Genomic DNA, 210,565 nt, shown 5'->3' on the forward strand with positions numbered 1-210,565 from the left:
AATCCGCTCCAGACCCTGCCGTTGACGGAGAAGATCCAGGCCGAGAAGTTCGACGCGGTCTTCGGCGGCGGGCGTCGCGACGAGGAGAAGGCCCGCGCGAAGGAGCGGGTGTTCTCGCTGCGGGACGAGTTCTCGCAGTGGGACCCGCGCAGGCAGCGGCCCGAGCTGTGGAACCTCTACAACGGGCGGCACGCGCCCGGCGAGCACGTGCGCGTGTTCCCGCTGTCCAACTGGACCGAGCTGGACGTCTGGCAGTACATCGCCCGCGAGGGTATCGAGCTGCCCGACATCTACTTCGCGCACTACCGCGAGGTGTTCAGCAGGGGCGGTATGTGGCTGACCGCCGGCGAGTGGGGCGGGCCGAAGGCGACCGAGACCGTGGAGAAACGGCAGGTCCGGTACCGGACCGTCGGTGACATGTCCTGCACGGGCGCCGTCGACTCCGAAGCCGCCACGCTCGACGACGTGATCGCCGAGATCGCCGCCTCCCGGCTGACCGAGCGGGGCGCGACGCGGGCCGACGACAAGCTGTCCGAGGCCGCGATGGAAGACCGCAAGCGCGAGGGGTACTTCTGACCATGAGCACGACCACCATCGACACGCTGCGGTTCGCGACGGCCGGTTCGGTCGACGACGGCAAGTCCACGCTCGTAGGACGGCTGTTGCACGACTCCAAGTCGGTCCTCACCGACCAACTCGAAGCCGTACAACGGGTGTCGGCCGACCGCGGGCAGAACGCGCCCGACCTCGCTCTCCTCACCGACGGACTGCGCGCCGAGCGCGAGCAGGGCATCACGATCGACGTGGCGTACCGCTACTTCGCCACGCCCCAGCGGCGGTTCATCCTCGCCGACACCCCCGGCCATGTGCAGTACACCCGCAACATGGTGACGGGTGCCTCCACCGCCGAGTTGGCGATCGTCCTGATCGACGCGCGCAACGGCGTCGTCGAGCAGACGCTGCGGCATGCCGCCGTGGCCGCGCTGTTGCGGGTGCCGCATGTGGTGCTGGCCGTCAACAAGATGGACCTGGTCGGGTACGACCAGGCGGTGTTCGAGCGGATCGTCGAGGAATTCGCGGGCCACGCGGCCGAGTTGGGGCTGCCGTCCTGCACGCCGATCCCGGTGTCGGCGCTCGTCGGTGACAACGTGGTGGACCGTTCGGCGCACATGGACTGGTACGAGGGTCCTGCCCTGCTGGAGTTCCTGGAGAACGTCCCGGTGGGCGCCGATCCGTCCGACGCGCCGGCCCGTTTCCCCGTGCAGTACGTCATCCGGGACGGTGAAGTCCGTTGGTACGCGGGGCAGTTGGTGTCCGGTTCGCTGCGGGTCGGGGACCGGGTGACGGTTCATCCGTCCGGTGAGACCTCCGAGATCGCCGGGATCTCCGTGCTCGGCACCGAGGCCGGGGCGGCGTACGCGCCGCAGTCGGTGAGTCTGCGGCTCGCCGACCAGCGGGACGTGTCGCGCGGCGACATGATCACCGCCGGGGCCGACGCGCCCCTGCTCACCCAGGACGTCCGGGCCGCCGTCTGTCATCTGGCCGACCGGCCGCTGCGGGTCGGCGACCGGGTACTGCTGCGGCACACGACACGGACGGTGAAGGCCGTCGTACGGGATCTCGGTGGTGCCGCCGAGCTGGCCGCGAACGATCTGGGCCGGATCACCCTGCGCACCGCCGAGCCGCTCGCGCTCGACGACTACGCGGTGTCGCGTCGCACGGGCGCTTTCCTCGTGATCGACCCGGCGGACGGCGCGACGCTCACCGCGGGCATGGCCGATCTGGCCTGATTCCGCCTCGCTCAGAACGCCCTCGGGCCCCGTTTCGGACGGGGCCCGAGGGCGTTCTTGTCACGAGACGTCAATAGCGCGGTAACAAGGGGAGCTGTCGTGCGAGAGAGCGCGTTGAACCGGGTATGCCGCTCGGTACCGGGACGAAGGTCCCGCACGGAGCCCGTCGAGAGACTCTGACAAAGGGCGCCGTACCATTCATATAGTTGAAAGCAGGACAGCCTGCTCCATGAACGGACCCGCCTTGCAAGAACGCCCCTCCGCCTCCGCCTCCGCCTCCTGGCGCATCGCACTGCCGCACACCGCCGCGGCCGTGCCGGTGGCCCGCGCACTGGTCCGTACGGCCCTGTCCGAGGTCCGGCACGCGGCCGACAGCGACACCGCGGAGCTGCTGACGGCGGAGCTGGTCGCGAACGCGGTGGAGCACACCGCCGGTGACGCCCCCATAGAGCTGGTGGTCGAGCTGCTGCCCTCCGGCTGCCGGGTGGAGGTGCACGACCCCGACCCGGAGCCGCCCGCGACCCTGACCAAGCCCGCCGAGGAGGAGCCCGACCCCTGGCAGGAGCACGGCCGCGGCCTGCTGCTGATCCGCGCGCTCAGCTCGTCGTGCGGCCACCGCCCCACCGAGTCCGGCAAGGCGGTGTGGTTCCGGCTGCCGGTCGTACCGGCCCAGTGGCGTCCGGCGGGATAGCCGACGGACGTTTTCCAAGACCCGCTCAGGCCAGGGTCGCGACCAGCACGGCCTTGATGGTGTGCAGCCGGTTCTCCGCCTGGTCGAAGACGACCGAGTGGGCCGACTCGAAGACCTCGTCCGTGACCTCCAGCGAGTCGAGGCCGTGGGTCTCGTATATCTCGCGGCCGACCTTGGTACCCAGGTCGTGGAACGCCGGCAGACAGTGCAGGAACCTGACGTCCGGGTTGCCGGTGGCCCGCAGGACGTCCATGGTCACGGCGTACGGCGCGAGGGCCGCGATCCGCTCGTCCCAGACCTGCTTGGGCTCGCCCATGGAGACCCACACGTCGGTGACGACGAAATCGGCGCCCGCCACCCCGTCCTCGACCCCCTCGGTGAGCGTGATCCGCGCGCCGCTCCGCTCGGCGAGCGCGCGGGCGGCGGTGACGATCTCCTCCGCGGGCCAGTACGACTTCGGGGCGACGATCCGCACGTCCATGCCGAGCAGCGCGCCGGTGACCAGGTAGGAGTTGCCCATGTTGAAGCGGGCGTCGCCGAGGTAGGCGAAGGCGATCTCCTTGAGCGGCTTGTCGCTGTGCTCGGTCATGGTGAGCACGTCGGCGAGCATCTGGGTGGGGTGCCAGTCGTCGGTGAGCCCGTTGTAGACCGGGACGCCCGCGAACGCGCCCAGCTCCTCCACGGCGGCCTGGCTTTCGCCCCGGTACTCGATGGCGTCGAACATCCGGCCGAGCACGCGCGCGGTGTCCTTCACGGACTCCTTGTGCCCGATCTGCGAGCCCGACGGGTCGAGGTAGGTCGTCGAGGCGCCCTGGTCGGCCGCGGCGACCTCGAACGCGCAGCGGGTGCGCGTCGAGGTCTTCTCGAAGATCAGCGCGATGTTCTTCCCCGACAGGTACCGCGTCTCGCCCCCGGCCTTCTTGGCGGCCTTCAGCTCGGCGGCCAGCTCGATCAGGCCGCGGAACTCCTCCTCGGAGAAATCCAGCTCCTTGAGGAAGTGGCGGCCGGCGAGGGCGGTCGGGACTGTCGCCATGGGGGCGCTCCAGAGATGCGGGTACAGGTACGGGGAACAGGTGCTCAGGTTTGGAATTCTATACGATACATAGAATTTCTATACGGCGTCCCGTTCGACCGGACAGCTCATGCAGCGCGGCCCGCCCCGGCCCCGCCCCAGTTCGCTGCCCGGGATCTCGATCACCTCGATGCCCTGCTTGCGCAGAAACGTGTTGGTGGTGGCGTTCCGCTCATAGGCGACGACGACGCCCGGCTCGACGGCGAGGACGTTGCAGCCGTCGTCCCACTGCTCGCGCGCGGCGGCGTGCACGTCCTGGGTGGCGGTCAGGACCCGGATCCCGTCCAGCCCGAGGGCGGCGGCGATCGCGCGGTGCATGTGCTCCGGCGGATGGTCGGTGACCTTCAACTCCTTGTCGCCGACGCCCGGTTCGATGGTGTACGACCGCAGCATGCCGAGCCCCGCGTACTGGGTGAAGGTGTCGCCGTCGACCATCGTCATCACCGTGTCGAGATGCATGAAGGCGCGCTGCTTGGGGATGTCGAGCGCCACGATCGTCCGCGCGGAGCCCTCGGCGAACAACTTGTGCGCGAGCATCTCGACGGCCTGTGGGGTGGTGCGCTCGCTCATGCCGATGAGGACGGCGCCGTTGCCGATGACGAGGACGTCCCCGCCCTCGATGGTGGACGGGTAGTCGGCCTGCCCCTCGGACCAGACGTGGAACTTCTCGGCGCGGAAGAGGGGATGGTGCCGGTAGATCGCCTCGAAGTGGACTGTCTCGCGCTGCCGGGCCGGCCAGCGCATGGCGTTGACGGAGACGCCGTCGTAGATCCACGCGGAGGTGTCGCGGGTGAAGAGGTGGTTGGGGAGCGGGGCGAGGAGAAAGTCGTCGAGGTCCATGACGTGGAAGCGGACGGAGGTGGGCTCCGCGTGGGCTTCCAGGAACTCGCGCTTGGTCATGCCGCCGACCAGCGCCTCAGCCAGTTCGGGGGCGGGCAGCGCCTCGAAGGCGGCGCGGAGGTGGTCGGTGGCGAGGGGGCCGTACTCCTTCTCGTCGAAGACCCGGTCCAGGACCAGTGACCGGGCCGCCGGGATCGCCAGGGCCTCGGCGAGCAGGTCGCCGAACAGATGGACCGCGACACCGCGGTCGCGCAGCACGTCCGCGAAGCCGTCGTGCTCGGCGCGCGCCCGGCGCACCCAGAGCACGTCGTCGAAGAGGAGGGCGTCCTTGTTGCTGGGGGTGAGCCTTTTGAGCTCAAGATCCGGCCGGTGCAGGATGACGCGGCGCAGCCGCCCGGTCTCGGAGTCGACATGGAGTGCCATGTCTCCATCCTGACCATCTCCGACCGAGTTCACCCCCTACTTGTCGTACTGCCACTTGTTCTCGTCCTCTTGACGACAAGTACGCCGGGCGATTATCGTCTTACTGACGAGATCGATGCGGGATCCCACGGGATCTTCTGACCGGATCTGAGGGACTCTGATGGCCGACATCACCCGGCGCCTGGGCTGGCGCCACCTGCGCGGGGCTCCGACGGCGCACATCCGCCACCACCGCTCGGGCAAGTTGCTGCACGACGGGCCCGGACTCAGCTTCTGGTTCCGCGCGTTGACCGCAGCGCTCTCCGAAGTGCCGGTCGACGACCGGGAGTTGGCCATGACCTTCCATGCCCGTACGTCCGACTTCCAGGACGTGGCGGTCCAGGCGACCGTCACCTACCGCATCAGCGACCCGGCCCTCGCCTCCGCACGGCTCGACTTCTCCGTCGACCCGGACACCGGCGTGTGGCGCGGCGCGCCCCTTGAACAGCTGGGCACCCTGCTGACCGAGACGGCCCAGCAGCACGCGCTGGCCGTGCTCGCCCGGACGACTCTCTCGTCCGCGCTGGTCGACGGGGTGACGGCGGTACGGGAGCGGATCGCGGGCGGGCTCGGCGCCGAACCCCGGCTTCCGGCCACGGGCATCGAGGTGGTCGCCGTCCGCGTGATGGCACTCCGCCCCGAGCCCGAGGTGGAGCGGGCGCTGCGCACCCCGGCCCGCGAGCAGATCCAGCAGGAGGCGGACAAGGCGACCTACGAACGCCGGGCGGTGGCCGTCGAGCGCGAACGGGCGATCGCCGAGAACGAACTCGACAGCCAGATCGAACTCGCCCGCCGCGAGGAGCAGTTGGTCGACCAGCGCGGCACGAACGCCCGGCGCGAGGCCGAGGAGCATGCCGCGGCCGACGGGGTCCGCGCGGAGGCGGAGGCGACCCGGACGGTACGGCTCGCCGACGCCGAGGCGGCGCGTTCCGTACGGCTGGCCCGTGCCGAGGCCGAGGGCTCGCGCGAGGTGGGCGACGCGCGGGCGCACGCCCAGGCGGCCTGGCTGCGGGTGCACGCGGATGTCGACGTCGCGACCCTGAACGCGCTCACCGGGACGCGGCTCGCGGAGAACCTGCCGAACATCGACAGTGTCACGATCTCGCCGGACGTGCTGACGGGGCTGCTCGCCCGGCTCGGTGCCGGTGGTGGCGGGGCCGGCGCGTGAGTCTCGCACCGCGGGTCGTCCTCGTCCACCGGACCACGGAGTACGAGGAGTTGGTGGCCCGGCACGGGACGCACGGCCAGGCCGCGTACTTCCTGCGGTCGCGCGGCCGGGACATCGAGGAGGTCGCCGAACGGCACCGCCGGACCAGGCGGGCGCTGGCCGAGGTCTCCTCGGCGGTACCGCTGACGTGGCGTCAGACACAGGTGGAACGGGCCGACTTGGACCGGTTCCTGTTCGCGCCGGAGGACGTCGTGGTCGTGGTCGGGCAGGACGGGCTGGTCGCGAACGTGGCCAAGTACCTTGCCGGGCAGCCGGTGTTGGGCTTCGACACGGATCCGGGGCGCAACCCGGGTGTCCTGGTACGGCACCGGCCCTCGGACGCCGGCGTCCTGCTGGCCTCCGCCCTCGCGGCGGCCACCGGTGTGGACGAACTCACCATGGTCGAGGCCGTCGCCGACGACACGCAGCGGTTGGTGGCCTTGAACGAGATCTATCTGGGCGCCGTCGGTCATCAGACGGCCAGATACCGCCTGGGTCTGGAGGGCGACGGGGGTGTCGTCGAGGCCCAGGCGTCCTCCGGGGTGCTCGTGGGAACGGGCACCGGGGCCTCCGGCTGGCTCCGGTCGGTGTGGCAGGAGCGGGGCAGTGCGCTCGCCCTGCCACACCCCTCGGAGGACCGGTTGGTGTGGTTCGTACGGGAGGCTTGGCCTTCGCCGGTGACGGGGACGTCACTGGTCGCCGGTGAGCTGAACGGTTCGGCGGGGTTGCAACTCACCGTTGAGTCCGAGCAGTTGGTGGTGTTCGGGGACGGGATGGAGGGGGATGCGGTGGAGTTGACGTGGGGGCAGGTGGTGAGGGTGGGGGTTTGTGGGGAGAGGTTGCGGTTGGTGGGGTGAAAAACCTTTCCCACCCACCCACCCACCCACCCGTCTCGGGCGTTTAGAGGTTCACCTTCTAAGAGACGGCAAACGGGTGGGTGGGTGGGAAACGGGGGTCTGGGGGCGGAGCCCCCAGGGGCGGCTACAGACGCGGGTCCACCGGCTCCGACTCCAGCGCCAGTACCCCGAACACCGCCTCGTGGACACGCCACAGCGGCTCCCCCTCCGCCAGCCTGTCGAGGGCCTCAAGACCGAGCGCGTACTCACGGATCGCCAGCGAGCGCTTGTGGTTCAGGAAGCGGCCCCGCAGGCGGGTGAGGTTGTCGGGGCGCGTGTACTCGGGGCCGTAGATGATCCGCAGGTACTCGCGGCCACGGCACTTGATGCCCGGCTGGACCAGTCGTCCCGTCTCTCCGCGCACCACCGCGCCCACCGGCTTGACGACCATGCCCTCGCCGCCCCGGCCCGTCATCTCCAGCCACCAGTCGACGCCCGCCCGGATCGACTCCGGGTCGCCGGTGTCGACGTACAGGCGCCGGGTGGTCTGCAGCAGACCAGTGCTGTCGTGCTCCACCAGCCGGTCCAGCAGGGCGAGTTGTTCGTCGTGCGGGAGGGCGGCGAGGCTGCGGCCCTGGACCGCGAGGAGCTGGAACGGGGCCAGGCGGACACCGTCGAGGCCGTCCGTGGTCCAGCAGTAGCGCCGGTACGCGTCCGTGAACGCCGAGGCGTCGGCGGCCCGTTCGCGCTGCCGGGAGAGGAGGTCCGTCACGTCCACGCCCCGTCCGGCGGCGCCTTCCAGCGCGGCCAGCGCGCCCGGGAACACCGCCCCGGCCGCCGCGCCGACCGCCGCGTACTGACCGCGCAGCAGCCCGGACGCCTTCAGCGACCACGGCATCAACTCCGCGTCCAGCAGCAGCCAGTCCGTCTCCAACTCCGCCCACAGGCCCGACTCGTCGAGTGCCGTGCGCAGGCGGCCGAGGATCTCCTCCGTGACCGTCGCGTCGTCGAAGAAGGGGCGGCCGGTGCGGGTGTAGAGAGAGCCCGTGGGGCCGTCGACCCCGAACCGCTTCCGCGCCGTCTCCGCGTCCCGGCACACCAGCACCACCGCCCGCGAGCCCATGTGCTTCTCCTCGCACACGACCCGCGTCACCCCGTCCTCGGCGTACTGCGCGAACGCCTCCGCCGGGTGCTCCAGGTAGCCCTCCACCCGCGAGGTCGCCGTCGGGGCCATCGTCGGCGGGAGGTACGGCAGCAGTCGCGGGTCGACCGCGAAGCGGCTCATGACCTCCAGGGCCGCCGCCGCGTTCTCCTCACGGACCGACACCCGGCCCGCGTGCCGGGTCTCCACCACTCGGCGGCCGTGCACGTCCGCCAGGTCGAGCGGGCGGCCGTCGTGGCCGCCGGGTGCCTCCGTGAGCAGCGGGCGGGTCGGCTCGTACCAGACCTGCTCGGCCGGTACGTCGACCAGCTCCCGCTCCGGCCAGCGCAGCGCGGTCAGCTTGCCGCCGAAGACGGCGCCCGTGTCCAGGCAGATCGTGTTGTTCAACCAACTGGCGTCCGGGACCGGGGTGTGACCATAGACAACCGCCGCGCGGCCCCGGTAGTCCTCGGCCCACGGGTAGCGCACGGGCAGGCCGAACTCGTCGGTCTCGCCGGTCGTGTCGCCGTACAGCGCGTGCGAGCGGACCCGGCCGGAGGTGCGGCCGTGGTACTTCTCGGGCAGACCGGCGTGGCAGACGACCAGCCGGCCGCCGTCGAGGACGTAGTGGCTGACGAGTCCGTCGATGAACTCCCTCACCTGGGCGCGGAATTCGTCGGTCTCGCCCTCCATCTGCTCGATGGTCTCCGCCAGGCCGTGGGTGTGCTGGACCTTGCGGCCCTTGAGGTGACGGCCGTACTTGTTCTCGTGGTTGCCCGGTACGCACAGGGCGTTGCCCGACCCGACCATGGACATCACGCGGCGCAGCACACCGGGCGAGTCGGGGCCGCGGTCGACGAGGTCGCCGACGAAGACGGCCGTGCGGCCCGCCGGGTGGACGCCGTCGTCGTAGCCCAACTTGCCGAGCAGGGTCTCCAGTTCGGCGGCGCAGCCGTGGATGTCGCCGATGATGTCGAAGGGGCCGGTGAGGTGGGTCAGGTCGTTGAAGCGCTTCTCGGTGACGACGGACGCGTTCTCGACGTCCTCCACTCCGCGCAGGATGTGCACCTTGCGGAAGCCCTCGCGCTCCAAGCTCCGCAGCGAGCGCCGGAGTTCGCGGGTGTGGCGGGTGATGACGCGGCGCGGCATGTCGGCCCGGTCCACGCGGGCGGCGTTGCGCTCGGCGCACACCTCCTCCGGTACGTCGAGCACGATGGCGATGGGCAGGACGTCGAACTGCTTTGCCAGGTCGATCAGTTGGCGTCGGCTGTCCTGCTGCACGCTGGTCGCGTCGACGACCGTGCGGCGGCCGGCCGCGAGGCGCTTGCCGGCGATGTAGTGCAGGACGTCGAAGGCGTCCCGGGTGGCGCTCTGGTCGTTCTCGTCGTCGGAGACCAGGCCCCGGCAGAAGTCCGAGGAGATGATCTCGGTCGGCTTGAAGTGGCGGTGCGCGAAGGTGGACTTGCCGGAGCCGGAGGCGCCGATCAGGACCACGAGGGAGAGGTCGGTGACGGGCAGGACTCGCCCCTTGTTCTGCGTCTCGGTCATGCCGCCTTCGCCTCCTTCGTGGTCGTCCGCTTGGTCGTGCTGATGGAAAAGACCGCCATCTGAGTGGGCGGGCCCACCTCGGGGTCGTCGGGTCCGACCGGTACGAACTCGACGTCGTAGCCGTGCCGTCGGGCGACTTTCGCCGCCCACTCCGCGAACTCGGCGCGCGTCCACTCGAAGCGGTGGTCGCTGTGCCGGACGTGTCCGGCGGGGAGGGTCTCCCAGCGGACGTTGTACTCGACGTTCGGGGTGGTCACGAGGACCGTCCTCGGGCGGGCGGCGCCGAACACCGCGTACTCCAGCGCCGGCAGCCGGGGCAGGTCGAGGTGCTCGACGACCTCGCTGAGCACGGCGGCGTCGTAGCCCTTGAGACGGTTGTCGGTGTAGGCGAGCGAGCTCTGGAAGAGCTGGACGCGCGAGGACTGCCGCTCCCCCATGCGGTCGAGCTTGAGGCGGCGGGCGGCGATGGTGAGCGCGCGCATCGACACGTCGACGCCGACGATCTCCGTGAACCGGGTGTCCTTGAGCAGCGTCTGCACCAACTGGCCCTGTCCGCAGCCGAGATCGAGCACGCGGCCGGCACCGGACGCCTTGAGCGCCTCGACGATCGCGTCCCGGCGCTGCACGGCGAGCGGGGTCGGCTTCTCCTCGGTCTCCGTCTCCGCCTCGACGGCGTTGTCGATCTCCTCGACCTCGCTGTCGTCGGCCTCGGCGAGGCGTACCAGTTCCAGTCGCTCCATGGCCTCCCGGGTCAGGGACCAACGGCGGGACAGATAGCGGCTGGTGATCAGCTTCTGCTCCGGGTGCGCGGGCAGCCAGCCCTCGCCGGCTCGCAGCAGTTTGTCGACCTCGTCGGGGGCCACCCAGTAGTGCTTGGCGTCGTCAAGAACCGGGAGCAGGACGTACAGATGGCGCAGCGCCTCGGCGAGGGTCAGCGTCTCCGACTCCAGTACGAGGCTCACGTACCGCGAGTCGCCCCACTCGGGGAACTCGGCGTCCAGCGCGACCGGTTGGGCGGTGACCGTCCAGCCGAGGGGTGCGAAGAGCTTCTGTACGAGGTCGGTTCCGCCTCTGGCGGGCAGTGCGGGTACCTCGATGCGCAGTGGCAGTGGCCGGGCCGCGCGCTCGGGGCGGGCGTTGCACACGCCGCGCATGGCGCTGGAGAAGACCGCGCTGAGGGCGACGGCGAGCAGTGAAGAGGCCGCGTACGGACGGTCGTTGACGTACTGCGCGAGCGCCGCGTCAGGCGCGCCGCCGCGTCCCTTGCCCTTGCCGCGCCGGACCAGTGCCACCGCGTCGACCTCCAGCAACAGCGCCGCCGTGCAGCGCCCGGCATCCGCCTCTGGGTAGAGGACGTACGCCTGGCCGTAGGACGTGGAGAACGCCTGCGCCTTCTCGGGATGCTTGTGCAGCAGGAACCCGAGGTCGGTGGCGGGGAGTTCGGGGGTGCCGGTGGTACTGATCGTCAGGAACACGGTGGGTATGCCTCGAAACCTCTTCTGAGCTGCGGATACTTGTCGTGCGGTCCACTGCCGTGCGCATTCTGTGCACGCGCGCCGAATGCCGGGGAACCGCGACGACGGGAGAGCGCGCCTCGGCGATCACTGCTCCGGAGCTGTCCTCGCCCTCGTGGTGATGTGCACGCCACGCGGCGATCAGCCGGCCACGCGGCGCACCCTTGTTCAGCGCGCCTCCACAACGTACAGCGAACATCCCCGACGTACTCAGGCATTTTCCCTCAGCCGCCTACTGTGCCCGGTTGCCCCACGTCACAACTGGAGAGTGAACCAGGTGGTCTTTCCCTGGTCGGTGGGGCGGACTCCCCAGCTGTCGGCGAGGGTGTCGACGAGGATGAGACCGCGCCCGGACTCCTCGTCCTCGGCGGCCAGTCGCGGCTGGGGCAGGTGCGGGCTCAGGTCGCTGATCTCGACGGCGAGTTCGGTGGCGGTACGGCGCAGGTGAAGGACGAGGGGGCCCTGTGCGTGCTGGACGGCGTTGGTGAGCACCTCGGAGACCAGGAGCCTGGCGTCGTCGGCCCGGTGGGCGCAGTCCCAGGCGGTGAGGGTCTTGAGCACGAAGGAACGGCCCTCGGCCACCGCGAGAGCCCTGGCCGGGAGTTCCGCGGTGGCGGTGGCCAGCGGGGCGGCCGGGAACTGGGCCAGCAGGAGAGTCACGTCGTCGTTGTGGCCCTCGGCGTCGGGCAGCAGCGTCGCGAGGACGTGGTCGGCGGCGGCTTCCAGACCGGTGTCGGAGGCGAAGGCGTCGCTGAGGGCCGCGCTCAGTTTGTCGATCTGGTACTCGATGTCGCTGCCGGGTGTCTCGACCATGCCGTCGGTGTACAGGGCGAGGGTGGCGCCGGGCGGGACCTCCACGGACGACTGCTGGTAGAGGACGTCACCGACACCGAGCGGCGCGTTGACGGGCGCCGGAAGCCTGCGGGTGCCGTCGCCGTCGCCGGGGCCGGCGACGAGGGTGGGGAGATGACCGGCCGAGCAGGTGGTCACGGAGCCGGTGTCCGGGGCGATGACGAGGTAGCAGCAGGTGACCAGTTGGTCCGGGACGTCGAGGTCGGCGACGACGGCGTCCAGTGCCTGCATGAGCTGGCGGGGCTGCATGCCGGTCTTGGCCAGGGCGTGGGCGGCGGAGCGCAGCTGCCCCATCACGGAGGCCGCTTCCAGGCCGCGGCCCATGACGTCACCGATGACGATGCCGACCCGGCCGGCGCCGAGCGGGATGAGATCGAACCAGTCTCCGCCCACCCCGGCGCCCTGGGTGGCCGGCCGGTAACGGCTCGCGGTGGCCAGGCCCGGGATGGCCGGTGGGGTGCCCATCAGGCTGCGTTGCAGGGTCAGGGCGATGTGCTTCTGCTGCTCGTAGAGTTCGGTCAGTTCCGCCTCGGCGCGTTTACGGTCACTGATGTCACGGACGATGGCACACGCGCCGATGACCGCGCCGCTCGTGTCGCGGGTGGGCCACAGGGTGACGTCGACGTCGAGCATGACACCGGTGCTGGTGAGGCGGAGGGTTTCGAAGTGCTCGATCTTCTCGCCCTTGCGCAACTCCTCCAGCAGCAGGGCGATCTCGTCCCTGCGTTCCGATGGTGCCAGCATCGACACGGGCCGGCCGATGGCTTCCTGGGCCGTGTAGCCGTACAGCCGCTGCGCGGCGGCGTTCCAGTAGGTGATGCGGCCGTCGAGGGTCTTGGCGAGGATCGCGTCCTGGGAGGACTCGACCAGGGCGGCGAGTTCGTTGATGCGGGCCTCGGCGGCCTTGCGTTCGCTGACGTCGCGGACGGCGGCGGAGACCAGGAGTCCGTCAGCGGTTTCCAGGGGGCTGAGGCTGATCTCGACGGGGAACTCACTGCCGTCCTTGCGCAGCCCGTGCAACTCCAGCCCGGCACCCATCGGCCGCACCTGACGGTTGGTGGTGGCGTAGCCGGCGCGGTGCCGCGTGTGATGGGAGCGGAACCGCTCGGGCACCAGCAACTCGACCGGGTGGCCCAGGAGTTCTTTGCGCGGGTAGCCGAAGAGGGTTTCGGTCTGCGCGTTGACCAGCTTGATCGTTCCGGTGTCGTCGACGATCACCATGGCGTCCGGAGCCGCTTCCAGGAGGCTGCGGAACCGTTCCTCGGCGGCCTTGCGTTCGCTGACGTCACGGACGGCGGCGGAGACCAGGAGCCCGTCACTGGTCTCCAGAGGGCTGAGACTGATCTCGACGGGAAACTCACTGCCGTCCTTGCGCAGCCCGTGCAACTCCAGCCCGGCACCCATCGGCCGCACCTGCTGGGTGGCCGCGTATCCGTCGCGGTGCGCGCCGTGCTGATCGCGGAACCGGTCGGGGATGAGCACCTCCACCGGGCGGCCCAGGAGTTCTGACCGCTGGTAGCCGAAGAGCGTCTCCGTCTGCGCGTTGACGAGTCTGATCGTTCCGGTGTCGTCGACGATCACCATGGCGTCCGGAGCCGCTTCCAACAGCCCCCGGAACCGGTCCTCGACGTGAGCCGACCCGTCGTCTTGAGGCCGTGCGGCGCAGTGGTCGTGCAAGCACCCGTTGGTCGCGGCACCGTCGGAGACGGCTGCTGTGATCGTGTCGCCCATATCGGCCCCAACCGGCTGGCTGCTGTGGTGAATCGGGCAATCTCACCGCGTTCCGGCCGCGTCCGCTCTCGAGTGTCCCTTACTGGCTACGCCATGACCCAAGCCGCCCGTCGCCCGGCCCGGTGTGACTGTTTGTTGTCTGTTCGGCGGCCCTGCGAGTTCGGTCCTGTCGGGCTCGCGGCTCCTGTGCCCGTTCCGATGTCGGTGGTGGCTGCGAAGCCGGCGGCATGCCTCGGTCGACGCCGCCTCCCGCAACGTCGCCCCGCCCGTTGGGCATCTGGCGGACCAGGCGTCAATTTCCTTACCGGTCAGGCCAGTTGTGGCACATCAACAGGTCTTGTCGGGCTGTGGTTCGATCGTCGAGGGTCAGTCCCGAAGAGTTTCCTTGTGAGTGAGGGCGGCGCGCATACGGTCCGCACAACGAGGCGGGTCCACAGCACCGGTCCGCCGCAGTCAACGCAGCACAAGGGGAGGCATTGTGGCGAGTGTGGAAGTGTCGCTGAAGGAAATGATGGCCGGCATCGAGGGGGCGATGGGGGCCGCGGTCGTCGACTACACCAGCGGGATGGCGCTGGGCACGCTGGGCGGCAGCAAGACCCTGGACCTGACGGTCGCCGCGGCCGGCAACACGGATGTGATCCGGGCCAAGGTGCGCACCATGGAACAGCTGGGTCTCAAGGGCCAGATCGAGGACATCCTGATCACGCTGGACAACCAGTACCACCTGATCCGCCTGATCACCGGCCGTGACGGCAACGGCCTGTTCCTGTACCTCGTGCTCGACAAGGCCCGCTCGAACCTGGCCATGGCCCGCCACCAACTCAAACGCGTCGAGGGACAGATCGAGATCTAGCCCGCCCTGGCATGCGGGAATCACGTCCGCCCATGATGTGAAGACTTCTTCAACTCGCGATATCCGTATGGTCGCAATGTGCGGTTGCGCGGGGACCGAGACGTGAAGGATCGGCTTTCGGAGGGCGGCCGGGGTGTGACGACCGGCCGCCCTCCGAAAGCCGCCACACCCCGCGAGCCGCATTCCCACCCGGCAAGGAGCGAGCGTCCATGCAGGTCCCCCTCTACCAGGTCAAGGCAGACTTCTTCCGCATGCTCGGCCACCCCGTGCGCATCAGGGTCCTGGAACTCCTCCAGTACGGTCCGGTCTCCGTACGGGACCTGCTCGCCGACATCGAGATCGAACCCTCCAGCCTGTCGCAGCAGTTGGCCGTCCTGCGACGCTCCGGGATCGTCGTGTCCACGCGGGAGGGTTCCACCGTCCGCTACGAACTCGCCGGCGGAGACGTCGCCGACCTCCTGCGTGCCGCGCGCCGCATCCTCACCGAACTCCTCACCGGCCAGAACCAGATCCTCGCCGAACTCCAACAGGCCGACGCCCCTCCGCATCCGCTGCCCACACCTCGGTGACCGGCGCGGGGCCGGACACTCGGCGGTGTGCTGGGCCGCTGTTCTTCGCGGCCGCGCACCGTATGTGGGCGTCGTATGTGGGCGGGCCCGCACCGGGGGCCGGAACCCTCCGCTGCCGCAGGCTTCGGGTGGTCGGTTCTGGTGCGCGGATTCGGTAGGGGCGGGGCCGCGGGCGAGGATGGGCCGCATGTGTGTGACGAGTGGGTGGACGCGATGCGCCGACGACCGGCCGGCACGGCCGTGCTGTTGTATCGGGGAGGCGACGACACGATGAGTACGCCGCTGTACCAACTGAAGGCCGAGTTCTTCAAGACGCTCGGCCACCCGGCCCGCATCCGGGTCCTGGAGCTGCTGAGCGAGCGCGAGCACGCGGTGGCGGAGATGCTGCCCGAGGTGGGCATCGAGGCGGCCCACCTCTCCCAGCAGCTCGCGGTGCTGCGACGGGCGAACCTGGTGGTGACCCGCAAGGAGGGTTCCACCGTGTACTACTCGCTGACCAGCCCGGACATCGCCGAACTGCTCAGGGTGGCCCGCACCATCCTCTCCGGCGTGCTCGCCGGGCAGGCCGAACTCCTCGCCGACCTGCAGGCCGGGCCTTCGGTCAGCGCGCCGGGGTCCCGGCCAGGCGTTCCACCGTCGTGACCGTCTGGTCGAGGATCGTGTCGAAGAGGCGGGCGTGCGCGGCGGGGAGGTCGGCGAGGAGGGGACGGAGGGGGTCCGTCGTGGGGTCGGGGGCGGGGGCGTCGTCGAGGAGTGCGGTCATCTCCTCGTCGGGTCTGCGGTAGCCCTCGTAGACGGCGTTGCCGAGCAGCGTCGAGGAGATGAGGGTGACGGCGAGGGCCAGGTCCTCGGCGGAGAGGCCGGCCGGGAGGAGGATCTCGCGCAGCCGGGTCAGGCCGGGGGTCCAGGCGGGGTGCCGGGTCGTCGTCATGTACGGCATGAGCTGCGGGTAGGGGCGGAGGTTGGCCTGCCCGGCGCGCATCCAGGCGCGGAGCCGGTCGGGCCAGGGGCCCTCGGGGATGGGGTCGCGCCGCATGGCCTCCAGGACGTGGTCGGCGGCGGCCTGGAGGAGGGCGTCGCGGTCCGGGAAGTAGCGGTAGAGGGCCATGGGGGCGGCGCCGACGACGTCGGCGACCCGCTTGATGGTGAGGGACACGGCCGGCTCGGCGAGCAGTACCTCGACCGCGCCCTCGACGATCCGCTCCCGTGACAGCCGGGGCGGGCGCCCCCTGCCCCGGCGGCCGGAACCCGTCCCCACCTGCGTCATCCGCTACGCCTCTCCGTCCGCGACAGCCGTGCCCGGACAGGGGAAGGCTACCGCTCCCGCACATTCCGGGCCGGGCTCCCTTTATTTTGCGTATGGCGTACGAAAAACATGCCAGACTCGTTTCGTTCGGCCCCTGTCGCACGCATCCGCCGGAGGCTTCGCCATGTCCGCGTCCGCCATCCACACCCCAGCCACTGAGGGCGCCGGGCGCTCCGGCGCCGTCGTCTGGGTCCTGGCCCTCGGTGGCATCACCGTCTCGCTGATGCAGACGCTGATCATCCCGATCGTTCCCGAACTGCCGAAGCTGCTGAACTCCTCGCCGTCCGACGCCACTTGGGCGATCACCGCGACCCTGCTCGCCGGTGCCGTCGCCAACCCGGTGGTGGGACGGCTCGGGGACATGTACGGCAAGCGGCGGATGCTGCTGCTCAACCTCGTGCTGCTGATAGCGGGTTCGGTGGTCGGCGCGCTCAGCGACTCGCTCGCCCCGATGATCGTCGGACGGGCGCTCCAGGGCTTCTCGATGGCGGTCATTCCGCTCGGCATCAGCATCATGCGCGACGAACTCCCGCCGGAGCGGCTGGGATCGGCGACCGCGCTGATGAGCGCTTCGCTGGGGGTGGGCGGTGCGCTGGGGCTGCCGACGGCCGCGTTCATCGCCGAGAAGGCCGACTGGCATGTGCTGTTCTGGACGGCGGCGGTGCTCGGTGCCGTCGTGACCGCGCTCGTCGTGGCACTCGTACCGGAGTCGGCGGTGCGCAGCGGCGGCCGGTTCGACGTCGTGGGCGGGGTCGGGATGTCGATCGGTCTGGTGTGTCTGCTGCTCGCCGTCTCCAAGGGGGCGGACTGGGGTTGGGGCAGCGGGACGACGACGGGTCTGTTCGTCGTGGCCGTCGCCGTGCTGCTGGTGTGGGGCTGGTGGGAGCTGCGCGCCGACCGGCCGCTGGTCGATCTGCGGACCAGCGCGCGGCGTCAGGTGCTGCTGACCAACCTGGCGTCGGTGATGTTCGGCTTCGCCATGTTCGCGATGTCGCTGGCCGTGCCGCAACTGCTCCAACTGCCCACGCTCACCGGCTACGGCCTCGGCCAGACCGTGCTCGCGGCGGGCCTCACCCTCGGCCCCTCGGGCCTGGTGATGATGGCCACGGCGCCGCTGTCCGCCCGGATCTCGGCGGCGGCCGGTCCCAGGGTCACCCTCATGCTGGGCGCGTTCGTCGTGGCCGCCGGTTACGGCCTCGGCGTGGTCATGCTGTCCGCGGTCTGGCAGGTCGTCGTGGTGTGCTGTGTGATCTCCGCCGGGGTCGGTTTCGCCTACGGCGCGATGCCCGCGCTGATCATGGGGGCGGTGCCGCTGTCCGAGACGGCCGCCGCGAACAGCCTCAACAGCCTGATGCGCTCCATCGGTACGTCCGCCTCCAGCGCCGTCGCCGGGGTCGTACTGGCGCACATGACGACGACGTTCGGCTCACTGACGGTCCCCTCCCACAACGGTTTCCGCGTGATCATGGGCATCGGTTCGGCGGCGGCCCTGGCGGCCCTGGCACTGGCCGCGTTCCTGCCGGGCCGTCGGCCGGTCGTCGGCGCGGGGGTGCCCGCGGCGGCCTCCGCCGAGGTGGGGGCGAGGTAGGGGTTCTGAAAAAGTGTGTCACTTTGCCCTGAAAGTGACACACTTTTTTGGAGGGAGTACCCCGTACCCCGCCCTCGCGGTGCTACGACAGCTGCGACTGCACCTGGGACGAGATCAGCTCCAGGTGGTCCAGGTCGTGGAGGTCGAGGACCTGGAGGTAGATGCGCCGGGAGCCGGTCTCGGCGTAGCGGCCGATCTTGTCGACGACCTCGGACGGGGAGCCCGCCAGACCGTTGGCCTTGAGTTCGTCGACCTCGCGACCGATCACGGCGGCGCGGCGGGCGACCTCCTGGTCGTCCTTGCCGACGCAGACGACGAGGGCGTTGGAGTAGACGAGGTCGTCGGCCTTGCGGCCGGCCGCCTCGGCGGCGGCGCGGACCCGGCCGAACTGCCGCTCACTGTCCTCGATCGAGGCGAACGGCATGTTGAACTCGTCGGCGTACTGCGCGGCCAGCCTCGGGGTACGGCTCGCGCCGTGGCCGCCGATCAGCACGGGAATCCTGGACTGCGCGGGCTTCGGCAGCGCCGGCGAGTCGGTCAGGTCGTAGTACGTGCCGTGGAAGTCGAAGGTGTCGCCGGGCTTGGTCTCCCACAGGCCGGTGACGATGGCCAGCTGCTCCTCCAGGCGGGCGAACTTCTCCTTGGGGAAGGGGATGCCGTACGCCTTGTGCTCCTGCTCGAACCAGCCCGCGCCCAGCCCGAGTTCGACCCGGCCGCCCGACATCTGGTCGACCTGGGCGACCTGGATGGCGAGGACGCCGGGGAGGCGGAAGGTGCCGGCCGTCATCAGGGTGCCGAGGCGGATCCGCCTGGTCTCGCGGGCGAGGCCGGCCAGGGTGAGCCAGGCGTCGGTGGGACCGGGCAGGCCGTCGCCGGAGCCCATGCTCAGGAAGTGGTCGGAGCGGAAGAAGGCGTCGAAGCCGAGGTCCTCGGTGGCCTTGGCCACGGCGAGCAAGGTGTCGTAGGTGGCCCCCTGCTGGGGCTCGGTGAAGATGCGAAGATCCATGCCTCCATCCTGCACGCCGGTCCGCCGGTCAACCCCACCGGTCCCTGCGGCCCCACTCCTGCCCGGTCGGGTGAAATTGCGTCAACCGCGCGCACGGGGACTGCCCGTGCCAGTGACCGGCCCCGGTGATGATCGTTGGCTCGGGCGGAGCCGGACCGCCCGGATTCCCGCACCGGCGAGGCGACGTCGGGGCGTCACCCGCATCGGCCTCCGCTCTCGGGGGCCACGGGCCGAGGAGGCCGCCATGTCCGAAGAAGCCGTGCCGCAGCAGGGCGGGCCTGCGCAACCGAAGGGGTTGTTGCAGCAGATGGAGGAGCTGATGGCGTCACTGAACGCCGACCTGTCCGCCCTCGACGCGGATCTGCAGTCGGCCGGAAGCACGGGGTCGGTGTCCGCCGAGGAGGGCGGCGCGACCGCCTGACGCTTCTGCGGCGCCGGAGGCGGACCTCTCTCACCCCGCCTCCCGCTCCGGTATCTCCGCCCGCTCCCGGTCCGCCAGTCTTCGCAGCATCTCCAGGACCCGGTCCCGCGACTCGTCCGCCGCGTCGATCGCCTCCATGCACTGCCAGTACGTGCCCTCGTCGTCCGCCGCGCAGGCGATGCCGACCAGGGCGATTCCGACCTCGCCGAGCAGCCCGCCGAGGCAGAGGAGCGCGAGGCGCGCGTCGCCCAACTCCGTGAGCTGCGCCGCCCGTAGGTCCTCGACCGCGAGCACCGGGGTGTCCAGGACGCCGCAGCCCCGGCCCGCCAGCTCCGTCAACCCCAGTGCCTCGCCGCGCAGTTCGGGCGGACCGAAGACCGCGAGGCGGCTGCCGATCGCCTGGGCGAGGGCCTGCGCCTGCCACACCTCGGTCATGGTCCCCGGCACGTCCCCGCTTCCGGCCAGGGCGCGCCTGCTCGTCACGATGAGCCGCATCGCGTCCATGCACTGCCCCCGTCATATCCCGACGTGCCGGTCGCACGTCCGCCCGAACTCCCTTGTCCACTACCCAGAGTGAGAGTCCCTGAGACGAAAAGCCAGAGGAAGGCGGAAATCTGTGGACAACAAATCGGTTGCGGACAGATGAATGACTCCGGAGAGTGAAAATGGACGCGCCGACTCCCCCAACTTGTCCATGACGACCGTCACGGCCGGGGGAACCGGTCCTCGTTCCGGTCGATCTTCGCCTCCAGCGCGGCGAGCGGGTCGATGCCGAGCACCTCGCACAGCTGCAGCAAGTAGGCGAGTACGTCGGCGACTTCGTCCCGCACCCGGTGTGCGCTGTCCGGGTCGTCCATGACCCGCGCGGACTCCTCGGGGGTCAACCACTGGAAGATCTCGACCAGTTCGGAGGCCTCCACGCTGAGCGCGGAGGCCAGGTTCTTGGGGGTGTGGTAGGGCTGCCAGTTCCTGGCGGCGGCGAACTCGGCCAGTCTGCGCTGCAGTTTCGCCACGTCGAGATGTTCTGTCACGGCACCAGATGTACCACCGTGACGCCCTCGATCCGGTCGGCCCAGGACGCGTCGCTCACCGCGCCGACCAGCCGGATGTGTCCGCGCTCGCACATCCGGGCGGCGAGCCGCAGCAGTTCGGCCCGTTGCCGTACGTCCAGTGCCCGGTCGAGGCCGTCGGCGAGGACGGTGAGGGTCTGCATCGCGGCCGGGACCTCGCCGGGCGGGTCCACCTCCAGGACGCCGGGGCCGGTGAGGAGCACCAACGCGAGTGCGGTGTAACGGAGTTCACCGTCACCGAGCCGTCCGAAGCCGGTGCGCCCGTGGTCGCCCCGGTCGAGCACGGCCCTGACCAGGCCGTCGCCCAGCGGTTCCGCGAGCACGTCCGCGACGGCTCCGGCGCATCCGGTGCGGACGGCCGCGACGAGTTGGCCGTGGCGTCGCCCGCATTCGCTCCGGGTGCGCCACAGCACGTCGGCGAGGTTGGCGCAGTCCCGCAGCAGCCGCCCGTCGCCGATCGGCACGGGTGCGCGCATCCGCTCGGGCGCCGGGTCGCAGGCGAAGACGGAACGCAGGGCGACCACCATCTGCTCGGCGGCGGCGAGGACTTGACGCTGCCCGTCCGTCTTGCCCGCGACCCGCAACGGCAGCAGGGCGGTGCCGAGCCGGTCGTCGGGCAGCGGGGCACGGGTGACCGGTGACGAACCCGCCGTGTGCCAGGCGGCCTGCACCGAGCGGCGGGTGGGATCGCGCAGGGCGGTCTCCAGGAGGACCAGGCCGCCGGACGTCAACCGCTCGCCCACGATGCGGAGTTCGGGCTCGGCCTGGACGGCGACGTCGAGCCGTACCGGCCCCTCGGGCCCGTCCGCCGTACAGCCGATGCGGAAGCCGCGCCGGCGCTGGACGTCGGGCCGGGCCCGGTCCGGGACACAGGCGACCGGGTCCGGGAACACCTCCCCCACCTCGCCCCCGCCGCCGAGCCGCGCGAGTGCCTCGTACGCCCGCAGCGCGCTCGTCTTGCCGCAGCCGCTGGGCCCGGCGAAGAGGGTGAGCGGCCCGAGCGGGAACCCGACGCCCCGGTGCGTGGCGAACGCCGACAGGCGTAGCTCGGTGAGGTGCGGCCGGTCGGGGCTGGACTCCGGGGACACGGAAGGTGCCGGCCGGGGTGAGGCGGCCTGTGGCGGCACACGGGGTTCGCACAGCGGAGCGGACTGGGGAGACTGCGGGGACACGGCCATATCCGGACCGTAGGCCTCCGCTGCGAGGCGAACCGTTCCGTCCCGGGGACCTTCCTACGATCGAGGGACCGGCCGCCACCGCTCTCCGGTCGGACTCACACGCCCGGAACCCCCGCCCCTTCCATCAGCCCCCGCACTTCCGTCCCGGGCGGTGTGAGCAGGAACACATTCCGGTCGACGCGGGTCATCCCGCTCGACAGGCCGAAGACGACGCCGGTGCTGAAGTCCAGGACTCGCCTGGCGACGTCGGTCTCCGCTCCGGTCAGGTCGAGGAGCACCGGTATGCCCGCCATCAGGGTCTCCGCGACCTCGCGGGCGTCCCCGAACACGTTCACCCGCAGGACGACGAAGCGGCGGCGCGGCTCGGTCTCGGCCTCGGGTATCGCCCGGTGGCTCACGGCGGACGGCCAGGCGTCCCGGCCTCGCAGCGGCACTACCTGCGCGAGCCCCTCCCACTGTTCGTCGGTGACATCGTGGCTGTTCACCGGCATGCTCCGTCCTGGGTCGCGCTGGCAGTCTGCATCCGGCAATTGTTGCGCACTGTCACCCGTTCGGCTCAACAGCGACACACTCCGCGACAAGATCGGGCACATCTCACACCGGCCCCGGGCCGGTTGTGCAGCGGGCGTAACCCCTCATGATCGAGCCGCGTGACATCGGCGTAACGGGCAATTCGTAGCGTCTACGGCATGACGACGAGCCTTCGGACGCAGCAGGTACGAACGGTCTGCTCGTACTGCGGTGTGGGCTGCGGCATGCTGCTGGACGTCGGGGCGGGTCCCGACGGCAGGCGTACGGTCCTCAAGGCATCCGGCGACAAGGCGCACCCGGCGAACGCGGGGCGGCTCTGCACCAAGGGCGCGACCACGGCCGAGATGCTCGCCGCGCCGGGCCGGCTCACCAGCGCGCTGGTCCGGGACGACCGGGGCGCGGAGCCGAGGCGGGCGCCCGTCGCGGACGCCGTCGCCGAGACCGCGCGCCGGCTGCGGAAGATCGTCGACGAGCACGGGCCGGACGCGGTCGCCTTCTACGTCTCCGGGCAAATGAGCCTGGAGGCGCAGTACTTGGCGAACAAACTGGCCAAGGGGTTCGTCCGGACGAACCAGATCGAGTCCAACTCCCGCCTGTGCATGGCGAGTGCGGGTGCCGGCTACAAGTCGTCGCTGGGCGCGGACGGGCCGCCGGGCTCGTACGAGGACTTCGAGCGGGCGGACGCGTTCCTGGTCATCGGCTCGAACATGGCCGACTGCCATCCGATCCTCTTCCTGCGGATGATGGAACGGGTCAAGGCGGGCGCCAAGTTGATCGTCGTCGACCCGCGCCGCACGGCCACGGCGGCGAAGGCGGACCTGTTCCTGCAGATCGCGCCGGGCACCGATCTCGCCCTGCTCAACGGCCTGTTGCGGCTGCTGCACGAGAACGGGCACACCGACCCGGAGTTCATCGCCGCGCACACCGAGGGCTGGGAGGCGCTGCCCGAGTTCCTCGCGGACTACGCGCCGGACGCGGTCGCCGCCCTCACCGGTCTCGCCGAGGACGACATCCGTACGGCGGCCCGGCTGATCGGCGAGGCGGGCGAGTGGATGAGCTGCTGGACGATGGGGCTCAACCAGTCCACGCACGGCACCTGGAACACCAACGCCCTGGTCAATCTGCATCTCGCGACCGGCGCCATCTGCCGCCCCGGCAGCGGGCCGTTCTCCCTCACCGGCCAGCCGAACGCGATGGGCGGCCGTGAAATGGGCTACATGGGACCGGGGTTGCCGGGCCAGCGGTCCGTACTGGTCGACGCGGAACGGGAGTTCACCGAGGAGGTGTGGGGCCTGCCGCCCGACACCCTCCGCGCGGACGGCGTCGGCCGGGGCACCGTCGAGATGTTCCAGAAGATGGCCGACGGCGACATCAAGGCCTGCTGGATCATCTGCACCAACCCGGTCGCCTCCGTCGCCAACCGGCGCACCGTCATCGAGGGCCTGGAAGCAGCCGAGTTCGTCGTCACCCAGGACGTCTTCACCGACACCGAGACCAACGCGTACGCCGACGTCGTCCTCCCCGGCGCCCTGTGGACCGAGTCCGAGGGCGTCCTCGTCAACAGCGAGCGCACCCTCACCCTCGCCCGCCCCGTCGTCGACCCGCCCGGCGAGGCCACCTCCGACTGGCGGCTCATCGCGGCCGTGGCGTGCGCGATGGGCTACGAGAAGGGCTTCTCGTACGACAGCGCCGAGGAAGTCTTCGAGGAGATACGGCAGTTCTTCAACCCGGTGACCGGGTGGGACCTGCGCGGGGTGACCTACGAGCGGCTGCGGTCCACGCCGGTGCAGTGGCCCGCGGCGGAGGAGGACGGGCCGGACCGCAATCCCATCCGGTACACGGGCGGCGGCGAGCTGCGGTTCCCGACTCCCAGCGGGCGGGCGGTCTTTCACGCCCGGCCGCACATGCCGGCCGCCGAACTGCCCGACGACGACTACCCGTTCGTGCTCAACACGGGGCGTCTTCAGCACCAGTGGCACACGCTCACGAAGACCGGCAAGGTCGCCAAGCTCAACAAGCTGAACCCCGGGCCCTTCGTCGAGCTGCATCCGCAGGACGCGCGGGAGTTGGGGATCGCGGAGGGCGACTCGGTGGAGGTCGCGTCACGGCGGGGGCGGGCGGTGCTGCCGGCCGTGGTGACCGACCGGGTACGGCACGGGAACTGTTTCGCGCCGTTCCACTGGAACGACCTCTTCGGCGAGTATCTGAGCGTCAACGCGGTGACGAGCGACGCGGTCGATCCGATGTCGTTCCAGCCGGAGTTCAAGGTGTGCGCGGTGTCGCTGGCGAAGGTGGCGAGCGCGCCGACGGACGATCAGCCGAAGGCACTTGAGCCGACCTCCGTGACCCCGGGCGCGAATCCCTTCGGGCTCGACCCCGCCCCGCCGCCCGTGCTCACCGCGCAGGAACGCGTCTATCTGACCGGCTTCCTCGCGGGTATCGAGTCCGGCGCCCCGGGTGTGCCGACGCTTCCGCCGGACGCGCCGTTCAGCGCCGAACACGCCTTGTGGGTCAACGGTGTTCTCGCCGGGATGTATTCGAGGTCGGTAGCCGCGCCCGTACAACAGCCACAAGCGGGGCGGCAGATCGTCGTGCTGTGGGCCTCGCAGACCGGCAACGCCGAGGAGCTGGCGGCGGCCACCGCAGAGCGACTCGGCTCGGCCGGACACCGGGCGAGTCTGCTCGGCATGGACCAGGCCGACGTCGGCACGCTTCCGGCCGACGCCGATCTCCTCTTCATCACCAGCACGTTCGGCGACGGCGACGCCCCCGACAACGGCTCCGGCTTCTGGGACGCGCTCGCCGGCGAACAGGCGCCCCGGCTGGACGGAGTACGGTTCGCGGTACTGGCTCTGGGCGACTCGTCGTACGACGACTTCTGCGGGCACGGGCGCCGACTGGACGCACGGCTCGACGAGTTGGGCGGGGTGCGGCTGACCCCGCGCACGGACTGCGAGCCGGACTTCGAACCGTCGGCGGACGCGTGGCTGGGCCAGGTGATCACCGCGCTGGGCGCCGAGCCCGAAGCCCCGGAAGCACCGCGCCGCGCCCCCAAACCCGCCCCCGTCACCGCCCGTCTCGTCGGCAACCGGCTGCTCAGCCGGGCAGGCGCGGACAAGGAGGTCCGGCGCTTCACCTTCGACACGAGCGGCACCGACCTCACATATGAGACCGGTGACGCCCTCGGCGTGCGGCCGGTCAACTCGCCCTCCCTGGTGGACGAATGGCTCGCCGCCACCGGTACCGACGCCGCAACCGTCGTAGAGGTGGCGGGTGTTGGCGAGTTCCCTTTCGCCGAAGCACTCCACCGGCAGCTGGACATCACCCGCATCACCCCCGATCTGCTGCGCTTCGTGGCCGAACGGGCCCGGGACGACCGGGAGTTGCGCAGGCTGCTGCGGCCGGACAACAAGGACCGGCTGGCGCAGTGGAGTTGGGGGCGGCAGGCGGTGGACGTGCTCGCCGAGTACCCGGTGAAGGCGAGTGCGGAGGACTGGGCCGGGGTGCTCAAGAAGCTTCAGCCGCGCCTGTACTCGATCAGCTCCAGCCCGCTCGTCGACCCGCACAGCGTCTCGCTGACGGTGTCGGTGGTGCGCTACGAGAATCTCGACGGGCGCCCGCGCGGCGGAGTTTGCTCGCCGTTCCTGGCCGATGCCGAGGCGGGCACGGAGGTACCCGTGTTCGTACAACGCGCACCGCACTTCCGGCCGCCCGCCGATCCCGCGACGCCGATGGTGATGGTCGGACCCGGCACCGGTGTCGCGCCGTTCGTCGGGTTCCTCCAGGAGCGGCGCGCGCTCGGGCATGCCGCGCCGAACTGGCTGTTCTTCGGTGAGCAGCACCGGGGGACGGACTTCTACTACGAGGAGGAACTCGCGGAGTTGCTCGACGAGGGCACGCTCGCCCGGCTCGACACCGCCTTCTCCCGGGACCAGCGGGCCAAGGTGTATGTGCAGGACCGGATGCGTGAGCACGGGCCGGAGTTGTGGCACTGGCTGCAGCAGGGCGCCCACTTCTATGTGTGCGGTGACGCCTCGCGGATGGCGAAGGACGTGGACCGGGCGCTGCGTGACATCGCGGTGGCGCACGGCGGTCTCGACGAGGCGGAGGCGGCCTCGTACGTGAAGCAACTGGCGGCGGCGAAACGGTATGTGCGCGATGTTTACTGAATGAACCGATGGCTTCGGTCAGTTGAACAATGACGTTCGCTTTTGCTGCTTTCCCGCCACAAAACCGGACTTCTTACCGCCCTCACACCCGACTCTTCACGATGCGCGGCACCCCGCTCACCGGGGCCGAATAGCCTCCTATGTCGTGCACTTGGCAGAAACACCTCAGGTGACACCCGGTCGGCGGACACAGTCGGCGGTGTCCGCCCCGGAACCTCCCGCGCAGTGGCATCGCATCCTCACCCTGCTCGCCGACATCAGTCTCTTCATCGGTGTCCGCCCGGTGTGGACACAGGCCGCCAGCCACCGGCTCGTCGTGGCGGCGGCCGTGTCCCTCTGCTACGTCTCGATCCTGGTGTGCGGGGTGCTGGCCCTGGTGGTGCGCAGGGCACGGTCGTTGGCCCGGATCGACCTCGCCGTCCTGGTGACGGCGGTCCTGCTGACGCTGTCCGCGTGGTCCGTGTTCCACAACGGCGGCGACGAGGCGGTCCTCACCACCCAGGCCGCCAAGGAACTGGTCGCCGGGCACCCGATCTACGGACAGCCCTGGCCGTGGCTCTTCCACTCCGGTGGCGTCGCGCTGACCCCGACCGTGTCCGGCGGCTACGACTACACGTACGGATATCCGCCGCTGGAAACGCTGTTGACGGCACCCCTGCTGTGGATCGGGCACGGCGGCGCCCCCGCGACGGCCGTCGCGACCGCCGCGCTCATCGCGGGCGCGGTCCTCATGTGGCGGCTGCTGCCGACCCAGTGGCGCTCGGCGGCCACCATCGCGTGTCTGGGCCTCGGTCTGCTGCCGACCTACGGCCGGCAGGGCTATCCCGCCGTCCTGGCCATGGCGTTGCTGATCCCGGTGGTGGTCCGCTGGCCCCGGATCGGCAGGGGCGGCCGGCTCGGTCCGGCCGGGATCGCCCAGGCCGCATGTCTGGGAGCGGCCTGCGCGGCGCAGCAACTCCCCTGGTTCCTCACGCCGTTCCTGCTCGCCGGGATCTACGCCGTACGGCGCGGCGAACTGGGCGCCAGGCAGGCGGGGTTGGTGCTGCTGCGGATCATCGGGGCCGCGCTCACCGTGTGGCTGCTGATCAACACGTACTTCATCGTGCACGAACCGGGCACCTGGATCGCGGGCATCGCGCTGCCGCTGACCCAGGGCGCGGTGGTGCACGGCCAGGGCCTGGTGGACATCTCGCTGTACTTCACGAACGGCAGCGACCGGCTCGACTGGTACTCCCACGCGAGCATGCTGCTGGCGGCGGGGCTGCTCGCCGTGTTCATGCTGTTCGTACGCCGGCTCGGCCCGGCCGCGACCGTGCTGCCCTGGTGCGCCTTCTATCTGGCGACGCGTTCACAGGACGGCTACTACCTGATGATGACCCCGCTCTGGCTGGCGGCGGCGGTCACCACACCGCTCTCCGAGTTCCGCGACGCGTGGCAGCCGCGCCCCCGGGTGCTGTCCGGCCCGCACCGCCGCCGGGTCAGGGTCGCGGCGGCCGTGCTGCTGCTCACGCCCGCGCTGGCGAGCGCCGCCGTGGCGGCGACGGGCGCACCGCCGATGAGCATGAAGCTCGCCGGGGTGCGGAGCGCGGGGCCCGCCGTCGTGACCCGGCTGACCCTCCAGGTCACCAACGCGTCCGGCAGCGCGCTCTCGCCGCACTACATGCTCACCACGGGTCAGGGCATGAGCAGGTTCTGGTCCCAGGTGGGCGGTCCGACGACACTGCCCGCGCACAGCACGCGGCGCATCGAACTCCAGGCGCCCGGGGGGAAGTTCACCCTCCCCCACAAGAAGGTCCGGATCCGGGTGCGCGCGTTCACCGCGACGCCACAGACGCTGTCCAGCTCGGACGTCCGGCTGCAGCCCGCGGGTTGACGGTCCGTCAGGCGGCGGTACGCAGGAAACGCAGCGTGGTCGTCACTGTGGTGAGGCCGCGCAGCATGCCCATCTGGTTCCAGCCCAGGCCGAACTGGTCGCGGTCCACGGTGAATTCGGCGTCCAGGGTGAGCGCCTCGCCGCTGGCGTCCTTGAGCCGGGCGGTGAAGGTCTGCGGGCGGCTGATGCCGTGGACGGTCAGCTGACCGACGACGTGCACGGTGTCACCGGTCAGCTCCGCGCTGCGCACCGCGAAGGTGATCTCCGGGAACTTCTCGACGTCGAACAGGTCGGCGGAGCGCAGATGCTTGTCGCGCTTGGCGTTCTTGGTGTCCAGGGAGGCGGCGGCCAGGGTCAGCGTGCCGATCGCGGACCCGTCGGGCCGGACCTCACCCTGACCGGTGACGGTGCCGAAGGTGCCCTTCACATTGACCAGGCCCCACATCGTCTTGTGGCTGATGCCCACGGTGGAGGCGGCCTGGTCGAGCTGCCACACCCCGGTTTCGACGGCGACGGTCATGATCTCTCCCGCTGGTTCCAGTAGTCCAAATTTGAATGAGCCACACGCTAGCCCATTATTCAAATCTGAACAACCATCTCCTCCAAATTTGGACAACGGGTAGACTCGGAACCATGGCCGACCCTGTTGAGCACCCTGCCGACCAGCCCGGATGTCCCTCGTCGCAGGGCGGCGGACTGCTCCCGCCCGAGCTGCGCGCCTGGATGCTGCTGCTGGCGGCGACCGGCGCCGTGGAGCAGGAGCTGCGCTCGGTCGTGAAGGGGAACCTCGACGTCTCGCACGACGAGTTCCTGGTGCTGTGCCTGCTGGCCGAACAGCCCGAGGGGCTGCGCATGACCCGGATCGCCGAGCTGCTCGGCCGCCCGAAGACCCGGCTGACGTATCAGATCGCCTGTCTCCAGCACGCGGGGCTGGTCACCCGCAAGTCGGTCTGCGGGGACAAGCGCGGGGTCGAGGTCGCCCTCACGGAGAAGGCCCGACGCCTGCTGACGGAGGCGTCGGAGACCCTCTCCGAGACGGTCAAGCGGGCCCTCACCCAGTTCGTCGGCCCGGCCCAACGCGAGGCGATGTGCGCGCTGTTGCCCGATCTGGTCGGCGATACGCAGGACTCGTCGGCGACAGCATGAGGCCCCTGGGGACGGCTGTCGTCGGACGACAGCCGTCCCCAGGGGCGGGCCGCGAGAGGTGATCGCGTGGACGAGAAGGAGAAGCCGCGGCGCCCGGTCGGAGTGGGGGCGGCGCGGCCGGAGACGCGGGCGGCGCGGTGGGACGGGGAGCGCCGGCAGCAGTCGTAGCGGAGCCGCCAGGCGTCCGGCGACGACCCGGAGCGCGCGCAACGCGGCGCGTCCGCAGGCCACAGGGCATCACACAACGGACCGGTCCTACTCCTCGATCACCAGGCCCTTCGCCGCCAGTACCGGGGCGAGGCCGCACATCTCGATCACCGTTTTGCCGGCGCGGTACGCGGCGATGAAACCCGCCTCGGCGTCGACCCGTTCCTGGGAGGCGGCGGCCGCCTCGGCGGCGTCCTCGCGGCGGACGACGACCACGCCGTCCGCGTCGGCGCGCATGATGTCGCCGGAGCGGACGAGGACGCCGCCGACGGTGACCGGCTCGCACATCGGGCCGACGGTCTCCTTGACCGTGCCCTTGATGGAGACGCTGCGGGAGAAGACCGGGAAGCCGAGGGCGCGCAGGTCCTCGGTGTCACGGACGCCCGTGTCGGTGATCAGACCGGCGAGGCCCTTGGACTGGCAGGCGTTGGCGAGGACGTCGCCGAAGGAGCCCGCCTCCTCGTAGTTGCCGGCGGACACCACCACGACGTCGCCGGGGCGGGCGTAGGCGATGGCGGTCTGGAGCATGAGGTTGTCGCGCGGGGCGCACTGGACGGTGAAGGCGGGGCCGCAGAGGGACATGCCGCGGTCGACCGGCTTGATGGCCGAGTCCAGTGCGCCGAGGCGGCCCTGTGCCTCGTGGATGGTGGCCGAGGAGAAGGCGCTGAGCTGCTTGACCAGATCGGGCTCCGGCCGGTCGAACTTCGTGCTGACGCGGATCATGACGAACCTTTCAGACGGAGGGGGCGTCGGTCAGTGCGGCGCAGGCCGTCGCGATGCGTTCGCAGGCCTCGGTGAGGACATCCGTCGAAGTGGCGAAGGAGATACGGAAGTAGCCGGGGGCGCCGTACGCGGCTCCGTGGATCACCGCCACCTGTTGGCTGTCGAGGAGGTGGAGGGCGAAGTCCTGGTCGTTCTCGATCCGGGTGCCGGAGGGGGTGAACTGACCTGTCGCCGCCTGGCAGTTGACCAGGACATAGAAGCCGCCGTCCGGGACCGTGCAGCTGAGCTGAGGCACGTCGTTGACCAGCTTCACGGTCTCGTCGCGGCGGGCGCGGTAGACGCGCACGGTGTCCTGGACGAAGTCCTGCGGTCCGGTGAGCGCGGCGGCAGCGGCGGCCTGGCTCACCGAGGAGGGGCACGAAGAGGTCTGCGACTGAAGGGTGTTGATCGCGGTGACCAGGTCCGCGGGGCCGACGCCGTAGCCGATGCGCCAACCCGTCATCGCGTACGTCTTCGAGACACCGTTGGTGAGGAACACCCGGTCGGCCAGGCGGGGTTCGACGGCCGCGAGCGACGGGGCCTCCTCGTCGCCGTACCAGATCTCGTCGTAGATCTCGTCGGTGAGGACGCCGACGTGCGGGTGGGCCAGCAACACCTCGCCGAGGGCGCGGAGTTCGGCGGTGGTATAGGCGGATCCGGTGGGGTTTCCCGGGGTGTTGAGGACGACCCAGCGGGTGCGTTCGGTGATCGCCGCCGTGAGGCGCTCCGGGGTCAGCTTGAAGCCGTCCGCTTCGGGGCAGTCGACGATGACCGGGGTGCCGTCGTTGGCGCGGACCATGTCCGGGTACGACACCCAGTACGGGGCGGGGACGACGACCTCGTCCCCCTCGTCCAGAGTGGCCATCAGGGCGAGGAAGATGACCTGCTTCGCGCCGCCGCCGACGGTGATGCGGGAGTCGGGGACCTCCAGGCCGTGGCGCTCGCGGAGTTTGCCGGAGATCGCCGCACGCAGGGCCGAAGTGCCGTTCACCGGCGTGTACTTGGTCTCCCCGGCTTCGATGGCGCGGATCGCTGCGGCCTTGACGTGGTCGGGGGTGTCGAAGTCGGGCTCGCCCACGGTGAGGTCGAGGATGGTGAGGCCCTGGCTCTTCAGCTCGCGTACGCGCTGGGCCGCCGCCGTGCTGGGCGAGGGCTTGATGCGGTGCAGCCGTTCTGCCGTCTTCATGTGATCAGCCCTCCCTGCGCTCGAAGTTGAGGCCGCCGGGCACCTGGAAGGTGGGCAGGATCTCGATGTGGCCGATGTTGACGTGCCGGGGCGCGTCGACGGCGAACTCGATGGCGTCGGCGATGTCCTCGGGCTTCAGGGACTCGTAGCCGTCGTAGTACTCGCGCTGGGCGGCCTCCATGTCGCCGAGGAGGCGGCCGAAGATCTCCGTCTCCACCCGGCCGGGGCAGATCTCGCTGACGCGGACCCGGCGGCCGTAGCCGTCGACGCGGAGCTGACGGGAGAGGGTGTGCACGGCGGCCTTGGTGGCGTGGTAGATCGTGTTGCCGCCGAAGTTGTAGACCCCGGCGATGGAGCTGATGTTGACGATGTGGCCGAGGTCGCGCTCGACCATGCCGGGCATCAGCAGGCGGACCAGGTGCAGGACGGCCTGGATGTTGACGGCGATCTGCTCGTCGACGGCGAACTCGTCGGCGGTGAGGATGTTGCCGGTGCGGGAGACGCCCGCGTTGTTGACGAGGACGTCGATCTCCAGGCCGTCGAGGACGGCGGTGAGCGCCTCGGTGTCGGTGATGTCGACGGCGTGGGGGACGCAACCGGTCTCGTCGGCAAGGGTGTTGAGCCGGTCGGCGTTGCGGGCCACGGCGTGGACCTCCAGGCCGCGCTTGGCGAGCCGTTCGACGACCACGGCTCCGATGCCGGTCGACGCTCCGGTGACGAGGGCCGTCCTGTAGTCGGAGATGGGCATGCTGAGGTGCTCCTTGTTGTGCGAGGTGGGGGGTGCAACGGGCGTGCGGGTGCCGGGAGTTCGTGGGGCTGTCAGGCGTCGCGCAGGGGCAGGTGGGCGCGGTCCTTCACCTTGGACACGGCGAGGAGCGTGCCCAGGGCCGTGATCACGGCGTAGAAGGCCGGCATGTTGACGTTGCCCGTCTGCGCGATGAGGTAGGTCATCAGCAGGGGGGCCGTGCCGCCGAAGAGGGCGGAGGAGACGTTGTAGCCGAGGCCGTAGGCGGAGTAGCGCACCCGGGTCGGGAAGAGTTCGACCAGGAGGATGTGGATGACGCCTGTGTGGCCGGCGAACACGACCGCCATGACGCAGGCGCCGATGACGGCGAGGGCCACGTTGCCGGTGCCGATCAGCAGGTAGCAGGGGATGCCGACGATCGCCATGGCGATGGCCGCTCCGGCGAGGACCTTCTTGCGGCCGACGCGGTCGGAGAGGCGGCCCATGTAGGGGATGGCGATACAGATCGCGACCAGGCTGGAGGCGGTGACGAGGAGGCCCTGCACCTTGCTGAAGTTCAGCTCGCTGCTCATGAAGGTGGGCATGTAGCTGAACAGGACGTAGTAACCGGAGCCGTTCATCAGCGGGATGAACAGGGCCAGCAGCATCGCGCGGCGGTGCTCGGCGGACGCGAAGGCCTCCTTGAGCGGGTTCTTGGAGAGGCCGTCCTCTTCCTTCAGTCGCGTGAAGTTGGGCGTGTCGCTGATGCGCTTGCGGATGTAGATGCCGGCGATGCCGAGCGGCACGGCGAGCAGGAACGGGATGCGCCAGCCCCAGGACTCCATGCGCGCGGAGCCGAGTCCGCTGGTCATCGCGGCGGCGATGAGCGTGCCGGTGAGCAGGGCGAGGAACGAGGCGATCTGCGCGTAGCTGGTGTAGAGGCCGCGCTTGCCCTCCGGGGCGTGCTCGGCGAGGAAGCTCATCGCGCCGGAGGCCTCGCCGCCGACGGAGAAGCCCTGCGCGACGCGGAGCAGGATCAGCAGGGCGGGGGCGGCTACGCCGATGCTCGCGTAGGTGGGCAGCACACCGATGGCCGCGGTCGCGGCGCTGATCAGGAGGATGACGAAGACCAGCATCCGCTGGCGTCCGATGCGGTCGCCGAGGTGACCGCAGATGACGGCGCCGAGGGGGCGGAAGAAGAAGGAGACGGCGTAGCCGAGGAAGACGAACTGGACGGCGGTCGCGTTGTCCGTGTTGGGGAAGAAGACGGCGGCGAGCGATCCGGCCATGAAGCCGAAGATGCCGTTGTCGTAGAGCTCGGCGAAGATTCCTACGCAGCCGGCGAGGGTGACTTTGCGGGCGGTTCTGGGGTCGACCGTGTTGGGGACGGGTTGAGCGGCCACGGTACTCATGGCGTCTCCTGTCTGGGCGTTTGGCAGCAGGCGGGGGATGAAGGGCGTTGCTACGGCTCAGAGCGGGGTGCTTCCAGCGGGTGGGCGGGGAGCGGGTGTTGGTGTTGGTGTTGATGCGAGTGAGCGGGGTGCGGGTGAGGTCTGTGGGCGTTGGTTTCGGTTTGGTGTGGCGTGCGGGTCGGTGGGGGCTGGGCGCGCAGTTCCCCGCGCCCCTTTGAAGCCGGCCTGAGTTGAAGAGGTGCGGGTGGTCAAACCCCCGCGCCCCTTTAGTGCCGACGCGTGTTGAAGAGGTGCGCAGGTGCGCGGATGCGTAGGGCCTCGAAAGCTGTGCGGACCCTGGATCTCAGGGCGTCTATCGCCTGGCGTTGGGCGCGGTGGGCCGTGATCGCCTGGTCGAGGGAGCGGTGGCGGAAGTGGATGGTCTGGCCGGGGCGGACCTGGCCGAGGGCGGACAGGCCGGTGGCGGTGACCACGGCGAGGACGGGGTAGCCGGCCGTGACACCGCGACCGCGGTGGAGGACGAGGAGTTCGTCACCGGCGGGAACTTCTACGGCCCCGATGGGGACGCCTCGGGAGAGGACCTCGCCCTGGGTGACGCGGCGGGGCACCTCGCCCTGGAGGCGCAGGCCGATGTGGTTGCTTCGCGGGGTGACCGTGAAGGGGGCGTCGAACAGGCGCCGGCCCGTGTCGCCGAACTCGGCCCGGTCGGGGCCGTCGGTGACGTCGATGGTCCAGCTGGTGGGGAAGGGCGGGACCGGCGCGTTCAGGCGGAAGAGCGGGATGCGGGAGAACGGGTGGTCGATGGGCGGGCAGGCCGTGCGCAGGGCGAGTTCGTCGCCGGTGCGGAGCGGCGGGCCGAAGCCCAGGATCGTGTCGGGGGCGCAGCTGCCCTGGAGGTGCTCCGCCTCGAATGAGCCCAGTACGGCGAGGTAGACGCGCAGCCCCCGGTTGATGCCGGTGACGCGGATGGTTTCGCCGGCCCGTACCGGGACCGGTTCCCACTGCGGTCGTACGACACCTTCGACGGTGACGTCGGCGGGTGCGCCCGTCACCGCGATGAGGATGTCGCCGGACGGGACGCACGCGAAGTCGAGAGCCGTGATCTCCAGCAGCGGGGCGCGGTCGTCGTTGCCGCACAGGACGTTGGCGACGCGTGCCGAATGCTGGTCGGCGGCTCCGTTGGCGGGCAGGCCGTAGCGGGAGCGGCCGACGCGGCCGAGGTCCTGCACGGTGACGAGGCCGGCGGTGCGGATGGTGAGGGTGTCAGCCATGACAGTCCGCCAGGCTCAACTCGGCGTATTCGTCCCACTGTTGGGGCTCGATGGGCCGGAAGCGGAAGGTGTCGCCGGGGCGGTACGCGGTGATCGGGTCGCTGTGCAGGTCGAGGACGCGTACCGGGGTGCGGCCCAGGAGGGGCCAGCCGCCGGGTGACGGCATCGGGCAGATGACCGCCTGTCGTCCGGCGACCGCGACCGAGCCGGCGTCGACGCGGGTGCGGGGCGAGGCGAGGCGCGGTACCGGTTTCGGGAAGGGCGGGCCGTCCGTCATGGGGGCGCCGGCGGGTGCGCCGAGGCAGCGGACGGTGAGGTCGGTTCCGGAGTGCAGGGCGATGATCTCGCCCTCGGACAGGGCGAGTTGGGCGGCCACCTCGGGCAGATCGGGGCCGTACTCGCCGCCGTAGACGACGGGGACCACGAAGCGGCGTGGGGGTGTGGTGGGCGCGGGGTGCGGGCCCAGGCGGGCCGCCTCGTGGGCCAGGACTCGGCGGACGGTGGTGTGGTCGGTGGTGGCGCAGTCGAACTCGACGAGCAGGGCGTCGTAGGTGGGCACCACGTCGTGGACGCCGGTGAGTCGGACGGCGTTCAAGGCGTCGGCGAGGGCATGGACGAGCCGCCAGGCGGGTTCGGTGTCGAGGCCCACGGTCTTGGCGACGAGGGCGGAGTCGCCGCAGTCGGCGATGGTGAAGTGGCCACTCATCAGGCGTCCTTGGCGGTCAGGACTTTGTCGAGGGAGGTGATCTCGACGCCCGCGGTGAGGAGTTGCTCGCGGATGCGGCCGGCCAGGGCGATCGCGCCGGGGCTGTCGCCGTGCAACAGGACGGTGTCGCAGGCGACTTGGACGTCCGTGCCGTCGGCGCTGCGGATGACGCCCTCGGTGACCATGCGCAGGGTGCGGCGGGCGACCTCGTCCGGGTCGTGGATCACCGCGCCGGGTTCGGAGCGCGGGACGAGGGTGCCGTCGGCGCGGTAGGCGCGGTCGGCGATGCCCACGATGCCGACCCGCAGGCCGCGGGCGCGGGCCGCGTCGGCCAGCTCGCCGTCCTGCGCGAGCACGATCAGCGACTCGTCGAGGGCGGCCACGGCGTCCACGACCGCGCGGGCGTAGTCGGCGCGTACGGCGACCAGGTTGCCGAGGCGGCCGTGCGGGGCGATGTGGTGGACCCGGGTGCCGTGGGCGACGGCGAAGGCCTGGAGGGCGCCGATCTGGTAGAGCACGTCGGTGCGGACCTCGTCCGGGGTGAGGTCCATCGCGCGGCGGCCGAAGCCGACCAGGTCGGGGAAGCTGGGGTGGGCGCCCACGGCGACCTGCTTCTCCACGCAGGTCCGCACGGTCGCGTCCATGATGCGGGGATCGCCGGCGTGGAATCCGCAGGCCACATTGGCGGAGGTGAGCATCTCCAGAAGGGCCGCGTCGTCGCCCATTGTGTAGGCACCGAATCCCTCGCCGAGATCGGCGACGAGATCAACCATGGGGGTCATGACGTCCTCCGGGAGAGAATGCGGGAACGGGGAACTCCGAGAAAGGGAATTCTGCGGGAGAGTAATTCCGGTATGGGGATGCCCTGGATGTTCCGCACAACTTATTCCGCCCGTCGCGTGATCGCCAATATCCGTTCGGTCTGGCGTTATCGCGAACCGCTATGACTCCCCTCACACCCGCCGCTCACCGGGGCTGTGCTTCGGGATGATCCCTCCCTACGATGAGGCTTCGCTCCACCCGGAAGGCCCCGCGCATGGACACCAGACGTCTCTACTCGTTCATCAAGATCATCGACGCGGGGAGCATCACGCGCGCGGCCGACATCCTGCACATCGCCCAGCCGGCGCTGAGCCAGCAACTGTCCGCCCTGGAGGCGCAGTTCGGGCAGCAGCTGCTGATCCGCAGCAAGCGCGGGGTCGCTCCCACCGAGGCGGGCCGGGCGCTGTACCGGCACGCCCAGCTCATCCTGCGGCAGGTGGACCTCGCGCAGGCGGCCGTCGACGTCTCCGGCCGGGCCCCCGCCGGCAGCGTGTCGGTGGGCCTCGCGCCGTACAGCCTGGGCGCGGCCCTCGCTCTGCCGCTGCTCAAGAGCGTGCGCGAGCGCTACCCGGACATCCTGCTGCACATCAACGAGAACTTCGGCGGGGTGATCAGCGAGGCGATCATGACAGGCCGGATGGACATGGCGTTCATCTACGGCGCCGGACCGCTGCGGGGTGTGCAGTTCGAGCCCGTCCGTACCGAGGACCTCTTCCTGATCGAGGCGCCCGGTGACACGGCACCGCAGGGGCGGGGCGAGGTGCGGCTCGCGGAACTGGCGAGTCTGCCGCTGCTGCTGCCCAGCCGGATCCACACGATCCGGCAGGTGGTGGACGCGGCCTTCCAGCAGGCGTCGCTGCGGCTGAACGTGGTGGGCGAGGTGGAGTCGGCGCTGACCCTCGTCAACGCGGTGGACGCGGGCCTCGGCGCGACGGTCCTGCCGTGGTCGGCCGCGCGCGCCATTCTCGATGTCCGCGCCCTGTCCGTACGGCGGATCGTGGAACCCGTCACCACGGTGAAACTGTCCGTGGTCACCTCGGACAATCAGCCGCTCTCGGAACCCGCGCTGGCCGTGCACGATCTGTTCCTGGAGCTGATCGACAGCGACAAGAATAAGGACGACCAATAGCGTCACACGAATCCGTTATTTGTTTCCGGTGACCGCCGGGGCTAGCTTTCTTCGAAACCTCTTGGCAACCCCTTCGAAATCGTTCGCCCGGTCGGTAATACGCGGCTCGTCACTGGAGAAGCACATGAAGAAGCGTGTCCTCGCCACCCGTGAAAACCTGCCCGGCCGAGGTCCGGGCCGCCTCTCCGAGAGCGCGGAACTGGTGGCCTGGCCCGGTGCCGGCAAGCCCGGACCCGCCGACCTCGCCGACCTCGCCCCCGGGGTGAGCGGCGTACTGGCCCTCGGCAACGACCCGGTGGACGCCGCCCTGATGGACGCGGCGGGCCCCTCCCTGCGCGTCGTCGCCCTCGCCAGCATGGGCTTCGACAACGTCGACCGGGCCGCCGCCGCCGAACGCGGCATCGTCGTCACCCACACGCCCCGCGTCCTCGCGGAGACCACCGCCGACCTCACCTTCGCGCTGATCCTCGCCGCCCGCCGCAGGCTCGGCGCGGCCGGGGCGAGCCTCGCGGAGGGCTCCTGGGGACTGTTCCGGATGCACGACTACCTCGGCCTGGACGTCCACGGCGCCACCCTCGGCCTGATCGGCTACGGCCAGATCGGCCGCGCGGTGGCCCGTCGCGCCCACGGTTTCGGGATGCGGGTGATCCACCACGACCCGTACGCCCCCGACGACGACCTCTCGACCTCGGTCGGCCTGGCCGCGCTGCTGGCCGACGCCGACGTCGTGTCGCTGCACGTGCCGCTCACCGAGGAGACCCGCCATCTGATCTCGGCCCGCGAACTGGCCGCGATGAAGCCCACGGCCACGCTGGTCAGCACCTCGCGCGGCGGGGTCGTGGACGAGGAGGCACTGCTCGACGCGGTCCGTGCGGGCCGCCTGCACTCCGCCGGGCTCGACGTCTTCGAACGCGAGCCGATGGGGCGGGAGTTGTCCCCGCTGGTCGCCGAGCCGAATGTGATCACGCTCCCCCACATCGGCTCGGCCACCGAGGCGACCCGGGCCGCGATGGTGGACCTGGCGGTGGACAACATCCTCGACGTGCTGGGCGGAGGGGCCGCCCGTACGCCCCTTCCGGGCAGTACGGCGGTGGCGGGCGCGCCGGTCGGCAAGTGACCGCCTCCGCTCACCCCGCCTGTGTGTTGGTGAGGCCCGCCCACTGCAACAGGAACCGCAGCGCCTCCTGCGAGGGTGAGTCCGGTGGCGCGGTGTAGGCGACGAGCAGTTGCTCGGGGTGGGTGTCGACGGTGAACTGCTGGACGTCGAGGGTGAGTTCACCGGCGACCGGATGGACGTACGTCTTGGTGAGCTGCCGCGGTCCACGCACCTGGTGGCCGGCCCACCAGGTACGGAAGTCCGGGTCGCGGGCGCCGAGTTCGGCGATGAGGGCGGTCAGCGCGGGGTCGTGCGGGGTGCGGCCCGCTTCCATGCGCAGGACGGCGACGCACTCGCGGGCGGCCCGGGGCCAGTCGGCGTACAGGGCCCGGAAGTCGGCGTCGAGGAAGGTGAGCCGGATCAGGTTGCGCTCGGCCGGGGGCAGCGCGCCGAAGTCGGTGAGGAGTGCGCCGGCCGCGCGGTTCCAGGCGAGCACGTCCATGCCCCGGTGCAGCACCATCGCCGGGACGTCGTGCATCGTGTCCAGCAACTGCCGTAGCCGGGGCGCCACTTCGGGCCGTCCCACCGGCCGGGCGACCGCGCCGGGGGCGACCTCGGCCAGGGCGAAGAGGTAGGCGCGCTCGTCCGGGGCGAGGTGCAGGGCGTCGGCGAGCGCGTCCAGGACGGCGCGGGAGCCCCGGCGGGTGCGGCCCTGTTCCAGCCGGACCACGTAGTCGACGCTCACATGCGCGAGGTGGGCCAGTTCCTCCCTGCGCAGCCCGGGTACGCGACGCAGCCGGCCGTCGTCGGGGAAGCCCGCCTCGTGCGGGTCGCGTTCCGCGCGGCGGGCGCGCAGGAAGTCGCCCAGTTCGTTGCCGGAGAAGGGCGCGTCGGGGTCTGCCATGCCTCCAGTGTCGTCGGGGCCGCGCGTGCGTGCCTGGTACAGAACCGCATAGGCAGAGCCGTCCCTGGTGGCGCCGGGGCGGGCGGGCCGACGGTGGGGGCACGGCCGTACACCGGCTCCCCCTCTCCGACTGGAGTGCATCCCATGCGTAGCGACGTCACCTTCCTCAGCGCGGGCCTGAAGCTCGCCGGTCACCTCTACACCCCGGACGAAGAGACGCCAGGGGTGCCGCGTCCCGCGATCGTGGTCGGGCATCCCGGCACCGGGGTGAAGGAGCAGGCCTCCGGCCTGTATGCCCGCCTGCTGGCCGAGCGGGGGTTCGTCACGCTCGCCTTCGACGCCGCGTATCAGGGCGAGAGCGAGGGTGAGCCGCGCGGTCTGGAGGATCCGGGGCAGCGGGTCGAGGACCTCAAGGCCGCTGTCTCCTTCCTCGGCACCCTCGACGAGGTGGACCCCAGCCGCATCGGGGCGCTGGGCATCTGCGCCTCCGGCGGGTACGCCCTGGCGGCTACCGCGACCGACCCGCGCATCCGGGCCGTGGGCACGGTCAGCGCCGTAGACATGTCACGGCAGTTCCGGCTCGGCGCCGACGGCGTCCAGGACCCGGCCGTCGTGGAAGGCATGCTGGCCGCCGCCTCCGCGGCCCGCACCGCGGAGGCCCGCGGTGCGGACGTCCAGCGTTTCCCGGTCTTCCCCAGCACCGAGGAGGAGGCGCGCGCGGGCGGCCCGCACGTCTACGAAGGCTGGGAGTACTACTGCACTCCGCGCGCCCAGCACCCCCGCTCGGCGAAGGCCCTGACCTGGACCAGCGTGGATCGCGTCGTCGCCTTCGACACGTTCGCGTCCGTCGCCCTGATCGCCCCGCGTCCGGTGCTGATGATCGCCGGGCGTGCGGCCGTGACGTCCTGGATGAGCGTGGAGGCGTTTCAAAAGGCCTCCGGGGCAAAGGAGTTGGCGTGGATCGACGGCGCCTCGCACGTCGATCTCTACGACCGGGACGAATACGTCACGCCCGCCGTCGAGAAGCTGAGCGGCTTCTTCGGCGCCCAGCTGGGGGTGTGATCCAGCAGACAGTCGAAACTGCACAAGTAACTTGGCAAAGTTGCTTGTGCAGTTCTATGGTGGGGTCATGAACACGACCCCCGAGCAGCCGCCGACCGTCGCCACCGCGCAGCGGCTCAGCGACGCGATCATCCGGGTACGGGCACGGCTGCGGACCGAGTCGGGGCAGCACGCGACCGGTCTCACGCCCACGCAGCTCGCCGTGCTGGGGAGCGTCGTACGGGAAGGGCCCGTCACGGCGGCGCGGCTGGCCGCGCTGGAGCGGGTCAGTGCGCAGTCCATCGCGCAGAGTCTGGCCGTGCTGAAGGCCGCCGGGCTGGTGCACAGCGAGCCCGACGCGCGGGACGGCCGCAAGAAACTGATGAGCGCCGACCCGTCCGCCGCCGAGCTGATCGACAAGCTGCTGCGGGGCCGCGCCACCTTCCTGGCCAGGGCCATCGACCAGTTGGTGGCCCCGGAGGAGCGGAAGGACGTCGACAAGGCCATCGAGCTGCTGGAGCGTCTCGCCGGCGCCGAGCTGGACGACGGCCGGATATGAGGACCGACGCCGCCAAAGCCGTCGCCGCGGCACGCGACCTCGCGCGCAAGCCGTTCTCCTGGACCTTCACGACCCCGCTCTACGTGGGCGCGAGCCTCAACCCGGTCAACAGCTCCATCATCGCGACCGCGCTGGTGCCGATCGCCACCGAGCTGCATGTCTCGGTCGGCAGCACCGCCGTGCTGGTCTCCTCGCTGTATCTGGCCAGCGCCATAGCGCAGCCCACCGCGGGCAAGCTGGCGGAGGTGCTCGGGGCGCGCCGGGTCTTCCTGGCCGGGATCGTGCTGGTGCTGCTCGGCGGTGTGGTCGGCGGTCTCGGCCAGAATCTGGCGATGCTGACCGTCGCCCGCGTGCTGGTCGGCGTCGGCACCTCGGCGGCGTTCCCCTGCGCGATGGTGCTGATCCGGCGCCGCGCCCAGGACGCCGGTCTCGACGGGCCGCCGGGCGGGGTGCTCGGCGGGATCGCGATCGCGGGCATGGCCACCGCCGCCGTCGGACCGCCGATCGGCGGGCTGCTGGTCGGCGCGGCCGGCTGGCGCTGGGCGTTCCTGATCAACATCCCGGTCACCGCGATCGCGATGGTGATGGCGGTGCGCTGGCTGCCCAAGGACCCGGTGCTCGACCGCGCGGACCGGCGGTTCCGCAGGGTCGCCGACCGGATCGACCTGCTCGGCATCCTCGGCTTCGCCGTGACGATGAGCGCGCTGGTCATCTTCCTGATGGACCTCCCCCGGCTCGACTGGATCGCCCTCGCCGTCTTCGCGCCGGCCGCCGTCCCCACCGTGTGGTGGGAGCTGCGCAGGACCGCGCCGTTCTTCGACTTCCGCGGCCTCGCCGCCAACGGCGCCCTCACCCGCACCTATCTGCGCCAGGGGCTCACCCTGCTCGGCACCTACTCGGTGTTGTACGGCCTGACGCAGTGGATGGAGGCCGCGCACGGGTACTCCGCGGTGACGGCGGGGCTCGTGCTGCTGCCGATGGGCGCCGTCTCCGCGCTGCTCTCGCGCCCGCTGGCCAGCCGCAACCTGGTGCGCGGCCCGTTGATCGCCTCGGCGGTGACCATGCTGATCGGCTCGGCCGGGATCATGCTGCTCACCTCGGACAGCCCGATGATCGCGCTCGTGCTGGTCTCTCTGGTCTTCGGTATCACCTCGGCCGCCACGACCGTGGGCAACCAGACCGCCCTCTATCTCGCCGCGCCGCCCGACCAGATCGGCACCGCCTCCGGGCTGTTCCGCACCTTCGGCTACCTCGGCACCATCACGTCCGCCGTGATCGGCGGGATCGTCTTCCGCGACGGCGCGAGCGACCACGGCCTGCACATCCTCGGCCTCGTCCTGGTCGGGGCGGGCGTCGTCGTCCTCCTGCTGACCGTCCTGGACCGCCGCCTGATGGGCCGCGACACGACCAACTCCCCCGCACATACGGAAAACCCCACCAAGGAGAACCTCTCGTGAGCACCACCCCCCTCCCCACGATCGACCCCGCGCGCACCGCCCTGCTGGTCATGGACTTCCAGAACGGGATCGTCCCCGCCGTACCCGACTCCGACGCCCTCGTCGAGCGGGTGAAGGACTCCGTCGCCGACGTCCGCGCGGCCGGCGGCACCATCGGCTACGTCCGCGTCGCCTTCACCGAGGACGACTGGGCGGCCGTCCCCGAGCACAACCCGACCTTCAGCGGCGTCGCCGGGGCGAAGATGCTGCACCACGAGGACGCCTCGACCCAGATCGACGAGCGCCTCACCCCCCAGGACGGCGACGTCGTCGTCCGCAAGATCCGCTACGGCTCCGGCTCGACGACCGACCTCCACCAGCAGTTGGACGAGCGGGGCATCGACACCCTGGTGCTCGCCGGGATCAGCACCAGCGGTGTCGTCCTGTCCACGGTCATGGACGCCGCCGACCGCGACTACCGCGTCCTCGTCCTGTCCGACGGCGTCGCCGACCCCGACGCCGAGACCCACCGGGTGCTGGTCGAGAAGGTGTTCCCGTCCCGGTCCCAGGTCATCGACACGGCGGCGCTACGAGGGCTGCTGGGCGCCGCCTGACAAGGTCCCCGGGAAGACCACCCGGAGCTTCCGCACCCGCCCGTCCTGCCGGAACATCAGCCAGGCGAGGCTGGGCGGGCAGGGGTTGGAGATGCCGGCGGGGTTGACGGCCTCCATCTCCCAGATGGCGATGTCGCGGCTGGCCACGACATGGCGCAGATGCTGGGTCACGCCCTTGGTGCGGGTCTCCCGCATGGCCGGGAAGGGATGGACGCGTCCGCCCTCCTTGTTGAGGACGCCGACCAGTTCGGTCTCGGCCGGCCACAACTCCAGGATCTCGCCGGGCAGTTGACCGCGCATGGCGCCGTCCAGCGTGACCTCGGCCTCCTGCCGGCTGTCCTCGGTGATCGCGGCGGCGTCCTCGTGGCCCTGCGTCCGGGTGGACAGCAGCACCTTGGCCATCTTCGCCCGGGCCTGGTTGAGCCGGCTGCGCACGGTGCCGACCGGCACCTCGCAGGCCTCGGCGATCTCCTGGTACGAGGTGATCCCGCTGAAGTGCCGCAGCATCAGCACCAGCCGCTGCTGCTGCGGCAGTTCCTCCACCGCGTCCCAGATCCAGTCCCGCATCGCGTGCTGCTCGATCAGCCGCTCGGGGTGCTCGTCGTCACGCGACCGCAGCTGCTCCAGCCCGTCGAGCCCGGGCAACTCCCGGTTGGCCCGCAGCCGCATCCGCGCGGAGTTCCGCACGATCGCCCGCAGCCACGCCCCCACGGCCGCGGGCTCCCGTACGTCACCGATGCGCCGCAGCGCGGTCAACGCGGCGTCCTGTACGGCGTCCTCGGCGTCGGGGCCGTAGCCGAGCAGGCTCAACGCGACCGCGCGCATGGGCGCCTGATGGCGTGTCAGGAGAAGTCCCAGGGCGCCGGTGTCGCGCGCCTGGGCCCTGCGGGTGAGTTCCTCGTCCGTGGGGTGGTTGAGGGGCACCATGAGTCCGAAGCCTCCATGACGACGCATCGCGAACGGTGTGCTGCCAGGGCCTCGTGCATCGGGTCGAGGGGCCCTTGCCGAGGAAGATACGCCGGAGCGGCTCCTCGGCAAGGGCGTTCTCAGTCCTCGGACCGGCCGCCGCGCTCGGGCAGCCAGCTGCCGTGGAAGCCGGACGGGACGGGGTACGGCAGTTCCACGACCGCCTGCACCGAGAGGTCGGCGGCGTCGAGGACGAGGAGTTCGCCCGCCGCTCCGTCGTCGTCCGAGAGGAGCGACAGGAGCCAGCCCTCGTCCTCGGCGGTGCCGTCGGCCGCCGGTACGAAGACCGCCTCGCCGGAGTAGCGGCTGCCGGGCGTCTTGTGGACGTCGTCGGTCTGACGCGCGAGGTCGTGCTTGGCGATGCCGTCGCCGTTGACCGTGTAGAGGTAGCGGTTCGGGCGCCCGGTGAGGGTCTCGTTGTGGGTGGGGAACTCGGCCTCGCGGTCGTCGAGTGGGGACTCGACGACCCGGCCGGCCACCGGGTCGAGGATCCACCGGTACAGCACGGAGGGCGCCTGGGTGTGCCCGGGTTCCCGCACCCCGACCTGCCCGTTCGGGACGCCGGGGACGCCCTGGCCGGTGGGTCCGCCGATGTCGCCCCAGACCTTCCGGAACCCGGCGTCGTCGTAGCGCACCGCGTCCAGCACCACCCGGCCCTGCGCGTCCTCGTAGGCGTTGCCCACGTGGAAGACGTAGCAGGGGTCGACGTCGAACCAGCGCACGTCGGTGACGCCGGGCTCGCGCGACATGATGCCGATCCGGGCGCCGTACGCCTCGGCCCACTGGTACGGCATGCCGCCGCGCCCGGCGAGTCCGGCGTCGAAGACCACGGGCAGGTCCATCCACACGATGTGGTGCTCGGTGATGGCGAAGTCGTGCATCATCGTCGGGCCCGGCACGTCGATCGGCCTGCTGTCGAGCAGCTCGCCCTCCGGGGTGACCCGGTGGTAGGTGAGGTACGGCGGCGCGAACCCGGTCCCGAACAGGTGGAGTTCACCGGTGACCGGGTCCTCCTTGGGGTGCGCGGTCATCGCGGTGGTGAGCTTCCCGCCGAAGTCGTACGGCCCGATGGTGTCCAGCTCCGGTGTGACCCAGTAGGGCAGGCCGACCTCGCACAGCGCGAGCACGGTGTCGGCGTGCCGGATCACATGGGTGTTGGCCGGTGTCGCGGCCAGGTCGATGCTGAAGTCCTCGCGGACGAAGGGGTGGCCCTCCAACTCCCTTGTGCGGACCCACTTGTTGCGGTACCACTCGGCGCGGCCCTCGCGCAGCCGGATGCCGTGCAGCATGCCGGGGCCGGTGAACCAGTGGCCCTTGTCCTCGCCGGGCAGCGGGTTGGGGCCGTTGCGCAGATAGCGGCCGTCCAGCTCGGGCGGCAGGGTGCCGCGCACGGTGAGCCGCGCGGCGGTGTGCTCCTCGGGGACCGGGGCGAAGCGGCCCCGGAGGTACAGCGGAACGGTTGTCTCGTCGGTCATCGGTGCTTTCCTTGTCGAGCAGTGCACCCGAACCACCATGGTCCGGGCAGGAGTTGGCCGCGGCGGCGGACACCTGCGGGGGGCGTCCGCCGCCGCGGTTGCGACGGCCGCGCTGAGCACCGCGGCCGCCACGACTGCCTGCGGAGAGACCTCACGCGGTGGTGCCGGTCGCCGCCTTCCCGATGAACGCGGCGACCTCGGCGGGCTTGGACACGTACACGGCGTGGCTGCCGCCGGTCTCGGCGACCGTGGCCCCGGCGCGCTCGGCCATGGCCCGCTGCGCGGGCGGCGGGATCATGCGGTCGTCGGTGGCGACGAGGTAGTGGCTCGGCCTGGTGCGCCAGGCGGGCTGGGTGACCGCGCCGCCCAACGCGTCCAGTCCCCACGGCACTTGGGAGTCGGCGAGGAACTGGGCGTCGGCCTCGGGCAGGTCCCCGGCGAAGGACGCGGCGAACTTCTCCCGGTCGAGGAAGAGGAAGCCGTCGACGGGCGGCAGGATGGGCGGGACGGGGGCCCCGGGCGGCGGGTCGGCGATGAGGGTGTTCACGGACTCGCCCTTGTCGGGCGCGAAGGCCGCGATGTAGACGAGCGCCGACACGTTCTCGTGGTTCCCGGCCTCGGAGATCACGGCACCGCCGTAGGAGTGTCCGACGAGTACCGTCGGGCCGTCCTGGGCGTCGAGGACCCGTTTGGTCACGGCGACGTCGTCTGCGAGGGACAGGGTGGGGTTCTGGACGACGCTCACCCGGTAGCCGTCGGCGCGGAGTGCGTCGTAGACGCCCCGCCAGCCGGATCCGTCGACGAATCCGCCGTGCACGAGGACGATGTTCTTGGCGATGCTCACCATGCGTCAACTCCTTTGTGGGATGGGTGTTTCGGTGCTGGTCCGCGGGGTTACTGAACGGCCCGCACCGCCGGCTCGGCCTGCGCCAGGGCCATGAACCTGGCCTGGACGCGGGCGGGATAGACCTTGGTGAAGACGGCGGGGGCGACCAGGCCGACGACGTGGGCGGTGATGCCCACCCAGGCCGGGGCGTCCACCGCGTCGGAGACGGCCAGGCTGACGGCGATGAAGGTGAAGCCGGCTCCCCAGGCGCTGGTGATGAGGTTGTTGACCTGGACGAACTCCGGCATGTCCCAGTACTCGCGGGGGGTCTGGCGCTTGGCGATCCCCAGCGTGAAGGGGCTGCGGAGCAGCAGGCTGCCCCAGGCGGTGCCGCCCAGCCAGACGAAGGAGATGACGTCGGTCTGGCCGGACAGGGAGGAGTCCGGCTTCACGACGGAGACGGCGCCGATCACCACGAAGTAGGCGAGGGTGCTGATCTCCAGGACCAGGGCGTCGAAGCCGACCCCGCGGCGACGGTCGTTGAGCATCATCAGCAGCCCCGTGACGAGACCGCCGAGGGCGCCCCAGCGCCAGTCGAAGGACGAGAGGACGCCGGCGACGATCCAGGGGGCGAATCCGGGCAGATAAGCCAACATTGATTGTTCCTCGGTGGAGTGCAGTGGACGCCGACTAGATGCGCGGCGGCCCTCGAAGTTCGAACCTCGCTTTGTGACGCTCGTCACGTGACGATCGCCCTCTAAACGGATAGATCTATCCACTTAATGTAGGGTGGTGCGCACGACCTGTCGAGAGGAGTTGTGATGTCGCGCAAGAACCGGCTGCCACTGGCGGCCGTCGTCCTGCTGCTGAACGCGGTGCAGTGGGTGGCGTCCGAGGCGGTCGCCGCGGCCGCCTGGACCTCACCGCCGTACAGCTACGCCACGAACTACATCAGCGACCTGGGCGTCCCCAAGTGCGGCACGCACTACCAGGGCCGCACCATCTGCTCGCCCGATCACGTGCTGATGAACACGTCGTTCATCGCGCAGGGCGTCCTGTTCGCGACCGGCGCGATCCTGCTGGCACTCACCCTGCTCACCGGCCGCGCGCGCCGCACAGTCGTCGCTCTCGCCGCCGCGCACGCGGTGGGCTTCGTCCTCGTCGGCCTGTTCCACGGCTCTCCGGACGGCCCGGCCTACAGCCGGGCGCTGCACGTCGGGGGCGCGGCGGTCGCCATCCTGTGCGCGAACACGATCGCGATCCTCGCGGGCTCCCTGCGCGGCCTCCAACTGCCGTACGCCTACCGGGTGTTCAGCATCGCGGTCGGCGCCCTGGGGCTGCTGAGCGAGGCGTTCGTGGGGGCCTCCACGAGCACGGCCGGGATCTTCGAGCGGGGCGGGGTCTACTCGTGGCTGCTGTGGAGCGCCGTCACCGGTGTCTGTGTCCTGGTACGGCACCTGCGCCGACCGGTCGCGGCGAGGATGCCGGAGAATGTCCCGGCGTGAGCCCCGAAACACAACGCCCGCTGCGCGCGGACGCGGAACGGAACCGCCGCCTCATCATGACGACGGCCGACCGCCTGTTCGCCCGACGCGGGGCCACCGTCCCCCTCAACGAGATCGCCCGCGAGGCGGGCCTCGGCGTCGGCACGGTGTACCGGCGCTTCCCGGACCTCCAGGCGCTGATCGACGCCCTGTTCACCGAGCGGTTCGCGGTGTTCCTGCACCTCGCGACCACGGCCGCCGAGCAGCGGGACCCGGCCGGTGCGCTGCGGCACTATCTGCTGGCGGCGGCGCGGCTGCGGGCCGAGGACCGCGCCCTCGAAGTCGTCCTGGCCAACGCCGACTTCACCAAGGGGACGACCGCCCGGACCCGTGACCAGCTCGGCGGGCTCGTGGACGGCCTGGTGGCCCGGGCGGTGGCGGCGGGCGCGGTCCGCGAGGACTTCGCCGCCGCCGACGTGTACGCCTTCCTCTACATGATCGGCGCCGTCGCCGACCGCACGAACGACGTGGCCCCGGACGCCTGGCGCCGCTACGCGGAGGCCCTGATGGTGGGCTTCGGCCTCGATCCGTCACCGGCACCGCACCCGACCGCCATGACCGACGACCAGCTCCTCGACAGCTGGCCGAAGCCTTCGGGCGGACAGGACTAGGGCCTGTCCGGCGGCTCCTGTCGCAGCGCCTCTGGGCCAGGTTCAGGCGAGGGCCGGTACGGCCGTCCGCCCGATCGCGGAGAACCGCTGCTCGCGCCGCGCAAGGACGATCATGACGGCCGGGATGAGCGTGTCGTAGACCAGGACTCCCCCGGTGTTGCCCGGGGCGTGGTCGCCGTGGGCGAACCACTGGTTCACCCTGGAGTCGCTGACCGGCCTCGGGGTGACCATTCGCGATCTCTACGCGTCCGGGGCGGACTCCCCCGACCGGATCAAAGCGCTGGCGGACGACACCTACATCTCCGATCTCGCCCGCGCGGTGGGCGGAGCCCTCGGCGGCAAGGTGGGCGTCGCACCCCGGCTCTTCCTCAAGAAACTGGTCGGCGACGTCCTCGACCGAATCGACCAGTTCCCGGATTTCGACCCACGGCAGCACTACCGGCTCACGGTGGGCAGCAGTGAACTCACCGACGTCGAGCGGAACTTGGCCGCCTCGTCGGCGGCCGACGACATCGACCTGGAGTTGTGATGGCATCGGCCACGGACCCCGTCGATCGGCTCGACCCCGTCATCCTGCATCACGTGGTCAACACGCTGGGCTGGCCGGACCTGCGGCCCCTGCAACGGGCCTCGATCGATCCGGTGATGGACGGTGAGGACGCCGTGCTGCTCGCGCCCACGGCCGGCGGCAAGACCGAGGCCGCCTGCCTGCCGGTGCTCTCTGCCATGTCCGCCCAAGGCTGGACCGGTAGTACTTCGGTCCTCTACCTCTGCCCGCTCAAGGCGCTCCTCAACAACCTGGTCACCCGCGTCGACGGATACGCGCAGTGGCTCGGACGCAGCGCGGCACTGTGGCACGGGGACACAAAGGAGTCCCAACGCCAGCGCATCCGTACTGAAAGACCCGACATCCTCCTGACGACGCCCGAGTCGCTGGAGGCGATGCTGATCGGGGTGAAGACCGACCACGCGCACCTGCTGGGCGGGATCCGGGCCGTCGTCGTGGACGAGGTGCACGCGTTCGCCGGCGACGACCGCGGCTGGCATCTGTTGGCGGTGCTTGAGCGTCTGCAACGGGTCGCGGGGCGTCCGATCCAGCGGATCGGGCTGTCGGCGACGGTCGGGAATCCGAAGGAACTGCTCACCTGGATGCAAGGGTCAGGAGCCGGCCGACGTCCGGGACGGGTCGTCGCCCCGGACGTCACAAGCCACGCGTCCGACGGGGGCACCACGAGTGGCATGGCCGGGCCGCCTCCGGGCGACATCGAACTCGACTACGTGGGCTCCCTTTCCAACGCGGCCAAGGTTCTCTCAGTCCTGCACAAGGGCGAGAAACGACTGGTGTTCTGTGACTCCCGCCGGCAGGTCGAGGAACTGGGCGCCGCGCTCCGAGCGCGCGATGTCACGGTGTTCCTGTCCCACGCTTCGCTCTCGGCGGACGAACGGGCCCGGTCCGAGCAGGCGTTCGCCGAGGCACGGGACTGCGGCGATGTCGGCCTCTGCGTTTCGGCGCAGGCGCCCACGGCTGTCCGCGTCGAGGTCGGCGGGGCGGACCACCAGCAGTCGGAGCCCGTGCGCGGGGATCTCAGCATCACGTCGCGCGTCGTACAGGGCACGCTGCTCACCTCGATGGACACCGCTGACAGTCAGCCTGTCCGGCTTGTCGAAATGCGGCACAGGCCCGTCATGCTGCAGCTCCCTGTATTCGACCACCAGTTGATGCCCCGGCCAGTAGGCATCAACGGGTAGCTTGGCCCGTCGGCCCGTCGGCCCGTCGTACCGACATCTCCCTGAAGCCAGTCGAACTTGTGCTGTGTCTGCGCGGTCTCCCCCAGCACTTCGTTGCACAGGTCAATGACGTACGCCTCGTCGCTGTCGTCTCTCGTCCCCATGGCCGCGCATCATGCCAGGGGCGTCGGACTTCCACAGTCCAATTCCACAGGCCGGCGTAGGCTCCCGGCGTGAAGTCCGTCATCACGGCAATCGACAAGATGGCATGTGACGCCGGGGGACGCACGACCACAAGCCTGTGCCACCCGACGCGGCGGACGAAGCCTCATCCGGCCTTGTGGTCAGGAGCTCTTCGCCACCGGCTCCAGAATCGCCACGCACTCCACATGATGAGTCATCGGAAACAGATCGAACGCCCGCAAAGTCCGCACCCGATACCCCCCGTCCCGGAAGTACCCCAAGTCCCGAGCCAGCGCCGCCGGATCGCACGCCACGTACGCGATCTTCCGCGCCCCCAGTGACGACAGGTGCTCCACGGTCTTCTTCCCGGCCCCCGAGCGCGGCGGGTCGAGGACGATCAGGTCGACCTCGCTGATCCCCGTCTTCGGAAGCACGCTCTCGACCTTGCCCTGCTCGATCCGGACCCGCTCGAACCCGGCGAGGTTGTGCCGCGCGTCCTCGACGGCGCGCTTGCCGGACTCGATGCCGAGGACCGCGCCCTTGTCGCCGAGGCGGTCGGCGAGGGCGCCCGCGAAGAGGCCGACGCCGCAGTACAGGTCCAACGCCATGTCGCCCTTGCGCGGCAACAGGCCCTGCATGACGGCCTTGACGAGGGTGTCCGCGGCCATCGGGTGGACCTGCCAGAAGCCGCCGCTCCCGACACGGTACGTACGGCCGTCGGCCCGCTCGCGGACGAACGCGCGGCCGTGGACGCGATGGATGCCGCCGTCGTGCTCCTCGACGCGCATGACGGAGACCGGGCGGTCCAGTTCGACCAGGGGGAGGCGGGCGCCCGGGCGCGGTTCCAGAATCACCATGCGGTCCTGGGAGCCCGTCGCCGCGATCGCGTCGACCGACGCCATGCCGGACCAGTCGCGCTCCTCGATGCCCAGCTCGCTGACGCCCGGCGCCGCGATCATGCAGTGCTCGACGGGCTCGACCTCGTGCGAACGGTGCTTGCGCAGACCGGCGTTGCCGTCGACGTCCACCGCGTACTGGACGCGCGTGCGCCACTGCGGGACCTGGCCCGCGGGCAGCTTGTCGCCCTCGGCCGGCATCACCGTGCCGTCCCAGCCGGCCTCCTCGGGCGTGAGGCCCGCGAGCCGCTGCAGCTGCTCGGCGATGACCTCGCCCTTGAGGCGGCGCTGGGCGCCGGGCTTGGCGTGCTGCCAGTCGCAGCCGCCGCAGCGGCCGGGGCCCGCGTAGGGGCAGGGTGCCTCGACGCGGTCCTTGGACTCCTCCAGGATCGTCACGGCGTCGGCCCGCAGGAACCGCGCGCCCTCCTCGCCGTCGGTGACCCGCGCGATCACGCGCTCACCGGGCAACGTGTGCCGGACGAACAGCACCTGGCCCTCGGCCGTACGGGCGATGCAGTGCCCGCCATGGGCGACGGGGCCCACCTCGACCTCGTACTCCTCCCCCACCAGCGACTTCTTCGGTTCTGCCTGCATGGCGGGGTGACTCCACAACGTCAAAGGGGGAACGGCCGGACAACAGCCCACCAGTCTACGTGGGCCCTGCCCGACCGCTCACCACAAAGCCGTCCCGGTCACAGCTTGGACTTCGAGGACTCGCTGGGCCGCTCCTCCGCCGGCCCCCGCCGCACCGCACCCGGCGCGCTCCACTCCTGCCGCTTGCGGGCCCGGATCTTCGCCGCCTCGGAGGACTCCAGCTGGTACGGCACCGACGTCACCATCACGCCCGGCGTGAACAGCAGCCGGCCCTTCAGGCGAAGTGCGCTCTGGTTGTGCAGCAGGTGCTCGTACCAGTGTCCGACCACGTACTCGGGGATGATCACGGACACCGCGTCCCGCGGCGACTCCTTCCGCAGGCCCTTCACGTACTCGATGATCGGCCGCGTGATCTCCCGGTACGGCGAGTCCAGCACCTTCAGCGGTACGTCGATCCCGCGCCGCTCCCACTCCTCGCGCAGCGCCTTGGTCTCGGCCGGGTCCACGTTGACGCTGAGCGCCTCCAGGGTGTCCGAGCGCATCAGCTTGGCGTAGGCCAGGGCCCGCAGCGCCGGGCGGTGGATCTTGGAGATCAGGACCACCGAGTGGACGCGGGACGGCCGGAGGGTGTCGTCGCTGGGGCCCTCGGGAGCCGCGAGCTCCTCGGCGACACGGTCGTAGTGCCTGCGGATCGCGGACATCGTCGCGTAGAAGATCACCATGCCGAGCAGCGCGACCCAGGCGCCGTGCGTGAACTTGGTGACGAGGACGACGACCAGCACCAGGCCGGTGAAGAACGCGCCGAACGTGTTGATCGCCCGCGAGCGGACCATGTGGCGGCGCTTGACCTGGTCCTTCTCGGTGGCGAGGTGGCGGTTCCAGTGCCGGACCATGCCGGTCTGGCTGAGGGTGAACGACACGAACACGCCCACGATGTACAGCTGGATCAGGCGGGTCGAGTCGGCGCCGTAGATCGCGATCAGCAGGGTGGCGGTGCCGGCGAGCAGCACGATGCCGTTGGAGAAGGCCAGCCGGTCGCCGCGGGTGTGCAGCTGGCGCGGGAGGTAGCGGTCCTGGGCGAGGATCGAGCCGAGGAGCGGGAAGCCGTTGTAGGCCGTGTTGGCGGCCAGGAACAGGACCAGCGCGGTGGCCGCGGCCAACACCACGAACAGGAAGCTGCCCTTGCCGAAGACGGCCTCGGCGACCTGGGAGATGACCGGGTTCTGGACATAGTCGGAGCCGATGGCGACGCCGTTGTGGATCAGGTCGGTGGCCGGGTTCTCGGCCATGCGGACCTTGGTCGTCATGGCCAGCGCGATGATCCCGCAGAACATGGTGACGGCCAGCAGGCCCATCGCGGCGAGGGTGGTCGCCGCGTTCTTCGACTTGGGCTTGCGGAAGGCCGGGACGCCGTTGGAGATCGCCTCGACGCCGGTGAGGGCGGCGCAGCCGGAGGAGAAGGCGCGCAGGAGCAGGAAGACGAGCGCGAAGCCCGCGAGGCCCTCGTGCTCGGCCTTGATGTGGTAGTCGGCGGTCGGGGCGCGCATGGTGTCGCCGAGGACGAGTCCGCGGAAGGCGCCCCACGCGATCATGATGAAGACGCCCGCGACGAAGACGTAGGTCGGGATCGCGAACAGCGAGCCGGACTCCTTCACCCCGCGCAGGTTCATCAGGGTGAGCAGCACCACTACGGCGATCGCGCAGATCACCTTGTGCTCGACCACGAACGGGACCGCGGAGCCGAGGTTCTCGATGCCGGAGGCGATCGAGACGGCGACGGTGAGGACGTAGTCGACGAGCAGGGCGCTGGCGACGGTGAGGCCGGCCTTGGGGCCGAGGTTGGTGGTGGCCACCTCGTAGTCGCCGCCGCCGCTGGGGTAGGCGTGGACGTTCTGCCGGTAGGAGGCGACCACGGTGAACATCAGCACCACGACCGCGACCGCGATCCAGGGGCTGAAGTGGTAGGCCGACACGCCCGCGATGGAGAGGACCAGCAGCACCTCGCCGGGCGCGTACGCGACGGAGGACAGCGGGTCGGAAGCGAAGACGGGGAGTGCGATGCGCTTCGGCAGGAGCGTTTCGCCCAACCGGTCGCTGCGCAGTGCGCGCCCGATGAGGATGCGCTTGGGCACGTCGGTCAGTTTGGACACAACAGAGGATCGTAGGCCTTCGAACAGGCGATCCTCTACTCGCCACCTGCCTGAGCCATGTCATCTGCCTCTCATCTGCCTCACGGGTGAAATCGGTGACGAGTGGAGTTGCGGATTCCGTCGGTTGTGGCGACTCCGTGTCTATATGACAAAACCCCGCTCCCGTCGCCCTTGGAGGTTCCATGCCCTCGACCGCAGAGCTGATCGGCGCCCTCGCCGCCCTGGCCGGCCTCGGAATCCTCACCCTGGCCAGTGTGCGCAGCATCGGGCGCCGCTGACGCACAGGGGTGCCCCGGAAGGGCCGGACGTGTGTACTTTGGCCTCGGTCTGAGACCCTGATGGGGCTGAGCATTGATTTCAGGACACCGGAAGGACGGTCGTGCACATCGTCATCATGGGCTGCGGCAGAGTGGGTTCCGCTCTCGCCCAGACCCTGGAGCAACAGGGGCACACGGTCGCCGTGATCGACCAGGACCCCACCGCCTTCCGTCGGCTGGGCCCGGGATTCGGCGGTCGCCGGGTCACCGGGGTCGGCTTCGACCAGGACACGCTGCGCGAAGCGGGCATCGAGGAGGCGGGCGCGTTCGCGGCCGTCTCCAGCGGTGACAACTCGAACATCATCTCCGCGCGGGTGGCCCGCGAGATGTTCGGCGTGGAGAACGTCGCGGCCCGCATCTACGACCCCCGCCGCGCCGAGGTCTACCAGCGCCTGGGCATCCCCACGGTGGCCACGGTCCGCTGGACCGCCGACCAGATGCTGCGCCGGCTGCTGCCCTCGGGCGCGGAGCCGCTGTGGCGGGACCCCACCGGCGGTGTCCAGCTCGCCGAGGTGCACGCCTCGGCCGCCTGGGTGGGCCACAAGATCAGCAAGCTCCAGGAGGAGACGGGCGTCCGCGTGGCGTTCCTCACCCGTCTCGGCGAGGCGATGCTGCCCTCTTCGCAGACCGTGTTGCAGGAGGGCGACCTCGTGCACGTGATGATGCGCACGGACGAGGTCGACAAGGTCGAGGCGGCGTTCGCCAAGGGTCCCGAAGAGGAGGGCGGTCACTGATGAGGGTCGCCATTGCCGGAGCCGGCGCGGTCGGACGTTCGATCGCCGGTGAGCTGCTGGAGAACGGTCACGAGATCCTTCTCATCGACAAGGCCCCGACCGCGATCTCGGTCGAGCGGGTCCCCCAGGCGGAGTGGCTTCTGGCCGACGCCTGCGAGATCACGTCACTGGACGAGGCGGCGCTCCAGCGCTGCAACGTGGTGATCGCCGCGACGGGCGACGACAAGGTCAACCTCGTCGTCTCCCTCCTCGCGAAGACGGAGTACGGCGTCCCGCGCGTCGTCGCCCGCGTCAACAACCCCAAGAACGAGTGGCTCTTCAACGAGTCCTGGGGCGTCGACGTGGCCGTCTCCACCCCCCGCCTGATGTCGGCCCTGGTCGAGGAAGCGGTCTCGGTCGGCGACCTGGTCCGTCTCCTCCGCTTCAGCCACGGCGACGCGAACCTGGTGGAGCTGACGTTGCCGGAGGAGTCGGCCCTGGCCGGCACTCAGGTCGGCGACGTGGAGTGGCCCGAGGACACGTCCCTGGTCACGATCATCCGCGGCACCCGCGTCCTGACTCCGTCCCGCGAGGACTCCCTGGAGGCGGGCGACGAGCTGCTGTTCGTGGCGGCCCAGGCGCGGGAGGAGCAGTTGGAGGACTTGCTGTCGGTACGCCGGGAGGACGCGGCGAGCTAGTCCGTTTCTACGACGAAGAGGGCGCCCTGAGATCTCAGGGCGCCCTCTTCGTCGTAACGGAAACTACGCGTCCCGCCGGTGCCGGCCCTCCGCCGTGGCAGCCGCCTTGCGCTCCTTCTCGGCCTGTTCCTCTGCCTCCATCTCCGCGAACACATCGATCGGCGCGGGCGCCTTCGCGAGGAAGACCCACGTCAGCCAGACCGCGAGGAGGAAGGGCGGGATCTTCAACGCGACCAGGACCCAACCCAGTTGGGCCGTGTTGGCCCACCAGTAGAGCGGGAAGAGGATCGCGCACTTGGCGAGCAGGATCAGGCCCCAGGCCCAACTGGCCTTGGCGTAGGCCTTCTTGCGGCCGGGGTTGCGGGTCCGCCAGGAGAGGTTCTCCTTGAAGACCGGGCCGAGGATCAGGCCGATCAGGGGGACGCCCGCGAGGGTCGTGATGATGTACGCCAGCGCCAGGCCCAGCGTGTAGAGCATGCCGGGGAGGTAGAAGTTCTTGGCGTTGCCGGTCATCATCGCGAAGACGACACCGAAGGCGACGCCGAAGACACCGCTGAAGGCGTGCTTGACGGTGTCGCGCTTCACCAGGCGGACCACGACCAGCACCAGGGACACGGCGAGGGCGGCGATCGCCGACCAGTGCAGGTCCTTGTTGATCGTGAAGATGGTGACGAAGAGGAGGCCGGGCAGGACCGTTTCGATCATGCCGCGCAGCCCGCCGAACGCCTCGAAGAGGGCCGCCTCGGTCACCGCCCGGACATCCTGCTCGCTGTCTTCGGCGTCCACGGTCTCTGTGGTCGGCTTGTCGAGCGACGTCACCGGCTACTCCCGTCCGAGGGGTCTCAGTTCGTATTTCGGGTTGAAGAGCACCCGGCGGCCTCTGCTCATGGAGATCCGGCCGGACGCGATCAGCTTGCGCCCCGGTTCTATGCCCACGATGGAACGCCTGCCGAGCCACACCACGTCCAGGGCGGCCGAGCCGTCGAACAGCTCTGCCTCCAGCGCGGGGACTCCCGCCCGGGGGCGCAGCGTGACCGTGCGCAAGGTACCAGTAACCGTCACGATCTGTCGGTCGTGGCAGTCGCCGATCCGGACACAGCCCTCGGTCTCGGTGTCCTCACGCAACTCCTCGGACTCCAGGTCCTCCTGCGAGGAGGACAGCCGGTCGAGCATGCGCCGGAACCGGCCGGCCGGCTTTTCGGAACGGGAGACAGCGCTCATATCTGAAGCGTACCGGGGTCCACCGACAGCGACGTACCCACGTCGTCAGCGCTCGAACCGGTAGCCCATCCCGGGCTCCGTGATGAAGTGCTTCGGGTGCGCGGGGTCCGTCTCCAGCTTGCGCCGCAGCTGTGCCATGTAGACGCGGAGGTAGTTCGTCTCGGTCCCGTAGGAGGGCCCCCACACCTCCTGGAGCAGCTGTTTCTGGCTGACCAGCCGCCCGGTGTTGCGCACCAGCACCTCCAGCAGATGCCACTCCGTGGGGGTCAGCCGTACGTCCCGCCCGTCGCGCTGGACCTTCTTGGCGGCGAGGTCGACGGTGAACTCCTCGGTCTCGACCAGGACGTCGTCCTCGCCGCCCCCGGTCGGCTCGGCCCGGCGCACGGCGGCCCGCAGCCGCGCCAGCAGTTCGTCCATGCCGAAGGGCTTGGTGACGTAGTCGTCGGCACCCGCGTCCAGCGCCTCCACCTTCTCGTCCGAGGAGTGCCGGGCGGACAGCACGAGGATCGGCACCCGGGTCCAGCCGCGCAGCCCCCTGATCACCTCGACGCCGTCCATGTCGGGCAGCCCCAGGTCGAGGACGACCACGTCGGGGTGGCGGGAGGCGGCGAGATCGAGCGCGGTCTTCCCGTCGGCCGCCGCGTCGACCTCGTACTTCCGCGCCTTGAGGTTGATCACGAGGGCCCGCACGATCTGCGGCTCATCCTCGACCACGAGGACCCTGGTCATGAGACCTGCCTTTCCGGTTGTACGTCGTTCACGTCATGCTCGTCGTCTACGGCACTGTCCTCCGGCGCGAGCTCCAGTGGCTTGGCCGCGCGGAGCGTGAGGACCATGGTGAGGCCGCCGCCGGGCGTGTCCTCGGCGTTCAGGGTGCCGTTCATGGCCTCGGTGAAGCCACGCGCCACGGCGAGGCCGAGCCCCACTCCGGCACCGCGCGGGGCGTCGCCGTAGCGCTGGAAGGGCTCGAAGATGCGGTCCTTGGCCTCGTCCGGGACTCCGGGGCCCCGGTCGACCACTCGGACCTCCACCCGGTCGGCGATGGCGCTGGCGGACACCAGGACGGGTCGGTCGGGCGGGCTGTACTTGACCGCGTTCTCGACCAGGTTGGCCACCGCCCGCTCCAGCAGCCCGGGGTCGACGGCGACCATGGGCAGTGTCTCCGGGATGTCGAGTTCCGCGCTGCCCTCGGGGACCCCGACCAGCGCCATGGGCACCACCTCGTCGAGGTCGATCTCCCGGACGATCGGCGTGACCGTGCCGGTCTGCAGGCGGGACATGTCGAGGAGGTTGCCCACGAGGTGGTCGAGCCGGTCGGCGCCCGCCTCGATGCCCTCCAGCAGCTCGGCCTGGTCCTCCTCGGACCACGCCACGTCGTCGGAGCGCAGGGAGGAAACGGCCGCCTTGATGCCGGCCAGCGGGGTCCGCAGATCGTGGCTCACGGCCGCCAGGAGGGCCGTACGGATGCGATTGCCCTCGGCGAGGGCGCGGGCCTGGTCGGCCTCCTCGCGGAGGCGTCTGCGGTCCAGTACGACGACGGCCTGCGCGGCGAAGGCGGCCAGGACCCGGCGGTCGGAGGCGGGCAGCACGCGGCCGGTCAGCGCGAGGGCCATGTGGTCGCCGACCGGCATGTCCACATCGCCGTCCTCGGGCCGCTCCAGCGGCGCCCCGACGCCGACCCGGCCCGCGCAGGTCCAGGGGTCGACGTCGCTCTTGCGCTCCAGCAGCGCCACGGACTCCATGCCGAAGGTCTCCCGGACCCGCTCCAGGAGCGCTTCGAGGCTGGTCTCGCCGCGCAGCACGCTGCCCGCGAGGAAGGAGAGGATCTCGGACTCGGCGCGCAGTCTGGCGGCCTGCTGGGTGCGCCGCGCGGCGAGGTCGACGACGGAGGCGACGGACACGGCGACGCCGACGAAGATCGCGATGGCGACGATGTTCTCGGGGTCGGCGATGGTCAGCCGGTGCAGCGGGGGCGTGTAGTAGTAGTTCAACAGGAACGATCCCAGGGCCGCCGAGACCAGCGCCGGCAGCAGTCCGCCGAGCAGCGCCGCCGCGACGGTCAGGGACAGGAACAGCAGCATGTCGTTGGCGAGCCCGAGATGGATCGCGTTCAGCAGGAACGCGAGGCCCACCGGCCCGACGACACCGACCACCCACCCCGAGACGATCCGGGCCCGGCCGAGCCGCGCGCCCCGGGCCACCGGCAGTCCGCGCCCCTTGGCGACCTCTTCGTGGGTGACGATGTGGACGTCCAGATCGGGACCGGACTCGCGGGCCACCGTGGTGCCGACGCCGGGCCCGAAGACGTACTGCCAGGTCTTGCGGCGCGAGGAGCCCAGGACGATCTGGGTGGCGTTCACTCCGCGCGCGAAGTCGAGCAGCCCGGCCGGGATGTCGTCGCCCACTACGTGGTGGAAGGTGCCGCCGAGGTCCTCGATCAGGGTGCGCTGCTGGGCGAGTTCCTTCGGGGACGCGGAGGTCAGACCGTCGCTGCGGGAGATGTAGACGGCCAGCACCTCACCGCCGGCCCCCTTCTCGGCGAGCCGCGCGGCCCGCCGTATCAGCGTCCGCCCTTCCGGCCCGCCGGTCAGCCCTACGACGATCCGCTCGCGCGAACCCCAGATCGCCGACACCTGGTGCTCGCTGCGGTACTGCTGGAGGTATTCGTCGACCCGGTCGGCCACCCATAGGAGGGCCAACTCGCGCAGGGCGGTGAGGTTGCCGGGGCGGAAGTAGTTCGAGAGGGCCGCGTCGACCTTGTCGGGCTGGTAGATGTTGCCGTGCGCCATCCGCCGGCGCAGCGCCTGTGGCGACATGTCGACCAGTTCGATCTGGTCGGCACGGCGGACGACCTCGTCCGGCACGGTCTCCTGCTGGCGCACTCCGGTGATCGACTCGACGACGTCGCCGAGGGACTCCAGGTGCTGGATGTTGACGGTCGACACCACGTCGATGCCGGCCGCGAGCAGCTCTTCGATGTCCTGCCAGCGCTTGGTGTTGCGGGAGCCCGGGATGTTGGTGTGGGCGAGTTCGTCCACCAGGGCGACGGCCGGGGCCCGGCGCAGTACGGCGTCGACGTCCATCTCGGTGAAGACGGTGCCCCGGTAGGCCAGCTCCGCGCGCGGGACCTGCTCCAGGCCGTGCAGCATCACCTCGGTGCGGGCCCGGCCGTGGTGCTCCACGAAGGCGACCACGCAGTCGGTGCCCCGCTCCACCCTGCGGTGGGCCTCGGACAGCATGGCGTACGTCTTGCCGACGCCCGGTGCCGCACCGAGGTAGATCCGAAGCTTGCCGCGTCCCATGGCCTCATTGTCTTCCCGTCACACCCGTGTACGCAGCGTCGACTTTACGGCCAATAAGTCCGACAAAAGGGGTGGCGAGCCTGGCCCGGGGCGTCTTTGACACATCCCTGATGCCCGTACGGAACCGGTACGGGCATCAGGGCGAGCCGGTGCTCAGTTGGGGTTGTCGCCGTGGGTGAGGGTCTCCCAGGCCACGAAGAGGTTGTTGGTACCGGCCGGGCGGTTGTTGAGGGTCAGGGTCTGGGTGTTGGTCATGGCGATGCCCAGGCGGTTGTGCAGGGCGTTGTAGCCGACCTCGGTGACCGGTCCGAGCCCGAGGGTCAGCGACCCGCCGCACAGCCAGCTCGGCACGGCCGTCCCCAGCTGGTACTTGGCCTGGAACCCGAGCGCTTGCCGCAGCCGCTCGCCCACGTCGGTGCCGTAGAGGTCTGTGCCCTGGATCCGGCTGGTCTCGGCGACGTGCGAGATCGAGGAGAGGCCGTACCCGGTGTGCGTGAAGTCGCGGCAGGTCTCCTGGGTGAGCCCGGTGACGAAGGTCGACTGGCCCTGCCAGTAACTGACGATCTTCGCCGTGGTGTCGAGGTTCTGGCTCGGCACGGTCTTCGGTACGGAACCGTCCGAGGCGAGGTAGATGTACGCGGCCGTCCGCGTCCGGAAGAGCGCCATGGCCTTGTCGTACGACGTCCTGTCCTCAAGGAAGACGGAGATGCCGATCGCGGCGTCCATCATCGTCAGCTCCCAGTTCCCGTTGGAATTGGAGCCGTTGATGATCTCGGGGAGGTAGACGTTGCGGAGCATGGTCGCGAAGCGGGCCGAGTTGGTCCAGGTCCCGGTGTACGTGTACTTGATGATCTCGGCGGCCTTGGGCCAGGAGGCGCCGGCCCAGCCGGTCTGCAGGGGCGCGTTGCTGTTGGTGTGGCTGGTGATCGTGGCCGACCAGGCGTCCATGATCTCGATGGACTTCTGGGCGTAGCGCGCGTCCTTGGTGATGTACCAGGCGAGCGCGTCGGTGTAGGCCGCTATCGCGTCCTCGCGTTCGTCGGTGCAGCCGTAGTTGGGGTTGGAGTACGAGCCGCACTCGACGACGGCTCTGGGCTTCGGGGTCCGGCTCAGACTGGCGTAGGAGCTGGCCATCATCTGGTCGTAGGCGCCCTTCCAGGGCTGGGCGCCGGCGAGGACCTCGGTGCGGGCGAAGTCCAACTGGCTTTTGGAGACGTCGACTCCGGGGTGGACGAAGGTGACGGGGGCCGCCTGGGCGGTGACGGTGGCGCCGGGCTGGGCGAAGAAGCCCAGGACCAGCGCGGTGACGACGGAGAGCAGGGCAGCGCGGCGCACGGTGACTCCGTTCTTGTATGTGAACACAGAGCACCCTGATGAACCTGGGCGTTGAGCCGAGACCATAGGTACAGACCAATACACCGTCAAGAGTGCGCGCACGACGAAGGGCCGCACCCCCGGAGGGGTACGACCCTTTCGTGTCTGTCTGTTCCGGCTACCGGACCTCGGTGATCTCCGGTCCGCGCTGCAACTGGCCCATGCCGCCGGAGAAGCGGGAACCCGCCTCCTCCTGCTGGACGCCCTCGGGAACCATCTGGGCGTCGTTCGGCAGCTTCAGGACGATCGGGTCGCGGGGCGCCATCGGGCCCTCGCCGCGCACGACGACCGTGTCCCGGAAGATCTGCTCCAGCAGACCGGCCGCCTGCGGCTGCACCGCGCCCTGCCCGGAGATCACCCCGCGCAGGAACCAGCGCGAACCGTCCACACCGACGAACCGCACCACCTGGAAACCGCCCGTGCCGTCCGGCAGCTGCACCGGAACCTGCGCGCGCAGCTCCCAGCCCAGCGGCCCCTCGACCTCGTCGACGATGCCGCCCTGCTGGGTGATGCCGCTGGCGATCTCCTCGCGGACCTCACCCCAGATGCCCTCGCGCTTGGGGGCGGCGAAGGCCTGCAACTGGATGGCGCTGTCCTTGAGGACCACGGTGGCGGCGACGATCGCGTCACCCGCGACCTCCACCCGCAACTCCATGCCGTCGACTCCCGGCACGAACAGACCTCCCAGGTCCACCCGGCCCTCGGCGGGATCGCCGACCTCCGAGTCGTCCCAGGGTCCGTCGGGGCGGGGCTCCGGTTCGAGCCTCACGCGCTCCACCGCGTCCGCCTCAGTGTCGACGTCGTCGACGACCTGCTCGGCCTCGCTCGCCGCGTCCTCGGCGGCAGTGCCCTTCTTGCGACGTCCGAACACGTCACTGTCCTTCCCGGTCGGATACGACCGAAGCGTATCGATTCCCACCCGTGGTGCCGCCCACGGCGGCGTGACCGCCGGTGGACCCGAAGCCCCCCTCGGCCCGCGCCGAATCGGGAAGTTCCGCGACCTCCTGGAAGCGGACCCTCTCGACCTGCTGGACGACCAGCTGGGCGATCCGGTCGAAGCGCTCGAACCGTACCGACTCGTACGGGTCGAGATTCACCACGATCACCTTGATCTCCCCACGGTACCCGGCATCAACCGTCCCCGGGGCATTCACTAGGGCGACACCGCAGCGGGCGGCGAGCCCCGAACGAGGGTGCACGAAGGCCGCGTACCCCTCCGGGAGCGCGACAGACACCCCCGTGGGCAGTACGGCCCGTTCACCCGGCTTCAGTTCCCGGCCCTCCGTGGTCCGCAGATCGGCGCCCGCGTCACCGGGGTGCTCGTACGACGGAAGCGGTACGTCGGGGTCGACGCGCCGGATCAGTACGTCCAGGGGACTACGGCCACTGCTCACGGGTTCACCTCGAAGGCACGGGTACGCCGGACCTGGTCCGGGTCGTCCATGGCGGCCCGGATCTCCTGCGGGCGGCCGTTGTCGATGAAGTGGTCGACCTTCACCTCGATGAAGAGCGCGTCCGCGCGGACGGCGACCGGACCGTCGGGAGCGCCGATGCGTCCCGTGGCGGTCGAGTAGATCTTCCGGCCGGCCACGGCCGTCACCTCGGCCTCCAGGTACAGCACGGTGTCCACGGGCACCGGCCGTACGAAGTCCGTCTCCAGACGGCCGGTCACCGCGATCGTCCGCAGCAGCCAGTTCAGCGAGCCGAGGGTCTCGTCCAGCGCGCTGGCGAGCACTCCGCCGTGCGCGAGGCCCGGGGCGCCCTGGTGGGCGGCCCGCACGGTGAACTCGGCGGTGATGGTCACTCCCTCACCGGCCCGCGCCGCCAGATGCAGCCCGTGCGGCTGGTCGCCGCCACATCCGAAACACTGTTCGTAGTGGGCACCCAGCAACTCACCGGGCGCGGGCGCGTCAGGGTGCCGCACCGGTTTCACGGCGTCGGACGGAGGCTTAAGAGCTGGAGAAGTACCACTCACAGCCGCAGACCTTACCCGCGCGTCGGTGGGTTCCCGACACCGTGCCAAGCTTGGCTTCATGCAGCTTTCCGCCTCCCCCTACGACGAGCGCCTCACCGCCCCCCGTTCGTGGTGGTTCATCTCGTTCCTGGTCGGCGTCTCCTTCGCCCTGATCCTGCTGCCCTTCGGCACCCTGCCGCTGCTCGGCGGCCTGGTCGGCGGCACCGCGTTCGCCGCGGTCACGGCCAGCTCCTACGGCTCGCTCCGCATCCGGATCGTGGGCGACTCGCTGATCGCCGGCGAGGCGAAGATCCCGGTGACGGCCCTGGGCGAGGCCGAGATCCTGGACCCGGAGGAGGCCCGCGCCTGGCGCACCTACAAGGCCGACACCCGCGCCTTCCTGCTGCTGCGCTCCTACATCCCCACGGCACTGCGCGTGGAGGTCACCGACCCGGCCGACCCGACGCCGTACCTGTACCTGTCGACGCGTGAGCCGGAGCGGCTGGCGGAGGCGCTGAGGGCGGCACAGGCGGCGGCCGTCTAGAAGCGGTCCCCTCCGGCCGGGCCCTCAGCGACCGAGTTCCTTGGGGATCTCGCCCATCCTGAGCGGGTCCGGCGGGGTCTCCAGGGGCGGGAGTTCGGGCAGCGCGTCCCAGGGCACCTGGGCCTTTCGCAGGTCCTTGCGGATGCGCTCGGCGAGCTTCTTGGTGTCCCGGCGGTTCATGACCGCTCCGACGGCGGCGCCGACCATGAAGGGCATCAGGTTCGGCAGGTCGCGGACCATGCGTTTCATGATCTGCTGGCGCAACTCGCGCTTCATGTGGCCGTTCAGCGCGGAGCTCATGGTCGACGGCTTGGTCACGTCGATACCGCGCTCCCCGGACCAGGAGTTCAGATACGCGGTGCTGCGCTGCCTCAGGTCGCCGGGCGGACGGACGCCGTAGACCTCGTACAGCTCGGCGATCAGCTTCAGCTCGATCGCGGCGACGCCGGTGATCTCGGCGGCCAGTTCGGTGGGCATGGCGGGTGGTACGGGCAGCATCGCCGCGGCACCGATTCCGGCGCCGACGGTCGACGTCGCGTTCGCCGCGCCCGCCACCAGCTTGTCGGCGAGCTGTTCGGGGCCGAGGCCCGGAAACTGTCGCCGAAGCGCCTCAAGGTCCCGTACGGGGATCCGCGGGGCGATGTCGATGATTCGGTCGGCGAGGTACGCCAGGCCCGCCCTGGCCCGGCTGCCGCCCTTGCGGACGCCTTCCCTGGCCTTGTCCCGGATCACCGCCGCCCGTCGTTTGGCGACGGGGGCGGCTGCGGGAACGTCGGCGGGCACCGGGAGGTCAGCCCGGTCGGCCGCCGGTTCGAGCGAGGCTGATCCCTGTTCGGATGAGCCCCGCTCGTCGTCACGCGCGCCATGAGGGCCGTCAGCCGGCCCTTCGTCCGCTCCCGGCTTGAGGGAGCGGCGCTTCCAGGGTGGGGTCGAGCCAGTCACGGCCGACCCCTCCTCAGTCGCAGTCGCGGCAGATCGGCTGGCCGTTCTTCTCGCGGGCCAGCTGGCTGCGGTGGTGCACCAGGAAGCAGCTCATGCAAGTGAACTCGTCCTGCTGCTTGGGCAGCACCCGGACGGCCAGCTCCTCGTTCGAGAGGTCCGCTCCGGGCAGTTCGAGGCCCTCGGCCGCCTCGAATTCGTCGACGTCCACTGCGGAAGTCGACTTGTCGTTCCTACGCGCCTTGAGCTCTTCAAGGCTGTCCGAGTCGACGTCGTCGTCGGTCTTGCGTGGGGTGTCGTAATCCGTTGCCATGTCGCGCTCTCCCCCTCTGGGTGTCTGCGGTGTCTCCAGCGCACGTAACGCGTGAGAGGCCGGACTTGTGCCCGACCTGAGGCGGAGATTTTGCCTCACATCAAGGTCTGTTACTCAATCGACACCCAACCGGACCCCTCAAGAGTGATCGGCTTGGATGGCGAAGGGGACCGTACACGGTCCTCATGCCGCTCTTCAAAGGCACCTCACCGTGTACTTCCCGTGATCAAGACCCCTGAAAACCCGGATTTTCCCGGCTTTCCGACAGGGTGCATGATCACGGAGAGTAGATGCCCCGAAAATCGTGCTTGTGATCGATCACACACAAGAGTGCCGGAGAAGCGGCCAGAAAATTCCGCGCAAAGCGAACATCCTCGTGTGTCGGCGACATGATCTCAGATGGGCAGGGTGACTCGCATCACGAGCCCACCCCCCTCACGAGGCTGGGCCGAGATATGGCCACCGTGCGCCCGCGCCACAGAGCGCGCGATCGACAGACCGAGGCCCACACCCTTGTCACTGCCCGTTCGCTCCGTACGCAGCCGTCTGAAGGGCTCGAAGAGGTTGTCGACCTCGTACGCCGGGACCACTGGTCCCGTGTTCGAGACGATCAGCACCGCATGACCGTGCTGAACCTCGGTGGTGACCTCGACCCAGCCGTCCTCCGGCACGTTGTACCGCACCGCGTTCTGCACGAGGTTCAGGGCGATCCGCTCCAGGAGGACGCCGTTGCCCTGGACTACGACGGGCTTGCGCTCGCCGCGGATGACCACGTTCTTGGCACTCGCCTCCGCGTGTACCTGGTCGACGGCCTGCTCGGCGACCTCGGCGAGGTCCACGGGCTTGCGCTCGACGATCTGGTTGTCGCTGCGGGCCAGCAGCAGCAGGCCTTCGACGAGCTGCTCGCTGCGCTCGTTGGTGGCGAGCAGCGTCTTGCCGAGCTGTTGCAGCTCGACAGGGGCCCCCGGGTCCGACAGATGCACTTCCAGGAGCGTGCGGTTGATCGCCAGCGGGGTCCGCAGCTCGTGCGAGGCGTTCCCCACGAAGCGCTGCTGCGCGGTGAAGGCCCGCTGCAACCGGTCCAGCATCTCGTCGAAGGTGTCCGCGAGTTCCTTCAGTTCGTCGTCCGGGCCGTCCAGCTCGATCCGGCGGGACAGGTCCGAGCCGGCCACCGCGCGGGCGGTCCGGGTGATCCGGCCCAGCGGCGACAGCACCCGGCCCGCCATCGCGTACCCGAAGGCGAAGGCGATGATCGCCAGGCCGAGCAGGGTCAGCAGGGAGCGGCTGAGCAGGTCGTCCAGGGCGTGCTGGCGCTGTTCGTTGACGCACTGGTTCATCGCGTTGTTGAGCGTGGTCGCCGACGGCTCGGACGGGAAGTTGCAGGTGCTGCTGCCGACCGAGCCGGAGATGACCTTGAAGGGCAGCTCACTGCCCACGTTCAACGCGTGCGCCGCGAGCAGGTAGATGATCGACAGCAGCAGGATCCCGGCGATCAGGAACATCCCGCCGTACAACAACGTGAGCCGTATACGGATGGTGGGGCGCAGCCAGGGGAACGGCGGTTCGGGCCTTCTGGGGTCCCACGTGGGCTTCGGGGGCGCCTGGGGAGGCGCGGGGGTCGTCGTCACAGTGGACTCAGATCCGGTAGCCGGAGCCGGGCACGGTGACGATGACCGGGGGCTCGCCGAGCTTGCGGCGCAGCGTCATGACCGTCACCCGCACGACGTTCGTGAACGGGTCCGTGTTCTCGTCCCAGGCCTTCTCCAGGAGCTGCTCCGCGGAGACGACGGCGCCCTCGCTGCGCAGCAGCACCTCCAGGACGGCGAACTCCTTGGGCGCCAGCTGGACTTCCTTGCCGTCGCGGAACACCTCGCGGCGGTTCGGGTCGAGCTTGATGCCGGCGCGCTCCAGGACGGGCGGCAGCGGCACGCTCGTACGCCGGCCGAGGGCACGCACGCGTGCCGTCAGCTCGCTGAACGCGAAGGGCTTCGGCAGATAGTCGTCGGCGCCGATCTCCAGGCCCTCGACACGGTCGCTGACGTCGCCGGACGCCGTGAGCATCAGCACGCGGGTGGGCATGCCGAGCTCGACGATCTTGCGGCAGACGTCGTCGCCGTGCACGAGCGGGAGGTCGCGGTCGAGGACGACCACGTCGTAGTCGTTGACGCCGATGCGCTCCAGGGCAGCCGCACCGTCGTACACGACGTCGACGGCCATGGCCTCCCGGCGCAGTCCGGTGGCCACCGCATCGGCGAGCAGCTGCTCGTCCTCGACGACGAGTACGCGCACGTCGCTTGTCCTTCCTCTGTCCACTCGCGTAGCGCGTCTCGGCGCACGCGGGCAGGGTCTTCGTGGCTGTGTGACCTCCATCCTGCCCTTTTCGGCCATAAGTCGGCTGTAAGGCGGCCGGGCGCAAGATGAAGGTCAGGTATGAGGCCCGGGAATGCGGGATTTTCTCGATGGGTTGAGGTTTCCACCGAAGGGAGTGCGGGGAGGACGGCTTTACACCCCGCGATCACGCTCTGCATGTGGCAAGCCACCTTGTGGTACGTCCAACGCTTCCGCAGAGCGGGCGTGGGTGTCCGGCACCGTCGCCGCCCAGCCAGGGCAGCGCTGGGCACCCGCATCCGCAGACGTGATCGCCCCTTCCGAACGGCACACCCCCGTGCCACCCGACCCACGACCCAGGACGAGGGGGCGCAGCATGGACGCATTCACCGCAGGACTTCTGCAGCGCATAAGGGCGACCGAGACCGACCTGACGCGGGCTCGCGACGAGGGCGACGACTTCCTCGTCGAGGTGGAACAGGCCGAGTTGGACGACCTGCGCCGCCTCGCCGCCGACCACGGTGTGGAGGTCAGCGCGACAAGCGTCTGATCAGCGCAAACAGCAGAAAAGCAGGACCCTGGCGAATCCAGCGCCGGGGTCCTGCTGCACCTCTTTTGGTTCGGTCGACGCGTGGGGACAGTGGGAGTGGGTGGGCCCTCGCCGTGGGCTGTGGTTCTTGCCGTGGGCCTCGGCCCGAGAGGTGTCAGTCGTGCCAGGCCCCGAAGTCCTCCAGGAGGCGTTGGAGGGGCTCGAACACCCCCGGGCTTCCCACGACAGCCAGATCCCGTCCCGGCCGCTCTCCGGGCCGTCCACCGCTCAGCGCGCCCGCCTCACGGGCGATCAGGTCCCCCGCACCGAGGTCCCACGGGTTCAACCCCCGCTCGTAGAAGCCGTCCAGCCGCCCCGCGGCCACATCGCACAGGTCGACCGCCGCCGAGCCGCCCCCCCGGATGTCGCGCAGCAGGGGGATCAACTTCTGTGCCACGTCGGCCTGGTGGACCCGGACCTCGGTGACGTAGTTGAAACCGGTCGACACCAACGCCTGCTCCAGGGGCGGCGCGGGCCGACAGGCGAGCCTGCGTTCGCCCTCCCACGCGCCCGTGGCCCACGCCCCGCCGCCGAGCACGGCGTGGAACGTCTCGCCGCGCATCGGGATCGCGACGACCCCGGCGACGGTCTCGCCGTCCAGCTCGGCGGCGATGGAGACGGACCAAGTAGGCAGTCCGTAGAGGTAGTTGACCGTGCCGTCGAGTGGATCGACGACCCAGCGGACGCCGCTGGTTCCGGTGACGGAGGCGCCCTCCTCGCCCAGGAACCCGTCGTCGGGCCGCTGTTCGGAGATCAGATCGGTGATCAGCTTCTCGGCTGCGATGTCCATCTCGGTGACGACGTCGATCGGGCTGGATTTGGTGGCGGCGACCGCGAGGTCCGCCGGGCGGCCGTCCCGCAGCAGCGCGCCGGCCTTGTGGGCGGCTTCCTGGGCGAGTGCCAGCAGTTCCTGGTGCAGGGGGTCGGTCACGGCGCTCCTCATGCGTAGGGGCTGTCGGCGCCCGCGGCGGCGGGACGCGGGGCGCGGGCCGGGCAGCAGCCCACCGGGCAAAGGTTGTGGCCGGCGCCGAGGGCGCCCAGGGCGCAGGGCGTGACCTGCCGGCCGCTCTCGACGGCGGCGCGTTCCAGGACGAGGTCGCGGACGGCGGCGGCGAAGCGCGGGTCGGCGCCCACGGTGGCCGAGCGGCGGACCGGCAGGCCCAGCTCCGCGGCCTTGGCCGTGGCCTCCGTGTCGAGGTCGTAGAGGACCTCCATGTGGTCGGAGACGAAGCCGATGGGTGCCATGACGACCGCGGGGACGCCGGCCTTGTGGCGCTCCTCCAGGTGGTCGCAGATGTCGGGCTCCAGCCAGGGGATGTGCGGGGCGCCCGAGCGGGACTGGTAGACGAGCTGCCAGGGGTGGTCGATTCCGGTGCGTTCGCGGACGGCGTCGGCGATCAGCCGGGCCACGTCCAGGTGCTCCTCGACGTACGCCCCGCCGTCTCCGTGGTCCTCGGCCGGGCCGGAGGTGTCGGCGGCGGCGGTCGGGATGGAGTGGGTCGAGAAGGCGAGGTGGGCGCCGTCCCGGACGTCCTCGGGGAGGTCCGCGAGGGATTCGAGCACCCCGTCGATCATCGGCTCCAGGAAGCCGGGGTGGTTGAAGTAGTGGCGCAGTTTGTCGACCTTCTGCACCTCAAGCCCCTCGTCCTCCAGGGTCGCCAGGGAGTCGGCGAGGTTCTCCCGGTACTGGCGGCAGCCCGAGTAGGAGGCGTAGGCGCTGGTGGCCAGGACGAGGATGCGGCGGCGGCCGTCGGCGACCATCTGGCGCAGGGTGTCCGTCAGGTACGGGGCCCAGTTGCGGTTGCCCCAGTAGACCGGGAGGTCCAGGCCGTGGTCCGCGAAGTCCTTGCGGAGGGCGTCCAGGAGGGCGCGGTTCTGGTCGTTGATGGGGCTGATCCCGCCGAACAGGAAGTAGTGCTGCCCCACTTCCTTGAGACGTTCCTTGGGGATGCCTCGCCCGCGCGTCACGTTCTCCAGGAACGGAACCACCTCGTCCGGGCCCTCGGGGCCGCCGAACGAGAGCAGGAGCAGGGCGTCGTAGGGAGTCGCATCGAGCACGTCTGGCATGTCTCCGATCCTGCCACCCACCACTGACAGCCGGGAAACGGAGGGGTGCCGGGCCGCGCACCCGGGGCTTCCGGGGAGGTGCGTCGGGGGCGGCGCGGGCGGGTGCAAACGGGGCGCAGCACGGTCGGGTGCAACGGGCCCCACCTGCTCGTAAGCTGTATCAGCCGCATTCGCACCTTACTGAGCCGTCATCACATCGCCACCCCCCGCACCACCGAGCCGCCACCGCGCCCTTTCGACCGGAGTCACCCGTGCCCAGCCCCTATCGCGCCCTGTTCGCCGCCCCCGGCTCCAAGGGCTTCTCCGCTGCGGGGTTCCTCGGGCGGATGCCCCTGTCGATGATGGGCATCGGCGTGGTCACGATGATCTCCCAGATCAATGGGCGCTACGGGCTCGCGGGCGCGCTGTCGGCCACCATCGCGCTGGCCGCCGCCGCGATCGGGCCGCGGATCTCGCGCTGGGTCGACCAGTACGGGCAGCGGCGGGTGCTGCGTCCGGCGACGCTCGTCGCGCTGGCCGCGGCGGCCGGGCTGCTGCTGGCCGCGCGCTTCGGGTGGCCGGACTGGGTGCTGTTCGTGTGCGCCGCCGGTATCGGCTCGGTGCCGAGTCTGGGCGCGATGGTCCGCGCGCGCTGGGCGGCCGTCTACCGGGGCACCCCGCAGCTGCACACCGCGTACTCCTTCGAGTCCGTGGTGGACGAGGTGTGCTTCATCTTCGGGCCGATCATCTCCATCGGGCTGTCCACCGTGTGGTTCCCGGAGGCGGGGCCTCTGCTGGCCGCCTGCTTCCTGGCGGTCGGCGTCTTCTGGCTGACGGCTCAGCGCGCCACCGAGCCCGCGCCGCACCCGCGCGTGCGGGGCGCCGAGGGCGGCGGCTCGGCGCTGCGGGCGGCCGGTCTCCAGGTGCTCGTGGCCACCTTCGTGGCGACCGGGGCGATCTTCGGGGCGGTCGACGTGGTCACCGTCGCGTTCGCCGACGAGCGGGGTCACAAGGGCGGCGCCAGCGTGGTGCTCGCCCTGTACGCGGCGGGATCCTGTGTGGCCGGAGTCGTGTTCGGGCTGCTGCGCTTCCGGGGAGCGCCCGAACGTCGGTGGCTGCTGGGCATATGCACGATGGCCGTGAGTATGATCCCCCTCCTACTGGTCGGAAACTTGCCGCTTCTGGCCGTGGCGCTGTTCCTTGCGGGACTGTCCATCGCACCCACGATGATCACGACGATGTCCCTCATAGAAGAGCACGTACCTCGCGCGAAGCTCACCGAAGGCATGACCTGGGTGAGCACCGGCCTGGCGGTCGGGGTCGCGCTCGGCTCCTCCGTCGCCGGCTGGGTGATCGACGCAGCCGGCGCGCGGGCCGGGTACGGGGTTCCGGTGGTCGCCGGAGCCGTCGCGGTCGCGGTCGGTTTCCTCGGGTACCGCCGGCTCAACAGACCGGCACCGGGTCGGGGAGGCACCGTTGTTGGGCACCACAGCGAGCGCGAAGAACGGCACGTGGCGTAACTGGGGCGGGACAGTGGCGTCCCGGCCCGCGCGGGAGGTCACGCCCGCCTCCGTCGAGGAACTGGCCGCGGCCGTCCGCAGGGCCGGTGAGGACGGTCTGACGGTGAAGGCCGTCGGCAGTGGGCACTCCTTCACGTCGATCGCCGCCACGGACGGTGTGTTGATCCGTCCTCAACTGTTGACCGGCATCCGCAACATTGATCGCGATGCATTGACGGTCACGGTCGAGGCGGGCACCCCGCTCAAGAGACTCAACATGGCTCTCGCGCGCGAGGGTCTGTCGCTCACGAACATGGGCGACATCATGGAGCAGACGGTGTCGGGCGCGATCAGCACCGGCACCCACGGCAGCGGCCGCGAGTCGGGCTCGATCGCCGCCCAGATCAGGGGTCTTGAGCTGGTCACGGCGGACGGCTCGGTGCTCACCTGCTCGGAGAAGGAGAATCCGGACGTCTTCGCGGTCGCCCGCATCGGCCTCGGCGCCCTGGGCATCGTCACGGCGATCACATTCGCCGTGGAGCCGGTCTTCCTGCTCACGGCCCGCGAGGAGCCCATGCCCTTCGACGAGGTCACGGGCCGCTTCGACGAACTCTGGGCCGAGAACGAGCACTTCGAGTTCTACTGGTTCCCGCACACGGCGTCCACCAACACCAAGCGCAACAACCGCAGCGCGGGCCCGGCACAGCCCGTGAAACCGGTGACGGGCTGGTTCGAGGACGAGTTCGTGGCCAACGGCCTGTGGCAGGTGGCCAACATGGTCGGCCGCGCGGCCCCCAAGGCCATTCCCACCATCGCCCAGATCTCCACCCGGGCCTGGTCCTCGCGGACGTACACGGACATCCCCTACAAGGTCTTCACCTCCACCCGCCGGGTGCGGTTCGTCGAGATGGAGTACGCCGTCCCGCGCGCGGCTCTGGTGGACACGCTGCGGGAACTGAAGGCGATGGTCGACCGTTCGGATTTCAGGGTCAGTTATCCGGTCGAGGTCCGCACCGCCCCGGCGGACGACATCGCCCTGTCCACCGCGTCCGGCCGCGACAGCGCCTACATCGCCGTCCACATGTTCCGCGGCACGCCCTACCAGGCGTACTTCACCGCCGCCGAGCGCATCTTCACCGCGCACGAGGGCCGGCCGCACTGGGGCAAGGTGAACACCCGGGACGCCGAGTACCTCGCCGGGGTCTACCCGCGCTTCGGCGAGTTCACGGCGCTGCGGGATCGGCTGGATCCTGATCGGCGGTTCCAGAACGACTACTTGCGGAGAGTGCTGGGTCAGTAGCCGACGAGCCGTCAGACGAGTCGGCCGGGGAATCGGCCGGACCCGGTTCCCCATGACGAGCGGAACGCTCGGATGGTTCCGTTTCCGGCTATTGCGTGAAGTACGCCACTTTCAAGATCGCGTGAACCCCGCCCCGGACCGTCAAGTCCCGCCCCCCGCAAGAAGTTGGGCAGCGTGCCAATCCACGCACGTGGTCCAAATGGAGTACTGTTGCGAGCCCTGGGTGCGGTCTCCTGCCAGGGCGTCCGCGGCCTTTTGGACCGCCCCGAGGGGGCCAGTTGCACAGGGTGACGTAGTTGGTCACTTAGCGTTGCGAATAGGTAACCGTGCCATAACGGCGAGTTCGGGCCCGTGCCCGACACGCCGGGCAACTCGGCAAGGTTGTGGCAGGCTGCACCCGGGCAGGCCACACTCGACTAGCGGAAGCAGCGACGCACGTGACGTCGGCAGGCACCACCCGGGAGGTCCCCATGCCCGAACTGCGTGTCGTGGCCGTCTCTAACGACGGCACACGGCTGGTGCTGAAGGCTGCGGACAGCACGGAGTACACGCTTCCGATTGATGAGCGTCTGCGCGCCGCCGTACGCGGCGACCGTCCCCGCCTCGGCCAGATCGAGATCGAGGTGGAGAGCCATCTCCGCCCCCGAGACATCCAGGCACGTATACGTGCCGGCGCCTCCGCCGAGGAGGTCGCGCAACTCGCCGGCATCCCCGTCGACCGGGTGCGCCGCTTCGAGGGTCCCGTGCTCGCCGAGCGTGCCTTCATGGCCGAGCGTGCCCGGAAGACCCCTGTCCGCCGCCCCGGCGAGAACGCCGGACCCCAGCTCGGCGAGGCCGTCCAGGAACGGCTGACGCTGCGCGGTGCCGAGAAGGACACCGTGCAGTGGGACTCCTGGCGCCGCGACGACGGCACCTGGGAGGTCCTGCTGGTCTACCGGGTCGCGGGCGAACCGCACTCGGCGAGCTGGACGTACGACCCGCCCCGGCGGCTCGTCCAGGCCGTCGACGACGAGGCGCGCTCGCTGATCGGCGAGTCCGACGACCTCTCCGCCACCCCCGAGCCCAGCTTCCCGTTCGTCCCGCGGATCGCCCGGCTGCCGCGCGACCGCCCGCTGGACCGTGCCCTGGAGCGCCCGGAGCGTCCCGCGCTGCCGTCGCCCGAGGTGGCGGAGGAGAGCGAGCGCGACTCGCTGACCAGCCTCCTGGAGGCGGTACCGAGCTTCCGCGGCGACATGGTGGTCCCCGAGCGTCCCCCGGAGACCCCGGAGGAGCCCGTCGAGGAACCGGAGGCGGAGGAGCCCCCGGCGCCCGCGGCCTCGGCCGGTTCGGCCTACGCGGACGTGCTCATGCCCCGCTCCGTCGGCGCCCACCGCGACCGGCTCATCGGCTCCACCGACCGCCAGGCCGAGGCGGACGGCGTCCGCCCGGGCCGCAGAGCGGCGGTCCCGAGCTGGGACGAGATCGTCTTCGGTACGCGGAGAAAGAAGCAGGAGTAGTCCGCCGTAAGGCAGTTCGGCTACGACGAGGAGGGCCCGCGCCGGTTTCGGCGCGGGCCCTCCTCGTCCTTCTACGGCCGCTACTGCGGGTCGGGGCCGACGGCGACCGGGCGCTCCGGGTCCGCGGACCACTCGGACCAGGAGCCGACGTACAGGCCGGCCGGAATGCCCGCCAACGCCAGGGCCAGCACCTCGTGGGCGCCCGAGACGCCGGAGCCGCAGTAGACGCCGACGCCCGTCCCCTCCGTGGCGCCCAGGGACTTGAAGCGGGCGGCCAGTTCCTCCGCCGGGAGGAAGCGGCCGTCGGTGCCGACGTTCTCGTTGGTCGGCGCGGAGACGGCGCCCGGGATGTGGCCGCCGACCCGGTCGATCGGTTCCACCTCGCCCCGGTAGCGCTCCCCCGCGCGGGCGTCGAAGAGGACCCCGCTGCGGGCCAGCGCGGCAGCATCGTCCGCCTCCAGGAGCTGCACGGCCCCCGGCTCCGGCGTGAAGTCGCCCTCGGCCGGCGTCGGCGTGTCCGTCCCCAAAGGCCCCTCCCAAGAGGGAAGGCCGCCGTCGAGGACCCGCACGTCCGGGTGACCCGCCCAGCGCAGCAGCCACCACGCGCGGGCCACCGCCCAGCCCTGGCCGCCGTCGTACACGACGACCGCGCGGTGGGCCGATACACCCGCTCGGCGCATCGCGGCGCCGAAACCCGCGGTGTCGGGAAGGGGGTGCCGGCCGCGGGCGCCGGGGGCGGAGGCCAGTTCCTGATCGAGGTCTACGTAGACGGCGCCCGGGATGTGCCCGGCCGCGTACTCGGCGCGTCCGTCGAAGGGCGGTTCACCTGCGGCCTTCGCGACGCTGAGCTGCCAGCGGATGTCCAGGAGGACCGGCGGGTTCGTCCCGGCCAGATCGCTCGCCAGTTCGGATGCGGAGATGATGGCGTTCATGGCCACCATCCTCGCGCAAGGGGTGGCCGACACGTCCAGGTCCGACTACTGTGCCCGCCGGGCAGTCTCGATCACGAGGCGTACGGGATCGAGCACATGCTGTACAACCGATGGACACCCCATGGCAATCAACCGGAAACGGACGAGGGGCCACAGACCGGGCACCCTCCATACGTGAGCCGCCCGTCGGCGGCGCGGCCGGGGCGCGCAGCGCCACCAGGGGTGCGAGCATCGGCTCGGGGCGTGACGCGGCTGCGGCACGCGGATCCGCACTGCGGAAGACACGGCCACCGCGAGGGGCCGAGGAGAAGGTGACGATGACCGAGGCACGGGGGTCGGCCGGCCTGAACGGCGACACGCACACTCGGCGTACACAGGGCACACCCTGCTGGGTGAGTCTGATGGTGCACGGCATGACCACGACTCAGGAGTTCTACGGAGAGCTGTTCGGTTGGGAATTCCAACCCGGCCCCCATCAGCTCGGCCCCTACGCGCGGGCCCTGCTCGACGGGCAGGAGGTGGCCGGCATCGGCCAACTGCCGCCGGACCGGCATCTGCCCATCGCCTGGACGCCGTATCTCGCCTCGGACGACGTGGACCAGACGGCCGAGACGGTACGGATGTGCGGCGGCACGGTCGGAGTGGGCCCCCTGGACGCGGCCGAGGCGGGCCGCCTGGCCATCGGCTCCGACCCGTCGGGGGCGGTGTTCGGCATCTGGCAGGTCGCGGAGCACCTCGGTACGTCCATCACGGGCGTCCCCGGCACACCCGCCTGGAACGAACTGCTGACCTTCGAGACCGCGAGCGTCGCCAAGTTCTACGAGGCGGTCTTCGGCTACGAGGAGGTCCCGGTCGACTCCGCGGACCTCGACTACGTCACCCTGCACCTGGACGGCACCCCGGTCGCCGGCATCCACGGCGTCGGCACTGCCCTGCCCCGCGACCGGGGTCCGCACTGGATGACCTACTTCGAGGTGGCCGACACGGACGAGGCCCTCCGCCGCGTCACCGACCTCGGCGGCCACACCCTCGAACCACCCCACGACAGCCCCCACGGCCGCGTGGCCACGGTGGCCGACCCCGAGGGAGCGATGTTCTCGGTGATCCAGGGGCCGCGGTAGCTTTTCGGAGCGCTTCCGGGGTGGTGCGGGCGCAACGGCTCTCCGTATCGTTGAACGATTCTACGGAGGGCTAGGCCGACGTCATCGGAAGCACATCCGGTGACAGCGCCGCCGCCCGTGTCGTGGCCGACGTCATGCGGCGGCGGTGGTGGCGTCGGCACAGGACCTCGTAGCCGATCGCCTCCGCCTGGTTGACGTCGCCGACGACGACCTGGGCGCCCTCGACGACCATCTCGCCGCCTATCGTGCGGGCGTTGTGGGTGGCGCGGGCGCCGCACCAGCAGAGGGCCTCCACCTGGAGGACCTCGACGCGGTCGGCGAGTTCCACCAGGCGCTGGGAGCCGGGAAAGAGCTTGGAGCGGAAGTCGGTCGTGATGCCGAAGGCGTAGACGTCGAGGCCCAGATCGTCGACCACGCGCGCGAGTTGGTCGATCTGCACGGGCGCCAGGAACTGTGCCTCGTCGGCGATGACGTAGTCCGCGCGACCGCCCTGGGAGAGGTGGTCGACGAGATACGCGTACAGGTCCTGCTCGTCCTCGACCTCCACCGCGTCGGTGACCAGCCCGAGGCGAGAAGAAAGCTTTCCCTCCCCCGCGCGGTCGTCCCGCGTGAAGATCACCCCTGCCAGGCCGCGCGCCGAGCGGTTGTGCTCGATCTGGAGCGCCAGGGTCGACTTCCCGCAGTCCATCGTTCCGGAGAAGAACACCAGCTCGGGCATGGGAAGTTGAGCACCTTTCGGCGAAACGGAGGAAGGGGAGGACGGAGGGACTTCAGGAGCGTACTTCGAGCAGGGGAACCAGCTGTTCGGCAGGGGTCATGGAACCGTGGTTGCCGACCATCGCCGACTCCTTCGGCTCCCGCTCGGACGCGATGACCAGGACGTCGTCCCGGGCCGCCACGATCACGTCGCCGAGGCGGTGGTGGACACGCTCGTCGACCGTCGGGCCGAACCAGCCCGCCATGATCGCCTCGTCCCTCGACGCCACCCAGAACTGTTCGCCGAGCACCTCGCGCCAGCAGGTCAGTACGTCGTTCTCGGCGCCCCGCACCGCGTAGACGTGGCGTGCGCGGCCCTCGCCGCCGAGCAGGGCGACCCCGGCGCGCAACTCCCAGTCCGCGTCGAAGTCGATGCGGTGCTCCTCGTCGAAGGGCACGTCGATCATGCCGTGGTCGGCGGTGACGTACAGCGCGCTGCGCGGCGGCAGTTGCTCGGCGAGGCGCTGGACGAGCCGGTCGACGTACATGAGTTGGCCGCGCCAGGTGTCGGAGGCGACGCCGTAGCGGTGGCCCGCGCCGTCGAGTTCGGCGTAGTACGTGTAGACCAAGGAGCGGTCCCCGGCGGCCAGTTGCTCGGCCGCGAGGTCCATGCGCTCCTCACCGGTGAGCCGCCCGTGGAACGTTCCGCCACTGAGCGCGACCTTCGTCAGCGGGGTGTTCTGGAAGGTGGGGGACGACACCTGGGCGGCGTGCACACCCGCGTCCTGGGCGAGTTGGAAGATCGTGGGGTACGGCTGCCAGGACTTCGGCTCGGTCCACGGCTGCCAGCGCAGCTGGTTCATCAGCGCACCGGTGTCCGGGTTGCGCACGGTGTAGCCGGGCAGGCCGTGCACGCCGGGCGGCAGGCCGGTGCCTACGGAGGCCAGCGAGGTCGCGGTGGTCGCCGGGTAGCCGGCGGTGAGCGGGCGTCCTGTGCCGCCGCGCGAGCTGCCGAGGAGCGCGTGCAGGTACGGCGCCTCGTCGGCGTGGTCCTTGATCTGCTCCCAGCCGAGGCCGTCGACCAGGAAGACGCAGTTGCGGTCGGCCGCGGTCAGCTCCGGGATCGCCGCGGTCGTACCTGGTACGCCCATGCCGGCGGCCAGCGTGGGCAGCAGGTCCGCGAGCGAGCCGGAGCCGTACTCGGGGACGGGCGCGGAGGCGACGGCGAGGGGTTCGGGGTGGTCCCAGGTTGCGGAATCAGGAGGGGTGGGCGCGGAGCGCCCTCGATCATGGGCGGCGGGGGGAGACGGGTGGGACATCAGCGGGGTACGTCCGCGGTCGCCTCGGAGAGCGCCTGCGCGAAGGCGAGGGTCTGCTGGACCGTCTCCGGGCCGTCCCCGGCCTCGCTGACGCGCAGGCTCAGGTCGTCCGCCGTCGAGTTGCCCGTGTAGCCGTGGTCGGCCTCGCAGTTGGGGTCGCCGCAGGCGGCCGGCTCCAGGTCGATCCGGGAGACGGCACCCCAGCCGATGGTCAGCACGACCTCACGGGGCGGTGTGCCCGGCTTGTACGACTCCGGGTTGGCGACCACGCGGCTGAGCACCACCGACGAGATCCGGCCGATCTTCACGGACTCCGTGGACGTCGTGGCGTACGGCGTCGGGGAGGTGGTGTCGGCGGCCTGCTCGTCGGTGTGGCTGACGATGAAGCGGTTGCCGGTGAGGACGAGCACGGTCACATGCCGGCGCACCTCGTTCTGGTCGAACGTGGTCTCCTGGTGGACCAGGAACGACCGGATCGGCTCGCCGCCCACGGCGGCCTCCACCGCCTCGGCCACGAGGGCCGGGTAGTAGCCGCTGCGCTCGATCGCCGCACGCAGCCCCTGGGTCGTCGTACTGGTCTTGGCCATGACGTCCATCCTACGGTGGCCCACTGACTGCGAGGCACCGCCGAGCACGGTCTTGTCACAGCCGTCTCAGTACACGGGATCAGTACCTGGAAGCGGTCGTCCGCGCGCGGGAAGGTCCGTCAGTACGTGGGAAGCGTCCTCGGGCCGAGGTCGTCGCGGACCGGCGGCGGGGCCAGGCGGACGGAGGCGCCGAGCACGCTCAGGCCGTGCGCGGCGACGACGACCGGCTCCAGGGTCACCGCGACCACCTCGGGGTGGTCGTCGACCAGTCGCGACACCCGCAGCAGCAGTTCCTCCAGGGCAGGCGTGTCGACGGGCGTCGAGCCGCGCCAGCCGAAGAGGAGGGGTGCAGTCCGGATCGACCGGATCAGCGAACCGGCCTCCCGGTCCGTGACCGGAATCAGCCGGTGCGCGGTGTCCCCGAGCAGCTGCGAGGCGGCTCCGGCGAGCCCGAACGACAGCACGGCGCCCGCCGCCGGATCGATGACGGCCCGTACGACCGTGTCGACCCCGCGCGGTGCCATCCGCTGCACCACGGGCCGCAGCTCCTCCGGCCTGCCGAACAGCTCACCCAACTCGGCGTACGCCCGCCGCAGTTGGTCCTCGTCCGCGAGATCCAGGCGTACGCCGCCCAGGTCCGCGCGGTGTCGCAGGTGCGGGGCGGTGGCCTTGAGGGCGACCGGGTAGCCGAGGGTGCGGGCGGCCTCGGCGGCGGCATCGGGGGTGGGCGCGGGCAGCGCGCGGTGCACGTCGACGCCGTACATCCCGAGCAGTTCGCAGGTCTCGTCGACGCCGAGCGTGAGGCCCTGCCCGCGCGCGAGGAGCCCGCCGATCAGCCCGGCGGCCCCCTTCTCGTCGATGTCCTCGTACTCGGGCACCCGGCCGGGGTCGACGGACTCGCGCCGCCACTGGGCGTACTTCACGGCTTCGGCGAGGGCGCGGACCGCGCGTTCGGCGGCGGGGTAGGCGGGGATGAGGCCGACCCCTTCGGGGGCCTGCACCGCGCTGGGCGGTCGGTCCTCGGAGCGCTGGGAGTCCTCCCGCCTCGAAACGGCCCGCGGTGCCGTACTGGTCGCCGCCGACAGCGCCGCCGCGAGCCCTCCTAGCTCCACGTGCACCACCAGCACGGGCTTCCCGGGGACGGTCTCCGCCGCCGACCGCAGGGCCTCGGCCAGCGCCGCGTCCTCCGCGGGACCCTCCCCCACCGCCGGTATCGCGGTGACCACGACCGCGTCGCACGCCTTGTCGGCCAGCGCCTCCGACAGGGCCCGGTGGAAGTCCGTCGCCGTGGCCGCCGTGGTCAGATCCAGCGGGGCGAGCGGGCGCAGCCCCTCGGAGAGGCACGCGTCGTACGTCAGGAGTCCCAGCGACTCGGAGTTCCCGAGGATCGCCACCCGTGCCCCGCCGGGCAGCGGCTGGCGGGCGAGCAGCAGCCCGGTGTCGACGAGTTCGGTGATCGTCTCGACGCGGATCACGCCGGCCTGTCGCAGCAGCGCGGACACCGTCGCGTGCGGGAGGCGTGTCGCGCGTACGGCGTGCCCCTGGGGCGCGGATCCGGCGCCCTGGACCACGACCAGGGGCTTCGCCGCCGCGGTGCGCCGGGCGAGGCGGGTGAACTTGCGGGGGTTGCCGATGGACTCCAGGTACATGAGGGCGACGTCGGTGTCGGGATCGTCGTACCAGTACTGGAGGACGTCGTTTCCGGACACGTCCGCGCGGTTGCCGGACGACACGAAGGTGGAGACGCCGGTGACTCCGGTGACGCCGCCGCCGCGTCGGTGCAGACGGGAGAGGAGGGCGATGCCGATGGCACCGGACTGGGCGAACAGTCCGATGCGTCCGGGGCGGGGCATCTCGGGGGCGAGGGACGCGTTCAGCCGTACGTCGGCGGCGGTGTTGATGACCCCGAAGGCGTTCGGCCCGATGATCCGCATGCCGTACGTGCGCGCGTGCCGGACGAGTTCGCGCTGGCGTTCGCGTCCCTCGGGGCCGCTTTCGGCGTAACCGGCGGTGACCACGACGAGCCCCTGGACCCCGTGTTCGCCGCATTCGGTGACGACCTGGGGGACGTGTTCGACGGGGACGGCGACGACCGCGAGGTCCACGTGGCCTTCGATGTCGCGCACCGAACGGTGGGCCGGTACCCCGTCGAGTTCCTTCTGCCCTTCGGGGAAGGCCTTGTTCACGGCGTACAGGTCACCGGTGAAACCGGCGTCCCTGATGTTGTCGAGAACGCTGCGGCCCACCCCTCCGGGGGTGCGGCCGACGCCGACGACGGCGACCGAGCCGGGCACCAGCAGCCGTCGTACGGACCGTGCTTCGGCGCGCTGTTCCCGCGCGCGCTGCACGGCGAGGGACCTGTCGGTGGGTTCGAGATCAAACTCCAGGCGTACGACGCCGTCCTCGAAGCTGCGCTTCTGGGTGTAGCCGGCGTCCGTGAACACCTTGATCATCTTGTTGTTGGCGGGCAGCACCTCGGCGGCGAAACGGCGGATGCCGCGCTCGCGGGCGACGGCCGCGATGTGCTCCAGGAGGGCGGAGGCGACACCCCTCCCCTGGTGCGCGTCCTGCACCAGGAAGGCGACCTCGGCCTCGTCGGCCGGGGCGGACGCGGGACGCCCGTCGGCACTAATGCGGTCATAGCGTACGGTGGCGATGAACTCGCCGCCGACGGTGGCCGCGAGTCCCACCCGGTCCACAAAGTCGTGGTGCGTGAAGCGGTGGACATCCTTGGCGGACAGGCGAGGGTACGGCGCGAAGAAGCGGTAGTACTTCGACTCGTCGGAGACCTGCTCGTAGAAGCTGACCAGGCGATCGGCGTCGTCGACGGTGATGGGCCTGACGCGCGCGGTACCGCCGTCGCGCAGCACGACGTCGGCTTCCCAGTGGGCGGGGTACTCGTGCCGGTCCGACGAGGTCTGCTGCATGGGGCCCAGCGTACGGCTCGCATCTGACAACGGCGCGAGGCAGTCTGTGGGTGAATGCAGCGAGGGAAGTGGGGCCGAGGCCGCGGTCCGACACCCTTCTCCGGACGGTCCACGGGGCCGCTCCGGGCTCGCTTCACGTGTGGGAAACTGGTCTAGACAACCCTGAGACTCTGAAGGGCAGCATCACATGGCTGAGCGCCGCGTCAACGTCGGCTGGGCGGAGGGCCTTCACGCCCGCCCCGCCTCCATCTTCGTCCGGGCCACCACGGCCGCAGGTATCCCCGTGACGATCGCCAAGGCCGACGGCAACCCCGTCAACGCGGCCTCCATGCTCGCGGTCCTGGGCCTGGGTGCCCAGGGCGGCGAGGAGATCGTCCTCGCGTCGGACGCCGAGGGCGCGGACGCGGCCCTCGACCGGCTGGCGAAGCTGGTCGCGGAGGGTCTTGAGGAACTCCCCGAGACCGTCTGAACAACCCACAATTGATGGTTGCGGTGATTTCGCCGCAAAACCGATGTGCCGCAACCTCGAAGGGCTCGCCCGAATTACCGGGCGAGCCCTTCGCAATTCCATTTGCGGGCAGCAGAAATAATCCCCCGCGAATTACCTCTTCTTTGTATACGGTGCCCGTGTTAATGCCGGAGACCCGTCATGTTTACGGGAGGTTGCGAAGTCCTCACACGGTCCGTGCCGTTCGCGCCGCCGGGAAAGCGCAGCCGGTGCGCGCTGCCCGCGCGCTCGGTGTGCAGGGCCGTGATCGCCCGCGCGCGCTCGGCGTCGCCGCGCGCCACCGCGTCCACGATGGCCCCGTGCTCCGCCCAGGACTCCACGGGGTTGGCCGGTGCCTCCACCGCGTACATCCAGGCGATCTTGTGCCGCAGCTGGGTCAGCATCGAGGTCAGCGCGGGGCTTCCGGAGGCCTGGGCCAGCGTCTCGTGGAACCAGCTGCCCAGGGAGCGCAGATCCTCGCTGTTGCCCCTCCTGGCGCGCTCCTGGCCCAGCCTGACGAGGCCGCGCAGCACCTTGAGGTGGGCCTCGGTGCGCCGCTGGGCGGCCCGCGAGGCGCCGAGCGGCTCCAGCAGCATCCGCATCTCCAGCAGGTCGGCGGCCTCCTGCTCGGTCGGCTCCGCGACGCACGCGCCCGCGTGCCGCCGGGTCACCACGAACCCCTCCGCCTCCAGCGTGCGCAGGGCCTCCCGCACGGGCACGCGCGAGACGCCGTACCGGCGCGCGAGGAGTTCCTCCGTGAGCCGGCCGCCGCGCTCGTAGACACCGGCGACGATGTCGTCCCGGATCGCCGTGCATACCGAGTGCGCCGGAATACGCATGTCCGACCTCCGCCTTAATCCCCGTGAAACGTCGACGATTGACGTGTGTTCCGTGACTCTATTGCAATCAGCGGGAATTTCCGATGGCGGACCGGAATCCATGGATATTTTTTGGACAGGAGGGGTCCGGAAACGCCGAAAGCCCCGGCCGGCGGGCCGGGGCTCCGGGAAGTGCGGCGGTGCGTCGTCAGACGTTGACGCCGTGCTTGCGGAGGTAGGCGACGGGGTCGACGTCGGAGCCGTACTCGGCGGTCGTACGGGCCTCGAAGTGGAGGTGTGGTCCGGTGACGTTGCCGGTCGCCCCGGAGAGGCCGATCTGCTGGCCCGGGGTGACCTTCTGGCCGACCGAGACACCGATGGACGACAGGTGGCCGTACATGGTGTACATGCCGTCAGCCATCTTGATCACGACCTCGTTGCCGTACGAGCCGCCCCAGCCGGCCTCGACGACGGTGCCGGAGCCCACCGCGTGGACGCTGGTGCCGGTCGAGGCGTGGAAGTCGATGCCCGTGTGGGCGCCGGAGGACCACAGGGAGCCGCCGGTCTTGTAGCCGGTGGACACATAGGAGTTGGCGACCGGCGCGACGAAGGTGTTGAGCCTCTTGCGCTCGGCCTCGCGGGCGGCGCGCGCCTGGGCCTCACGGGCCGCCTCGGCCTGGGCGGCGGCCTTGGCGCGGGCAGTCTCCTCGGCGAGCGTCTCTGCGGCGGCCTGCCGCTGGGCGACGGCCTGGGCGTCGATCTTCTCGGCCACGGAGTCGCCGATGGCGACGACGGGCGTGAGGCCGGTCTGCTCGGGAGCGGGCTCGGCGGCGAACGCGGGGGCGCTCGCCAGGGTGCCGACGACTCCGGTGGTGGCGAACGCGGCGACGCTGACGGCGCGAACGGTGGTGCGGTGGGTCCGGCTCGGGCGACGGTGCTTCCCGGTGGCGCGGGTGAACGCCATGAAGTGGCTGGTCCTTTCCTTCCTTCTCGCCTACCGGGTTAGCTGACGGGTTCGGAGCAGGAAGGTCTCCTACGGACTCCCCCGCCACGCGCGCGGGCGTCCGATTCACCCCAGGGACTCATGTGGGTCCCCGGCTCCCCTGGCTCGCGCCGTACGGGGACTCGGCGATGACTGTCCGGTGCCGCGAGTGCGGCGCGGTGCCTGACGGACAGCCGGACCGACGCTAAGGGGGGCCACTTTCAATCCCCAAACGGATCACGGTTTTTGTAGCGCACGCCACAGGGCAGACAGGCAACCTCTCCCCCAATTCGGACAATAGGGAGCCCTGGTGGCGCTTCCGTCACCAGGGCTCCCCCACGCGCGCGTGCCGCTGTTGCGTCTACTCCGCCGGAACGACGGTCACTTCGCCGATGCCGAGGGCCTCGACGGGCTCCTTGATCTGCTCCGCGTCGCCCACGAGGACCGTCACCAGACGGTCCACCGGGAAGGCGTTGACGACCGCCGCGGTGGCCTCCACGGTGCCGGTCGCGGCGAGCTGCCGGTACAGGGTCGCCTGGTAGTCGTCGGGCAGGTGCTGCTCGACCTGGTCGGCCAGCGTGCTCGTCACGGCCGCCGCGGTCTCGTACTTGAGCGGCGCCACGCCGACGAGGTTCTGCACGGCGATGTCGCGCTCGGCGTCGGTGAGTCCGCCCTCGGCGAGCTTGCGGAGCACCGTCCACAGGTCGTCAAGTGCGGGGCCCGTGTTGGGGGTGTCCACGGAGCCGCTGATGGCGAGCATCGAGACGCCCGTGCCGTCGGGTGCCGAACGCAGCACCTGGCCGAAGGCCCGCACACCGTAGGTGTAGCCCTTCTCCTCGCGCAGGACGCGGTCCAGGCGGGAGGTGAGGGTGCCGCCGAGGCAGTACGTGCCGAGCACCTGGGCCGGCCACACGCGGTCGTGCCGGTCGGCTCCGACGCGGCCGATGAGCAGCTGCGTCTGGACGGCGCCGGGCCGGTGCACGATCACGACCCGCCCGGTGTCGTCGGCGGTCACCGGCGGCACGGGGCGCGGCTGGGCGGTGGAGCCCGTCCACGAGCCCAGGGTGTCGGCGAGCAGCGTGTCCAGGTCGATGCCGGTGAGGTCGCCGACGACCACGACGGTGGCGGTCGCGGGGCGGACGTGCCGGTCGTAGAAGGCGCGTACGGCCCCGGAGTCGATCTTCTGGACGGTCTCCTCGGTGCCCTGGCGCGGGCGCGACATGCGCGAACTCGCCGGGAACAGCTCCTTGGAGAGCTCCTTGGCCGCGCGGCGGGACGGGTTGGCCGTCTCGTGCGGGATCTCGTCGAGGCGGTTGCGGACCAGCCGCTCGACCTCGCTGTCCGCGAAGGCGGGTGCCCTGAGGGCGTCCGACAGCAGGCCGAGGCCCTTGGCCAGGCGCGAGGCCGGGACCTCCAGGCTCAGCCGGATGCCCGGGTGGTCGGCGTGCGCGTCGAGGGTGGCGCCGGAGCGCTCCAGCTCGGCGGCGAACTCCTCGGCGGAGTGCTTGTCGGTGCCCTCGGAGAAGGCGCGCGCGGTGATCGTGGCGACCCCGTCCAGGCCGGCCGGTTCGGCCTCCAGGGGCGCGTCGAGGAGCACCTCGACGGCGACGACCTGCTGGCCGGGTCGGTGACAGCGCAGAACGGTCAGGCCGTTGCCGAGCGTCCCGCGCTCGGGCGCCGGGAAGGCCCACGGCCTGGCCTCGCCCGCCTGGGGCTGCGGGTGGAATTCCATCGTGGCGAGCTCGGTCACTTGGCCGCCTCCTCGTTCTCGTCGCCGGCCTCGGCCGCTGCTTCGTCGTCCTCGGCGTCATCGTCCGCGATCGGCTCGTAGACGAGCACCGCGCGGTTGTCGGGCCGCAGTCGCGCCTTGGCGACCCCCTGGACCTCCTCCGCCGTCACGTCCAGGACGCGCTGTACGGCGGTCAGGGCGAGCTGTGGGTCGCCGAACAGGACGGCGTAGCGGCACAGTTCGTCCGCGCGGCCCGCGACCGTGCCCAGCCGGTCCAGCCACTCGCGCTCCAACTGGGCCTGGGCGCGCTCCATTTCCTCGGCCGTGGGGCCCTCCGCGGCGAACCGGGCGAGCTCCTCGTCGATGGCGGCCTCGATGACGGGCACCTCGACGTCCCCGGACGTCTTGACGTCCAGCCACCCCAGGGAGGGCGCTCCGGCCAGCCGAAGCAGCCCGAAACCGGCCGCGACGGCCGTACGGTCGCGTCGTACGAGGCGGTTGTAGAGGAGCGAGGACTCGCCGCCGCCGAGGATGGTGAGGGCCAGGTCGGCCGCGTCGGACGCGCGCGTGCCGTCCTCCGGGAGCCGGTAGGCGCACATCAGGGCGCGCGCCGGGACCTCCTCCTCGATGATCTCGCGCAGTTCGCCGCCCATCGTGTCGGGCAGTGCGCCGTCCCGGGGCTCGGGCTTGCCGTCGTGCGCCGCGATGGACCCGAAGTACTTCTCGATCCAGGCGAGCGTCTGCTCGGGGTCGATGTCGCCGACCACGGACAGCACCGCGTTGTTGGGCGCGTAGTAGGTGCGGAAGAACGCGCGGGCGTCCTCCAGGGTGGCCGCGTCCAGGTCCGCCATCGAGCCGATGGGCGTGTGGTGGTAGGGGTGGCCCTCCGGGTAGGCGAGGGCGGTCAGCTTCTCGAACGCCGTCCCGTAGGGCACGTTGTCGTAGCGCTGGCGGCGTTCGTTCTTGACGACGTCGCGCTGGTTCTCCATGGACTCTTCGTCAAGAGCGGCCAACAGGGAGCCCATGCGGTCGGCTTCGAGCCAGAGGGCGAGCTCCAACTGGTGGGTGGGCATGGTCTCGAAGTAGTTGGTGCGCTCGAAACTGGTGGTGCCGTTGAGCGAACCGCCCGCGCCCTGCACCAGTTCGAAGTGGCCGTTGCCCTTGACCTGTCCGGAGCCCTGGAACATCAGGTGCTCGAAGAGGTGAGCCAGGCCGGTACGCCCCTTGACCTCGTGGCGGGAACCGACGTCGTACCAGAGGCACACCGCCGCGACCGGGGTCAGGTGGTCCTCGGAGAGCACCACACGCAGACCGTTGGCCAAACGGTGTTCGGTCGCTGTCAGACCGCCGGACCCTGCCTCGGCGGTGGCCGTGTGACCCATGGGCATGTACGTCCCTTCGATCGCGGATTATCTGGCTGGAACCGCAGAAATCCTGCTCGTCCCGCCACTGTATGCAAGCGTGCGGACGGTCGGCGAAGTTCCCGGCGGACGTACGCCGAGAGCGAGATCGCGTAGCCTGCGGGCAGTCGCACACGTGGACCCACGCGGCAGCCGTCGGTGACGGAGCCGAGCGGCCAACGCCGGGTCCTGGTCCGCGTTGTCAGTGCCGCGGTCCACAATGGTTCACGTCAAGACCCCGTTCACGCTTCAGCAAGAGTGAGCCGAAGGGGAGCGACCCCCAGGCGAGCGACCAGAAAAGAGGAGCCGGCAGCGATGGCCCGCCGCAGCACGAAGACCCCGCCGCCCGACGACTCGTTCGAGGAGCGGATCCTCGACATCGACGTCGTCGACGAGATGCAGGGCTCCTACCTTGAGTACGCGTACTCGGTCATCTACTCCCGCGCCCTGCCGGACGCCCGGGACGGCCTGAAGCCGGTCCACCGACGGATCGTCTACCAGATGGACGAGATGGGGCTGCGCCCCGACCGCGGCTATGTGAAGTGCGCGCGTGTCGTCGGCGACGTCATGGGCAAGCTGCACCCGCACGGCGACGCGTCGATCTACGACGCCCTGGTGCGCATGGCCCAGCCCTTCTCCATGCGCGTTCCCCTGGCCGACGGCCACGGCAACTTCGGCTCGCTGGGCAACGACGACCCGCCCGCCGCCATGCGGTACACCGAGTGCCGGCCGTCCGAGGCCGCGAACCTGATGACCGAGTCGATCGACGAGGACACGGTCGACTTCGCCCCGAACTACGACGGCCAGGAGCGGGAGCCGGTGGCTCTGCCCGCCGCCTTCCCGAACCTCCTGGTGAACGGCTCGTCGGGCATCGCCGTCGGCATGGCCACCAACATGCCGCCGCACAACCTGGGCGAAGTCATCGCGGCGGCCCGCCATCTGATCCGCTATCCGAACGCGGACCTCGACACCCTGATGCGCCATGTCCCGGGCCCCGACCTGCCGACGGGCGGCCGCATCGTCGGTCTCAGCGGCATCCGGGACGCGTACGAGACGGGCCGCGGCACCTTCAAGATCCGCGCCACGGTGACGGTGGACGACGTCACTCCGCGCCGCAAGGGCCTGGTCGTCACCGAACTGCCCTTCACCGTGGGCCCGGAGAAGGTGATCGCCAAGATCAAGGACCTGGTCGGCGCGAAGAAGCTGCAGGGCATCGCCGACGTCAAGGACCTCACCGACCGCGCGCACGGCCTGCGCCTGGTCATCGAGATCAAGAACGGTTTCGTCCCGGAAGCGGTCCTGGAGCAGCTCTTCAAGCTGACGCCGATGGAGGAGTCCTTCGGCATCAACAACGTCGCCCTGGTCGACGGCCAGCCCCTCACCCTGGGCCTCAAGGAGCTCCTGGAGGTCTATCTCGACCACCGCTTCAACGTCGTACGGCGACGCAGCGAGTTCCGCCGCACCAAGCGGCGCGACCGTCTCCACCTGGTCGAGGGCCTGCTCACCGCGCTCGTCGACATCGACGAGGTCATCCGGATCATCCGCTCCAGCGACAACTCCGCGCAGGCGAAGCAGAGCCTGATGGAGCGCTTCTCGCTGTCGGACATCCAGACGCAGTACATCCTGGACACGCCGCTGCGCCGGCTCACCCGGTTCGACCGGATCGAGCTGGAGTCGGAGATGGAGCGCCTCACCGCGGAGATCGCCGAGCTGACCCGCATCCTGGAGTCGGACACCGAGCTGCGGAAGCTGGTCTCGACCGAACTGGCCGCGGTGGCGAAGAAGTTCGGCACGGACCGGCGTACGGTCCTGCTGGAGTCGGCGGGCACACCCGCCGCCACCGTGCCGCTCCAGGTCGCCGACGACCCGTGCCGGGTGCTGCTCTCCTCGACGGGCCTGCTGGCCCGTACGGCGAACGGTGAGCCCTTCCCGGAGGACACCGAGGCCCGGCGCGTCAAGCACGACGTGATCGTCTCGGCGGTCCCGGCCACCGCCCGCGGCGAGTTGGGCGCGGTCACCTCGGCCGGCCGGCTGCTGCGTATCAACGTCGTCGACCTCCCGCAGCTCCCGGAGACGGCGTCCGCGCCGAACCTCTCCGGCGGCGCGGCGGTCACGGAGTTCGTCTCCCTGGAGGAGGGCGAGACGGTCATCTGCCTGACGACCCTCGACGAGTCCTCCCCGGGTCTGGCCATCGGCACGGAACAGGGCGTCGTCAAGCGCGTGGTCCCCGACTACCCCACGAACAAGGAGGAGTTGGAGGTCATCACGCTCAAGGACGGCGACCGGATCGTCGGCGCGATCGAGCTGCGCACCGGTGAGGAGGACCTCGTCTTCATCACGGACGACGCCCAACTCCTGCGCTACCAGGCCTCCCAGGTGCGCCCCCAGGGCCGCCCGGCCGGCGGTATGGCGGGCATCAAGCTCACCGACGGCGCGAAGGTCATCTCGTTCACGGCCGTCGACCCGGCCGTGGACGCGGTGGTGTTCACGGTCGCGGGCTCGCGCGGCACGCTGGACGACTCCGTCCAGACGACGGCCAAGCTGACCCCGTTCGACCAGTACCCCCGCAAGGGCCGCGCCACCGGCGGCGTCCGCTGCCAGCGCTTCCTGAAGGGCGAGGACTGCCTGTCCCTGGCCTGGGCGGGCGCCGTACCGGCGAAGGCCGCGCAACGGGACGGCACCCCGGCCGAACTCCCGGAGATGGACCCGCGCCGCGACGGCTCGGGCGTGTCCCTGCCGAAGACGGTGTCGGTGGTGGCGGGCCCGGTGTAGCCCCGTCAGGCTTACAGCTCCGGCTCGAACTCCGGTTCCTGGTCCGGTTCTTGTACGTAGCGCAGGACGCCCCACATGCCGTGCTCGTCGGCGTGTGGGGCGTCGCCGTCCTGGCACGCCTCCAACTCCTTGCCGAGCGCGGCCGGTTCGAGACCGCTGCCGATCAGCACGAGCTGCGTCAGCCGGGCGTCGCCGCTCGCCCAGGGCTCGGGATAGAACCGCAGGAACCGTCCTACGGCGTGCACCACGTACCGGTTGCGGGGATCGTGGGCGCCGAAGTCGACGTATCCCTTGATCCGGTAGAGCCCCTCGGGCCTGCTGTCCAGGAACGCCATCAGCCCGCGCGGGTCCATCGGCACGTCGGAGGCGAAGGAGAGGCTGTCGTAGGCGGTGTGCAGATGGTCCGCGTGCTCGTGCTCGTCGCCGGTGTGCTCGTGCAGGTCGTCGAAGGTCAGTTGCCCGACGCGCTCCTCGCTGGGCCGGCAGTCGAAGAGGAACTCCGGGTCGACACGGCCGTAGGTGGCGGGCACCACGGCGGCCCGGTCGGTGAGGGAGCGGACGAGTCCGAGGACGCGCGGGGCGTCGACCGCACGGTCGAGCTTGTTGACGACGACCAGGTCGGCGAGGGAGAGATGCCGGTCGATCTCGGGGTGCTTCGCGCGCGTGTCGTCGAACTCGGCGGCGTCGACGACCTCGACGAGTCCGCCGTAGACGATCCCCGGATGCTCACTGGCGAGCAGCATGCGCACCAGTTCCTCCGGTTCGGCCAGTCCGCTGGCCTCGATGACGATGACGTCGATACCGGCGGCGGGGCGGGCGAGCCGCTCCAGGTAGACGTCGAGTTCACTGGCGTCGACGGCGCAGCACAGGCATCCGTTGCCAAGCGAGACGGTCGAGTCGCCGAGGGCCCCGGCCACGGCCAGCGCGTCGATCTCGATCGCCCCGAAGTCGTTGACGATCGCGCCGATACGGCTGCCTCCGCTGCGGTGCAGCAGGTGGTTGAGCAGAGTCGTCTTGCCGGAGCCGAGGAATCCGGCGAGTACGACGACGGGGATCTGCGGGGGACTTGAAACCGGCGCCCCGCTCTCGCTCGGGCTCGGGTGTGCGCTCGGGTTGTGCGGGCTCAACGTGCGACCTCTTTCACGCCGACGCGTGCACCGGATCGCGGTCGGGTGCACGTACGGAGGTTGAATGCCGCCCCAGGATACGAGCCGGAAGAATCGCCGCGAAGTGAACGATTGTTGGCGCTCCGCGCGGGGCACACGTTGGGGAAGGCGCCGGTTCGTGCGACCCTCGCTTCCCTCCGTGCGCCTCCTCTCCGCCTCCCTGCCGATCAGAGCCGCTCGGCACTCTGGGAGACGGCAAGCGCCGCCCATCGCTCGCCGGTCCCCATCAGTCGACCCGCACCCCGACGACCGGCGGACGGCCGCCTGATTCGGGGGTTGACATGGCCACACAGAACCGCGGGGCGCGAGGGCCCAGTGCCACCGCCGCCGTAGGACTCGCCTTCGCCGCGGGGGTGCTCGCGGCGCTCGCAGCGCAGCGACACAAGTTCGAGGAGCTTCGACTGCGCGTCGCCGAAGTGGAGCAGAGTGACAGGCAGGCGATGCTGACGGAGCAGCAGCGGCTGCAGTTCTACCTCCTGACCAAAGCCATGGAGGATCCGGACCTGGCCGCCGTGTACAGCAACGTCCAAGTGGACTCGCCGGTCAAGCAGCGCCAGTACCTGTTCGCGAACGCCCTGTACAACAACGCCGTGCTTGCCTACCGCGTAGGCATCGTCAACTGGGAGGAACTGCACGGTCATCTTCGGACCATCTGCCAGAACAGCAACTTTCGCGACTACTGGCACGCCCATCAGCCCCATCGGGCCAGCCTCAGGGCAGAGTCGACCGAAGCCAAGGTGGGCCGAATGGTGGATCGCCTGATCCGCGATTTAGACGAAGCAGACACAGAAGAGTGGTGGGTTGTCGGCGAACCACCAGAAGAATGAACGGAGTTGACACACCGTCAACAAGACATGCCATTCCGGAACCCGCTGTCAGGACCCGACAACATCGACAGCTACCCTGTCCCCGCCCAGGTGGGCTACCATCCGCCCCTTCGAAGGACAGGGATCTCTTTGAACATCGTGCGCCGCATTGGTGCGTCTCCACGCGAACGAGGCAGTTTGTCCGGCGACACATGCCCGGACATCTTCGAACTGAGTGACGGACGGTTCGCCGTCATCGGGACGGAGGCCACGGCGGCGCTCGATCAGGAACTTCCCCCTGACGCAGCGCGCGCGGACTACGAACGCATTGTGATCATCAGCCGCGACACGCTTCTGCGCGCCAAGGCCGATATCCCCGACGAATAAGAAACAGCAGGGCCGCACCATGGACTACACCGTCAACCGTTGAGGTCCACTCGGCCGCCCCTGTTGAGGGGCACCCTCCGGACGACGAGTCCCCCGCAGGCCCGCTTTCCACTCGCTTCACTTCACCTTGCGCACGACCCCCTGACGCATCGGGAACACTTCGAGACGACCGGCACCCACCCCGCCGCGCAGTGCTCGACCACGACTTCGTGGGGTCCGGCACCAGACCGGTGCCGGACCTCACGCATCTGTCACACCGCCTCCGGCATCGCCACCGGCGCCTCCACCCCCACATACCGCGCCACCGGCCGGATGATCTTCGAGTCCTCCGCCTGCTCCACCACATTCGCGCCCCAGCCCACCACCCGCGCGGCAGCGAACGTGGGCGTGAACATCTCCCGTGGCAGCCCGCAGAGTTCCATCACCAGCCCCGCGTAGAACTCGACGTTGGTGTGGAGTTCGCGGCCCGGCTTGAGTTCGGCGAGGATCGCCTCCACCTGGCGTTCGACCTCGACCGCGAACTCGACCCGGGGTCCGCCGAACTGCTGGGCGACCTCGCGCAGCATCCGGGAGCGCGGGTCCTCCGTGCGGTAGATCGCGTGGCCGAAGCCCATGATGCGGTCGCCGGCGAGGACGCGTTCACGGATCCAGGGGTCGATGCGGTCCGGGGTGCCGATCGCGTCCAGGGTGTCCAGGGCGCGGCTGGGCGCACCGCCGTGCAGCGGGCCCGAGAGCGCCCCCACGGCTCCGACCAGGCAGGCCGCCACATCGGCCCCGGTCGACGCGATGACCCGTGCAGTGAAGGTTGACGCATTGAATCCGTGGTCAATGGTGGAGATCAAGTATTGCTCGATCGCCCTGACCTGCTGCTTGTCCGGCTCCGAACCCGTCAACATGTACAGGTAGTTGGCCGCGTAGGAGAGGTCCTCGCGCGGTTCCACGGGATCAAGGCCCCGGCCCAGCCGGTACAGGGCGGTCAGCAGCGTCGGTACGGCGGCCGACGCCACAAGGGTGTCCCTGCGGCGCGCATCCGCGTCGATGTCGTACACCGGCCGGAAACCCTTCGCGGCGCCGAGCAGGGACAACGCCGTACGCATGCCGGACAGCGGTCCGGACGTCCCGCTCGCGGCCGCCACGGCGGGCAGCGCGGCCCGCACCTCGTCGGGCAGCCGGCGCAGCGCCGCGGTCTCGGCGGCGAAGGCGGCGCTCCGTTCGGCGTCCGGCAGTTCGCCGTTGGCCAGGAGATGCCAGACATCCTCGAAGCCGCGGGTCTGCGCGAGCTCGACGGCGGAGTACTGGCGGTAGTGGTAGAAGCCCTCGGTCCCCCGGACGTCACCGATTCGGGTGTCGGTGACGACGACGCCCGCGAGTCCCCGCGGAACCTCGATACGAGTGGCAGCGGCCCTGTTGATGGACATGTTTCCTCCCTGGACTTGATTTCAATGTCCATGGTTGACTCAATCTCTGTCAATATTGATTGAATCAATACGATGAGAAGTGGATACGGTGACCTCCATGCGCGATCAAGAACCCACTCCCGGTCACCCCGAGCGGCGGCTGAGCACCAAGGAGACCGCCGAGCTGCTCGGTGTGAAGCCCGAGACCGTGTACGCGTACGTGAGTCGCGGACAGCTGGGCAGCAGGCGCGAGCCCGGTGGCCGGGGCAGCACCTTCGACGCCAAGGAGGTGGAGGCGCTCGCGCGGCGCAACAGACGGGAGAGCAACGGGAGTTCGGGTTCCGGGGGCGAGTTGTCCGTGCGCACCCGGATCACGCTCATCGAGAAGGACCGGTACTTCTTCAGGGGCGTCGACGCGACCGAGCTGGCCGCGCGCCACTCCTACGAAGAGATCGCCGAGTGGCTGTGGACCGGGGAGTTGCGTCCCGGGATCACGTTCACCGCGCCCAGGGCGGCCGTCGCCGTCGCTCGCCGCGCCGTCGACGCGCTGCCCGAACACGCTGGCCCCACCGACCGGTTGCGGGTCGCGGCCATCGCGGCGGCGACCGCGGACCCGCTGCGCTTCGACCTCTCCGAGGACGCCGTGCTCGGCACGGCCCGCACCCTCATCCCCACCCTCGTCGCCGCCCTGCCGCCGGTGCGGCGCACCCATCGCGACGAGGGTCCGCTGGCCCACCGCCTGTGGGCGCGGCTGAGCGGCCGTCCTGCCGACGAGGCGTCACTGCGCGTCCTGGACACGGCACTTGGCCTGCTCGTCGACCACGACCTGGCCGCGTCCACGCTCGCCGTGCGGGTCGCCGCCTCGGCCCGCGCGCACGCCTACGCGGCCGTCTCCTCCGGCCTGGGCGTCCTCGAAGGCCCGCTGCACGGCGCGGCCAGCGGTCTGGCGCACCGGATGCTGCTCGACGTGCTCGACCAGGGCAGCGCGGCCCCGGTGGTCGCCGACGAACTGCGGGCCGGCCGCCGTATCCCCGGACTCGGCCACCGGCTCTACCCGGGCGAAGACCCACGCGCGCGTGCCCTGTTCGCCCTCCTGAAGGACGTTCCCGGCGCCGGGCCCGCCCTCGCCGCGGCCCGTGACATCGTAGCCACCACCGCCCGCCACACCCCGCTGCACGCCAACGTCGACCTGGCGCTCGCTGTCCTCACCGCCTCCTCGGGCATGCCCTCCACGGCGGGCGAGACGATCTTCGCGGTCGCCCGGACCGCGGGCTGGATCGCGCACGCCCTGGAGGAGTACGGCGAGCGCCCGCTGCGGATGCGCCCCAGCGGTCACTACGTCGGCCCGAAACCGCCTCAACCACTACCGGAGTAGGACACGAGCCCGGCCGGAAGTCGCCCCGGGGCAAGTCAGGTTAGGCTCACCTCTGTGAGTACGTGCGCGACCGTCTCTCGGGACCTCGACGAGCCCATTTCCGGAACCGCGGCCACGGCGACAACGTGGCTGCTGCTGGAACAGCCCGGTCCTTGGGGTGCCAAAGCGCTCACTTCGAGCCACCTGGACCCCGTGCTCGGGCGTGCCCTGGAAACGGCGGCCACGAACACGGGCGTGCGGATCGCGCTCATCCGGCGTCCCGGGCGGCACGCCGACCCTGCGCCGTCACGGGTACGCCAGGTGTACGCGGCCCACACCGTTCCTGGAAACGCGTGGCTGCACAGCGCCACGACGACCGACCCGCGAGACCTGCTCGGCCTCGACTTCGCCGCCCTCGGCGCGGGCGACCCGCACTCGTTCGGCTCGGCGCTCGGCGGGCGAGCCCACACCGGTGATCCGCTCGCGCTCGTCTGCACCAACGGCAAGCGCGACCGCTGCTGCGCGCTCCTGGGCCGTCCGCTCGCCGCGGAACTCGCCGCCTCCGGGGTCGAGGGCGCCTGGGAGGTCACCCATCTGGGCGGCCATCGCTTCTCACCCACGGTGCTCGTCCTGCCGTACGGCTACGCGTACGGGCGCGTCGGCGCCCACACCGTCAAGGAGATCCTCCAGGGCGTCCAGGAGGGCCGTGTGGTCGTCGAGGGCTGCCGGGGCGCTTCGGCCTGGGAACGGCCCGGACAGGCGGCGGAGCTGGCCGTACGGACGGCGGCACGCGAGTACGCGACGGACGCGCTGAGCGTCGTACGGACGGACGGCGGCGCACCCCGCTGGGAGGTGACGGTCGCGCACACCGACGGACGCCACTGGCGCGTGATCGTCGCCCAGGGCGCCTCACTGCCGCCCCGGCCCGAAAGCTGTGGGGCGTCGGTTCTCGGCGCGCCGGCACGGATGGACGTGGTGGCGGTGCGTGAGCCGGCGACGGCGCTGTCGAACTGAGGCGGCCCCCTCCCGGGCACTTCCCTGGGCAATTGACCATCGGGCTCAGATCTAGCTCAAGTCGATTGAACACCTGATCACCGGTGGCTAAGTTGAACGTCGTTCGCACATGGGAACTTCACTTTCACCCCGTCGCAGCCGTACTCGCAGGCCGAACGACACCAAATTGTGCGCGACCATTCACAACTGACCAGGGGGAAAAGAACATGAATTGGAAGAAGCGCGGATTCACGGCCACGGCCCTCGGTGCGGCCGTCGTGCTCGGCGGTGCCACCGCGGCGTTCGCGGAAGGTCCGCACTACCCGCAGACCTCCGGGCGGGTAGCCGGCGGCACCCACAACCAATGCACCTACAACTGGATCCAGGCCGACACGACGAACTTTCCTGGATACCACGGCAAGCACGTGTTCCTTTCCGGCATTGCCTACTACAGCGCCGGCGGGGGCAGCGATCCGCGCTGCCACCCTCATGTGGAGATCACGTACAAGAACAACGCCGGGGCCGACTCCCACACCTGGGGAAAGAAGCAGAGCAACGGCTCGTTCGAGGCGGCGGTGGCGGCCAAGTCCTACAAGTCGGTCTACTACACCGAGATGTGGGTCGCGAACAACAGCGGCAAGACGATCAAAGGCACTTACATCATGGTGAACCCCAAGGGCAAGATCCTCGCCAAGGGATAGAAATTCCTCGCGGCGGACGTGCAGGGAATTTCGTCGTCCTTGCCCAGATGGGCCCGTACGGGAGGCGTCCTTCCGTACGGGCCCATCGCCCCGGAGGACGAAATGACTGAGGAAATCGCACCCATTTCCCGTGGCAATCCCACCTTTCCGATGCAGCCGCACACGCGGATTCGCCACGAGATTCATGCCACACCCCTGGGGGCGACCGCCGTCCGCCCACGTACCGTCGTGGGCATGAGTTCCACTCCTCCCGCGCGCCGCCGACGCCTCGGGCTGCCCAGGCGGGCGTTCTCACAGGTTCTGCTGATGCAGGTCGCCATCGCCGCGGGAGTCGCGGTGCTCGCGACCGGACTCTTCCTGGAACCGCTGAGCAAACAGCTGGACCACGAGGCGATGCGCCGCGCTCTGGCCATCGCCCAGACCACGGCGCAGGACCCGCAGATCGCCGCAGGCGTCCAGAACACCCCGCCGACCAGGAACGGCCCCGTGCAGAAGGAGGCCGAGCGGATCCGGCACGCCACCGGGGCCGAGTACATCGTGGTGATGAACCGGCAGTGGGTGCGCTGGTCGCATCCCACGCCCGGGGAGATCGGCCGCCGTGTCTCCACCGACCCGAGCGACGCCTTGGCGGGCAAGGACGTCATGGAGATCGACAAAGGCACCCTGGGCCGCTCGGCCCGCGGCAAGGTGCCCCTGTACGACACCGACCACCGGATCATCGGGGCCGTCTCGGTCGGTATCGCCTACGACAGTGTGCGCGCCCGGCTCCTCAGTGCGATCCCCGGGTTGTTCGCCTACGCCGGCGGTGCCCTCGCGGTCGGCGCGCTGGCCGCCTGGCTGATCTCCCGAAGGGTTCAACGGCAGACCCGTGACCTGGCCTTCTCCGATATCTCGGCGCTTCTCTCGGAGCGCGAGGCGATGCTGCACGGTATCCGCGAGGGAGTCGTGGCGCTCGACCGCGGCGGCCGTATCCGCCTGCTGAACGACGAGGCCCGCAGACTGCTGGGCATCGGCGACGAGGCCGTCGGCCGGTCTCCCGACGAGGCGCTCGGCGAGGGCCGTACGACCGACGTCCTGGCCGGCCGGGTGACCGGCACCGACCTGCTCACCGTGTGCGGCCAGCGGGTCCTGGTCGCCAACCGCATGCCCACCGACGACGACGGTGCCGTGGCCACCCTGCGCGACCGCACCGAACTGGAGCAGCTCGGCCGGGAGTTGGACTCGACGCACGGTCTCATCGACGCTCTGCGTGCCCAGGACCACGAGCACGCCAACCGGATGCACACCCTGCTCGGCCTGCTGGAACTGGAGATGTACGACGACGCCGCGGAGTTCGTCGGCGAGGTGGTCGGCGATCATCGGGTCACCTCCGAGCAGGTGACGGAGAAGATCCAGGACCCGCTACTGGCCGCCCTCCTGGTCGGCAAAGCGACCGTCGCGGCCGAACGCGGGGTCGCGTTGTGGGTCGCGGACCGCACCCGGCTGCCGGACCGGGTGATCGATCCCAGGAGCCTGGTCACGGTCGTGGGCAACCTGGTGGACAACGCGCTGGACGCGGTCGCCGGCACCGCACACGCGCGCGTGGAGGTCGAATTGCGCTCCGAGGGCCGCGCGATCGTGCTCAGGGTGCACGACACAGGACCCGGGATCTCCGCGGACCAGCGGGAGTTGGTCTTCACCGAGGGGTGGTCCACCAAGAAGCCACCCGCGCACGGCAAGCGGGGACTGGGGCTCTCTCTGGTGCGACGATTCGCCGAACGACAGGGCGGCAGCGCCACCGTGGGCGAAGCGGACGGCGGGGGCGCGCAGTTCACGGTCGTACTCCCCGAGGCACTGACCGAGCCGGAGCCGGAACTGGTGCTCGCCCCGGCCGACGAGGAGTCACGATGATCGAGGTCCTGGTCGTCGACGACGACACCCGGGTGGCCCGGGTCAACGCCGCCTACGTCGAGAAGGTCCCGGGCTTCCACGTGGCCGGCGAGGCCCACAACGCGGCCGATGCGCTCCGCCAGTTGGAGACGCTGCCCCGCCTCGACCTGGTCCTCCTGGACCACTATCTGCCGGACGACACGGGGCTCGCGGTGGTCCAGGAGATGCGCCGACGCGGCCACCAGACAGACGTGATCATGGTGACGGCGGCCCGTGACGTGACGACCGTGCAGGCCGCGATGCGGCAGGGGGCGCTGCAGTACCTGGTGAAGCCGTTCGCCTTCGCGGGCCTGCGGGCCAAACTGGAGGCGTACGCCGAACTGCGCCGCACCCTCGACGGCGGCGGCGAGGCCGAACAGGCCGAGGTGGACCGCATCTTCGGCGCCCTGTCCACGCCGTCGGAGCCCGGACTGCCCAAAGGACACTCCCCCACCACCGCGGAACTCGTGCGCCAGTCCCTGATGAACGCCGAAGGCCCCCTGTCCGCCCAGGAGATCGCCGACCGCACCGGGGTGAGCCGGCAGACCGCCCAGCGCTATCTGAAGCTCCTGGAGCGCACCGGACGGGCCAGACTGACGCTCAAATACGGCGACGCGGGCCGCCCCGAACACAGGTATGTGTGGGCGACCCGCGCCTGAACGCGCTCACGCTGCGGTCGTACGACCGTCTCGTACTGTCACTTGGCGGCCTCGACGAACTCCGTCGTGTAGGTCTTGCCGAGGTCGACGTCGGCGTTCTTGATGTTCGGGTTGAATGCCTTGAGCACCTTCTCAACGGTCTCGGGGCCGTTCTCGGGCATCACGCCGTCATCGGTGAACATCGGCAGCGTGTCCTTGATGGCCTCCGTGTAGAGGGCCTTGTCGCCCTGGGAGTAGTCGGCAGGCATCTTGGCCGCTATGTCGGATGCACTGTGTGTGGACATCCACTTGAGCGTCTTGACGAATGCATTGACCAACTTCTGGACGGTGGCCTTGTGTGCATTCACCCAGTCCGTCTTCATGTACAGACTTGACGACGGGTACGGCCCGCCCAGCGCCTTCTGCGAACCCTCGGGGGTGCGCATATCGACGAGGATCTTGCCCGCCTTCTTGCTCAGGACGGTGGCGACGGTCGGGTCGGTGGTCATGCCGCCGTCGATCGCGCCCTTCTGGAGCGCCGCGATGAACGTCGGTCCGGCTCCCACCGCGACCGGGGTGAACTCGCTGACGTTCACACCGTTCTTGACCGCGAGATACTTGGTGAGGAAGTCGGTCGAGGAGCCGAGACTGGTGACGCCGAGCTTCTTTCCTTTGAAGTCCTTCGGTGAGGCGATGTCACCCGCCGCCTTGGTGGAAACGATCTCCACCTCACCCGGTGCGTGCGAGAACTGCACGACGGACTCGACGGACTTGCCCTTCGTCTGCAGGTCCAGGGTGTGGTCGTAGAAGCCGACGGTCCCCTGGACCTGCCCGGCGACCAGCGCGGTCTCGGCCTGGACGCCTGCGGGTTCGCTCAGCATCTCCACATCGAGGCCCTCGGCGTCGAAGTAGCCGAGCCGCTGGGCGAGCATCGCGGGCAGGTAGATGACCTTGTCCAGGCCACCGACCATGATCTTGACCTGTTCGCCCTTGCCGTCGCCCTTGCTGCCGGCGGCGGTGCTGCTGGCCGCGTCGTTGGCACAGGCGGTGAGCGAGGAGAGGGCGAGCAGGCCGGCGGCGGCCAGCGAGGTGTATCTGGCGGTGTTGCGCATGCGGTTCACGTCCTTGCGGGAAGGCGGTGCGAGGAAGAAGGCGTGGGGGGGGAGAAGGCGTGGGGAAGAAGGCGTGGGGCCCGAGGGCCTGTGCATCGGGGCCCGGCAGGCCGGTTCAGCTGTCGGAGTCGGTCGGCTTCCAGCGGAAGATGCGCCGCTCGGCGAAGGTCAGCAGCCCCTCCGCAGCGAGGGCGACGACAGCGAGGATGACCATCGCGGCGTACACACCGGCGGCGTTGAAGGTGTTCTGGGACTGCTGCACGAGGAGGCCGATGCCTTTGATGGCGCCGATGTACTCGCCGACGATGGCGCCGATCAGGGCGAAGCCGAAGCTGACGTGCAAGCTGGTGAAGATCCAGGACGTGGCCGACGGGATGACGACCTGAAGGGTCACCCTGCGGTCGCTGGCGCCGAGGATCCGGGCGTTGGCCACCAGGTTGCGATCCACCTCGCGTGCGCCCTGGAAGGCGTTGAAGAACACCGGGAAGAAGACGAGCACGACGGCGGAGGCGACCTTGGAGGAGGGGCCGAGGCCGAACCAGATCAGGAAGATGGGCGCCAGGACGATCCTGGGGATCGAGTTGAGCACCTTGATGTATGGGCCAAGAACCTCGGCGAGCAAGGTGATCCGCCCGAGCGCGATACCGAGGAGAACACCGGCGATCACACCGATGACCCAGCCGAGCAGCGCCTCGTACAGCGTGTACCAGATCTGCTCACCGAGGGAGCCCTGAGCGGTCCCGTGGGCCACCCAGGTCCAGATCTGGTCCCAGATCTTCGACGGCATCGAGAAGTTGAACGGATCGATGACCTTGGCCCGGGAGAGCGTCTCCCACAGACCGAGAACGGCGACCAGGAGCAGCACTCTCGCCGCCCCGACACCGAGCTTGCGTTTACGGGCGGCACGCGCGCGTGAATGGGCGCGGTCCGTCTTGCCGCCGGGCTCGGCCGCGGTCGGCACGACCCGGTCCTCGGGTATGACGTCAGGCGACATTGGCCGCACCCCTCTCGCGCGTGATGCGGACCTCTTCGCCGAGGGACTCCCAGATCTCGCGGTAGATCTCGATGAACCGCGGCTCCAGGCGGACGGATTCGACCTTGCGCGGCCGTGGCAGGTCGATGTCGAAGACCTGCTTCACGGTGGCCGGTCCGGCGGTCATCACGACGACCTTGTCGGCCAGCGCGATGGACTCCTCCAGGTCGTGGGTGACGAAGACGACCGAGGCGCCTGTGCCCTCCCACAGCTCCAGGAGTTCGTCCGACATCAGCGCCCTGGTCTGCACGTCGAGCGCCGAGAACGGCTCGTCCATCAACAGGATCTCGGGGTCGTTGACGAAGGTCGCGGCGAGCGCAACGCGCTTGCGCATACCGCCGGACAGCTGGTGCGGATAGCGGTCCTCGAAGGCGGAGAGCCCGACCCGGGCCAGCCACTCACGCGCCTTCGCCCTGGCCTCGGCCTTCGGTACGCCGCGGAAGCGCGGGCCCGCCATGACGTTGGACAGGACCGTGCGCCAGGGGAAGGTGGCGTCCTGCTGGAAGACGAAGCCGACCTTGTCGCCGACGCCGGAGACGGGCTCCCCGGCCACCAGCACATCGCCCTCGGAGGGCTCTTCCAGTCCGCTGACGAGGGTCAGCGTGGTCGACTTGCCGCAGCCCGTGGGGCCCACGACCGCCACGAACTCGCCACGCCCGACGGTGAGATCAAGCCCCCGTACGGCCGTGTGCAGACCCCCCGACGGGGTCCTGAAGGTCTTGCTCGCGCCCCGCAGCTCGATGGCGGGGCTGGTGTCTGCGCTCATGGCCGGGACCGTAGATGTGGCCCGGACCACAACAGGAGTCTTCTGGGCGCAAGCCGTTCTTTTGCTCGCAAGAGCCTGTTGTGCTCGTTTTGCTCGCGCTACAACTGCGGAGCCGAAACACGGGCTTAACGCTCGCCTGGCCTTGAGGAAAGAGGCCCAATGATTGACGTCATGGTCGTGGACGACGACTTCCGTGTCGCCGAGATCAACGCCAAGTACGTGGGAAAGGTTCCCGGTTTCCGGGTCGCCGCCCGCGCACACAGCGCTGCGCAGGCGCTGGCCACCGTGGAACGCGGAGCCATCGACCTCGTACTGCTCGACCATTACCTGCCCGACCAGACGGGTCTCGAACTCGTCCACCGCATGCGGCAACAGGGCCACACGACCGACGTCATCATGATCACGGCGGCCAGCGACGTGACGACCGTGCAGCGGGCGATGCGTCTGGGCGCCCTGCACTACCTGGTCAAGCCGTTCACCTTCGCCGCCCTGCGTACCCGCCTGGACTCGTACGCCGCCCTGCGCCGCACCGTCGACCGCGTCGGCGGGCGCGGGATCGCCGGTCAGGAGCAGGTCGACCGCATCTTCGGCGCCCTGCGCACGACCCCCGCACCGGCCTCCCCCGGTCTGCCGAGCGGCCAGTCGGAACCGACCACCGACCTGATCTGCGGCGTCCTGCACCGCGCGGGCCACCCGCTCTCGGCCCACGAGGTAGCCGCCGAGACCGGCCTGAGCCGCTCCACGGCGCAGCGCTACCTCCGCCACCTGGAACAGTCCGGCCGCCTCCGCCTCTCCCTCAAGTACGGCGACACCGGCCGCCCGGAGCACCGCTACGCCTGGGTGGCGCCGTAGCCGCGCGGCAGCCGCGTGGGCCGGCAGCGGCGTCCCTACGACGGCGGCGGGCGCCCCGGCTACACCGCCCCCGCCCCCGTCAGCGCCCGTACCTCGGTCTCCGCGTGTTTGGCCTCGTCCGGGACCTCCGGCGAGGTGACCGTGCCGAGCCAGCCGGCCAGGAAGCCCAGCGGGATCGAGACGAGGCCGGGGTTCTGGAGGGGGAAGAACTGGAAGTCGACGCCCGGGAACAGTGATTCGGGGCTGCCCGACACGACCGGTGAGAGCAGTACGAGGGCCAGCGCGGGGATCAGTCCGCCGTATACGGCCCAGACGGCGCCGCGGGTGGTGAAGCCGCGCCAGAACAGGGAGTAGAGCAGCACCGGGAGGTTCGCGGAGGCGGCGACGGCGAAGGCGAGGCCCACCAGGAAGGCGACGTTGAGGTCCCTGGCGAGCAGGCCCAGCGCGATCGCGATCACACCGATGCCGACGGCCGCCGTCCGCGCCACCGCCACCTCGCTGTACGGCTTGGCACGCCGGCGTCGCAGCGACGCGTAGAGGTCGTGGGCCACGGATGCGGAGGAGGCCAGCGTGATGCCGGCGACCACCGCGAGGATCGTGGCGAAGGCCACGGCGGCGACGATCGCGAACAGGACTGTGCCGCCTGTGGAGTTGGCGCCGCCACCCAGGTCGAGTGCCAGCAGCGGGACGGCGGTGTTCCCCGCCGCGTTCGACTTCTTGAGGGCCTCCGGTCCGACGACGGCGGCCGCGGCGAAGCCGAGCACGATCATCATCAGGTAGAAGCCGCCGACGAGCCCGATCGACCAGATCACCGAACGACGCGCGGCCCGCGCGGTCGGCACGGTGTAGAAGCGGGACAGGATGTGCGGCAGTCCGGCCGTCCCCAGCACGAGCGCCAGGCCCAGGCTGATGAAGTCGAACCGCGCGGTCCAGTCCCCGCCGTACCTGAGCCCCGGCGCCAGAAACGCCAGGCCGTGACCGCTGCGGTCGGCCGCGCTGAGCAGCAACTGGTCGACGTTTCCATGGAAGCGCAGCAGGACCAGCACCGTCAGCGCCACGGTGCTGCACAGCAGCAGGACCGCCTTGACGATCTGGATCCAGGTGGTGGCCCGCATCCCTCCCAACGACACGTAGATCACCATGAGCGCGCCGACGCCGATGACGGTCCACGCCCGCGCGGCCGGGCTGGTCCCGCCCAGCAGCAGCGACACCAGGCTGCCCGCACCCACCATCTGTGCCACCAGATACAGAACGGACACGGTGACCGAGGAAGTTCCCGCCGCGATCCGCACGGGCCGCTCGCTCATCCGCGCGGCGACCACGTCGGCGAGCGTGAACCGCCCGCAGTTGCGCACCAGTTCGGCGACCAGGAACAGCACCACGAGCCAGGCGACGAAGAAGCCCACCACGTAGAGCATGCCGTCGTAGCCGTACAGCGCGATGAGCCCGGTGACGCCGAGGAAGGAGGCGGCCGACATGTAGTCGCCCGCGATGGCAAAACCATTCTCCATCGGGGAGAAGAGCCGCCCGCCCGCGTAGAACTCCTCCGCCGAACCGTGCCGGTTGCGACTCACCCAGGTCGTGATCCCCAGGGTGACGGCGACGAACCCGCTGAACAGCAGCAACGCCAGCGTCTGATGATTGCCGGTCACAGAACACCGCCTCGTACACCACGCGTCAGTTCCTGGGTGTCCCACCGCAGTTCGAGCGCGGCCCGGTCCCTGCGCAGCCGCGCGTGGCGGGCGTACGCCCAGGTCAGCAGGAACGTGGTGACGAACTGCCCGAGCCCCGCGACCATCCCCACGTTCACGGCGCCCGCCACGGGCCGGGCCATCAGTCCGGGCGCGGTCGTCGCGGCCACCACGTACGCCACGTACCAGGTGAGGAAGACGATCACGCCGGGCACCACGAACCTCAGATACCGGCTGCGCACTTCCTGGAAGGCCGCGCTGCGCTGCACGTCGAGGTACACGTCCCCGGCCCGCAGTGCCGGTCCCTCGCCCTCCCTGCGTGCGGCCGGCACCTCGGAGGTGGGCACTCCCGTGCCGTCCAACTCGCCCCAGCCGGACGCGAGTGCGTCGTACCACGGGTCGTGGTACCTCACCTTTCCGGATGCCTCGGCGGGGGCCAGGTCATGACCTTCATGGTTCTCGGCCGGACTCTCGTGACCACTCGCGCCACCGCGGGGACGACCGTTGCTTGACTGCATGCCCAAGGATGGACAGAACGGGAAGATCCCCGACTCTTCTTCTCCGGGGTCTTCACCCCATCAGGTGACTCAACGCGCTGGTGGCCGCACCAGTCCCTTCCCGTAGGCGTAACGCACCGCCTGCGCACGGTCCTTGAGCCCCGTCTTGCCGAACAGGTTGTTGATGTGGGTCTTCACGGTCGCCGTGGAGACATGCAGTGTGCGGGCGATCTCCTGGTTGGTCAGGCCCTCGGCGATCAGCACCAGCACCTCGGTCTCCCGCGTGGTGAGCCCGTCCGGCGGCTCGGCGGGACCCGGTGACGGCTGCGGCTCGGGGTCCGACAGGCGTTCCAGCAGCCGCCGTTGGATGCTCGGCGACAGGCCCGCGTCCCCGGAGAGCACGCTCTGCACGGCCCGTACGATCTCGTCGCCGCCCGCGTCCTTGGTGAGGTAGCCGCGTGCTCCCGCGCGCAGCGCCGGGAAGAGTGACGCGTCGTCCGCGAAGGTCGTGAGCACCACGACCTGCGTTCCGGGATGCTCCGCACGGATCCGCCGGGTCGCCTCCACACCATCGCAGCGGGGCATGCGCAGATCCATCAGGACGACGTCCGGGGCGAGTTCGGCGACGAGCCGCACCGCCTCGTTCCCGTCGGCCGCCGCGCCGACGACCTCGATCCCGGACAGCAGCCCCAGCAGCATCACGATGCCTTCCCGTACGACGGTCTGGTCGTCCGCGACCACGACCCGCGCGGGCCTCTTCACGGCCTCCTCCGTCATGCGGGCACCTTCAGCGTCACCACGAATCCCTCCTCCTCCGGCTCGGCCCGCAGCGAACCGCCCAGCAACTCGGCGCGTTCCCGCATGCCCAGCAGACCGTACCCACCTCCCGCACCGGTCAGTTCACCGGGCGAACCGCCCGAGTCCCGTACGTCCAGCCGCACTTCGTGTTCGCCGTACTCCAGCCGAAGCCGCACCTTGGCGCCCGGGGCATGCTTGCGGACGTTCGTCAGGGCCTCCTGGGCGACCCTGCGCACGGCCTGCGAGGCCTCGGCCGAGAGCTGCCGCCTGTCACCCGTAACGGTGACCTCCGCACCGGCGGTCGTAGCGACGATCTCGGTCAGGAAGTCCTCCAGCGGGGTCATCTCGCCCCGCAGCGCGGACAGGGCCTGCCGGGTCTCGGCGAGGCCGTCCCGGGCCATTCCCCGTGCCGCCACGACCCGTTCGAGGATCGTCTCCCGGTCGGCGCCCCGCTCGATCAGCAGCCGGGCCGCCTCCAGGTGCACGAGCTGGGCGGACAGGCTGTGGGCCAGCACGTCGTGGATCTCCCGGGCTATGCGGGCCCGCTCCGCCAGCGCGGCGGACTCCGCCTCGGCCGCGCGGGCCATGCGTTCCTGCGTGAGCAGCCGCTGGGCGTTGCCCCGGGCCTCGGCGTCGAGGCGGAGTGTGTAGCCGGCGAGGGCCAGTCCGGCTGTCGTGACCGCGGTGGTCAGCCATACGTCGTTGTTGACCGCGGCGAAGGTCGCGAGGGAGACCGATGTCACGGGCAGGGCGACCGCGATGGGCAGCCGCTCCAGCGAGCTGACCGCGCAGCCGCACCAGACGACGAGAGCCGGGACCGTGAAGTCGGCCGCCTGTCCCGCTATGGCGATTCCGAGGAGCGCGGCGATGAGGGCCACCGACGGCCAGAGTCTGTGGGCGAGGGTGGTGCGCCAGAAGGCCCAGGCGAGGGCGGCGGTCACGAGGATTCCGGCAATGCGTCCGGCGAGGGCCCAGCCGTGGAAGCGGTGGCCTGTGAAGGCGCCCCACAGCAGCATGCCGATCACCAGTAGCCGGACGGCCCAGGCGAGCAGGCGCCGGGGCCGTGAGACTCCCGCTCGGCTCAGCGCCTCCCGTGAGGGCCAGCGCGTCCACGCGTTCTCCGTCACGCGCGCTCCTTCCGGGCGGGCTGCGCCACGCCCAAACCGTACGCCGGGGCGGATCCGGCCGTCCCGGTGAATGACTGGGCCCGCCAGGTCATGACGCCGGCGCGGACCAGCAGCGTTGCCGCGAGTCCGAGCATCAGGGCGGCGGAGGTGTTCGGGTGCACGCCGATCAGCGCGCCCAGGGCGATGAGGCCGACTCGCAGGGCTATGCCGACGATCCAGACGCCCCCGCTCGCCTTGGTGCTCTTGCTCCACACGGAACCGTCCGTCTCGACCCACAGGCGTGTGGTCCAGGCCCAGCCGGCTCCGGTGGCCAGCGCGACGAGCAGTTCGACGCCGAGCAGGAGGGCCGACCCGGTGTGGTGGTGCGCGTCGAGTACGTCGGGCTCGCGGAGGGCGAAGACGGCGAGGATGGCGGGGAGGAGCCACCAGCGCCGGTCGGTGCCGATCTGGCGAGCGCTGAACTGTCGCACGATCACCAGGGCGGCGACGGCCACGATCACCAACGCGTTGACGAGCCCGGACATCAGAGCCTCCGTGAGCGGAAGGGGATGTCGGCGGCGAGCGCTGCCGACGTCTTCGAAGCTACGGAAATCCGCTGGTCGGCAGATCGGCGCCAGGGTGGATCGTGGGTGGATCCGCCGACCGCGCCGACCTCCACCCACGGGTGGAGCGGACCGACGGCGCCGGGCATCCGCCGGTGCCTCGGTTCCGGGCCCGGAACGGGCGCGGAGCGGGACCGGAGCCGATGCCCGGCGCCGTCGGTCGCACGTCGACGGTCACCCGTCGAAGATCACGCGTCGAAGATCACGCGTCGATCCTCGACCGGTCCAGTGTCGCGGCCGAGCTGGAGATGAACTCCTTGCGCGGTGCCACGTCGTTGCCCATCAGCAGATCGAAAACCTGCTCGGCCGCGTCCAGGTCGGAGAGGTTGATCCTGCGCAGGGTGCGGTGGCGGGGGTCCATCGTCGTCTCGGCCAGCTGGTCGGCGTCCATCTCGCCGAGACCCTTGTAGCGCTGGATGGAGTCCTTGTACCGGACGCCCTTGCTCTGGAACTCCAGGAGCTTTTCGCGCAGCTCGCGGTCCGAGTACGTGTAGACGTACTTGTCCTGGCCCTTCTTGGGCTGGACGAGCTCGACGCGGTGCAGCGGCGGCACCGCGGCGAACACCCGGCCGGCCTCGACCATGGGCCGCATGTAGCGCTGGAACAGGGTCAGGAGCAGACAGCGGATGTGGGAACCGTCCACATCGGCGTCGGTCATCATGATGATCTTGCCGTAGCGGGCCGCGTCGAGGTCGAAGGTGCGACCCGATCCCGCTCCTATGACCTGGATGATGGCGCCGCACTCGACGTTCTTCAGCATGTCGGTGACTGACGACTTCTGGACGTTGAGGATCTTGCCGCGGATCGGCAGCAGCGCCTGGAACTCGGAGTTCCGGGCGAGCTTGGCGGTACCGAGCGCGGAGTCGCCCTCGACGATGAACAGCTCGCTGCGCTCGACGTCGTCGCTGCGACAGTCGGCGAGCTTGGCGGGCAGCGAGGAGGTCTCCAAGGCCGTCTTGCGGCGCTGCGCGTCCTTGTGCTGCCGGGCCGCGATACGCGTACGGGCCGCGGCCACGGCCTTCTCCATGACCACGCGGGCCTGGGCCGCCGCGTCACGCTTCGTCGAGGTCAGGAAGTCCTTGAACTCCTTGGTGACCACGTTGGTGACGATGCGGCGGGCCGCCGACGTACCGAGCACCTCCTTGGTCTGGCCCTCGAACTGAGGTTCGGCGAGCCGGACGGTGACGACCGCGGTGAGGCCCTCCAGGGCGTCGTCCTTGACGACGTCGTCCTCGGCGACGCGCAGCAGCTTCTTGGCGCGCGCCACCTCGTTCATCGTCTTGACGATGGCCTGCTCGAAGCCGGCGACGTGGGTGCCGCCCTTGGGGGTGGCGATGATGTTGACGAACGACTTGAGGTTCGTGTCGTAGCCGGTTCCCCAGCGCAGCGCGATGTCGACGCCGAGTTCGCGGGTGACCTCGGTGGGTGTCATCTGGCCGTGGTCGTCCAGGACGGGCACCGTCTCCTTGAAGGTGCCCTGGCCCGACAGGCGGAGGACGTCGCAGACCGGCTTGTCGCTCGCCAGATACTCGCAGAACTCGCTGATGCCGCCGTCGAAGCGGAAGGACTCCTCGCCCTTGCTGCCGCCCTCGCCGAGGCCGTACTCGTCGCGGACGACGATGGTCAGCCCGGGCACCAGGAACGCGGTCTGGCGGGCCCGCTGGTGCAGGTTCTCCAGGGAGAGCTTGGCGTCCTTGAGGAAGATCTGGCGGTCGGCCCAGTAGCGCACGCGCGTGCCGGTGCGGCTCTTGGGGATCCGCTTGGTCTTGCGCATGCCACCGGGCTCGAACGCGGAGTCGGGACCGCCGGCGGCGAAGGAGCCGGGCACACCGCGCCGGAAGCTGATGGCGTGGACGCTGCCATTGCGGTCCACCTCGACGTCGAGCCGCGCGGACAGGGCGTTCACCACGGAGGCGCCCACGCCGTGCAGACCACCGGAGGCGGCGTACGAGCCGCCGCCGAACTTGCCGCCGGCGTGCAGCTTGGTCATGACGACCTCGACACCGGAGAGGCCGGTCTTGGGCTCGACGTCGACCGGGATGCCCCGGCCGTTGTCCCGGACCTCCACCGAGGCGTCGTCGTGCAGGATCACCTCGATGTGGTCGCAGTAGCCCCCCAGGGCCTCGTCCACGGAGTTGTCGATGATCTCCCACAGGCAGTGCATCAGGCCACGGCTGTCGGTCGACCCGATGTACATGCCCGGGCGCTTGCGTACGGCCTCTAGCCCCTCAAGGACGAGCAGGTGCCGCGCGGTGTAGTTGGAACCGTCCCGGTCTGCTCCTGCCAGCAGCGCTGTCGACGGCACGGACGTTTCGGCGGTCACGCGGTTCGCTCCTCGCTGAATTTCAGATGAGGCCCTTTTGGGTAAGGGCTCGGCTTCGGTTGCCGCTCAGAGGGTACCGAGGCCTGGTAGAGCCGTTGTAACGCCACCCTCGTCTCCTCCTCACACTAGTCCAGGGTCGTATACCTGTTCGATCCCTCGATGGAGTGAAGTACATATCACGTTCCCTTCGGGGCATGAACCATTTAGGCTCCGGGCACGTCCTCATGAACAACCGGCAACCCAGCCGGGAGGACCGACCCCTGACCCACAGCGCGAACCCGTACAGACACATAGACACGCAATACGGCACATTCGCCGCCAACCGGCAGCAGACAGCAGCCCCGGAAGATTTTTCCGAGGAAAAGCCCAGAGCGGGAACGTTTTCGGGCTGGTTGGATGTTGACCCTGGTACGACAGCTCGTCGAGCTAGAGAAGAGGCGACGTGACTACTGTTCTGACCCCCGCGAGCCCGCTGACGGCCGCCGATCGCTGCGACCGCTGCGGCGCCCAGGCATACCTGCGCGTCGTCCTGCTCAGCGGCGGAGAACTGCTCTTCTGCGCCCACCACGGCCGCAAGTTCGAGCCGGAACTCAAGAAGATCGCCGCTGAGATACAGGACGAGTCGGAGCGACTGACCGCCGCTCCTGCAGCAAGCACTCCTGAAGAAGAGCGCTGACACTTCGCGTCCACGACGAGCCAGCACCGGCACAGGCCGGCGACGGGCGGCCCCACTCCTGAACCACAGGAGTGGGGCCGCCCGTCCTCGTATCCGTGGATGCCCCTCAGCGGCCGTCAGGCGCCCTTGTGCGGCCCCGGTGCGCCACTGTGGCGGCCAGCGTCCGCAGGACGTCGGACACCCGGGTGTAGACGCCGGGGCTCCCGGCCCGCCCGCACCCGCTGCCCCACGACACCAGCCCGATCAGCCGGCCCTGCGCGACCAGCGGCCCCCCGCTGTCCCCCTGACAGGCGTCACGGCCCCCCTGAGGCTCTCCGGCGCACAGCATGGCCTCGGGGAGGTAGGTGCCGTCCGCGCTGCCCGGGTAGGCCTCCTCGCAGCGTGCGTCGGGCAGCACGTGCACGCGCGCGGCGTGCAGACTGCCCGCGTAGTCGCCACCACCGCTGAGATCGCCCCAGCCGTAGACCGCGGCGGCCGTGCCCGGCCGGTAGGCGCTGTCGCCGGCCGCCGCCATCCCGATGACCGAGCTCTGGGGCAGCGGTTCGGCGAGGGTGAGCACGGCGAAGTCGCCGGCGTTGCTGGCGGTGTCGTAGGCCGGGTTGACCCACACGTCCCGTACGGCGATCGTCTGGCCGCTGCCCGAGAGCAGGTCCGTACGGCCCGCGAGGACCTTGAGGTCGCCCGCGCGGTTCGGCGGCGTACCGAGGACATCGTCGCCCATGCAGTGGGCCGCGGTCAGCACGGTGGTCCGGCTCACGGCGACGCCTCCGCAGAACTGTCCCGCCCGGGTACCCCCGAACCGGTCACGACTGGACAGCGCCACCGTCCACGGGCTCTCGGAGACATCGACCGGGAACCCGCCGACGACGATGCTGTCGGCGGCCACAGGGGCCGCGGAGACCAGCGGTATGGCGGACGCGGCAGCCGCCAGGACCAGCGGCCGGGTCAGCGCCCGGGCAAAGGGACGACGCATGCACGTTCCTCACTCTGGGATGGTCATCGGAGACCCAGAGTGATCCAGCGGGCCGCGCCGCGCACCCGCGGCCCAGCACGAAGGCCCGGCTCCCCGAGGGGAAACCGGGCCTTCCGTGTCGTACGACTAGGGCCTAGTCGAGGTAGTCGCGGAGCACCTGCGAACGCGACGGGTGGCGCAGTTTCGACATGGTCTTGGACTCGATCTGGCGGATGCGCTCACGGGTGACTCCGTACACCTTGCCGATCTCGTCGAGGGTCTTCGGCTGACCGTCGGTGAGACCGAAGCGCATCGAGACCACGCCGGCCTCGCGCTCGGACAGGGTGTCCAGGACGGAGTGCAGCTGCTCCTGGAGGAGCGTGAAGCTGACCGCGTCGGCCGGGACGACGGCCTCGGAGTCCTCGATGAGGTCACCGAACTCGCTGTCGCCGTCCTCACCCAGGGGGGTGTGCAGGGAGATGGGCTCGCGGCCGTACTTCTGGACCTCGATGACCTTCTCCGGGGTCATGTCGAGTTCCTTGGCCAGCTCCTCCGGGGTGGGCTCGCGGCCCAGGTCCTGGAGCATCTGGCGCTGCACGCGCGCGAGCTTGTTGATGACCTCGACCATGTGCACCGGGATACGGATGGTGCGGGCCTGGTCGGCCATCGCGCGGGTGATCGCCTGACGGATCCACCAGGTGGCGTACGTGGAGAACTTGTAGCCCTTGGTGTAGTCGAACTTCTCGACCGCGCGGATCAGACCGAGGTTGCCCTCCTGGATGAGGTCCAGGAACAGCATGCCGCGGCCGGTGTAGCGCTTGGCCAGGGAGACCACCAGACGGAGGTTGGCCTCCAGGAGGTGGTTCTTGGCGCGGCGGCCGTCCTCGGCGATGATCTCCAGCTCGCGCTTGAGCTTGGGGGCGAGCTTGTCGGCGTTGGCCAGCTTGTCCTCGGCGAACAGGCCCGCCTCGATGCGCTTGGCGAGCTCGACCTCCTGCTCGGCGTTGAGGAGGGGGACCTTGCCGATCTGCTTGAGGTAGTCCTTGACGGGGTCGGCGGTGGCACCGGCGGCGGCGACCTGCTGCGCGGGCGCGTCGTCCTCGTCCTCGTCGGAGAGTACGAAGCCGGCGCTCTCGGCGCCCTCGGGCTCGTCCCCGGTCTTGCCGGGCGTCTCCTCGGCTGCCTCGTCGTCGACGAGTTCGGCGTCGTCCTTCTTGGCGCTGGTCTTCTTGGCCGCCGCGGCAGTCGTCTTCTTGGCGGCGACCTTCTTGGCGACCGCCTTCTTGGCGGGCGCCGCCTTCTTGGCAGCGGCCCTCTGGGCGTCGTCCTCGGCGGGAGCGTCGGCGAGGGGCGCCGCCGGAGTCGCGGTGGCGGTGGCCTTCTTGGCGGTCACCGTCTTCGCGGCGACCGTCTTGGTAGCGGTGCGCTTGGCCGGACTCTTCGCTGCGACGCTCTTTCGGGTGCGCTTGGGCTCCGCGGCACTGACCATCAGCGTCACACCCTCTTCCTCAAGGATCTGATTGAGGCTGCGCAGTACGTTCTTCCACTGAGTGGCCGGAATCTGGTCAGCTTCGAAGGCCCGACGCACGTCATCGCCGGCGATCTGCCCCTCAGCCTTTCCCCGCTCGATGAGCGCCATGACAGAGACGGACTCGGCGATCTCCGGCGGGAGCGTACGGGATGTGCTGGCCGACACGAACAACCTCTCGGAACGATGGAAAACGGCTTCCGGCCCCGTCCGGTACGGACAGGAACCGACGACCGCCGACTTGGGGATGGGCCGACGGCGCGGGCTGGGGCCGGGAAGAATCACAGCGCCTTGAACGGCGTCCGTATTCCCTTCCGCGGCTGTCACCTCTTAGGTCATCGCGCAGTTCCCGCGAGCGTTACGCCCAATCTGCGTGGCCCGAGTCACACCCCGTAAGCGTTCAAAAACGGTCAGACACGGGCAGAGGAGGTCACCCAGGGCCGGGAGAGGCACTTCTCAAGGAGATACGGCCCCCGTCGCACCGCCGGACCCCGCCGGTTCCCTGAAGGATTCCTGCGGGGTCCGGCGGGAGACGGCGACCGGGTCGGGCGGCGCCACGAGCGCGCGGCGCACCTCGACCGCGCCGACCACCACGCGCGCGTCAGTGTTCGCGCGGGGCGGGCACCACGCGCTCCACCTCGGGGTGCACGATGAGCAGCTGCCGCATGGCCGCCTCGGCCGCCGCACCGTCGCCGGCGGCGAGGGCGTCGACGATCCGGGCGTGGTGCGCCAGGGACGCGTCGGTCGGGCGGTCACAGCCCGTGACCGGGCCGCCGGAGACCTGGAGGGCCGAGGAGACGATCCCGGAAAGGTGCTCCAGCATGCGGTTGCCCGCGACCTGGATGAGCAGCGAGTGGAACTCGGCGTCCGCGCGGGAGAAGGTCATCGCGTCGCCCTGCGCCATGGCGTGACCCATGATCTCGACCATGTCGGAGAGGCGCTGCTGGACATCCTCGCGCCCGTGCCCGGCGGCGAGGCGCGCGGCGAGCGGCTCGATCGTCCAGCGCAGCTCGCTCAGCTCGCGGCGCTGGTTGTCGCGCTGCGGGCCGAAGGCACGCCACTCGATGATGTCCGGGTCGAGGAGGTTCCAGTCGCTGACGGGACGCACGCGCGTGCCGACGTTCGGGCGGGCGCTGACCAGACCCTTGGCCTCCAGGACGCGCAGCGACTCACGGACGACGGTGCGGGAGACCTCGAAACGCTGGCCGATCTCCTCGGGCACCAGCGGGCGGTCGGCGCCCAGGTCGCCGGAAACGATCATCTGACCCAGCTGCTGGACGAGTTGGCCGTGCAGTCCGCGTCCGCGGCTGCCCGCGGCACGACGGCCCACGCGGCCCAGCTCGGGGTCGGAACCGTCCCAGGAAGGGGCTCCGAGGCGCTCGGTGACGGGCGCCTCGGCATAGGGGTAGCGGTCGAGTTCGCCCGGGCCGGCGAGACCGGAGTCTGCGGAGCGGGCGGCGGTCATCATGGTGTGCGCAAGGGTACTCACGGATCCTTTGTCGGCGCTGGCTCCAACTCCCTTGAGGTCTTTGGTGAAAAGCACACGAAAGGGTGATCGCTCACCCCGTCGCAATTGACGCCTTATCGGAAAGAAATGGGCTTTCTCCGGGGAGTTGTGCGCAGAGCGGGACCCGAAGGGCGCGCACGGTAGTCATCGGACCCTGCTACGCAGGGTCGTGAGCAGATACGCGCAGAGCAGTGCGGTCAGCGACAACGCCAGTGCCCCGCCCACGGGTTGGACGACCACTCGCGCCGCCGCGGACAGATACCGCTCACCCCCGAAGGGCCACTGCAGCAGGAACACCTGCCGCAACCGCAGGGGAAAGCCTGCCGCGGCCCGCACGGCGGGCCCTTCCAGCGCCTTGTGCACGAGGGGTACGACGAGAATCGGTACGGCGACCACCGCGGCGAGCCCGGCCGTGGTGGACCGGAAGATGCCCGCGGCCAGCACTCCGGCCCAGGCGCACCCGACGACGAGGCCGACCCAACTCGCGCTCGCCGAAAGCCAGTCGGCGGGAACCTGCGCGAGCTCCCGTCCGTATACGAGATAGAGCACTTCGGCGTCGCAGCCCACCGTGAGGAAGCCCAGCAGCAGCGCGGTGGCCGCGGAGACGAGGAGCTTCGCGAGGAGCAGCCCCATCCGCCTGGGGACGGTGCCGCGGTCCGCCGCCAGGGCAGGGTGGCGGAACTCGTCGCCGAAGGCGAACGCCCCGAGCAGTCCCGCGCCGAGCGCCGCGGGCGGCAGCGGCAGTTCCCGTGGCCAGGCGGCCAGCAGTCGCGACTGCGGGGTGTGCCCGATGCGGGCCAACAGCAGCGCGGTGAGGGCGGACACGACGAGTACGGCGGCCCCGGTCAGGAACCCGGTGCCGATACCGGTGGCCCGGCGCAGCTCGTAGCGGAGCGGACGCAGGGGGCTGGGCGCGGAGCGGACGGAGATGGGGGGCGGGAGCGGGGACAGGGTGTCGAGGGTGGCGGCTCGCGAAGGGCGCGGGGCACGCGCGCGGGGAAGGGTGCCGGTCGCCTCTTCGGGGTCGATGAGAGGCACCAGTCGAGAGGGAGCAGTACTCGGCACGCGCGGGCTGCGTGTCGCAGAGGGACTTGTGGTGGTCGGCTGAGCCTCGGGGTCAACGGCGGTGTCCCGCAAGGGACTGACGGCAGTTGCCTGAGCCTCGTACGGCGGGTGGGCCTGTGCGACAGGTTCCGGTTCCTCGGCGGCCTCCGAGCGCTCCGCCGAGGGGGCCGGCACACGCGGCTCGCCGCCGGTCTCCGGCTCGCCCTGGAGGGATGTTCCGGCCCCGGGCCCCATGTCGCCGATCTCGTCCGCGAGTTGATGTACGAGGATATCGTGCCGGAACGCCGTCTCGCCGACGTCGGCGCACGTACTGCCGTACACGGAAAGGCGGTTGCCGTCCTCCCGTACGACCTCGACCGAGCGATGCGCGGCGCGGGCCTCCTTGGCGAGGAGGGCGGCGAGGCGGGCGGCGTGCGGGGTGCGGACGGCGACACGGGGGCGCAGCCGGGTGCGGGCGAACTCTCCCGCCTCCTGGTCGGCAACGAGTCTGCCCTGTTCGAGGGTGACGACCCGGTCGGCGCTGCGGGCGGCCTCCTTGGGTTCGGCGGTGCTGAACAGGACCGTGCCGCCCTGGGCGGCGTGCGCGCGGAGCATGCCGTACAGCCAGCGGCTCTCGCGGGCGGAGAGCGCGTCCGCGGGTTCGTCCAGTACCAGCGTGTGCGGGTCGGACAGCAGGGCGCAGGCGAGGCCCAGGCGGCGGTCCATGCCGCGCGCGAGGCTGCCGAGGCGTTCGTCGCGCAGGCTGACGAGGCCGACCACTTCGAGGACCTCGTCGGCCCGCCGGGCCGGAACACCCGCCGCGGCACACAGCATCCGCAGATGGCCGCGGACCGAGCGGGCCGGATGGCCCGGCACGTCGCCCAGGAGCACGCCGACCTCGCGCGACGGGTGGGCGATGCGATGCAGGGGGCGGCCCCTGAAGTAGCTGATTCCACGCCCCTGTTGCAGCTCTAGCATGAGCCTGAGCGCGGTCGTCTTCCCCGCGCCCGGTGCTCCGAGGAGTGCGGTGACACTGCCCGCACGGGCCTCGAAGGAGACGTCGTCGATGGCGGGGGGATGCTCCTTGCGGGCGTTGCTGGTCAGTCCGAAGGCCTGGATCACCCACAGCAAGATAGCGCGCTATGTCCGTTTTTTCGGTCAGCGAACGGCCTGCACCGCAACGCTTGATCGCCCCGGTCCAGGTGCTGCGACGTCACACCTCGGGGCGCAGCATCGGCGGGTTGAGCAGCGTGGCCCCGCCGGCCCGGAACAGCTGCGCCGGGCGCCCTCCCTGACGGGTCGTCGTACCGCCGGTCGGGACGAGGAAGCCGGGTGTGCCGGTCACCTTGCGGTGGAAGTTGCGCGGGTCTAGCGCCACCCCCCACACCGCCTCGTAGACGCGGCGCAGTTCACCGACGGTGAATTCGGTGGGGCAGAACGCCGTGGCCAGGGACGAGTACTCGATCTTCGAGCGGGCGCGCTCCACCCCGTCGGACAGGATCTGCGCGTGATCGAAGGCGAGCGGCGCCACCGGATCGCCGTCACGCCCGAAGCCGCCCTGCTGCAGCAACTCCTCGACGGGCGCCCAGCGCGCGTTGCTGGCGTCGCCGCCCGCTCGGGGTGCCGGCAGGTCGGGGGCGAGTGCGAGGTGGGCGACGCTGACGACGCGCATGCGCGGGTCGCGCTTGGGGTCGCCGTAGGTCGCGAGCTGCTCCAGGTGCGCTCCGTTGTCCTGGACGGGGACCGCCGGGTCGTGGGCGCGCAGTCCCGTCTCCTCGGCCAGTTCGCGGGCGGCGGCCTGGGCCAGGTCCTCGTCGGCCCGCACAAAACCGCCGGGTAGCGCCCAGCGCCCCTGAAAGGGTGGCTCGCCCCTGCGTACCGCCAGCCCGCACAGAGCATGGCGGCGCACGGTCAGCACGACCAGGTCCACGGTGACGGCGAAGGGCGGATACGCTGACGGGTCGTAGGACATGCGGCGATCATAGTCGTCTGCCTGACGATAAACACTCCCTTCGTCGGTACCGCCGTGACTGATCCACTTCGGTGCGATACGTGGTCGATCCTCCGCTTCCGGCCGTCGGCCGACGGGGACTCGTGCGAGGTCACGCTCCCAATTGCAGTCCGTCGGCCGCCTCCTCGACCATGGCGACACCGAGTCGACCGACCCGTACGGAGAAGGGGGCGCCCGCGATCCGCAGTCCCGTCAGGCCGAGCTCGCCCACGGGCGCGCTACGGACCGGACGGAGGGTGACCGTCCCGGCGGGGGCGTCCGGGCGGATGCCCGCGAGGGTGGTCAGCAGCAGCACTCCGGCGGCTGCTGCCGTGGCCGCCGGACGGCAGGCCGCCGGGTGAGGAACGGGAGCGCTCCCCTCCGCCCGCTGCTCCCCCGCGTACATCTCGGGGAGCCGGTGTCCGAATGCCTCGGCCGCCGCGAGCACGCCCCGCAACAGTGAGGCGGCCTCCTTCTCGTAGCCGCCGGCGGCCAGGCCCGCGACGGCGATCGCCGTCTCCTGCACCCGCACGGCGCCGCTCCGGTGGCCGAACGGGCTGAATCCCGGCTCCTTCGCACCCAGGCCGCGCAGCCCCCAGCCCGAGTCCATCGCCGGGCTTCCGAGCAGCCGGGCGAGTTGTTCGGCCCGCGCCTTGTCGAGCAGGCCGGGTGCGTACTCGCCGCCGCCCAGCAGGCCCGTGTCGAGGAGATGGGCCGCGGTCGCGCCGAGGTGCGGCACGAGGCGTCCGTCCGGGACCCGGGCCGCTGCCGGGCGACCGCCGCCCAGGTCTCCGATCCAGAAGTCCGCGCGGAAGGCTGTGCGCAACTCCTGGGCCCATTGCCGGAGTTCGGCACCGCCGGGTCTGCCGCACGCGTCCAGCAGATCGGCACCGAGCACCGCTGCCCGGTGGGCGTGGGCCTGTGTCTCGCAGCGGACGGGGCCGCCGGGGTGCGGGTCGCGCAGATAGGTACCGTCGCCCACGGTGGTCCGCAACCAGGTCAGACAGCGCTCGGCGGCCGGCAGTAACTCCTGCGTCTCCTGCTCCGGGAGCCCCCAGCGGCGGGCCTCCGCGAGCAACACCGGGAAGAGCAGGGTCGCCTCGGTGCCCGTGCAGCCCGGCGGCAGATGGGCGCCCGCATCGCGGCGCGGTCCCGGGATCATTCCGAACTGTGCTCCGGGGCCCGGGAGTTGGGTCCGGGCCAGGGTCCGCAGTGTGCCCGCGGCGAGCCGCGTACCGAGGGGCAGTGTCATGCGGGCCGCCGTGAGCGACTCCGCGGGGGCCAGACCGCACCGCCAGGGCGCTCCGGCCGCCAGGTGTGTGTCGGCGGGGTGTGCGGGGTCGCGCAGCAGCAGTGCCTGGAGATCCTCGACGCTGGTTCGCAGAAGCGCCTGGGCTCGGGGGTCGTCACCGGCCGCCCGCGCGGAGGCCAGTGGGCTGGTCGCGCCGTGGCCCACGGCCCGTACCGGTCCCGCGCCGTCCGGCCGTACTCGCAGTTCCACGCTCGCCGTACCGCCCGGTGGGAGTTCGAACTCCCAGCGCAGTAGCCCCGCGGAGGCCAGCACGTCGGAGGGTGGCGGGTCGGCGGTGACCGTCGAGTTCCCGGTGGCGCCGGACCAGCGCAGCCCGGAGTCGTGCACGCTGGCGGGCAGTTCGGGTCCCGTGCTGCCCGCGGCGATCGCTCCCAGGTCCGCCAGGTCGGTGCCGAGCGCGACCTCGACCGGCAGGCGCAGCGGGCGCCAGGACACGCTGCGCAGGGTGATGCGCTCCGTACCGTCGGCGTGCCGGGTCCGCTCGACCACGAGGTCGGGGTCCGGGCCGCAGTCGGGGGCCACCCGCACGGTTCCCACGAAGCGCGCGCGGTCGGCCGCCGTCATCCTGGCCTGTACCGCCAGCGGTTCGCGTCCGGCGACCCGCACCTGACAGCGGGAGAGCACCCGCCGACCTGCGCGGTAGATCCCCTCCAGTCCCCGGCCGTTCAGCTGGCCCTGCTCGGTGGAGACGGCGAGCCCTGGGAGAGCGACGCAGATCAGCGTGTTGTGGGTGGGCGGCAGTTCGACGGAACGGCGGGGCGTCGGGCGAGGCATGCGCGGCACAGGGCTCTGCGGCGGGGAGAGGGACGAGGACCGGAGCGGGGACGGAGACCGGGAGGGGGGTGGTGCTGGACGGCGGATACGGCCGGGCTCCGAGCCCTCCACCGACGGCTGCGACGGCTGCGACAAGCGCCCGCCTTGGCCGGTCAGGGAAGCAAGGCGCCGGTCCTGGTCCGAGAGTGGCGCGGGGGCACCGGAGTCAGGGCTGTCGTCGGCGTCGGAGGGCGGCGTCGGCTGATGCATGGGCGGCTTCTTCTGCGCTCTGTGCGCCTCGGACGTGTTCGGCGCCGGATGGAGAGTCCCGAGAGGACAAGGGCTGTACGGCGACACGCCCCGATCAGGCGTTCCGCCACTCAGGTGAACGGAACCGGGCTCCTCCTGGTCACGCCCGCGGCCCTGGAAGCCGACCGAATGGCGGCGGAGCGGAGAAGGCAGCCGCGCGGCACCCGTTCCGCGGCCTCGGCCGCCGCCGACACTCACCGCGTGTGGGGTCATCGCCCTGAACTCGACGACCCGCCGGATCACGACCCCGAACAGACCGAAGACACCGCACCCTCCGCCTGACCGGCGTGACTGACCACCGCTCCCCCGGCCCTTGATCACCCGTCCCCCTCAACGCCGTTGCTCCCCGGCAGGGGCCGCTCCGCGCAGGTGTCATGGCGCCGCGAACCGCTCCTCCCGGAGGTGCGTGCACGTGTGCCGCCGGGACGTGCGGTGCCCTGCGCCGGTGTGCGAGGACGGGAGCCGTCCGATTCCGCGGAACGCGGACGGCCCTCGGCTCCGTCGGCGGTACGCGTACGGCGCCGACGACGGGAAGCCGTGGGCGATGCCACCGGTGTCGGGGCGCCACCGGGACCGCTCGCACCCTGCGGTACGGAACCGTCGGCGACCTCCGCGCCGTCGGCCTCCGCCCCCGCACGGTCCTTCCGTTCCGCGCGCAGGCAGCGGCGGATCGACTCCGGGTCCAGGCCCTCGTTGCAGGCCTGATGCAGGAGGCGGGCGAACAGGTAGTCGGAGTCGGCGCCCAGGGCCAAGGCCAGGGCCTCCCGGGCCTCCAGGTCGTCGCCGGTCGACCAGGCGACCCAGCCCGCGAGTGTGAGCGGAGCGGCGGCGTGTTCGCCGTAGGGTCCGACGCAGCGGCGGGCCAGTGCGCGCCAGAGGCGCAGGGCCGGAACCGCCTCGTCGCCTTCCATCCATTCGGCCGCGCGGTCGCGGGTCGTACGGTCCTGAAGGCCGAGGATCAGTGTGGCCGCTTCGTCGTGGGCGAGCAGTGCGTCGTCGCACAGGTCCGAGTGGAGTGCGCCGGACACGGGTGGTGCCGCGGCGAACCGGTCGAGGATCAACCGGGCGAGGTCCAGCGTCTCGTGCCCCACGTCCGCGCGGTAGGCGTCGTCGAGGATGCGGGGTACCAGGGCCGAACCGGCGGCGTCCAGGGCGGCTTCCTGCTCCAGCGCGGCGGCCGTCTCCCACGGCAGCAGCCTGCTGCGCAACTCGCGCAGTGTGCCGCGCACTTGGAGTCCCGCGTAGGTCGCCGCGGCGGCCAGCACGGAGGTGCCGGGCAGGCCCATCGGGGATCCGTCGACCGGGCAGCAGCCCTCGATCGGGCAGCAGTAGGACCAGAAGCGGCCGTCCGAGATGCAGAGCGCCTCGATGACCGTCACGTCGAGCCGGCCGCATTCGGTGCGCAGGTTCTGCACCAGCGGACGCAGCCGCTCCATGACCTGGCGCCCCGTCTCGCCGGGCGCCGGTTCCTGGCAGACGTAGGCGATCATCTGCTCGGGCCGGGTGCCCCTGCGCTCGCTGCCGGTCACCAGGCCGTGGGCCAACTGCCGTGCCACGGACGCCCAGTCGTCCGCGCCGGCGGGAATGCCGAGCCTGGCTCGGCCGCCGAAACGGCCCCGGCCGCCGCGATCGTGCAGGGCGACGAGGACGATGCTGTCCTCGGGGCGGTACCCGAGGAGGTAGGGCAGGGCGTCGGCGAGTTCGGCCGGGGTGCGCAGGGTGACCTGGTGGTCGGCGCCGTGGCGGTCGTAGGCGGTGGGCTCGATGTCGCCGTTTTCGGCGGATCCGGTCATTTCGCTGTGATTCGTCATGCGTTGACGATCTCGCGAATCTCACCATCCCGCTTGAGCCTGTGGATAAGTCCGGCCAGGGGCACGTCACATGGACTTCGGTGCGGTCAACTCGGCCCGGGCGACCAGGACATGCGAACCGGAATCGCACGCCCGGCCGCCCGGTGGCACGGATCCCGGTACGGAATCTCAGCCCGCCGCAGCAAGGACCAGCGGAAGGACCTGCTCGCTCCCTGCCCGGCGGAGCAGGCGGGCGGCGACCGCCAGGGTCCAGCCGGAGTCGGTGTAGTCGTCCACGAGCAGGACGGGGCCGGGATGGGCGGCCAGGGCGCCGGCCAGTTCCTCGGAGACCGCGAAGGCGTCGGACAGGGCCCTGAGGCGCTGGGCGGAGTTGCTGCGGCGGGCCGCGTGCGTGCCGTCCGGGCCGGTGTGCGTCAAGGTGCCCAGGAGAGGGAGGCGGCCGATGGTCGCGATGCCCTGGGAGAGGGACCCGACGAGTTGCGGACGAGCCAGGGACGGTACGGCCACGACTCCCACGGGACGGGCGGAGGCATCGGTGACGTTCGGCGCCCAACCGCCCGGAGAACGCGCCCAGTCGGCGAGGACCGCCACCGCGGCCTTCAGGACGTCGTCGGGGACCGGGCCGTCGGGTGCGTTCTCGGCCAGCAGCGGGCGCAGTCGGTTGCCCCAGCCGATGTCCGAGAGCCGCCCCAGGGCACGCCCCGTGGAGCACTGGTCCTTGGCCGGGATGCGTCCCTTGAGGTCGACGCCCAGCGCGGCCATCCCGGTCGGCCACATCCGGCGCGGCTCGATCTCCGTGCCCGGGCGGTCCAGTTCCTTCGTCGCCCCTGTCAGCGTCTCCGCCGAGACGGAGGAGTCGATCCAGGCGCCCGCGCAGTTGTCGCAGCGGCCGCAGGGCACCGCCCCTTCGTCGTCCAGCTGTTGGCGCAGGAACTCCATCCGGCACTGGGACGTGCTCACGTAGTCGCGCATGGCCTGCTGTTCGGCCGCTCGCTGTTTGGCCACCCAGGTGTACCGCTCGGCGTCGTACACCCACTCGGCGCCCGTGGCCGCCCAGCCGCCCTTCACGCGCTTGACCGCTCCGTCGACGTCCAGGACTTTCAGCATCGTCTCCAGGCGGCTGCGCCGGAGATCCACCGCTGTCTCCAGGGCCGGTACGGACAGCGGCCGTCCCGCGTCGGCGAGGGCCGAGAGGGTCTGGCGGACCTGTGTCTCGGGCGGGAAGGCCGTGTCGGCGAAGTAGCGCCAGATCGCCTCGTCCTCCCTGCCCGGCAGGAGCAGCACATCGGCGTGCGCCACACCGCGCCCCGCGCGGCCCACCTGCTGGTAGTAGGCGATCGGCGAGGAGGGCGAGCCGAGGTGGACCACGAAGCCCAGGTCCGGCTTGTCGTAGCCCATGCCCAGGGCCGATGTGGCGACCAGGGCCTTGACCCGGTTCTCCTGGAGGTCGATCTCGGCCTGCAGCCGGTCGGCGTTCTCCGTCTTCCCGGTGTACGAGGCGACCTTGAAGCCGCGTTGCCGCAGGAACGCGGTGGCCTCCTCGGCGGCGGCAACGGTGAGTGTGTAGATGATCCCCGAGCCCGGCAACTCGTCCAGGTGCTCGGCGAGCCAGGCCAGGCGGTGCGCGGCGTCCGGGAGTTGGACCACCCCCAGCCGCAGGCTCTCCCGCTCCAGCGGGCCGCGCAGCACCAGGGCCTCACCGGCGCCGGTGCCCAACTGCTCGGCCACATCGGCGGTCACGCGCGCGTTGGCGGTCGCCGTGGTGGCCAGCACCGGTACGCCCGCGGGCAGTTCGGCCAGCATCGCCCGCAGTCGGCGGTAGTCCGGGCGGAAGTCGTGTCCCCAGTCGGAGATGCAGTGGGCCTCGTCGACCACCAACAGGCCTGTCGTGGCCGCCAGTTTGGGCAGCACCTGGTCGCGGAAGTCCACGGAGTTGAGCCGTTCGGGACTGACGAGGAGAACATCGGTCTCGCCGCGTTCGACCTCTCCGTAGATGCTGTCCCACTCCTCCGGGTTGGCCGAGTTGATGGTGTGCGCCCGGATGCCGGCCCGTGCCGCCGACTCGACCTGGTTGCGCATCAGGGCCAGCAGCGGCGAGATGATCACCGTGGGCCCGGAGCCGCGTCGGCGCAGGAGGGCGGTGGCGACGAAGTACACCGCCGACTTGCCCCATCCGGTGCGCTGCACCACCAGCGCGCGCCGACGCTCCTCCACGAGAGCCGCCACCGCCTGCCACTGGTCCTCGCGCAGCCGCGCCGTGCCGCTCGGATCACCGACCAGCTCGGCGAGGATGGCGTCGGCTTCGGCACGCAGCTCCTGGTTGCTCATGCCCCCATGCAACCTCACGCCACTGACATCGGCCCAATCCCCCGCCGCGGTGAAGAGGCGCTTCCGGCCGTCCTGACCGCCTGTCCCGGGCGCCCCGCGCACCGGGGCCGACCTGCTCCCTCTGGACCTTCCGCACCTCAATGGCGTACGAAAGTGTCGTGCTCGATCGTCCCAGGCGTCGTCGGACGACGCATTGGGTAGGGATATAAGCCACAGACCATCAGATAAGGGGCTGTGGCCCCATTTGCTCGTTGCCGCATCCCAGTTCGACAGCAAGAATTGGAGTCCGCTCCCCGCACGGTTCGTCCGTGATCCGGTAGGGCTCTGCTGCGGTGTGCGCTCCCCCGAATCCGACCTCGCCCTCAGTGTGGGCGCGTAGCCGAAGGGAGGACCGTGACCTTCGGATTCGCTCCGTCCTCCGCGGCATCCACGTCGACGTCAGCCGACCTGTCCGCCGCTTCCGCCAACCCTCTGGCCCGTATGCTCGAACCCTCCGAGTGGGCCGCCGCCGGAATCCCCTTGCTGCGCAATCCCCGCGAGGTCGTCAGCGGGCTGCACTCCCGGCACCGCCCGAGACCGGCGACCGCGATCGTGGCCGTCCTCGACCCGGACGAACGGCTGCTCGCGAGCGCCTCGTTCGTCCGCCGGTCGGCCCCGGCCGACGGCTGGATGTTCCGCAACGCGCTGCTCGCCCAGCTGCGTCGGGTCATCCCGCACGACCTGCGTCGCCGCACCCCGGTGCGCACCGCCGTGCTGCTCTACTGCCGTGAGGGCGACGCGCGTTGGACGGAGGAGGACGGGGCGTGGATGTGGGGGCTGCGTGACGCCTGCACGCTGCACGGGCTGCGCTGCGGGGCGTACATCACGCTGACGCGTGACGGCTGGCAGGTGCTCGGTGAGGGGCGTGGCGGCCGACGTCCGAGCGCGGACTCGGCGCCGGAACCTTTCGCCATGTCCGAGGTGCCGCCCCTGCTGCCCCGCACCGGCGGCGCCGCCTCGGAGGTACTGCGCCGCGCCGCGGCCCGCTGAATCCCGGTCCGGGCCTCCGCGCCCGGACCGTACGGCGGCACGAGACCGCCACTGGAGAGTCCGTACGGCGGCACGGAGCCTGTGCTGGAGAGTCCGTACGACCGCCGGGCCGCCCCGGGGCTGGAGCGTCCGTTGGGTGCGGGGCCGCCCCCGGACGGGGGCTCCCGGCCGGTTCATCACGCACGGGACGGAACCCCTGCGGAAGGCACCCTTCATCGACCGCGCCCGGGCTTCCGGGCACGGCAGAGCGCTCACTGTGCACAGACGACGCAACGGCGCCCGAGTGGGCCGCCGTCGGCCTCTGAGAGCCCTCCGAAACGTTCCGGAGGCGGCTCTCAGACGCCCGCGCCCAGCACCGAGTTGATCTGCTGCGGGTCGCCGCAGACGATCAGCAGGGTGCCTGCCCGGCCGAGGGCCAGAGGCAGCGCGGTGGCGGCAACGGCGTCGGGGCCTCCGTTGACGGCGACCACGACGACGGGTCGGGACGTCGCCCGGCCCGCGACGGCGGCGTCCGCGTAGAAGACGTCGTCGCGCGCGTCGTGCTGCGCCCAGTAGGACGCTTCACCGAAGGACAGTTCATGGGCGGCCCACGGGTGGGGTTCGCCGGTGGTGATCACCAGCACGTCACCAGGGGTACGACCCGACTCCAGCAGCAGGTCGACGGCTTCCTCGGCGGCGTCCAGCGCACCCTCGGCCGGGGCCGGGACGAGCTGGATCTGCGGGGTCGCCACAGCGGTGTCGGAGGCGGCGGGGGCAGCCGGACCCGAGGGTCCGGGCTTCACAGCGGCCACGTCACGCGGCGTGCGTTGCACCGGTGCCGTGGGCCGCAGGGGGCCGGGGCGACCGGGACGCGACGGCGCCGCGGGGCGGGGGCCGGGTACGGGACGGGGGGTCGGCGCGACGCGGCCACTGGCCGGAGTGGCGCGGGGACCCTGGGCACTCTCGTGAATCTGAGGCTCCTCGGGAATGAGAGGCATGAGCTGATTTTTATCAAACGTTGGCGCGGCTCGCGTCGGCGGGTGGCACATCAGTGCGAGCGGAACGGTCAGAAGTCGAAGCCGAGCTGCCCCTCGATCTCCGGAACGTTTCCCTCCGCCCAACTGCGGGCCTTCTTGAGGTGCCGCCACTGGGGCAGCGCATCAAGATACGCCCACGACAACCGGTGGTACGGGGTGGGGCCGCGCTCCTCCAGCGCGGCTTTGTGCACGGGTGACGGATACCCGGCGTTGGCCGCAAAAGCGAAGTCTGCATGGTCGATGCCCAGTTCGGCCATCATTTTGTCGCGCTGAACCTTGGCGATCACCGAAGCGGCGGCCACCGCCACGCACGACTGGTCGCCCTTGATCACCGTACGAACCCGCCAAGGGGCCCCCAGGTAATCGTGCTTCCCGTCGAGGATGACCGCGTCCGGGCGAACGGGCAAGGCCTCAAGAGCACGCACCGCGGCGAGCCGCAGCGCGGCCGTCATCCCCAGGTCGTCGATCTCCTCCGGGGAGGCGTGCCCCAGGGCGTACGCCGTGACCCACTTGCGGAGTTCTTCGGCGAGTTGGGTACGCCGCTTGACCGCGATGAGCTTGGAGTCGGTGAGGCCTTCGGGGGGTCGGCGCAGTCCGGTGACCGCCGCACAGACGGTGACGGGGCCGGCCCACGCGCCGCGCCCCACCTCGTCGACGCCTGCGATGACCTTGGCTCCGGTCGTGGCGCGGAGTGAGCGCTCGACGGTGTGAGTGGGTGGTTCGTACGGCATGGCGACCTCAGAGTACGCCGCCCGGGACCGCCTGCGACACCCAGGCTTCCTCGGGCCGCCTCAGCACCGTCCCGGCCCGGCTTCAGGCACTGCTCGGCCGGAGTAGCGGAAGCATCAACTGGTCGAGCATTTCCTCGATCTCCTGGTCGCTCCATTCACTGCCGCACACCTTCGATCTGTACATCATCATCGCCGGGATCGCGTCGAAGACATAGCTGTTGGACGCGTCGGAGCGAACCTGACCTCGCTCGATTCCCCGGCCGACAGCGTCCCGGATCAGCCGGAGCGTCGGCTCCACGACCCCCTCGATGATCACGCCGTGGAACCGCTCCGCCTGTGCCATGTCGCATTCGTGAATCACCGCGCGCAGGGCGGATCCGGGGCGCGAGAACATCGCGTCGCGCGCCCGCGTGCACAGCGCCAGCAGATCCGCACGCACATCGCCGAGGTCGGGCAGCTCTTCCAGACTCGGCAGTCCGGCCTGCAACGCGTCCGCGACGAGGTCTTCCTTCGAGGACCAGCGGCGGTAGACCGCGGCCTTGCCCGTCTGGGCGCCGGCGGCGACGCCTTCCATCGTGAGGGCGTTCCATCCGACCGTGCTGAGTTGTTCCAGTGCGGCGTCCAGGATCGCGCGTTCGAGCACGGCGCCGCGACGGCGGAGGGAGGTCGCCCGAGCGGGGGCGGCCGTCCAGCCCGAAGTAACCATCTGAGCCTCTCCAGCGAGCAGTGGAATGGGGAATTCCGGGGATGGGGGACACGTCTCCTGGCAGCGACGGGGGACGCGTCATGCGCGGGCGAGTTAAGTGAACGCTTGCGTTCACTGTCGGGGACTCACTACCGTTGACGCGGCAGTGAACGCGGGCGTTCACTAACACACTTGTGGGGGACCCATAGTGACAACCTCTCAGTTGACCCAGAAGCCAAAACCAGGAGCGGCCCGCCGGGAGGGGCATCCCGGTATCGCGCTCGCGGTCATCGCGGCCTGCCAACTCATGGTGGTACTCGACGCGACGATTGTGAACATCGCTCTCCCGCACATTCAAGCCGCACTCAGTTTCAGCACCACCGACCTCACTTGGGTCGTCAGCGCCTACACGCTCACCTTCGGCGGCCTGCTGCTTCTCGGCGGCCGGGCCGGCGACATCCTCGGCCGGCGCCGGGTGTTCATCACCGGCATCCTGCTCTTCACCTTCGCCTCGCTGCTCGGCGGACTCGCCCAGGAACCCTGGCAGTTGCTGGCCGCGCGCGTCCTCCAGGGCGTGGGTGGCGCAATCGCGTCGCCCACTTCGCTGGCGCTGATCACCACCACGTTCCCCGAAGGGCCGGAACGCAACAGGGCGTTCGGAGTCTTCGCCGCGGTCTCGGCGGGCGGCGGCGCGATCGGTCTGCTCGCGGGCGGCATGCTCACCGAGTGGCTCGACTGGCGCTGGGTGCTCTTCGTCAACGTGCCGATCGGCCTGCTGATCGCCGTACTCACACCGCTGTACATCAACGAGTCCGAACGGCACACCGGCCGGTTCGACATCGCGGGCGCGCTGACCTCGACGGCGGGCATGGCGTCCCTCGTCTACGGTTTCATCCGCGCGGCGGACAAGGGGTGGCGCGACAGCCTGACCATCGGGTCCTTCGGCGCGGCGGCCGTGCTGCTGCTGGCCTTCGTGATCATCGAATCCAGGGCCAAGGAACCGATCACCCCGCTCAGGATGTTCGCCGACCGCAACCGCTCGGGCACGTACGTGATCATGCTGAGCCTGGCCGCCGCGATGTTCGGCATGTTCTTCTACATCGTGCTCTTCGTGCAGAACGTGCTGGGGTACAGCCCGATCCAGGCCGGTCTCGCCTTCCTGCCCGTGACGGTCGTGATCGCGGCCGGAGCGGGACTGTCCCAGCAGTTCCTGCCGCGGTTCGGACCACGGCCGTTCATGCTCGTCGGCTCGGCCCTCGCGGTGATCGGACTGGCCTGGCAGACCCTCATCAGCTCGGACAGCTCGTACGTCGACGGAGTGCTCGGCCCCATGCTGGTGTTCGGCTTCGGCATGGGCCTGAACTTCGTGACGCTGACGATCACCGCTGTGTCCGGTGTCGCCCCGCACGAGGCGGGCGCGGCGTCCGCATTGCTCAACGCCATGCAGCAGGTGGGTGGTTCGCTCGGTCTTTCCATCCTGACCACGGTGTTCGGCTCGGCCAGCAGGGACGAGGCGAAGAAGCAGCTGCCGAAGTTCCTGGCCAATGGATCGGCGGAACAGAAGCAGGAGTTCGCCAAGTCGCACCAGTTGCCCGCGACTTGGGGGCACGAGGTGCTCGCACACGGCATCTCGACGGCCTTCATTCCGGCCGCCGCGATGGCCGTACTCGCCCTGATCACCGCCTGGTTGGTGATCAGGGTCCGCAAGAGCGACCTCGACGCCCTCGCGGGCACGGCGGGTCCGGGAATCGGCTGACCGGTCGGGCCCGGCCAGGGCCCGACCGACCGGCAACAGCACCGACAACAACACCGGCTTCGACATCGACATCGGCGAAAACCTCATGACCACCCCCACAACTCTCGCGTCCTGTCTGTCCTGTGTGGACTCATGTGTCGCACAGCAGCTGCCAGGGCAACGGCCGGGCGGTCACGCAGAGTTCCCGCCGGGCACAGAGAGTTCCCGTCGCGTGCGGGGAGCGCTGCCAGGCAGGAAGCCGAAGCCGTCAGACGGCCGTCGGCGCCCAGCCCGGCAGCGCCTCCGTCCGCTCCACCCACTCGGCCGGCGGCGTCCCGGCCTTCCCTCCGGCGATAACGCCGCCCATGATGGCGCAGGTGGTGTCCACGTCCCCGCCGACCTGCGCGGTGGTCCAGAACGCCTGCGCGTAGTCGCCTAGGCCGCGAGCGGCCGACCAGAGCGCGAAGGGGACCGTGTCGTGCGCTGTCGTACGACGTCCGCAGCCCAGTACCGCGGCGACGGTGTCGGCATCGGCGTAGTCGAGCATGTCGCGGGCGCGCCGCAGCCCCGTACTGACCGCGCTCCTGGGGATGAGGGCGATGACGCCGTCGAGGAGCGCCTCGGCGCTGGGCGGGCCGCCGGGGGCCGCGGCCAGTGCGGCTGCCGCGGCGACGGCCATCGCGCCGACGACGCCCTCACGGTGCTGGTGCGTGGGGTAGGCCGAGATCTCGGCCTGGTGGGTCGCCTGCTCGGGATCGTCCGCGTACCAGGCGCCCAGGGGTGCGATCCGCATCGCCGCGCCGTTGCCCCATGAGCCCTGTCCGTTGAAGAGCGCGGCGGACAGTTCACGCCAGTCGCCGCCCTCGCGGACCAGGCGCAGCAACCGATTGACGGCGGGGCCGTAGCCGCGGTCGAAGTCGTGGTGCTCGGCGAAGGAGTGGGCCAGGGCGTCCTGGTCGACGCGGTGGTGGGCGGCGAGGACCGCGACCACGGAGCAGGCCATCTCCGTGTCGTCCGTCCACTGCCAGGGCGCCGGGGGCAGCTCACGGCGCTTGAGGAGCGGGTAGTTCACGGGCACGAAGAACTGTGAGCCCAGCGCGTCACCCACGGCGAGTCCGCGGAGGCTGGCCAGGGCCCGGCCGAAGCGCCCGTCAGGAGAATTGGAAGGATCGGAAGGGTTGGAAGATCGGGTAGAGGAGTCGGCAGTCATCGGTCCGTCACCCTACCCACTGATCCCGTACGGCTCCGGGTCCCGCCAGCTGTCGAACGGCCGGTCCAGCGCGTACCTGCCGTCGTCCCCCAGAACGAGCATCCGCATCTCGGCGTTCCCCGGATTGGACAGCGACTCGAACTCCGCGACCGTCCAGTGGAACCAGCGCATGCAGAAGAGCCGCATCGCCAGGCCGTGCGTCACGAGGAGCACGTTGGGCGGGTGGTCCGGGGCCTCGAAGCTGCGGTACAGGCTCTCCAGGAAGCCGCCGACCCGGTCGTAGACGTCGGCGCCGGACTCGCCCTGGGCGAAGCGGTAGAAGAAGTGCCCGTAGGCGTCCCTGTACGCCTTCTGGAGGCGTACGTCGTCGCGGTCCTGCCAGTTCCCCCAGTCCTGTTCGCGGAGCCGGGGCTCCTCGCGTACGCGTACGAGGTCAGGGTCGAGGTGGAAGGCCCGGAAGGTCTCGTGGGTGCGGCGGTACGGGGAGACGTACACGCTGATGCGCTCGCGCCCGAACACCTCCCGCAGCCGCTTTCCGGTCTCCTCGGCCTGACGCCATCCCTGGTCGGTGAGCGCCAGGGCATGGTCGGGTTCACGCTCGTACACGGTGTCATCAACATTGCCCGTTGACTCGCCGTGCCGGACAAGGACGATGCGCCGTGGTCGTGCCATGCCAAAACCCTAGATCCAGTGGCGGCATATCGAGCACTCGTACGGGCTCCATACGGCGTAGGTCACACGAATTCTGCCCGATGGGCCACATAGGGGCGCACGATTCACACACCGGGACGTCAGTGACGGCGGTCCCGTCAGTCCGGAATTCAAACCGTCCAGCTCGGTTCCAGTTGCACGATGTCCCCCGTGAGGGACGCGACGTCCGCCTCGATCTGGGCCCTCAGTGCGAGCCGTTCCACTCGCTCGGTGCGGTATTTGCCGTGTTCGGCGGGCGAGTGCCACATCGAGAGCACCATGAACTCGTGTCCCGGGGCCTCGCCGAACATCCCGCGGAGCATGCCGGGGGAACCGGCCATCGCCGGGTTCCACACCTTCTCCTGCATCAGCGTGAAGTGCTCGGCGCGCTCCTCGTGGACCCGGCACAGGGCCACCCGCACCAGGTCGGCGTCGGTGAAGCGCGGTTCGAAGCCGGTCTTCACATCGAAGCGATGATCGAACAGCTTGACCTGCGCGTCCTTGAAGGTGCCCATCTGGGCCGACGCCAGCCGGTCGTGGGATCGGGCCATGAAGGAGTCGTAGAAGGCACGGCTTTCCCAGAACGCGAAAATGTGTGCCACTCCTGGCCGCGCTCTGCTCCAGCCTCCCCCCTGTCCCCGAAATCCCGGCTCCCCCAGAAGCCCCGCCCACTTTCGCTGCCCGCGCTCGAAGCCGCGGCGGTCCATCACGGTGCAGCGAATCCACTTGACCAGCACCGCGCCATCGTAAGGCCACGGAGCGTGGCGCCGGTCACGCTCCGGCGGAGATCGTCCGCGCATACGCCCCCGCGCGCGTGGCACGATGGACAACGAACGCTGATCGCCCGGCAGTTGGGGCGCGCGATCGAGGCGCACGGGGAAGGGGAACTGTGGTGAACGGCCTCAACAAGGGGATCCGCAAGGCGGAAGTCGGGCTCCAGTGGGATCCGAGTCCCACCGGGCAACCGCCTGTCGATCTGGACATCGTTGCCACCACGTATGTGGCGAGTGATCTCTACGGCACTCCCGCGTACGCGGTGCACTTCGACAGCCGGTCCCCCGACGGCACCATCTATCTCAACCGGGACAGCAAGGACGGCAAGGGCTTCGGCTGGGACGAGGTCATGACGCTGGAGCTCGACCGGCTCGCCGACCGGTACGCGCGCGTGGTGGTCGGTGTCGTCATCCAGCAGCGGGTCGCCCACCGCACGTTCGTCAACGTCCTCAACCCGAAGCTGCGGATCCGCGAGGGGTACGCCGTCCTCACCGAGGAGGACTTCGGCGACGTCCTCGGTGCGACGGCGGCGACGGTCGGGGAGTTCACCCGGGACGAGTCCGGAAGCTGGGACTTCCATCCCGGCATCCAGGGCTTCGACGACGACCCGGCGACCTTCACCAGGACGATGGGCAGAGCACAGCAGTCCTGAGCCCTGCCCCTGGTCAGCTCGTCAGCCGGCGGTCCAGCCCGGGACCGTCGGCAGCACCGCCTCGGCGATGCGGAACAGCGCCTCGTCGTCGGGCGGCACGTCGTCCTGGCGCCAGATGGATATCTCGAAGGAGTCGCCGCCGTCCTTGGCGCTCGTGGAGACCAGCAGGCTGCGGGCGATGCCCCCGGGGCCCGTACTGGCGTCACCGCCGCCGAGGTTGAAGCTGATGGCGACCGTCCGGTCCGAGTAGAGGACGGCCGGATGTCCCAGGACCTTCTTCACCTGCGAGGTGGAGTCCACATAGCGGGCCGCCCGGGCGACGGGAATGTCGTCGTAGGACGCCGACAGCCGTACGGAGTAGGTCCTCAGGTCGACGTCCGCCTCGGGGCTGGCGATCTTGGTGCCGCCGGCCAGCGTCATCCAGCCCGCGCTGCCCGAGGCGGACGCCGCGTGTTCGTCCGGAGTCCCCAGGAGCACCGGAAGGTCCGCGCGGTTCAGCGCGGTGCAGAGCGCCGTCGGCGAGACGTACTTCGCCGGCAGGGTGTCGTCCGTACTCGCCGAGCAGATCGCCGGCTTGGTGTCCTGTGTCGTCTTCGGCAGGACTCCCCCGAGTCCCCACATACCACCCACGACGCCGCCGACCACCACAACCGCCGCGACTGCCTGGGCCCCCGCCCGCATACCCTTTTCGGGCTCGACGAAATCGTCGGCCATGTCCCCCACCCTCCCCTGTGCGCACGCTATGCGCGCTGAGGGAGATTAACTGCTGATCGTTCTGCTGGGAAACCGGATTCCTGACGCCTGTCATCCCTCGGCGTCAGGCTCTCGATCCAGGAACGCGCGCAGCCTCAACCCGGGCGCCCTGTGGTCGGCGAGCCATCGCATCCGGCGGTCGTCCGCGGCGAGTCCGGCGCGTGCGATCCGGGTCCACTCCCCGCGGTCGAGCACCTCCAGGTACGTCCCGCGGAGTGCTTCCCGCTGTGCGGCGGTGCACCCCGAGGCCTCGGGAGGCTTCGTCGTCAGGTGCTGGGCGAGCAACGCGATGGTGAAGTAGCGCTCGACGTTCGGGCCGAGCCAACCGGCATGGCGGGCATGAGCTTCCAGAACCGCTCCCGAGTGAGGGTAGTGAGCGAGGGTGAGTCCCATCCCCTCGCAGCCGCTCATGCGGTGCAGCAAGCGACCGATGTGATCGACCATCTCGGTGTCGGTGCCGAGGCCGGCCAGCGCCTCATGGAGCCCGGTGACTGTCGCGACCCGGCCGGCGAAGTACCCGTTGAGGAAGTCGCCGTCGCAGGCTCGGCGGAGCAGCCAGCGGTGGGCAGTCGGGTCGTCGCGTCGACAGAGCGCCTCGACCACGTAGACGCGTCCCCAGCCGGTCACTCGCTCGGCGAGCCAGAGAAGGGCCTCGACGCCTCCTGGCCGAGTCTCGAAGGCGTGTGCCGCCAGCGGCCCGAAGCGGTGGGAGAGCAGCCCGATCGTCTGAATCAGCGGGAAGTCGTCGGCTGTTCCCACGGCGGCGAGCAGGGCGAGCCCGACGGTGACCGAGCATCGATCGGTCCCGTGGCGAACCAGCCAACGGCCCGTTCGGCGAACGCGTTCCCTGTCCGCCCGTTCGGCCGCGGCGGCGATGTGCTTGTTCTGGTGCGTCGGGATGTGGATGTGGTGGAAGACATCGGCCAATTCGGCGGGCCTGGCGGAGGAGCGGGCGAAATGCGCGTCCAGGACGAGCGCCGCGTCCTTGCCGACCGCGTGCCGGTCCTCAGGCGTCTCGGGGCCTTGTCGACCACGGTGCGTCCCGTCGTCCGGATAGGGCTCCCCGTCGCGTGGAAGCGGCTTGTCCGGGGCCAGTCGATGCAGCCGGAGCGCGTGCTCGAACAGGGTCGTCGGTGATCCGGGCAGTGCTGTCCCGGTCGTCTCGCTCACCGGAAGACGGCGGACTCGATTCTCTTGATCATGGTTGGGAGCATGCCACGCCGGCCGAAATGACGACAAGCCATTAACGCGTCAGGCCGATGCGTCAGGCACCGCGTGCGGGGCGTCACCCATGCCGAAGGCGGTGGAGCCAAGTATCCGACTCCACCGCCCTGAACGGCTGACTCACTTCAGCCAGTTGCCTTGATCAGCTGCAACCGCTGGTCGACCCGCACCCCTCGCAGATGTAGCAGGAACCGGCCCGCTGCATCTTCGTACCGCAGGAGAAGCAGAGCGGAGCATCCGCCTGGATGCCGAGCTGCATCTCCACCAGTTCGGCGCTCGTGTGGGCCTGCTGCGGGGCGGGCTTGGCCGCCTCGACGACCGCCTTGGGGATGGCCACCGCCTTCAACTCCTGGGCGCGCGGCGCCGACTGGGCCAGGCCCTCTACGTCGACCTCGTCGTCCGTCGGCTCGTACGAACCGGTCTCCAGGTGACGCTGGCGCTCCTCGGCGGAGTGAATGCCGAGCGCGGAGCGCGTCTCGAAGGGGAGGAAGTCGAGCGCCAGGCGGCGGAAGATGTAGTCGACGATCGACTGCGCCATCCGCACGTCCGGGTCGTCCGTCATACCGGCCGGCTCGAAGCGCATGTTGGTGAACTTCGAGACGTACGTCTCCAGGGGGACGCCGTACTGCAGGCCCACGGAGACGGCGATCGAGAAGGCGTCCATCATGCCCGCGAGGGTGGAGCCCTGCTTGGACATCTTCAGGAAGACCTCGCCGAGACCGTCGTCCGGGTAGGAGTTGGCGGTCATGTAGCCCTCGGCGCCGCCGACCGTGAAGGAGGTCGTGATGCCCGGGCGGCCCTTGGGGAGGCGCTTGCGGACGGGGCGGTACTCGACGACCTTCTCGACCGCGGTACGGATGGTCTCCTCGGCCTTGGCGGTGACCTCGGCCTTCTCCTTGTCCTTGGTCTTGGCGGAGAGGGGCTGGCCGACCTTGCAGTTGTCGCGGTAGATCGCGAGCGCCTTGACGCCCATCTTCCAGGCCTCGAAGTAGACCTCTTCGACGTCCTCGACGGTCGCCGTCTCCGGCAGGTTGACCGTCTTGGAGAGCGCGCCGGAGATCCAGGGCTGGATGGCGGCCATCATGCGGACGTGGCCCATCGCGGAGATGGAACGCTCGCCCATGGCGCAGTCGAAGACCTCGTAGTGCTCGGTCTTGAGGCCCGGGGCGTCGATCACGTTGCCGTTCTCGGCGATGTGGGCGACGACCGCCTCGATCTGCTCCTCCTGGTAACCCAGGCGGCGCAGGGCCTGCGGGACGGTGCCGTTGACGATCTGCATCGAACCGCCACCGACCAGCTTCTTGAACTTGACCAGGGCGAGGTCGGGCTCAAGTCCCGTGGTGTCGCAGGACATCGCGAGACCGATGGTGCCGGTCGGGGCGATGACGGACGCCTGCGAGTTACGGAAACCGTTCTTCTCGCCGAGGCGCAGGGTGTCCTGCCAGGCCTCCGTGGCGGCGGCCCAGATGGGCGTGTCCAGGTCGTCCGCGCGCGGGGCCACGGCGTTGGCGTCGGCGTGCTGCTTCATGACGCGCAGGTGCGGCTGCTCGTTGCGGGCGTAGCCGTCGTACGGGCCGACGACCGCGGCGAGTTCGGCGGAGCGCTTGTACGACGTGCCGGTCATCAGGGAGGTGATGGCACCCGCGAGGGCACGGCCCCCGTCGGAGTCGTACGCGTGGCCGGTCGCCATCAGCAGGGCGCCGAGGTTGGCGTAGCCGATGCCGAGCTGGCGGAACGCGCGCGTGTTCTCGCCGATCTTCTGCGTCGGGAAGTCCGCGAAGCAGATGGAGATGTCCATCGCGGTGATGACGAGCTCGACGACCTTGGCGAAGCGCTCGACCTCGAAGGACTGGTTGCCCTTGCCGTCGTCCTTGAGGAACTTCATCAGGTTCAGCGAGGCGAGGTTGCAGGACGTGTTGTCCAGGTGCATGTACTCGCTGCACGGGTTCGAGCCGTTGATACGGCCGGACTCCGGGCACGTGTGCCACTGGTTGATGGTGTCGTCGTACTGGATGCCCGGGTCGGCGCAGGCCCAGGCGGCCTCGGCCATCTTGCGGAAGAGCTGCTTGGCGTCGACCTCCTCGATGACCTCGCCGGTCATACGGGACGTCAGGCCGAACTTGTCGCCGTTCTCGACGGCCTTCATGAACGTGTTGTTCACGCGGACCGAGTTGTTGGCGTTCTGGTACTGCACCGACGTGATGTCGTCGCCGCCCAGGTCCATGTCGAAGCCCGCGTCACGAAGGGCGCGGATCTTCTCTTCTTCCTTGACCTTGGTCTGGATGAAGTCCTCGATGTCGGGGTGGTCGACGTCCAGGATGACCATCTTGGCCGCGCGGCGGGTGGCGCCACCGGACTTGATGGTGCCCGCGGAGGCGTCTGCGCCGCGCATGAAGGAGACCGGTCCCGAGGCGTTGCCGCCGGAGGAGAGGAGTTCCTTGGAGGAGCGGATGCGGGACAGGTTCAGGCCGGCGCCGGAACCACCCTTGAAGATCATGCCCTCTTCCTTGTACCAGTCGAGGATCGACTCCATGGAGTCGTCGACGGCCAGGATGAAGCAGGCCGAGACCTGCTGGGGCTGCGGAGTCCCGACGTTGAACCACACGGGGCTGTTGAAGCTGAAGACCTGGTGCAGGAGGGCGTACGCCAGCTCGTGCTCGAAGATCTCGGCGTCGGCGGGCGAGGCGAAGTACTTGTGGTCCTCGCCGGCCTTCCGATACGTCTTCACGATGCGGTCGATGAGCTGCTTGAGGCTCACCTCGCGCTGCGGGGTGCCCACGGCACCGCGGAAGTACTTACTGGTGACGATGTTGACCGCGTTCACCGCCCATTCGGCGGGGAACTCGACGCCACGCTGCTCGAAATTGACCGAGCCGTCGCGCCAGTTGGTCATGACGACGTCACGACGCTCCCACTCCACCTCGTCGTACGGATGCACGCCGGGGGTGGTGTGAATACGCTCGATGCGCAGCCCCTTGGTGACCTTGGTGCCCTTCGCGCGGGAACCTCGTGCCGGACCGCTCGCCGTCTCTGTCATGCCGCCTCCCTGTACAGGCAAAAACGCCCTGAAATGCCACGATGTTCCCGTGGCAGAGTGTTTGTCTGGTGTCACGGCAGCCCACACGCTCATGGCTCCGCGACAAGTCCTGGTCCGCCGCCGTCCGACCGGATCCGGGGTCTCCGCCCGGTTCCGGTCCGTCGGTCAGTCGGCGGAGTGGGCGGGCACCGGGACCTGAACAGTCCCTCCGGGCCCGCCGTCGTCTTCCTGGCTCCCCGATCCCGCGTCTTCGTCGTCCGCGGCGGGGCCTGGCGTCGCTTCCCTCAGTTCCACGATCGCGGCCTCGAAATCGTCCAACGAGTCGAAAGCCCGGTAGACGGAGGCGAATCGCAGATAGGCGACGAGGTCGAGTTCCTGCAACGGGCCGAGTATGGCCAGCCCGACGTCATGGGTGGTCAGTTCGGCGCTTCCGGTGGCGCGCACCGCTTCCTCGACCCGCTGGCCGAGTTGGGCGAGCGCGTCCTCGGTGACAGGCCGTCCTTGGCATGCCTTGCGCACACCGTTGATGACCTTGGTACGACTGAAAGGCTCGGTGACTCCGGACCGCTTGACCACCATGAGCGAGCACGTCTCCACGGTCGTGAAACGACGGGAGCAGTCAGGGCACTGGCGGCGTCGGCGGATCGACGTGCCGTCGTCCGTCGTACGGCTGTCGACGACACGGCTGTCGGGGTGCCTGCAGAAGGGGCAGTGCATGATCTCCAACCCTCCCTCACAGCAGACTCAATAGCCTCGTAAGACCCCTTGGGCCTCTCGAAGCAGCCCCAAGCATAGGCGATGGCCGAGACGATGGAGACCCGGGGGACCACAACTTCTGGGCTGCTGCCGCAATCCAACCACTAGATGTGGTGATTGGCCCACACAAACACGCCGCACGCGCGTGTCGCACCGGTATTGGCATGTGCCATACGGCCATACCGTCGCCCCGGACACGCGGGCACACACCCGTACCGTCAGGGCACTTACGGGGATACCGTGAGCGCGGCACGGAGAAGACGTGGGGCTCCCGCACAGAACGGGACCGCCCCCCGGTTGCCCGGACACCGGGTGGCAGACTGGGGCGACAACCCGCAAGGTCACCACCCAGGCGGCGAAGAGCCCGACAATGGGCCCCTTTGTCCGCCAGGTGCCACGTCGGCCATACACCCAGACACGCGATCACGGCAGGCTATCTGCGTTTTTTCACTCGAACGTGTGTTTGGCGCAACCTTTCGAAAGCAACTACCGTTGTCCAGCAGGGAGAACATCGAGAGGGGCCGACGTGACCACCACCGCAGACAGCGCCACCATCACTGCCCAGGATCGCTCCCAGGGCCGACTCGAACCGGTGCATGCAATGAACGAAGCCGCGAATCCCGAGGGACACAAGCGCTCCCTGCCGGGCCGACCTCCCGGCATCCGGGCGGACAGCTCGGGGCTCACGGACCGGCAGCGTCGGGTGATCGAGGTCATCAGGGACTCGGTGCAACGCCGGGGCTATCCGCCGTCGATGCGCGAGATCGGCCAGGCCGTCGGCCTGTCCAGCACGTCCTCGGTCGCACACCAGCTGATGGCACTGGAGCGCAAGGGCTTCCTGCGCCGCGACCCGCACCGCCCGCGCGCGTACGAGGTCCGTGGCTCCGACCAGTCCTCGTCGGTGCAGCCCACGGACACCGCGGGCAAGCCCGCCGCGTCGTACGTCCCTCTGGTGGGCCGGATCGCCGCCGGTGGCCCGATCCTCGCCGAGGAGTCGGTCGAGGACGTGTTCCCCCTCCCCCGCCAACTGGTCGGAGACGGTGAGCTGTTCGTCCTCAAGGTCGTAGGTGACTCGATGATCGAGGCCGCGATCTGTGACGGCGACTGGGTGACCGTGCGCCGCCAGCCGGTCGCGGAGAACGGCGACATCGTGGCCGCCATGCTTGAGGGCGAGGCCACCGTCAAGCGCTTCAAGCGCGAGGACGGCCATGTCTGGCTCCTCCCGCACAACTCCGCATACGAGCCGATCCCCGGCGACGACGCGACGATCCTCGGCAAGGTGGTGGCGGTGCTGCGGCGCGTGTGACGGCCGCGGCGGGCGGGCCGCATCGGCCCACCCCCTGACCGGACCCCGGGACCCCTGCGCCGGTTCCGGGGTCCTGTGCTGTCCCGAGTCCGGCAGGGCAGCGACCGCTGTCGATCAGCGGTTGCCCTGAGACACCAGGGCAACCGTCGGTCACTCCGTCTCCGCTTCCGCCTCCGCCTGCTTCGCCTTCGCGTCGATCGCCGCCAGCGACCTCCGGGCCTGGTTACGGTCCGTGGTGTACCAGAAGTCGGGCAGTGACGCCTTGAGATAGCTGCCGTAGCGGGCGGTGGCCAGTCGCTGATCCAGTACGGCGACCACACCACGGTCTCCCGACGCCCGGACGAGACGGCCGGCGCCCTGGGCCATCAGCAGTGCCGCGTGCGTCGCGGCCACCGCCATGAAGCCGTTGCCCCCCGCGTCCTCGACCGCCTTCTGGCGGGCGCTCATCAACGGGTCGTCCGGACGCGGGAACGGGATCTTGTCCATGACCACCAACTGACAGCTGGGGCCAGGGACATCGACACCCTGCCAGAGCGACAGCGTGCCGAAGAGACAGGTCTTCGGGTCGGCCGCGAAGTTCTTGATCAGCTCACCGAGCGTCTCCTCGCCCTGGAGCAGGATCGGATACTCGGGGATGCGGGAACGCAGTTCCTCGGCGGCGAGTTGGGCACCGCGCATCGAGGAGAAGAGGCCCAGGGTGCGACCGCCCGCCGCCTGGATCAACTCGGTCAACTCGTCCAGCATGTCGGCGCGATCGCCGTCCCGCGCGGGGCGCGAGAGGTGCTTGGCGACGTACAGGATGCCCTGCTTCGGGTAGTCGAAGGGCGAGCCGACGTCCACGCCCTTCCACTGCGGGAGGTCGTCGCCGGCCGTGCCTTCGGGGGCGAGGCCCAGGGAGGCTCCCACGCCGTTGAAGTCGCCGCCGAGCTTCAGCGTCGCGGACGTCAGGGTGACCGAGCGGTCCGCGAAGAGCTTCTCCCGCAGCAGGCCGGAGACGGACATCGGAGCGACGCGCAGGGAGGCGCCGAAGCGGTCGTGGCGTTCGTACCAGACGACGTCCCACTCGGAGCCGTTGCTGATCCGCTCCGCCACGTCGTGCACGGACTCCACGGAGGCCAACGCCTGCTTGCGGACCGCGTCCTCGTCCTGGACGGACTTGTCGCGGGTGGCGCCGATCCCGGAGATCACCGTACGGCAGGCGTCCCGCAGCGCCATGAGCGCGTAACCGAGGTCCTCCGGGATCTCCTCCAGGCGGCCCGGCAGGGCGAGCTCCATGAGCCGCTCGAAGCCCTCGGCGGCGGTCTGGAGCTGGTCGGCCGCCTTCTCGTTGACCAGCTTCGCGGCCCGGCGCACCGCGCGGTTGACCTGGCCCGGGGTGAGCTCGCCGGTGGCAACTCCGGTGACCCGCGAGACCAGTTCATGGGCCTCGTCGACGATCAGCACCTCGTGAGGTGGGAGGACGGGGGCGCCCTCAATGGCGTCGATCGCGAGCAGCGCGTGGTTGGTGACGACGACCTCGGCGAGCTTGGCGCGCTCGCGGGCCGCCTCGGCGAAACACTCCGCTCCGTAGGCGCACTTCTGGGCACCCAGGCACTCGCGCGAGGACACCGACACCTGTGCCCACGCCCGGTCGGAGACTCCGGGCGTGAGGTCGTCGCGGTCGCCGTTCTCGGTCTCGTCCCTCCAGTCGCGCAGCCGCAGCAGGTCCTGGCCCAGCTTGCTGGTCGGTGCCGCCGCCTCGAACTGGTCGAAGAGGCCGTCCTCCTCGTCCTGGGGCATGCCCTCGTGGAGTCGGTGCAGGCACAGGTAGTTCGACCTGCCCTTGAGCATCGCGAACTGGGGGCGGCGGCGCAGCAGGGGATGCAGTGCGTCGACCGTGCGCGGCAGGTCGCGCTCCGCGAGCTGGCGCTGGAGCGCGAGGGTGGCGGTCGCGACGACCACACGCTCCCCGTGCGCGAGCGCGGGCACCAGGTAACCGAGCGACTTTCCGGTACCGGTGCCGGCCTGGACCAGCAGATGGGAGCCGTCGTCGATCGCCTCCGCGACGGCTTCGGCCATGGTCACCTGGCCGGGGCGCTCCGAACCGCCGACGGCAGTGACGGCAGCATGCAGGAGTTCGGGGAGTGAGGGCTTCGTCATAGCGCGACCAACCCTACGGGGCGGGACTGACAACCGGGCGATCACGGCTGAGGGAGGGAGTGGATCAAGACTTCGGGGCTTTCGGACGGGGCCGGGTTTCGTCCGGGTGGCGATCGGATGGAGACCTGGTCGGATCGGACGGAGACCTGGTCTGGCCGGACGGGCACTGGTTCGCGTCGAACGGGGATTGACTCGGCCGAGGTGGAACCGATTCGGGCCGAGCGGTGTACCAAAAGTGATGGCGCTGCCACGTGGCGCTACAACAGATCGCGCACAGAACGGTCCCGGAGCACGAGGGCGGCCCGCTTGGCGGGCAGGTCGACCTCGGCGGAGAACCGGAAACCGGCGCTCAGGAAAGCGGCTACGGAGGGGGTGTTGCGAAGGTCCGGTTCGGCGACGACGCGGGCGCAGGCGGGGCGCTTGTCGAGTACGAGGTCGGCGACGGCCCGGATGAGAGTGCTTCCCACTCCTCGTCGTCTGTCGACGGCTTCACCGATGAGCAGGTGGATCCCGGTGTCGTGCGGTCGGGCGGAGTAGTGGCGGGCCAGGGGGTCGAGGTCCGCCCGGTAGATCTCCCAGTAGCTCATCGGGGTGTCGTCGAGCACGCCGAGACAGGGAACGCTGCGTCCGTCGCCGGCGAGTTGGGCGCGCACGTGGTCCTCGGTGAGCGTCCGAGTGCCGGCCAGTTCCCAGAACGCCGCGACTGCGGGGTCGTTCATCCAGCGGGTGATCAGCGGCAGGTCGCGTTCGATCCGAACGGGGACGAGTTGGAAGGCTCCCACAGACGTACGGGTCCTCCCCCAGTCGCCGACACGGTCGAGGAGTTCGTCGCGGGCCACGTCCGCCTTGGCGCAGAGCGCGAGGAACTCGTCGGGCAGCCGGAGGTGGAGGGTGTCCTCGCCGTCCGTGGCCTGGCTCCGACCGGCACTCGCGTCGAAGCCGGGGGCGGTCGCAGGGTCAGCGCTCGCGTCGGTGGGAGGCACGGTTGTGCTCCTCTCAGGAGACGGGGTGGGTCATGTTCCTCAGGGGCGAAGGGAGTTGGCGGCGGTCAGAAATGAAGAGGAGGTACTGGCGATCAGGAGTGAAGGGGGTTGGCGATGGTGACGTAGACGGACTGGGTGTCGACCGGGCCGATGAGTTCGTCGAGGCCGTGCAGGCGGGTCAGGAGGTTGGCCTTGCAGCGCAGGACGGGTGAGTCGAGCAGGCAGGCCGACAGGGAGGTGCGCAGCCGGGCGGGACCGGAGGCGACGTCACGGAGGAAGCGGCGGAAGGCGGACAGCAACAGCCGTTCGTCGGCGAGACCTTGGGAGCCGAACGCTCCGATGAGGCCGAACACGTGGTTGATCGCGAGGTAGTACGCGAAGCGTTCGTCGGTGACCTCGTCGGAGACGAAGGCGTCGCTGTGTTCGCCGATGCCCGGCAGCCGGGCGTCGAGTTCCGCGCGCCGGGATGCCCGGAAGTAGTAGCCCTGGTTGTCGCGGTAGCGGCCCCCTGCGGGCCAGCCCGCACCGTCCAGCAGGAGCAGCGTGTTCTGCTGGTGTGCCTCCAGGGCGATGCCTGCCTCGCCGTCCAGCCACAGCACGGGACGGACGACCTGCTCCAGGTACCGCAGGAACCACTCCGCGGCGACTGCTTCACGGGACCGGCCGGTCCGCTCGGCGAGACCGGTGACGACCTCGGCCAGTCGGGACCGCAGCGGAGGCGCACCGGGCGCGGAGTGGCCGGAGAGGCCGAAGTGGCCGGTCTGTGAAGTCGCCTGCGGTCCGCCGACGTTGGCCCTCCGCGCGGTGTACGGCCGGGGCGAGACGAGCCCGGCGACACAGGAGACGTCGTCGGACGGGCCGAACGGGTTGTGCCGGATGACCACGTCGAGTCCGGCCAGGGGCGCACGGGTACCGCCTGCACCCCCTGCGCCCCTTTGGCCACAGTCGGCACCGCCCCCGTCCGCCGGCGCGTCGACGGCCAGCCAGGCCGGGTCGCGGACGATGTCGAAGCCCGGGTGGACGGCCTGCCACTGCTGGGACAGGCCGCTGCGCAGCAGGCGGTGCACTTCCACTCCGCGATGGAGTTCCTTGCGGAGGTTCTCACGGCGGGAGTTGGTGATGCGGAGGCCCAGGGACAGCTTGAGCATGGCGGGGGCGCCGGACCGGTGGACGGTTCGTACGGAGGAGGTGGGGTGCCACGGGGTGCCGTGGGGGCCGAGGTCCTGGATCGATCCGGCGTCGATCAGGGCCGTGATGTCGGCACGGTGTCGGATCTCGCGCCACTGCCAGGGATGCACGGGCAGTGCCGCGTGTCCGTCGGGCAGCGGCAGCCCGGTTCCGGCGAGTCGGGCCGTGAGGTGGGCGGCGGAGACGGGTCGGCCGCGTTCCGTCCACGCCGAGTCGGTGGCGAGGACGGAGGGGGCGACGGCCAGCCAGTGCAGTGCGAAGGAGCCGCGCAACTCCGGTGAGTACAGCCGGACTTCGGCCTCGGAGAGACCCTCGCGACTCTTGGGGGTCGGGTGGAGCGGGTGTCCGAGCAGGAGCGCCTGCTCGGCGGAGAGGAAGAGATCGGAGCCGTCGGCCGGGTGTGCGCGGCGGTCGGTGATGAAGGTGACGGTACGTCGGAGGGAGTCGGCGACGCGGGCCACCAGATCGGTGCCGGTGTCGGATGTCGCCTCGGCTGCCGCCGCCGCTTCCTGTGCGGGATCTCCGTCGCGCGCGGCCGTCTCCCTGGCGAACAGCGCCGCGACCGTCACCGCGTCGGCGAGTGGTGCGCCATGGGGAGCGTCGGACAGGTAGGGAGGACCGAAGCGGTGCCAGCCGGTCGGGGACCAGTAGTGGACCCGGACGTGCAGGGCCGTGCCGCTGGCAGGGAGGGGGATGCGGAGGGTGCCGTCGTCGGGGGCGGGGAGGTTCGTCTCGCGCGCCCAACAGCGCAGCAGGTTCTCAACGGCCGCGGCCTGGGCGGCGGTTCGGGGGTCCGGATGCTCCAGGAGGTCGCCGCCCGCACCCCGGGGACGGGTCACTTCCGGGCTGCGCGGCTGCTGTTGGGGAACGGACTGGGCCGACGCCACTGCCAGGGTGTGCGGGTGGGAGTGGCTGTCAGAGGTGGATGTGGGGTTCAAGACTGTTCCTCGGGATGTGAGATCTCGCGTCGCCCCGGGCACAGCGGACCACGCGTCGACAGCAGCCCCCTCCGCCCCTGTCGAAGCCAACTCCCGTACCGCCCAACGGGTTACGGGTTGCTTCAAGATCCTTGCCGTAGCGAAACCGTTGCCGTTCCGTCGGAAGTCCCCCACAGCGAGCGCATAGTGTGTGATGCCGTTCCCGTAGGTCGTGAGTTCAGCGTGAACTCACCATGAGTTCCGGCTGAGATCACAGCCGTGGCGCACCAACCGTTCACTCCAGGGGGAGTCAAGACCATGCGATCGATACGGCCGTCCTTCACCGCCCGGCGTGGCAGGGGTGCGCGTCGCGGAACCACCCCCGTGCTGGCCGCCGTCGCTCTCGCCTCGGCGCTCGCACTCACCGCGACGGCCTGCGGTTCCGGTGACACGAAGGCGGACGGCCAGTCCACGGCGGCGGCGACCAGCGGTGACACCGGCGACGGCAAGATCAAGATCCCGGACGACATCAAGAACAAGCTCAAAGAGCACGGGATCGACATCGACAAGTGGAAGCACGGCGCCTGGAAGAACTGGGACAAGGACGACTGGCTGCGCGAGGCCAATGACTACATCAACCCGATCATCGACGGGCTGTGGAGTTCCGGCCGGATGCGGGACGCCAACGACCCGGACAAGGGCGTCGACACCAACGACATCTCCGGTGACCAGGGCGTGACCGACCCGACGCCCGCGGTCGTGGACGCGAAGGCCGTGTCGCCTACGTACCACGCCAACGCGGCGACGGCGGGCAAGGTGTTCTTCGATGCCCCCGAGGGCACGATGGTCTGCTCGGCGACGGTCGTGGAGGACCCGGCGCACCCGGGCAAGTCCAACCTGGTGTGGACGGCGGGCCACTGTGTGCACGCGGGCAAGAAGGGCGGCTGGTACCGCAACCTCGCGTTCGTGCCGTCGTACAACAACTCCGGTATGACGACAGCCCAGTTGGAGACGGCCTCCCGGGCCCAGGTCGCTCCGTACGGGGTCTGGTGGGCCGACTGGGCGCAGACCTCGCAGCAGTGGATCGACCAGGGCGGTGAGACGGGCGGGCAGGGTTCGTCGTACGACTACGCCGTGATCCATGTGACGCCCGAGAAGGGCAGCGGGGGCAAGTCCCTTGAGGAGACGGTCGGTTCGGCGCTGCCGGTGAACTTCGACGCGCCTGCCGTGCCGAAGGTGTCGAGCATCACGGCGACCGGCTACCCCGCGGCGAAGCCGTACGACGGTTCGACGCTGTACCAGTGCGCGGACAAGCCGGGACGACTGTCGATCAACGCCTCGGACCCGACGATGTACCGCGTCGGCTGCAGCATGACCGGTGGTTCGTCCGGCGGCGGCTGGGTGGAGACGGGCACGGACGGCAAGCCCGCGCTGGTATCCAACACCTCGATCGGCCCGGTGACTTCGGGCTGGCTGGCGGGCCCGCGGCTGGGCGATGTGGCCAAGGGCGTGTACGACTCGGTCAGCAAGAAGTTCGCAGGGCAGTAGACACGACTGAGGCTCGCCCCGGGTGATCCGGGGCGAGCCTCAGTGCTTACTGCGCTACGACCGTCAGGCCAGCGGTGCCGGGACGTACGGCGCGAGTTCCGCCGCCAGTTCCTCGTGCACCCGCACCTTGAGCTGGGTGCCCTCCGGGGTGTGCTCCTCGGAGATCACCTCGCCCTCGGAGTGGGCGCGGGCGACCAGCTTGCCGTGGGTGTACGGCACGAGCGCCTCGATCTCGACCGAGGGGCGCGGCAGTTCGGCGTCGATGAGCGCGAGCAGTTCGTCGATGCCCTGTCCGGTGCGGGCCGAGACGGCGATGGACCGCTTCTCGTTCCGCATCAGTCGCTGGAGCGTCAACGGGTCCGCCGCGTCCGCCTTGTTGATGATCACGATCTCGGGCACCTTCGTGGCGCCGACATCCCGGATCACCTCGCGCACGGCGGCCAGCTGCTCCTCCGGGACCGGGTGCGAACCGTCGACCACGTGCAGGATCAGATCGGCGTCGCCGACCTCCTCCATCGTGGAGCGGAAGGCCTCGACCAGGTGGTGCGGCAGGTGCCGGACGAATCCGACGGTGTCGACCAGCGTGTAGAGCCGCCCGCCCGGGGTCTCGGCCCGGCGCACGGTCGGATCGAGGGTCGCGAACAGTGCGTTCTCGACCAGGACGCCCGCGCCCGTGAGTCGGTTGAGCAGGGACGACTTTCCGGCGTTGGTGTAACCGGCGATCGCGACCGAGGGCACCTTGTGGCGCCGGCGCTCCTGGCGCTTGATGTCACGGCCGGTCTTCATGTCCGCGATCTCCCGGCGCATCTTCGCCATCTTCTCGCGGATACGACGCCGGTCCGTCTCGATCTTGGTCTCACCGGGACCACGAGTGGCGAGGCCGCCGCCCGAGCCGCCACCCATCTGACGGGACAGCGACTGACCCCAGCCGCGGAGCCTCGGCAGCATGTACTGCATCTGCGCGAGCGCGACCTGCGCCTTGCCCTCCCGGGACTTGGCGTGCTGGGCGAAGATGTCGAGGATCAGGGCCGTACGGTCGATGACCTTGACCTTGACGACGTCTTCGAGGTGGATCAGCTGGCCCGGGCTCAGCTCACCGTCACAGATGACGGTGTCGGCGCCGGTCTCCAGGACGATGTCCCGCAGTTCGTTGGCCTTGCCGGAACCGATGTAGGTGGCCGCGTCGGGCTTGTCGCGGCGCTGGACGACACCGTCGAGCACGAGCGCGCCGGCGGTCTCCGCGAGGGCGGCCAGCTCGGCGAGCGAGTTCTCCGCGTCCTGGGCCGTTCCCGTGGTCCAGACGCCGACGAGTACGACACGCTCCAGGCGGAGCTGTCGGTACTCGACCTCGGTGACGTCCTCAAGCTCGGTGGAGAGGCCCGCGACACGGCGCAGGGCCGCGCGCTCGGAGCGGTCGAACTGGTCGCCGTCCCGGTCTCCGTCGATCTCGTGGCTCCAGGCGACGTCCTCTTCCATCAGGGCATCGGCCCGAAGACCTTCGGGGTAGGTGTGCGCGGAGCGCTCAGTGTCCTGGGAAGGGGAAGAAGAGGAGGTCATTGGGTCCTTACGTCGATGGGAGTCCTACGAAGGTCATAACGTGCGAGTGTCCCCGGAGATTCCCGGTGACCGGAGATTCCGGGCGATCCGCTCCGCCGACCCGACGATGGTCGCACGGCACGGATCGCCCCGTCACGGCCTTATTTCACGGGTGCCTGCGACACCCAGTCCGGGTGACCTGGCATCGGCGGGGTCTTCGCGCCGTAGAGCCAGGCCTTGAAGAAGTCGCCCAGGTCTCGGCCGGAGATCGCGGAGGCGAGGTCCTCGAAGTCGGCGGTGGTGGCTGTGCCGTCCCGGTGGACGCTCACCCAGGTGCGCTCCAGGCGCTCGAAGGCGGGGCGGCCGATCTCCTGCCGCAGCGCGTAGAGGACGAGGGCGGCGCCGTCGTAGACGTTGGGGCGGAAGATGCTGATCTTCTGGCCGGGCGCGGGCGCCTTGGGGAGCGCGGGCGGTCCGCCGGCGGCGCGCCAGCGGTCGGAGACACCGTAGGCGGCCTTCATCCGCGTCTCCATGGGCTTGTTCGCCTTCTCCTCCGCGTACAGCTCCTCGTACCAGGTGGCGTGTCCCTCGTTGAGCCACAGGTCGGACCAGGTGCGGGGGCTGACGCTGTCGCCGAACCACTGGTGGGACAGCTCGTGCACCATGATCGACTCGACGTACCACTTGGGGTAGGCGGGCTCGGTGAAGAGATCTCTCTCGAAGAGAGAGATCGTCTGGGTTTCGAGTTCGAAGCCGGTGGACGCGTCGGCCATGAGGAGGCCGTACGTCTCGAAGGGGTACCGGCCGACCTTGCTCTCCATCCAGGCGATCTGGTCGGGGGTCTTCTTGAGCCACGGTTCGAGCCGCTGGGCGTCCTGGGCAGGTACGACGTCGCGCATCGGCAGGTCGTGCGGTCCGGTGCGGTGCAGTACGGCGGAGCGGCCGATGGACACCTGGGCGAGTTCGGTGGCCATGGGGTGCTGGGTGCGGTACGTCCAGGTGGTGTTCGCGCCGTCCTTGTCGACGCCGGCCGGCAGTCCGTTGGCTACGGCGGTGTAGGCGTTGGGCGCGGTGACGCGGATGGTGAACATCGCCTTGTCGGAGGGATGGTCGTTGCACGGGAACACCAGGTGTGCGGCATCGGCCTGGTTGGCCATCGCGAGCCCGTCCTTGGTGCGCACCCAGCCGCCGTCCTGCCCTTTGACGGGCACGGGGTCGCTGGTGTGCCGCACGGTGATCCGCGTCCAACTCCCCTGGGCCAGCGGCTCCTCGGGCGTCACCACCAGGTCCTCCGCGGCACTGGCGAAGGTGGCCGGCCGGCCGTCGACCTCGACCGAGTCCACGGTGCCGTGCGCGAAGTCGAGGTTGATCCGGTCCAGGGACTCCGTTGTCCACGCGTCGATGGTGGTGACGGCCCGGAGCGGCTTGGTGTTGGTGCCGGGATAGGTGAAGGAGAGGTCGTACGACGCCACGTCGTAGCCCGGGTTGCCCAGGTCGGGGAAGAGGCGGTCCCCGACGCCCAGGGGCGTGGGCGGAGCACTCGCGGCGACGAGGCAGACGGACACGGCGGAGGCGAGCAGGGCCGCCTTCAGCCGTCGGGGAGCCCTGGTACCGGCCCCAGGGGTGGCGGTGCGGGGGGTGAGCAGCATGGACCACCGCTACCAGCGCGCGCGTACCGCACGTCGACGACTCGCGCCCGGCCCACTCGAACGAGGTCTTCCGGGGGCCTACGGGGCGCCGGGCACGCCGGAGGCGCGCGCCCCGAGGAGACGCGGGGCTCGGTACTGCCCCCGGGCTCAGAAGGCCGTCGTGTGGTGCTGCGCGCGGCTCACGTCGTAGACGCCCGGCACATTGCGCATCGCCCGCATGAGGGCCGGGAGGTGCGCAGCGTCCGGGAGTTGGAGCGTGTAGGTGTGGCGGACGCGCTGCTGGCTCGGGGGTTCGACCGTCGCCGAGACGATCTCGGCGCCCTCCAGGGCCATGGCCTCGGTGAGGTCGGCCAGCAGATGGGGACGGCCGAACGATTCGGCTACCAGCGTGACCCGGCACTCGGTGGTGTCGCCCCAGCGCACACCGACCTCCGCGCGCCCCACGCTCTTCATGTGCGCCACCGCGCTGCACTCGACGCGGTGGACGGTCACGACCCCGCCGCGCACCGAGAATCCGGTGACCTCGTCGGGCGGTACGGGCGTGCAGCAGCCGGCGAGCCGTACGGTCGCGCCGGGCTGGTCGACGACAGGAGTGGCGGGGTTGCCGGCGGGGGCGTCTTCGGCGGCGGGGGGCGCGGATCGCACGGTCTGTGTGTCCTGGGCCGCCGCGTCCGCCTCGGTGCCCTCTGCGTCGCCGCTGCCCGGGTGCGCCGCGAGCCACCGTTGGATGGCGATCCGGGCGGCGGGGGTGTGCGCGTGCTCCAGCCACTCCCTGGAGGGCTCCGAGGCCGGGTCCTGGCCCATGAGGGGCTGGACGGTGTCGCCGTCCCGCAGAACCGTGCTGAGGGTCGCCAGGCGGCCGTTGACGCGGGCGCCGATGCAGGCGTGGGCGTCCTCGCCGTACTGCGCGTACGCGGCGTCCACACAGGTCGCGCCGTCGGGCAGGCCCAGCGTGCCGCCGTCGGGCCGGAACACGGTGATCTCGCGGTCCTGGGCGAGGTCCTCGCGGAGCGTCGACCAGAAGGTGTCGGGGTCGGGCGCGCCCTCCTGCCAGTCGAGGAGTCGGGAGAGCCAGCCGGGCCGGGTGGGGTCGGCACGCTCTCCGTCGCCGGTGGCCTGTTGCTCCTCCGAAGGAGGAGCGTAGGGATTGCCGAGCGCGATGACGCCGGCCTCGGCGACCTTGTGCATCTGGTGGGTGCGGATGAGGACTTCGACGACCTGGCCGTCCGTGTGGGCGACGGCGGTGTGCAGCGACTGGTAGAGGTTGAACTTCGGTACGGCGATGAAGTCCTTGAACTCCGAGACGACGGGCTTCAGGCAGGTGTGCAGTTCGCCGAGGACGCCGTAACAGTCCGCGTCCTCGTTGACGAGCACCAGGAGGCGGCCGAAGTCGGCGCCGCGCAGCCTGCCGCGCTTGCGGGCGACGCGGTGCACGGAGACGAAGTGCCGTGGCCGGATGAGGACTTCGGCCTGGATGTCGGCGTCGCGCAGGACGGTGCGCACCTCGTCGGTGACCTCGGCGAGCGGGTCGTCCGCGCGGGAGGCGTTGTCGACGATCAACTCGCGTGTGTGGTCGTACTCCTCGGGGTGGAGGATCGCGAAGACGAGGTCTTCCAGCTCGGTCTTGAGCGCCTGGACGCCGAGCCGTTCGGCGAGCGGGATGAGGACGTCCCGGGTGACCTTGGCGATACGGGCCTGCTTCTCGGGGCGCATCACGCCCAGGGTGCGCATGTTGTGCAGCCGGTCGGCGAGTTTGATCGACATCACTCGGACGTCGCTGCCGGTGGCGACGAGCATCTTGCGGAAGGTCTCGGGCTCGGCCGCGGCGCCGTAGTCGACCTTCTCCAACTTCGTTACGCCGTCGACGAGATAGCGCACCTCGGCGCCGAACTCCTCGCCGACCTGATCGAGTGTCACTTCCGTGTCCTCGACGGTGTCGTGGAGCAGAGAGGCCGTCAACGTCGTGGTCTCGGCGCCGAGTTCGGCGAGGATCAGGGTCACGGCGAGGGGGTGCGTGATGTACGGCTCGCCGCTCTTGCGCATCTGGCCGCGGTGCGAGGACTCGGCCAGGACCCAGGCGCGGCGCAGCGGTTCGAGGTCGGCGTCGGGATGGTGGGCGCGATGCGCCTCGGCGACATGGCCGATGGCGTCGGGCAACCGGTCGCGGGTCGTGGGACCGAGCAGGGCGGCCCGGCCGAGCCTGCGCAGGTCGATCCGGGGGCGGGCCTTCCTGCGGGGCGCTGTGTTGGTCACAGGGCCTGGGCTCGCAGGGTTCGTGGCCTCCGCACTCATGGGCACCTCCGGCTGCTTGACCGGCGGACGGGTGCCCCATGGCGTACTCGGCTCAGGGGATCTTCGATCCCCCGTCCGGGCCGGTGCTTGATGCTACCGAGCCCACCACGTGCGACTGACCGCCTCTCGCCGAGCGTGAAACGGATCACCCATTCGAGCGAAGGTCGGGAGGTTTACGGTTTTGCGCCACGCTCTGTCGGGTCGGCCGTGCTTTCCGGTCGACCGGGCCGCCGGAGACTTCGGATCAGGGCCTCCAGAGCGGCCAGGACTACGAATCACCCGTTCAGCGGATGGCGTTTTCCAGCCACTCGGCATCGATCTCGCCCTCGGCGACGATCACCGCGGGACCGGTCATCTCGATCCGGCCGTCGGGCCACTCGGTGATCACGAGCGTTCCCCCGGGTACGTCGACGGTGTAGGTCGCCCGTGTTCCGGTGACGGCCGGGTCGGCGCCGTCGCGCCGGGCGGCGGCCACGGCGACCGCGCACGCGCCCGTGCCGCACGAGCGGGTCTCGCCCGCGCCGCGCTCGTGGACCCGCATGGCCACGTGGCCGGGGCCTCGGTCGACCACGAACTCGACGTTCACACCCTGCGGGTAGGCGCCGGCCGGGCTGAAGGGCGGCGGGGAGTACAGGTCTCCGGCGTGCGCGAGGTCGTCTACGAAGGCGACCGCGTGCGGGTTGCCCATGTTCACGTTCCGCGCGGGCCAGCTGCGCTCACCGACGCTCACCGTGACGTCCCCTTCGGGGAGGAGCGCCTTGCCCATGCCGACCGTGACGTCACCGTCCTTGGCCAGGTGGACGGTCTTGACTCCCCCGCGCGTGGCGACCGCGATGTCCCCTGCGGCCACATGTCCGGCGCGCTGGAGATAGCGCGCGAACACACGCACTCCGTTGCCGCACATCTCGGAGACCGACCCGTCGCCGTTGCGGTAGTCCATGAACCACTCCGCCTCGGCCGCCATGTCCCGCGCCTCGGGGTGCGCGGCGGACCGCACTACATGCAGCAGTCCGTCGCCGCCGATGCCCGCGCGGCGGTCGCACAGGGCGGCGACGGCGGCCGGGGAGAGGTCGATGGCGTTCTCGGGGTCCGGGACGATCACGAAGTCGTTCTCGGTGCCGTGCCCCTTGAGGAAGGCGATCCGCGTGCTCATTCCTCGATCGTACGGGGTGGCTACGACATACCGGCGACCAGTCGTGACCGACCCCGACGGCCGACCCGTATGAGCTGCTTACCGGCCTCGGCGGCTAGCGGAGCCTGGCCACGCGCCACACGGCGAGCACCACGATCACGGCCACCATCAGGGCGTAGGCGATGACGACCCGCCAGTCCGGACGGCGCCCGGAGCCGCGCTGCGGGAAGCCGGGCCAGGTGTGGCCGACGCGGCGGGCCGCGGTCATGCCCCAACCGGCCGCACAGGAGCAGATCAACAGGCCCAGCATGGCGATCACGGCCCCGCTGTCGCCGAAGTCGAAGGCGAGCGGGAAGGCGAACATCAGGGAGCCGACGGCGGCCAGGGCCACGATGGGGGCGAGCTGCCAGATACGCAGGCGACGCTGCGGGCGCAGCTCGACCTCGACCTCGGGTCCCGCGTACATCTCGTCCGGCCCGGGACCGTCTGCGGTCACGCCGCCCTGGATCTCGTCCGGACCGTCGGGGCTCAGCCGACCGTCGACCTCTTCCGGTTCACCACGGTCCGCGGTGACCTGCTCAGGGCCTTCTGCGGTGTCGCGAGGGCCGGCCTCCATCGCCACGCGCCCTCCCAACTCGGACTCCACTTGGTCGATCGAAGCTCGATGATGGCACGCCCCCGGAGGCCGCAACCGCGGCTGGAGCGTCCCGATGCCATGACGTGATCAGGCTGTGACCGGTCGTTCGAGCAACGCCAGTGCCAGGTGCGGAAGTTCTGTGAGATCGGCCGCAGCCCCACTCAACCAGTGCACCCGGGGATCGCGTCTGAACCACGAATCCTGGCGGCGCGCGAAGCGCTTGGTGGCCCGCACGGTCTCCGCGCGCGCCTCCTGTTCCGTGCACTCCCCCGCGAGCGCCGCGAGCACCTGCTGATAGCCGAGCGCGCGGGACGCGGTGACCCCCTCGCGCAGACCCCGTGCCTCCAGCTCCCGCACCTCGTCGACGAGTCCCGCGCTCCACATCCGGTCGACCCGGCGCGCGATGCGCTCGTCGAGCTCGGGGCGGGCCACGTCGACGCCGATCTGGACGGTGTCGTAGACCGAGTCGTGGCCCGGGAGGTTGGCGGTGAAGGGCTTGCCGGTGATCTCGATGACCTCCAGGGCGCGGACGATACGGCGGCCGTTGCTGGGCAGGATCGCGTGCGCGGCCTCGGGGTCGGCGGCGGCCAGGCGGGCGTGCAGGGCGCCGGAGCCGCGCAGTGCGAGCTCCTCCTCCAGACGGGCGCGGACCTCGGGGTCGGTGCCGGGGAACTCCAGGTTGTCGACGGCCGCGCGCACGTACAGCCCGGAGCCGCCGACCAGGATCGGCCAGCGGCCCTCGGCGAGCAGGGCGTCGATGTGCTCGCGGGCGAGGCGCTGGTACTCGGCGACGGACGCCGTGACGGTCACGTCCCAGATGTCCAGGAGGTGGTGCGGGATGCCGCCGCGCTCCTCGGGCGTCAGCTTGGCGGTGCCGATGTCCATCCCTCGGTAGAGCTGCATGGAGTCGGCGTTGACGACCTCGCCACCTAGGCGCTGGGCCAGGAAGACGCCCAGATCGGACTTTCCGGCCGCGGTCGGTCCGACGACGGCGATGACTCGGGGGGCGGGGGGTGCGCTGCTCACGTTCCCAGTCTCGCAAACGTCGGACCTCGCCTCGAACGAGTTACGTGTCGGCGCCCGTGCGGGGTCGTTGCCCGTTGCGAGATGTCCCGCCGCCGGTTTCCGGAGGCGGCGACCCGGGCGACGCAAACGGACGCACCGGGCTACGCGGGATTTCGCCCGCACGAGTAACGTATGGAGTGGATATGGGCGTTTTTGAACGGCTTCTCCGGAAGTCGAAGTCCACGGAGGAGGCGTCGACCGCCGGTACGGAGACGGCCGAGGACCGCACGGCCGGAGCGGCGGACGAGGTGTCGGAGACCGAGGCGGGGGCAGGCGTTCAGGAAGCGGCCAGGACGACGGCGACGGAGGCCGTCGGGGCCGCGGACGGCGTCGAGATCCCCAAGCAGCAGTCCGCCGAAGAAGCCGCCGACAACGAGGCCGGTGAAGGCGCCCGCACATGACCGCCCCGCGTGGAAGGTGAACCATGGGTCTGATGGACAGTTTGAAGGCCAGACTCGCCCCGGCGAAGGACAAGGTCTCGGGCCTCGCGCAGCAGCACGGAGGCAAGATCGAGAGCGGCCTCGACAAGGCCGCGAAGATGGTCGACGAGAAGACCAAGGGCAAGTACAGCGACAAGATCCAGACGGGCACGGGCAAGGCCAAGAACGCCATGGACCGACTCGCGCACAAGGACGACGCGGGGAGCGCGGGAAGCACGGGGAACGAGCCCGGCGGCACGACCGCACCGCCGGACTCGCCCCCGCCGACCACCTGAACAGCACCCGCACATCGATCGGCGGACGGCCGCGGAGCACTGGGCTCCCCGGCCGTCCGCCGTTTCGCGGCTACGCCGCCTTCACGACGCCGTGCACGGCTGGACCACGTGCACGGCTGCACTGCGTTGCCGGCTGCCCCGCGTTCTGGGCAGCGAGGCGTTGTCGACCGCACCACGTCCACGGCTGCCCCGCGTTCTCGGCTGCACCACGTTCACAGCCGCACCGCGTCTACGACCAGGTCGCGACCAGGTATCCGACCCCGTACGGCGCGTCCTCGTACAGCAGCGCGCCGCCGAGGTCCGCGCCCTCCGCCGCGCCCGCGAGGACCTGCCAGGGAGCGCGGCCGGAGGCTTTCAGCTCGTACGCCAGCTCGGCGTCCAGCGCCTTGAGGGCCGGTACGTCCGCCGCTCCCAGCGCTCGCGCGACCTCGGCGTCGAACGGTGCCGCGCGCTCGTCGAGATAGCCCGGCGCCTTCAGCGTCCGGCACGCGCTGGCGTCGCCCATCACCAGCAGCGCGACCCGCTCGGCCTGCGCGACGATGTCCCTCCCGACTTCGATACACCGCTCGGCCGCGAGAGGTTCCCCCACACCGAGTCCCTCGATCGGGGCGTCGGACCAGCCGGTCCGCTCCAGCAGCCACGCGGCGACGGCGAGCGAGGGGGGAAGTACCCGCTCCGAGACGGCGACCCTGTCCTTCCCGAGTCGTACAACGAGGTCCACCCCGAAGCCGCGGAACGAACCCCGGGTGCCCTCGGGATGCCGCCCGCGCCCGCTCTGCTCGGCGGGCCCGACAACCACCAGCCGGTCGGGCCGGGCGGCGGCGAGCACCCCGAGCGCGTCGGTGCACGCGGCACGCGCGGCGTCCAGCTCGGGCGCGGCACCGGCGGCGACATCGGGGACGAGAAGCGGGGGGCAGGGGCAGACGGCGGCGGCTACGAGCATGGTCGGAACACTAACAAGGAGCACCTGCAGTCCACCTGGCCACGCCGTCGGGCACGTACGGCCGTCAGGCATGAGGAAAGCCATCAGGCGTGACGACAGCCGTGCGGCGCGGGGAGCCCCGCCCCCGCACCTCGGCTCAGTCGCAGCCGCAACCGCTCCCTGTTGCGACCGGGAGCGGCGCGGGGGCGCCGATCTTCGGCAGGCCCAGCATCACTCCGGCCGGCTTGGCGGCTTCGGCCGCGTTGCGCTTCTCCCAGGCGTCGCCCGCGCGCGTGGGACGCACGTTCAGGGTGGGGCCCTCGGCGAGGAGGTGGTGCGGGGCGGCGTAGGTGATCTCGACCGTCACCACGTCACCGGGGCGGACCTCCTGGTCCGGCTTGGTGAAGTGGACGAGGCGGTTGTCGGGGGCGCGTCCGGAGAGGCGGTGGGTGGCGCCGTCCTTGCGGCCCTCGCCCTCGGCGACCATCAGCTCCAGGGTGCGGGCGACCTGCTTCTTGTTCTCGTCCCAGGAGATCTCCTCCTGGAGGGCGACCAGACGCATGTAGCGCTCCTGGACGACCTCCTTGGGGATCTGGTTCTCCATGGTCGCGGCCGGGGTGCCGGGCCGCTTGGAGTACTGGAACGTAAACGCTTGCGCGAAGCGGGCCTCGCGGACCGCGTGCATCGTCTGCTCGAAGTCCTCCTCGGTCTCCCCGGGGAAGCCCACGATGATGTCGGTGGTGATGGCGGCGTGCGGGATGGCCGCGCGGACCTTCTCGATGATCCCCAGGTACCGCTCCTGGCGGTAGGACCGGCGCATGGCCTTCAGGATCGGGTCGGAACCGGACTGCATCGGCATGTGCAGCTGCGGCATCACGTTCGGCGTCTCGGCCATCGCGGCGATGACGTCGTCGGTGAAGTCACGCGGGTGCGGGGACGTGAAGCGGACGCGCTCCAGGCCGTCGATGGTTCCGCAGGCCCGCAGCAGCTTGCTGAAGGCCTCGCGGTCGCCGATGTCGGAGCCGTACGCGTTGACGTTCTGGCCGAGCAGGGTGATCTCGGAGACGCCCTCGCCGACCAGGGCCTCGATCTCGGCGAGGATGTCGCCGGTGCGGCGGTCCTTCTCCTTGCCGCGCAGCGCCGGGACGATGCAGAAGGTGCAGGTGTTGTTGCAGCCGACGGAGATCGACACCCAGGCCGCGTAGGCGCTCTCGCGCCGGGTCGGCAGCGTCGAGGGGAAGGCCTCCAGGGACTCCGCGATCTCGACCTGCGCCTCTTCCTGGACGCGCGCGCGTTCCAGCAGCACGGGCAGTTTGCCGATGTTGTGCGTGCCGAAGACGACGTCCACCCAGGGCGCCTTCTTCACGATGGTGTCGCGGTCCTTCTGCGCGAGGCAGCCGCCGACCGCGATCTGCATCCCGGGGCGCTTGGTCTTCATCGGGGCGAGCCGCCCGAGGTTGCCGTAGAGCCGGTTGTCGGCGTTCTCGCGCACGGCGCAGGTGTTGAAGACGACGACGTCGGCATCGCCGTCCGAGCCCTCGGGGGCGCGCACGTAGCCGGCACCCTCCAGGAGACCGGAGAGCCGTTCGGAATCGTGGACGTTCATCTGGCACCCGTAGGTGCGCACTTCGTACGTTTTGACGTCCACTGCCTCGCTCCGGTCACCGCTGCTCATGCGACAAGGGTAGGCGGTGCCGGGAGTGACTCCTTCTGCGGCTGGGAACCGCCGGGGCTCACATCACTCGGAGCCACGGCCGGAATCCGGTGTTCCGGCGCGGTGGCCGCCGTCCCACCCCTGCTTGCGCAGCACCCCGTGCACATCCGGCACCTCGTAGTGCTCGCCCTTGAGGACCTTGCCGTCGGCCCTGCGGGCGATCTCGCCGTCCGGGCCGATCTTGGTCATGTTGGAGCGGTGGACCTCGGCGATCACCACGTCGAGGTCTATGCCGTGGACGAGGGCCGTGCCGTAGGCGACGTAGACGACGTCGGCCAGTTCGTGCGCCAGTCGGTCGAGGGGGCCGCTCACCGAGACCTCGGCGACCTCCGCGGCCTCCTCGGCGAGCAGTTCACCGCGGTGGGCGGCGAGGTCGGGGGCGACCTCGGTGGGTGTGCTGCGGGCGTCGAGCCCGAAGGCCAGGTGGAATTCGCGGACCAGGTCGGCGGGCGAAGAACTCATGCCACGACCCTAACGGCCGCCACTGACAGCACCGGCCCGCGAGCCGGGCCCTGGTCAGTACCGCGCCAGGGCTGGCAGGATCGCGCGCATGCTCAAGGTGTTCTCCCGCATCAGCAGGCGCCGGGCCCTGACGGGCGCGGTGGCCGGCTTCGTCGTGTTCGGGCTGCTGCTGTGGTGGCTGCTGCCCCTGGGCGACGAGCCGCCGACCGGGACCATCACCTTCAGCACCGGGGCGCCGCTCGGGGTCTACCAGGAGTACGGCAAGCTGCTGCAGGCCGAGCTCGACAAGGACATGCCGGGCCTCACGGTGAAGCTGGTGAACAGCGCCGGCTCGCAGGAGAACGTCGCGCGCGTGGCGACCGGCCACGCCGACTTCACCATCGCCGCGGCCGACGCGGTGGAGACGTACGAGGCGGACGGCAAGCCCGGCGCCTCCGGGCTGCGCGGGATCGCGCGGCTGTACGACGACTATGTCCAGCTCATCGTCCCGCGCGACTCGAACATCAACTCGGTGGCCGATCTGCGGAACAAGCGGGTGGCCGTAGGGCCGGACCGCTCAGGTGTACGACTGATCGCGAACCGGGTGCTCACGGCGGCAGGCATCGACCCGAAGAAGGGCGTCAAGCCGGTGGCGGCCGGCATCAACACCGGACCGGACCTGCTCAAGCGGGGCAAGCTGGACGCCTTCTTCTGGTCCGGCGGACTGCCGACGGACGGCCTGAAGGACCTGGCCGCCCACTACGCGTTCCGGTTCGTGCCGATAGAGGCCGGCCTCGTCGCGAAGATGCACGAGCAGGGCGACGCCACCCGCTACTACCGCGCCACCAACATGCCGGAGTCGGCCTACCCGGACATCCAGCGGGGGTCCACGGTGCCCACCATCGCCGTCTCCAACGTGCTGATGACCCGCAAGGATCTGGATCCCAGACTCACCGAGTGGATCACCAGGACCGTGATCAAGAGCCGGGACGGCATCGGCGCGCATGTCCACTCCGCGCAGCTCGTGGACCTGCGCACGGCGATCTACACCGATCCGCTGGCCCTGCACGAGGGCGCCCGGCGCTACTACCGCTCCGTCAAGCCGTAGGCGTACAGGGGCCGTTGACGCCCCCTCAGGCCGCAGGCGCACCGGAGAGCCCGTCGGCGCCCGTTCAGGCCGTAGGCCCGCTCCTGGGGACCGCCACGGTCACCTTGAGCCCGTGCGGCTCGTGGTGGGCGTACGTCAGGGAGCCGCCGCCCGCAGCCAGCAGGACCTGGGAGATGGACAGGCCCAGGCCTGAGCCCTTGATGTTCTGGTGCCGGCCGCTGCGCCAGAAGCGGTCGCCGACGCGGGCGAGTTCCTCCTCGGTGAGGCCCGGGCCGTGGTCCGCGACGACGACCGTGGAGGTCTCGCCGTTCGACGCGACCGTCACCTCGACGCACTGGTCCTCGGGCGTGAACTTCACCGCGTTGTCGATCACCGCGTCCAGGGCACTGGACAGCGTGACCGGGTCGGCCCAGGCCGTGGTGGGCGGACAACTGCCCACCAGGCGCACGCCCTTGGCCTCGGCGGTCGGTGACCAGGCGGCGACACGCTCGGCGGTGAGCGCGCCGATGTCGGTGATCCTGAGGTCCGCTTCCGCGTGTTCGGCCAGGGCCAGGTCGAGCAGGTCGTCCAGGACCTGAGTCAGGCGTTTGCCTTCGGTGCGGACCGAGGCGATCTCGTCGTTGTCCTCCGGCAGTTCGAGCGCGAGCAGTTCGATGCGCAGCAGCAGCGCCGAGAGCGGGTTGCGCAACTGGTGCGAGGCGTCGGCGACGAAGGCGCGCTGCTGCTCCAGCACGTCCTCGACGTTGTCCGCCATCTCGTTGAACGATCGGGCCAGGCGCTGGAGTTCCGGCGGCCCGCCGGCCGCGGCAACCCGGGACTTGAGGCGTCCGGTGGCGATGTCGTGGGTGGTGGCGTCGAGCACGCGTACGGGCCGCAGTACCCAGCCGGTCAGTCGTAGGGCGGCGCCGACGGCCAGCAGCATGGCGCCGATCTCGCCCGCGCCGATCGTCAGCCAGCCGCGCAGGGTCCGTGAACGCATCGGCCCGGTGGGCGAGTCGGTGACCACGACGGCGACGACGTCGCCGTCCCGGATGACCGGCGAGGCGACGACGAGGCGGTGGCGCTGCCAGGGCCAGACCTGCTCCGGGTCGTGGCTGCGGCGGCTGAGCAGGGCCTCGTCGAAGGCCTCGCGCACCTCGCCGGCCTTGGGGAGCAGGAAGTCGTCCGGCGCGTTCGCCATGGAGGTGTCGGTGCGGTAGAAGACGCCCGCGCGGATGCCGTAGACCTCGTAGTAGCTGGCGAGTTCGCGGTCCAGAGTCTGCCGGCGTTCGTCCGGGACCATGTCGGCGGGGCGGCTGCCCGTGGGCGCGTCGGTGACGAACTGGGCGAGCGCCGCGAACCGCGCGGTGTCGTCGATACGGTCGACGATCACCTTCTGCTGCTGGGCCGCGGCGACGCTGATGGCGAGCGGGACGCCCAGGGCGAGCAGAACGGCCGCCATCAGGACGATGAGCAGCGGCAGGAGACGTGTGCGCACCCGGGCCCGCTACGTGGCCGGGGCGACGAGCCGGTAGCCGACGCCTCGTACGGTCTCGATCAGCGCGGGCATCCGCAGTTTGGCGCGCAGGGACGCGACGTGCACCTCCAGGGTGCGCCCCGTGCCCTCCCAACTGGTGCGCCACACCTCGCTGATGATCTGCTCCCGCCGGAACACCACCCCGGGACGCTGTGCCAGCAGGGCCAGCAGATCGAACTCCTTGCGGGTCAGCTGGACGACCGAACCGTCCACGCTGACCTGGCGGGTGGGCAGTTCGATGCGCACCGGGCCCAGTCGCAGCGCGGTGTCGCCGCCCCCGCCCGCGCCCTCGTGGACGCTGCGCCGGCTGACGGCGTGGATGCGGGCCAGCAGCTCCCCGGTGTCGTACGGCTTCACCACGTAGTCGTCGGCTCCGAGGTTGAGGCCGTGGATGCGGGAGCGTACGTCGGACCGCGCGGTCACCATGATCACCGGGGTGCTGGTGCGCTTGCGGATCTTGCCGCAGACTTCGTAGCCGTCCTGGTCGGGCAGGCCGAGGTCGAGGAGGACGACTCCGAAGACGTCGCCCTCGGGGACGAGCGCCTGGAGGGCCTCCTCGCCGCTGCGGGCATGGGTGACCTCGAAGCCGTGCCGCGCCAGGACCGCGGACAGAGCGGCGGCGACATGGTTGTCGTCCTCGACGAGGAGCAGTCTCATCCCGGCCCCCTCCGGTTCATCGTTCGTATGGTCTCGGCCTGTACGAAAGCACGTCTCACGCGCGCGTGCACCCAGGCAGTCACGCTGATGGACGAAGACGCAGTCAAGGGGGTTCCGGTTGCGGGCGGTTTCCGTTACGCAGCCGGTACGCGTCCTTACGACAAGTGCTACAACACGTGTCCGATTGCTATCCGATCGTGATGCTCAGATCTCGCTCAGATGTGATGACGCTGGTCGCAAGGCCTCACTACTGTCCTCCGCAACCGACGAGGACGGAGCCAGCAAGCGATGACCAAGGTATCGGTGGCCAAGGAAGACGCGGTCCCGACGGGCGAACTGGTCGTCCTGAAGAGCGTCAACAAGCACTTCGGCGCGTTGCACGTACTCCAGGACATCGATCTGTCGATCGCCCGCGGCGAGGTCGTCGTGGTGATCGGGCCCTCGGGATCCGGAAAGTCCACGCTGTGCCGCACCATCAACCGCCTGGAGACGATCGATTCGGGCGACATCACGATCGACGGCAAGCCGCTGCCCGCGGAGGGCAAGGCACTCGCCCGGCTGCGGGCCGACGTGGGCATGGTCTTCCAGTCCTTCAACCTCTTCGCGCACAAGACGGTGCTCGAAAACGTGATGCTGGGTCAGATCAAGGTCCGCAAGGCCGACAAGACGCAGGCCGAGGCGAAGGCGCGTGCGCTGCTCGACCGGGTCGGCGTGACCACCCAGGCGGACAAGTACCCCGCCCAGCTCTCCGGCGGCCAGCAGCAGCGTGTCGCCATCGCGCGGGCGCTGGCCATGGACCCCAAGGTCATGCTCTTCGACGAGCCGACGTCGGCGCTCGACCCGGAGATGATCAACGAGGTCCTGGAGGTCATGCAGCAGCTCGCCCGCGACGGCATGACCATGATCGTCGTCACCCATGAAATGGGGTTCGCCCGCTCGGCCGCGAACCGAGTCGTGTTCATGGCCGACGGCCGCATCGTCGAAGAGGCCGTGCCGGACCAGTTCTTCAGCAACCCGCGCAGCGACCGGGCCAAGGACTTCCTGTCGAAGATCCTCCACCACTGACGCCCTGAACTTCTTCGTCACTGACGTTCATCACTGAAGACCTGCATCTCTTCACCACTCAAAGGATGTTCATCATGAAGCTCCGCAAGGTCACCGCCGCCTCAGCCGCCGTACTCGCCCTCGCGCTCGCCGCCACGGCCTGCGGCTCCGACAACGACAATGACAAGGACAGCGGCGCCAGCTCCTCGGGCGGCAGCAAGAAGATCACCATCGGCATCAAGTTCGATCAGCCGGGCATCGGCCAGAAGACGCCGCAGGGTTACGCCGGTTTCGACGTCGACGTCGCGACGTACATCGCCAAGAAGCTCGGCTACAGCGCGGATCAGATCGAGTGGAAGGAGTCGAAGAGCGCCGACCGCGAGACCATGCTGCAGCGCGGGGACGTCGAGTTCATCGCCGCTTCGTACTCGATCACCGCGGAGCGCCAGAAGTCGGTCGACTTCGCCGGCCCGTACCTGCTGGCCCACCAGGACGTCCTGGTCCGCGCCGACGACAACTCGATCAAGTCGCCGGCGGACCTCAACAGCAAGAAGCTGTGTTCGGTGACCGGCTCGACGTCGGCGCAGAACGTCAAGGACAAGCTGGCCCCCAAGGCCAACCTGCAGGTGTACCCGACGTACTCGGCGTGCCTCACCGGTCTGCAGAGCGGCGCCATCGACGCGCTGACCACGGACGACTCCATCCTGGCCGGTTACGCCTCGCAGTCCCAGTTCAAGGGCAAGTTCAAGCTCGGCGGCTTCAAGATGACCAACGAGAACTACGGCATCGGCGTCAAGAAGGGCAGTGCTCTCAAGGCCAAGATCAACACGGCCCTGGAGTCGATGGTGTCCGACGGTTCCTGGAAGACGGCCGTCGACAAGAACTTCGGCCCGGCGGGCTACAAGAACGAGCCCGCGCCGAAGATCGGCGACATCAAGAGCTGAGGCAACGCCTGACGGGTGCGCCGCTCACGGGGGAACGGCGCGCCGAGGCATCCCTACACGCGGAAGCGCGGGAAATCGTGTTCGACTTTCTTGACGGTTACGACCTACTAGGGGCCTTCTGGACGACGGTGCAGCTGACCCTGCTCGCCGGCGTCGGCTCCCTGGTGTGGGGAACCCTGCTGACCGCCATGCGCGTCGGCCCGGTACCTCTGATGCGCGGTTTCGCCACCGCCTACGTGAACATCGTGCGGAACATCCCGTTGACCGTGATCATCCTGTTCACCTCACTGGGACTGAGCCAGACCCTGGGGATCAACCTCGGTGCGGAGAGGTTCGAGTCGATCAACTTCCGGCTCGCCGTACTCGGTCTGACCGCCTACACCTCGGCCTTCGTGTGCGAGGCACTGCGGGCCGGCATCAACACGGTGCCGGTCGGACAGGCGGAGGCGGCCCGTGCGATCGGCCTCAGCTTCACCCAGGTGCTCCGGCTCGTCGTGCTGCCGCAGGCGTTCCGCTCGGCGGTCGGCCCGCTGACGAACGTTCTGATCGCGCTCACCAAGAACACCACGGTGGCCGCCGCTATCGGCGTCGCCGAGGCGGCGGCCCTGATGAAGACGATGGTCGAGAAGGAGGCCCAGCTCATCCCGATCGCCTCGATCTTCGCGCTGGGCTTCGTGATCCTCACGCTGCCGACCGGCCTGATCCTCGGCTGGGTGGGCAAGAAGGTGGCGGTGAAGCGATGACTTCCGTTCTCTACGATGCCCAGGGGCCGAGCGCCAAGCGGCGGAACGTCCTCTACACAGCGGTCTTCCTCGCCGCCCTGGCAGCGGTGCTGTGGTGGGTGTACAGCAAGCTCGACGACAAGGGCCAACTCGACTGGGTGCTGTGGAAGCCGTTCTTCTCCAGCACCGAGGCCTGGTCCACGTACATCTGGCCCGGGCTGCAGAACACCCTGAAGGCCGCGGCGCTCAGCATGGTCATCGCACTGCCGCTCGGTGCCGTCCTCGGCATCGCCCGGCTCTCGGACCACGTCTGGGTCCGCGTACCGGCCTCGATCGTCGTGGAATTCTTCCGCGCCATCCCGGTACTGGTCCTGATGATCTTCGGGCTTGCTCTGTTCGCCAAGTACACGAACGTCAGCTCGGACGACCGTCCGCTCTACGCGGTCGTCACGGGACTCGTGCTGTACAACGCCTCGGTCCTCGCGGAGATCGTCCGGGCCGGCATTCTGGCCCTGCCGAAGGGCCAGACCGAGGCGGCGATGGCGGTCGGTCTGCGCAAGAGCCAGGTGATGCGGCTGATCCTGCTGCCGCAGTCGGTCACCGTGATGCTCCCGGCCCTCGTCAGCCAGCTCGTCGTGATGGTGAAGGACACCGCCCTCGGCGGCGCGGTGCTCACGTTCTCCGAACTGCTCGCATCGGCCAACACGATGATCGGCTACTACGGCAACACCATCGCCAGCTTCACGGTGGTAGCCGTGATCTTCATCCTGATCAACTTCTCCCTCACGACCTTCGCAAGCTGGCTGGAGGGCAGGCTCCGGCGCAGCAAGAAGAGCACGGGTGCCGTGGTCGGTGTGGAAATGCTTGAGGACCTCGACGCCGTCGGCCACGCTCAGCCGTTCGAGCCGGGCGGCAAGGACAAGGCATAGGTCCAGGGAATTACCGGGTTTCCCGCGAGGGGTGGTGCGCGTATGTCGCACCACCCCTCGTCCGTTCACTGAAGCATTCTTGGTCGGTCAGTTGATGGGCGTGACCGCGACGCTCCTGGTGTCACCGGACGCCGGGAGGTAGATGGCGAGAGTGGCATTGGCGTGCAGTTTGCCGATGATGCTCACCACAGCCGTCTTGTTGCATCCCTCCACGGTCGTGGAGTCGTCCGTGTACCCGCCTTCGGGGTGCGGGGCGGAAACACGCACCCGCCATTTCTTGCACCCCTTGTAGGTCACGTGAATGTAGTGGTTCCGGGTGTTGCTCATCATCAGGCTGCGGTACTGCTTGTCCGAGTAGTGCCACTTGTATCCGCCGCCGAGAACGTCGATATCACCCGAGCGTGTGCCGAGGTAGACGGCATCTGGGTCGTCGGCCGAAGCGGGCGCCGCAGCGAGGGCACCCGTCATGACTGCCAGAGCCGCACCAAGGACCGTCATCCTTATGCATGCCCCGCGATACGTGAAGGACATCGATTACTCCTAGATCGTCACTGAAGATGCGTCACCCGGTGCGGCGACCGCCCAACGCCGGGTCATGCCGGATAGTCGCCCCACTTCCAGGTCCACGCATCACTGAAGTCCGTGTCAGGGTAGTAAATGATCTTGGCGGTCGCGGAGAACGACTTGCACTTGTTCTTGGCGGGCAGTGTTTTCGTCTCCGTCTCGACGGGCGCGGTTCCCGAGGTCACTTTCTCGTAGACCTTCTTGGTCGGGTTGGTGCAGTAGATGTATCCCCGCAGGGAGAACACTTTTGCGGTGCAGCCGGGGCGAGTCCTGAACCAGGCCTTCAGGTACGTTCCGAACTGGTCCGAGTCGTACCAGACACGGAGTTGCGGTGCACCGCAACCGACTGCGGCGGCCGGGGTCGCGGTGAGCATGGCGACCGAAGAAGCCAGAACGGCGCTGGCGAGCACGACCGAACCGCGCTTGGCCAAGGAACCGAACGGCCGACGCCGTGGGACTGACAACTGCATCCCTCTTCACCCTTCCAGGGGACGGTTTTCCATTTCAAGTGGATTCACTTCGCCGCACCGGCGAAGTGATGGCTCATTACACCCCGGGCAACCTGTCCACCGATATCCCCTTCCCAGGGGTACGGAATCGGACATTCGCGACACACGACCCACGGCGACCATTGGTACACCTCAAGAAAACCTCAGATCGTCCGACATGAAGACATGGAAAGCTTGACGCCCGGCCGGCCCCGGGAAAAAATGAAGCAAACTTGGCCGCCCTGACCACGCGGCCAGACCCCAGCATTACGCAAATCACAGAAGGCTGACCGGGGGAGCGAAATGCGAATTGAGATAGTCGATGACAGGAGTTCCTTCCGGGCGAGCCTTCTCGCCGCATTGGAGACTCAATCATCACTGAATGTTGAGATCGAGAGCGGACGAAGGCCCGACATCATCATCACCGGCCACATCCAGGGACACGACTCCACCGAATTCCTGAAACTCGCCGAAAAAACCTTCCCGGAAATACCGGTACTGATCATAGTCGAGCAGCTCCAGGCGGGCGATATTCGACATGTACTGATGATGGGTGCGGCCGGAATCCTCTTCCAGGAGACCGCCGCGCACCATATCTCATGGGCCATTCCAGCAATCCTGAACGGCTGCCGCGCATTGTCACCTGAAGTATCCGAATCGATGATCGGCGAATACCTCGACTCCGCTTCCATGACACCGCAGGAGAAATCCGCACGGGAAAATGTCAACCGCTTGAGCGGCAGAGAACAGGAGGTCCTGCAGCTCCTCGGTCACGGAATGTCGAACCGGGAGATCGCAACCAGCCTCTCCATCAGCCCCGAAACCGTAAAAGATCACGTCCGGTCCATCCGCTCCAAACTCAACGTCGCCAATCGTGTCCACGCCGCTCACGTCGCCTGGCTCGCACGCGGCATGACGGCCTGCGCGGCGTAGGCCCACGACCCGGATCGACCGCGAAACAGGGCGGGGTGACCGCCATCGCCTCCGTCACTTGACGCAAGCACCGGCAATGGGTTGCATACGTTCTGTGATCGTGCACCCCGCTTCAACTGCCCGTTTCCATACGTCCCTCAGGACACCACTGCGGGCAGGGGGCAGCGCGCCATGGACCCGGTGATCATCGTCGGAGCAGGGCCCGTGGGACTCACGCTCGCCCTTGCGCTGGCCCGCCACGAGGTCCCCTCCGTGATCCTCGACGAGGGGCCGGGCAAGGACGAACAGCGGCTCGCGCGGACGGTGGTACTGCGCGAGGACACCGTCGCGCTCATCGAGCGCCTGACGGGCTTCCCGCTGTCCGAAGCCGGTTTCCGTTGGGCCGGATGGCGGTCGATGCGGCGCAAGCAGGTGATGCGCGAGATCAGGTTCGACGCGCAGGGTGACGACGCGGAAGGCGCCACCGGTGCGGCGGGCCCCGGGGGCGAGGAAGAAATCGCCGCCCCACTGCACATCGCCCAGCACGTGCTGACCGGCGCCCTGCGCCAGGCCCTCGCGGGCGAGCGGCTGGTGAAGCTCGCCGTGGACAACCGCCTCGACGCGGTCGAACAGGAGCCCTCGGGCGTCACCGCCCACACCCGCGGCCCCAAGGGCACCTGGTGGCGCGGCAGTTACCTGGTCGGCTGCGACGGCCCGCGCTCCACCGTGCGCAAGCTCCTGGACATCCGCTTCCCCGGCCGTACGGCGGTGGAGCGACACGCCGTGGCCGCGCTGCGCACGGAACTTCCGTGGCCCGACCAGGCGTTGTTGCACCGGGTGCCGCCGTGGCGGACGTCCGGACCCTCGGCCGGGGAGGTCACCGGACGCCCCCTCCCGGACGGCGTGTGGCGCCTGGACTGGCTGCTGCCGCCGGGCAAGGACCTGGTCACGCCCGAGCTGCTGCTCACCCGTATCCGGGAGACCCTCGCGGGCTGGACCGAGGGGCCTACACCGCCGTACGAACTGCTCGACACCGGCGTACACACCGTGCACCACCGGCTCGCGCGCCGGTGGCGGGTGGGGCGGGTGTTTCTCGCCGGGGACGCGGCGCATCTACTGGGGGCGCTCGGTACGCAGGGGCTGGACGAGGGGCTGCGGGACGCCGACAACCTCGCCTGGAAGCTGGCGCTCGCCTGGCACCACGGGCCGCACGAGGCGCTGCTCGACAGCTATCAGGCGGAGCGGCGGGCGGTCGTCGCGGCCCGGCTGCGCGCCGCCGACCAGGCGCTGCCGTTGGTGCGCGGCGGTGCGGGGTTGCGCGCGGTCGTGCCCGGCTCGGCCCGTGGCCACGACTCGTTGCTCACGGACGGTCACTTGGGGCGCGGCGCGCTCGGTGCGCCGGGGGCGTACGCCGACTCGCCGCTCGCGCCCCGGCACATCGAGGGCGAGGTCGACGTCGACACCCCGCCCGGTGCACCGGTCACCGATATCCGGGTCACCGCGGAGGACGGCTCCTTCGTACGGCTGCGGGACCGCCTCGGGCGCGGTGCCCTGCTGGTCGTACTGGTCGCACCGGGCACGGGCGTCTGGGAGCGCAAGCACTGGGTGACCGCCGGGGTCATGCCACGCCTGGCCGCCGCGGTGACGGCGCTGCCGCACCCGGCCGAACTGCTGGTCGCCGAGAGCTACCCGGGCGCCGCCGCCCACACGGTCCTGCTCGTACGACCCGACGGACACCTGGTCACCGCGCTGAGCGGGGTGCGGCCGGCCGATCTGTACGCGGCGGCCGAGGCGACCCTGGGCGGCCCGGCGAAGACGGAGGCCACGGCCGGCTCGCGCTGAGGCCTCCGTCCGCCAACTGTCCACATAGTGACTCTGAGTTGACCCGCAAGCACCGTCGTGCTCTACTCCGGATCATGACCGACACCTCTGTCCACCTCTGGCGGAAGGTCCATCTGGACCTCGTCCGCTACGTGGGCTGCGTCTGTCACGTCTCCTGCTGAATTCGCATCTCTCTCACTCGCGCGCGCCCTTTCTGTGGGCCCGTGCGCGCCCTCGCGAACACTCATCAGGACGGTGCACGTGTCTGTCTCCCCCTCTGCCTCCGTGTCCCCCGCCGCGCCCGCCCAGGCTCCGACACAGGCGGACCTGCTCGACTTCGTACGGCGTACGGCCGCCGACGCCGAACTCATCGCCTCGCTCCCCCTCGACCCCGAGGGCCGCACCTGGGTGCGGCTCGAAGGGCCCAGCGGCAGCGAGGCCTGGCTGATCGGCTGGCCGCCCGGCAGCGGCACCGGCTGGCACGACCACGCCGACTCGGTGGGCGCCTTCCTCACCGCCGCCGGCGAGCTCAAGGAGAACTCGCTCGCCGCGCGGCTCCCGAGCCACGGCTGGAAGACCCTCGAACTGGAGGAGGGCGTGGACCGCGAGCGGCGGCTACCGACCGGCAAGGGCCGCGCCTTCGGCCACCACCACGTCCACGAGGTGTTCAACGAGTCCACCGAAGAGCACGCGGTCTCCGTCCACGCCTACTACCCGCCGCTGCCGCAGATCCGCCGCTACAGCCGCACCGGCCCGGTGCTGCGCCTTGAGCAGGTCGAGCGCCCGGAGGACTGGCAGTGAGTGCCGTACGCGAACAGCCGCCCGGCATAGACGAGTTGCTGGAGCGGGTCCGCGCGGACTACCGGCGGATCGAAGCCAGGGAGGCATACGACGCCGCCCGCGACGGCACGGCTCTCCTGGTCGACATCCGCTACGCGGCCCTGCGCGACCGGGACGGTCTCATCCCCGGCGCCCTGGTCGTCGAGCGCAACGAACTGGAGTGGCGCCTCGACCCCCAGGGCAGCCACCGCGTCCCCGAGGCCACCGGCCACGACCTGCGCGTCGTGGTGATCTGCAACGAGGGCTACGCCTCCAGCCTGGCCGCCGCGTCCCTGCACCGACTGGGCCTGCACCGCGCGACGGACCTGGTCGGCGGCTTCCAGGCCTGGAAGGCGGCGGGACTCCCTGTCACGTTGTAGACACAGTGTCTACAACGTGACAGTCCGGCTCCCGCCTCGGCTCACAGTCCGTCGGAGGGACAGTAGAGCGGGGCGGTGTCCGCGTTGGCCTTCGTGACCAGGCGGGCCGGGGTCGTGGCGATCTTCTCCACCTTCTCCTTACGGAGAAGGCTGATGACGTGGGTGACGGCCAGTTCGCCGGTGTCCTTGGCCGAGTTGGAGACGGTGGCGGCGAAGCGGCCGTCCTTGAGAGCGGCGAGAGCCTCGTCGGTGCCGTTGACCGTCACGATCCTGACGCCCTTGGCGCCGGCCGCGTCGAACGCCTTGCGGGCGGCGAACGCCATCTCCTCGTTGGCGACGAAGGCGTAGTCCAGACCGGGATGCGCCTTGATCATGTCCGCGGCGACGATCTTCGCCTTCGCGGCGACGAACATGGCGGGCTGGTTCGCGACCACCTTCGCGTTCGCCGGCAGTCCCTCGGCGAATCCGCCGACCAGCAGGTCGGAGGCGGCGCCCGGCGCACCCGCGATGACGGCCACCTGCACCTCGCGGCCGACTGCGTCGTCCTCGATCCAGTCGGCGTCGAGCTTGCCCACCGCCTTCAGGTCGACGACGACGGCTCCGAGGATGTCGGACGGATCGGCGCTGACCGAGGTCAGGAAGATCGGGATGTGCGCCTTCTTGGCCTTGGCGATGTCGCTCTTGAGCGCGTTCGTGTTGACGGTCTGCACGATGATCGCGTCGACATGGCGCGCGATCATGGCCTGGATGTTGGAGAGTTCCTGCGCTGCGTCCTGATGCGAGTTGGCCGTGACGAGCCTCGCGAAGTTGCTCTTGGCCGTGTTCGCGATCGACTCCTGCAGACACGTGTGGAACTCGGTACTGCCGCCGTTGACGAACCCGAGCGTGATCGGCCCGTCGTCGGCGGGCGCGGCACTCGATTCGAGTCCGCAGCCACTCAGTAGGCAGCCACTCAGTAAGAGGCCGACACCGACCAAGGAGGCCACCAGCGGTCTTCGGTGGTGCGCGGGCGGGAACAAGGGGGCCGCCTTTCATGACATGCGAAGGATCGGCCGATGGAACGGCCTGAAGACGCTCAGGCACGCCTGACTGCGGCTCAGCAGGCGGGAGGGCCGGGGAGTGACGGCAGCAGAAGCTACCCCCGCACCAAACATGCGAACCCTTCACGGAACGCACACTTAGCATGCGGAACACGCGCCCCCGGTGAATCGGGAACGGTGCGTCGTCCCCCAGTGGCTACTCCCTCGCCGTCGCCACCGTCACCGCCCGCAACCGGAGCGCCGCCCGCCCGGGAAGGGCCGTGGCGACGAGTGCGAGCGCCGCGCCGACCGTCACCACCGTGACGTACACGAGAGGGGTGACCGACGGCGCGGCCCGGCCGGTCATCCCGATACTGAACGCGGTCAGCACGGCGAGGGCGACACCACTGCCGAGCGCCGTGGCGAGCAGCACCACCGACAGCGCCTCGATCCGCAGCATCCGCAGCACCTGACGGCGGGTCGCCCCCGCGAGCCGCAGAAGCGCGAACTCCCGGACCCGCTCGGCGACCGACATGGCGAGCGTGTTGACCACGGCGATACCCGTGAAGGCCAGGACAAGGCCCATGGCCAGGTAGTTGACCTCGGCGTTCGCCTGCTGCCGCCGCGCCTGGAGCGAGTCGGCGGCGGCCGGCGCGAGAACACGGATGTCCGGGAACTCACGGAGGGTAGTCGCGAGTTGTGTCTGTGTACGGGGCGTGCTGACAAGGACGGAGGAGGCGAGCGGGTTGTCGACATGCCGGGCGACGAGATCGTGCGCGAGGGTGAGATCACCGAAGCCGAGACCCCTGGCGTAGACGGCGACGACGGTGAGCGTGGCGGGCGTGCCGTCGCCGAGCGTGAGCTTCAGGGTGCCACCGGGCTTCAAGTGGAGCTGCTCCGCGGCCAGTTCGCTTACGGCCACGGTGTGCTCGGTGAGTCCGTCGAGCGATCCGGCGGTGACATCGGGATCCCAGGTGCGGGTGAGTCCGGCGGGTGTGACCCCTTGGGCCACGTATTTGTCGAGGCCCACACGGACGGTCGTACGGACGACCTCGGTGACGATGTCGTGCCTCGCGCGGAGTTGCCGTGCGGCCTCGGCGGGGACACCAGGTCCCTGGGAGGCGACGACCCAGTCGGCACGGACACCTTCACGGGCCTGGGCACGGGCGGCGTCGCCGAGCGTGGGCTGGACGAACAGGACGGTGCAGGTCATGCCGATCAGCAGGGTGAGGGGGGTGACGACGGAGGCCATGCGAACGGCGTTGCCCCGGAGGTTGGCGGTGGCCAGCCGACCGGTCGGGCCGCTGCGCCGGAGCGGACCGCGGAGGACGAGAACGGCCGCCTTGACGAGGAGCGGCCCGAGGAGGGCGACGGAGGTGGACAGGACCACAACAGCCAGGAAGGTCACGGGCGTTGAGGCGGGCTCGGTGCGCAGCTTGCTGAGCACGGCGACCAGCACGACCCCGCCCACGAGAAGGACGAGCCCGGCGAGGAGACGACCGCGGGTGAGTCCGGCGCGTGCGGTGAGACGGGTGCGTGTCGTGAGGCGCGTGCGTGTCGTGAGGCGCGTGCGCGCGGACTTGGCTTCGGCTTCGACTCCTGCTTCGGCTTCGGTTCCTGCTTCGGCTCCCGCTCCCGCTCCTGGCTCGGCCTCGGCCAGTGCCTGGGCCGGGCGGATCCTGGAGATACGGCGGGAGGCGACCCGTGCGGCGGTCCAGGCACCGAGAGCGGTCGCGACGAGGGCGGCCAGCGGCGGGGCGACGCCGGTGGTGTGCTGGAGGGTGGCCGGGACGGCACCCAGGGCGACGAACCTGTTGTAGAGCCAAGTGCCCAGCGGAAGCCCGAGCAGAGCGCCCGCGACGCCGGCGACCGTGCCGACGATCAGGGCCTCGCGGCCGAGGAGTCGGCGGATCTGGCCGGAGGTGGCGGCCACGGCGCGGAGCAGGGCGAGTTCGCGGTGACGCTGCTGGACGGAGAGCACGAAGGTGCCGACGACCACGAGAACCGCCACGAGCAACGAAGTGCCACCCATGGCACCGCCGATGCTGACCAGCCTTGTCCTGGCCGTCGCGGCGTCCAGGAACTCGACGGGGCCACGGGCGTCGCCGGTGGTGACCTGAACGGTGGAGCCGAGTGAGGTGGTGGGGCGGAGCGAGGTGGTGGTGCCGGGAAGCGCGGTCGGCCCGTGGAGGACTGTGGTGATGGCCTGCCGCAGCCGTTCCGCGCTTGTGCCCTTGGCCGGGAGCACTCCGAACGCGGTGACCTGCCCGGGGTGCGCGGCCAGACGGCGGGCCTCGCCCGCGGAGAAGAAGAGCGATGTCTGATGGCGTACGGGCGTGGCGGGAGCGGCGATTCCGGTGATCCGGTAGACGCGCGGGGCCTGTGTGGACTGGACGGTGAGACGGTCGCCGGGCCGGAGTCGGGCCCGCAAGGCGAAGTCGCGGTCGATGACCAGATCGGTGGCGGCTCGCGGAGCGCCGCCGGTGACGAGCCGGTACGGCGTCAACGCGGCGGAGTCCCAGGCGTGCCCGTAGGCGGTCCGGCCGCCGGTGCCGGTGGGTGTCAACGGCTGGGCCAGGAAGGTCAGTTCGGGGATGACACGGGCGACGCCCGGGGTGCGTGCGAGCGTGGTTTCCAGGTTCTCGGGGAGCCAGGCGCGCTCGGCGATCGGTTTCGCCTTGTGTTTGACCTTGGTCTTGCCCTTCTTGTGTTTGACGGTGGTCCGGTGGACGTTCTGATCGGCGGAGACCACGACGGAGCTCGCCGCGTAGCGCTCGGTGCGGATGGTGCCGCGCAGGCCGGTGTCGAGGAGAGTGCCGCAGGCTGTGATGAGGGCAGCCGCGCACATCAGGGAGAGAAAGGCGCCCAGGAAACCGGCCTTGCGGGCGCGGACGGACCGGAGGGCGTAGCGCAGCATCATGAGGGCTCGGTCTCTTTTCCGTTGCACGCCGGGGCGGCTTCGGCGAGGGGTGCCGGGAAGGCGAGGAATCGGGTGAGTACGGTGCGGGCGCCGGCCGGTGTCTCTGCTTCGGGGCGCTTGTAGCGGTTGAGGAGGGCGATGTACTCCTCGAAGAACGCCCCGAGTTCGGGCAGCGTCAGCCGGACTGTGCCGCGCGAGTAGGGGAAGGCGTCCGCCCACGGCCCGGTCTCGGCAGCGTCCCGCTGGAACTGCTCGAAGAGTTCCAGATCGGCGGCGTACGCATGGTGGTTGAGCTCGTCCATGACGTGCCGCATCTCGGCACTCTGGCGACTGCGCGGCGGAAAGCGACGGTCACCGGGAACGGCCCGCCACCAGCGCTCGCGACCGTGACCGTGGTCAGGCGGGCGCCCGGTCTCCGCCTCCGTCTCCTCGACGAAGCCGTAGCGGGCGAGTTCACGCAGGTGGTAGCTGGTGGAGCCGGTGTTCAGGCCCAGTGCGCGGGCAAGTGTGGCCGAGGTGGCGGGACCGTGCAGGGTGAGGTGCTGGAGGATGCGCTGTCGACGGGGCTGTGCGAGCGCCTTCAGCGTGGCGAGGTCGGAGAGTTCGACCGGCGCGGGTGTCGGCGAGGTCGGTTCGTCGGGTGTCTCCGCGCCAGGTGTGCGGGGTTCCGGTGCCATGCGTACACAGTCGTTTGTGCACAGGTGTCTGTGCACTGCGGCAATCCGGCGTCTTCAACGGGGGGTTAGCCCTACCTGAGGCATCGGCCGGTGCTCGCCTGAACGCGGTCGGCGCCCCCGCGCGTCCACCGTGTTCAGGCCAGGCCGTGTGCACCACCGAGAAGTCGGAGCCGGGCAGGAGCCCAGGGGAACCCGAGAAGGAACTCGGACCGGAACCCGGATCAGTACCCCTCGTCCCCGAGGAACTCCGTGTCCTCGCCCTCTTCTTCCAGCGCCTGGCGGACCACCCTGAGGGCCATGCCCTGGGAGTAGCCCTTGCGGGCCAGCATGCCCGCGAGGCGCCGTAGCCTCTTGTCGCGGTCGAGGCCCTGGGTGGACCGCAGTTTGCGGTCGACCAGTTCGCGTGCCGTCGTCTCTTCCTGCTCGGGGTCGAGCTGGGAGACGGCCTCGTCGATCAGCGTGGAGTCGACGCCCTTGGTGCGCAGCTCCTGGGCGAGCGCGCGGCGCGCCAGTCCCCGGCCGTGGTGCCGGGACTCCACCCAGGCATCCGCGAACGCACCGTCGTTGATCAGTCCGACCTCCTCGAACCGCGACAGCACCTCGTCCGCGACCTCGTCCGGGATCTCCCGCTTGCGCAGGGCGTCCGCCAGTTGCTTGCGGGTGCGCGGGTTCCCGGTGAGCAGGCGCAGACAGATGCCTCGCGCCCGCTCAGCCGGGTCCGCCGGTGGCTCCTCCTTCTCGGCCCTCGACGAGGAGAAGTCACCCCCGTTCTCTCCGGACGACTCTCCGAAGCCGCGGCCACGGCGCCCACGCCTACCGCGTGCGCCGTCACCACGTGCCGTACCCCCACGTGAGCCACCCTCCCGTGAGCTGCCTTCCCATGAACGATCCCCGTCGCCTCCGCCGCGCGCTCCGCGGCTGCGGCGCGAACCGCGACCGGGTGCGTCGTCGTCAGCGGACTCGCCGCCGGGCGAAGTGCCGCCGGGCGCCGAGCTTCTGAAAAGCCGACCGGTGCCCGCCGGACTCTCGCCGGGTTCCGAGCCGCCGAAAAGCGGACCGGCCGCACTATCGAAGCCGCCGGCCGACCAGCCGCCGCCCGGCTCGTCGCCGTACGGTCCGTCCGTGCCGTACGGCTCCTCGGGTACGCCGTCCGCACCGTAGGCCTGGCCGTCACCGCCTCCCCCGCGCCCCTGCGGGGCGCCGGGATACGCGTAGTCGGCCCAGTCCGTTCGTCGTGTCACGGGTCAGCTCTTGGCTGCCGTGGCCTTGGCCTTGGTGGTCTTGGCCGCAGCTGCCGGAGCGGGCACCGCCTTGGCGGCGTCGTCCGTGGCGGTGGGAACCGCCGCGTCCGCGACCGGCTCGACGACGGGCTTGTCCTTCTCCGGACGGACGCCCACGCCCAGCTTCTCCAGGATCTTCTTCTCGATCTCGTTGGCCAGGTCGGGGTTGTCCTTCAGGAAGTTGCGCGCGTTCTCCTTGCCCTGGCCGAGCTGGTCGCCCTCGTACGTGTACCAGGCGCCGGCCTTGCGGACGAAGCCGTTCTCCACGCCCATGTCGATCAGGCCGCCCTCGCGGCTGATGCCGTGGCCGTAGAGGATGTCGAACTCGGCCTGCTTGAAGGGCGGGGCGACCTTGTTCTTGACGACCTTGACGCGGGTGCGGTTGCCGACCGCGTCCGTGCCGTCCTTCAGGGTCTCGATGCGGCGGATGTCGAGTCGCACCGAGGCGTAGAACTTCAGCGCGCGGCCACCGGTCGTGGTCTCCGGGGAGCCGAACATCACGCCGATCTTCTCGCGGAGCTGGTTGATGAAGATGGCGGTGGTCTTGGACTGGTTGAGCGCGCTGGTGATCTTCCGCAGGGCCTGGCTCATCAGACGGGCCTGCAGACCGACGTGGCTGTCACCCATCTCGCCCTCGATCTCCGCGCGCGGGACGAGTGCCGCGACGGAGTCGATGACGATGAGGTCGAGGGCACCGGAGCGGACCAGCATGTCCACGATCTCCAGGGCCTGCTCGCCGTTGTCCGGCTGGGACAGGATCAGGTTGTCGATGTCGACGCCGAGCTTCTTCGCGTACTCGGGGTCGAGGGCGTGCTCCGCGTCCACGAACGCGACCTGGCCGCCGGCCCGCTGGGCGTTCGCCACCGCGTGCAGGGTCAGGGTCGTCTTGCCGGAGGACTCCGGGCCGTAGACCTCCACCACTCGGCCGCGCGGCAGGCCGCCGACGCCGAGGGCGACGTCGAGTGCGGTCGACCCGGTGGGGATGACCTCGATGGGCTCGTTCGGCCGCTCGCCCAGGCGCATCACCGCGCCCTTGCCGAATTGCCGTTCAATCTGTGCGAGTGCGGCGTCCAACGCCTTCTCGCGGTCGGTTCCTGCCATGGGTTCCACCCGATTTGCTTGAGTCGATCGCTTCACGTCAAAGACGCTAACGCCTGCCACTGACAATGCGTCCCGACGCCCGTCCGGCCTGTGGATAACTCGGGCACTTCACCATCAAAAGCCTGCCGAAATGCCCGCCATGGCCTCGCCGGAGCTTCCATAAGAATGGATGTTCGATTTTCGTGTCAAGCGCACCACGCGGCACTCACGTCATCTGCGCCCTGTGCCGTCGAAGCATGATGAAGGCGAGTTCGTGTCGCCGACGTCGTTGCTGCGTACGGTCGTCGGATGGAGAGCTGGGGCGAGGGCGACGTACGTGCCCGGATACGGGAGATGGCCGCACGGGACCAGGAGCGGTCGCGCTTCGGGGCGGATACACACCGGTACGAGCTGGCTCCGGCGCTGCCCGAGGCGGAGATCAGAGCCTTTGAGGAAGCCCATGGCATCGATCTGCCGGCGCAGTACCGGTCCTTCGTCGCGGAGGTGGGCAACGGACCCGCCGGTCCCGGCCACGGGTTGATGCCATTGACAGTCCCCCGCCCGAAGACCGGCGAGGGGTGGGCTGTGGACCACGAGTGGGAAGAAGACCGGCTGCCGGGCCGACTTGCCGAGCCGTTTCCCCTCACCGAACCCCTGCCCGGCCGCATCGGCCCATCGGCCTGTGGGCTGACCCGGGGCACGCTCATGCTGGCCGAAGAGGGCTGCGGCATCTACGTCCGGCTGATCCTGAACGGCCCGCGAAAGGGCGAGGTCTGGCAGATCGACCCTGACTGGGGCGGCTTCGTCCCGGTGAACCCCGGTTTTCGCACCTGGTACACCGAGTGGCTGCAGCGTGGCTTTGTTCACGAGTCGTGAAGCCAGTCTTACAGGCTCGCCACCTCGACCCGAGCCGAACCACCAGCCGAGGTCGGCCGAAGGCGCCTCCGTCAGCTGGGCGACCGCCGTCCCTGCGGGCGGCGATTCACCCTCTCAGCTCGTCGAAGTGCCCTGACGGAAGCACATCCGCCAGCGGCGACCCAGTCCGGACGGCCTCGGCCACATCGCAGTTCAGGAAGGTCACCCAGGTGGCGGGCGGCGCGTCGTCGGGAACTCGTGGCCATGCCCCGGGGAGCCCTACTTCCGTCGGCGTACGGCTGGTGTCTTCGGGCGTACGACGACTGCGCGGCGGGTTCCCGCGAGGCTCGGGCCATGACTCGGGCCCTGAAGAGCCACGTACACCCCGCCGAGCGTCTCTGCCATGCGACCGGTGCCCTGCTGATCCTCTCCGGGTTGGTGCACCTGGTGGTGTTCGCGGTCGACGGCGGCCCCTGGTACGGGCCCGTCTCCTGGCGCAAGCCCGTCACGTTCGGGCTCTCCTTCGGGGCGACGCTGATCGCGGTCACCTGGGTGACGTCGTATCTGCGTGTCGGGGCCCGGTTGCGCACCGTCCTGCTCGTCGTGTTCGCCGCCGACTGCCTGGTGGAGGTCGGCGGCATCACCCTTCAGGCGTGGCGCCGGGTGCCGTCGCACCTCGACATGGAGACGCCCTTCGACACGGCGGTGTCCATGACGCTCGCGGTGGGCGGCGGTGTCCTCGTCGTACTGCTCACCGTGTTCGCGGTGGCGTCCTTACGGCACCGGCCGACGGGTCCTGCGGGGATGGCGCTCGCGGTGCGTTCCGGGTTCGCGATCCTGCTCGTCGCGCTGGCCTCGGGCGCCGCGATGATCGCGCGCGGGGTCGTCCTCGCCCGGACCGGTCACCAGGAGGCCGCCTACCACTCGACGGCCTCGCTCAAGCCGTTGCACGGGGTGAGCCTGCACGCCGTCCTGGTCCTGCCGGCCCTGACCTGGCTGCTGTCCCGCACGCCCTGGAGCGAGACGGTACGACTGCGGACCGTGGTGGTGGCTGTCGGCTGCTACGCCCTCGCGGTGGCCGGAGCCGGAGCGTGGGCCGTGCTCACGTACTGACCTCGACGCCCTGGTGCTCTCGCGGGGTCATCCCTCAGGCCTCAGGCCTCAGGAGGAGCCTTCTCCGGAGTCCCCCGGGTCGGGGTCGGTCGGCCCGGAGTCCTCGGGGCCGGGGTTCTTGGGGTCAGAGTTCGTGGGGCCGGAACCAGTCGCCCCGGAGTCGGTCGCCCCAGGATCACCAGGTCCGGAGTCGGCTGCCTCGGACCCGGTCGCCCCGGAACCGGCTGTCCCGTCGGAGTCGGCCGCCGTGCGCTCCGTCGCCTCCGTAGCCCCCGGCCTCCGCTCCCACAACCCGCGCGCGCGGGTCAGCAGATCGGGCCCGCCGGACTCTCGGGTGGGCCGGTGCCCATGCACCCGGGGATCGTCCGTGACGGCGTACCGCTTCACATACGCCCCGAGGAACGCCTGAAGCGTGGCCACGGCCGGAATGGAGATCAGCGCGCCCACGGCACCCAGGAGCGCGGTGCCCGCGATGACCGAGCCGAAGGCGACCGCGGGGTGGATGTCGACGGTCTTCGCGGTCAGCTTGGGCTGCAGCATGTAGTTCTCGAACTGCTGGTAGACCACGACGAAGATCAGCACCCACAGGGCGTACCAGGGGTCCACGGTGAAGGCGATCAGCATGGGCAGGGCGCCCGCGAGATACGTGCCGATGGTCGGGATGAACTGGGAGACCAGTCCCACCCAGACGGCGAGCACGGGCGCGTACGGGATGCCCAGCGCCTGCAGCAGGATGTAGTGCGCCACTCCGGAGACCAGCGCCATCAGACCGCGGGAGTATATGTAGCCGCCGGTCTTGTCGACGGCGATCTCCCATGCGCGCAGCACCTCGGCCTGCCGGGCAGGCGGCAGCACGGAGCACAGGGCGCGCCGCAGTCGCGGCCCGTCGGCGGCGAAGTAGAACGAGAACAGGCCGATCGTCAGCAGCTGGAAGAGTCCGCCGAGGACCTGGGTGGACACGTCCAGCACGCCGGTGGCGCTGTTCTGCACGTACTTGCGCAGCCAGTCGGAGTGGAGCAGCCCCTCCTGGATGTCGACCCGTCTCAGGTCCGTGTGGAAGTGCCCGTTGACCCAGTTGATGACCGAGTCGAGGTAGTTCGGAAAGTCCTCGATCATCTTGATGATCTGGCCGGCGAGCATCGAGCCGAGCAGGGTGACGAACCCGGCGCTCACGATCAGCAGACCGAGGAAGACCAGGAAGGTGGCCAGCCCCCGGCGCATGCCGTAGGCGGACATCCGGCTCACGGCGGGCTCGATGGCGAGGGCCAGGAAGAACGCGATGAGGATGTTGAGCAGCAGCCCGATGAGCTGGTGGAAGGCCCAACTGCCCAGCTGGAACACGGCGACGAGGGCGAGCGCCAGCACCATGGCACGCGGCAGCCAGCGCGGCATGCCGGTGCCCGGCGCGGCGCCGTCGGCCATGGGCCGGGTCGGCGGCGTCGTACCGGCCGGGGATGCCTGCGGGGTGTCGTGCCCGCTCTCGTCAGTGGATGCCACGGGCCAAGTCTCGCCTACGCCACTGACAACCGGTCACCGCCGTCGATCTTCGTGACCGATCAGCGACTTTCCTGCGGAACGTTCATGACCGCGCAGACCACGCGCCACACGTCCTTGGCCTCCCAGCCCGCGTCCAGCGCCTCGTCCACCGTCCGCCCGCCGAGTTCCGTCATCACGTGATCGCGCGCGAAGCTCTCGGCGTACCCCGCCCCGAAGTGCTCCGTCATCCGCTGCCAGAAGACCGTCAACCGCATGACACCAGTATCCCGCCCCTGAGAGTGGGCCCGGGCCGGGACCGCCTGCCGAGACCGCTTTCCGTCCTACGGTCTGACGCATGGCCGAAACAGGAGCTTCCCCACTCCCCCCGACGCCCCCGGCGCACTCCCCGCTCTTCCGCGGCGAGCATTTCGTCTGGCTCACCGCGCGCGTGCTGGAGCAGCGCCTCTTCGCGTACCACTTCCTCAACGGCGAACCCGATCCGGTGGAGACGGCGCTGGACGCGTACCGCAACGAGGACGGCGGGTACGGGCACGCGCTGGAACCCGATCTGCGCGGCCCGGTGAGCCAGCCACTGCACACCGGTCACGCTCTTCGCGTCCTGGACTCCATTGGGCGCTGCGGCGGGCAGCGGGTGGAACGCGTGTGCCGCTATCTGACCTCGGTCTCCACCGCCGACGGCGCCCTGCCGGCGATCCTTCCCGGCCAGCGCGGCTATCCGACGGCGCCGTTCGTGCCGATCGTGGACGACCCGCCCAGTGAACTCCTCGCCACCGGGCCCGTCGTGGGCCTCCTGCACCGCAACGAGGTGTGGCACGCCTGGCTGTTCCGGGCCACCGACTTCTGCTGGCAGGCCGTCGACTCCCTGGAGAAGTCGCACCCCTACGAGATCGAGGCCGCAGTCGCCTTCCTGGACTCGGCACCCGACCGCCCGCGCGCGGAGGCCGCCGCCGACCGGCTCGGCCGCCTGGTGCGCGAGCATCGCCTCGCCGCCCTGGACCCGGACCACCTGGAGGCCTACCCGGTCGCCCCCGGATACGCGCCGGGCGAGCACCACTTCCCGTACGACTACGCGAAGACGCCGAGTTCCCTCGCGCGCGCGTGGTTCACGGACGACGAGATGGCCCGCTCCCTGGACCATCTGTCGGCCGGCCAGCAGGAGGACGGCGGCTGGCCCATCCGCTGGCGTCAATGGGCGCCGGGCATCGCCCTGGAGGCACGCCCCATGGTGACGATCCAGGCACTGCGCACCCTGAAGGCGTACGGCCGCTCCGTCGGCTGACTCCGGGGCCTCAGCCGCCCATGGCCCGCGCACCCGCCGTCACCAGCACGGCCGCCGCGACGACGAGCAGGAAGGGTGCCCGCAGCACCAGCGCCGCGGCGGCCGCCGCGAGTCCCGCGGTCCGGGCGTCGAGCACGAGCGTGTGCCCGTCGGCGAAGGTCTGTTGGGCCGTGAGCGCGGCGAGGAGGGCGACGGGCAGCAGGGCGGCCAGCCGCTTCACGAGCGGACGCTCCAGAGCACCGGCGGGTACCAGGAGTCCGGCGAGTTTGACGAGGTAGCAGCCGAGGGCTGTGGCCGCGATCGCGATCCAGACGGTCAACTGTCTTCCTCCTGTGCGTCATTACGTGTTCCAGCCTGCCGACGGCCTTCTACGTAGAGGGCGATCGGCGCCGCGAGAGCCGCCGCCAGGACCGGCACTCCGGCCGGCAGCACGGGCAAGAGCCCCAGTCCCAGCAGGACCGCCAGCGCGGCGACGGCGCGCTCGACGGTGGACTTGAGCATGGGCGCGAGCAGTGCCAGGAAGACGGCGGGTCCGGCCGCGTCGAGACCCCAGGCGTCGGTGTCGCCGATGGCCTTGGCGCCGAGCGCGCCGAGCAGCGTGGTCAGGTTCCACAGCACGTACAGGGTGAGCCCGGTGACGGTGAACCCGATCCGCGCGGCACGCCGGGTGGGCTGGGCGAGCGTGACAGCCGTCGTCTCGTCGATGACCCACTGGGCGGCGAACGGCCGCACCGCGCGCGGGAGGGCCAGCAACTGCGAGAGGCGCAGCCCGTAGAAGGTGTTGCGCACGCCGAGGAAGAAGGCTCCCGCCGCCGCGGTGAGCGGATTGCCGCCGGCCGCGAGCGCTCCCACGAGCGCGAACTGGGAGGCGCCGGTGAACACCAGGAGGCTGAGAGCGCAGGTCTGGAGCGGGGTGAGCCCGCCGCCGGCCGAGGTCACCCCGAAGGCGAACCCCGACAGCCCTACGGCGATCCCGACTCCGAGGGCGTCCCGTACGACGGCGGAGTCAGGCTTGCTCCCAGCCTCTTCTCCTCCCCCTCGGGTGCGTATGTCGTCTGAAGCGATCTGTTCTGGCACACGTCGGACGGTAGGAGGAGCTTCCGCCCCGCGTCTTGTACGTTCTTGCGCTCCCGCTGGTACGCACCCGGGGGCACGCCCACGATCCGGGCGAAGTGCCGGTTGAGGTGCGGCTGATCCGTGAACCCGACGGCCACTGCGGCCTCCGCGGGCGCCGTACCCGCGTCCAGGAGCCGGCGTGCCCGGCGTACCCGGGCGTCGGTCAGCCAAGCGTGGGGCGGCATCCCGTAGGCGCCCCGGAACGCGCGCAGCAGCGCGAACGGACTGGTTTCCAGATCCCCGGCGAGCTGCTCCAGGGTGGGCGGATCCACCATCCGGTCCTCCAGCACGGCACGCGCGCGTGCGGCGACCCGGCCGCCCGCCGTGGGCACGGCACGCGGGGGCAGCCGACCACCGTTCAGCCGGAGCAGCCTGGTGACGGCGACCCGCAGCAGGGTGTCGGCGGCGAGTGCGTTGCCTTCGTCGGCCGCGCGCAGCACCTGGTGGACGAGCCCGACGGCGTAAGGGTCGTCGAGCACGGGACTGACGAACCCGGGCGTGCCGCGGATCGAGGTGGTCTCGGCGGCTATCGCGGCCACCACCTCGGGCGACGGGTAGACCGCGCCGTACCGCCAGCCCTCGGGAACGCCCGCCCTCCCGGTGTGCGGGGTGTCCGGGTTCACCAACGCGAGCGCTCCGGCCCCGGCGTAGACATCGCTCCCACCGTGATGGAACACCTCGGCGCCGTCCGCGATGGCGGCGATGACGAAGTGCTCGTGCGTGTGCCGTACGAACGTCTTGCTGATGTACTGGGCGCGGAGCAGGTCGACTCCGGGCAGTTCCGTGTACCGCCAGTGCCTCGCCAGCTCGCCCGTGCCTGCCATACGACCATTCTCCGCCACGCGGGCAGCAGGCACAGAAACCGTTCTGCACACCGCTGTCAGAGAATTCCCGCAGGTCAGACGCATTGTCAGTGGTCGGGTGCAGGATGGACGCATGGTCAGCTCCGCACACCGAGCCCTCGACGGCTTCTCCCCCGCGACCCGCGGCTGGTTCACGGGGGCCTTCTCCGCGCCCACCGCGGCCCAGGCGGGCGCGTGGCGGGCCATCGGCGAGGGCTCGGACGTGCTGGTGGTCGCCCCGACCGGCTCCGGCAAGACACTGGCCGCCTTCCTCGCCGCGTTGGACCAGCTCGCCGCGACACCCCCGCCCGCCGACCCGAAGAAGCGCTGCCGCGTCCTTTACGTGTCTCCGCTCAAGGCCCTCGCGGTCGATGTCGAGCGCAACCTCCGCTCACCGCTCACCGGCATCCGCCAGGAATCCGTCCGCATGGGCCTGCCCGAGCCCGAGGTCAAGGTCGGCATCCGCTCCGGCGACACCCCGCCCGCCGAGCGCCGCGCCCTGTCCACGCGCCCGCCGGACATTCTGATCACCACTCCGGAGTCCCTGTTCCTGATGCTGACGTCGGCCACGCGTGACGCGCTGACCGGCATCGAGACGGTGATCCTGGACGAGGTGCACGCGGTCGCGGGCACCAAGCGGGGCGCGCATCTCGCGCTGTCCCTGGAGCGGCTGGACGAGCTGCTGCCGAGGCCGGCCCGTCGTATCGGCCTGTCGGCGACGGTGCGTCCCGTCGACGAGGTCGCCCGGTACCTCTCCCCGCGCCGCAAGGTGGAGATCGTCCAGCCGAAGTCGGGCAAGGAGTTCGACCTCTCCGTGGTCGTCCCGGTCGAGGACCTGGGCGAGTTGGGCGGCGCCCCAGTGGCCGACGGCAGTGAGGGCGCGGAGAAGCCGTCGATCTGGCCGCATGTCGAGGAGCGCATCACCGATCTCGTCCAGTCCCATCGTTCAACGATCGTGTTCGCCAACTCCCGCCGCCTGGCGGAGCGTCTGTGCAACCGACTCAACGAGATCGCCTACGAGCGCGCGACCGGCGAGCCCCTGGACGAGCACCACGCACCGGCCGAGCTGATGGGCGGTTCCGGCGCCGCCCAGGGTGCGCCCCCGGTCATCGCCCGCGCCCACCACGGCTCGGTCTCCAAGGAGCAGCGGGCCCAGGTCGAGGAGGACCTCAAGGCGGGCCGACTGCCCGCCGTGGTGGCCACGTCCAGCCTGGAGCTGGGCATCGACATGGGCGCCGTCGATCTCGTCATCCAGGTGGAGTCCCCACCCTCCGTGGCCTCCGGCCTCCAGCGTGTGGGCCGCGCGGGACACCAGGTCGGCGCGGTCTCCACGGGAGTGGTCTTCCCGAAGTACCGGGGCGACCTCGTCCAGGCCGCCGTGGTCACCGAGCGGATGCGCACGGGCTCCATCGAGTCCCTGAGGGTCCCCGCCAACCCTCTGGACGTCCTCGCCCAGCAGCTAGTCGCGATGACGGCGCTGGACACCTGGCAGGTCGACGACCTGCTCGCCACGGTCCGCCGCGCCGCGCCCTTCGCCTCGCTCCCGGAGTCGGCGTTCACGGCAGTGCTCGACATGCTCGCGGGCCGCTATCCGTCCGACGCGTTCGCCGAGTTGCGCCCGCGCGTGGTGTGGGACCGCATCGCCGGCACGATCACCGGCCGCCCCGGAGCGCAGCGCCTCGCCGTCACCTCCGGGGGCACGATCCCCGACCGCGGTCTCTTCGGGGTCTTCCTCGCGGGCGCCGACCCCAAGAAGGGCGGCGGCCGGGTCGGCGAGCTGGACGAGGAGATGGTCTACGAGTCCCGGGTGGGCGATGTCTTCACCCTCGGCACCAGTTCCTGGCGGATCGAGGACATCACCCGCGACCGCGTCCTGGTCTCCCCCGCACCGGGCGTCCCCGGCCGGCTCCCCTTCTGGAAAGGCGACCAGCTGGGCCGCCCGCTCGAACTGGGCCGCGCGGTGGGCGCGTTCCTCCGCGAGGTCGGCTCCCAGCCCAAGGAGGACGCGCGCCTGCGCCTGCTCGCCGCGGGCCTCGACGCCTGGGCCGCGGAGAACGTGCTGTCGTACCTGGCCGAACAGCGCGAGGCCTGCGGCCACATCCCGGACGACCGCACGATCGTCGTAGAGCGCTTCCGCGACGAGCTCGGCGACTGGCGTGTGGTCATCCACTCCCCCTTCGGCGCCCAGGTGCACGCCCCCTGGGCCCTCGCCCTCGGCGCCCGCCTCTCCGAGCGCTACGGCATGGACGCGCAGGTGATGCACGCCGACGACGGCATCGTCCTACGGCTGCCCGATGCCGACCTGATGGGCCTGGACCTGCTCGACCAGGAACCGATGAAGGCCGGCACGGAGTACGACGCCGATCAGGCCCCCGTGGGCGCGGCGGACGTCGCCTTCGACAAGGGCGAGGTCGATCAGATCGTCACCGACCAGGTCGGCGGCTCGGCCCTGTTCGCGGCCCGCTTCCGCGAGTGCGCGGCCCGCGCGCTGCTGCTGCCGCGCCGCAACCCCGGCAAGCGCACCCCGCTGTGGCAGCAGCGCCAGCGGGCGGCCCAACTGCTCCAGGTGGCAAGCGAGTTCGGCTCCTTCCCGATCGTCCTGGAGGCGGTCCGCGAATGCCTCCAGGACGTCTTCGACGTCCCGGGCCTCACCGAGCTGATGAGCGACCTGGAGTCCCGCAAGGTCCGCCTCGTCGAGGTCACCACCCCCGAGCCGTCCCCCTTCGCCCGCTCCCTCCTCTTCGGGTACGTCGCCCAGTTCCTCTACGAGGGAGACTCACCCCTCGCCGAGCGCCGCGCCGCCGCCCTGTCGCTGGACTCCCGGCTGCTGGCCGAGTTGCTCGGCCAGGCGGAGCTGCGCGAACTCCTCGACGCCGAAGTGCTCACCGACTTGGAGCGGGAGCTCCAGTGGCTCACCGAGGACCGCCGCATCAAGGACGTCGAAGGCGTCGCCGACCTGCTGCGGATGCTCGGCCCGCTCACCGACGCCGAGTTGGCCGAGCGGGGCGCCGCACCGCAGTGGGCCCACGACCTGGCCTCGGCCCGCCGTGCGATCCGGGTCCGTATCGGCGGCACCGACCACTGGGCGGCGATCGAGGACGCGGGCCGCCTGCGCGACGCGCTCGGCACGGCGCTGCCGGTCGGTGTCCCCGAGGCGTTCACGGAACCGGTGAAGGACCCGCTCGGCGACCTCCTCGCCCGTCATGCCCGCACCCACGGCCCGTTCACGTCGGCCACGGCAGCCGCCCGCTTCGGGCTGGGTGTGGCCGTCACCGACGGCGCGTTGCAGCGGCTCGCGGCGAACGGCCGTGTCGTACAAGGGGAGTTCCACCCGGCCGGCATCGGTCAGGAGTGGTGCGACGCGACGGTGCTGCGGCGCCTGCGCCGCCGCTCGCTGGCCGCGCTGCGGCACGAGTTGGAGCCGGTGCCGCCGGCCGCGCTCGCGCAGTTCCTGCCCCAGTGGCAGCACATCGGCAAGGGCCACGGACTGCGCGGCATCGACGGACTGGTGCGCGCGGTCGAGCAGTTGCAGGGCGCCTCCGTGCCCGCGTCCGCCCTGGAGAAGCTCGTCCTGCCGTCCCGCGTGGCGAACTACGCGCCCTCGATGCTCGACGAACTCACCTCCGCCGGCGAGCTGGTGTGGGCAGGCGCTGGCTCCCTCCCCGGCAAGGACGGCTGGATCTCCCTCTACCTGGCGGACGCGGCCCCCCTGCTCCTCCCGCCCCCGCACCCGCTCGAACTCACGGCACTGCACCAGTCCGTCCTGGACACCCTCTCCGGCGGCTACGGCCTCTTCTTCCGCCAGATCGCCGACCAGGTCCGCGCGACCACCCACCCCGACGCCACCGACCCCCAACTGGCCGACGCCGTATGGGACCTGGCCTGGTCCGGCCGACTCACGAACGACACGCTCACCCCCATGCGCTCCCTGCTGGGCTCCGGCCGTACAGCGGGTTCCACGGCCCACCGCGCGAAACGCACGGTCCCGCGCGGGCGCTACGGCTCCCTCACCGCCGCCGCCCGCCCCGCCTCCCGCACCGGCCCGCCGACCGTCGCGGGCCGCTGGTCCCTGCTCCCCGCCCACGAGCCCGACCCCACCGTGCGCGCCCACGCCCTGGCCCGCACCCTGCTCGACCGGCACGGAGTGGTGACCCGGGGCGCGGTCGCCGCGGAGGGTGTCGAGGGCGGGTTCTCGGCGACGTACCGCATCCTGTCCGTCTTCGAGGACAGCGGTCAGGCGCGGCGCGGCTATGTCGTGGAGGGGCTCGGCGCCGCCCAGTTCGCGATGGACGGCGCGGTGGACCGCCTCCGCGCGGTCGCCAACGCCCGCGACCGGGGCGACGACCTGCCCACACCGGACACCACGGACAACGACCCCTACGGCTTCGGAACCCCGGGCGGCTCCAGCGCACCGCCCTCCGGTTCCGGCGACCGCTTCGCGACCCCGACGGCCTACGACTCCCCCGCCCCGCACGGCCTGCACAACACATCTGACTCCCCCGGAGTCCACGACTTCGCCGACGCCTTCGGTCCGTTCACCGACTTCGACGACCTCGACGACACAGGCACACCGGCCGGGTCCACCACGCGACTCCAGGGCTCCCCCTCCTCGCACCCCCCGTCCCCGGGCGACTACATCTCACCCCGCGACTTCCCCGCCCCGGCACCCCGGACCAGCACCGCCTCCCCCTACGCCAGCCACCACCCCCGCCGTCCATCCCTCTCCACCCGAGCCGTGGTCCTGGCCGCCGCCGACCCGGCGAACGCGTACGGCGCCGCCCTTCCCTGGCCCGAGCCGCCGACCGGCGCCGGGCACAAGCCGGGGCGGAAGGCCGGCTCGCTCGTCGTACTCGTCGACGGTGAGCTGACGCTGTACATGGAGCGCGGCGGCAAGACCCTGCTCGCCTGGCCCTCCGCGCCGGACACCGCGGCCACCGAAGACCCACGCCTCCAAGGGGCCGCCGAAGCCCTCGCAGCAGCGGCCCGAGCCGGTTCGCTCGGCACAGTCACGGTGGAGCGGGTCAACGGCGCCTCGGCCCTGACCTCCCCCATCGGCACCCTTCTGGAAGGAGCGGGCTTCATCGCGACACCGCGGGGCCTGCGCCTGCGCGCATGAACCGAACCGACGCCCACACCCACGCCCACCACCGCATGCCACCCTTGACCCATGCCTGAAGGCGACACCGTCTGGCAGACCGCGAAGCGCCTCCACACGGCCCTCGCGGGCAAGGTGCTGACCCGCAGCGACCTCAGGGTCCCCAAGTACGCCACGGCGGACCTCACCGGCCGCACCGTCCTGGACGTGACACCCCAGGGCAAGCACCTGCTGACCCGTGTCGAGGGCGGCCTCACCCTCCACTCGCACCTGCGCATGGACGGCACCTGGCGGGTGTACGCCAACGGTCGACGCTGGAGCGGTGGCGGCCCGGCCCACCAGATCCGGGCGATCCTCGCCACCGCCGACCGCACGGCCGTCGGCTACCGTCTCCCCGTCCTGGAACTCCTGCGCACCGCCGAAGAACACCGCGCAGTCGGCCACCTCGGCCCCGACCTCCTGGGCCCCGACTGGAACCCCGAGCAGGCGCTGGCCAACCTCCTCGCCGACCCCACCCGCCCCCTCGGCGAGGCCCTCCTCGACCAGCGCAACCTGGCCGGCATCGGCAACATCTACAAAAGCGAACTCTGCTTCCTCCTCGGCGCCACCCCCTGGCTCCCCGTCGGCGCCCTCCCCGCCGACCGCGCCGCGAAGCTCCCCGCCATCGCCAAGCGACTCCTGGAAGCCAACCGCGACCGCCCGGTCCGTAACACCACAAGCCACCTCACGAACGGTTCCGCGAACCGCCCCACAGGCGGCCCCCACACCCCCGACCTGTTCGTCTACGGCCGCGCGCCCCGCCCCTGCCTCCGCTGCAACACCCCGATCCGCACGGCCGACCAGGGCGACGGCTCCCGCGAGCGCCCCACCTACTGGTGCCCGACCTGCCAGGTGGGACCCGCGCCGGGCACCTCTCCGCCTCGCGGAACTCAGCACCGTACGACTAATTGACGACCCGTCAGAAACCCTCGTACCGTCGCTGCATGCCCGTCAAGGCGTACGACCTCACCGGACGCACCGCTTTCGTCACCGGCGCCGCCAGCGGTATCGGCCGCGCGGCCGCCGTGCTGCTCGCCGAGGCGGGTGCCGCCGTGCACTGCGCCGACCGTGACACGCAGGGTCTGCACGAGACGGCGACCCTGATCGAGGACAAGGGCGGCACCGCCCGCACCCACCACCTCGATGTCACCGATCGCGCGCAGGTCCGGCAGGCCGTGGAGTCCTGCGAGGAGCTGGATGTGATGGCCGCGGTCGCCGGGATCATGCACAGCAGCACTGTGCTGGAGACCCGGGACGAGGATCTCGACCGGGTGCTGAACGTCAACTTCAAGGGGGTGCTGTACGCCTGCCAGGAGGCGGCCCGGCTGATGCTCGACCGCGGCACCAGGGGCAGCATCGTCACCATGGCCTCGGGCGCGATCGACACCGGAGGGCCAGGGCTGCTGTGCTACAGCGCCGCGAAAGCGGCCGTCGTCCAGTTGACGAAGACGCTGGCGACGGAGGTCGGCCGGCACAGCATCCGCGTCAACGCCGTCGCGCCGGGCTGGATCCGTACGCCCATGACCGATCACCACGAGGGCGAGGCGCAGGCCCGCACCGAGGCGATGATGGCCCGGCTGTCACCTCTGGGCCGGGTAGGTGAGCCGGAGGACATCGCGCACGCCGTGCTGTATCTGGCGTCCGACGCGTCGTCGTTCACGACGGGTCAGATCCTCCGTCCGAACGGGGGCGTGGCGATGCCGTGGTGACGAACACCGTCCCAGCGGCCGACGTCCGCCATGCTTCCCTCCACCGCCCGGTGGCCACGGCTCCCGCCGCCCGCGCCTTGGGCATGCAGTGCACCGGGAGCAGACTCAGCCCCCACCCCCCGGCCGCGACCGCCCCTTCCAGCGCACCCGCGTGCGGCGTCAGGGCGAGCCGCAGCACGGCCCACCACCACAGCGCCCCGAGTCCCAGCGCAGCCCCCCAGCGCGCTATCCGCCCCGACATGGCCGCCACCACCTCCAGCCGGACGCTAAGCCACCGCGGTCACCCGCGAGGAGGGCGCATCGACGGCACACGGACGCACCACCCGCCTCAACCATGACCGCACCGAGCCACACCGGCAAACGGACCGCTACGGACCGGCAAAATACCCGGCCACACAACGCACCCGGAGCGCGAAAGACCCCGACCGCACCTCTCCAGCTCTCACCGGAGAAGCCCCGGCCGGGGCCCTCAGCACATCCTCAGTGCAGGTCAGCGCCGTATCGGCTCAGACCGGCGTCAGCGTCACGCGGCGACCACGTCCACCGCTTCGGCGGGGGCCTTGATGGTCACCCGTTCCGGTGGCACACCGGTCACCGACACGGAACCCAGCATCGGACGTACCGACGTGGGCACAGAACCGGTGGCCGCAGCAGACTGGGCCAGTTCGGCGAGAGCGAGTTCGTCGCTCACTTCCCGCATGAGCTCGGACATCCGTACGTCCAACGCGTCGCAGATGGCGGAGAGCAGTTCAGAGGAAGCCTCCTTCTGCCCCCGCTCCACCTCGGAGAGATAGCCGAGTGAGACTCGGGCGGACGAGGAGACTTCGCGCAGAGTACGGCCCTGGCGCTGGCGCTGCCGACGCAGCACGTCACCCAACAGGCGACGGAGCAGAATCATCGGTGGCTCCCTCCTCGGACCGCGTAGCCGCATCCTTCTCGCCCCACCGTACCGCCTTGCGCCGCGGCCGTGCGGGGAGCGATGTCGTGTTCACTCAGGGCTGCAAACATCAAAACCCCCCGTTCTGTTCCGTATCCTGTGCCCGCTCATTCCCGGTCTGTTCGCTCACGAGCCGCTCCAAAAGCAGCGCGAGTACGCTCCGTACACTCTCCATACGAATTTCCGCCCGGCCGCCGTTCAACCGCAGTGCGGCCACTTTCCCGCCACCGGCGGCATCCGAATCCGGTCCAAGGGGCCCGTCCACGGCGACGAAAACGGTGCCCACGGGCTGCCCGTCCTGCGACTCCGGGCCCGCCACACCGGTCGTCGCGATGCCCCAGTCGGCGCCCAGCGCCCTCCGCACACCGGCCGCCATCTGGGCCGCGACCTGCGCATCTACGGCACCCCGCGCGGCCAGCAGGGCAGCATCGACACCGAGCAGCTGGTGCTTCAACTCGGTGGCGTAGGCGGTGACCGAACCACGGAAGGCCTTCGAGGCTCCGGGCACCGATGTGATCTCCGCCGCAACCAGACCACCAGTGAGCGACTCGGCGACAGCGAGCGTCGCACCGCTCACCGTCAGTAGTCGCACCACTTCAGTGGCCGTGGAACTCACGCTTCCGTCTCCTCCGACGCCGCCCTGCGCTCGGCGATTCCCTGCCTGCGCAGCACAATGGCCTGTCTCACATAGTCGAGCCCGGTCAGCACGGTCAGAACGACCGCCGCCGCCATCACCCAGAACCTCAGGGTGGCCAGCCATCCCGTGAGCGCCAGCACATACATCCCTACGGCGATGCCCTGCGTGAGCGTCTTCAGCTTGCCGCCGCGCGACGCGGGAATGACGCCGTACCGGATGACAAGGAAACGCAGCAGCGTGATCCCGAGTTCCCGGCCGAGGATGACGACGGTCACCCACCACGGCAGATCGCCGAGCGAGGAGAGACAGATCAGCGCCGCGCCCATGATCGCCTTGTCGGCGATGGGGTCGGCGATCTTCCCGAAGTCGGTGACGAGGTCGTAGGTGCGCGCCAGATGGCCGTCGAACAGGTCGGTGATCATGGCGATGGCGAACGCCGCCCAGGCGAAGGAGCGCATCGCCGGGTCGTACCCGCCGTCGGCCAGCATCAGGGCGACGAAACCGGGGACGAGCAGCAGCCGGAGCATGGTCAGGAAGTTGGCGATGTTCCAGACGCTCGCCTGGTTGACGGCGGCGGCGACGACCTTCGCACCACGCGCCGGCCTCGGGCCACCGGGCCCGCCAAAGTCGATGGAACCGGCCGGGACACCACCGGTCGAGGCGCCGGCAGAAGGGACACCACCGGCCGACGTCCCCCGGGAAGAGGCACCCCCGGCCGAAGCCCCACCGGAAGCCGCACCACTACTGGAAGGCGCACCACCGGCCGAGACTCCCCCGGAGGGGACCCCACCGGAGACACTGCCCGACATCGCGCCGGAAGGGGCGCCACCGGAGGCCGCACCGGAACCAGCGCTCGCGGGCGCGCCGTTCGCGCTGGAGGTGCCCCCCGCCGCCGATGCCGGGACTCCGGTCATCTGCCCGCCTCCTCACTACACGCGAGCGAGCCCAGGAGCGGCTCTGCCACCAGGTCGACACCTTCCGTACCGACCACCTTCGCCTCGACCATACGGCCGACGCTCAGGCCTTCGCCGCTCGTGAGGAGCACCTGGCCGTCCGTCTCCGGAGCCTGGTGCTCGCCGCGGCCGTAGGCGCCGTCCTCGGAGTCCACCGACTCGACCAGCACGTGCACGGTCTCGCCGACGCGCTCCTCGGCGCGCTGCGAGACGAGTTCCTCGGCGAGCCGCGAGATGTGCGCGAGCCGCGCGTCCACGACGTCCTGGTCGAGCTTCTTGTCGTACGTCGCCGCCTCCGTGCCCTCCTCGTCGGAGTAGCCGAAGACGCCGATGGCGTCCAGGCGGGCGCCGTTCAGGAAGCGCTCCAGTTCGGCGAGGTCGGACTCGCTCTCGCCGGGGAAGCCGACGATGAAGTTCGAGCGCACGCCGGCCTGCGGGGCCTTGGAGCGGATGGTGTCGAGGAGTTCGAGGAAGCGGTCGGTGTCGCCGAAGCGGCGCATGGAGCGCAGCACGTCGGGCGCGGAGTGCTGGAAGGACAGGTCGAAGTAGGGCGCGATCTTCGGCGTCGAGGTGAGCACGTCGATGAGCCCGGGGCGCATCTCGGCCGGCTGGAGGTAGCTGACGCGCACGCGCTCCAGGCCGTCGATGTCGGCCAGTTCGGGCAGCAGCGACTCCAGGAGGCGGATGTCACCCAGGTCCTTGCCGTAGGACGTGTTGTTCTCGGAGACCAGCATGACCTCCTTGACGCCCTGCTCGGCCAGCCAGCGGGTCTCGTTCAGGACGTCGCTGGGGCGGCGGGAGATGAAGGAGCCGCGGAAGGACGGGATGGCGCAGAAGGAGCAGCGCCGGTCGCAGCCGGAGGCGAGCTTCACCGAGGCGACCGGGGAGCCGTCCAGGCGGCGGCGCAGGGGCGCGCGGGGGCCCGAGGCGGGCGCGAGGCCGTCCGGGAGGTCGGCCGGGCCGTGGCCGGGCAGCGCGACGTCGGCGGCGGACTCCTGCCGCTCGGCGGGGCTGATCGGCAGCAGCTTGCGGCGGTCGCGCGGGGTGTGCGAGGCGTGGATGCCGCCGTTCAGGATGGTCTGGAGGCGGTCGGAGATGTCGGCGTAGTCGTCGAAGCCGAGCACGCCGTCGGCCTCGGGCAGCGCCTCGGCGAGTTCCTTGCCGTACCGCTCAGCCATGCAGCCCACCGCCACGACGGCCTGCGTTCTGCCGTGACCCTTGAGGTCGTTGGCTTCCAGGAGGGCGTCTACGGAGTCCTTCTTGGCGGCCTCGACGAAGCCACAGGTGTTGACGACGGCTACGTCCGCGTCCTCGGCGTCCTCCACGAGTTGCCAGCCGTCCGCCTCCAAGCGGCCTGCGAGCTCCTCCGAGTCCACCTCGTTACGGGCGCAGCCAAGAGTGACGAGTGCGACGGTACGGCGTTCAGGCATGGGCTCAAGACTACTTCGTCCCACTGACACCCCACGTCGAAGGGGTTGGCCGATCTTGGCCAACCCCTTGAGCAACCACCCGCCGGACGGGTTATCCGACCTCGGGGTCGCCCTTCGTGTACGTGAGACGCTCCACCGCTCCGGGCTGGAAGTCGTCCTCGATCTTCTTGCCGTTGACGTAGAGCTGGATCGCACCGGCGTCGCCGAGGATCAGGTTGACCTTCGAGCTGTCCTGGAAGGTCTTGGACTCGCCCTTCTTGAGGAGTCCGTCGAAGAGCATCCGGCCGTTGTGGTCCTTGGCGGAGATCCAGCTGCGGCCGTCGACCGCGGTCACCTGGACCGTCACCTTGTCCTGCGGCGCGGCGGCGATAGCGCTGTCGGAGGGGTCGGACTTGGGCGTGGCGGAATCGGTGTTCGAGGGTGTCGGCTTGGCGGGTTTGCTGGCGCTGGGCGAGGCTCCCTGGGCGACCTGCGACTTGGCGTCGCTGTCGGTGTCGCCGCCCTTGAAGGCGGTGAACCCGACGAAGCCGACCACCGCGACGATCGCGGCGACCATGGCCGCGGTCCAGTTGGGGCCCCGCCGCTCCGGACGGATGCGTTCCGCCTCGAAGAGGGGTGCCGCCGGCGTCGGGGCCGGACGTCCGCCGTGATCGTCGTCGTAGCGCGCGAGGAGCGGGGCGGGATCGATGTGGACGGCCCTGGCGAGGGTCCGGATGTGCCCGCGCGCGTAGACGTCACCGCCGCAGGGCGTGAAGTCGTCGGCCTCGATGGCGTGCACGATGGCGATGCGGACCCGGGTGACACTGCTGACGTCGTCGACGGTCAGCCCGGCGGCGATACGTGCCTGCTGCAGGGCTCGGCCGACGGAAGGGCGGGCTGCTTCCTCATGACCGTCTTCGGAGCGACCGTCTTCGAACGGACGCTCGTCTTGAGGGGAGTTGCCGATGGACACGGGGGCGCCTTTCGAGCGTGTAGCCGCCTGTGCTGGAGGTTCAGTCTAGGGGGGGTATGAAAGGGTGGGGCAACCGGGCGGTGGGACTTTGTACGCCATCGGTATGGCCGGACAGGCCGATGGCGGGCCAGACACGGACCCCGTGGTGGGAGCCCCATCTGTCCTCTCGCTCAACTTGACGTACGGCAAAGGGAAACGGTTGCCCGACGATCTCTAACGGGTGAGTCACGGCCGGTCGCACCCCCTTGGGGAACCGCCTACCCGCTCCTAGCCCTCGGACTCCCCCCGGATCACCGCGAGAACGCCGTCCAGCTCGTCACCCTTCACCAGAACGTCACGCGCCTTGGACCCCTCGCTGGGTCCGACGATGCCCCGGGACTCCATGAGGTCCATGAGCCGCCCGGCCTTGGCGAAGCCGACGCGCAGCTTGCGCTGGAGCATCGATGTGGACCCGAACTGCGTGGACACGACCAGCTCGGCCGCCTGGCAGAGCAGATCGAGGTCGTCGCCGATGTCCTCGTCGATCTCCTTCTTCTGCTTGGTGCCTACGGTGACGTCCTCCCGGAAGACCGGGGTCATCTGGTCCTTGCAGTGCTGTACGACGGCGTGGATCTCGTCCTCGGTGACAAAGGCGCCCTGCATACGGGTGGGCTTGTTCTGACCCATCGGCAGGTACAGCCCGTCGCCCTTGCCGATCAGTTTCTCGGCGCCGGGCTGGTCGAGGATGACCCGGGAGTCGGCGAGCGAGGAGGTGGCGAACGCGAGCCTGGAGGGCACGTTCGCCTTGATCAGACCGGTGACGACGTCCACGGAGGGGCGCTGTGTCGCGAGCACCAGGTGGATGCCGGCCGCGCGCGCGAGCTGCGTGATGCGCACGATCGAGTCCTCGACGTCCCTCGGCGCGACCATCATCAGGTCGGCCAGCTCGTCGACGATCACCAGGAGGTACGGATACGTCTTGAGCTCACGCTCGCTGCCGTCCGGCGTCTTCAGCTTGCCGTCGCGGATCGCCTGGTTGAAGTCGTCGATGTGCCGGTACCCGAAGGCGGCGAGGTCGTCATACCTGAGGTCCATCTCGCGTACGACCCACTGGAGCGCCTCGGCGGCCCGCTTCGGGTTGGTGATGATGGGCGTGATCAGGTGCGGGATGCCTTCGTAGGCGGTCAGTTCGACGCGCTTGGGGTCGACGAGGACCATGCGGACGTCCTCGGGGGTCGCGCGGCACATGATCGACGTGATCAGGCAGTTGATGCAGGACGACTTGCCGGAGCCGGTGGCACCGGCCACCAGGATGTGCGGCATCTTCGCCATGTTGGCCATGACGTAGCCGCCCTCGACGTCCTTGCCGAGCGCCACGAGCATCGGGTGGTCGTCCTCGGCCGCGTCCGCGAGGCGCAGGACGTCTCCTACGTTGACCATCTCCCGGTCCGTGTTCGGGATCTCGATGCCGACCGCAGACTTGCCGGGGATCGGGCTGATGATCCGCACATCGGGGCTGGCGACGGCGTAGGCGATGTTCTTGGTGAGGGCGGTGATCCGCTCGACCTTGACCGCGGGTCCCAGCTCCACCTCGTAGCGCGTGACCGTGGGCCCGCGCGTGAAGCCGGTGACGGCGGCGTCGACCTTGAACTCGGAGAAGACGTTCGTCAGGGAGGCGACCACGGCGTCGTTCGCGGCGCTGCGTGCCTTGCCGGGGCCCCCGCGCGTGAGCAGGTCGAGCGAGGGCAGCGAGTACGTGATGTCGCCGGAGAGCTGGAGCTGCTCGGCGCGCGGCGGGAGGTCGCGGACCTCCTCCGGGGGCGCCTTCGTGAGGTCCATGACCTCGGCCTTGAGCTTCTCCTGCTTGGGGCGCGCGGCAGGGGCCGGGACGGGCGTCGGGGTGGTGTCCTCTCGGTCGCCCCCGACCCGTACGCCCTGGGTGAGGTCGGCGACGATCGGCGAGGGCGGCATGCCGTGCAGGACGGCCCCGTCGAGCGCGGCTGCGGCGGCCGCTGCGACGTCCACGGCGTCCATGGGGCGGTGCATGTCGGGCTGGGGCACCGCGGAGCGCCTGGGGCGGCTCCGGCGCCTGCTGAGGGCCTCCTGCTCCGCGCTCTCGGGGTCGTACGCCTCGGGGTCGCTCCCGCGCTTGCGGGAGCGCGCGGGGAGCGCCTCGCGCCACTGCTCGTCGTAGCGCTCGTCGTCCTCGCCGAACTCGTCCTCGTCCTCGGGGTCGTGGACGATGCCCAGCTTCACCCCGAGCAGCCGCAGGCGCTGCGGGATGGCGTTGACGGGCGTGGCCGTGACGACCAGCAGCCCGAAGATCGTGAGCAGTACGAGGAGGGGTACGGCGAGCACCTCGCCCATGGTGTACGTCAGCGGCGTCGCCACCCCCCAGCCGATGAGGCCGCCGGCGTCCCTTATCGCCTGCATGCCGTCGCTGCGGGCGGGCGCGCCGCAGGCGATGTGGACCTGGCCGAGGACGCCGATGACGAGCGCGGACAGGCCGATGACAATGCGGCCGTTGGCCTCGGGCTTCTCCGGGTGGCGGATGAAGCGCACGGCGATCACCGCGAGCAGTATCGGCACGAGCAGGTCGAGGCGGCCGAAGGCGCCCGTCACGAGGATCTCGACGAGGTCGCCGACCGGACCGCGCAGATCGGCCCAGGTGCCGGCGGCGACGATCAGGGCGAGGCCGAACAGGAGCAGTGCCACGCCGTCCTTGCGGTGCGCCGGGTCGAGGTTCTTCGCGCCCTGCCCTATGCCGCGGAACACGGCGCCGACGGCGTGCGCGGTGCCGAGCCAGATGGCGCGCACGAGCTTGACGATGCCACCGGTGGGGCTGGGCGCGGGCTTGGGCGCCGGGCGGGCGGTCTTCTTGGCGACCGCCTTCTTCGCCGGAGCCCTTTTCGCGGCGGCCTTCTTCGCCGGAGCCTTCGCCGGAGCAGCCCTCTTGGCGGGCTGCTTCTTGGCTGCGGAGGGACGTGAGGCCATAGGTGTGAGGTTACCTGTGGAGAGCGCAGGGGACACGTGTGCCCACTGCTTCACCCGTTCGTGTCGCCCGTACGGGACGGGGAACTGACGCCCGCTCACGCACAACTGCGCCCGCGGCGGACGTCAGTTCTGTGACGGGAGCGGAGGCGCTCCGGTGCCGGTGCCCGGCTCCAGGGCGTCGAGTGCCCGGCGCAGTCCGGTGAGTTTGCGTTCGAGATGGGCCGCGGTGGCCACGGCCGCCGCGTCCGCCGACTCGTCGTCGAGTTGCTTGGACAGGGCCTCCGCCTGCTCCTCGACGGCCGCGAGCCGCGCGGACAGCTCGGCGAGCAGTCCGGCCGGTTCCTTGGCCGCACCGACCGCGGGCTTGCCGCCGCCCTCCAGCTGGAGCCGCAACAGCGCCGCCTGCTCCCGCAGTTGGCAGTTCTTCATGTACAGCTCGACGAAGACCGAGACCTTCGCGCGCAGCACCCACGGGTCGAACGGCTTGGAGATGTAGTCGACCGCGCCCGCCGCGTACCCCCGGAAGGTGTGGTGCGGGCCGTGGTTGATCGCGGTGAGGAAGATGATCGGGATGTCCCGGGTCCGCTCCCGTCGCTTGATGTGCGCGGCGGTTTCAAAACCGTCCATGCCCGGCATCTGGACGTCCAGCAGAATGACCGCGAAGTCGTCCGTGAGCAGTGCTTTGAGCGCTTCCTCCCCGGACGATGCCCGAACCAGTGTCTGATCGAGCGCAGAGAGGATGGCCTCCAGCGCCAGCAGATTCTCCGGCCGGTCATCGACCAGAAGGATCTTGGCCTTCTGCACCATGGCCCGCCCTCCTCGCCCCGGATGTGCACCGGGCGCCGCCCCAGAGGACGGCTCTCTTGCGCCGCCCGTCCTTGTGCCGGTCATGGTAGCCGCACCCCGCCTGTCGCCACACCCTGTCACCGCGATGTCACTGTGCACGAAGCAGAAACGTAGCGGGAGACCAGAAGGTTCCCCGAATCCCGTGCTTCTACACGGCTTCGGACACACTCAGTCAGCAACTCCGCGTGCACACCGAACGTTCCCCACACCGTTCCCACTGCTTTCCCGTCAGGTCCGGTCGTTTCCGTCACTCCGGACGCATCCACTGCTCCATCACCGACAACAGGTGATCGGGATCGACCGGCTTGGTGACATAGTCCGAGGCGCCCGACTCGATCGCCTTCTCCCGGTCGCCCTTCATCGCCTTCGCGGTCAGCGCGATGATCGGCAGCCCGGCGAACTGCGGCATCCTTCGGATCGCCGTCGTCGTCGCGTATCCGTCCATCTCGGGCATCATGATGTCCATCAGAACGACCGTCACATCGTCGTGCTGCTCCAGGACTTCGATACCCTCACGGCCGTTCTCCGCGTACAGCACGGACAGCCCGTGCTGCTCCAGGACACTCGTCAGCGCGAAGACGTTGCGGATGTCGTCGTCGACGATCAGCACCTTCTCCCCGCTGAACCGGATGCCCCGGCGCGACGGGGGCGCAGTCTCCTCGGACGCCCACTGGTCCCGTACGGTCTGCCCCAGCAGGGCGGACTGCTCCACGGCCCTACGACGCCTCCTGAAGAGCGCCGCGGCACCGTTCTGCGTCTCGTGGTACGACTTCACCTCGGCCGGCGTCTCGATGCCCACCTCGCTCCGCTCCGACAGCTCGGCGAGTTCCGCGGCGGAGGACGCCACGAGGTCGCCCGCCTCCAGCGCGGGCAGCTGCTGATAGCCCTGCGGAGGCAGTTCGCTCGGGTGCAGCGGCAAATACAGCGTGAACGTCGAACCGCGTCCCGGTTCGCTCTGCGCGAAGATCTCACCGCCGAGCAGCTGCGCGATCTCCCGGGAGATCGACAGCCCCAGGCCCGTACCGCCGTACTTGCGGCTGGTCGTACCGTCCGCCTGCTTGAACGCCTCGAAGATGACCCGCATCTTGCTGCCCGCGATACCGATCCCGGTGTCGGTCACCGAGAACGCGATCAGGTCAGCGTCCGCGTCCCGCAGCGAACCGGCCTCCAGGAGCTGCTCCCGGATGGCCATCGGCACATCCGCGCCGGCCGGCCGGATGACCAGTTCGACCGCCCCGGAGTCGGTGAACTTCACCGCGTTGGACAACAGGTTGCGCAGCACCTGGAGCAGTCGCTGCTCGTCGGTGTGGAGCGTGGCGGGCAGTTCCGGCGACACCCGCACGGACAGGTCGAGGCCCTTCTCCGCGGTCAGCGGACGGAAAGTGGCCTCTACGTAGTCGACGAGCTGGACGAGCGCGATGCGCGTCGGTGAGACGTCCATCTTGCCCGCCTCGACCTTCGACAGGTCCAGGATGTCGTTGATCAGCTGGAGCAGGTCGGAGCCCGCGCCGTGGATCGTCTCGGCGAACTCGACCTGCTTCGGGGAGAGATTCCCCTCCGCGTTGTCGGCCAGCAACTTGGCCAGGATCAGCAGCGAGTTGAGCGGTGTGCGCAGCTCGTGCGACATGTTGGCGAGGAACTCGCTCTTGTAGCGCATCGATACGGCGAGCTGCTCGGCGCGCTCCTCCAGGACCTGCCGGGCCTCCTCGATCTCGGTGTTCTTGACCTCGATGTCCCGGTTCTGCTGGGCCAACAGCTCGGCCTTCTCTTCCAGTTCGGCGTTGGACGACTGGAGTGCCTTCTGCCGGTTCTCCAACTCGTCCGACCGCTCCTGGAGTTGCTCGGTCAGCTCCTGGGACTGCTTCAGCAGCAGCTCCGTCTTGGTGTTGACGGAGATGGTGTTGACGCTGGTCGCGATCATCTCGGCGATCTGGTTGAGGAAGTCCTTCTGGATCTGGGTGAAGGGCGTGAAGGAGGCCAGCTCGATGACGCCGAGCACCTTCCCCTCGAACAGCACCGGCAGCACGATCACCTGCGCGGGCGGTGCTTCCCCGAGCCCCGAGGAGATCTTCAGATAGCCGCTGGGCGCGTTCTCCACGAGGATCGTGCGCCGCTCCTGGGCGGCCGTCCCGATCAGCGCCTCACCGGGCCTGAACGACGTCGGCATGGAGCCCATGGAGTAGCCGTAGGACCCGAGCATGCGCAGTTCGTACGCCTCCTCGCCCTCCACGTCCGCCAGGGGCAGCGCGAGGAAGAACGCGCCGTGCTGCGCGGAGACCACCGGTGTCAGCTCGCTCATGATCAGCGAGGCGACGTCGTCCAGGTCGCGGCGGCCCTGCATCAGCGCGGAGATGCGGGCGAGGTTGCCCTTGAGCCAGTCCTGCTCCTTGTTGGCGATCGTGGTGTCGCGCAGGTTGGCGATCATCTTGTTGATGTAGTCCTGGAGTTCCTGGATCTCCCCGGACGCGTCCACGTCGATCTTCAGGTTCAGGTCGCCCCGGGTCACCGCGGTCGCCACGCGCGCGATGGCACGCACCTGGCGGGTCAGGTTGCCGGCCATCTCGTTCACGGACTCGGTGAGGTCGCGCCAGGTGCCGTCGACGTCACGCACGCGTGCCTGACCGCCCAACTGGCCTTCCGTGCCCACCTCGCGGGCCACTCGGGTGACCTCCTCGGCGAAACTTGACAGCTGATCAACCATGGTGTTGATCGTCGTCTTGAGTTCCAGGATCTCGCCGCGGGCGTCAATGTCGATCTTCTTGGTCAAGTCGCCCTTGGCGATGGCCGTGGTGACCATCGCGATGTTGCGCACCTGGCCGGTCAGGTTGGACGCCATGCCGTTCACCGAGTCGGTGAGGTCCTTCCAGGTGCCCGCCACCCCCGGCACGTGCGCCTGGCCGCCCAGGATGCCGTCCGTGCCCACCTCACGGGCCACCTTGGTGACCTGGTCGGCGAACGAACTCAGCGTCTTCACCATGGTGTTGAAGGTGTCGGCGAGCTGCTGGACCTCGCCGCGCGCCTCGATCGTCACCGTCCGGGTCAGGTCGCCGTTGGCGACGGCCGCCGCGACCTGGGAGATGTTCCGCACCTGCATGGTCAGGTTGTTGGCCATCAGGTTGACGTTGCCGCTGAGGTCCTTCCAGATGCCCGTGATGCCGGGCACGTGCGCCTGGCCGCCCAGGATGCCCTCGGTGCCCACCTCGCGGGCCACGCGGGTCACCTGCTCGGCGAACGACGAGAGTTGATCAACCATGGTGTTGACCGTCGTGACGAGCTCAAGGATCTCGCCCTTCGCGTCAACAGTGATCTTCTTGGACAGGTCGCCCTTGGCGACGGCGGTCGTGACCTCGGCGATCTGGCGCACCTGGATGGTCAGGTTGTTCGCCATGAAGTTCACGGACTGCGTGAGGTCCTTCCAGGTGCCGGAGACACCCTGGACCTCGGCCTGACCGCCCAACTGGCCCTCGGTGCCCACCTCGCGGGCCACGCGCGTGACCTCCTCGGCGAACGAGGACAGCTGGTCGACCATCGTGTTCAGGGTGTTCTTCAGCTCCAGGATCTCGCCGCGCGCGTCCACGGTGATCTTCTGGGACAGGTCACCCCGGGCGACCGCGGTCGCGACCTGCGCGATGTTGCGGACCTGGGCGGTGAGGTTGCCGGCCATGCCGTTCACCGAGTCGGTCAGGTCGCGCCACACACCCGCGACGCCGGGCACCTGCGCCTGCCCGCCGAGCCGGCCCTCGGTGCCCACGTCTCGGGCCACCCGGGTCACCTGGTCGGCGAACGCGGAGAGTTGATCGACCATCGTGTTGATGGTGTTCTTCAGCTCCAGGATCTCCCCACGCGCGTCCACGTCGATCTTCTGGGACAGGTCGCCCTGGGCCACCGCCGTCGTCACCTGGGCGATGTTGCGCACCTGGGAAGTCAGGTTCCCGGCCATCGAGTTGACGGAGTCGGTGAGTTCCTTCCAGGTGCCCGACACGCCGTCCACACGCGCCTGGCCGCCGAGCCGGCCCTCCGTTCCCACGTCACGGGCCATCCTCGTCACCTGGTCGGCGAACGACGACAGTTGATCGACCATCGTGTTGACGGTGTTCTTCAACTGAAGCATCTCGCCGGAGACATCGACGGTGACCTTCTGCGACAGATCGCCGTTGGCCACGGCCGTCGTCACCTGGGCGATGTTGCGCACCTGGCCGGTGAGGTTGCGGAATGCAGTGTTGACCGAGTCGGTCAAGTCCTTCCATGTACCGGCCGCGCCCGGCACCTGCGCCTGGCCGCCCAACTCGCCCTCGACACCGATCTCGCGCGCCACGCGCGTGACCTCGGCACCGAACGAGGACAGTTGATCAACCATCCCGTTGACGGTGTTCTTCAGCTCCAGCATCTCGCCGGCGACGTTCACCGTGACCTTCTGGGACAGGTCACCACTGGCCACGGCGGTCGTCACGGCGGCGATGTCCCGCACCTGGATCGTCAGGTTCCGGAAGACCGTGTTCACCGAGTCGGTGAGGTCCTTCCACGTCCCCGCCGCACCCGGGACGTTCGCCTGTCCGCCGAGCTGCCCCTCGGCACCGACCTCGTTGGCCACGCGCGTGACCTCGTCGGCGAAGGTGCGCAGCGTCTCGGTCATCTGGTTGATCGTCTCGGCGAGCTGGGCGACCTCGCCCCGCGCCGACACGGTCACCTTCTGCGACAGGTCACCATTGGCGACGGCCGTCGTCACCTGGGCGATCCCGCGCACCTGAGCCGTCAGGTTGCCGGCCATGATGTTGACCGAGTCGGTGAGGTCCTTCCACACCCCGGCCACACCCGGCACCTGCGCCTGGCCGCCCAACTCGCCCTCGGTGCCCACCTCGCGGGCGACTCGCGTCACCTCGGAGGAGAACGAGGACAGTTGGTCCACCATCGTGTTGACGGTGTTCTTCAGCTCCAGCATCTCGCCGGCGACATGGACGGTGACCTTGCGTGACAGGTCACCCTTGGCGACCGCCGTGGTCACCAGCGCGATGTCCCGCACCTGGGCCGTCAGCCGGTACGCCATCGTGTTGACGGACTCCGTGAGGTCCTTCCAGGAGCCCGACATGCCACGCACACGTGCCTGCCCACCGAGCTTGCCCTCGGTGCCCACCTCGCTTGCCACGCGGGTGACCTCGTCGGTGAACGTCGACAGCTGGTCGACCAGATTGTTGACGGTCCGCCCGACCTTCAGGAACTCCCCGCGCAGCGGATGCCCGTTCCCGTCGTCCTGTGCCTGCGTCCGCAGCTCCATGCGCGGCGACAGATCACCCTCGGCCACCGCGGAGAGCACCCGTCCGACCTCTGAGACGGGCCGTACGAGGTCGTCCACGAGGGCGTTGGAGGCGTCGATGGCCGAGGCCCAGGAACCCTCGCAGGCGCCCGTCTCAAGCCGTTCCGTGAGCTTTCCCTCACGACCCACCATGCGGCGCACCCGCGACAGCTCGCCCGTGAGGTGCAGATTGCGGTCGGCCACCTCGTTGAACACGGCGGCGATCTCCGACATCTCGCCGTCGCCGGACACCGTGAGCCGCTTGCGGAAGTTCCCGTCCCGCATGGCTACCAGAGCGGTCAGCAGCCGGTCCAAGGAGGCCGCGTCCACTTCCGTGGTCCCATTGCGCGGTTTGCGCTGGTTCTTCAGGGACTGTCCGCCTTTCGCGCGCGTCTTGGTGGCCCGCGTCGCTGCGCCAGACTCCACTGTGTCCCTCCCGCAGGGGTCGACCATTGCTGCTACTGCCGTACTGGGTGCTGCTGCTCGGCGTTTCGGTCACTGCCGCGTATCTCTGCCCGGTTTGCCGACCTTCAACAAAGCCTGCTGCCCGCAGTACACAGAAGACACCCGGTCTGCCCGGACCTTCACCAGAATCCTGCCCAGTGTTTCACCCTGCCTGAACCAGGCCATAACAGTTCGGCAGCTTCGCACACGGTCCGCACACCCTGAGGGCGGAAACACTGCGGACCGGCATCCGCATGGAGGGTGAAGGTAAGTAACCTTGCATGCGGCTGTCCAGCCGCGCCGGTTCCGTCCGGCCTGGGCGGTGGCACGAGCACGAGCGGGCAGGCATCGGAGGGGCACCGCACCATGACCACCGGACTGCATCCTGGAGGAACGCCCCAGGATCCCCCGCCGACCGGGAACCAGCCGTTGCCCCGGCAGGCGCCGATCGGCCATGGGTCCCTGCCCGCCGACAACAGGCCGAGGAGTTCTGTGATCACCGCGCGCGCGGCAGCCAGCTTCGAGCCCGCCGGACGATCGGTCGCCACCGCGCGGTCCTTCGTCCGCGACACCCTGCAGGGGTGGGGCTTCGCCGACATCGTCGACGACGCCGTGGTCCTCACCAGCGAGCTGGTGACCAACGCCGTGGTCCACGCGGGCACAGCCGCGGATGTTCTGTGCCTACGGAGTGACGACGGCGTGCGGATCGAGGTCGCCGACCACTATCCGGAACGCGAGATCCCCCTCCAGGGGGCCGCGATCACCATGAGCAGCCCGGACCGCGAGGGCGGACGGGGCCTCCAGCTGTGCGCGGCCCTGGCCAGCCGCTGGGGCGTCGACTACACCCCCACACAGAAGCTGGTCTGGTTCCAACTCGACCTCCCCGCCCGCCCGGTGGGCACCCGCACGGCCGGCCCGTCCCTCCCGGCCGCTCTCCTCCCGCTCGCCGACGGCAGGGTCCGCGTCGCGGTCGTCCAGATCGACCGTACGGGCTCCATCGCGTCCTGGAACGAGGACGCCGAGGAACTCTTCGGCTACGCCCCCGAGCAGGTCACCGGCAAGCCCCTGACCGACCTCGCGGCCTGGCCGCACACCCCGGGCACCAGCACCGGCATCGCCGAGGCACTGCGCCTCTCGCGCTGGGAGGGCAGTTACGGCATCCGCGGGGCCGACGGCCGCGTGATCCCGGTGTACGCCTCACACCTCCGCGTCCGCGACACCGGCGGCGAACCGTCAACCGTGTGCCTCCTGGTGAGGGACCACGAACGCGCGGTTCTGCAGACCCCGTTGCGCGGCCCCGCCCCCGATGCCGCGTCCACCCCGGACGGCCAGAACACCGACCCCTTCGAGGTGTTCATCGGCTCCCCCGCACCGGACGACCTCGACGGCCTCCTCCAGCGCACGGTCGAGCGCGCCCGCGACATGCTCGACGGAGACTCCGCCTTCCTCCTCCTCGCGACCGACGACGAAACGGAGTTGGAGGTCCGCGCCTCCACCGGCCTCCCCTCCGCACGCCAACGCTTCGCGCGCGTGCCCGTCGAAGCGGGCCCTGGGCGCTACGGCTCCGCCCGCATGCCGGCCGTCCACGAGGACCTCCAAGCCGTACCGGGCGCCGTACCGCTCCTCAGCGGTACCGGAATGCGCTCGGTCGTCACGGTCCCCCTGAAGGTGGAGGGCCGCCTCACCGGCTCCCTCGGGGTGGCCGCCGAAGGCCCCAACAAATACTCGAACGAAGAAGCCCTCCGCCTCCAATTCGCCGCCGACCGCATCGCGTTGGCGGTCGAATCGGCCCGCCTGGGCGAGTTGGAACGCCTGCGCCGCGGCTCGCTCAGCTTCCTGGTCGAGGCCTCCGACCTCCTGGCCGGCACCCTGGACCGCGACCAGACCCTGGCCCTGATGGCCCAGATGACGGTTCCGACCCTCGCCACGTGGTGCGCGGTCTACACGATCGCCGACCAGGCCTCGGACCCGTACCTCTCGTACGTCCTGCACGAGGACGAGGAACTCATCGACGGCATCAAGTCGTTGCTCTCGAAGATCGCCCCTCCGGACCCGGTACCCACCCCCGGCGCCCGCGTCTGGGCCGCCCCCGCCGAGGCCGCCCACCAGGCGGCCCTGCGCACCTCCATGCGCAACCTCGGCCTCGGCGAACCGACCCGCCGCGTCAGCTCGGGCATCGGCCCAACCCTCGCCACGGCCTCCGCGGTTGGCGGCGAGACCGTGGTCCTCCCCCTGGTCGCCCGCAACCGCGTCATCGGCATGCTGACCCTCGGCAAGCCCACCGACGAACACTTCCGCCAGGAAATCCTGGAACTGGCCGAGGACTTGAGCCGCCGAGCCGCCCTCGCCCTCGACAACGCCCGCCTGTACTCGGAGCGCACGGCCATCAGCCAGTCCCTCCAGCGCAGCCTCCTGCCCCCCGACCTCCCGCACATCGAGGGCGTAGAGGTCGAGGTCATCTACCGCGCGGCCGGCGAGGGCAACGAAGTGGGCGGCGACTTCTACGACTTGTTCCCCATCCGCGACGGCGTCTACGGCTTCGCCATCGGCGACGTCTGCGGCACCGGCCCCGAGGCGGCCGCGGTCACCGGCCTGGCCCGCCACGCCCTCCGTCTGCTCGCCAGAGAGGGTTTCGGCGGCCCCGCGGTCCTGGAGCGCCTCAACTCCGCGATCCTCGACGAGGGCGCCCGCAGCCGCTTCCTGACCCTCCTCTACGGCGAGTTGTGGCCCCAGGAGGACGGCAGCGCCAAGCTGAAGGTGGTCTGCGCCGGCCACCCCCTCCCGCTCCGCCTCCGCCAGGACGGCACGGTCGAACCGGCCGCCGAACCGCAGCCCCTCCTCGGTGTCATGGACGACCTGGAGCTCTACGAGCAGACGGTCACCCTCGACCCGGGCGACGTCCTCCTGTGTGTCACGGACGGCGTCACAGAACGCCGCGAAGGCACCCGCATGCTCGGCGACGACGGCCTCACGGACGTCCTCACCACCTGCACGGGCCTCACCGCCGGCGCGGTCGCGGCTCGCATCATGCGCGCGGTCGAACGCTTCGCGTCGGACGCCCCGTCCGACGACATGGCCATCCTCGCCATGCGAGTCCCGGGCCTCCAGAAGGACTGACACCCCAACACGCAAAAGGCCCCGCCCAATTGGGCGGGGCCTTTCAGTTACTGGAGCCCTCTAACGGAATCGAACCGTTGACCTTCTCCTTACCATGGAGACGCTCTACCGACTGAGCTAAGAGGGCCTGTCGCTTTCCCGAGGTTTCCCTCGCGGCGACGAAAAGAATCATACCCCGAACAGGCCCGTGCGCCCAACCACCGCAGCCCGACCCCGACTCGGTCAGAAAGCGGGCTGCAACAGTCCCCCGAGCGCGTTGCAAGCGGACACGATCCGCTGCATCTCCCGCTTGGTCAACGAGGCGTCCACCGGCAGCGCGAGCGTCTCGTCCGCGGCCCGCTCGGTCTCGGGCAGAGCTACGCACCGACGGAATTCCGGCAGCCGATGCACAGGCGTCTTCACTGGCACCCGGCACTCAACCCCCCTGCCCCGCACGGCCCGAGCGAAGGCATCACGATCCGGCCGCCCGTTCCCCAGCACCCGCACGACGTACTGCTGGTAGGTGTGCCCGTCCCCACCGTCGGGCGTCCGCACCCCACGCAACTTCGCATCAAGATAGGAGGCCCGCTCCCGCCGCTGAGCCACCTCGTCGTACGGCGCCTCGGACTCCCCCTGCTGCAACACCAGCAGCCCATGCCGCTGCCCGACCCCGAGCAACCGCGCGACATCAGCGGACCGACCGAAACGATGTACGACAACTATCGCCGCAGTACGCGGAGTTACGGCCGCTTCGACAGCGGACGCGTCGAGGCAGTAGGTCACCGGATCTATGTCGGCGAACACCGGCAGCCCACCCGCGAGAGTGACAGCCTCGGCGACTTCCACGTTCCCGAACGCCGGCACGACGACCTCGTCACCGAGTCCGACGCCTGCGGCCCTGAGCATTGCAGCAGTACCCATGCTCGGATGGTGATTGCGCAATGTGAACTTCAAGTGACGCCCAACAAAAAAGGGTTGGACCCCGAACCGAAGTTCAGGGTCCAACCCTTTCAATATTTGTTCGGCGGCGTCCTACTCTCCCACAGGGTCCCCCCTGCAGTACCATCGGCGCTGTAAGGCTTAGCTTCCGGGTTCGGAATGTAACC

Annotated in this window: 178 protein-coding genes, 1 tRNA gene, 1 rRNA gene, 3 pseudogenes and 1 riboswitch; of the genes and pseudogenes, 65 read left to right on the forward strand and 118 right to left on the reverse strand. The window is 70.2% G+C overall.

Going from position 1 to position 210,565, the window contains the following annotated elements; genetic code table 11:
* The 3 genes from cysD to ACIBJH_RS37560 form a co-directional block, all read left to right on the forward strand.
* Positions 1–576, forward strand: a 576-nt coding sequence (gene cysD / locus ACIBJH_RS37550) for a sulfate adenylyltransferase subunit CysD (protein ID WP_399121423.1), incomplete at its 5' end; no start/stop codon positions are given.
* Between the two features lie 2 nt (positions 577–578).
* Complete coding sequence (locus ACIBJH_RS37555) at positions 579–1,790, forward strand: sulfate adenylyltransferase subunit 1 (protein ID WP_399121424.1); 1,212 nt, start codon at positions 579–581, stop codon at positions 1,788–1,790.
* A 229-nt stretch (positions 1,791–2,019) separates the two neighbouring features.
* Positions 2,020–2,481 (forward strand): ATP-binding protein, encoded by a 462-nt coding sequence (locus ACIBJH_RS37560; RefSeq protein WP_399121425.1) that lies wholly within the window; start codon positions 2,020–2,022, stop codon positions 2,479–2,481.
* Between the two features lie 25 nt (positions 2,482–2,506).
* On the opposite strand, the gene argF is transcribed toward ACIBJH_RS37560, so the two are convergent.
* Both argF and ACIBJH_RS37570 read right to left on the reverse strand, forming a co-directional pair.
* Positions 2,507–3,514: an ornithine carbamoyltransferase gene (argF, locus tag ACIBJH_RS37565; RefSeq protein ID WP_399121426.1), complete on the reverse strand. Its 1,008-nt coding sequence runs from the start codon at positions 3,512–3,514 to the stop codon at positions 2,507–2,509.
* A gap of 78 nt (positions 3,515–3,592) precedes the next feature.
* On the reverse strand, positions 3,593–4,816 hold the full coding sequence (locus ACIBJH_RS37570; protein WP_359610144.1) for an arginine deiminase: 1,224 nt from the start codon (positions 4,814–4,816) through the stop codon (positions 3,593–3,595).
* Positions 4,817–4,976: 160 nt separating this feature from the next.
* Here ACIBJH_RS37570 and ACIBJH_RS37575 point away from each other — a divergent pair, with 160 nt between their 5' ends.
* Both ACIBJH_RS37575 and ACIBJH_RS37580 read left to right on the forward strand, forming a co-directional pair.
* The gene (locus tag ACIBJH_RS37575; RefSeq protein ID WP_399121427.1) at positions 4,977–6,023 is read left to right on the forward strand and encodes an SPFH domain-containing protein; all 1,047 of its coding nucleotides are present in this window, start codon (positions 4,977–4,979) and stop codon (positions 6,021–6,023) included.
* Positions 6,020–6,919, forward strand: a complete 900-nt coding sequence (locus ACIBJH_RS37580; protein WP_399121428.1) for a hypothetical protein — start codon at positions 6,020–6,022, stop codon at positions 6,917–6,919. The genes ACIBJH_RS37575 and ACIBJH_RS37580 overlap by 4 nt, the downstream gene beginning before the upstream one ends.
* Before the next feature lie 124 nt (positions 6,920–7,043).
* On the opposite strand, the gene ACIBJH_RS37585 is transcribed toward ACIBJH_RS37580, so the two are convergent.
* The 3 genes from ACIBJH_RS37585 to ACIBJH_RS37595 all read right to left on the reverse strand — a co-directional run bounded on the left by ACIBJH_RS37585 (position 7,044) and on the right by ACIBJH_RS37595 (position 13,684).
* Entirely contained in the window at positions 7,044–9,587 is a 2,544-nt protein-coding gene (locus tag ACIBJH_RS37585; RefSeq protein ID WP_399121429.1) for a polynucleotide kinase-phosphatase, read from the reverse strand.
* Complete coding sequence (locus ACIBJH_RS37590; RefSeq protein ID WP_399121430.1) at positions 9,584–11,062, reverse strand: 3' terminal RNA ribose 2'-O-methyltransferase Hen1; 1,479 nt, start codon at positions 11,060–11,062, stop codon at positions 9,584–9,586. The genes ACIBJH_RS37585 and ACIBJH_RS37590 overlap by 4 nt, the downstream gene beginning before the upstream one ends.
* A gap of 294 nt (positions 11,063–11,356) precedes the next feature.
* On the reverse strand, positions 11,357–13,684 hold the full coding sequence (locus tag ACIBJH_RS37595; RefSeq protein WP_399121431.1) for a PAS domain S-box protein: 2,328 nt from the start codon (positions 13,682–13,684) through the stop codon (positions 11,357–11,359).
* A 478-nt stretch (positions 13,685–14,162) separates the two neighbouring features.
* Between ACIBJH_RS37595 and ACIBJH_RS37600 the strand changes: the two genes are divergently transcribed.
* The 3 genes from ACIBJH_RS37600 (at position 14,163) to ACIBJH_RS37610 (ending at position 15,748) form a co-directional block, all read left to right on the forward strand.
* Positions 14,163–14,537 carry a hypothetical protein gene (locus ACIBJH_RS37600; RefSeq protein WP_399121432.1) on the forward strand — a complete coding sequence of 125 codons (375 nt, stop codon included), beginning with the start codon at positions 14,163–14,165 and terminating at the stop codon, positions 14,535–14,537.
* Between the two features lie 209 nt (positions 14,538–14,746).
* Complete coding sequence (locus ACIBJH_RS37605; protein ID WP_399121433.1) at positions 14,747–15,106, forward strand: ArsR/SmtB family transcription factor; 360 nt, start codon at positions 14,747–14,749, stop codon at positions 15,104–15,106.
* A gap of 270 nt (positions 15,107–15,376) precedes the next feature.
* Positions 15,377–15,748 carry an ArsR/SmtB family transcription factor gene (locus tag ACIBJH_RS37610; RefSeq protein ID WP_399121434.1) on the forward strand — a complete coding sequence of 124 codons (372 nt, stop codon included), beginning with the start codon at positions 15,377–15,379 and terminating at the stop codon, positions 15,746–15,748.
* On the opposite strand, the gene ACIBJH_RS37615 is transcribed toward ACIBJH_RS37610, so the two are convergent.
* The gene (locus ACIBJH_RS37615) at positions 15,708–16,373 is read right to left on the reverse strand and encodes a TetR/AcrR family transcriptional regulator (protein ID WP_399121435.1); all 666 of its coding nucleotides are present in this window, start codon (positions 16,371–16,373) and stop codon (positions 15,708–15,710) included. The two genes, ACIBJH_RS37610 and ACIBJH_RS37615, sit on opposite strands and share 41 nt — an antisense overlap.
* A gap of 163 nt (positions 16,374–16,536) precedes the next feature.
* Here ACIBJH_RS37615 and ACIBJH_RS37620 point away from each other — a divergent pair, with 163 nt between their 5' ends.
* On the forward strand, positions 16,537–18,000 hold the full coding sequence (locus ACIBJH_RS37620; protein WP_399121436.1) for an MFS transporter: 1,464 nt from the start codon (positions 16,537–16,539) through the stop codon (positions 17,998–18,000).
* An 82-nt stretch (positions 18,001–18,082) separates the two neighbouring features.
* On the opposite strand, the gene ACIBJH_RS37625 is transcribed toward ACIBJH_RS37620, so the two are convergent.
* Positions 18,083–19,006 (reverse strand): LLM class F420-dependent oxidoreductase, encoded by a 924-nt coding sequence (locus tag ACIBJH_RS37625; RefSeq protein ID WP_399121437.1) that lies wholly within the window; start codon positions 19,004–19,006, stop codon positions 18,083–18,085.
* 244 nt (positions 19,007–19,250) lie between these two features.
* Between ACIBJH_RS37625 and ACIBJH_RS37630 the strand changes: the two genes are divergently transcribed.
* Positions 19,251–19,427, forward strand: coding sequence for a hypothetical protein (locus ACIBJH_RS37630; protein ID WP_200713655.1), 177 nt, complete (start codon positions 19,251–19,253; stop codon positions 19,425–19,427).
* A gap of 30 nt (positions 19,428–19,457) precedes the next feature.
* Here ACIBJH_RS37630 and ACIBJH_RS37635 read toward each other — a convergent pair whose 3' ends face one another.
* From ACIBJH_RS37635 to ACIBJH_RS37650, 4 genes are all read right to left on the reverse strand, one after another.
* Positions 19,458–19,931, reverse strand: a complete 474-nt coding sequence (locus ACIBJH_RS37635) for a DUF6099 family protein (RefSeq protein ID WP_200713654.1) — start codon at positions 19,929–19,931, stop codon at positions 19,458–19,460.
* 200 nt (positions 19,932–20,131) lie between these two features.
* Positions 20,132–20,458, reverse strand: coding sequence for a nucleotide pyrophosphohydrolase (locus tag ACIBJH_RS37640; protein WP_359610118.1), 327 nt, complete (start codon positions 20,456–20,458; stop codon positions 20,132–20,134).
* Positions 20,455–21,675 carry an AAA family ATPase gene (locus ACIBJH_RS37645; RefSeq protein ID WP_399121438.1) on the reverse strand — a complete coding sequence of 407 codons (1,221 nt, stop codon included), beginning with the start codon at positions 21,673–21,675 and terminating at the stop codon, positions 20,455–20,457. Before ACIBJH_RS37645 ends, ACIBJH_RS37640 begins: the two co-directional genes overlap by 4 nt.
* A gap of 95 nt (positions 21,676–21,770) precedes the next feature.
* Entirely contained in the window at positions 21,771–22,166 is a 396-nt protein-coding gene (locus ACIBJH_RS37650) for a cell division protein SepF (protein ID WP_399121439.1), read from the reverse strand.
* Positions 22,167–22,364: 198 nt separating this feature from the next.
* Here ACIBJH_RS37650 and ACIBJH_RS37655 point away from each other — a divergent pair, with 198 nt between their 5' ends.
* Together ACIBJH_RS37655 and ACIBJH_RS37660 are read left to right on the forward strand one after the other, a co-directional pair.
* A complete protein-coding gene (locus ACIBJH_RS37655; RefSeq protein WP_399121440.1) occupies positions 22,365–26,375 on the forward strand; it encodes a molybdopterin-dependent oxidoreductase in 4,011 nt (1,336 codons plus the stop codon).
* Positions 26,376–26,574: 199 nt separating this feature from the next.
* Complete coding sequence (locus ACIBJH_RS37660) at positions 26,575–28,248, forward strand: hypothetical protein (protein ID WP_399121441.1); 1,674 nt, start codon at positions 26,575–26,577, stop codon at positions 28,246–28,248.
* Positions 28,249–28,255: 7 nt separating this feature from the next.
* Here the strand turns inward: ACIBJH_RS37660 and ACIBJH_RS37665 are convergent, their stop codons facing one another.
* Complete coding sequence (locus tag ACIBJH_RS37665) at positions 28,256–28,768, reverse strand: YceI family protein (protein WP_399121442.1); 513 nt, start codon at positions 28,766–28,768, stop codon at positions 28,256–28,258.
* Between the two features lie 113 nt (positions 28,769–28,881).
* On the opposite strand from ACIBJH_RS37665, the gene ACIBJH_RS37670 reads away from it, so the two are divergent.
* On the forward strand, positions 28,882–29,394 hold the full coding sequence (locus ACIBJH_RS37670; protein WP_399121443.1) for a MarR family winged helix-turn-helix transcriptional regulator: 513 nt from the start codon (positions 28,882–28,884) through the stop codon (positions 29,392–29,394).
* A 24-nt stretch (positions 29,395–29,418) separates the two neighbouring features.
* On the opposite strand, the pseudogene ACIBJH_RS37675 reads toward ACIBJH_RS37670, so the two are convergent.
* From ACIBJH_RS37675 to ACIBJH_RS37710, 8 genes and pseudogenes are all read right to left on the reverse strand, one after another.
* Positions 29,419–29,613, reverse strand: a pseudogene (locus tag ACIBJH_RS37675) (hypothetical protein); the annotation flags it as partial.
* Between the two features lie 36 nt (positions 29,614–29,649).
* Positions 29,650–30,324, reverse strand: coding sequence for a 4-carboxy-4-hydroxy-2-oxoadipate aldolase/oxaloacetate decarboxylase (locus ACIBJH_RS37680; RefSeq protein WP_399121444.1), 675 nt, complete (start codon positions 30,322–30,324; stop codon positions 29,650–29,652).
* A gap of 10 nt (positions 30,325–30,334) precedes the next feature.
* Positions 30,335–31,549, reverse strand: a complete 1,215-nt coding sequence (locus ACIBJH_RS37685; protein ID WP_399121445.1) for an aspartate transaminase — start codon at positions 31,547–31,549, stop codon at positions 30,335–30,337.
* A 4-nt stretch (positions 31,550–31,553) separates the two neighbouring features.
* Positions 31,554–32,297 carry an SDR family oxidoreductase gene (locus ACIBJH_RS37690; protein WP_019074841.1) on the reverse strand — a complete coding sequence of 248 codons (744 nt, stop codon included), beginning with the start codon at positions 32,295–32,297 and terminating at the stop codon, positions 31,554–31,556.
* A gap of 71 nt (positions 32,298–32,368) precedes the next feature.
* The gene (locus tag ACIBJH_RS37695) at positions 32,369–33,685 is read right to left on the reverse strand and encodes an MFS transporter (protein WP_399121446.1); all 1,317 of its coding nucleotides are present in this window, start codon (positions 33,683–33,685) and stop codon (positions 32,369–32,371) included.
* Positions 33,686–33,951: 266 nt separating this feature from the next.
* Positions 33,952–34,956: a biotin-dependent carboxyltransferase family protein gene (locus ACIBJH_RS37700; RefSeq protein ID WP_399121447.1), complete on the reverse strand. Its 1,005-nt coding sequence runs from the start codon at positions 34,954–34,956 to the stop codon at positions 33,952–33,954.
* A complete protein-coding gene (locus ACIBJH_RS37705) occupies positions 34,949–35,662 on the reverse strand; it encodes an allophanate hydrolase subunit 1 (RefSeq protein ID WP_399121448.1) in 714 nt (237 codons plus the stop codon). The genes ACIBJH_RS37700 and ACIBJH_RS37705 overlap by 8 nt, the downstream gene beginning before the upstream one ends.
* Entirely contained in the window at positions 35,662–36,444 is a 783-nt protein-coding gene (locus ACIBJH_RS37710; RefSeq protein WP_399121449.1) for a LamB/YcsF family protein, read from the reverse strand. Before ACIBJH_RS37710 ends, ACIBJH_RS37705 begins: the two co-directional genes overlap by 1 nt.
* Positions 36,445–36,698: 254 nt before the next feature.
* Here ACIBJH_RS37710 and nac point away from each other — a divergent pair, with 254 nt between their 5' ends.
* On the forward strand, positions 36,699–37,613 hold the full coding sequence (gene nac, locus ACIBJH_RS37715) for a nitrogen assimilation transcriptional regulator NAC (protein WP_399121450.1): 915 nt from the start codon (positions 36,699–36,701) through the stop codon (positions 37,611–37,613).
* Positions 37,614–37,737: 124 nt separating this feature from the next.
* Positions 37,738–38,730, forward strand: a complete 993-nt coding sequence (locus ACIBJH_RS37720) for a 2-hydroxyacid dehydrogenase (protein WP_399121451.1) — start codon at positions 37,738–37,740, stop codon at positions 38,728–38,730.
* 10 nt (positions 38,731–38,740) lie between these two features.
* On the opposite strand, the gene ACIBJH_RS37725 is transcribed toward ACIBJH_RS37720, so the two are convergent.
* Positions 38,741–39,613 carry a helix-turn-helix transcriptional regulator gene (locus tag ACIBJH_RS37725; RefSeq protein WP_399121452.1) on the reverse strand — a complete coding sequence of 291 codons (873 nt, stop codon included), beginning with the start codon at positions 39,611–39,613 and terminating at the stop codon, positions 38,741–38,743.
* Positions 39,614–39,757: 144 nt separating this feature from the next.
* On the opposite strand from ACIBJH_RS37725, the gene ACIBJH_RS37730 reads away from it, so the two are divergent.
* The 4 genes from ACIBJH_RS37730 to ACIBJH_RS37745 all read left to right on the forward strand — a co-directional run bounded on the left by ACIBJH_RS37730 (position 39,758) and on the right by ACIBJH_RS37745 (position 43,263).
* Positions 39,758–40,675, forward strand: a complete 918-nt coding sequence (locus tag ACIBJH_RS37730) for an alpha/beta hydrolase (RefSeq protein ID WP_399121453.1) — start codon at positions 39,758–39,760, stop codon at positions 40,673–40,675.
* 67 nt (positions 40,676–40,742) lie between these two features.
* Positions 40,743–41,213 carry a MarR family winged helix-turn-helix transcriptional regulator gene (locus ACIBJH_RS37735; RefSeq protein WP_399121454.1) on the forward strand — a complete coding sequence of 157 codons (471 nt, stop codon included), beginning with the start codon at positions 40,743–40,745 and terminating at the stop codon, positions 41,211–41,213.
* Positions 41,210–42,670, forward strand: a complete 1,461-nt coding sequence (locus ACIBJH_RS37740) for an MFS transporter (protein WP_399121455.1) — start codon at positions 41,210–41,212, stop codon at positions 42,668–42,670. Before ACIBJH_RS37735 ends, ACIBJH_RS37740 begins: the two co-directional genes overlap by 4 nt.
* A complete protein-coding gene (locus ACIBJH_RS37745) occupies positions 42,667–43,263 on the forward strand; it encodes a cysteine hydrolase family protein (protein ID WP_399121456.1) in 597 nt (198 codons plus the stop codon). The genes ACIBJH_RS37740 and ACIBJH_RS37745 overlap by 4 nt, the downstream gene beginning before the upstream one ends.
* On the opposite strand, the gene ACIBJH_RS37750 is transcribed toward ACIBJH_RS37745, so the two are convergent.
* The 4 genes from ACIBJH_RS37750 to ACIBJH_RS37765 all read right to left on the reverse strand — a co-directional run bounded on the left by ACIBJH_RS37750 (position 43,237) and on the right by ACIBJH_RS37765 (position 47,186).
* A complete protein-coding gene (locus tag ACIBJH_RS37750) occupies positions 43,237–44,190 on the reverse strand; it encodes an RNA polymerase sigma factor (protein ID WP_399121457.1) in 954 nt (317 codons plus the stop codon). The two genes, ACIBJH_RS37745 and ACIBJH_RS37750, sit on opposite strands and share 27 nt — an antisense overlap.
* Positions 44,191–44,309: 119 nt before the next feature.
* Positions 44,310–45,704 (reverse strand): carotenoid oxygenase family protein, encoded by a 1,395-nt coding sequence (locus ACIBJH_RS37755; protein ID WP_399121458.1) that lies wholly within the window; start codon positions 45,702–45,704, stop codon positions 44,310–44,312.
* A 151-nt stretch (positions 45,705–45,855) separates the two neighbouring features.
* Positions 45,856–46,548 (reverse strand): alpha/beta fold hydrolase, encoded by a 693-nt coding sequence (locus ACIBJH_RS37760; RefSeq protein WP_399121567.1) that lies wholly within the window; start codon positions 46,546–46,548, stop codon positions 45,856–45,858.
* A 50-nt stretch (positions 46,549–46,598) separates the two neighbouring features.
* Positions 46,599–47,186, reverse strand: coding sequence for a hypothetical protein (locus ACIBJH_RS37765; protein ID WP_399121459.1), 588 nt, complete (start codon positions 47,184–47,186; stop codon positions 46,599–46,601).
* Positions 47,187–47,351: 165 nt separating this feature from the next.
* On the opposite strand from ACIBJH_RS37765, the gene ACIBJH_RS37770 reads away from it, so the two are divergent.
* Together ACIBJH_RS37770 and ACIBJH_RS37775 are read left to right on the forward strand one after the other, a co-directional pair.
* Complete coding sequence (locus ACIBJH_RS37770) at positions 47,352–48,035, forward strand: DUF998 domain-containing protein (protein WP_399121460.1); 684 nt, start codon at positions 47,352–47,354, stop codon at positions 48,033–48,035.
* Positions 48,032–48,685 carry a TetR/AcrR family transcriptional regulator gene (locus ACIBJH_RS37775; protein ID WP_399121461.1) on the forward strand — a complete coding sequence of 218 codons (654 nt, stop codon included), beginning with the start codon at positions 48,032–48,034 and terminating at the stop codon, positions 48,683–48,685. The genes ACIBJH_RS37770 and ACIBJH_RS37775 overlap by 4 nt, the downstream gene beginning before the upstream one ends.
* A gap of 42 nt (positions 48,686–48,727) precedes the next feature.
* On the opposite strand, the gene ACIBJH_RS37780 is transcribed toward ACIBJH_RS37775, so the two are convergent.
* On the reverse strand, positions 48,728–48,916 hold the full coding sequence (locus ACIBJH_RS37780; RefSeq protein WP_399121462.1) for a DUF6790 family protein: 189 nt from the start codon (positions 48,914–48,916) through the stop codon (positions 48,728–48,730).
* Between ACIBJH_RS37780 and ACIBJH_RS37785 the strand changes: the two are divergent.
* Both ACIBJH_RS37785 and ACIBJH_RS37790 read left to right on the forward strand, forming a co-directional pair.
* Positions 48,879–49,214, forward strand: a pseudogene (locus ACIBJH_RS37785) (BREX system ATP-binding domain-containing protein); the annotation flags it as partial. The gene ACIBJH_RS37780 and the pseudogene ACIBJH_RS37785 sit on opposite strands and share 38 nt — an antisense overlap.
* Positions 49,214–50,170, forward strand: a pseudogene (locus tag ACIBJH_RS37790) (DEAD/DEAH box helicase); the annotation flags it as partial. The pseudogenes ACIBJH_RS37785 and ACIBJH_RS37790, both read left to right, overlap by 1 nt.
* A 587-nt stretch (positions 50,171–50,757) precedes the next feature.
* Here the strand turns inward: ACIBJH_RS37790 and ACIBJH_RS37795 are convergent.
* Both ACIBJH_RS37795 and ACIBJH_RS37800 read right to left on the reverse strand, forming a co-directional pair.
* Positions 50,758–52,086 (reverse strand): class I SAM-dependent RNA methyltransferase, encoded by a 1,329-nt coding sequence (locus ACIBJH_RS37795; RefSeq protein ID WP_399121463.1) that lies wholly within the window; start codon positions 52,084–52,086, stop codon positions 50,758–50,760.
* A 98-nt stretch (positions 52,087–52,184) separates the two neighbouring features.
* The gene (locus ACIBJH_RS37800; RefSeq protein WP_399121464.1) at positions 52,185–54,236 is read right to left on the reverse strand and encodes an APC family permease; all 2,052 of its coding nucleotides are present in this window, start codon (positions 54,234–54,236) and stop codon (positions 52,185–52,187) included.
* A 379-nt stretch (positions 54,237–54,615) separates the two neighbouring features.
* Between ACIBJH_RS37800 and ACIBJH_RS37805 the strand changes: the two genes are divergently transcribed.
* Positions 54,616–55,287 carry a TrkA family potassium uptake protein gene (locus ACIBJH_RS37805; RefSeq protein ID WP_200716253.1) on the forward strand — a complete coding sequence of 224 codons (672 nt, stop codon included), beginning with the start codon at positions 54,616–54,618 and terminating at the stop codon, positions 55,285–55,287.
* Positions 55,287–55,964 carry a TrkA family potassium uptake protein gene (locus tag ACIBJH_RS37810; protein WP_019061074.1) on the forward strand — a complete coding sequence of 226 codons (678 nt, stop codon included), beginning with the start codon at positions 55,287–55,289 and terminating at the stop codon, positions 55,962–55,964. Before ACIBJH_RS37805 ends, ACIBJH_RS37810 begins: the two co-directional genes overlap by 1 nt.
* Positions 55,965–56,027: 63 nt before the next feature.
* Here the strand turns inward: ACIBJH_RS37810 and ACIBJH_RS37815 are convergent, their stop codons facing one another.
* From ACIBJH_RS37815 to ACIBJH_RS37850, 8 genes are all read right to left on the reverse strand, one after another.
* Positions 56,028–56,783, reverse strand: coding sequence for a DUF3159 domain-containing protein (locus tag ACIBJH_RS37815; RefSeq protein WP_359610065.1), 756 nt, complete (start codon positions 56,781–56,783; stop codon positions 56,028–56,030).
* Between the two features lie 3 nt (positions 56,784–56,786).
* On the reverse strand, positions 56,787–57,185 hold the full coding sequence (locus ACIBJH_RS37820) for an OB-fold nucleic acid binding domain-containing protein (protein ID WP_359610063.1): 399 nt from the start codon (positions 57,183–57,185) through the stop codon (positions 56,787–56,789).
* A gap of 45 nt (positions 57,186–57,230) precedes the next feature.
* Positions 57,231–57,914, reverse strand: a complete 684-nt coding sequence (locus ACIBJH_RS37825) for a response regulator (RefSeq protein WP_019061071.1) — start codon at positions 57,912–57,914, stop codon at positions 57,231–57,233.
* The gene (locus ACIBJH_RS37830) at positions 57,911–60,487 is read right to left on the reverse strand and encodes an ATP-binding protein (RefSeq protein ID WP_399121465.1); all 2,577 of its coding nucleotides are present in this window, start codon (positions 60,485–60,487) and stop codon (positions 57,911–57,913) included. The genes ACIBJH_RS37825 and ACIBJH_RS37830 overlap by 4 nt, the downstream gene beginning before the upstream one ends.
* Positions 60,488–60,640: 153 nt before the next feature.
* Positions 60,641–61,822, reverse strand: coding sequence for an alginate lyase family protein (locus ACIBJH_RS37835; protein ID WP_399121466.1), 1,182 nt, complete (start codon positions 61,820–61,822; stop codon positions 60,641–60,643).
* A gap of 157 nt (positions 61,823–61,979) precedes the next feature.
* Positions 61,980–62,732: a DUF3710 domain-containing protein gene (locus tag ACIBJH_RS37840; RefSeq protein WP_019072963.1), complete on the reverse strand. Its 753-nt coding sequence runs from the start codon at positions 62,730–62,732 to the stop codon at positions 61,980–61,982.
* Position 62,733: 1 nt separating this feature from the next.
* The gene (gene dut / locus ACIBJH_RS37845; protein WP_019072962.1) at positions 62,734–63,255 is read right to left on the reverse strand and encodes a dUTP diphosphatase; all 522 of its coding nucleotides are present in this window, start codon (positions 63,253–63,255) and stop codon (positions 62,734–62,736) included.
* Positions 63,252–63,836 (reverse strand): PaaI family thioesterase, encoded by a 585-nt coding sequence (locus ACIBJH_RS37850; RefSeq protein WP_200716258.1) that lies wholly within the window; start codon positions 63,834–63,836, stop codon positions 63,252–63,254. Before ACIBJH_RS37850 ends, dut begins: the two co-directional genes overlap by 4 nt.
* 58 nt (positions 63,837–63,894) lie before the next feature.
* Here ACIBJH_RS37850 and ACIBJH_RS37855 point away from each other — a divergent pair, with 58 nt between their 5' ends.
* Positions 63,895–64,359 carry a DUF3093 domain-containing protein gene (locus tag ACIBJH_RS37855; protein ID WP_399121467.1) on the forward strand — a complete coding sequence of 155 codons (465 nt, stop codon included), beginning with the start codon at positions 63,895–63,897 and terminating at the stop codon, positions 64,357–64,359.
* A gap of 24 nt (positions 64,360–64,383) precedes the next feature.
* On the opposite strand, the gene ACIBJH_RS37860 is transcribed toward ACIBJH_RS37855, so the two are convergent.
* The 4 genes from ACIBJH_RS37860 to ACIBJH_RS37875 all read right to left on the reverse strand — a co-directional run bounded on the left by ACIBJH_RS37860 (position 64,384) and on the right by ACIBJH_RS37875 (position 67,900).
* The gene (locus ACIBJH_RS37860; protein ID WP_399121468.1) at positions 64,384–65,301 is read right to left on the reverse strand and encodes a hypothetical protein; all 918 of its coding nucleotides are present in this window, start codon (positions 65,299–65,301) and stop codon (positions 64,384–64,386) included.
* 13 nt (positions 65,302–65,314) lie between these two features.
* Positions 65,315–65,611 carry a DUF4193 domain-containing protein gene (locus tag ACIBJH_RS37865; protein ID WP_005481602.1) on the reverse strand — a complete coding sequence of 99 codons (297 nt, stop codon included), beginning with the start codon at positions 65,609–65,611 and terminating at the stop codon, positions 65,315–65,317.
* A gap of 395 nt (positions 65,612–66,006) precedes the next feature.
* Positions 66,007–67,239, reverse strand: coding sequence for a sensor histidine kinase (locus tag ACIBJH_RS37870; RefSeq protein WP_399121469.1), 1,233 nt, complete (start codon positions 67,237–67,239; stop codon positions 66,007–66,009).
* A gap of 7 nt (positions 67,240–67,246) precedes the next feature.
* On the reverse strand, positions 67,247–67,900 hold the full coding sequence (locus tag ACIBJH_RS37875; protein WP_010983842.1) for a response regulator transcription factor: 654 nt from the start codon (positions 67,898–67,900) through the stop codon (positions 67,247–67,249).
* A 415-nt stretch (positions 67,901–68,315) separates the two neighbouring features.
* Here ACIBJH_RS37875 and ACIBJH_RS37880 point away from each other — a divergent pair, with 415 nt between their 5' ends.
* Positions 68,316–68,489 (forward strand): hypothetical protein, encoded by a 174-nt coding sequence (locus ACIBJH_RS37880; protein ID WP_019072956.1) that lies wholly within the window; start codon positions 68,316–68,318, stop codon positions 68,487–68,489.
* Between the two features lie 154 nt (positions 68,490–68,643).
* Here ACIBJH_RS37880 and ACIBJH_RS37885 read toward each other — a convergent pair whose 3' ends face one another.
* Complete coding sequence (locus ACIBJH_RS37885) at positions 68,644–69,459, reverse strand: inositol monophosphatase family protein (protein WP_399121470.1); 816 nt, start codon at positions 69,457–69,459, stop codon at positions 68,644–68,646.
* Between the two features lie 8 nt (positions 69,460–69,467).
* Positions 69,468–70,595, reverse strand: coding sequence for a ferrochelatase (locus tag ACIBJH_RS37890; protein ID WP_399121471.1), 1,128 nt, complete (start codon positions 70,593–70,595; stop codon positions 69,468–69,470).
* 251 nt (positions 70,596–70,846) lie between these two features.
* On the opposite strand from ACIBJH_RS37890, the gene ACIBJH_RS37895 reads away from it, so the two are divergent.
* The 3 genes from ACIBJH_RS37895 to sepH all read left to right on the forward strand — a co-directional run bounded on the left by ACIBJH_RS37895 (position 70,847) and on the right by sepH (position 74,869).
* Positions 70,847–72,094 (forward strand): MFS transporter, encoded by a 1,248-nt coding sequence (locus ACIBJH_RS37895; RefSeq protein WP_399121472.1) that lies wholly within the window; start codon positions 70,847–70,849, stop codon positions 72,092–72,094.
* The gene (locus tag ACIBJH_RS37900) at positions 72,054–73,373 is read left to right on the forward strand and encodes a D-arabinono-1,4-lactone oxidase (RefSeq protein ID WP_399121473.1); all 1,320 of its coding nucleotides are present in this window, start codon (positions 72,054–72,056) and stop codon (positions 73,371–73,373) included. Before ACIBJH_RS37895 ends, ACIBJH_RS37900 begins: the two co-directional genes overlap by 41 nt.
* Positions 73,374–73,843: 470 nt before the next feature.
* Positions 73,844–74,869, forward strand: coding sequence for a septation protein SepH (sepH, locus tag ACIBJH_RS37905; protein WP_399121474.1), 1,026 nt, complete (start codon positions 73,844–73,846; stop codon positions 74,867–74,869).
* An 80-nt stretch (positions 74,870–74,949) separates the two neighbouring features.
* On the opposite strand, the gene ACIBJH_RS37910 is transcribed toward sepH, so the two are convergent.
* The gene (locus tag ACIBJH_RS37910; RefSeq protein WP_399121475.1) at positions 74,950–75,801 is read right to left on the reverse strand and encodes a sulfurtransferase; all 852 of its coding nucleotides are present in this window, start codon (positions 75,799–75,801) and stop codon (positions 74,950–74,952) included.
* 317 nt (positions 75,802–76,118) lie between these two features.
* Between ACIBJH_RS37910 and ACIBJH_RS37915 the strand changes: the two genes are divergently transcribed.
* Positions 76,119–76,922, forward strand: a complete 804-nt coding sequence (locus ACIBJH_RS37915; protein WP_399121476.1) for a VOC family protein — start codon at positions 76,119–76,121, stop codon at positions 76,920–76,922.
* 70 nt (positions 76,923–76,992) lie between these two features.
* Here ACIBJH_RS37915 and ACIBJH_RS37920 read toward each other — a convergent pair whose 3' ends face one another.
* The 4 genes from ACIBJH_RS37920 to ACIBJH_RS37935 form a co-directional block, all read right to left on the reverse strand.
* Positions 76,993–77,640, reverse strand: a complete 648-nt coding sequence (locus ACIBJH_RS37920; RefSeq protein WP_399121477.1) for a thymidine kinase — start codon at positions 77,638–77,640, stop codon at positions 76,993–76,995.
* A gap of 52 nt (positions 77,641–77,692) precedes the next feature.
* Positions 77,693–78,937, reverse strand: coding sequence for an alkaline phosphatase family protein (locus ACIBJH_RS37925; RefSeq protein ID WP_399121478.1), 1,245 nt, complete (start codon positions 78,935–78,937; stop codon positions 77,693–77,695).
* A complete protein-coding gene (locus ACIBJH_RS37930) occupies positions 78,937–79,524 on the reverse strand; it encodes a DUF5998 family protein (RefSeq protein WP_200711021.1) in 588 nt (195 codons plus the stop codon). Before ACIBJH_RS37930 ends, ACIBJH_RS37925 begins: the two co-directional genes overlap by 1 nt.
* Before the next feature lie 119 nt (positions 79,525–79,643).
* Positions 79,644–82,451 carry a GNAT family N-acetyltransferase gene (locus ACIBJH_RS37935; RefSeq protein WP_399121479.1) on the reverse strand — a complete coding sequence of 936 codons (2,808 nt, stop codon included), beginning with the start codon at positions 82,449–82,451 and terminating at the stop codon, positions 79,644–79,646.
* A gap of 187 nt (positions 82,452–82,638) precedes the next feature.
* On the opposite strand from ACIBJH_RS37935, the gene ACIBJH_RS37940 reads away from it, so the two are divergent.
* On the forward strand, positions 82,639–82,920 hold the full coding sequence (locus ACIBJH_RS37940) for an HPr family phosphocarrier protein (protein WP_019072943.1): 282 nt from the start codon (positions 82,639–82,641) through the stop codon (positions 82,918–82,920).
* 161 nt (positions 82,921–83,081) lie between these two features.
* Here ACIBJH_RS37940 and ACIBJH_RS37945 read toward each other — a convergent pair whose 3' ends face one another.
* From ACIBJH_RS37945 to ACIBJH_RS37960, 4 genes are all read right to left on the reverse strand, one after another.
* Entirely contained in the window at positions 83,082–83,777 is a 696-nt protein-coding gene (locus ACIBJH_RS37945; protein ID WP_399121480.1) for a GntR family transcriptional regulator, read from the reverse strand.
* Between the two features lie 187 nt (positions 83,778–83,964).
* Entirely contained in the window at positions 83,965–84,720 is a 756-nt protein-coding gene (locus ACIBJH_RS37950) for a M23 family metallopeptidase (protein WP_399121481.1), read from the reverse strand.
* A 13-nt stretch (positions 84,721–84,733) separates the two neighbouring features.
* Positions 84,734–84,897, reverse strand: a riboswitch (cyclic di-AMP (ydaO/yuaA leader).
* A 202-nt stretch (positions 84,898–85,099) separates the two neighbouring features.
* Complete coding sequence (locus ACIBJH_RS37955; RefSeq protein ID WP_399121482.1) at positions 85,100–86,488, reverse strand: M16 family metallopeptidase; 1,389 nt, start codon at positions 86,486–86,488, stop codon at positions 85,100–85,102.
* Positions 86,485–87,849 carry a M16 family metallopeptidase gene (locus tag ACIBJH_RS37960; RefSeq protein WP_399121568.1) on the reverse strand — a complete coding sequence of 455 codons (1,365 nt, stop codon included), beginning with the start codon at positions 87,847–87,849 and terminating at the stop codon, positions 86,485–86,487. Before ACIBJH_RS37960 ends, ACIBJH_RS37955 begins: the two co-directional genes overlap by 4 nt.
* A gap of 333 nt (positions 87,850–88,182) precedes the next feature.
* On the opposite strand from ACIBJH_RS37960, the gene ACIBJH_RS37965 reads away from it, so the two are divergent.
* Complete coding sequence (locus tag ACIBJH_RS37965) at positions 88,183–90,639, forward strand: DNA topoisomerase (ATP-hydrolyzing) subunit A (protein ID WP_399121483.1); 2,457 nt, start codon at positions 88,183–88,185, stop codon at positions 90,637–90,639.
* Between the two features lie 11 nt (positions 90,640–90,650).
* Here the strand turns inward: ACIBJH_RS37965 and ACIBJH_RS37970 are convergent, their stop codons facing one another.
* Entirely contained in the window at positions 90,651–91,766 is a 1,116-nt protein-coding gene (locus ACIBJH_RS37970) for a CobW family GTP-binding protein (RefSeq protein WP_399121484.1), read from the reverse strand.
* Positions 91,767–92,086: 320 nt separating this feature from the next.
* Between ACIBJH_RS37970 and ACIBJH_RS37975 the strand changes: the two genes are divergently transcribed.
* Together ACIBJH_RS37975 and ACIBJH_RS37980 are read left to right on the forward strand one after the other, a co-directional pair.
* A complete protein-coding gene (locus tag ACIBJH_RS37975; RefSeq protein WP_399121485.1) occupies positions 92,087–92,632 on the forward strand; it encodes a DUF6082 family protein in 546 nt (181 codons plus the stop codon).
* A gap of 129 nt (positions 92,633–92,761) precedes the next feature.
* Entirely contained in the window at positions 92,762–92,998 is a 237-nt protein-coding gene (locus ACIBJH_RS37980) for a hypothetical protein (RefSeq protein WP_026179195.1), read from the forward strand.
* A 251-nt stretch (positions 92,999–93,249) separates the two neighbouring features.
* On the opposite strand, the gene ACIBJH_RS37985 is transcribed toward ACIBJH_RS37980, so the two are convergent.
* On the reverse strand, positions 93,250–94,416 hold the full coding sequence (locus ACIBJH_RS37985) for a citrate synthase/methylcitrate synthase (RefSeq protein ID WP_399121486.1): 1,167 nt from the start codon (positions 94,414–94,416) through the stop codon (positions 93,250–93,252).
* Positions 94,417–94,513: 97 nt separating this feature from the next.
* Here ACIBJH_RS37985 and ACIBJH_RS37990 point away from each other — a divergent pair, with 97 nt between their 5' ends.
* The 5 genes from ACIBJH_RS37990 to ACIBJH_RS38010 all read left to right on the forward strand — a co-directional run bounded on the left by ACIBJH_RS37990 (position 94,514) and on the right by ACIBJH_RS38010 (position 100,010).
* Positions 94,514–95,770, forward strand: coding sequence for a citrate synthase (locus ACIBJH_RS37990; RefSeq protein WP_399121487.1), 1,257 nt, complete (start codon positions 94,514–94,516; stop codon positions 95,768–95,770).
* A gap of 54 nt (positions 95,771–95,824) precedes the next feature.
* The gene (locus ACIBJH_RS37995) at positions 95,825–96,763 is read left to right on the forward strand and encodes a sucrase ferredoxin (RefSeq protein WP_399121488.1); all 939 of its coding nucleotides are present in this window, start codon (positions 95,825–95,827) and stop codon (positions 96,761–96,763) included.
* A 206-nt stretch (positions 96,764–96,969) separates the two neighbouring features.
* Positions 96,970–97,443: a hypothetical protein gene (locus tag ACIBJH_RS38000; protein WP_399121489.1), complete on the forward strand. Its 474-nt coding sequence runs from the start codon at positions 96,970–96,972 to the stop codon at positions 97,441–97,443.
* Positions 97,444–97,677: 234 nt separating this feature from the next.
* Positions 97,678–99,333 (forward strand): ATP-binding protein, encoded by a 1,656-nt coding sequence (locus ACIBJH_RS38005; RefSeq protein ID WP_399121490.1) that lies wholly within the window; start codon positions 97,678–97,680, stop codon positions 99,331–99,333.
* Positions 99,330–100,010 carry a response regulator gene (locus ACIBJH_RS38010; protein WP_399121491.1) on the forward strand — a complete coding sequence of 227 codons (681 nt, stop codon included), beginning with the start codon at positions 99,330–99,332 and terminating at the stop codon, positions 100,008–100,010. The genes ACIBJH_RS38005 and ACIBJH_RS38010 overlap by 4 nt, the downstream gene beginning before the upstream one ends.
* Positions 100,011–100,048: 38 nt before the next feature.
* On the opposite strand, the gene ACIBJH_RS38015 is transcribed toward ACIBJH_RS38010, so the two are convergent.
* The 3 genes from ACIBJH_RS38015 to ACIBJH_RS38025 form a co-directional block, all read right to left on the reverse strand.
* Positions 100,049–101,101: an ABC transporter substrate-binding protein gene (locus ACIBJH_RS38015; protein ID WP_399121492.1), complete on the reverse strand. Its 1,053-nt coding sequence runs from the start codon at positions 101,099–101,101 to the stop codon at positions 100,049–100,051.
* A gap of 115 nt (positions 101,102–101,216) precedes the next feature.
* Positions 101,217–102,095, reverse strand: coding sequence for an ABC transporter permease (locus ACIBJH_RS38020; protein WP_399121493.1), 879 nt, complete (start codon positions 102,093–102,095; stop codon positions 101,217–101,219).
* Entirely contained in the window at positions 102,085–102,900 is an 816-nt protein-coding gene (locus ACIBJH_RS38025; RefSeq protein WP_200709977.1) for an ABC transporter ATP-binding protein, read from the reverse strand. The genes ACIBJH_RS38020 and ACIBJH_RS38025 overlap by 11 nt, the downstream gene beginning before the upstream one ends.
* 159 nt (positions 102,901–103,059) lie before the next feature.
* On the opposite strand from ACIBJH_RS38025, the gene ACIBJH_RS38030 reads away from it, so the two are divergent.
* Positions 103,060–103,752, forward strand: coding sequence for a response regulator (locus ACIBJH_RS38030; RefSeq protein ID WP_399121494.1), 693 nt, complete (start codon positions 103,060–103,062; stop codon positions 103,750–103,752).
* 59 nt (positions 103,753–103,811) lie between these two features.
* Here ACIBJH_RS38030 and ACIBJH_RS38035 read toward each other — a convergent pair whose 3' ends face one another.
* From ACIBJH_RS38035 to ACIBJH_RS38060, 6 genes are all read right to left on the reverse strand, one after another.
* Complete coding sequence (locus tag ACIBJH_RS38035; RefSeq protein ID WP_399121495.1) at positions 103,812–105,404, reverse strand: cation acetate symporter; 1,593 nt, start codon at positions 105,402–105,404, stop codon at positions 103,812–103,814.
* Positions 105,401–105,961: a DUF485 domain-containing protein gene (locus ACIBJH_RS38040; protein WP_399121496.1), complete on the reverse strand. Its 561-nt coding sequence runs from the start codon at positions 105,959–105,961 to the stop codon at positions 105,401–105,403. Before ACIBJH_RS38040 ends, ACIBJH_RS38035 begins: the two co-directional genes overlap by 4 nt.
* A gap of 69 nt (positions 105,962–106,030) precedes the next feature.
* Positions 106,031–106,717 carry a response regulator gene (locus ACIBJH_RS38045; RefSeq protein ID WP_399121497.1) on the reverse strand — a complete coding sequence of 229 codons (687 nt, stop codon included), beginning with the start codon at positions 106,715–106,717 and terminating at the stop codon, positions 106,031–106,033.
* The gene (locus tag ACIBJH_RS38050) at positions 106,714–107,865 is read right to left on the reverse strand and encodes a sensor histidine kinase (RefSeq protein ID WP_399121498.1); all 1,152 of its coding nucleotides are present in this window, start codon (positions 107,863–107,865) and stop codon (positions 106,714–106,716) included. Before ACIBJH_RS38050 ends, ACIBJH_RS38045 begins: the two co-directional genes overlap by 4 nt.
* Positions 107,862–108,389 carry a DUF1453 domain-containing protein gene (locus ACIBJH_RS38055; RefSeq protein ID WP_399121499.1) on the reverse strand — a complete coding sequence of 176 codons (528 nt, stop codon included), beginning with the start codon at positions 108,387–108,389 and terminating at the stop codon, positions 107,862–107,864. Before ACIBJH_RS38055 ends, ACIBJH_RS38050 begins: the two co-directional genes overlap by 4 nt.
* Before the next feature lie 280 nt (positions 108,390–108,669).
* Positions 108,670–110,790 carry a type IIA DNA topoisomerase subunit B gene (locus tag ACIBJH_RS38060; protein WP_399121500.1) on the reverse strand — a complete coding sequence of 707 codons (2,121 nt, stop codon included), beginning with the start codon at positions 110,788–110,790 and terminating at the stop codon, positions 108,670–108,672.
* Positions 110,791–111,232: 442 nt separating this feature from the next.
* Here ACIBJH_RS38060 and ACIBJH_RS38065 point away from each other — a divergent pair, with 442 nt between their 5' ends.
* A complete protein-coding gene (locus ACIBJH_RS38065; protein WP_019072919.1) occupies positions 111,233–111,466 on the forward strand; it encodes a hypothetical protein in 234 nt (77 codons plus the stop codon).
* A gap of 106 nt (positions 111,467–111,572) precedes the next feature.
* On the opposite strand, the gene ACIBJH_RS38070 is transcribed toward ACIBJH_RS38065, so the two are convergent.
* The 8 genes from ACIBJH_RS38070 to ACIBJH_RS38105 all read right to left on the reverse strand — a co-directional run bounded on the left by ACIBJH_RS38070 (position 111,573) and on the right by ACIBJH_RS38105 (position 125,000).
* Positions 111,573–112,439, reverse strand: coding sequence for a S1 family peptidase (locus tag ACIBJH_RS38070; RefSeq protein ID WP_399121501.1), 867 nt, complete (start codon positions 112,437–112,439; stop codon positions 111,573–111,575).
* Between the two features lie 133 nt (positions 112,440–112,572).
* Positions 112,573–114,114 carry an RNA polymerase sigma factor gene (locus ACIBJH_RS38075; RefSeq protein WP_200709968.1) on the reverse strand — a complete coding sequence of 514 codons (1,542 nt, stop codon included), beginning with the start codon at positions 114,112–114,114 and terminating at the stop codon, positions 112,573–112,575.
* A gap of 433 nt (positions 114,115–114,547) precedes the next feature.
* Entirely contained in the window at positions 114,548–115,435 is an 888-nt protein-coding gene (locus ACIBJH_RS38080) for a FadR/GntR family transcriptional regulator (protein WP_399121502.1), read from the reverse strand.
* Positions 115,436–115,597: 162 nt separating this feature from the next.
* Complete coding sequence (locus tag ACIBJH_RS38085; protein WP_399121503.1) at positions 115,598–117,619, reverse strand: ATP-binding cassette domain-containing protein; 2,022 nt, start codon at positions 117,617–117,619, stop codon at positions 115,598–115,600.
* A gap of 91 nt (positions 117,620–117,710) precedes the next feature.
* Positions 117,711–118,469: an NUDIX domain-containing protein gene (locus ACIBJH_RS38090; RefSeq protein ID WP_200716443.1), complete on the reverse strand. Its 759-nt coding sequence runs from the start codon at positions 118,467–118,469 to the stop codon at positions 117,711–117,713.
* 130 nt (positions 118,470–118,599) lie between these two features.
* Positions 118,600–120,573 carry a glycogen debranching N-terminal domain-containing protein gene (locus ACIBJH_RS38095; RefSeq protein ID WP_399121504.1) on the reverse strand — a complete coding sequence of 658 codons (1,974 nt, stop codon included), beginning with the start codon at positions 120,571–120,573 and terminating at the stop codon, positions 118,600–118,602.
* A 605-nt stretch (positions 120,574–121,178) separates the two neighbouring features.
* Positions 121,179–122,672 (reverse strand): DUF4192 domain-containing protein, encoded by a 1,494-nt coding sequence (locus tag ACIBJH_RS38100; RefSeq protein ID WP_399121505.1) that lies wholly within the window; start codon positions 122,670–122,672, stop codon positions 121,179–121,181.
* A gap of 168 nt (positions 122,673–122,840) precedes the next feature.
* Positions 122,841–125,000 (reverse strand): RecQ family ATP-dependent DNA helicase, encoded by a 2,160-nt coding sequence (locus tag ACIBJH_RS38105; RefSeq protein ID WP_399121506.1) that lies wholly within the window; start codon positions 124,998–125,000, stop codon positions 122,841–122,843.
* A 393-nt stretch (positions 125,001–125,393) separates the two neighbouring features.
* Between ACIBJH_RS38105 and ACIBJH_RS38110 the strand changes: the two genes are divergently transcribed.
* Complete coding sequence (locus ACIBJH_RS38110) at positions 125,394–126,029, forward strand: hypothetical protein (RefSeq protein ID WP_200716447.1); 636 nt, start codon at positions 125,394–125,396, stop codon at positions 126,027–126,029.
* 335 nt (positions 126,030–126,364) lie between these two features.
* On the opposite strand, the gene ACIBJH_RS38115 is transcribed toward ACIBJH_RS38110, so the two are convergent.
* The 3 genes from ACIBJH_RS38115 to ACIBJH_RS38125 all read right to left on the reverse strand — a co-directional run bounded on the left by ACIBJH_RS38115 (position 126,365) and on the right by ACIBJH_RS38125 (position 128,482).
* Positions 126,365–127,006, reverse strand: coding sequence for a hypothetical protein (locus tag ACIBJH_RS38115; RefSeq protein ID WP_399121507.1), 642 nt, complete (start codon positions 127,004–127,006; stop codon positions 126,365–126,367).
* Positions 127,007–127,074: 68 nt separating this feature from the next.
* On the reverse strand, positions 127,075–127,776 hold the full coding sequence (locus ACIBJH_RS38120) for a ribonuclease HII (protein ID WP_399121508.1): 702 nt from the start codon (positions 127,774–127,776) through the stop codon (positions 127,075–127,077).
* Between the two features lie 82 nt (positions 127,777–127,858).
* A complete protein-coding gene (locus tag ACIBJH_RS38125) occupies positions 127,859–128,482 on the reverse strand; it encodes a TetR/AcrR family transcriptional regulator (RefSeq protein ID WP_399121509.1) in 624 nt (207 codons plus the stop codon).
* Between the two features lie 187 nt (positions 128,483–128,669).
* Between ACIBJH_RS38125 and ACIBJH_RS38130 the strand changes: the two genes are divergently transcribed.
* On the forward strand, positions 128,670–130,217 hold the full coding sequence (locus ACIBJH_RS38130; RefSeq protein WP_399121510.1) for an MFS transporter: 1,548 nt from the start codon (positions 128,670–128,672) through the stop codon (positions 130,215–130,217).
* A gap of 247 nt (positions 130,218–130,464) precedes the next feature.
* On the opposite strand, the gene ACIBJH_RS38135 is transcribed toward ACIBJH_RS38130, so the two are convergent.
* The 3 genes from ACIBJH_RS38135 to ACIBJH_RS38145 form a co-directional block, all read right to left on the reverse strand.
* On the reverse strand, positions 130,465–131,406 hold the full coding sequence (locus tag ACIBJH_RS38135; RefSeq protein ID WP_399121511.1) for an ADP-ribosylglycohydrolase family protein: 942 nt from the start codon (positions 131,404–131,406) through the stop codon (positions 130,465–130,467).
* Between the two features lie 12 nt (positions 131,407–131,418).
* Positions 131,419–132,078 (reverse strand): histidine phosphatase family protein, encoded by a 660-nt coding sequence (locus ACIBJH_RS38140; RefSeq protein WP_026179190.1) that lies wholly within the window; start codon positions 132,076–132,078, stop codon positions 131,419–131,421.
* 149 nt (positions 132,079–132,227) lie between these two features.
* The gene (locus tag ACIBJH_RS38145; protein WP_399121569.1) at positions 132,228–132,833 is read right to left on the reverse strand and encodes a YdbC family protein; all 606 of its coding nucleotides are present in this window, start codon (positions 132,831–132,833) and stop codon (positions 132,228–132,230) included.
* A 155-nt stretch (positions 132,834–132,988) separates the two neighbouring features.
* Here ACIBJH_RS38145 and ACIBJH_RS38150 point away from each other — a divergent pair, with 155 nt between their 5' ends.
* Entirely contained in the window at positions 132,989–133,522 is a 534-nt protein-coding gene (locus ACIBJH_RS38150) for a TerD family protein (protein WP_399121512.1), read from the forward strand.
* Positions 133,523–133,543: 21 nt separating this feature from the next.
* On the opposite strand, the gene ACIBJH_RS38155 is transcribed toward ACIBJH_RS38150, so the two are convergent.
* The 4 genes from ACIBJH_RS38155 to nrdR form a co-directional block, all read right to left on the reverse strand.
* A complete protein-coding gene (locus ACIBJH_RS38155) occupies positions 133,544–134,236 on the reverse strand; it encodes a DUF6215 domain-containing protein (RefSeq protein ID WP_399121513.1) in 693 nt (230 codons plus the stop codon).
* 90 nt (positions 134,237–134,326) lie between these two features.
* A complete protein-coding gene (locus ACIBJH_RS38160) occupies positions 134,327–135,445 on the reverse strand; it encodes a hypothetical protein (protein WP_399121514.1) in 1,119 nt (372 codons plus the stop codon).
* Positions 135,446–135,641: 196 nt separating this feature from the next.
* Positions 135,642–138,536, reverse strand: coding sequence for a vitamin B12-dependent ribonucleotide reductase (locus ACIBJH_RS38165; RefSeq protein WP_399121515.1), 2,895 nt, complete (start codon positions 138,534–138,536; stop codon positions 135,642–135,644).
* A 165-nt stretch (positions 138,537–138,701) separates the two neighbouring features.
* Positions 138,702–139,253, reverse strand: coding sequence for a transcriptional regulator NrdR (gene nrdR, locus ACIBJH_RS38170; RefSeq protein WP_019072899.1), 552 nt, complete (start codon positions 139,251–139,253; stop codon positions 138,702–138,704).
* Between the two features lie 565 nt (positions 139,254–139,818).
* On the opposite strand from nrdR, the gene lexA reads away from it, so the two are divergent.
* Complete coding sequence (gene lexA, locus ACIBJH_RS38175) at positions 139,819–140,598, forward strand: transcriptional repressor LexA (RefSeq protein WP_026151025.1); 780 nt, start codon at positions 139,819–139,821, stop codon at positions 140,596–140,598.
* Positions 140,599–140,748: 150 nt separating this feature from the next.
* On the opposite strand, the gene ACIBJH_RS38180 is transcribed toward lexA, so the two are convergent.
* The 3 genes from ACIBJH_RS38180 to ACIBJH_RS38190 form a co-directional block, all read right to left on the reverse strand.
* Positions 140,749–142,737 (reverse strand): ATP-dependent DNA helicase, encoded by a 1,989-nt coding sequence (locus ACIBJH_RS38180; RefSeq protein WP_399121516.1) that lies wholly within the window; start codon positions 142,735–142,737, stop codon positions 140,749–140,751.
* 257 nt (positions 142,738–142,994) lie between these two features.
* The gene (locus tag ACIBJH_RS38185) at positions 142,995–143,720 is read right to left on the reverse strand and encodes a GNAT family N-acetyltransferase (RefSeq protein WP_399121517.1); all 726 of its coding nucleotides are present in this window, start codon (positions 143,718–143,720) and stop codon (positions 142,995–142,997) included.
* Positions 143,721–143,812: 92 nt separating this feature from the next.
* Positions 143,813–145,846: an IucA/IucC family protein gene (locus tag ACIBJH_RS38190; protein WP_399121518.1), complete on the reverse strand. Its 2,034-nt coding sequence runs from the start codon at positions 145,844–145,846 to the stop codon at positions 143,813–143,815.
* A 297-nt stretch (positions 145,847–146,143) separates the two neighbouring features.
* Between ACIBJH_RS38190 and ACIBJH_RS38195 the strand changes: the two genes are divergently transcribed.
* Entirely contained in the window at positions 146,144–147,373 is a 1,230-nt protein-coding gene (locus ACIBJH_RS38195) for a trypsin-like serine peptidase (protein ID WP_399121519.1), read from the forward strand.
* 63 nt (positions 147,374–147,436) lie between these two features.
* On the opposite strand, the gene hflX is transcribed toward ACIBJH_RS38195, so the two are convergent.
* The 6 genes from hflX to miaA form a co-directional block, all read right to left on the reverse strand.
* Positions 147,437–148,930, reverse strand: a complete 1,494-nt coding sequence (hflX, locus tag ACIBJH_RS38200; protein WP_399121520.1) for a GTPase HflX — start codon at positions 148,928–148,930, stop codon at positions 147,437–147,439.
* A 140-nt stretch (positions 148,931–149,070) separates the two neighbouring features.
* Positions 149,071–150,558: a M1 family metallopeptidase gene (locus tag ACIBJH_RS38205; protein WP_399121521.1), complete on the reverse strand. Its 1,488-nt coding sequence runs from the start codon at positions 150,556–150,558 to the stop codon at positions 149,071–149,073.
* A 147-nt stretch (positions 150,559–150,705) separates the two neighbouring features.
* Positions 150,706–152,850 carry a RelA/SpoT family protein gene (locus tag ACIBJH_RS38210; RefSeq protein ID WP_399121522.1) on the reverse strand — a complete coding sequence of 715 codons (2,145 nt, stop codon included), beginning with the start codon at positions 152,848–152,850 and terminating at the stop codon, positions 150,706–150,708.
* 283 nt (positions 152,851–153,133) lie between these two features.
* On the reverse strand, positions 153,134–154,003 hold the full coding sequence (dapF, locus tag ACIBJH_RS38215) for a diaminopimelate epimerase (RefSeq protein WP_399121523.1): 870 nt from the start codon (positions 154,001–154,003) through the stop codon (positions 153,134–153,136).
* Between the two features lie 94 nt (positions 154,004–154,097).
* Complete coding sequence (locus tag ACIBJH_RS38220; protein WP_399121570.1) at positions 154,098–154,598, reverse strand: hypothetical protein; 501 nt, start codon at positions 154,596–154,598, stop codon at positions 154,098–154,100.
* 108 nt (positions 154,599–154,706) lie between these two features.
* Positions 154,707–155,645: a tRNA (adenosine(37)-N6)-dimethylallyltransferase MiaA gene (miaA, locus tag ACIBJH_RS38225; protein ID WP_399121524.1), complete on the reverse strand. Its 939-nt coding sequence runs from the start codon at positions 155,643–155,645 to the stop codon at positions 154,707–154,709.
* A gap of 182 nt (positions 155,646–155,827) precedes the next feature.
* Here miaA and ACIBJH_RS38230 point away from each other — a divergent pair, with 182 nt between their 5' ends.
* Positions 155,828–156,085, forward strand: a complete 258-nt coding sequence (locus ACIBJH_RS38230) for a hypothetical protein (protein ID WP_399121525.1) — start codon at positions 155,828–155,830, stop codon at positions 156,083–156,085.
* 23 nt (positions 156,086–156,108) lie between these two features.
* On the forward strand, positions 156,109–156,399 hold the full coding sequence (locus tag ACIBJH_RS38235) for an antitoxin (protein WP_399121526.1): 291 nt from the start codon (positions 156,109–156,111) through the stop codon (positions 156,397–156,399).
* Between the two features lie 229 nt (positions 156,400–156,628).
* Here the strand turns inward: ACIBJH_RS38235 and ACIBJH_RS38240 are convergent, their stop codons facing one another.
* The 3 genes from ACIBJH_RS38240 to ACIBJH_RS38250 form a co-directional block, all read right to left on the reverse strand.
* On the reverse strand, positions 156,629–157,342 hold the full coding sequence (locus ACIBJH_RS38240) for a class III extradiol dioxygenase subunit B-like domain-containing protein (RefSeq protein ID WP_399121527.1): 714 nt from the start codon (positions 157,340–157,342) through the stop codon (positions 156,629–156,631).
* A gap of 136 nt (positions 157,343–157,478) precedes the next feature.
* On the reverse strand, positions 157,479–158,996 hold the full coding sequence (gene miaB / locus ACIBJH_RS38245) for a tRNA (N6-isopentenyl adenosine(37)-C2)-methylthiotransferase MiaB (protein WP_399121528.1): 1,518 nt from the start codon (positions 158,994–158,996) through the stop codon (positions 157,479–157,481).
* Between the two features lie 63 nt (positions 158,997–159,059).
* Positions 159,060–159,497: a MazG nucleotide pyrophosphohydrolase domain-containing protein gene (locus ACIBJH_RS38250; RefSeq protein ID WP_399121529.1), complete on the reverse strand. Its 438-nt coding sequence runs from the start codon at positions 159,495–159,497 to the stop codon at positions 159,060–159,062.
* An 88-nt stretch (positions 159,498–159,585) separates the two neighbouring features.
* Between ACIBJH_RS38250 and ACIBJH_RS38255 the strand changes: the two genes are divergently transcribed.
* Entirely contained in the window at positions 159,586–160,584 is a 999-nt protein-coding gene (locus ACIBJH_RS38255) for a TAXI family TRAP transporter solute-binding subunit (protein WP_399121530.1), read from the forward strand.
* 64 nt (positions 160,585–160,648) lie between these two features.
* Here the strand turns inward: ACIBJH_RS38255 and ACIBJH_RS38260 are convergent, their stop codons facing one another.
* Together ACIBJH_RS38260 and ACIBJH_RS38265 are read right to left on the reverse strand one after the other, a co-directional pair.
* Positions 160,649–162,061, reverse strand: a complete 1,413-nt coding sequence (locus ACIBJH_RS38260) for an ATP-binding protein (RefSeq protein WP_399121531.1) — start codon at positions 162,059–162,061, stop codon at positions 160,649–160,651.
* Positions 162,062–162,070: 9 nt separating this feature from the next.
* Positions 162,071–162,757: a response regulator transcription factor gene (locus ACIBJH_RS38265; protein WP_399121532.1), complete on the reverse strand. Its 687-nt coding sequence runs from the start codon at positions 162,755–162,757 to the stop codon at positions 162,071–162,073.
* Positions 162,758–163,045: 288 nt separating this feature from the next.
* Between ACIBJH_RS38265 and ACIBJH_RS38270 the strand changes: the two genes are divergently transcribed.
* The 4 genes from ACIBJH_RS38270 (at position 163,046) to ACIBJH_RS38285 (ending at position 166,396) form a co-directional block, all read left to right on the forward strand.
* Positions 163,046–163,822: an amino acid ABC transporter ATP-binding protein gene (locus ACIBJH_RS38270; protein WP_399121533.1), complete on the forward strand. Its 777-nt coding sequence runs from the start codon at positions 163,046–163,048 to the stop codon at positions 163,820–163,822.
* 74 nt (positions 163,823–163,896) lie between these two features.
* A complete protein-coding gene (locus tag ACIBJH_RS38275; protein WP_399121534.1) occupies positions 163,897–164,745 on the forward strand; it encodes a glutamate ABC transporter substrate-binding protein in 849 nt (282 codons plus the stop codon).
* A 77-nt stretch (positions 164,746–164,822) separates the two neighbouring features.
* A complete protein-coding gene (locus ACIBJH_RS38280; RefSeq protein WP_200709676.1) occupies positions 164,823–165,488 on the forward strand; it encodes an amino acid ABC transporter permease in 666 nt (221 codons plus the stop codon).
* Positions 165,485–166,396: an amino acid ABC transporter permease gene (locus tag ACIBJH_RS38285; RefSeq protein ID WP_399121535.1), complete on the forward strand. Its 912-nt coding sequence runs from the start codon at positions 165,485–165,487 to the stop codon at positions 166,394–166,396. The genes ACIBJH_RS38280 and ACIBJH_RS38285 overlap by 4 nt, the downstream gene beginning before the upstream one ends.
* 87 nt (positions 166,397–166,483) lie before the next feature.
* On the opposite strand, the gene ACIBJH_RS38290 is transcribed toward ACIBJH_RS38285, so the two are convergent.
* Both ACIBJH_RS38290 and ACIBJH_RS38295 read right to left on the reverse strand, forming a co-directional pair.
* A complete protein-coding gene (locus ACIBJH_RS38290; protein ID WP_399121536.1) occupies positions 166,484–166,927 on the reverse strand; it encodes a hypothetical protein in 444 nt (147 codons plus the stop codon).
* 62 nt (positions 166,928–166,989) lie between these two features.
* Positions 166,990–167,391: a hypothetical protein gene (locus tag ACIBJH_RS38295; RefSeq protein WP_399121537.1), complete on the reverse strand. Its 402-nt coding sequence runs from the start codon at positions 167,389–167,391 to the stop codon at positions 166,990–166,992.
* 360 nt (positions 167,392–167,751) lie between these two features.
* Here ACIBJH_RS38295 and ACIBJH_RS38300 point away from each other — a divergent pair, with 360 nt between their 5' ends.
* From ACIBJH_RS38300 to ACIBJH_RS38315, 4 genes are all read left to right on the forward strand, one after another.
* Positions 167,752–168,381, forward strand: a complete 630-nt coding sequence (locus ACIBJH_RS38300; RefSeq protein WP_399121538.1) for a response regulator transcription factor — start codon at positions 167,752–167,754, stop codon at positions 168,379–168,381.
* Between the two features lie 171 nt (positions 168,382–168,552).
* Positions 168,553–170,202 carry an FAD-dependent monooxygenase gene (locus ACIBJH_RS38305; protein WP_399121539.1) on the forward strand — a complete coding sequence of 550 codons (1,650 nt, stop codon included), beginning with the start codon at positions 168,553–168,555 and terminating at the stop codon, positions 170,200–170,202.
* A gap of 240 nt (positions 170,203–170,442) precedes the next feature.
* On the forward strand, positions 170,443–170,982 hold the full coding sequence (locus tag ACIBJH_RS38310) for a cysteine dioxygenase (RefSeq protein WP_399121540.1): 540 nt from the start codon (positions 170,443–170,445) through the stop codon (positions 170,980–170,982).
* The gene (locus tag ACIBJH_RS38315) at positions 170,979–171,380 is read left to right on the forward strand and encodes a rhodanese-like domain-containing protein (protein WP_399121541.1); all 402 of its coding nucleotides are present in this window, start codon (positions 170,979–170,981) and stop codon (positions 171,378–171,380) included. Before ACIBJH_RS38310 ends, ACIBJH_RS38315 begins: the two co-directional genes overlap by 4 nt.
* Positions 171,381–171,421: 41 nt before the next feature.
* Here ACIBJH_RS38315 and ACIBJH_RS38320 read toward each other — a convergent pair whose 3' ends face one another.
* From ACIBJH_RS38320 to recA, 5 genes are all read right to left on the reverse strand, one after another.
* The gene (locus ACIBJH_RS38320; protein ID WP_399121542.1) at positions 171,422–172,366 is read right to left on the reverse strand and encodes a sugar ABC transporter substrate-binding protein; all 945 of its coding nucleotides are present in this window, start codon (positions 172,364–172,366) and stop codon (positions 171,422–171,424) included.
* A 250-nt stretch (positions 172,367–172,616) separates the two neighbouring features.
* Positions 172,617–175,319 (reverse strand): FtsX-like permease family protein, encoded by a 2,703-nt coding sequence (locus ACIBJH_RS38325; RefSeq protein ID WP_399121543.1) that lies wholly within the window; start codon positions 175,317–175,319, stop codon positions 172,617–172,619.
* A complete protein-coding gene (locus ACIBJH_RS38330; protein WP_399121544.1) occupies positions 175,316–175,996 on the reverse strand; it encodes an ArsR/SmtB family transcription factor in 681 nt (226 codons plus the stop codon). Before ACIBJH_RS38330 ends, ACIBJH_RS38325 begins: the two co-directional genes overlap by 4 nt.
* A 221-nt stretch (positions 175,997–176,217) precedes the next feature.
* The gene (recX, locus tag ACIBJH_RS38335) at positions 176,218–177,237 is read right to left on the reverse strand and encodes a recombination regulator RecX (RefSeq protein ID WP_399121545.1); all 1,020 of its coding nucleotides are present in this window, start codon (positions 177,235–177,237) and stop codon (positions 176,218–176,220) included.
* 3 nt (positions 177,238–177,240) lie between these two features.
* A complete protein-coding gene (recA, locus tag ACIBJH_RS38340; protein ID WP_399121546.1) occupies positions 177,241–178,377 on the reverse strand; it encodes a recombinase RecA in 1,137 nt (378 codons plus the stop codon).
* A gap of 333 nt (positions 178,378–178,710) precedes the next feature.
* Here recA and ACIBJH_RS38345 point away from each other — a divergent pair, with 333 nt between their 5' ends.
* Together ACIBJH_RS38345 and ACIBJH_RS38350 are read left to right on the forward strand one after the other, a co-directional pair.
* Positions 178,711–179,232, forward strand: a complete 522-nt coding sequence (locus ACIBJH_RS38345; protein WP_399121547.1) for an SMI1/KNR4 family protein — start codon at positions 178,711–178,713, stop codon at positions 179,230–179,232.
* Positions 179,233–179,565: 333 nt separating this feature from the next.
* Entirely contained in the window at positions 179,566–180,324 is a 759-nt protein-coding gene (locus ACIBJH_RS38350; protein WP_399121548.1) for a hypothetical protein, read from the forward strand.
* 48 nt (positions 180,325–180,372) lie between these two features.
* On the opposite strand, the gene ACIBJH_RS38355 is transcribed toward ACIBJH_RS38350, so the two are convergent.
* Both ACIBJH_RS38355 and ACIBJH_RS38360 read right to left on the reverse strand, forming a co-directional pair.
* Positions 180,373–181,821: an AI-2E family transporter gene (locus ACIBJH_RS38355; RefSeq protein ID WP_399121549.1), complete on the reverse strand. Its 1,449-nt coding sequence runs from the start codon at positions 181,819–181,821 to the stop codon at positions 180,373–180,375.
* 59 nt (positions 181,822–181,880) lie between these two features.
* Positions 181,881–182,075, reverse strand: coding sequence for a DUF3046 domain-containing protein (locus ACIBJH_RS38360; RefSeq protein ID WP_399121550.1), 195 nt, complete (start codon positions 182,073–182,075; stop codon positions 181,881–181,883).
* 80 nt (positions 182,076–182,155) lie between these two features.
* On the opposite strand from ACIBJH_RS38360, the gene ACIBJH_RS38365 reads away from it, so the two are divergent.
* Positions 182,156–183,100, forward strand: a complete 945-nt coding sequence (locus ACIBJH_RS38365) for a hypothetical protein (RefSeq protein ID WP_399121551.1) — start codon at positions 182,156–182,158, stop codon at positions 183,098–183,100.
* A gap of 10 nt (positions 183,101–183,110) precedes the next feature.
* On the opposite strand, the gene ACIBJH_RS38370 is transcribed toward ACIBJH_RS38365, so the two are convergent.
* The 3 genes from ACIBJH_RS38370 to ACIBJH_RS38380 are packed head-to-tail and all read right to left on the reverse strand — an operon-like array spanning position 183,111 to position 185,040.
* Complete coding sequence (locus ACIBJH_RS38370) at positions 183,111–183,419, reverse strand: AzlD domain-containing protein (RefSeq protein ID WP_399121552.1); 309 nt, start codon at positions 183,417–183,419, stop codon at positions 183,111–183,113.
* A complete protein-coding gene (locus ACIBJH_RS38375) occupies positions 183,416–184,177 on the reverse strand; it encodes an AzlC family ABC transporter permease (RefSeq protein WP_399121553.1) in 762 nt (253 codons plus the stop codon). Before ACIBJH_RS38375 ends, ACIBJH_RS38370 begins: the two co-directional genes overlap by 4 nt.
* Complete coding sequence (locus tag ACIBJH_RS38380) at positions 184,063–185,040, reverse strand: AraC family transcriptional regulator (RefSeq protein ID WP_399121554.1); 978 nt, start codon at positions 185,038–185,040, stop codon at positions 184,063–184,065. The genes ACIBJH_RS38375 and ACIBJH_RS38380 overlap by 115 nt, the downstream gene beginning before the upstream one ends.
* 112 nt (positions 185,041–185,152) lie before the next feature.
* On the opposite strand from ACIBJH_RS38380, the gene ACIBJH_RS38385 reads away from it, so the two are divergent.
* Genes ACIBJH_RS38385 through ACIBJH_RS38395 form a run of 3 tightly spaced genes read left to right on the forward strand, consistent with a single transcriptional unit; the run spans position 185,153 to position 191,901 of the window.
* Complete coding sequence (locus tag ACIBJH_RS38385) at positions 185,153–190,174, forward strand: ATP-dependent helicase (RefSeq protein ID WP_399121555.1); 5,022 nt, start codon at positions 185,153–185,155, stop codon at positions 190,172–190,174.
* A gap of 51 nt (positions 190,175–190,225) precedes the next feature.
* The gene (locus tag ACIBJH_RS38390) at positions 190,226–191,104 is read left to right on the forward strand and encodes an Fpg/Nei family DNA glycosylase (protein ID WP_399121556.1); all 879 of its coding nucleotides are present in this window, start codon (positions 190,226–190,228) and stop codon (positions 191,102–191,104) included.
* 32 nt (positions 191,105–191,136) lie between these two features.
* Entirely contained in the window at positions 191,137–191,901 is a 765-nt protein-coding gene (locus tag ACIBJH_RS38395; protein ID WP_399121557.1) for an SDR family NAD(P)-dependent oxidoreductase, read from the forward strand.
* On the opposite strand, the gene ACIBJH_RS38400 is transcribed toward ACIBJH_RS38395, so the two are convergent.
* From ACIBJH_RS38400 to ACIBJH_RS38440, 9 genes are all read right to left on the reverse strand, one after another.
* Positions 191,849–192,142: a hypothetical protein gene (locus tag ACIBJH_RS38400; RefSeq protein WP_399121558.1), complete on the reverse strand. Its 294-nt coding sequence runs from the start codon at positions 192,140–192,142 to the stop codon at positions 191,849–191,851. The two genes, ACIBJH_RS38395 and ACIBJH_RS38400, sit on opposite strands and share 53 nt — an antisense overlap.
* A gap of 282 nt (positions 192,143–192,424) precedes the next feature.
* Positions 192,425–192,799 (reverse strand): helix-turn-helix domain-containing protein, encoded by a 375-nt coding sequence (locus ACIBJH_RS38405; RefSeq protein WP_019060943.1) that lies wholly within the window; start codon positions 192,797–192,799, stop codon positions 192,425–192,427.
* 109 nt (positions 192,800–192,908) lie between these two features.
* Positions 192,909–193,454: a CinA family protein gene (locus tag ACIBJH_RS38410; RefSeq protein ID WP_399121559.1), complete on the reverse strand. Its 546-nt coding sequence runs from the start codon at positions 193,452–193,454 to the stop codon at positions 192,909–192,911.
* Positions 193,451–194,389, reverse strand: a complete 939-nt coding sequence (gene pgsA, locus ACIBJH_RS38415; RefSeq protein WP_399121560.1) for a CDP-diacylglycerol--glycerol-3-phosphate 3-phosphatidyltransferase — start codon at positions 194,387–194,389, stop codon at positions 193,451–193,453. The genes ACIBJH_RS38410 and pgsA overlap by 4 nt, the downstream gene beginning before the upstream one ends.
* The gene (rimO, locus tag ACIBJH_RS38420) at positions 194,386–195,858 is read right to left on the reverse strand and encodes a 30S ribosomal protein S12 methylthiotransferase RimO (protein WP_399121561.1); all 1,473 of its coding nucleotides are present in this window, start codon (positions 195,856–195,858) and stop codon (positions 194,386–194,388) included. The genes pgsA and rimO overlap by 4 nt, the downstream gene beginning before the upstream one ends.
* A gap of 91 nt (positions 195,859–195,949) precedes the next feature.
* Positions 195,950–196,810 (reverse strand): helix-turn-helix domain-containing protein, encoded by an 861-nt coding sequence (locus ACIBJH_RS38425; RefSeq protein WP_399121562.1) that lies wholly within the window; start codon positions 196,808–196,810, stop codon positions 195,950–195,952.
* Positions 196,811–197,077: 267 nt separating this feature from the next.
* Entirely contained in the window at positions 197,078–199,783 is a 2,706-nt protein-coding gene (locus ACIBJH_RS38430; protein WP_399121563.1) for a DNA translocase FtsK, read from the reverse strand.
* 123 nt (positions 199,784–199,906) lie between these two features.
* The gene (locus tag ACIBJH_RS38435; protein ID WP_399121564.1) at positions 199,907–200,590 is read right to left on the reverse strand and encodes a two-component system response regulator; all 684 of its coding nucleotides are present in this window, start codon (positions 200,588–200,590) and stop codon (positions 199,907–199,909) included.
* Between the two features lie 286 nt (positions 200,591–200,876).
* Positions 200,877–206,345, reverse strand: a complete 5,469-nt coding sequence (locus ACIBJH_RS38440) for a HAMP domain-containing protein (protein WP_399121565.1) — start codon at positions 206,343–206,345, stop codon at positions 200,877–200,879.
* 384 nt (positions 206,346–206,729) lie between these two features.
* Here ACIBJH_RS38440 and ACIBJH_RS38445 point away from each other — a divergent pair, with 384 nt between their 5' ends.
* Entirely contained in the window at positions 206,730–209,480 is a 2,751-nt protein-coding gene (locus ACIBJH_RS38445; RefSeq protein WP_399121566.1) for a SpoIIE family protein phosphatase, read from the forward strand.
* Between the two features lie 51 nt (positions 209,481–209,531).
* Here the strand turns inward: ACIBJH_RS38445 and ACIBJH_RS38450 are convergent.
* The 3 genes from ACIBJH_RS38450 to rrf form a co-directional block, all read right to left on the reverse strand.
* Positions 209,532–209,607 (reverse strand) — tRNA-Thr (locus ACIBJH_RS38450).
* Positions 209,608–209,702: 95 nt separating this feature from the next.
* A complete protein-coding gene (locus ACIBJH_RS38455) occupies positions 209,703–210,365 on the reverse strand; it encodes a DegT/DnrJ/EryC1/StrS family aminotransferase (protein WP_399121571.1) in 663 nt (220 codons plus the stop codon).
* Between the two features lie 113 nt (positions 210,366–210,478).
* Positions 210,479–210,565: ribosomal RNA gene (rrf, locus tag ACIBJH_RS38460) — 5S ribosomal RNA — on the reverse strand; the annotation flags it as partial.

The organism is Streptomyces sp. NPDC050548 (assembly GCF_044457385.1).
In the GTDB taxonomy this organism is placed as follows: domain Bacteria; phylum Actinomycetota; class Actinomycetes; order Streptomycetales; family Streptomycetaceae; genus Streptomyces.

Bases quoted from the DNA above. Each gene is read 5' to 3' on its own strand.
- ACIBJH_RS37555 (WP_399121424.1), top strand. From the start codon at position 579: ATGAGCACGACCACCATCGACACGCTGCGGTTCGCGACGGCCGGTTCG.
- ACIBJH_RS37560 (WP_399121425.1), top strand. From the start codon at position 2,020: ATGAACGGACCCGCCTTGCAAGAACGCCCCTCCGCCTCCGCCTCCGCC.
- argF (WP_399121426.1), bottom strand. From the start codon at position 3,514: ATGGCGACAGTCCCGACCGCCCTCGCCGGCCGCCACTTCCTCAAGGAG.
- ACIBJH_RS37570 (WP_359610144.1), bottom strand. From the start codon at position 4,816: ATGGCACTCCATGTCGACTCCGAGACCGGGCGGCTGCGCCGCGTCATC.
- ACIBJH_RS37575 (WP_399121427.1), top strand. From the start codon at position 4,977: ATGGCCGACATCACCCGGCGCCTGGGCTGGCGCCACCTGCGCGGGGCT.
- ACIBJH_RS37585 (WP_399121429.1), bottom strand. From the start codon at position 9,587: ATGACCGAGACGCAGAACAAGGGGCGAGTCCTGCCCGTCACCGACCTC.
- ACIBJH_RS37595 (WP_399121431.1), bottom strand. From the start codon at position 13,684: ATGGGCGACACGATCACAGCAGCCGTCTCCGACGGTGCCGCGACCAAC.
- ACIBJH_RS37605 (WP_399121433.1), top strand. From the start codon at position 14,747: ATGCAGGTCCCCCTCTACCAGGTCAAGGCAGACTTCTTCCGCATGCTC.
- ACIBJH_RS37610 (WP_399121434.1), top strand. From the start codon at position 15,377: ATGAGTACGCCGCTGTACCAACTGAAGGCCGAGTTCTTCAAGACGCTC.
- ACIBJH_RS37615 (WP_399121435.1), bottom strand. From the start codon at position 16,373: ATGACGCAGGTGGGGACGGGTTCCGGCCGCCGGGGCAGGGGGCGCCCG.
- ACIBJH_RS37620 (WP_399121436.1), top strand. From the start codon at position 16,537: ATGTCCGCGTCCGCCATCCACACCCCAGCCACTGAGGGCGCCGGGCGC.
- ACIBJH_RS37625 (WP_399121437.1), bottom strand. From the start codon at position 19,006: ATGGATCTTCGCATCTTCACCGAGCCCCAGCAGGGGGCCACCTACGAC.
- ACIBJH_RS37630 (WP_200713655.1), top strand. From the start codon at position 19,251: ATGTCCGAAGAAGCCGTGCCGCAGCAGGGCGGGCCTGCGCAACCGAAG.
- ACIBJH_RS37635 (WP_200713654.1), bottom strand. From the start codon at position 19,931: ATGGACGCGATGCGGCTCATCGTGACGAGCAGGCGCGCCCTGGCCGGA.
- ACIBJH_RS37645 (WP_399121438.1), bottom strand. From the start codon at position 21,675: ATGGCCGTGTCCCCGCAGTCTCCCCAGTCCGCTCCGCTGTGCGAACCC.
- ACIBJH_RS37650 (WP_399121439.1), bottom strand. From the start codon at position 22,166: ATGCCGGTGAACAGCCACGATGTCACCGACGAACAGTGGGAGGGGCTC.
- ACIBJH_RS37655 (WP_399121440.1), top strand. From the start codon at position 22,365: ATGACGACGAGCCTTCGGACGCAGCAGGTACGAACGGTCTGCTCGTAC.
- ACIBJH_RS37665 (WP_399121442.1), bottom strand. From the start codon at position 28,768: ATGACCGTCGCCGTCGAAACCGGGGTGTGGCAGCTCGACCAGGCCGCC.
- ACIBJH_RS37670 (WP_399121443.1), top strand. From the start codon at position 28,882: ATGGCCGACCCTGTTGAGCACCCTGCCGACCAGCCCGGATGTCCCTCG.
- ACIBJH_RS37680 (WP_399121444.1), bottom strand. From the start codon at position 30,324: ATGATCCGCGTCAGCACGAAGTTCGACCGGCCGGAGCCCGATCTGGTC.
- ACIBJH_RS37685 (WP_399121445.1), bottom strand. From the start codon at position 31,549: ATGAAGACGGCAGAACGGCTGCACCGCATCAAGCCCTCGCCCAGCACG.
- ACIBJH_RS37690 (WP_019074841.1), bottom strand. From the start codon at position 32,297: ATGCCCATCTCCGACTACAGGACGGCCCTCGTCACCGGAGCGTCGACC.
- ACIBJH_RS37695 (WP_399121446.1), bottom strand. From the start codon at position 33,685: ATGAGTACCGTGGCCGCTCAACCCGTCCCCAACACGGTCGACCCCAGA.
- ACIBJH_RS37700 (WP_399121447.1), bottom strand. From the start codon at position 34,956: ATGGCTGACACCCTCACCATCCGCACCGCCGGCCTCGTCACCGTGCAG.
- ACIBJH_RS37705 (WP_399121448.1), bottom strand. From the start codon at position 35,662: ATGAGTGGCCACTTCACCATCGCCGACTGCGGCGACTCCGCCCTCGTC.
- ACIBJH_RS37710 (WP_399121449.1), bottom strand. From the start codon at position 36,444: ATGACCCCCATGGTTGATCTCGTCGCCGATCTCGGCGAGGGATTCGGT.
- nac (WP_399121450.1), top strand. From the start codon at position 36,699: ATGGACACCAGACGTCTCTACTCGTTCATCAAGATCATCGACGCGGGG.
- ACIBJH_RS37720 (WP_399121451.1), top strand. From the start codon at position 37,738: ATGAAGAAGCGTGTCCTCGCCACCCGTGAAAACCTGCCCGGCCGAGGT.
- ACIBJH_RS37725 (WP_399121452.1), bottom strand. From the start codon at position 39,613: ATGGCAGACCCCGACGCGCCCTTCTCCGGCAACGAACTGGGCGACTTC.
- ACIBJH_RS37730 (WP_399121453.1), top strand. From the start codon at position 39,758: ATGCGTAGCGACGTCACCTTCCTCAGCGCGGGCCTGAAGCTCGCCGGT.
- ACIBJH_RS37735 (WP_399121454.1), top strand. From the start codon at position 40,743: ATGAACACGACCCCCGAGCAGCCGCCGACCGTCGCCACCGCGCAGCGG.
- ACIBJH_RS37740 (WP_399121455.1), top strand. From the start codon at position 41,210: ATGAGGACCGACGCCGCCAAAGCCGTCGCCGCGGCACGCGACCTCGCG.
- ACIBJH_RS37750 (WP_399121457.1), bottom strand. From the start codon at position 44,190: ATGGTGCCCCTCAACCACCCCACGGACGAGGAACTCACCCGCAGGGCC.
- ACIBJH_RS37755 (WP_399121458.1), bottom strand. From the start codon at position 45,704: ATGACCGACGAGACAACCGTTCCGCTGTACCTCCGGGGCCGCTTCGCC.
- ACIBJH_RS37765 (WP_399121459.1), bottom strand. From the start codon at position 47,186: ATGTTGGCTTATCTGCCCGGATTCGCCCCCTGGATCGTCGCCGGCGTC.
- ACIBJH_RS37770 (WP_399121460.1), top strand. From the start codon at position 47,352: ATGTCGCGCAAGAACCGGCTGCCACTGGCGGCCGTCGTCCTGCTGCTG.
- ACIBJH_RS37780 (WP_399121462.1), bottom strand. From the start codon at position 48,916: ATGGTCACCCCGAGGCCGGTCAGCGACTCCAGGGTGAACCAGTGGTTC.
- ACIBJH_RS37795 (WP_399121463.1), bottom strand. From the start codon at position 52,086: ATGCAGGCAGAACCGAAGAAGTCGCTGGTGGGGGAGGAGTACGAGGTC.
- ACIBJH_RS37810 (WP_019061074.1), top strand. From the start codon at position 55,287: ATGAGGGTCGCCATTGCCGGAGCCGGCGCGGTCGGACGTTCGATCGCC.
- ACIBJH_RS37820 (WP_359610063.1), bottom strand. From the start codon at position 57,185: ATGAGCGCTGTCTCCCGTTCCGAAAAGCCGGCCGGCCGGTTCCGGCGC.
- ACIBJH_RS37825 (WP_019061071.1), bottom strand. From the start codon at position 57,914: ATGACCAGGGTCCTCGTGGTCGAGGATGAGCCGCAGATCGTGCGGGCC.
- ACIBJH_RS37830 (WP_399121465.1), bottom strand. From the start codon at position 60,487: ATGGGACGCGGCAAGCTTCGGATCTACCTCGGTGCGGCACCGGGCGTC.
- ACIBJH_RS37855 (WP_399121467.1), top strand. From the start codon at position 63,895: ATGCAGCTTTCCGCCTCCCCCTACGACGAGCGCCTCACCGCCCCCCGT.
- ACIBJH_RS37865 (WP_005481602.1), bottom strand. From the start codon at position 65,611: ATGGCAACGGATTACGACACCCCACGCAAGACCGACGACGACGTCGAC.
- ACIBJH_RS37880 (WP_019072956.1), top strand. From the start codon at position 68,316: ATGGACGCATTCACCGCAGGACTTCTGCAGCGCATAAGGGCGACCGAG.
- ACIBJH_RS37890 (WP_399121471.1), bottom strand. From the start codon at position 70,595: ATGCCAGACGTGCTCGATGCGACTCCCTACGACGCCCTGCTCCTGCTC.
- sepH (WP_399121474.1), top strand. From the start codon at position 73,844: ATGCCCGAACTGCGTGTCGTGGCCGTCTCTAACGACGGCACACGGCTG.
- ACIBJH_RS37910 (WP_399121475.1), bottom strand. From the start codon at position 75,801: ATGAACGCCATCATCTCCGCATCCGAACTGGCGAGCGATCTGGCCGGG.
- ACIBJH_RS37915 (WP_399121476.1), top strand. From the start codon at position 76,119: ATGACCGAGGCACGGGGGTCGGCCGGCCTGAACGGCGACACGCACACT.
- ACIBJH_RS37920 (WP_399121477.1), bottom strand. From the start codon at position 77,640: ATGCCCGAGCTGGTGTTCTTCTCCGGAACGATGGACTGCGGGAAGTCG.
- ACIBJH_RS37925 (WP_399121478.1), bottom strand. From the start codon at position 78,937: ATGTCCCACCCGTCTCCCCCCGCCGCCCATGATCGAGGGCGCTCCGCG.
- ACIBJH_RS37930 (WP_200711021.1), bottom strand. From the start codon at position 79,524: ATGGCCAAGACCAGTACGACGACCCAGGGGCTGCGTGCGGCGATCGAG.
- ACIBJH_RS37935 (WP_399121479.1), bottom strand. From the start codon at position 82,451: ATGCAGCAGACCTCGTCGGACCGGCACGAGTACCCCGCCCACTGGGAA.
- ACIBJH_RS37940 (WP_019072943.1), top strand. From the start codon at position 82,639: ATGGCTGAGCGCCGCGTCAACGTCGGCTGGGCGGAGGGCCTTCACGCC.
- ACIBJH_RS37945 (WP_399121480.1), bottom strand. From the start codon at position 83,777: ATGCGTATTCCGGCGCACTCGGTATGCACGGCGATCCGGGACGACATC.
- ACIBJH_RS37950 (WP_399121481.1), bottom strand. From the start codon at position 84,720: ATGGCGTTCACCCGCGCCACCGGGAAGCACCGTCGCCCGAGCCGGACC.
- ACIBJH_RS37960 (WP_399121568.1), bottom strand. From the start codon at position 87,849: ATGGGTCACACGGCCACCGCCGAGGCAGGGTCCGGCGGTCTGACAGCG.
- ACIBJH_RS37965 (WP_399121483.1), top strand. From the start codon at position 88,183: ATGGCCCGCCGCAGCACGAAGACCCCGCCGCCCGACGACTCGTTCGAG.
- ACIBJH_RS37975 (WP_399121485.1), top strand. From the start codon at position 92,087: ATGGCCACACAGAACCGCGGGGCGCGAGGGCCCAGTGCCACCGCCGCC.
- ACIBJH_RS37985 (WP_399121486.1), bottom strand. From the start codon at position 94,416: ATGTCCATCAACAGGGCCGCTGCCACTCGTATCGAGGTTCCGCGGGGA.
- ACIBJH_RS37990 (WP_399121487.1), top strand. From the start codon at position 94,514: ATGCGCGATCAAGAACCCACTCCCGGTCACCCCGAGCGGCGGCTGAGC.
- ACIBJH_RS38000 (WP_399121489.1), top strand. From the start codon at position 96,970: ATGAATTGGAAGAAGCGCGGATTCACGGCCACGGCCCTCGGTGCGGCC.
- ACIBJH_RS38005 (WP_399121490.1), top strand. From the start codon at position 97,678: ATGAGTTCCACTCCTCCCGCGCGCCGCCGACGCCTCGGGCTGCCCAGG.
- ACIBJH_RS38010 (WP_399121491.1), top strand. From the start codon at position 99,330: ATGATCGAGGTCCTGGTCGTCGACGACGACACCCGGGTGGCCCGGGTC.
- ACIBJH_RS38015 (WP_399121492.1), bottom strand. From the start codon at position 101,101: ATGCGCAACACCGCCAGATACACCTCGCTGGCCGCCGCCGGCCTGCTC.
- ACIBJH_RS38020 (WP_399121493.1), bottom strand. From the start codon at position 102,095: ATGTCGCCTGACGTCATACCCGAGGACCGGGTCGTGCCGACCGCGGCC.
- ACIBJH_RS38025 (WP_200709977.1), bottom strand. From the start codon at position 102,900: ATGAGCGCAGACACCAGCCCCGCCATCGAGCTGCGGGGCGCGAGCAAG.
- ACIBJH_RS38030 (WP_399121494.1), top strand. From the start codon at position 103,060: ATGATTGACGTCATGGTCGTGGACGACGACTTCCGTGTCGCCGAGATC.
- ACIBJH_RS38040 (WP_399121496.1), bottom strand. From the start codon at position 105,961: ATGCAGTCAAGCAACGGTCGTCCCCGCGGTGGCGCGAGTGGTCACGAG.
- ACIBJH_RS38045 (WP_399121497.1), bottom strand. From the start codon at position 106,717: ATGACGGAGGAGGCCGTGAAGAGGCCCGCGCGGGTCGTGGTCGCGGAC.
- ACIBJH_RS38055 (WP_399121499.1), bottom strand. From the start codon at position 108,389: ATGTCCGGGCTCGTCAACGCGTTGGTGATCGTGGCCGTCGCCGCCCTG.
- ACIBJH_RS38070 (WP_399121501.1), bottom strand. From the start codon at position 112,439: ATGCGTCGTCCCTTTGCCCGGGCGCTGACCCGGCCGCTGGTCCTGGCG.
- ACIBJH_RS38090 (WP_200716443.1), bottom strand. From the start codon at position 118,469: ATGTCCTACGACCCGTCAGCGTATCCGCCCTTCGCCGTCACCGTGGAC.
- ACIBJH_RS38095 (WP_399121504.1), bottom strand. From the start codon at position 120,573: ATGCCTCGCCCGACGCCCCGCCGTTCCGTCGAACTGCCGCCCACCCAC.
- ACIBJH_RS38100 (WP_399121505.1), bottom strand. From the start codon at position 122,672: ATGACGAATCACAGCGAAATGACCGGATCCGCCGAAAACGGCGACATC.
- ACIBJH_RS38105 (WP_399121506.1), bottom strand. From the start codon at position 125,000: ATGAGCAACCAGGAGCTGCGTGCCGAAGCCGACGCCATCCTCGCCGAG.
- ACIBJH_RS38115 (WP_399121507.1), bottom strand. From the start codon at position 127,006: ATGCCTCTCATTCCCGAGGAGCCTCAGATTCACGAGAGTGCCCAGGGT.
- ACIBJH_RS38120 (WP_399121508.1), bottom strand. From the start codon at position 127,776: ATGCCGTACGAACCACCCACTCACACCGTCGAGCGCTCACTCCGCGCC.
- ACIBJH_RS38125 (WP_399121509.1), bottom strand. From the start codon at position 128,482: ATGGTTACTTCGGGCTGGACGGCCGCCCCCGCTCGGGCGACCTCCCTC.
- ACIBJH_RS38135 (WP_399121511.1), bottom strand. From the start codon at position 131,406: ATGACTGCCGACTCCTCTACCCGATCTTCCAACCCTTCCGATCCTTCC.
- ACIBJH_RS38140 (WP_026179190.1), bottom strand. From the start codon at position 132,078: ATGGCACGACCACGGCGCATCGTCCTTGTCCGGCACGGCGAGTCAACG.
- ACIBJH_RS38155 (WP_399121513.1), bottom strand. From the start codon at position 134,236: ATGGCCGACGATTTCGTCGAGCCCGAAAAGGGTATGCGGGCGGGGGCC.
- ACIBJH_RS38165 (WP_399121515.1), bottom strand. From the start codon at position 138,536: ATGACAGAGACGGCGAGCGGTCCGGCACGAGGTTCCCGCGCGAAGGGC.
- nrdR (WP_019072899.1), bottom strand. From the start codon at position 139,253: ATGCACTGCCCCTTCTGCAGGCACCCCGACAGCCGTGTCGTCGACAGC.
- ACIBJH_RS38180 (WP_399121516.1), bottom strand. From the start codon at position 142,737: ATGACGAAGCCCTCACTCCCCGAACTCCTGCATGCTGCCGTCACTGCC.
- ACIBJH_RS38195 (WP_399121519.1), top strand. From the start codon at position 146,144: ATGCGATCGATACGGCCGTCCTTCACCGCCCGGCGTGGCAGGGGTGCG.
- hflX (WP_399121520.1), bottom strand. From the start codon at position 148,930: ATGACCTCCTCTTCTTCCCCTTCCCAGGACACTGAGCGCTCCGCGCAC.
- ACIBJH_RS38205 (WP_399121521.1), bottom strand. From the start codon at position 150,558: ATGCTGCTCACCCCCCGCACCGCCACCCCTGGGGCCGGTACCAGGGCT.
- ACIBJH_RS38210 (WP_399121522.1), bottom strand. From the start codon at position 152,850: ATGAGTGCGGAGGCCACGAACCCTGCGAGCCCAGGCCCTGTGACCAAC.
- dapF (WP_399121523.1), bottom strand. From the start codon at position 154,003: ATGAGCACGCGGATCGCCTTCCTCAAGGGGCACGGCACCGAGAACGAC.
- ACIBJH_RS38220 (WP_399121570.1), bottom strand. From the start codon at position 154,598: ATGGAGGCCGGCCCTCGCGACACCGCAGAAGGCCCTGAGCAGGTCACC.
- ACIBJH_RS38230 (WP_399121525.1), top strand. From the start codon at position 155,828: ATGGGCGTTTTTGAACGGCTTCTCCGGAAGTCGAAGTCCACGGAGGAG.
- ACIBJH_RS38235 (WP_399121526.1), top strand. From the start codon at position 156,109: ATGGGTCTGATGGACAGTTTGAAGGCCAGACTCGCCCCGGCGAAGGAC.
- ACIBJH_RS38240 (WP_399121527.1), bottom strand. From the start codon at position 157,342: ATGCTCGTAGCCGCCGCCGTCTGCCCCTGCCCCCCGCTTCTCGTCCCC.
- miaB (WP_399121528.1), bottom strand. From the start codon at position 158,996: ATGAGCAGCGGTGACCGGAGCGAGGCAGTGGACGTCAAAACGTACGAA.
- ACIBJH_RS38250 (WP_399121529.1), bottom strand. From the start codon at position 159,497: ATGAGTTCTTCGCCCGCCGACCTGGTCCGCGAATTCCACCTGGCCTTC.
- ACIBJH_RS38255 (WP_399121530.1), top strand. From the start codon at position 159,586: ATGCTCAAGGTGTTCTCCCGCATCAGCAGGCGCCGGGCCCTGACGGGC.
- ACIBJH_RS38265 (WP_399121532.1), bottom strand. From the start codon at position 162,757: ATGAGACTGCTCCTCGTCGAGGACGACAACCATGTCGCCGCCGCTCTG.
- ACIBJH_RS38270 (WP_399121533.1), top strand. From the start codon at position 163,046: ATGACCAAGGTATCGGTGGCCAAGGAAGACGCGGTCCCGACGGGCGAA.
- ACIBJH_RS38275 (WP_399121534.1), top strand. From the start codon at position 163,897: ATGAAGCTCCGCAAGGTCACCGCCGCCTCAGCCGCCGTACTCGCCCTC.
- ACIBJH_RS38285 (WP_399121535.1), top strand. From the start codon at position 165,485: ATGACTTCCGTTCTCTACGATGCCCAGGGGCCGAGCGCCAAGCGGCGG.
- ACIBJH_RS38290 (WP_399121536.1), bottom strand. From the start codon at position 166,927: ATGTCCTTCACGTATCGCGGGGCATGCATAAGGATGACGGTCCTTGGT.
- ACIBJH_RS38300 (WP_399121538.1), top strand. From the start codon at position 167,752: ATGCGAATTGAGATAGTCGATGACAGGAGTTCCTTCCGGGCGAGCCTT.
- ACIBJH_RS38305 (WP_399121539.1), top strand. From the start codon at position 168,553: ATGGACCCGGTGATCATCGTCGGAGCAGGGCCCGTGGGACTCACGCTC.
- ACIBJH_RS38325 (WP_399121543.1), bottom strand. From the start codon at position 175,319: ATGATGCTGCGCTACGCCCTCCGGTCCGTCCGCGCCCGCAAGGCCGGT.
- ACIBJH_RS38330 (WP_399121544.1), bottom strand. From the start codon at position 175,996: ATGGCACCGGAACCCCGCACACCTGGCGCGGAGACACCCGACGAACCG.
- recA (WP_399121546.1), bottom strand. From the start codon at position 178,377: ATGGCAGGAACCGACCGCGAGAAGGCGTTGGACGCCGCACTCGCACAG.
- ACIBJH_RS38345 (WP_399121547.1), top strand. From the start codon at position 178,711: ATGGCCGCACGGGACCAGGAGCGGTCGCGCTTCGGGGCGGATACACAC.
- ACIBJH_RS38350 (WP_399121548.1), top strand. From the start codon at position 179,566: ATGACTCGGGCCCTGAAGAGCCACGTACACCCCGCCGAGCGTCTCTGC.
- ACIBJH_RS38360 (WP_399121550.1), bottom strand. From the start codon at position 182,075: ATGCGGTTGACGGTCTTCTGGCAGCGGATGACGGAGCACTTCGGGGCG.
- ACIBJH_RS38365 (WP_399121551.1), top strand. From the start codon at position 182,156: ATGGCCGAAACAGGAGCTTCCCCACTCCCCCCGACGCCCCCGGCGCAC.
- ACIBJH_RS38380 (WP_399121554.1), bottom strand. From the start codon at position 185,040: ATGGCAGGCACGGGCGAGCTGGCGAGGCACTGGCGGTACACGGAACTG.
- ACIBJH_RS38385 (WP_399121555.1), top strand. From the start codon at position 185,153: ATGGTCAGCTCCGCACACCGAGCCCTCGACGGCTTCTCCCCCGCGACC.
- ACIBJH_RS38390 (WP_399121556.1), top strand. From the start codon at position 190,226: ATGCCTGAAGGCGACACCGTCTGGCAGACCGCGAAGCGCCTCCACACG.
- ACIBJH_RS38395 (WP_399121557.1), top strand. From the start codon at position 191,137: ATGCCCGTCAAGGCGTACGACCTCACCGGACGCACCGCTTTCGTCACC.
- ACIBJH_RS38400 (WP_399121558.1), bottom strand. From the start codon at position 192,142: ATGTCGGGGCGGATAGCGCGCTGGGGGGCTGCGCTGGGACTCGGGGCG.
- ACIBJH_RS38405 (WP_019060943.1), bottom strand. From the start codon at position 192,799: ATGATTCTGCTCCGTCGCCTGTTGGGTGACGTGCTGCGTCGGCAGCGC.
- pgsA (WP_399121560.1), bottom strand. From the start codon at position 194,389: ATGACCGGAGTCCCGGCATCGGCGGCGGGGGGCACCTCCAGCGCGAAC.
- rimO (WP_399121561.1), bottom strand. From the start codon at position 195,858: ATGCCTGAACGCCGTACCGTCGCACTCGTCACTCTTGGCTGCGCCCGT.
- ACIBJH_RS38430 (WP_399121563.1), bottom strand. From the start codon at position 199,783: ATGGCCTCACGTCCCTCCGCAGCCAAGAAGCAGCCCGCCAAGAGGGCT.
- ACIBJH_RS38435 (WP_399121564.1), bottom strand. From the start codon at position 200,590: ATGGTGCAGAAGGCCAAGATCCTTCTGGTCGATGACCGGCCGGAGAAT.
- ACIBJH_RS38445 (WP_399121566.1), top strand. From the start codon at position 206,730: ATGACCACCGGACTGCATCCTGGAGGAACGCCCCAGGATCCCCCGCCG.
- ACIBJH_RS38455 (WP_399121571.1), bottom strand. From the start codon at position 210,365: ATGCTCAGGGCCGCAGGCGTCGGACTCGGTGACGAGGTCGTCGTGCCG.